Source organism: Paenibacillus yonginensis (assembly GCF_001685395.1).
In the GTDB taxonomy this organism is placed as follows: domain Bacteria; phylum Bacillota; class Bacilli; order Paenibacillales; family Paenibacillaceae; genus Fontibacillus; species Fontibacillus yonginensis.
Window position 1 is genome coordinate 2,703,876 of the sequence record NZ_CP014167.1, and the last position, 230,686, is coordinate 2,934,561.

The following is a 230,686-nucleotide window of genomic DNA, read 5'->3' on the forward strand; positions in this document are numbered from 1 at the left end:
CTCCTTCTTTCGTGGGCGGCTTGGTCCACCCCGGCTGCTTCAATTATTGCCGGATTAGGACTGCAATCAATCAGTCCAGGTTTGGTGCCGATGCCCCTTTTGGAGCTTTTCTGACCAGTCCGAAATAGGCCAGCATCGCAGCCGTGCTCGTCGCCAAAATAATCAAGCCCAGCGGAACAGCGGTGTCTTCACCCGCAATCCCCACCAGAGGAGCGACCACCGCACCCAGCAGGAAGGGGATAACCCCGAGCAGCGCCGCAGCGCTTCCCGCCATATTGGCCTGGCTCTCCATCGCAAGCGGAAATGCCGCCGTAGAGGTAATGCCAATCGAACATACAAAGAAAAAGAGCGGGATAACCAAAGCGAACAGCGGACCATGGACTAAAGCTACCACTAATACGGCCACGCTTGCAAATAAGGCAACCCATAAGCCAAACAATAAGAAAGTCTGCTCTGATATACGATTCGCCATACGTCCCACCAGCTGCGAGCCTATAATCAAGCTAATGCCGTTTGATCCAAACAGCAAGGCAAAGACAGCAGGCGTAACGCCGTATATATCCTGGTAGATAAAAGGTGTGCCCGAAACATAAGCAAACACCCCGGCGATCATGATACCCTGCGCCAGCATATAGCCGACAAACTTACGGTCACGCAAAAGCATGCCGTAGCTGCGCAGCTGATGCCCGAAGTTGGCCGGCTCACGCCGGTCTGCCGGGAGGGTCTCCTCCAAGCGCCATTTTGTCATTGCAAGTAAGTACGTTCCCAGCACGGCCAGCACGATAAACACACCCACCCATGTCGTGAAGGAAAGAATACCACTACCGGCAATCGGCGCAGCAAGCGGGCCCAAATTCCCTACAAGGAGCAGCAAAGAGAAAAATTTAGTCAGTTCATGACCGCTGTAAAGATCGCGGGCTATTGCCCGTGAGATTACGATCCCTGCGGAAGCAGCAAACCCTTGGGCGAACCGGAACAGGATCAGCAATCCGATATTAGGTGCAAACGAGCATGCTAACGACGAGATGACATATATAGCCATCGAAATCAGCAAAGGATTTCTCCGTCCATAAACATCGCTCAGGGAGCCCATGACAAGCTGGCCTATGGCCAATCCAAGCAAGCAAGCAGTCAGACTAAACTGCACCAGTGAGGCGTTCGTATTGAAATGCTCAGCAATTTGAGGGAATGCCGGCAAATACATATCAATGGTAAACGGACCTAACGTCGAAAATAACCCCAGCAGCAAAGCCAAGCCAACAACAACATTCTTTTTATGGTTTTCTATCATTTTTATTAACTCCAGTCCCCAGTATGATTTCTATTTCTATTTCTACTTCTACTTTCTCTCATCCACTCCCACTCTTAGTTTTGGTCCATCCTTTGCTATTAGGTCATAGAGTTCGCTTTAAGTCAAGAACTATTATTAAAAATTTTAGGAAATGGATCTAAAAAAAGACCACAAAGCTTTCGTTCTCACGAGCTTTGTGGTCTTATTGCCTTCAATGAAGGTAGCAGGAGCGTGTCTACTCTCCTTTTATTATCCTGCGAATCTGTTCAACTGGTGCTTTCGGCTGCCGGTCATAGGTAAGCAGGCCGTTAATCTCCTGCTCCACATCCGTCAGCTGCGTATAGCAGAACCCCTGAATAACCGGTGAAGTGAACATAGGATCCAGCACCGCCTTGAGCCTGTTCAGGAAATCCTCGGTGTTCTCGGCACCTGAATATCCCCAGCCCTCCCACTCGCTTTTCTTGAAGGAGATGCCCCCGAATTCAGAGACCAGAATGGGCTGGCCTTCATATTTAGCGCCTCCTACAAAGATACGTTTGTTAGAAGGCATTGCCTCCAGGGCTGATTCAACGCTGGCATACCGTTCCTTCAGCACTTCCTCCCGGCTTTCATAATCATGAATGGTCACCAGATCCGTGGTCATCTGTTCCCACCGTCATTATAGACAACAGGTCTTGTTCAAGACGCTGGTAATAGGGACGGTTGTTCAGGCAGAATTTCCCTCCCTCAATCGAAACTTTGCGCATGCCGAAATAGGAAGAGACCTCATCGAGCACGGTTTCACCTTGCAGCAATCGGAACTGGATGTCATATAAATTAGTGCTCCGGACTCCATAAGCGGCCGTGCCCATGTTCGGCGAAATCGTTCAGCCCGACTGCCCGGGTTTCGCTGGCCTGCCGCACCGTTTGGACGATGTTGGTGATCAGCTTGCCTTCAAAATAAATTTCGGCCTCCAGGCGAATCTCTTCATTTTCTCTAAACCCATCTACAAAAGAAACGATACGGATTTCATTGCGGTCCACATCCGGGGTCAACTCGACTTTTGACAAGACGGTGATGGTTTGGGAAAATGTCCCTTTGGCGTTCTGCCATTTCTCCTTCTCTCCGATATTGGCATCATCAAAAGCAAACTCCCATTCGCCATTCAGGCACAGCCAGTTCTTCTGCTCAAACTGCGGTCTTGGGTATTCTGTACGTGGAATTTTCAATGTTGTCTGTATCATCCAATCGTTCCTTCTATAATATAGAGGAGGCCGTTAATAACCTACTTTACATAGAAGGTAGCATCCTGCCGGTCCAGATCCGTGGATATCGAGGATATTTCCAGCAAGCCATCCCGGTGCCTCAGATAAGCTCCCGAAATATTATAGGACTCAAAGGAAACTGCCCACGAGTTTGCCAGTCCTGTACGCAGATGCCAGGTGGCATCATTTTTGAACTGGGTCGTGTTATCATTGGCTTCCAGCCATACCTTTCCGTCCTTGTGGCGAAGGAAGTAACCCGGTTTAGAAGCGGATTCTATGGATATTGCCGAGGCATCCGCCAGCCCTTTCACCATTTTCCACTGGGATTCCGCATTGTAGGCTATTTCGCTCTTGACCCTCATTTCGCCGGATACTTCCATATTTCAGAACATATTAAGTTAACTTAGAAATGAGGGACCTGAATAAATAAACAAAGCCAGCTGCCTATAAAGGCAACTGGCTGATAGACTATACTGGGACTTCCCCACGTAAAATGAATCCCGGAAGTTTTAAACCTTAAACTTGCTAATGACTTCTTGCAGCTCCTGAGCCATCTTGCTAAGAGTTTCAGCCGAAGCGGATACCTCTTCCATCGAAGCATTTTGCTGCTGTGTAGATGCGGCCACGCTTTGTGTATTGCCAGCTGACTGCTGAGCTATCGTGGCGACCTCTGTCACCAGCTCCACCATATTTTGCGAACTCGCATTGACTTGCTCGACAATCGAAGACACTTCAAGCGATTCAGCGGCTACTCTCTCAATGGAAGATACGATCTCTTTGAAGGTATCACCTGTTAAATTCACCATGTTAATACCTTCGTCTACAACAGAGGTCCCCTCGTTCATAGAATGGACTGCATTCTCTGCTTCTATTTGGAACTCTTCAATAAGTCCCCGGATTTGACCGGCTGCCGTACCTGTCTGCTCGGCCAACTTTCTAACTTCATTAGCTACAACCGCAAACCCTCTTCCGTCTTCCCCTGCCCGTGCTGCTTCAATAGCGGCATTTAGTGCCAATAGGTTGGTCTGGCCCGCGATCTCGGTTATCAATCCAACGATGTTGCCGATCTCTCTCGTTTTTTCTCCTAACGTATTAACAACGTTCGCGGTTTGGCTAACCGTCCCCTGAACAAGTCTCATTTGTTCAATGGTTTTGTCGACGACCTTGTTGCCGTCACTAGCTTTGTCACTCGCTGTTGCCGTCAACTGAGACACGTATTGAATCGAGGCCGCAGCCTGATCCATGCCTTTTGATATTTCAGTCGTTGCTTGTGTGAACTCGTTAGCGGTACTAACCTGTTTATCCGAGCCTTCGGCAATCTCCTGAATAGAATTCGCTATATGTTCTGCCGTCTGGGTTGTCTGCTCCGCACTCGCCGACAGCTCTTCCGAGGTTGCGGCAACTTGGGATGAATTGAAACCGACCTGACTAATCAATTGACGCAGGTTGGCTGTCATCTGATTTACAGAAACCGACAATTGCCCAAGCTCGTCTTTGGATTTAACAGCCACTTCTTCAGTTAAATTTCCGTCAGCAATCCTTTTCGTTGCAGTCATCAAACGTTTTAAAGGGCTGTGTATGGATCGAACAATTCCAAATACAAGGGCTAGGCCAAGCACGACAGCGATCACAATGACAATCAGGGTCGTTATAAGAATTTGGCTGCTAGCTTCCGTAATTTCATCCATATTGATGGTGCCGACAATCTTCCATCCAGTCAATTCATTGGTTACAAAAACGGCGCGTTTCTGTACGCCATCGGACTTGAAATCAACTGTGCCCGACGCTTGGCTGTTTAGTTTAGCTACATAACCTTCCTTGCTCTCCGTCCCGGCTGCAATAGACGGGTGAACCAAATACTTATCCTCGGAGTCCAGAATATTTACCATTCCGCTCTCACCGAGCTTGATTTTATTTACCTGCTGAGAGAGATTAGTCAAGCTCAGGACCACGCTGACGACGCCCGATCCATCCTCAGCTGCTTTAGAAGGAACAACGATTACTTTGCCGTCCTGACTAACAATAGGGCTGTTTACAAACGTTTTTCCTTTATCCGCCATAGCATTGCTGTACCATGCACGTTCTCTTGGATCAAATCCCTCTGCAAAGGTTTGCTGCGGAGAGTTCAGTAATTTACCATCGCTTGTGGCATATTGGACGTAATCGTACTCTGCTTTTACTGCTTTTATAGGATCCAGCACTTGTCTTAGTTTAGGGCTCTCCGTTCCAGCCACCATTTGTGTATTAACCGTCTTAGACAGATAATCCAAATCTGCAAAACTTGTCTGTATTAGGTTATCCAGATCCGTATTCACCGACTCAACGGTTTGATGGGTGTTCCTCATGAACTGATCTGTAATTGCACTCTTTGCAGACTCGAAGGAAATCCATCCCAAAGCTGCGGTTGGAATCAGCAGTACCGCCAAGAAGGCAAGTGTTAAACGACTTTTAATCGTATTCCATACAAATGTTTTCTTTCCTGACTGCTTGTTCTCTTTCTGTTTCTGTTTCTGTTTCTCTTTCTCTTTCTCCTTCTCTTTCATCGCTTCTGTCTCCCCCCAAGAACCAAATCAGATTTCTTCTCAACCAGCTTATTACCGGCCAGGCAGGCCTTTTGCCCCTAAACTCTCTTTAGGGCTTCAACCCTATCCTCCTATTTCGGCATAAAAGTGATAAATGTTTAAGTTTTTTAATATTTTTTGCGAAAACTATATTTTCATAACCAGCAAAAAAGTCAGCTAAATAATTAAATTTTATCTATTTCCCTTTATGAACTAAAGGAAGTGCCCCAAATTCCAAAGGTCATATAGTCCTATTTTTAAATTGACACCCCTCATATTTATGATATAGTTATGGGGATTTTTCTCAATTTTTCAGGAAGGATATGGATACCCGTTTTAATAGATCCTCCAGATGGCCTACTGCTATTTTTGAGAAAAAGAACTACATTGCACAGGGGGAGAATTCTATTATGATAAGACAGAAATTAAACTCAAGGCCCTTCAGACGAGCGATTGCTGCTGTTGCAGCTCTTCAAATTTTCGGGGCGTCCTTGGCCATGCAGGCTTTCGCTGCACCGCAGACGACCCTATCGCCGAACGGAGTGAAAACTTTAGCTCCGGAGGGTGCAATCCAATCCACTGGCACCTGGAACTTGGGTACACGTGCGGGGGATTATGTATATGTGGCTGGCATGCGGGGGATAGATCCGAAGACGAATACGCTGGTTGCTGATGAAAAAGGCCGGATCCGCCAAGCGTTTCTTAACATGAAGCTCATTGCCGAGTCGGAAGGAGCTTCGCTTCAAGATGCAACCCGTATCGTTGTTTATGTCACCGATATGTACCGTTACCGCCCGATGGTAAATGAAATTCAACAGGAGTTATGGGGAGACGGCCCTTACCCTCCTCGTACGATTATCGAGGTTGACCGTTTGAACCAGGATGATATTGTAGAGGTGGAAGGTACTTTTTATGCTCCTGTCAACAAAACTTCCCATGCAAGCAGCCTGGAAAATGCAGCTGCAGACAGCAAAATTTCTCCAAATGGCGTTGAAATCCTGCACCCCGCCGGGGCGATTCAGTCAACAGGAACTTGGGACCTTGCTGCACGTGCAGGCGATAATATCTATGTTGCCGGTATGAGAGGTATAGATCCAAAGACAAATACTCTGGTAGCTGATGAGGAAGGACGGATTCGCCAAGCATTCCTTAACATGAAGTTCATAGCAGAGTCCGAAGGAGCAACCCTCCGCGATGCCTCCCGGATCATCGTCTATACTACTGACATGTACCGCTACCGCCCGATCGTCAATAAAATCCAGCAGGAGTTATGGGGAGACGGCCCTTACCCTCCTCGTACGATTATCGAGGTTGACCGCTTGAACCAGGATGATATTGTAGAGGTGGAAGGAACGTTCTACGCACCTGACAAGCCAGTTTCGAACGAACAGCCCGCAGGCGAACAGCCTTCTAGCGAACAACCTTCGAGCGGGCAGGCTTCTGGCGGACAAGCTTCTAACGAACAGCCCGCAAGCGGTAAAATCGCTGTTTATGTGGATGGCAATAAACTGAACAACATGCAAGCTGCAGTACAGAACAGTACCGGAGTGCTCGTGCCGCTGCGCAGTGTGTTGAACGCCATGGGCGCAACCGTAACATGGTCGGGAATGAACCAGCCTATTACGGTTACTCAGGGAGAATTGACCGCCAAATTCACTGTGGGTTCAAAGTCAGTTCTGGTAAACGGCCAAATGCAGACCATGCAGGCTGCCGTACAAATTACTAACAACTACGCCATGATCCCAGACAGTCTGATTACTGAAGTATTTGGAGCCGAGGTTAAATGGGATGGAGCAGCGCGTACCCTTAACATTACTTCCAAACACAACTAATTAACTGAAGAGGGTGTCCCTCAGCTCATCTAGGATGGCTTTGGGAACACCCTCTTTTCGATTTGCATAACAGACAACAGACAGTGGTGAATTAGAGCATTTCTGCTGCTTTGTGCGCCTGTTCATCCAGTTTCTGCGCATGGAGAACTACGCTGTCAAATCTGTCCATAGTCACTCGTATCTGATGCTGACTCTCCACAATAGAAGACTGAATGCGGCTAATTCCATCTGAAATCTCACTAATTTCCTTTGTAATGCCGGATATGGTGCCCTGCACTTCGGTAATGGAATTCGACACTTGGTTAGACAGCATGCGTACCTCTGAGGCCACTACTTCAAAGCCTTTACCATAAGGACCGGCATGAGCAGCTTCAATTGCTGCATTTAAGGAGAGCAGATTCGTCTGAGAAGCAATATCCCGGATCGTTTGCACAATCCCCTGGATAGATTTAGTTTGCTCTTTAAGTTCTTTAATTGTAACCGTATTATGCTCGGAAATTTCAGCTATCCTGTCCACGCTAAGCAGTAGTTCCCTGCTTTGGCTAATTCCCTTCTCCGCATGATCGTTTAAGTCCTTAGAGGAAGACATTACTTCGTTAACTACAGTAGATAAACTACACTGACGTTTAGTACTATCCGAAGCGATTTTAATAACGCCCACTACCTTCGATTCCTGCTCGTCAAAGATCGGCATATAGGTCGCTTCCAGCCATACAGATTCACCATGGGCATTTTTCCGTTCCACTTTATTCTGGAAACCTTCACCGGCTAGCAGTAACCTCCAGAATTGCTCGTAAGCAGGAGACTTAACAAACGATTCGAAACAGAAATCACTATGTTGCATATTCTCTATCTCTTCAACGGAATACCCCATCACTTTAGCGAAAACCTCGTTGACATAAGTTACTTTCCGATCAGTGTTAAAACGGATTATGGCAAAGTTCCTCTTCAGCACTCCTAAAATGCTTTCATCCACTAACGTTTGTTGTAACATTTAATAATCGACCCCCAATGTTAAATGAAAGGGCTTAATCCCACACAAGTATCTTTTAGAAGCTTGCCCTGTTAAAAAAGACCCGTTCTGTGTAACCTCTCTATCGCACTCTAACACAAAAGTAAATTAACACACCCATCTATACAAAACATAAACAATAGAGACGTTTCATTAAGCCCGAACCGTTTGATGGGCCTCGCTTGCTAAATATGGGGATAACCTTAATCAGGGTGTCCCTCCGCTCATCTTTGATGACTTTGGGGACACCCTCTTTTTGATTTCTGTAGCAGATAATGGTGAATTAGAGCATTTCCGCTGTTTTGTGCGCCTGTTCATCCCGTTTCTGCGCCTTACAAACCTACTTCTTGTTTCTGGCTAATCTCAGCCAAATAGCTAATATAAGTGCTAATCCGGCATTGCATACAAAGTTAACGAGCAGTGTACGGTCACCCGTACCTGCATACAGCAGTCCGTTCACCAGCAGAGAAGCGGCACATAAAATCAACAACCATTTCAGTGTTGTATTCAGCATTTTATTTCCTCCTCCCGCGTTAATTCAGCACGTCGTCACGCTCAACGTTACGAATGGAGAGATAGGCGATGGCCGCACCAAGCAGCGCCATCCCCACCGGAATGGCCACAATAGAATACAGGCTAAAGCCATCAACGGTCTGGCAGACAATCATTACGACCAGGAACGACGAAACGATGGTTGCCGCCACCGAATGCTTACGCATGCCGAAATACAAGGGAATCAAGCTTAAAAAGCTGGTCGCCACCGCACTCATGATGATCGTGACTAACGTTTTGACCACAAGGAACAAGGTCAAAGGCTCGGTAATAACTGAGGCGAACTGGTTAAATATATAGAAGCCCAAACCCACTACCAGATTTGTCAAAACATCGGCCAAAAATATAAACAGAATGATGACAAGCAGCTTGGCGGCCATAAGTTTCTTCCGGTTGATAGGGTACATAAACAGGACCGTAATGGATTTGCTGCGAAACTCTTCTACCACAAGCCTGGCAAGAAGAACGGCAGCGAATATGATGTAGGTACCCCGGACAAGCAAATCTAGTACAGAAAACATGCTTTCATAGTTCATTATGGGGAAGTTTTCTCTCATTTCCGCATTTAAACTGAAGGTGCACATCAATATAAAAATAACGGCATTCGCAATCAACGCGGCATAAATATAAGACTTTAAACGAAACTTACGCATTTCCAGCTTCATAAGCTTAAGCAACAACGCCACCCCCGTTCAGGATCGAAAGGAAATAATCCTCGAGCGAGCCTTTTTTCCTATGAACAGCCTCAATCTCCACCTCATGCAGCACCAAGGCCTTCATCAGCTCGCTTTGGGGAATCGGGCAGTCATAAATGCGGAGCTCGTGATCTCCGGTAATACGGATATTCGTGAGGTTCAGATGGTTCTCAAGCACATAAGCCGCTTTATGGGTTGAACGGGTCGTGACTTCGATATATTCAGCCGTCTGCTGGGCGATATGGTCCATGGATACCTCCTGCAGCAGCTTCCCTTCATTCATAACCGCAATTGTATCCGCGATCAGCTCGATCTCGGCAAGAATATGACTCGAAATAAGAATTGTAATTCCATACTGTCTGCCTAACATTTTGAATAAATCGCGAAACTCCTTGATCCCTACCGGGTCGAGGCCGTTAATCGGTTCGTCCAGTATGAGCAGCTCCGGCTTAGTCAAAATCGCCCTGGCGATGCTAAGCCGCTGCTTCATCCCCAGTGAGAAATCCTTAACGGATTTCCCTTCAATCCCCTTCAGGTTCACGAGTTCAAGTGCCTCAGCAATGGACTGTTTGTTGTGATAACCCATGTATTCGCAGTGAAGATCCAGATTTTCACGGGCCGTTAATTTTTCGTAAAAGATCGGGTTCTCAATAATGGTGCCCATTCGCCCTAACAGGCGGTATGAATTAGGGGTCAGCTTCTCCCCAAAAATTTCAATTTCTCCTGCTGTCGGCTTGACCAGGTTGGTGAGCATTTTCATGACCGTTGTTTTCCCCGCTCCGTTGGGGCCGAGCAGGCCGTAAATTTCCCCCTGCCGGATGTTCATGTTTACATTCGAAACGACTTCCTTGCCGTTATAAGCCCGGGTAAGCTGTTTCGTTCTTACCGTATAAGTCATCCCTCTATGCCTCCTTTGTTCTCTGTAAGCTTTATTCTAAGGATGGGTTTTGCCTTTTTTCTTACTCGTTCCTTACGAATTTCTTACTTTGAGAAGGAGACCCGTTTTAGCTGGACGGTGAAGGTCGTTTGCTCATAGGGTTTGCTGTAGATGCGGATGGTGCCTTCCTGCGCCTCCACCAGCCTTTTCGTAATGGTCAGCCCCAGACCGCTGCCTTGAAAAGATTTATTGCGTGAGTCCTCGAGGGTATACATCCGCTCAAACACCCGGTCCTGATGCAGCTCGCCGATTCCTTTGCCGCGGTCCCAAACCTCCATATACACAAAGGCATCATCGGCCCGCAAGGTTAATCCGAGCGTTTTCCCTTCTCCCCCGTGCTGAATGGCATTGGAGATTAAATTGTTCAGGACCCTCTCCAGCGCTTCCTCATTTCCCCATACGAGGAGCGGCTTGTCCGGAATTTCTATGCACACCTCAAATCCTTTGACCGTAAGGGTGTCGTAAAAGGCTAATATATTTTTTCTGGAGATTTCATTCATATCAACCGGTGAAAGCGGGATCCGCTTATCTCCCGACTCCAGTCTAGCCAGATCAAAAAATTTATGAATCAGCTCCAGGACCTCGTTGGCTTTCGCGTACACTTTGCTATGCAGGGCCTTCCGTTCTTCTTCGCTTATGTCCGGATGCAGCTGGAGGGTTTCCAGATAACCGAGCACCACAGTGAGGGGGGTCTTTAGATCATGAGAAATGTTGGAGACCATTTTCCGCATCGACTGCTCCATCTTCATGAAACCTGCGGCTCTCTGCTGATTGTGCTCCAGCAGCTGGTTAATTTCGATCAGAACAGGAATCAAAGCTTGATCCGATGTAAAAACGAGCAGCTTCTCGTTAGTCCCGTCAGCTATTATGTTCTTCAACTGATCCCCGATTCGTTTCAGGTTAGCGTTTCTCGCCTTATAAGCATAAAATTGAACCGCAGCGATCACGGCCAAGACAACAACAAGGACAGCAAGAATAATCAGAGCTATAACCATGTTATTGACCATCCCACTTATAGCCGATGCCCCATAATGTCTTTATGTAGCGGGGGTTAGACGGCTCGTCTTCAATCTTCTCGCGCAGCCGGCGGATATGTACATTTATGACATTCTCATCCCCATAATATTCATCGTTCCATATAAATCCGTAAATCTGCGCTTTCGTAAACACGCGATTGGGGTTGGTGGCAAACAGCTTCAGAATTTCAAATTCTTTTGCCGTCAGCTTGAGATCCGTTTCCTTTTTCCTGGCTGAATAATTGTCCAAATCGATAAATAAATCACCGAAATTTAAAACCTTAAATTCAGGAGCCTGATCTTGGGGCGCCGAAGCCGTTTCTGGATTGGAATACAAGGTAGCCCTGCGGATCATCGCTTTAATCCGGGCCGACACTTCAATCAGGGAGAAGGGTTTCGCAATATAATCATCCGCTCCGAAACCGAGCCCCAGCGCCTTATCCACATCGCTGTCCTTGGCTGACATGATGATGACGGGGACAGCACTTTGATTCCGGATTTGTTTGATGACCTCAATCCCGTCGAGCTGCGGCATCATAATATCGACAATAATCAGATCAAAATGATCCTGCCCGAACCGGATTAGTCCATCTCCCCCGTTCAGCGCCGTCGTAACCTCATAGCCTTCTTTCTCTAAATAACCCTGGAGCATTTCGACGATTTGCTTATCGTCCTCAACCAATAACACTTTATAAGCCATGAGACTCTCCCTCTTCTATTAAAAACTTGCCTTTACCACAGCTGCCTCTTTACCCAGCCTCTATTATATACCGCCCTGCAACCTTTATGCTCGGGGGAGGCAGAGACCCAATACGGTTACATGCTCTGCTTGTACTTCTATCCCTCCGCATAGGAATATTTTTTCACAACAAAAAAACGCCCCTCCAAAAAAATTGAAAGGAACGTTTTTTATTTATTGCCAGCCGCCAGCCATTCCGTTTATAACCTTCTATAATAGAAAAAGAACAGCTGAAGCGCTTAACAGCCCTGCTGAAAAAGTTATCCTGTGGAAGACTATCCCCGAGCCTTGGGATGTGGTTTTGGATTCGCTCGACTATACCTCCTGACGAAGGTGAGAAACATGACAAACATTTTTTACGTCGAATATGATGCGGCGCATAACAGCAGTTTTGTTTTTGATATTCCGGAAGGCCATAATTGCTGGCTGTTGGTTATCACCCAGACACCCGCCCAATTCTGGGTGGACGGCAAGCTGAAGGAGTATCCGCCCCACTGTGCTGTGCTCTTTGAACCGCATCAAAAGATCTATTACCGGGCATGCGCCGAACAATATGTCAATGACTGGATCCGCTTTGAAACCGATGAGCCTTACGTGACTGAAACTTCGCTTCCCTTTGGCAGTCCCTTTCCTTTGGACGACCCCGAATATTGCCACAAGCTGTTCCAGCTGCTGGTCATTGAGAACTCGTTCAACAAAGACTACAAAAAATCATCCATTGATTGCCTGCTCAGAACGCTGTTCAACAAACTGCTGGAGTCTTATTTCCGCGAGGAAATTACGCCTCAGCATTACAATCTTCTAAAGCTGCGGTCGGCTATCCATAATAACCCTACCCACCCTTGGACGGTGTCGGAAATGGCAGAAATCCTAAGCATCAGCCCCGGATATCTCCAGGTCATCTACAAAAAATCCTTTGGCCTTTCGTGCATGGATGATGTCATTCACAGCCGGATCCGCTTAGCCAAAGAATATCTCATCCACAGCCCCTACACGGTGGCGGAGATTGCAGACCGGTGCGGGTACCGGAATGTGGAGCATTTCTGCAGACAATTCAAGCAGCTAACCGGTTCCTCGCCCAAGAAATTTAACAAAAGAAACACCGGTTCAGGCGCAGGAACGCCGGGCCCTACCAAGCTTAACCCTTGATCCCGGTCATCGTAATTCCCTGCACAAAATATTTCTGACCGATGAAGAACAATACCAATACGGGAATAACCGTAATCAAGGAAACCGCCATCAGCATCTGAATCTGCGAGGAGCCGAAAGAATTCTGGAAGAACTGCAGACCGATGGCCAGCGTGAAATTCTGGTCGCTGTTCAGATAAATCAACGGAGACATGTAGTCATTCCAGTGGAAGGTCACCGACATGAGGCCGACTGTGATCAGCGCCGGTTTGATGGCCGGCATCAGAATTTTGTAATAAATCTGAAAGGCATTGGCCCCGTCAATATAAGCCGCTTCGTCGAGATCTTTCGGGATCGTTTTGAAGAACTGCCTGAGCAGGAAAATGTTAAATGCGCCGCCTCCAAAAAAGGAAGGAAGGATCAGCGGCTTCAAGGTATCAAGCCAGCCCAGTTTGGTGAACAGGAGATAAGTAGGGACCAGGGTCACCTGGCTGGGGAGCATCATGGTGGCAAGCACGACGGTGAACAATACTCCGCTGTACCGGGATTTAAAACGTGCAAAGCCGTAAGCTACAAAGGAAGCGGACAGCACCGTTCCCAGCGTGGCAAGCACCGTTACAATCAAGGTATTCCATGTATATCGCGTGAAATCTGCATACTGCCAGCCCTGGACGAAATTATCCCATGTGAACGTATTCGGGATGATTTTGGGAGGCAGCGTATAAGCCTCAGACGGGATTTTAAAAGCGGTTGAAAGCATCCAGATAAACGGGAAAATAAAAATAACGGCTATAATCGTCAATACCCCATAACTGAGGCTGGTTTTGATCCGGTCGCTGGTTCTTTTACTTTTATAATAAGCCTCCATGGCTGCACCTCCCAAATTAGTTATCGTAATAAACCCAGTGTCTGGAGGTCCGGTTTACGATTTGAGTGATGATCATGATGACGACAAATAATAACCAAGCCAAGGTGGAAGCGTACCCCATCTCGTTGTATTTAAATCCGCTGTTGTAAATATGCATCATGTAGGTGTAGGTGGAGTAGCTCGGGCCGCCCTCGGTCAGAATGTACGGCTGCATAAAGATTTGGAAACCGCCGATAATCCCCATGACCAGATTAAAATATAACGTAGGCGTTACCAGAGGCAGGGTGATCCGCGTGATTTTTACAAAACTGCTTGCACCGTCAATTTCTGCGCTTTCGTACAGGGCCTCCGGAATATCCTGCAGCCCCGCCAGCGTAATGATGATGGAGTTTCCGATGGTCCAGATCCCCATAATAATGATCGCCGGCATCGCCCACCGGGTATCGCTTAACCAGTTGGGTCCCGTAATGCCGAAGAGAGACAGAAAATAATTGACAAGGCCGAACTGTGCATTAAAGATCCACCCCCAAAGCAGGGTAACCGCAACGCCTGAAGTAATGTAAGGAATGTAAAAGCTGGTCCTGAAAAAACCAACCCCCTTAAGCTTTTGATTAAGCAGAAGGGCAATCAGAAAAGCCGCCAGCAAACTGACCGGTACGGACACAAGCACAAAATAAAGTGTATTCAGCAAAGAGCGGTAAAACAGCGGATCCTCTGTGAAGGCCCGGATGATATTAGCGAAACCGACAAATTGACCGGAGCCGGTCATATCCATATTCGTGAAGACCAAAATGATAGAAAAAACCATAGGGTACAGGGTGAAAATCAAAAAGCCCAAGAGCCATGGCGAGATGAAGAGGAAAAAACGCTTTTCCTCTCTTTTATCGATGCCGTTGATACGCGCCTTCATGTTCTTGCCTCCCTTAAAACCTCTGCTTGAGACCGGATGAGAATAGGAAGGGAGGATCCAGGTATCCTCCCTTTGATAAACCGGGCGTAAATGCCTCGTTACCCTGTTAGCTATTTACTTTGATGGATGGAATCGAGAGCGGATTGAATCTGTGAGGTGTAGGCTTTAGCCGCTTCCTCAGCCGATTTCCCTTGAACCGTAACCTGCTGCCAGGTCTGCTCATAGAGATCACCGGCTTTGGCAATGGAGCCTCCCCAAGGGAAGGTCGTCGCGTCCTGCAGCCCCGTTATAAAGTCCATCATGGAAATATCCGTGCCTTCAATTTTCAGATTGGCAAACGTGCCGTCGGCCGACTCTTTCGCGGCAGGGAGATTAACCTTGCTGTACAGGTCGCCTACCTCTTTATTCAGGGATACCGTTTTAATATAAGCCCAGGCGGCTTCTTTGTTTTTGGAGTCCTTGTTCATGGCAAAGCCGGTCTGGAATTTAATGTTGACGGTTTTTCCGGACGGGTCCTTCGGCGGCATGACGATTCCCCATTTAAAGTTGGAGCCGATATTTTTGGCGATCGTCGATGCTTCAAACAGACCAAGCGGGTACATAGCCGCTTTACCTGCAGCGAACATCTGGTCCATCGGCATACTCTTGGCAGCCGCATCATCCGGCATCGCTTTGGCTTTCACGAGATCGCCGAACAGCTGATAACCTTTAAGGGTGTTTGGATCATCCAGCGTCTGTTTGGTCCAATCCTCGTTATAAGGTTTGCCGCCGTAAATAAACGGTGCGAAGCTTTGCAGAATCCAATGGGATACAATCCCGTAAACCCGGTTAGCGCCTTCCCCCGAGGAAATCTGTTTGGCTGTGGCCGCAAAATCGTCCCAGGTCCAGTCGTTCGTAGGATAGGCGATGCCGGCCTTGTCAAAGATATCTTTGTTGTATGCGATCATAAAATCCGAGGCCGTGGTCGGCATGCCTTCCCGTTTGCCGTCCGGATCCACATACCCTCCGTCAACCCCCTGCGTAAACAAGGCTTCAAGGTCCAATTGGTCCCTTTCAATATAAGGATTCAGGTCTTCAAACCACTTGGATCTGAGCCCTTTCCAGTCCGGGGACATCATGATCACATCGCCGGCATTTCCCGCAGCCAAAGCCGCATCCAGCTTGACATCGATATTATCCGCCGGGAGCCACACTTCATGAACCTTCACTTTCGGGTACAGCTTCTTAAAAATTTTGGTTGCTTCCTTCCGGGATTGGAGCTCCTCGCCGCCGCCCCACCCGAATACGGTGAGGTCACCCGAAATTTCTTTCCCTTGATTAGAGCTGCCCGAAGGGTTCTCCTCCGCCTGTTGATTTCCTCCACCGCAAGCAGTAAGAGCTGTCATCAAAGCCCCGATCAGCAGAATGGCCAAAAATCTTTTCATATGCATCCCCCTTTGTACTCATGCCCATGGCAAGTGTTGAAACCAAACGAATAACATAAAGTCCTAACTGGAACCGAAAAAACGGGAAAATATTATTGATCTATTATTATTTATACTCGAGATCTTCAGGTCTCCCCCTATCTGCCGACAAGTTTAATGGGTACAGCAAAATAGCGCTCACCTCCTAATCTGCACACAGATACCGGTTGAATTTATTAGTGATAGCGTTTTCATTTATTATTTTAAAAGTAAGCCTTCTGACCTTTGGATGCAATGACATATCCTCATGGATTATTGATCTATAGTCAGATTATTCATTTCGACAATAATAGCGGAAATTTGATACTCACAAAAAAAGACGACTCTGAATTCCGCTTATTGTGCTGATTAGAGTCGCCCTAAAATAGTCGCTGTCCGCTTAGACAACGTTTACTGTTAAACCTGATCAGCGGCGGCTGATTGCAGCAGCTCGCTTACCGTAACACAACTAAATCCTTCCGCTGCCAGCTCTTGCGCCAAAATCCGCACGGCTTCAACGGTCTGGGAACGCTCGCCATAACCGTCGTGGAATAAGAAAATGCTTCCGCTCTCCACGGTTAGCCGGGTCTGATCCACGATAAAGCTTACTCCGGGCTGCTCCCAGTCCTTGGCTTCCCCATTCACGCATCCTATGGATGTATAGCCCATTTCTGCCGCAAGGGCGATAATTTCAGGTGTGGCCGCAAAATAGGGGGGCCTGAAATGGGAGGCCTGTTTCCCTGTCACCTGCCTAATCCGGCTATCTGCAAGCTCCAGTTCGGTACGAACTTCCTCAAGTGTCAGCTTGGTAAGATCAGGATGGGAATAAGTATGATTCGCGATTTCATGCCCTGCAGCATGAACCTCTGCTGCCAGATTCCCGTAAAGTTCGATCTGGCGACCGATCATGAAAAACGTCGCATGGCCATTAACCTCCCGGAAGATATCCATGATCTGCCTTGTAAAAAGCGGATCAGGCCCGTCGTCAAAGGTGAAGGCAACCGCTTTTCCCCGTGTGGGAACTTTATTGATCAAACTTATTTCAGCCATACGGCACTTCCTTATTCAAAATTTTGCAGTTGCAGATGCCTGCACGGCCTTTTCCCACTTGGAGCCCGCCGGATGGGGGCACTCTTTCCCCGCAAGCTTCCCGCTGACTTCCACCAGGCATCCGCAATAACTGCAAGTTGTTCCGTATACCAGTGACGGGCACTTCCGGCAAACCGCTAACCGGGTTTGATAAACGGTCTCGCCAACAAAACTGAAGCCCTTGCCCTCCATCCCTGCCAGGAGTTTTTGGATTTGGGCTTCCGTAACCCATACATCCGCCGAGCAGCCTTTACATATCTGATTCGCGGCCATACGGCTAGGACCGCAGCGTCAGCACAACAACGGAGGCCGGAGGCAGTACAGCGGATAATCCGTTTGCACTCACTTCCTGGAGCCCCTCAAAAGCCAGAGGTTTCACCGTTTCCGGCTGGCTAAAGGTATTGTGCGCATTCATGTCGTTATGGGTAAGCACACGTCCGCTGACCTCAGGAATTCCGGCTAAACCCCTCAGCTGAAGCGAGACGGCAGCCTCACGGTTAGGATCAAGATTGCAGAGGCTGATGTCCAGGGTTCCGTCCGCGCGTTTGGATGCAGATGCGCTGATCTGCGGGATCGACTCGTCCCCCAAGGTATATTCGCCCGTATCCAAATGAAGCGACAGTGCTTCTGCATCCTGGTGGACCTTAAACATTTCAAACACATGGTAGGTGGGAGTCAGCAGCATCTCGGCGCCTTCTGTCAGAATCATGGCCTGCAGGACGTTGACCGTCTGCGCGATATTCGCCATATGGACACGGTCGCAGTGCCGGTGGAAGACGTGGAAATGCAGACCTGCTACAAGAGCATCGCGCAGCGAATTTTGCTGATAAAGAAAACCGGGATTTGTTCCGGGTTCTACCTGGAACCACGTCCCCCACTCGTCAACAATGAGGCCAACCCGTTTCTTTGGATCATGCTGGTCCATGATTGCTTTGTGGCGGGTAATCAGTTCGTCCATCCGGAGCGCCAGCTGCATCGTTTCAAACCATTCCGCTTCGTCAAAGCCGGTCGCCGGACGTTTGACCTCAAATCCTCCAGGCACGGTATAGTTGTGAAGACTGAGACCGTCCATATACCCGCCGGCTTCACGCATCAGCGTCTCCGTCCAGTTATAGTCATCCGAATTCGCCCCGCCGGCTATCTTGTAGACGCGGTTGTCGCCATAGTTTCGTACGTAAGTCTGAAATCTGCGGTATTCATCAGCATAATAGGCAGGACGCATGTTCCCCCCGCAGCCCCAATTCTCGTTTCCGACGCCAAAATATTTCAGCTTCCACGGCTTCTCGCGCCCGTTGGCCTTTCGCCAGTCGGCCATTGGCGATTCACCGTCAAAGGTCATGTATTCGACCCACTCCTGCATTTCCTGAACGGTACCGCTGCCCACATTTCCGCAAATATAAGGCTCCGTGCCGAGCAGCTCGCACAGGTCCAGAAATTCATGGGTGCCGAAGTGGTTATTCTCCACCACACCGCCCCAATGCGTATTCACCATACGTTTGCGCTGTTCCCTTGGCCCTATGCCGTCCTTCCAGTGATATTCGTCGGCGAAGCAGCCGCCGGGCCAGCGCAGGACCGGGATGCTTAAGTTTCTAAGCGCCTCAAGAACATCGTTCCGGATCCCCCGGGTATTGGGAATCGGCGAATCCTCGCCTACCCAGATCCCTTCATAAATGCAGCGCCCTAAATGTTCTGCAAAATGCCCGTAGATATGGCGGCTGATGGTACCTGTCGACTGATCGGCATTAACGGTAATGGTAGTGTTCATAGATAAGTCTCCCTTCAGGATCTACTGTTCGATTTGCTAGTTATCTATGTGGATAGCTATAGGCTAACGGCACCTTATCCCTTGACTGCACCGGCGATCATACTCTTCTGTACCTGTTTGTTGAGCAGCAAATAAATAATAATCGTTGGAATCGTGGTGATCATAAGCCCCGCCCCGATAATTCCCCACTGGGTGATGTAGGTTCCGACCATCGACATCATCCCGACTGTCAGCGTCTGCATAGACTCTTTATTAATAAAGGTCACGGCAAACATCAGCTCGTTCCAGCAGGAAAGAAACGTAAAGATGGCGACCGTCGATATCGCCGGACGAACAAGCGGCAAAATGATGGAAAAGAACGTTCTGTAAATGCCGCACCCGTCTATAACGGCGGCTTCCTCAAGCTCCCGGGGAACCCCCCTAAAGAAGCTGCCGAGAATAAACACGGCCATCGGGATACCGAAGGCAACATAAGGAATAATCAAAGACCAGTAGCTGTTCAGCAGACCTAAATTTTTTAATACCATAAACAAGGGCAGCAATGCCGCATGAATCGGCACCATCATACCCAGAAGGATAATGGTCAGCGTTAAACCGCTTAATTTCCAGTTCATTCGGGTAATGGCATAACCGGTCATCGACGACAGGATGAGAACAAGAATAATCGATACGGCAGTCACAAATACGCTGTTAAAGAAATAAGTCAAGACATGCCCTTCCGACAGTGCCTTCGCATAGTTGCTCCAAAGGAACTGTTTAGGAAGGTTCGCCACATCACCGCTGAAGATTTCACTGTTATCTTTAAGTGAGAAGAAGGCCAGCCAAATGAGCGGATAGATCTGTGTAATCGCAACAAGAATTAAAAACGCCTGCAGCAGAATAGTTCCTATGGGTATGGTTCTTTTCGGTAACGCCATTTCAGCCGTACTCACTACTCTCCCCCCTACTCTGTTTTGATGAATTTATTGATGATCAAAGTAACTACCAGGCATTCAAGGATAATGAAGACCGAGATGGCACTGCCATAACCATATCGGTAAGTATCAAAAATCGTTGTGTACATTAAGGTACTCGGCACTTCCGTGGTGAAGAAAGGCCCGCCGCCCGTCAGCACATAAATCAGATCGAATACTTTAAATGCACCAATGACGGAGAATACAAGGCATACTTTAAGGACCGGCTTCATTAACGGAATGGTGATTAAAAAGGCTGTCCGCACTCGGGAAGCCCCGTCAATCTTGGCCGCTTCAAAAATATCCTGCGAAATTGACTTCGCTCCCGCATACATCAGCAGCATGTGATACCCGATATACTGCCATAGAGTCGGGATAAACGAGGCAATCAGCGCCGTTTTCTTCTGTCCAAGCCAGTCCTGGGCCAAATGGGAGAGCCCCACATTTTCCAGCAGAGTGTTCAGAAGTCCATAGTCTGCATTATAGATTTTAGACCACAGCTGCGCGATTACTACGGTTGAAATCAATACCGGTATGAAATAAACCGTGCGGTAAAAGCCCTCTCCTTTAACGTTCGATGCTAATATAAGGGCCAGCAAAAGAGATAAAGGCAGCTGGATGAAGATAGAAGCGGCTGCAAACAGCAGCGAATTTTTCATGGAATTCAGGGCTCTCGAATCCGTAAACAATTCCACGTAGTTATGGAACCCGATATACGCTCCTTTGCCGACGCCATTCCAATCCAGCAAACTATAATAACTCGAAACGAAGATCGGAACCAAAACAATCGCACAAAAGATAAGGAGGGTAGGAAGAACAAATATCGTTATGGCTGTTTTATTTGAAAATACAGAATTCATCATCGTCCTCCTCTCAAAGATGTGATCAGGAAAAGCTCCTGACCACATCTTGTTTAGGTTTATTCCATGACTAGAGGTTCAGCTCTGTCGGCTGAAGCTGGGCCATCTGTTTGCAGAATTCCTCAGGCGTGATGTCGCCTGCCAGAAGCTGCGCAATCAAGTTCTTATGGGTTTCAGCGGATTCGGCCGGGAGAATGTTATCCCACCAAGCGATAAACGAAGTTGCGGTCTTCATAATTTCTGCACTGGACAGGTCCAGCGAGGACAAGCCGGAAGTATCGAGCCCGTCCGTTTTCCAGCTTGGAAGTCCTGCTCCGGCCAGATAACCCTGCGTGCCGAGCTGCTCGCTCAGGTATTTCAGGAACTCGGCTGCTTCTTTAGGGTGTTTGGTGGTGCTGCTGATATAGAAGCCGTCGACGGCACCGCCGAAAATTTCGGTGTTTGTTCCTTTACCGTCTTCAAAGACCGGGAACGGAATGACTTTAACCTTGCCTTTGGCGGCGGAGGAAGGATCTTCAATACCTGCATTTACCCAGTTGGCCTGAACCATCATAGCCCCATTCCCGGCATTAAAGGCGCCCAGCATTTCATCATAGCTCATGCTGAACATGCTGCTGTTGAATGCGCCAGCTTTGGCCAGCTCCTGCATTTTTGCCGCTGCGGCTACAAAATCCGGAGAATTCCATTTCGACGGATCTTTGAACGCCTCTTTAACCGCCTCATTTCCGGCCTGGCGCATCGCAATGATGTCGTACCAGTACATGCCCGGCCAGCGGTCTTTTTCCCCGATTAACGCCGGCGTGATTCCCGCCGCTTTCAGCTTATCCACGGCATCCAGCAGTTCCTTATAGGTTGTCGGGAGTTTGGCGCCTGCTTTATCAAACAATTCGGTATTCACGTAAAGGTTCGCAATATGGGTATAGACGGGCAGGGTATAAATTTTTCCGTCATTCTCGATTGCTTCCGCCATGCCCGGTCCCAGTTTAGCCTTGAGATCATCCGTCAGATAACTCGAGATGTCGAGGACATTGCCGGATTTGATGTAAGGCTCCATAAAACTTCCTCCGCCCATACCGTAAAAAACATCAGGAGCTTCGCCGGCGGCAATTGAAGTTTTGATCTTGGTCTTATACTGCTCGCCTGTAGTCCCCGTCCGTTCAATCTGAATGTCCGGATGGTCGCTGTTCCATTTGTCAATAATCGTCGGCAGCAGCTTCGCAGTAGGATCTGTGTTGCCTACGGATTGATCCCAAAGGGTCAACTTAATGGATCCGCTTTCATTTGATTGCGCGCCATTCGAAGATGATCCGGACGAACACGCAGCGAGGCTGCCTGCCAATCCTACAGCCAAAATGACACCCATCGTTCTTTTTAATAACGCTTTCATTATTGAACCTCCCCATGAATGTTTGCTGTTTCTATAAGGAATTTTAGGGAAATTCCCCCTTCAGCTCCATTCAAAATCCAGACATCACCTTTTAAAATTCAAACATCTTCCCGCCTACTCCCTGCAGTTCCTATATTCATTCATGGATCGGCCCATGTTCTTTTTAAATAAGATACTGAAATAATGCGGGTCCGTAATACCCACCTGTTCGCCGATTTCATACCCTTTTAAGTCCGTTTGTTTCAGCAGCATCTCCGCCTTCTTCATGCGTAAATTTGTTAAGTACTCAACGAAGGTCTGCCCGGTCTCCTTCTTCATTAGCCGTCCCAAATGTCCCGGACTGACAAAAAAAGCCGCCGCCGTACTCGCTAATCCCACCTCAGGATTGCTGATATTATGCTCCAGGTAATCTTTCACCTGGCTGATCAGATTGCCTACTTTAGCTTCCTGTCTGGAATAGATAACGCCGGCAACATGCAGAACATACCGCTCCAGGCTCTGCATTAATTGCGGTAAAAGCTCGGCGGTAAGAATAGACACCAACGTTTCCTTGTCAAACACGTGTTCATTTTCGATTTGCTGTTCAATCGCCGCACGCTGACACTCCATAATGACATCCATGGCTGCCATCCGGAACTGTGATACCGAGGCAAACGAAACATCAAAGATCTGACCTAAAGTCTGGGACGCACGTTCAGACGAGCCTACACTTATGTAGAACTGGAGCTGACGAAGGAGCTCCGTATTCGAACGGTACTGTTCATCCCCGCCCTCAACGATATCTTCAAAACAGACAACCTGATTTTTCCCCACGAAAGCTTGATAATGCAGAGCGCGGCAGGCCTCCTCATACCCGAGATGTGCCGCCTCTATATGTTCATGTCTCCGCCCGATGCCGATGCTCACTGTACATGTGCCCAAATGGAGCAAATTTGCCATCAGCCATTCGCAGTCAGAGACAAGATGGTTGTCTTGGCTCTGGGAAATCAGCACGATCTGATTCCGGGTATCCATCAAAATAATGACCTGTGAGTTGTCCTTGTAAAAGGCTTCAATCTTATTCCTGCATTCCATCCGTAATAGTATCAGCTGCTCCTCGGTATGCGTCGCTGAGACAGAAGAAATTTCCATTACAGCGATTTGAAATGCTTCTGTGCCACGTCCCATAGGGACTTGAAAATACGCCGCTTTTTCATAAATTTCTTCTTTAGAGAGAGAGCCGTTCAGCCAGTGGTATAGAAATTTTTCCTTCAGATAAGGAAGGTTTCTCCTCAGTTCCTCTTTCAGAACTTCCATTTCCTTTTCACGCGTGCGCTCTTCTTCAATCGTTTTTCTTAGCTTTTCAGTTACACTAAGCAGTTCTGAAGCGTGAATCGGCTTCAAAATAAAATCCGAAATCCCGATTTTGATGCTTTTGCGTGCATATTCAAACTCGTCGTGGCCGGTCACAATTACGATTTTGATATCGGGATACTTCTTTAACACTCTTTCGCTAAACTCAATACCGTCGATAGAAGGCATGTAAATATCGGTGAAAATAACATCCGGTCTGTGCTTATCCACAAACTCAAGAGCTTCGGCGGCATGAGCGGCTTCCCCGATTATTTTCATGCCCTGCTTCTCCCAATCAATGCGCATTCTGAGCAAATTCCGTATTAGATATTCATCATCGACAATTAAGACCTTTAGTTCCCCCATCCCAGATCAGCTCCATTCGGTATGATTAATGTAATCCTAGTTCCCTTCAAGGGTTCACTCTCGATTTGGACACAGTCTTTATCTTCATAAAAAATGCGCAGGCGCTCCATTGTTCCCCAAAGACCAAAACTTTTGTTTTGGCCTTTTCTTTCTGTGTTTAAAATCTCCTCAATTTCTTCCCCAGACATCCCCACGCCATCATCAGCTATGGTAATCACGACATTCTCGTTTGTCCCCTTCACACTGATTTCTATCTTTCCTGGGGAACCTTTAGGACGTATTCCATGATAAAGAGAGTTTTCTACCAACGGCTGCATGACCAGCTTCGGAATTGGAGTCTGCCTGCACTCCTCATCCATCTCGAACTGAACATCAAAGACATCCTGATAACGTGTTTTCTGAATAATTAAATAATTCCGGACAATTTCAATTTCTTCCCCGACCGTAATGACTTCCCTTCCTTTATTCACGCTTAATCGGTAATAACTGCCTAATGCCTCAATCAATTCACATACCTGATCATTTAATCCCGACAGGGCTAACGAGGTTATGGAATCCAGTGTGTTATATAGAAAATGCGGTTTAATTTGAGCTTGCAGTGTAGTCAGCTCCGCCTTACGGAGGGTATTCTGCTCTTCAATAATTCGCTTAAGCATCTGCTCAATTTGTTCGATCATCTGGTTGTATCCCCTATACAGCTGTTCGAACTCATAGCTGTTCAATTCAACGTTTACTTTTCTGAAGTTCCCGCTTGGCGCCTTGTACATGGCCCGAAGAAGCTTATGAATAGGTTTAATGATGCTTCGTGAGATAATAAAAGAACTTACAAAAAATACGGTTCCATTTATGACTAGCAAAATCAGGGCTAAAAGCACCAATGACTTATTTCTGGAATCAATCGTTTCATAGGAGTTTATGCTGATAAACCTCCAATTGTAGGCTCCACCGGACAGATAAGATACCGTATATTTTTGTGAACCCGCATTTAGGGTCTGAAATCCTGAACCGCTCTGATCGAACTTTTCTTGAAGTTTCTCTTTATTTGATGTGATTAGCTGCTGAAGGCCGGTACCGTTTTGGTCAAAAGCCGGATTAGCTATGATGGTCTGATTGTTCTCATCCAGGATCGCAATATGAAATGAATCTTGATTCAGCAGGCTGGAGTACGCCTGAACAAAGGAGCTTGCTTTAATGTTTAGGACCAACACCCCTAAAGGGGAAGTGTCATCAATATCCCGGATCAGCCGGATAAACGAAATAAAATTTCCTTTAACGGTTCCTTCCGAGAAAGCTCCGCTGCCGTTCAGCTTTAGCAGATATTTTCCTTTATTTTGAACCACCTGATCGTACCACGATGCGTCCTGCACATTTACCTCCTTAAAAGTGGGCAGTTCTTGAGTGCCGACCGAGAAGCGATGACCCGAATTGTCAAAAATATAGACCGAATCAATAATTGGAACCGCTTGCATAAGGTTGTACAGATACGAACTTACTTTGGATTGGGTATCCAGATTAGCATATAAGTTCCCTTGCCTCAGCAAGTTTTGCAGATTATGATCCGAGAAAATCATTTTAGAATAATTATTGACATTGTCAATCATTAAATCGACATTGGCCTGTATGGAGGCGATGGTTTGCAGAGATGCTTCATTGATTTTCTTTTGGGCTGAATTTGAGGAAATTTTGTTAAGGACCAAATAACTGAACCCTACGGTAATTAAAATGATAAGGAAATAAGCAAAGGGAATTTTAAAGGCTAGTTTTTTGGGTTTACCGAGAAATATAGTTTTGGAATAATTCACGAGTTCTCCCTCCGATTCTTTAGGGTTCCCAGCATACAGGCATGCGAGCCTCTCTCCAAGAGTATGAAAAAGTTACTTATAACACCACTTGTACGGCTAAAAAAAACACATCGAGCAATAGCACTCTCTCCATGTGGTTTTGGCTTTCGTTTTTCTCTATAAGATCTTGGTTGCTGATATCTTAGTTGCTGTGAATTAAGATTATTCATTTGTCCGCTTGGCTCCATTGCATACTTGATTCTAGCATTGAACGGAAATAATAGCATCATAATTGTAAGCGTTTAAACCTAGAAGGAGACGACGAATCTTAATTTGTTCCTTCCACTATTCCACTGATTGGGCTGGATAGATCCCCTGGGCTCATCTGTACGGGCTTTGCGCTGACGATGATATTGAAAGCCATCTCAAATGAGTGTCCAAATCCGTTATTCTACCTCCTTAAATCTAACAGAATATCCCAAAATGCATAAGGAGTGATTTCATGTTACGTTGGTCCCCCATCGAAAATGCAAAGATAATTGGTGTGCTTCCTGAATATCGCGATCTTATCAAAAACGGTGGTCATACGGCATCGCAGCGGGCAGTTTAAAACCCATTCATGCAGAGGAACCAAATTGGGCGGGCTGCTTCCCTTATCCTTATTAAAGAACTGTTCCTGGGCTGACCATTCATCCTTTTGTTCCCCACCCTAAGCGGAAGAGGCGAGCCCAACAGGCTCGCCTCTTCTCTATAACTCGATCCTAATCCCAACCAAATCCAACAACCAAACTAAACCATACTAAACCATACAAGCCGCCGGTTCGCTTCCGACAACTGGCCGATTAAAACTCGAAAGATACTTTAGTTCCAGCCTCAAACAGAGGACAGTCCCAGGCGCCCACGCACAAAGCCGCTTTCTTGTTGGTTTAGCGCTTATCGCTTGCCGCCTGACGCGGAGCAGCTAAACTACCAGCTTTTGCTGCCTGCCAGCAACCGTGGCGCTTGCGCCATGACCGGCCTAAATTCCAATGCAGCCATACACTGTTTAGTCCCACCAGGTCTCCGTAGGGTAGTCCGGATCTCCGATATAGACCGGCTCGCCGATTTTTGGCGTGGCGATGGGCACGCCTTGGCGCTGGGCTTCGGCGTTCGCGCGGCGGACCGGATCGTTCCAATCGTGCAGCGACAAAGTGAATGCCCCCCAATGGATCGGAACGAGCACGCCCCCTTGTACGTCCATATGAGCCTGAACCGTCTGTTCCGGCAGCATGTGAATGTCGCTCCAACGCGGATCGTATTGACCGCACTCCATTAAGGCCAGATCAAAAGGGCCATACTTCTCGCCAATCTGCTTGAAATGCGTGCCATAACCGCTGTCTCCGCTGAAAAAAACCTTCCGCTCGGGGGACGCGATCACCCAGGAGCACCACAAGGTGCCATCCCGGTTGGCCAGCCCCCGGCCCGAGAAATGACGGGCGGGCGTGCAGGCGAGCCGCAAGCCATTCCAGTCAAACTCCTCCCCCCAGTCATGCTCGCTGATCCGCCCCGGCTCTACGCCCCACCGTTCCAGGTGGCTGCCGACACCGAGCGGAACGAAAAAGCGCCCTACTTTATCCTTTAATTTCCGGATCGTGCCGTAATCCAAATGATCATAATGGTCGTGGGACAGAATCACCGCATCGATCTCCGGCAAGTCCTCCGGCTCAACCGGCAGCTGCCGGTTATACCGTTTGCCGCCGAAGGGAGGAACCGGTGTAGACGACAGGCCCAGCATCGGATCAAGCAGAAGACGTTTGCCCCCAAGGTGCAGCAGCAGCGCCGAATGGCCAAGCCAAACCACCCTATCGTGGTCCCGATCCTCCAGCGCCTCGCGCCCCAGTTTCACGATCGGCAGCGTCCGGTCCGGCCGGACCCGCGGATTGCCGCGCAGGTAGTCCCGCAGCAACGAAACCATGTTGCCCGACGAAGGCTGGAAGGAAGAGGTTGGCTCCGTGTAGGCAAACTTTTTGCCCCGCCATTGAGGGGACTGCGCGTAACGCGTTCTATTGGCTGCCGAAGCTGTTCCGCCAAAGGACGGATTCAGCCTGATAAACAAGGTAATGCCAATGAGGAGAGCTAATACAACAATCAATACGATAAACATGTAAAATACCGCCTTTTCCTACATGAAGAGTGGATGATGGGTTGGTTCAAACAGAGTATACTGCATGGCGGGGGACGTTGCCAAATGCAGACATGCTGGAACTCGGGCCGGCACATGAATAAAGAGCCGTTGGTGAACCACACCCCCAATTGTTAAGTGTGACTAACAATGGGGGGTACAGTTCAGATACGGCTCTTAGCAGCGAATAACTTTACAAGAGTTAGGGGGAACATGACAACTGATTTGATTAGGATGTAATTTCAGTTATTAAGAATAGATTGTTAGGGGAACTTGGGAACTCCTCAGGGTTCATAAAAATTACGGGCCTGCCGACCGATCACGTCCCGCAAAATGTGCGGTAAGGCCGGTCGCACGCCGCCGGCGGCTCCGCGAATTCCGCCTGCTCCGGCGTATGGGCGAAAGGCTGCGCCAATACCTTAAGCAGGCGCTGCATCACGCTGTAATCGTCCCGCTCTACAGCGGCTTCGAGTGCTTCCTCCACCCGGTGGTTGCGCGGGATCACCGCCGGGTTGCTGCGGCGCATCAACTCGCGGACGGTTTCTGGGGACTCCGTCTGCCCGGCGAGTCTCGCCCGCCACCGCGCAAGCCAATCCGACCACTCGGAGGCGCCGGCCATCGCCGGTTCCTCCAGACGGCCAAAGGTCAAAGCGAGGAACGTGTTGGTAAAATCGGCGTGGTGCTGGTGCATCAGGTCAAGCAGGTCTTTGATGAGGACGGCATCCTCTGCCTGTTCATCAAACAGTCCCAGCTTCGACCGCATGCCTTGCAGCCATGCCGCTTCGAACTGTCCGGCGAAGCCTTTAAGCGCTTCTTCAGCCAGCTGGACGGCCTGCTCTTCCTCGTCGTGCAGCAGCGGCAGCAGGCTCTCGGCAAACCGGGACAGGTTCCATACCGCGATGGACGGCTGATTGCCGTAGGCATAGCGGCCCTGACGGTCGATGGAACTGAATACGGTCGCCGGATCATACGCGTCCATAAAGGCGCATGGCCCATAGTCGATCGTCTCGCCGCTGAGGACCATGTTATCGGTGTTCATTACCCCGTGGATGAACCCGACGAGCTGCCACTTGGCGATCAGGGAGGCTTGGCGCTGGATCGCCTCCCGTAACAGCGCCAGATAGCACCCGTCCTTGCCGGTATCGGCGAGAGTGGCCAGCTGCGGGTAGTGGCGCTGGATCACGTAGTCGGCGAGCGTGCGGACGTCCGCCGGCTCGCCGAATTGCGCGGCGTATTGGAACGTGCCGACGCGCACGTGGCTGGCGGCAATGCGGGTGAGAATCGCCCCGCATAAGCCTTGTTCGCGGACCACCGTCTCCCCGGTGGTCACCACTGCCAGGCTGCGGGTCGTCGGAATGCCCAGCGCGTGCATCGCCTCGCTGATGATATACTCCCGCAGCATCGGGCCCAGCGCGGCGCGCCCGTCGCCGCCGCGCGAATACGGCGTCCGGCCGGAGCCCTTAAGCTGGATGTCGAAGCGATCGCCGCCAGGCGCGATCTGCTCTCCGAGCAGCAGGGCCCGGCCGTCCCCCAGCATCGTGAAATACCCGAACTGGTGGCCCGCATAAGCTTGGGCCAGCGGCTCCGCTCCCGGCGGCAGCCCGCTCCCCGCAAGGACGGCAACGTTCACTTCGCTTCGGAGCTCCGCGGGGTCCAAGCCAAGCTCCACCGCGAGCGATTCGTTCAGCACGATTAGCTTCGGCGACCGGACCGGCTTGGCCTCCTGCTTCGTGAAGAAGAACTCCGGCAAACGGGCATAGGTGTTATCGAAATTCCATCCGGTTTGTGAATTTTGGTTTGATTGGCTCATCAGCTTCTCCTTCGTTATCCGTTATCGTCCTGCCGGTCTCCCGCAGGACGTGATTACATTAATATGCTGGGTGAGGGCGCGTAACGACGTAACTGAAGTGCGTTCCTCACTGAACCTGCTGGCTTCACACACGTCTGCCGGATTATCCGACGCTCCGCTGTCCGTACGCCATAAAGCGAGGTCAAACGGCCTGTATTTCCCGACAGTTTCCTTGAAACTATCAGGACAAAACGATATCACCCGGATGGACCTCCATCTCTGATTTGAACGAATGACTTTCACCAGGAAGGTTGTGCCAAATCCGAACGATTTATACAACGGTAAGAGCTGCAGCGAGCTACTACAGCAAGCTGCTGCGGACTTCTGTTACTTCAAGCCTCGCTTCTGACGGAAAGCCTCGATCCGCTCCTGATTGTTCGCGTCGATTGGCAGCGGGATGCCCCTGCAGTTAAGGACGATGCCATCCATGTTCCCAGACACCGCAAGCAGGTCGTCATAAGCCGCAATGTTGCTGCTCCAGACCGTTTTGTCGTAAACCTTCTCGAACTCCAGCCAGTCCGTAAACGCTGGGAGCCAAGCCGAACCGTCCTCCGCGCTTAATACGCCGAATTGAATGACGGTCCCTTCCTTCAACGTTTTTATGCCTTGCTCATCCGCGGGCGAAGGATCGGATTCCTTCAACTGCATGGGCAGCAAATACCTCGCCTGCAAAATCTCATCAAGCATCTCCGCTTCCAGTACGTCCAGCTCCCGCCCACGGACTTCCTGATCGCCTGTCGGCGCATGAAGCGTTTGGAAGAAGCGGATCATCGCCCGCTGCAGCCCCGGATTTGTGACGGGAACGCTGATTTCCGGCGTTCCGGTCCAATCCGGCGGCGGCATGATGTCATCCCGGTTCAATTCGATGTGATACTGCCCGTTGTCCACAAGAATTTTCGGTAATCCCAGAATATGAAACTCCCCGAAGGTCCTCAGCACCTCCTCCCCGCCGATAGGCTTCATCTCCAGCATCAGCTGCTGCTGCCGGAAATAATCCTCCGCGTTCGCGGCATAGGCCTCCTGCGAGAACATCCAGACCCGGTCTTCCCCATCTACATAAGGATAACCGGTTGTCTTGCCGCAAGCGAGATACAGCGTATCGGCATGCTTAATCTTGTCTAGCAGCACGCCTGTAATCCCCTTAATCCGCTCGTCCAGATATACGTCCGGAAAAGCTTCCTCCACCTTAAACCGCTTGGCGGTATGCACTAAGAAAATCAGTTCCTGGATTTCCAGCCCTCCGAGCTCTTCCTGCGAAATCTCTGGCGTTAACAAAAACCTCCGCCCGATCTCGTCTTTCCGTTCCTCGTTCATCCGGCACCCCACTTCTCTCCTTGTTTGAGTACAGTATAACTTATTTCCGCTCATCTACGGCAAGCAAAAGCCACTTACTTCCCCTTCCGCTGCGCCAAGAGAACCTCAAACCATTCCTCGAAAAATGGTCCTGGAAGGAAATCCTCATGCTCACCGGCCTCGTTCCATGGTAGCAATGCGAGTATTGGACGAATTGGCGGGGCTGATTGAGTAAGCTTAGGCGTAGTACAAGCCCCTGGCTAGCCGGGGGCTTGTTTGGTGTGTTCTTTCATTATTGTTTGAAAATTTAGCATGGCTCTGAACTTGTATCCGGTTGAATCAACCGAAGAACAAATCAAGAATATTCGAGCCCGCCGAAGACTGCTTGTTATAAAATTCGGAATAACCGCAATCCGCGCAGTAGACCACAATAAATTGATTATGCTGGATATCGAACATTTTGGAAAGCCCTGTTCCGGTCATGGCCACTTCCTTCGTTCTCGCGTCATGACTGCCGCATTTGATACATCCCTTTTCTCCCATACCCTTCTTTCCTCCATCACTGTTAGGTTTAACGCAGTTGTACGCGCTGCTTCTTCGTTAAATGCCCTTCTCATCGGCAGTGGGACCGTACATCCCCGGCAATGGAATATCGAGCAGACGCAAATACACCCCGAGCTGAGCTCGATGGTGGATCATATGGCTTAATCCGAATGTTCGAAACGCAAGAGCCCGCGGCTGGCTAAAGATCACATGGTCGCTGTTTCGCAAGGTCCATTCTGCGGCAAGCTCATCCTCCCCGCATTCGTCCAGCAATTTTTCAAGCTTAGCGGCATTAACGTCAAATTCCTCCAGCGCTTCTTCGCATGTTGCCAAAGGTTCCCTTTTCATCGGAACGGTTGAAAGATCCAGTTCAGGGGAAAGAAAAATTGCAATTTGCCAGTTCAGCAGATTTACCAGGTGTGTAGTCAAGCTACCTAATGTCATCGACTTTAAGTGCGGCTTCCACGTCATATGTTCATTGGGCAAGCTCTCTAGTATGCGACGGGTGTTGGCCAGCTCATGCCTAGCATCTCCAAGGATTAGCTGTTTCACTATCGGCTACCTCACTTCCTTATTGAAATTATACCTGCTTTTATATTAACACATATTGGAAACGCAAAAATGATATAAATATGTAACCACCATTGTATCACCGCCCAGTCCAAACTGAGGTAGTCTCTCGTAATTGGTTCTAACCAAGGCGCTTGTCCCCACTTACCATTAGGTACGCGAATCAACATTAATAGTCGGACTATCTTAAAATTTAGTTGCGATGATCCCGACACCATACCCATAGGGGTATCTATTCGCAAAGTTGCATTTAATTTCAAAACCGCAGAAAACAAAGATTACAAAAAACAGGTCAATCATGGTGGTATCTGACCATAATCGACCTGCTCTATGTAACGTAATAGCGTTATTTAGGGTATAAATTCAAGCATTGATGTGCGTACAACAAAGTGACGAAATCATTATACGGGTATTACATGGCTTATATGTGTTATTGGTTGAATGTTAGATTCGTTCGTCACCCACCCCCTCCAAAAGAAGAAACCTTGAAAGGCATAAAGCCAATCAAGGTCGACATTATTTATTCTTCACATACTTGGATAATCTCTTTAGGAACTGGTTCAAAAACCAATACTTCCGGTTTAGGATAGGGTTTCTTTCCTTTGTATTCATCAAGTGTCATCAAACTATCCCAATACAGTTTTACCCAGTGTTCTAAACTTTCGCCTGTTTCAAAATTAAGTGCTTCCTCATCAGTATCCTTCAAATCCTCATAAAACGCTTGGTCATAAATGGATAAAGAAATATCCCCATCAAAAACTAAGATTTTACTTGTAAATTCAGGAAAGCAAAATGACCTTGGAGTGCTACGATAAAAATGCAGTCGAAAAACACCCTCGTATGAAATAAAATGAAAGCTAATGAGGGGATGAGCGAGAATGAATCGGTACGACAAAGCATTCAAAGAAGAAGCGGTAAGGTTAAGCGATGAGATCGGGCCCAAGAAAGCGGCCGAGCAGTTAGGCGTAGCCTACCACACCTTGCAGGACTGGAGGAAACGAAGAACCCTGCACGGTGATGGAGCGCATATCGGAAGTGGTCGCGCTTATGCATCTGCCAATAAGACTACGCGTGAAATCGAATTAGAAAGAGAAAACAGCGAGTTGCGTCGTGCGAATGAAATTCTCAAGGACGCACTTGGTTTTTTCGCAAAAGACCGGAAGCGCTAAAAGCATGCCAGCTCTATGGTTACATCCGTGAACGACGGGATCGATGGACCGTCAAAGAGATGTGCAAAGTACTTGCTGTCAGCGAATCAGGCTATTACCGCAGCTTGAAGCCCACACCCAAACGAGAGCGGCAAGAACGCCTTCTGGTCAAAATCAAAGAAATCATCGAAGAATATGAAGACAACAGCAATTACGGTGCCCAGCGGATTAGGCTGGCTCTAGCGCAAAAAGAGATCGTGACCAGCTACAGCACCGTCTATCGCATCATGAAGAAGCACGGTCTGCTGAAGAAAGTGAGGCGTCATCCAAACGGCATTACACGTGAGGATGCGGCAGCTCAAAAGAGCGAGAACCTGATCCAGAGAGACTTCAGCGCCTCAGCCCCCAACCAGAAGTGGCTATCGGATATCACAGAAGTGCCTTGTTTAGACGGTAAGCTGTATGTGTCCGCCGTATTGGACTGTTTCAATGGGGAGATCGTGGGTCTGGCCATGGATGACAACATGCGTAAGGAACTCTGCATCCAAGCTTTTGAGAATGCCTGCAGGGCCAGAAATGCTCGTGGAATGATTTATCACAGCGACCGAGGCAGCCAGTTCACGAGCCACGCATTCCGAGCGTGTCTGGCTAAACGAGATGTCGTTCAAAGCATGAGCGGCACAGGGCGCTGCTATGACAACGCAAGAATGGAAAGCTTCTTTGCTACGCTAAAGAAAGAAAAGCTATATAAGATCAAAACCGAGCAATACCCGATGGCCTATATGAAATCGATTATCTTCCGATACATCATGGTCTATTACAACAGACAGAGGGTTTACACCTCTAATCCAGGGGGATGGCCCCCAGCTATTTATCGCGAAAGAATGCTGTCACAGGCAGCTTAATCATGGGGTTCTCATGAGTGTGTTTTCAAACTGCACTTTTTTTGACAACTCCACCTTGTAAACCGATTAACCATATCAACACCGATTGCTTCTCTAAAATCAACCCAATTTGGTGTATTCAAAGGTCTAAACCGCTCAGTTACATCAAGTTTGACCCTGCCACCATTGCTGTATCGGTTATTTGATTTTGTTGTATAGTTTATACCGCCCAACATTATCACTTCCTTGGAAACATAATGTTCATGACCTTCGGGCAAGTAAGCATGATATAGCATGCCATTCATCTTAACACCACCAATATTTATTTTCTTGGAACATAAGGGAAGTGGGAACTTCTTGTAGGGTCATCCAAGTTTTCAAAGACCCGGTGACTTCCTGTCGGAGTGTCAGGTGTACTAATGTTCCCGTCAAACTCTTTATAATACTTGGTTATTCTTTGCTTATTAGGGTTATTAGGATTTGGCCAGTTTGAATATGCTTTATCAGGATTAGTCATTGTTTCTTGTCTTAATTTCCCAACATCAACATCTTCACCATATTGTGAACGATTTGGAGTTGATGGCCTACTTGGGTCATACATATGCTTTTCAGAGTGTGGGTTAACAAAATCACTAGGATTGCTTCCCCCACCCGGCTTTGTAGGAACTGGAGCATTTCCCGTCCCCTAAGTAGTAATCTTAAACTTGGGAATAAAGAAGGTGGCAACTGGATTACCAATTACCACCATTATATCAGCTTGCTTGACGCTCTGTTAGAGTTGCCGCCGCCCTGTATTCCGTCTTGTGCTTCATCATGCTGTAGATAATGTTTACAAGCCTTCTCATGACGCATATAAGGGCTTGCTTCTTGGTCTTTCCCTCTGCTAGCTTGCGTTGGTAATACTCGTAGAACTTAGGATTCCGTTGCTTCTTGTTGTCACCTTTAGCGACTTGGATTTGCTGAACGGCTAGGTTGTGGAAGATGGCGTTCAGCACCCGATTTCCTTGTCCGCTTGCTTGGTCTTTGCCCTTGCCGCCCGAACTAAAGCGAATAGGAGCAATTCCGGCGAAACGGGCTAGCTTGTCAGCGTTAGGAAAGCGGCCAATGTCTCCGATTTCGGCAATCAGTTCCGCCGCTGTAACGGTGCTAATACCGTCCATCGAATCTAATTTATAGTCCGTCTCGGTTAGTACCTGACGAAGCTGTTCTTCCGTCTGCTTAATTAGTTCTCTGCTCCGCTTCATATCCTGTACCATGTTTACGACTAAGAAGTCTCTTGACGCTTGGTAGTTCCTTTTCGTCTCCCCGTCCTTCTTCACCAGTTCCAAGATTTCCTCTGCTTTACGGGTAGAGCAGGTGTTATTGCTAGCTTTACGAAGGTATGACGCTAGTTCCTCAGCCCCCACCGATTCTAAGTGATACGGAGCAGGGTACTTCTCCCAAAAGGCTAGAGCCGCCTTCCCGTCAATGTCGCAGAAGAACTTCTTGTAGGACGGATAATGATAGCTTAACTGTTGATGAAGTTGGTTTTTGAGCGTAGCGGCATGTTTGACGATAGAGTTCCTTCTTGCCACCAGTTGCCCGATAGTCCAGTAAATGTCCTGCGGATTCGCATCCGGCAGGTCATCGAGCCTTGCAAACAGAACCTTTGCAATGCAAAACGCATCCCAACTGTCACTCTTTTGAGTCGTTGCATTGCTCTTACGTTCATTGTAGGACAGGGCGGAATTAACTTCCTTGACGATTTGCTTTTTCTCGACAAGGTGAACGGCTAATGCTCTGCCGTTGCCGCCCGTATCTTCTAATCCATAGACAGGGGTCATTCCTTTTGGCGTATGCTTCTTCACGAACTTCATCAACTCGTCAAAGGCAGATGGCTTATTCTCAATTTGGATTTCGCCTAGCCGCTCATGCCAACAGTTGATGATAACCGCTGTATGATGGGCTTTATGCAGGTCTAAACCAACGTAAACATGACGCATTTTGTAGTGCATAAAAGAAATCACCCCTGTGTACGGATTTTTAATCGTGATGGGTAAAGAATGGGGGCAACCTCAGTTCAAGCGTTAACCTTACGGTTCGCAACGGGACGCAAGCCTCTCCACTCCATACTTGTCACAGTATGGCTTCATGCAAGCCATCAGCTTCTATATTTCCATAGCGGTATGTGCCGCTATAAAAATCACGTTTGTCCAAGATTCGTTTGATTTGCACTTTCGTAAACAGTCTGCCTTGTTGCGTAGTAAAGCCTTCTTCATTCATCGCTTCTGCAATTTGGGTCAATGACCATGCCGGATGTTCTTGCTTTAGCTGAAATACTCTGCGGACGGTACGGGCTTGGCTTTCATCCACTTGGATGTACTTCTGACCTTTCTTAGCCTTGTAGCCGAAGGTGGCTCTCCCTCCGGCATAGCCGCCCTGCTCTGCTTTCTTGTAACGCCCTCTGCCTAGCTTGAGGGCGATTTCGAGCCTTTGATACTGGTCAAGCAGTTCCATTAAACCGTTAATTAAGAAGTCGTTCGGGTCTTTCTTGTAAATGCTATAGGTCGGCTGTTCGATGCTTTGAACGTCCACCCCATGCTTCCTGAACTCCCGATGCACCAACACTTTCACAATGTCAGACCGCCATAAACGGCTTGTATTGAGGACGATAACTGAATCAATGGTTCGAGTAGACAGGGCGGCTAACATGCTCTGAAAGCCAATTCTGTCCACTTTAAGGTCTTCTTCATCGACCTTCGCACCACTAATACCTTCATCGCTGTATATGTTCATCAGATTCCATCCTTGCTCCTGACAATAGGAGCGGATTTCATCCTGTTGGTACGCTAAACTGTAGCCATCTTTGGCTTGACCACTCGTAGATACTCTGACGTAACCGATGACATTCATACTGTTTCCTCCCCCACCGTTACAGAAATTCTGATTTTCGTAACGCTACACAGATACAAATTAATTATATATCGCATTACCGTTGCAGTAAATAGGATTACGATGCTATAGTCTAAGAAATACTTAGTTTATCATCGTAACTGTAATGCGATACATTGGTGGAGGGAAAGTAAATGCCTATTCGGGTACGACTTCAAGCAATACTGAATGAACGGGGAATGTCTCAACGAGAATTGGCTCGTTTGATAAATGTCCGCCCAAATACGATAAGCCATCTCTGCTCTGATAAAGTAAATTCGGCTTACTTCGATACGTTAGAACAGATATGCCGAACACTTAATATCAGCCTGAACGAACTTCTTGTATTGGAAGATGACTAATCTTGCCGCAGATGAGAGCACATGGAATCGTCATTATATCCACCCAGTGTTTTGCCGCAAGAACATCAAAGTCAACTGGATTTTGCAAAGACATCAACTCTTTAATGGACGCTCGATGATGCTTACTTAGTTCATCGGGGGTCATTAAGCCATGCTGTAATGCCAGTATCATGGCTCGTTTTTCCGCCCGAACTGCTTGCAAGTCAGTAATAACGCTACAAGTGTAGTAGTCATTGAACCTTGGGGGAAATTGGATGATGTTCTCCAAGGGTATTTTCTCATCAGCTCTATAAACCAGTTCCACCCTTGTGCGTTCCCCTTCTTCTTCAATCCCCTTCGCCTTCCGTTCTGCCTTTTTATCATAGTTGCGGCAAAACGCATGGTCTTTGCTTTCGAATTTCCGACCAAAGTATCGACTCCCCTCATAGACATTCATATTCCGCCCCGTATTGGATGCAATGAACACATTACTCATCGGATACGGAATATCGTATGCTAACTCACATCGAGAGAAAGAAACCTTCTGCGTATGGCAATACAGAGCATCGAGCAACTGTTGAAACTTTACTAAGTGGTCAGGATGGGTTTCAATTTGAAGGCTGTACTTTCTTGATTTCTTCTGCCACCAAGGTTGATACCGTAAGTAAAGGTACGCATCATCAAGGGCTAGATTCCAATGATAGACATAGCCCTTGTATCGTATGGCAGGCTTAATATCAAACCAATCTCGAAATGAAAGTGCCAGTTGATTGTAGAAATTGACCGTCACTCCATGGTATTCAACAGCGATTTTATCGATGGAAAGTTGTACGTTATTCATGCGTTTCCCCACCCAGCAAAACTTTTGACGGATTTGCCGCTTGTATTATAGGAATGAGGGAATTGGTGGCTAGCCTTTCACACATGACCTTCCCGTTTGTTCAGTTAAGTCCTGACAATATAGTGGTCGGACTATCCTGTGTAATTGGTGCGATGCTTTCGACAATATATCCATCGGGGTATCTAATCATAAAGTTGCGTTTGTTTTGAAAAATCCGCAAGAAAACGAAGATAACAAAAACAGGTCAATCATGGTGGTATCTGACCATAATCGACCTGTTCAATGTAACGGAATAGCGTTATTTAGGGTATAAAATTCAAGCCTTACGTACGTACAACCGAAATGACGAAATCTTTATACGGGTATTACATGGGTTATTCGTGTTATTGGTTGAATGATGGGTTTACTCGGCACTGGGTAGCCCACCACCGATACTTAATCTTAACAATTGAAATATTCAACTAAAAAATCGTAGAAGGTTGACCATGTTTCTTTCAATTCACCTTTCTTCAACAACTCATCTCCACCTTCAAAATTCACCTTGTACACTTTATCTGTAATAGTATCGAGGACAAGTACAGCATTAGCTGACATCTCACTTAGTACAAGATATTGTTTTGGAAATTCATACTCCTTACGGGAAATCACGGTGTAAGATTCTATAGTATTAGTATCCTCTACAATATCTAACAACTCAAAAGGAACAGATTCTTCCCAAAAAGGCCCAGTATATTTTCCATAAAATTCAAGAAAAGTTTCTGATACAGTTACACCCAATCGGTTTATCGCATCTTGTACTTCGCCTTTATTTTGACGTTCGTAAGTCTCATCCGCAAGAATTTCTTCAAGTCTGTCAGGAAGATTAGCCAATTTAATTACCTCCTAATTCATTAAGTCCTCTTCGTTTCCAATAATTTATTGAATCTACTTTTTGAAAGGCTTCTCTCGTCGCTTCATCCATAGGGTAAAAAGGATTAAGTTTCCCCTTATACGGATGCAATGGTGCTCTTTTGGCATTACTAATATTGTGATACCTTGTTGATGCTTCGAATAATGGTCCAATCCCTTTTTGTTGTGAATGGTGCAAAGTCGCCACACTACCTGCATCATCTAGTATTGGGGCGAGACCATGTTTTGCGGCGGCTTCTGCATTTGTTAAGCCTCGCCCTTTTCTAGCACCTGTAGTTCTTACCATATTCCAATCAATATCATTACGTTGGTAAACCTTGTAGGTGAATCCTGTTCCATCCTTACCTGCATTATACTCTATGCTTCTTGTAAAGTACTTATTGTTCTCATAATCCTTGAGGTGGCGATAGGTTTCACCCGTCCCCTCTACCTTACACAAGCCCAGCGGATCCACATACCGTACCGGATCCCCGTTCACATAGGCATAGCGGTTCAAGGTCTGCCCGTCCGTCAGATCCCCCCGGAGCACGTCCCGGTTCAAAAAGCGTTTCAGACTTGGGTCATAGTAACGCGCCCGCATATAATAGAGACCGTTCGGGTCGGTCATCACACCATCCCGCCCGTTATAACAAAACGGCTGGCTGCTGGTTCCTTCATGCTGCTCCAATTCGCCATATAGGCCGTAGGTGTACCGGTCCGTGACGCATCCCTGTTCATCCGTCAGCAGTGTCGTGCTGCCGCGGATATCGCTGTGGTAGCTGACATAGCTCCCCTCCGCGTCTTCCCGGCCGATCAGGCCCAGTCCATAGACGTAATAAGCTTTCGGCGATCCATCTTCGCCTACTTCCATCAGTACCCGGCTGAGTTCACCCTGCTCATCCACGACATAATGCGTCGTTTTCCCTCTCCAGGTCAGCGAGGTCCGGCTGCCGAGTGCGTTGTACGTATACCGCGCTTTCCCCGATTTCACCAAGCGGTTCCGGGCATCGTATTCGTACGCCGCCTTCCCTTCACCGTCGCTCTGGTACAGCAGATTGCCGTCTGCATCCATTTCGACCGGATAGTCGCCTACCGCTTTTAATCGGTTATCTGCCGTATAGCTGAGAGCTAAGGTTTTTCCTTCGCCCGAATTCTGGCTTTCCGTCAGGTTGCCGCCCAGATCGTAGGCGTAGTGGGTGATGCGGCCTCTGGAGGATCCGCTGCTTAATCGCCGGAACTAGTCATACGTGTACTGCCGGTCTTCTTCCTGGATGATCTGCCCGATTTCAAGTATTGATGTGCGTCCATCCTAATCTTTTTACGAGTATTACATGGGTTAATTGGTTATTGGTTGAATGTTAGATTCACTCGGTACTGGGTAACCCCACCTAAAAAAGAAACCTTGAAAAGCCGAAGCTATTCAAGGTTGTGGTAAATCATCCTGCTTCTTTAACCGAAGAACCGAGCCTCAGAATTATCGAAACTTTAAAAGCCTTGAAGCCAATCAAGGTTTGAAAACTAAAATTCTTCTAATGAAACAGCTTCCATAGAACTACAGTAAAACTCAATAAAGTTATATCCATCATTCTCGCCATATCCACTGTCATCATGAACATGGTATCGTTGATTCATTTCCCACCCTAACTCTTTTCTATCATGTATTATCAAGCTTCTCGTCAGGTATAGATTTGTCATTTTTCTCACACTAAAGTCAGAAACATTAAGGTATCTGATTTTCATTTTGAATCGGTGGCCTGTTTCAATAACCAAGACAAGAAATGAAAGAGTTAGTGAAGTCGTATAATTATCTTCGAAATCAATATCAACAGTATAATCAATCCCAACTATTTCCTTAAACATCCATGAACCAAGTGCATTTAACTTTTCTGTTATGGTCTCGTAATTTTTTATAGCAGTCAAAAAGCTTCCCCCTCACTAATCAATAAACTTTATCTTGTTTCTTGTTTCATCAATTATGCCTTGTCTCAGTCTACCTGTGGAAGGTTCAACAAAATATTTAATTTCAGTTTTAATACTTTTCCCGGCATCTTGATAAATGTACTCATGCATATGGGGGTCAGTGTGATGAAACGAATTCCCATGGTCGGTATAATCAATTCTATATTTTTGCTTACCTGCTTGGTCATAAATTACTCTAGAATCCTCTACCTGACCACTTGAACCTAATCGGCTAAAATCCACCCTAGCCCCCGGAGTACCTTGCATAGGGGCATAATTGTTTTTGTAATACTCATCGGGTAAGAATGTCTCTTTAGCAAAGTCATCTGCTTTACCCGCACCCTGAGGTCTTAAATTACTTCCAATATTATCCCCGGCGGTAGGCTTATCTAAAAGATTACCCGTCCCCTCTACCTTACACAAGCCCAGCGGATCCACATACCGTACCGGATCCCCGTTCACATAGGCATAGCGGTTCAAGGTCTGCCCGTCCGTCAGATCCCCCCGGAGCACGTCCCGGTTCAAAAAGCGTTTCAGACTTGGGTCATAGTAACGCGCCCGCATATAATAGAGACCGTTCGGGTCGGTCATCACACCATCCCGCCCGTTATAACAAAACGGCTGGCTGCTGGTTCCTTCATGCTGCTCCAATTCGCCATATAGGCCGTAGGTGTACCGGTCCGTGACGCATCCCTGTTCATCCGTCAGCAGTGTCGTGCTGCCGCGGATATCGCTGTGGTAGCTGACATAGTTCCCGTCAGCGTCTTCCCGGCCAATCAGGCCCAGTCCATAGACGTAATAAGCTTTCGGCGATCCGCCTTCGCCTACTTCCATCAGTACCCGGCTGAGTTCACCCTGCTCATCCACGACATAATGCGTCGTTTTCCCTCTCCAGGTCAGCGAGGTTCGGCTGCCGAGTGCGTTGTACGTATACCGTGCTTTGCCGGATTTCACCAAGCGGTTCCGGGCATCGTATTCGTAAGCCGCCATCCCTTCACCATCGCTCTGGTACAGCAGATTGCCGTCTGCATCCATTTCAACCGGATAGTCGCCAATCGCTTTTAATCGGTTATCTGCCGTATAGCTGAAGGCTAAAGATTGTTGCCCTTCTGCTCCCTGGCTTTCCGTCAGGTTGCCGCCCAGATCGTAGGCGTAGCGGGTGATGCGGCCTCTGGAAGACCCGCTGGATAACCGCCGGAACTGGTCATACGTGTACTGCCGGTCTTCTTCCTGGATGATCTGCCCGATTTCATTATAGGTAAAATCAAACTTCTGCAGCAAAATCCCCTGCACAGTTTGGTCCGACAACCGGATCAGCTGGCCGGCGACATCGTAACTGCGTTTCTCCCGGCTTCCGTTTGGCCGGTTCGTTTCGATCAACTTGCCGCTCTGGTCGTACCGGTAGCGGGTCAGCCGTCCGCGCCAGTCCTTCACTTCGCTCAATTCACCCGCAGCATTGTAGCGGTAGTGGACCGCTTTGCCGTCCGGGTAAGTCAGCTCGGTCAGGCGGCCTGAAGCATCATAGGCATACCGAAGGGTGTTCCCGAAAGTATCCGTGCTCGACAGCACCTGGCCCGCGGCATCGTAGCTGCGGGTCATTTCCGCTTCCCCTTCGCTCAAGGAGGTGATGCGGCCATTTGCATCATAGCTCAGCTTCACCTCTCCGGCTTCATCGGAGCGTTCAATCAGACGGCCTGCTGCGTCATACCGGTAATGCGTCTGCTGCTGTCTCGCATTCGTGCGGGTCGCCAGCAACCCTCTTGGGTCGTAGCCGTACAGAATAGCCTGCCCTGCGGCATTCCGCTCTTCGATGAGCAGTCCGGAACGGTCATAACCAACCTCGGTCCGGTTGCCGTTGGCGTCTGCGTAGGCGGTCAGCCGGTCCTCGCCGTCAAACTCCTGCCGGTATACAGCCTGCTCCGCTTCCACGACCTCCACCAGACGAGCGGCTGCATCGTATTTATAGCGGACAGTGCGGCCCGCAGCATCCGCGGTTTCCTGTACTTGGCCCAGCGCATTGAACCGGTACCGGGTCGTATGACCAAGCCCGTTGGTCACCGCAAGCGGACGGCCTAAAGCGTCATAGGTCAGCTCGGTAACGGTGCGGCCTTCCCCATCGGTCACGCGATCCAGGCGGCCAGCCGCATCATAATGGTAGCTCGTTGTCCGTCCCAGGGGATCGGTAACCAAGGTCAGCCGGTCGCCCGCATCGTAAGCCAGCTCGGTCCGGCGGCCTTCCGGATCGATTTGCGCGACCAGACGGTCGGCTTCGTCATATTCGTACTGGATGCTGTGTCCTAGCGGGTCGGTTTGACTCGCCAGTTGACCGGTCGGGGTATAGGTATACGTCGTCACCGCGCCAGATGGATCGGTACGCTGCAGCAGCTGGTCAGTCGGATCAAAATCAGACGTCCAAGTGTGCCCGAGAGCGTCCCGAGTCAAAATTAAGTTGTCTTTGCCGTCATACTCACGGATCGTCCGGGCTCCTGCTGCGTCCTCCAGCAGGGAGATACGGCCGGCCTCATCCAGGAAGACCCTCGTAGGCCGGCCTTCCGCATCTTCCCAGCCGGCCAATTCGCCGTGTTCGCCGTACAGAAAGCTTCTCACCGCTCCGCTGAAATCACGGTAAGCCGCCAGCTGTCCAGCTTCCTGATAGCGGTTTTCGGCATAACTTCCATCCGGCCGGGTAACCCGGATCAAACGGCTTAAGCCGTCGTAGGTATACGTGGTTTCCTGCTGCTCCGCGTTGATCTCCCGTATCACTTGGTGCTGTTCGTTATAACCGAATTGCGTGACGTATCCTAACGCATCCGTGAACCGGATCAACCGTCCTTGCTCATCATACGTTTTCTGTTCCGTCCGGCCGTCGGAGTAAACGCATTCCGTTTCCTGGCCGGCTTCGTTATAGGTATACCGCTGCCAGCGGCCATCCGGATACTCCACTTCCGCCAGCAAATACCGCTCATCGTGTACATATCGGGTTTGCCGGTTTAACGCATCGGTAAAGGTCGTCACAACAGAACCGGGCTGCGACTCGGTGTCATAGTGCAGCCTGGAAGCCCGTCCAGCCGGGTTCGTCTGCGCAATGATCCGGTGTTCAGCATCAAAGGTGTTCTCAAACTGCACTTCGCCTTCCACCGCCAACGACAGCAGCCGGCCCTCCGGATCATAGGTCATGTCCGTGGTATGGCCATTGGCGTCCAGCATCCGGATCATATGCCGGCTGTCGTCGTATTCGAAGTGGACGGAGCGGGCTTCATCTTGGATCTTCGTTAACAAGCCGCCTTCGTTATATTGAAAAGAAACCCTTCTCCCCGTAATCACATCCGTTAACCGCTCAACCGTTCCCTGCTCGTTATGAGCCACGCGCAGCTGGAACCCTTCCGCATTGCGGTGCCGGATCAGTTTGCCTTCGGGGGTAAAATCAAAGCGGTCCTGCTTCGCCCGGGTCTTGAGCTGAAAGCCGTCCTCCGATCGGTGCAGCTCGTCCCACTGCACATCCAGATCTCTAGAGCGGTAGATGCCGTCTTCGTGAAGCTCAAAGCGGTTTTGCCGCGCTGCGTTCCAATGAACGATAAGGGAGGAAGGTTCGGACTCCGCGGCTTCGATGTCCAAGGACAGCGCATAGTTATGGGTCCATGCGACCCCCATCTCACTTTCCTGCAGCAGACCGGAATGGTACTGAATCAAGATCGGCCATGCTGCCGCTCCGTACAGCTGCAGCACCTTGTTCTCCATCAGCTGATCGCCGGTACCGGTATGAATCGGGTCATCCACCAAGCTGTTCGCATTCCGTACTGTTAGATTCTGGGTCTGCTTGACCTCCGCTGAGGCCGATACCGAAGCGGCTCCTTTGGCCGAACCCGTGCCGGCCGCCAGTTCCTGAGCCGACTTCCTCCCTGCTCCGGCAGCCTCCTCCGCCATATGGGCGGCTTTTCCTGATTGGGAGGCCGCGCCGGCAAGCACACCAGCGGCGGTACCCGCACCGCCGATAGCAAGACCCGTAGCCGCTTCTCTTTCTGCGGCAGTTAATCCGTCCGCCGTTTGAGCAGCAGCAGCCGCTGTGCTCTCCGCTTTCCCCGTGCCGCTCCCTCGTCCTGCAAACGTCATACGGTCAGCAGCAGCCGCTGTGCTGGCGCTTTTGGCCGCGTCGTCTACCCGTTCGGCCGTGGCTAACCCTTCCCCAGCTTCAGCCGCTTTGTCCGCTTGCTTCACGAAATCGGCGGCATCGTCCGCATGTCTGGCTACAAAGGTGACACCTTCAATGGCTTCATCGGCGAAACGGGTCAGTTTGGCAGCGGTTTTGACGCCTTTACCGAACGGCCCCAACACCCCTAACCCTCGTTCCCAGGCGGCCAGCTTCTGGCCAGTAATCAAATCCCGGCCCGTCACGGCCTCGACTAATCCTTTGGCATTCCCGATAATCGGAACAAAGTCGAGCGCAAGGCTCACGCCGGTCTGAAACACCTTCCACCATTTACTGCTCTTCACCTGCTGCCCGTAGGCGTCATCATCAGCGAATTGATCCCCTTTGCGGATGGATAATGCCGACAGGCTCTGCAGCTCTTCCTGGAGTTCGCTTAACCGTTGATTGACCTGATGGAAAGTGCCTTCAATGTTGGACCTGCTCCGGCTCTCCATCGTCAAACGGCTCATCGCCCGCTGCAAGCCGGACCGGATTTCCTCAATTTCATTCGCCGCTGTCTTTAAGCTTTTGCCGGTTTGCTTCAGATCTGAAACATCCACTTCAATCTTCAAACCGCTACCTCCTACTTCTGCACATTCGCTCTGGCTCTAGCTCTTGCTTCGCGTTCTCGCTGTTCCTGCTCCGCCCTTCTGCGATCCTCTTCCAAATCGGCTTGTCGGAAGGCTTCCGCCACTCGCTCCAACAAGTCGGCAAATGATTCCATTTGGTCAACAGTCCGGTTCAATTTCGTATAAGTGGTCTGATAATCGGCAATGAACCGCTGATAAGCATTTCCTTTCCAAGTCATCTCCTGGACGCTGCTATTCACCCTCCTGCCCTCATCCGAAATTTGTCTGCTGCCGGATCTCACTTGTCTAGCTATACTTTCCAAGATCCCTACATCAACCCGAATTGGCATATGACCCTCTCCTTTATGTACTTAAATCTGTTTTCTTGAATCTTTCAGCTATAGCTTTCAGTTCGTCACCCACACTTTTCAACGTGGTTGATGCACTCTCCAATTGTTTGTGGGCATCCTGATATGAAGTATAAAATCGTTCCCTCGTCTTTCCCTCCCAGTCACCACCCAGCCCATCTATCAGGGCTTTCAATTCTTTCGCCATAGCCAGATTTTGTTCACAGCATTCCAAGAAACGCTCTCCGATGCGCTGAATTTGTTCCGGCTCAATTTTGATACGACTTGCCATTCCTTACGCCCCCTTGTTAACCAAATCAAATTTTTCTGCCAGCTTCTCTAGCGACTTTAAAATAACGGCAGGATTATAAGTCTCAATCCTAAGCTCATGTCCCCCAGGTTTGGTGATCATCAGCATGTCCTGGCCTTTCTGTAAATAATGATATTCTTCCTGCTCCCAGTAACTTCCCGCCCTTGTCCAGTACACCATGGACCCACGGCGCTCGGCTTTCTTCTCCAAGCTTACGAAATAATTCACTCGCTCCGGATCAACTCGCTTATCAAGCAGAAGCTGCTGTTTTTCTTCCATAGAAAGCAAGGCCCAATTTACTTCCCTCATATCAGGTAAATTGGCATGAAAGGAAACTGCCCCTTTTAACGTCAAAGGGAAAAATTTAGCCAGCAGATTTAAGGACAACTCTGCACTCGCTACAGGAGCTAATACCGTTTCGCCTTCTAACTCGTCCCAAGTCCGTTCAACTACCAAATTTGGAGTAAAATATAGGAACGCTTCGTAGTCCCCCTCCTGTTTGATTCTTTTGTTTACATATACAGCTTCATTTGAGCCGCAGGTGGTCAAACAGACGCCGAGCAGCTCGTCCATCTCAAAAGAATCCTTCTGGCCCTCTATTACTCTTAAGAATCCCCGCTCGACAAGCCCTCGTTTAACGGCTTCGTATTCCTCTTCCAGTTCCTCGACTAGGTATCCCCGAAATGGATCCTTAAATCCGGCTATGTAATGAATACCAAGCATGTTCGTTAAGAAGAAAAACTCCCTTACGCTCAGCCTGAATGTCACTTCTTCCTGTTGGGTCATTGTTTTTTCCCCCTCTGTGCAAATTAGAGCAGATAAACCACCACAGCCACAACTAGAATCACACCGGCTGCAGCACTTAATATCATCCAAAGCTTCCTGTATGCCGACTCCTCTTGGAAGGTTGCGGCCTGGCGCTGAATCTGCTGGACGACCCCGCCTTGAATCGCTTCTCCTTCACTGCTGTCCAGTTTGTCTTGAATCGCATCCATAACCATTTCAATTTCTCTTCTTAAGGAGGACCGCTTCGGAAAATATTCGATTAAACGGCCATATTCCCATAACGCAGAAGGCCATTTCCCTAGTCTCTCCAATTCTCTTGCTTTGTCCAGCTTGTTTCTAACCTCTTCATCCGGAAAACGTTCTGCAGATTCCCAAGGCAGGTCTTCTTCCTGTTCTCCCATAGATACAGAGACTTCTTCATAGGAATGCCCTTCTTCCAATAAGTCTGCTGTTTCCTGTTGCTGTTGTCCCTTCTCTTCTTGCTCTCCCTCTTCTTGAAGAGATTGAAGGGATTCGTCCAGTTGTCTCTGTGCAGCCATTAGAGCAAGCGACCATTCGGCAAAAGAAGGACATTGCTGCAGCTGTTCAGCCGACCACACTCTTTCAAATAAACCGGCCATACCCGGCCCATATAAGCTGAGCAGCGTCCGAACCATCCGTTCATAGCGTTCGCAGGATTGCTGAATCTCATTGGGAGCAAAATAACTGTCTCCAAAGCTGCTCTCGCGAATGTCCGGATCTGCCCAGGCCAGCAGCTCTGCGAGCAGCAGACCGCCTGGAAATCTGTCAACCTGAGCTCCCCAAGCCGATTCCAGCTGGATGCTTGGAGATTTGTACCCATCACCGCCTGCCGGAAGTTCGTCCGGCTCGGAAGCACCTCCAGCGTAAAGGTCCTCCAAATCGATCAGCTGTATGTTCATTCCATCAGATGTTGTGGAGAGCATTAGATTAGAAGAGGAAAGATCTGTATGCGCTAAACCGTGCTCTTCCATTTTGGTCAGCGTTTCCGCAAGAGCAGCGGCATTATCCATACACTCATGAACGGAGAGAACCTGCTTCTGGCTGATTATTTCGTTCCAGGTACTCCCTTCAATCCAAGGCATTACTGCAGCGTATAACAGCTCTGGGTAACGGCTCAGCAGCTCTTTGCTGTTCTGCGGATCAATAACCTCTCTAGAAGCAGCTTTCAGACCTTCAAGCTCGGCATAGCGGTTTAGCTCGGCCGCTTTTTTAACAAGAGCCGGATCCCTGTAAGAAGGACGGAATACTTTTAATGCAAACGGCAACCCATCCTCTGTCCTAATCAGCTTATATACGGTGCCCTGCCGGCCTTCCTGGCCATAGGGAATTCCCGAGACAAGCGGATGCTCGGCCAATTCGTAGCTGCTCTCCATTATGGATAATGAAACCGTACGTTCTTCTGGTGGAAACAATTTGCGCCTCCCTCTCTATTTCGTAGTCAAACTGCAGAGCCAATTTCAATAATTAGGCACTTGTTGAAAAATTCTGTCTTTTCTCCAAACGTAGACGGCAGCCGTCCCCAACCTTTTGTTCTTCCAAGGTTTGATCAAGATTAGCCGGCTTCCATTCCGGACCTCCATCGCTAAGGAAACAATTATAGTCCTGTTCCGAAAATGGATACGGCCCCCATTCCTCCAGTCTTGGAAGCACCTCCTCCAGCACTTCCCGAAGAGATAAATCGGAAGGCAGCAGCAAATCGACGGATTTCCCCAAAGAATCAATGACTAGCGTCAGAAGCGTTTCATTCAATCGGATCTCCTCCTTTGCTTCCTATATAAATGTCTTAACAGGTGTTGATGCGGACATTTGAAATCCAAGTGATATTAAATCCGAGCTTGTGCCAGGCAGCATCATTAATGCCCCTCGGCGGATGGAATAGGCGGATTCAACCATCAGTTCCCTATACGATTCAGGAAGAACAGAGGACATTCGCTTAAGTTTCTCCGTATAAGGATCGGCTGCAAAACTGTCCGGCATCATTCCTCCCCAGGCCTTGATGTCCTTGATCCTTCCGACACCCGCTTCATCCGTCATAAATATGTTCTCAATCAGCACATTTCCATCCGCTACAGACATAGCTTTAATTCGTTCTGCAACTGGCTCAGGATCTTCGCCCGTATAAACCCCGTCCGTAATATGGCAGACAAGCGGAGCGGGGCAATCCCGCAGGTTTGGCAGTTCGCTTTGCAAGATTTTCTCAGCTTGTCTGAATGCTTTAGCTGTATCTGTAAATCGTCTGGGATAAAGCTCCGGCAAGTTACTGCTGTTTGAAATCCGGTCGATTGATTTGACTCCATCGAGTAAGTCATACACCTCATCACTGTAAGCCAGAATAGAAATCCGGTATCGGGGAGATAACCTCGAGCCCTTAGTGGAACGGTATACCATCTGCCGGATCGCTGTTCTCAACGCTTCATTCAGCACATCCATTCTCCGTCTGCCTTCAAATTCCAGGGTCATAGACCCGCTTATATCAAGCAGATAAATAATGAGAGCAGGGGTATCAGCGGTTGCTTGAATTTGATAGCTCATAACCAATCGCGTCTCCTTTAAGCAAGTTCTTTCAAGCAGTTAAGATAAATATAGGAAAGACCAGGTATAAATACCTGGCCCTACCCCTTATACCGTCTGTTTTAGGCTTGTTGATCCGCAGTTCTAAAGCGTTCAGCAATTTTGTTCAGTTCGGTAGAAACATCTTTCAGCATGTTAATGTATGTATCCATGTTTTTCTTGTCTGTCTCATATCTTTGGAAAAACTTTTGCTGTGTCATGCCTTCCCATTGTCCCTGCATCGATTGAATCGTGGAATTCAATTTACTTGCCATATCCCTGCTTTGATCTGCTGCTGAACTAAATTGCTTTGCTACATTATCCATCTCTTCAGGTGTAATTAAAATACGTGCCATTCCAAAATCCTCCTTAAATATAAAAAAATAGTTATTCTACTAAATAGTAAACATTTACTTCGTATTTTTCAACACAAAAATTGGTAAATGACGTCGATTCTTAAACTTGAGCAACAGGACGAGACCAGACAGCATTGACTTTGTCGACCTGCTCGGAAAATTGTTCATGACCATGTGCAAAAGCATGAGCCATTTTTACTTTTTCGAATTTCCGTTTGACATAGTATCCTTCGCCCGCCGGGAGCATTTTTCCACTTTGATCATAAGGAATTTTGATATTAAACAGCTGCATTTCGCTTGAGTCGGTGGTTCCGAGCAGCCAGCCTACTTGAGCAGATTTGACCTCCTTCAGCCAGTTATCCCAATTTTGGTGCATATCATTGGCTTGTCCTGCAGCTATGATGAAGACGCCGCTTTCCCGGCCGTATCTCGTAATATATTCAAGCTTATCCGTTAGGTTGTAATTAGAGGACACACGTTTGGCTAAAACGTCTGCATCGTCAATCAGCAGCAACAGTCGTGGACGACTACACAATCCTGCTTCCGGCTCGTCCCCCTCCTGAACTCTCTGTTCAACAATCTGTTTAATCTCCGCTAATACATCCTCCAGCGTGCGTTCGTCTGTCACATATGCCTCTACATGCTTCAAGTCCTTCAATGACCCTAGACCAGGGGCTGAGCGACGTATATCGAATAAATAACAACGGAGCTCCTCAGGGGCATACTGCTTAGCAGCCATCAACCCGATCGTCATCAGCAATGACGTTTTGCCCGATTCCATTCTTCCTCCGATGGTAAAATAAGGTCCTTCCTCCAAGCTCCACTCAAAAATTTTCAGGTTATCAACCTTCAAACCCAGCGTAAGCCGATCAGACCTATTCGCGTCTTCCTCATGACGCAGCTCTTCCAAAGGCAGCACTTCAGGAAGCGTACGGATGGTTTGCGGTCTTTCTCCTGTCCAGTTCGAATCCAGACGGGTAAATTCCTCCCGGATTAATTTGGCTCTTATCGACTCGCTGTCAGCATTCAGAGCCAAGGCCGTTTGGAATTCATATGGCGGAAGATGTCCCTTGATGAAACCACGGCCCTCAGGAAGCTGACCCGGTATTTTTGACAAACGACCTACCGTATAGTGATAATCCCCCGCATCGGCTAGCAGGTATGAAACAGCATTCGGAAAATTGCTGCGGATCCGATCAAAAATATCGGAAACCCGGTTAACCGTCATGAGGAAATAAATACCAAAACTTGAACCTTCGCGCACCAAAATCTCAAGCTTTTCATGTACGGCTTCATACTGTGTTTTTAAGCTTACATAACCATCGATGATGATCAGCAGGGCAGGAAGTGTATTTCCAGTGTCCTCACAGTATGTTTTTCTTGATTTCACACCCGCTTCAGCAAACAGCGTTCGTCTGCCGTTCAGTTCTTCTTCAATGAAGGCAACTAGACGAAGTAATTTCTCCTCTTGATCATCCAGGATAACATCACCCACATGCGGCATAATGGAATAATCCTTAAGCATCCGGCCAAAGTCGATAGTGTAAATATGGATGTCCTCGGGCGTACTTGTCTTCGCCAAGGAAAACAGCAGCGTCTGAATAAAGGTTGTCTTACCCGTGCCCGGCATGCCGTAAATTAACCAGTTCCCAGATTCAATATCAATCTTCAGCGGAAATTGAGTCTGGTTGGCCACATCATCGACAAGACCCACAATGGGTGTAAGCAGTTCGTTGACTTGTTCGCCGAACTCGGGAATCTCTTCTAACGCCACCTGCGTAGGAAGCGGAGGCATCCAAGGACCTGGCAGCCTTTCAATGCCTGTTCTTTCGGCGTAGCTGGCAATATGCTGAATCAACACACCTAGCTGCTTCTGTTCAAGTCCTGCAGCTTCCCTTTTCTTGCTTCCAGCCAGTTCAACCTGGTTATCAGACGGGTCAGGAAGTTTAGTTCGTCCTCCATCCAATTCGATTCGATACAGACCAAGACTAGTCTGATTTAATGACTTATCAGGATTATAAGGCGCACCGCTCCAGGCAAACTGTAAAAGCTCAAATACTTCATTGCTACCAACTTGCAAATAACCTCTTCCGGGTGTAGTTATGTATGCCGCATCGCTAATCTTGATCATTTCCCGGCTATCCGCTTCGTCCTGCACCCTGAGACAAATCCGATATCTAGAGTTACTCCAAATCTTATCGTCGACAATGCCTCCCGGTTTCTGCGTAGCTAACAGCAGATGAACACCAAGTGTTCTACCGATAGCTGCAATAGAAACCAGTTCATTCATAAACTCAGGCTGATCTTTCTTCAACTGGGCAAACTCGTCAATAATAATAAACAAATGCGGCAGAGGAGAATGGCTTCGCCATTCGGTCTTATAATACTCATCGATGTGCTGCACGTTACCGGCAGCTACAAATAACTTCTGTCTTCGGTTCAGTTCAGCTCTTAAGGAAACCTTTGAACGCTCAATCAGTCCTTCTTCCTCCAGATTGGTAATCGCGGCTATAACATGCGGCAAGTCTGCAAACGTATTGGACATTCCCCCGCCCTTATAATCAATGAGCATAAAGGCCAAATCATGAGGGTGGTACTGAATAGCAAGCGAAGCAATGATAGACTGGATGACTTCACTTTTCCCGGAACCAGTCGTTCCTGCCATCAAGCCGTGCGGTCCATGACCCTTCCGCTCAATCTTATCATGCAGGTTTAGAAGCACCGGCTTCATTCCTCCTCTGACTCCAACTGGAAAAGGGAGGGTGTCGGGATAACGGTTCTCTTCCCAACGTTTGGAGACATCCAACTCTCCGATCTTTTGGATTCCATATAAATCAAACAAAGTCAGCACATTCGCAATTTCATCGGCAGAGCTCGTCTTCACCCGATAAGGAGCCATCTTTCTGGCAAAATGATCCGCTTCATCAATAGGGATCAGATCGGGTTTAAAAGACTGGACAAAAGGTATTTCATCCTTAGGTTTGGCATAAGCCGAACCCGTCGCCCCTCCGGTAACGTTTGTCGAACGCATGACGGCTTCCCCATTGCGGATTTCCAGAACCAGCTGACACTCTTTAGGAAGCAAGTCCTGCCTTTCTGCCAAAACGATGGAGGTTGTACCTATCTTGTCCCCTTCTTTCATAAGCATCGGCAGAATCGGTTCATCCTCAAGCATCTCTATATAAGGAAGAAGACAAATGATAAACGGCAATGCGGTTTCCTGCTCTTTAAGCCACAAACGGCGCTGAAGGAGTGAATTCAGATAGTCTAATACCTGCGGCTTATACCCCCCTTCCACAAATAGATATCTGCCGCTGCGCTTATCATCCCAAATATGAGGCAGCCATCTTAGCCAGTCCCATTCGTCCATTTGCATTTTGCTCATGAAGGCCGCTAGTTTAACTTCATCAGGAGAGTGGTGGGTTGCAATCTGTGTCACGAGCGCCCGGCAGAATGCCTTTAAATCCTCTTCCTCTCCAACAAGGCCAACCACGCGATACTTATTCAGATCCAACAGTGCCGGAGCATTGGGAATCGTTGAGAATCGCTCCGCTAATTCGCCAGCCTTCTCAATAAGCGGATCCTTATCAATCCCTTCCTGCTTGGGAACCGTTATTGAAAAACCGCTCGGAACTGTTCCGATGCCCGCTCGGATCTTCAAAAAGTCGGCATCCTGGGGGATTCTCTCCCAAATCGTTGAACTCCGATCGCTTACAGACTGAAGACAAAACTGCGGCTCTAAATGGGTTTGGTGCCAATTAAGAATCAGATCATTTTTCCAGCTTTGAAGTTTCTCCCGCTGTTCATTTAAATGAGCTTCATAGTTTTGGTTTCTTTTTCGCAAAACTTGTTTGTGTTTGGCTTTCTGCTGAAAATGAACCAATATCGGTATAAAATACGAGGTGACCATTGTGCATAAAGAAATCATTTGAACAACAACGTAGGAGCTGTTGCCTTTCTGGGAATAAAACATCATCATAGCTGCTGCTCCCGCAACCGTGACAATAATAGGCACCATGACGGATATCAGATTAAACGATGGGGCCTGCGGAACCGTTGGCGGGCGAAAGACCTCGATATGCTGTCCGCCTTGTTCTTTGATAATCCGAGGAGATCTGCGATAGAAAAAATGAGACATCAAACCAGCTACCTTTCTAAAAATTTAAACTTTGGACTTAGTCCGTTAAACCTAATTAAGTTTACTCGGGCCTAATCAAATCTAGGAGCGCAGACAAATTATACCACCTAATATTTGCGAAAAATGTCGATTCATGAACTTGTATGATAAATAATGAAAGATAATTAATAAAAAAGTCTCAGATGGATCTGATTCCGATATAGGACCGAAGAGCGTTGGATAGCATTCTGTTTGAGTTCGAGCACTACTACTAAGGTTTCTCTTAATGTTGAATGATGAGACAAAAATTAAATTTTTCTAGCTCAACTCCCCTTAGTTAAAATTAAAGTACATAAGAGATTCTTGACTTGTGTGTTTTTCAATAGAAGTAATATTAGGGATATAAACGGTTACATTGGCTTAGATATGCAAAAAAAAACCTTTAGAGGCACGAAAGCCACTCAAGGTTTTGCAAAGCCTACAGATTCTCAGGAGCATATTTCTGTTCCCATTCATTAGACTTATCTCAAAACTTTTCATCAAAGATAGATTGTCCCTACGAAATTATCAAGTATCATTATCCCGGGCATCTAATAGATCTTTTGCTATAACTGGTTGGTAAAACTTATTTTATACTGCAAACAAAAGACTCGATTACAACCAGGAAAACTACATAATGTGTTATTACTTGAATGATCGTTTCAGTCGGACAGGTAGTCACAGTCAAAAAAGAAACCTTGAATGGCATAAAGCCAATCAAGGTCAAATCGATTTAATAACTTTGTCTATTCTTTAACTTGTTGAATTTCTTCAAACCATTCCTTTGCTACGTCGTCTGCGGTTTTCACAGGATCTTTTGAATAGACCAATTCATATTTGTACTCAGCATTAAGGCTATTTCTTATAACGTTATATACGAGTTTAATCTCAGTAGGCATTTCTCGCCCATACTCGTTACATAAATTGTATGTTTTTTCAATGTCCTCATTGATTATACGTAATACTGTTTTTTGCCGTTCAACTGAAGTATTATATCTAAAACTGTCATTGTCATTTAGTGCGTCATTCAATTTATGCTTCTTTACAATCTTACCATTAATACGACAAAAGAAATCGCTAGATATAACTCTTTCTTCAAAGGAACAGTATATATATATTTCTTCCGCTTTATTCTGCACATACTCTAAGCATATGGCAACCATGTCTGTTTGAAGTTCACTAAATATGTCTTCAAAAACTTTGCTCATAGGTAACCTTCCTTCGTCAATTTAATAGGCTCTTTGAAAAAACTTCTCCATCAATTTCGTAATCTACATTGAACTTTGATGGACGAAGACTGTCCCCATCATATTTAACTTCAACATTTACCTTAACATTTTTCCCTTCTTTAATGGCCACAGCCCATTGATTCTCAATTTTTTTGTATTGGCTCAAATTAACATTGCTTGACTGCGATACAAGGTTATCAATCTCGGGTGAGCCACCGAACCTATCTCCTGCCAAATGACCTGCATGATCTCCTGGCTCTTTGCCTGGCGTATCTGAATCATGCGGTAGGCGTTCTTCTCTCGTAGTTAATTTTAATTCATCCGTACTAAATTTTTCAATTCTCCCAATATGATCTGTTTCATAATCATATTGATGCTCACCAGCTTTATACTTCACATTTGGTTTAAGTTTCCCTGCCTCATCAAATGGACTATCAACAAAAGTTTTAGTAGGAGGTTCTCCCTTGCCCTCACCTTTAACCATCTGAACCAAGTCCCGCGCACTGGAGCCAACACCAGCAGCACCTGTCTTCGCCGAGGTTAGTCCGTAAGCCGCCAAAGCTGCCGACGCCGCCATCCCCGGAACTCCAACGAGGGTTCCTACTCCTGTCGCATCCAGCACGATCGATCCGGCCTCTCCGCCTAATCCGATCAGCGTTTCCAAGGCTCCTAGTACGGTTCCCACAGTATGTCCCGTTAATTCTCCTACCTTCTCAGAGATCGGGTGTTCATATTCCCTTTCCGGATCCTTTAAAAATCCCAGGGACATATCCTCTTGTATGGCACTCTTTGCGCCTTGGATAAAATCCCAGCCCACTTCCACCCCTTCCTGCAGACCCTCTAGGGTGGCCTTCCCTACACTTTGCAGCTTCGCTCCCGCTTCTGCCGTTGCCCGGCTCACAAATTGGATCCCTTCCGCCAGCTCGTCCGCCGCACCCAGCAGTTTAGCGCCCTGCAGCACCCCCTTGCCCAGCGGGCCGATTCCATACAAGAGCCGTTCCCAGCCTTCCAGCTTTCCTCCCGTCTCCGTGTCCCGTCCGCTCAAGGCTTCGATCAGCCCTTCGATATTGCCGATCACCGGCAGAAAGTCCAGTACGTTCCCCAGGCTGTTCTTCCAGCTCCATCCGGTCCCACTTTTAAGCTGTAGGCTGTGGTTGTCATCATCGGCAAACTGCTCGGCTTTACGCGCGGTATAACGCGATAAGGTCTCCATCTCCTGACCCAGTTCCCACAGCCAGCGGTCGATTTGCTGGTACTGACTGTCGATCTCAGGGCGTCTTCGGCTTTCCATCGTAAGCCCGCCCATCGTCCGGCGCAGGGAGTCCCGCAGCTGGCTCAGATTTTGGGAGGCAGACGCCAGCCGCTGGCCCGTCTGCTTGATCCCTGTGATCTCTGCTTCGATCCGCAAGTCTACTTCTCCTTCCTCTATTTTTATTTAAAAGTTTTCCCAAACTTACGAAGCTCGTTTCGTTCGAGAGCACTAAGCTTCTTCCTCACTGTGGCACCTGCGCACTAAAGTCATCCCGGCTCGATTGGTCCGCATGGTAGAACACCACATCGCCTTGGTTCAGCTTGAACAGATGGCCAAACGGGTCGGATACTTGCGATTCAAACCCTTCCATCTGCCACTGGCTCCGGTTAAATTGGGCCATCATCGGGGCATGAATGTACTGCAGATGCGGCGCATTTAGATTCCCTTCCTGAATCGTCTCGATGTTAAAGTTCACGATGATATAACCGTCTTTCAGGAAGATCGGCGACTTCTCGTCCAATCCGCCATGGGTTCGCCCGTATTCCGCCAGATGGGTGCCTGCCTGCACCACGTACGGATCGGCCGGCAGGCTGTATTCCCCATACCATTTTTGAATCGCCGCATTCGCCCGCTGCGGGTCCACCGAAACCGGAAGATTGCTCTTCGGTCCAATCAAGGTCCGCAGCTGCTCAGGCAGCAGCAATAGGCTGTACCCGCCTACCGGTGTTTTTTGCTTGGTGTATTTGTCGATGTAATTCTCTTCGTATTGCGCTTTTGTCGCAAATCCCCCCGTCCCATCATGATCATACTTATACGAAGCTGTATCCTCCAGCTCCTCTTCCGGCACATTCCGCAGCCGGTCGTTTAAGATCACATACCGATGGACTTGATCTTCCTCGGAACCGATTTTCACAAAAGGCTGGCTGTTCGTCCGGTAGTACAAGTCGACCGGGAATCCGGCTCCGCCGCTCTTGGGTACATAATAGAAGGTCGGGGTTATCCGGATCCCGTCCAGCGCTCCAAACATGTTGCCTTTCGTTTTAAAATCAAATTTGAAGTGGTAACCCGTCTTGATAGCCACGTTCTTATAGCCCGGCAGCGGGTTGCTGCCCGGGTGGATCGACAAGCTGAACGGCTCCCGGTTTCCCCGCGGATCTCCGTCGATGCCGTTTTGACCGATCCAATACGACAACCCCCGCGGCTGACTGCTGCCCAGGTTGGTCCGGAAGACCGTCTCCCAGTTGTAGTCCGCGATATCCGTAATTTCAAAATCATACAGCCGGCCGATCACTTCGACCGATACCTCATCGGTGGCGATGTGATGCGCCAGATCTAAATTCGCGTCCGGTTCCCACTGTTCTTCATAGTCGTTAGGCGCGTTCTCCGCAATGCTGCGGAAATACACCTGGTAGTCGCCTTCATCCACCCAGACCGGTAAATAGAAGGTGGTATCCAGCTGATTCACCGGGATATCAATCCACGTATCTTTCGGAATAAACTGTGTCCGGCTTTCGTTGTAGACGTCAAATGGAAACCGGACCTGCTTTGTTCGAAAATACTTGGCATAATCCCGGTTCCCGTAGCCTGGGTAATTCACATGCTGACCACTTGTTGGGATTCGGACGGTAAAGGGCCGCTCTAGAATAAGCGCCGCCCGCTGCCGATTCGGCACCGTCTTCTGGTTATGGGCCTGATCGTCTGTGATGGAGGAATAGTTCACCACCGGAGTATGTACGGTTACGCTGTTAATGCCGTAGATCGGGAAGCTCTTGTCTGCTCCTCCTCCAACATTGACCGGCATGAGGTCGTAATAAATCGTACCGCTGCTGGGCTGATCTTTTTTGTTGGTCTTGCTGATCGGAATGACGTTCCCGGTGCTGTACAGCACGTCCCGGCTGATCTGCTGCGGCTCTGGGATTTGTCCAGGCGTTGGCGCGGATTCCTGACTGACCATGCTGTTCATGACAACCGTTCCGTTAAAGATCAGGGAGTCGTTTTGTACTTTCACTTTATCAATGGCTTTTTCGGCATCCGACTGGAAATCTTCGTCTGGAACGTCCTTGCCGGCCGCCTTCGGTGGGTTGGTTACATCGACTGCAGGAGCTGGTGTGTACTGGCCCATAGCCATATGCGAGTAAATCGGCGGTGAATAATCGGTTGGCATGATTTTGATGCCACTACCTGCAAAGGCATAGTTTATCAGGTCCGCTTCCTTAATGTCGTATACTTCTAACCCTTCTACTGTCCAGTACGAGTATGGACGCTCCACTTTGTACTGCTTGCTTACGTCTTTAGAGTCTGTATGCTGCTGACTGGTCGGCTTTCCGTTCGCATCGGGAGGACCGTCCATTTCGGTCCATTTTTGGTCATAATGCTGCGAAACCGTGATGTTATACGTGCAAACGCCTTTATGCTCGACAAACTTGCTCTTGTAAAGGTACTCCTTGGCCTGTACGTTGCCGTATAAGCTCTCTGAGGTCGGAATCCCCTGCAGCACATCAAAAGCTTCATTGCCCCTGCTATCGGCCTTAATGACAGCACTCACTTCGGGGTCAGGAGATTCATCGGTAAGCTCTCGGCCTGTCTCCACGGTACACTGTACTTCCGGATCTGGTGTGTCCGGTTCTTCTTTTAATTTGTAGTAATAGTTGAGATAATAATCGTACCCACCGGGATATGAAGTTATTTTCCAAGGGTCACCCGTTAACATTTCCCCACCTGTTGGCTGCTGTTCAACACTCTTTTTCCAACCCACGTAGTCATATTTGTCCGAAGCCGGGGTTGTAGCTGGAGGGTTGTAGTCTTGTCCGATGGTCATGGTCTGGAGTGCTACGATAAAAATGCAGTCGAAAAACACCCTCGTATGAAATAAAATGAAAGCTAATGAGGGGATGAGCGAGAATGAATCGGTACGACAAAGCATTCAAAGAAGAAGCGGTAAGGTTAAGCGATGAGATCGGGCCCAAGAAAGCGGCCGAGCAGTTAGGCGTAGCCTACCACACCTTGCAGGACTGGAGGAAACGAAGAACCCTGCACGGTGATGGAGCGCATATCGGAAGTGGTCGCGCTTATGCATCTGCCAATAAGACTACGCGTGAAATCGAATTAGAAAGAGAAAACAGCGAGTTGCGTCGTGCGAATGAAATTCTCAAGGACGCACTTGGTTTTTTCGCAAAAGACCGGAAGCGCTAAAAGCATGCCAGCTCTATGGTTACATCCGTGAACGACGGGATCGATGGACCGTCAAAGAGATGTGCAAAGTACTTGCTGTCAGCGAATCAGGCTATTACCGCAGCTTGAAGCCCACACCCAAACGAGAGCGGCAAGAACGCCTTCTGGTCAAAATCAAAGAAATCATCGAAGAATATGAAGACAACAGCAATTACGGTGCCCAGCGGATTAGGCTGGCTCTAGCGCAAAAAGAGATCGTGACCAGCTACAGCACCGTCTATCGCATCATGAAGAAGCACGGTCTGCTGAAGAAAGTGAGGCGTCATCCAAACGGCATTACACGTGAGGATGCGGCAGCTCAAAAGAGCGAGAACCTGATCCAGAGAGACTTCAGCGCCTCAGCCCCCAACCAGAAGTGGCTATCGGATATCACAGAAGTGCCTTGTTTAGACGGTAAGCTGTATGTGTCCGCCGTATTGGACTGTTTCAATGGGGAGATCGTGGGTCTGGCCATGGATGACAACATGCGTAAGGAACTCTGCATCCAAGCTTTTGAGAATGCCTGCAGGGCCAGAAATGCTCGTGGAATGATTTATCACAGCGACCGAGGCAGCCAGTTCACGAGCCACGCATTCCGAGCGTGTCTGGCTAAACGAGATGTCGTTCAAAGCATGAGCGGCACAGGGCGCTGCTATGACAACGCAAGAATGGAAAGCTTCTTTGCTACGCTAAAGAAAGAAAAGCTATATAAGATCAAAACCGAGCAATACCCGATGGCCTATATGAAATCGATTATCTTCCGATACATCATGGTCTATTACAACAGACAGAGGGTTTACACCTCTAATCCAGGGGGATGGCCCCCAGCTATTTATCGCGAAAGAATGCTGTCACAGGCAGCTTAATCATGGGGTTCTCATGAGTGTGTTTTCAAACTGCACTTTTTTTGACAACTCCAGTCTCCTCTTTGTTATGGAACCCATCCACACCATTTAAAGAAGCACCTGTGTTGGCATTAAAGTATTTGATATGTGCAGTACCGATTTCAGGCTCTAATTCGATGGTTACAAGGGAAGGAAAGAAGTAGCGTCTGCCTTCAACCCCATTTGCAAGGTCACCGCCTCCTGTACTTGTAATATCTAGCCATCTAGTTCTCGCTGTTAACAACCCTGTAGCACTGACACCAAAATTAACGGTATCCGCTCCATAACTTGGACTATTCGTCATTCTCGTTGTATAGGATGTGCTGACGTTGGCTCTGGCATTTGTCCACATCTCGCCGTACCGAGAGGTTTCATAAACTTGTTCTGCACCTGTTAAACCTGACGCTTTATTAACGGGTAGATCCTCATTCTCGTTGAAGGCATGTACGTCTACTTTAGTAATTTTTCGATCCGGGAACGTATAGCTGTAGTCCCAGGACATCGTTTTTGTTGTATCTGGAGAGCCGTCCGAAGTCCAAGTACCATTGCTTCTTTTCCAAATATCATAATAAAAATTCGCCACAAAATAGTATTTATTCGGATTGGTATTGTCCTGAGTATAGGGAACTGTAGCCGCACCAGAAGCACTCGTCAAATCGAAAAAAGTGAATAAAGCTATGATCAAAAAAGCGCCAAGATATTTTCCAAGAAATCTTTTCATACCGGCTCCTACTTAAGTGGATTTTTAAGTAGAAATAGCGTATTGTTCGATGTTCCACCTACACCAATATAATCAATTTTACTTAGGGTCAAGCTTTTATAATTCTTGTCCTTGATTAATTCTTCATCTGCATTATCAATAATCCGATATGCAGAAGTTACAGAACCATCGACATTCGTTGTCCGCAATCCACCAATATCTTGGCGAAAGCGTCCATTTGCAGTGTTCGCAGTCAAAAAGTAGATGAAAGGATATCCTCCTCCGGAGGAAAATCGAACTTTAACCCCGTAAAGATTATCTTGTTTAATTTTCCATACGTCATACAAGATATGGTTGCCGATTTGCAAAGGGAGGTCCTCTTCACTGAAAACATATGCTTGTTTCATGCCTGCATAAACATCACTCAGTGATTTCCCCATCATGTTTTTATAAGCATCAATACTGACCGGCTTAATTCCAGCTTCTTCCGGAGTAGGTACGTTTTTTGAACCAATCCAAACATACCGACTTGCCGGATCCCAATCCACGTTTTGTCCCAAATTTTCCGATATGAAGCGAAGTGGCACATAGGTACGGCCTTTTTTTGCCATGGCTGCTGTATCCATTTGTACAACTTTTCCATCCACGGTGGCCGTGTTACTTCCCAATGTCAGTTGGATAGATTTATCGGATCCAGTAAAAGTCACCCTGTTAGAAGCGTAATTAACCTTGGCTTTTAAAGCCTCGCCAATTCCCCGGAATGGCACCATCACGCGACCATTATTTTCATATGCGGCTGCATCAGCAAATTTGACCTTTCTCGCGTCCACCAAAACTTGAATCGCAGTATGATCCATATCAATGACTGGGGACGCAGCACTCGCATTATTTACCTGGCCTGACAGTAGCAAACTGCTTAATAAACCGCAGGCAATCAACAACTTGAAATACTTCTTCATTCTTCTTTCACTCTCCTCATGTAATTAATTGCGGCCGGGATGACTGCCGCTTCGCACAAGCTAATCAAGCCGATTAAGCTTCAAAAAACATCGCTTGTAGACAACTTATGCTCCACAAAGCATGGGCAGGCGGTGCCAGAGTAGTTGGACTTGATCGTCAAGGAAGAACCTACAGCGGTAAATTCCTGACAATCTCAAACGCCCCAATACGCTTTGACGGGAGCAGCAAGTGAAAGATAAGGCCACTGCGGCTTCAGGCACAACCGGAAGCCTAGCATACTTAATATTGTTCACCGACCATTTACACATTCTTTCGGATAATATCCTGCTGCAGCCGCTTCCTTAGGACTATCGAAGATTTCCTCCGGCGTATAAGGAAAACTGCACGTCGATCTATAGGCATATTTAAATCCAGTAGACGGGTCAATCGCACCGATAATATTCGTCTTTTTAATGAGGCGCCCACCTCCAAAAGCATAGTTGTTATAGGTCTGGTCCCCAATCGGCAGTCCTTGAATAAAGGCCATAATACCGATGTCATCGATCGTGTTGGTCCACTCTTCCTGGGAAATTTGCGGGAGTTTAAAAGTATAGCTGATCCCGTAATGGGTGGCATAATCGTTGTAGGCATTAATGAAATAAGCCACATCTTCCTGAATGGAACTGACGATCGTGCTCCGTCGCTGCTGCTCAAAGGACTCTGGATCGTTTAACAGAGAAATGGACGTTTTGCCTGCCAGATCGGCCCGGAAACCTTCTACCCACTCGTGGCGGACTGCATCATAAGCATGGACATAACTATCCAATGTAAAATTAATGACGTTCCCGTTGTTGTCGGCAAAAGCATACGGCTTCTTGGGACGCCACATAGGCTTGGCAATGGTTTGTCCCCCATTATCCTGATATTCCGCTGTTGTATAAATGTAATAACCGTCATAATCCGTGATCCCGATGACCGGGATATAAGAGGCAAGTGTACCTTGCCCGATAGGATCATTTTCGACACCAAAATTCAGGTACAAGGTACGAAAGAAAGTGTCCAGTGCCAGTTCCTTGTTTACCTTAAAATATTTCGATGACTGGTAAGCCGCTTCATACTCCTGGAGCTCATTAATATTTAGCACCGAACCCGCATCCTGAACGGCCGTTCGCAGCGCTGCCGAATATTGATCCTCCAGCTGTAAAACATTCTCTTGATCCCGTGTGTGGAAATCCAGCACTAACATAAACGGGATAAATATACAAACAAATAAAATAGCCAGATTAGTAATCTTCATTAATGATCATGCCTCCATACGACATGAAAACCCGGGTATTATCCCCCGTATTGCCGTTTAGAAAAAAGTCCTGCAGGACGGTGGCCATTGTCCGGTTGATATTTTTGACCTTAACGGTGAAAAAGTCCCCCTCCACCATCACATATCTTCGGCTCACATCATCCAGCCCTCTGTTATTATCCGGAAACATCATTTTGGTAATTTCATCGGTATAATGCCCATCAAAAAAGGTGGTAAAGCTGTTCTTAAAATCGGCCGGATCAGCCGGGTCCCCATAAATGGGATAATACTTCTTATGCAAATGCTCCATCTCAATCTGATATTGATTCCCGGTTGCCCCCAGTTTGCTCGTCAAATCCTGATACATTTGCGGAGTGATGTAACCCTTAGTACGCGCTGCATCCACAAATTCGGTGACCGCCGAATGTACTACAATTTGAGAGAGATTATCCTGACGCAAAGCCTGGTGATACAAGGGGTAACCAAACATCAGAACTAGCGCAATAAATACGCCTACTATCTTTGAAATTGACGATTCCAATGTGCTCACCCTTTAAGAAAAAACGATAGTCAGTAATTTGCCACTCTCATCTCTTATATAATTGACTTTGTAGTTTTGCTGCGGATCAATCCCTGAAACATCAATGTTATCAAGATCATCCGATTTAAAAAAATAATAACGGCCTATCTCAATATTTGCGTCTAGCTGCTTTATGTGATAGATGCTTTCAATCACTTCAGCACCTGTGTAGGTTTCCTCCCCAGTCTCCTTCAAGTCGGTGTACAAGCGCCTTTCATCCTGCTCGGACGAATGTTTAACCACTTTAACCGCAGCCTCTTGACTATTAATTCCACTAATTGCAAACATACAGGCCGTTATAAAAAGGAACACCTCAACCACCCAAATGATCGACTTTTCTACGGTATCATTCATGATTTTTCACCTTTGCAGAAGAGCATCCCCATAGAGGGGATGCCTGGTTATTTTAGTGTTTCTTGTTGGAATACAATACCGCGGATCATGTTGTTCTGATCTCTAACAATATAAGATTTGAACTTTCCTGTAGGATTGATATATCCATCAGCAGCTTGATTAAGAGCATCACTAAGTGAAGAATTTTTAGATTCCTCTTTATCACTATTCATTGAAGTAATAATTCCATTCACTTCTTGAAAGCCAGTTCCATAAACGCTGGTTGCATTTTTACCCGTGGTTACCTTAACCCCAAACTGCTCCAAGCTCATATACTGCCGAATCGCATTCAGAACCTGGCTGCCCGATAGTGTTGTATTGTTATAGGTGTTAAATTCGGTATCCGAAAGCTGAGTCGTAATAGAGGCCATTTTGGTCTGCCCCTGCTTCGCCGCATCTTGGGAAGATATCGTGATAATGACAACAATAGTGATCAGCATGATCGTCAGGAAAATCCCTGCAGCTACGCGTATACCTACGCCAGTATTTTCTTCCATGAGTGAACAGCTCCTTCGTTTAAATAGTTTGTATTTGTGTAGATAGATCGCTTAATTGACCAAACGACATATAGAGGAACGGAAAGACAAGATACAAAGCAATCAGCAGTGCTCCCGGAGTCCAGCCAAGCATCTTTCCCCAAGAGGCTTTCTTGCGGATCAGCCGCTCGAGCCGCTCTTTCTTCTGCTCTGCGTAATACTCCTGTTCCATTTCCAGATCATCAAACGCTTCATGAATGGATATCTTTTCAACCCCCTGCAGCAAACGCCGGACAATACGTTCGAAAGGTTCAAACGGTGCTTCCTGCTGAAGGGTTTTAAGTGCTTCCTCAGCTCCACTGTCAAAGGTGAGCAGCGCCCGCTGAATCGCCGGCTTAAAAATAATGCCGTACCGTTCCATCCATTCCAGCACAGATTCAACTGAGATTCGCTCAAATTCGGATAGGATCGAAATCAATACATGGAATTGATCGACCTCATTCTGCATTTCCAATGCCCGCATCCGCCGCTGAAACTGCAGTATCCAAAGAGGCAGTCCGTAACCTACTGCGCCTACCGCAATAGCAGCAAGCAGCTCCCACCAGCGCAGATATTCGCTATTTAACGTTCCAAGCTTGTCTAAAATACGATTTACCGTATTGTTAAGATCTGCATCGCGCAGCGTTTGGCCGTCCACTTCCTGAACCCGCTGAACAACGGTATCCCTCGAAACATCTTTCGTCTTCTCTAAATCTTTAAGAATTGCATTATCCGATTTCGTAAGCTCTCTAGCCTGCTGTGTCTCTTTGTCGCTCATATAACCGAGCACATTAATCTTGTCTTTGGTTGGATCCGTCCAGACATGATGCACCGCATTCCAATGAAGAAATAGAGATAATACCAGCACGCCAAGAAAACAGCCGGCGCTGATCAATAAACGATGCAGATAAAACCATTCCAAGGTTAGTCTGGAGTTGGCCTCCTTCAGCAATAAACTAAGCCTGAAATGCTGCCGCGTATGCGGTGCCGGTACCAGCCGATCGACCAGCCATTTAATTAGAGGCCAACGATAGACCTTCTTCTCCCACTGTCTGCGAACGCTTCTCGCCACGTATTTGGCTTCATCATTTTCAGCCAGCTTCCGAATGAGGACATAGCTGATAATAGCCACAGCATAGATAGACAATTGAATCAAATAACCAATTCGCCCCTGATAGAAATCCTCTGTAATCGGAAAATAGCGTTCCGCCCACCGCTTCAGCGGGAAAGAGATCAAAATTGGAGCTAAACTGATCAGCGTTAGACCGCCAAGCTTGTAGCGAAGTCTTTGTCTTCTTAACAGGTCATACCTGATTTCCTGTACCAGCTTGTTAATGGAATTCAGATACATGGAACCCTTCTGCAGATTACGGTCACCATACTCCAAAATAAGATGCGATATCCCCGAGAAAACCTTCAAATACCGGTTCGGAGCAACCGCATAATATTTTTCCAGTCCTTTTTGCGGTTCGTTAGAGGTTAGGATCTCATGAATTTTCTCCACCTGAAGTTTGATTTCATGCGGTGAAGCCTGTGCCGCTTGATAGATGGATTCATCCACCATTCGCAGCTCCTGATAAGCATGTCGGTTGTCCTCCAAAAACAAGGAAAACTGCTTAAGAAGCTTGTCTTCTATCCGGTTTACAAATAAATCCATAAAGAGTCCGTTAACAACAACGGCAATAAGAATGCCAAAGAAGATTGCCAGCCAACTTCGGCTGAAGACAGCCAAAACTACTAAAGCCAGGAGAATCAATCCAAGCGACAAAAAGGTAATGCGCATGGTTTCTTTCCGAAGCGTATATTCATCGTAGGTGTTAACGGCTGAGAGCTTTTTGCGAATACGCCGGATCTGACTTTGGAACAGGGGCACCCGCTGCAGCTTCACATACGCTTTTTGATAAAAAATAAGCAGCTTCGGGTGTGTTTTCCTTTTGGCCAATGCTCCCGCAGTCCATACACTTCCATAGTTACGTTTTCGTTTCTTCTCTTTCTGGATCGTATACAGGAGAAACAAACCACTGGAGAGAATGGAGATACCGCATAGGAGTAGAATCCAGAACCATTTATTCATGTTGTTGTTCCCCCCAGTAACGGTCCACGAATTGCTGGAAAGAAATCCGATCCTCTTCATTCATATGGAAGATCATTTGCTCAATTTTGCTCTTGGAAATAGGGCTGACTGCCACATATTCACCGTTTCGGTATTCGACCACGTTTCGAGCTGTCCATACACGGCCGCTGCTTCTGCGAAAGGCCTCCCTTTGCAAGGCTACTAAAGCATCCAGCTTGTTCTCCAAACTTTCTCCGTAGTTAATAGACTCTTCATCTAGCCAATCCTCATAAGAAACAGCTGTAATTTCGGTAATACGTTCTATGTAACGTCTTCCATCCTGCTCCTTCCGCAAATGGACATCCCATTTAACGGCGTTAACGACCTGTTCTTCCGCAATTCGTTCATTTTGGAAAACTCCTGTTTTAAGAAGGGAATTACGCAAAGACCAAATTAACTCTCTTGCGGACGTGGCGTGATGCGTAAAGATGGTAAACAAGCTGGCCACCTGAGACATTTGAATCATCCATGCCGCCACCGGGTCTGTTGCGACTTCGCCCAAAATATTGACAGACCCATCCGTCTTCTTTTGAAGATCCAGTCCGGCTTGACCAGAAATACTGTCCGTCTCCCGAAATGCCAGTGTGTTGCGCTCCGGATAAAGTCTTCTTAAATGAAGCTCAAAGGTCATCTCTTGAATACGTAAAGTGAGCGTGGCATAGATATACTTCACTGCTGCCATAATTAAACTAGTTTTACCGGATCCCTGAGGACCCGTAAAAGCTGTAACTTGGGCGCCCTTCATCAGGTACTTGATCAATTCCCTCGGCAACTCGGCATTGCGTATTTTGTCAGAGGAAATCAGACTCTCCAGCCTCATGTTTGGCAGATCAAACTTTCTTACAAAAAATGCCCAGCTTTCCGCAAATGGCGGTCTCACAACCACGACCCGTGACCCATCTTTCATCTCGTTCACTTTAAACCCGTTTGTTTCGGTCAGCTGGCCCGGATTATCGTATTTGTAAATGTTCTGGCAGACCCGTTTCAACTCGTTATCGGACCCAAAGCTCAAAAACGGCAGATAAATCGATTTGCCCCGGAAAAATATCCAAATACTTCGGTATCCCGGATATTTGGCCTGTTTCATTCCATGGATTAGCTCCATCTCATCCTCAATCATCTGCATGCTTGATGGAATTCCAGATACTCCGCCGGATACTCCATCGATGGACATATCCCTGACTTCATCAATAACACCAAATCCCTTGTAGTGCTGATAAATACGCTGAACCAATATTTTCAACTTGTCTTTAAAATCCAGTCCCCGGTATTCCTTGCTAAATATCTGGTCTATTTCTTCTCCAGTGATGATGTATGAATCTACTGTTTGGTCTTCAATCACTCTTTTAGGACGATCCAGCTCGTATTTATCAATTAGCTTAGTCAATCCTTGAAAGCCATGTAGTTCTTTATATTGATACAGCAGAATATCAAATTTATCCTGCTGCGTCAGCTTATCCGGCTCATCAAAGGGAATGACTAAATTCAGTGTGGCTTCCGAAAATCCGTAGTTCCTGGCAAGCAAATCGTATATGTATTGCTTGAGATAAATTTTCTCCTGGATATCTCCCGAGGTAGCATTTTTCATGGCATTCCTTAGTTCTGCTACAATAGCCTGCCTTCTTTGATATTCCTCACCGGATAGTCCCATGTCTAGAAGATTGCTGTTTACATATTCGTTAATAGTTCTTTTGATGTATTCTAAGATGGAATCCAGCTTATATTGTTCCCGTCCCATTCCCAAGCTTTTGGTCTTATTCTGGGAGAAGCCCTCTGCAGGCTTCTGATTCAATTTCACAAACAAAAACACGATTAAACCAATCAAGATCAAGACAATCAGCATTAAATTAACAGCGAAAGGCAGGCTCATCTACGGAACCCTTCTTTCCGCTTGTTGGATGGGTACAAACACCTCGGTTTTCTCCAAAATGTACGCTGCAATCTCGCGGATATCCTGAATAAACCGGTAATTTTCGTGCTGCTTAGGGACACTTTGATTCTCCAGAAAATAGCTGCGGAGATTTCCATCATTCATACTGTCCCTGAAACCTGTATTATAGGAAAACGGGAAAATATCTCCTTTGTAACTGTATTTTCCGGCAATATTCCTAACTTTATATTTAGAACGCGCATCGTATCTCCCAATCACCAGCATATGAGGAATATGGTGCAGCGCTTCCGGCCAATACCTGCGGGAAGGATCAAAATATTTATCGAGCACATTCCGGTCCTGACTCAAGCAAACCACGACCAGGTCGGAAGATTGAAGCAGCTGATTTGTTACAGCATGTTGGCTTCCACTGTGAGCATCCAAGAGTATGGAATCGTAATTTTCTTCCGCTTTATCAAAAATAAGGTTAATAATTTCGCTGGAGTTCTCGAAATGGAGTTTATCTTCGTTTTCCGTCGCCTGCAGCAAATCAAGATGCCCTCTTATGATTGGAAGCGCGTGATTTTTAATCGTGTCACGCTCTAATTTATTGCTCCTGGCAGCACGCTCCAGTGCATCCATCCCTCTTGAAGCTACATCAGCAAAAAAAACCGCTATGAGAGGAAATGGATCTGCCGAAAGACTTTTCCAATGTGAAGTCAGACCATTGAGGCTGGGTCACCAAAGTCCGGATGGCATATCCGGTGCCCATAAAAGCAGCCACGGCAGCTGCCAAACTTGTAACCCCCAGTCCATGTTGGATTCCCCAAAATGTAACTTTTCCCATGCTTAATTCCCCCTCTCTGCCTGTTTCCAAAGTGCTTGGATTTGCTTACGATCCATGCCTGTAATAGAGTGAACTACACTCTGAATCACGCTTCTCAAATCAGGGGAAAGCTTCTTCAGGCTGACCGTGCTGGAAAACTGGTTATTAATCTTCCGCGTCATATCGCGCTCATCGGGTATATAGACAAGCGGTTCGTGCCATTCTAACGGCAAATCGTTATACAAACGGACCAAATAATCCTCTGTAAATGTGGCATTTACTTCATAAATGATCGCTGTTAATTTGACAGGCTGTTGTTCGGCCTTATCACGGGCTAATGCTTTTAAAAGAAGAGCATTTTCCTCTAAAACCGGCTTCTCGTACGAAGTGACCAGATACCAGCCATCTGAAGGCACCAAGCCATGAATACGTTCAGGATCATCAATGTCGATAAGTAAATAATCATAAGAGAAGCTTTCTTCGCTATCTAACTGATGCAGCTCCGTAATACTATTGAGCTCCTCATAAACATCAAAGTTATCGTACTGCTGAATTTTAGCTTCTGTCTCAATCTTCGGATAAGAGTAGCGGTAGCGGTGATGCCTGGTCATATCTGCCAGCAGAACCTTCTTATCAGCCCCTAGCAGCTTGGATATATAAAACAGTAGGTCCGTTTTGTCATAATCGCCAATAAAAACAAATTGCTTTGTCATAATCTTCCTCACTTCACTGGAACTGTAGCGTTGTTATCGCTAAAAATTTGTGTCGAATCACCGCTGCCTCCGCTTTGTTCAGATGCGTCCGAAGAAATTCCGTTAGTCCTATTTCCGCCATTTATAAGTGGATTCTCTTGGGATTGCCCCCTATTTTCTGTTTCAGCACTATCGGATCCTTCAGATGTGTAAGGAATTGCCGAGGCATCATCTTTGCTTTTACCTGTTACATACTTTTGGATATCCTCTTCGGACATGGATTGCAAATCTTGCTCAAGCTTCGACCGAAGTCTTCTTTCCAATTCCGATGAAGCTATCTCCACGATGTTCGGATCCGTATCAATCAAATCTTGCACTTTGGCGTTCGACGGATAAGTGACTGTTGCTTCACGCTGCATATATGGATCAACATAGCTTAGAGCATAGATGGAAGCATCATTTATATAGGCGTCTACAATTGCACTAGACATTCTCAAAATTTCCTTCTCATCCATGTCGTACCAGACTGTTCCAGAATTTAAGTCCTCGACTTTCTTCTTCGAGAGCACTATATAATCTTGACCCGTTGGGAATTTGATACGGACATCCACGAAGTCGGATTTTTTTAATTTCAAAGGCAGTTCAATCAGTCTAAATTCCTGGCTTCTAAGATCATCAGGAGTAATACCTTCCTCAAATAACATGGAACCTGTAACAACCGCGTTGGCCGCAAGATTGATTTTGGTATATTTGCCGATAATATTGGTTTTGTCCAATATATCGTCGGGCACTGCACTTTTTGGAACGCTGATAGTCTTAAGATCATTTTCCGTTAATTGATCCCCTGCCATCCGGCTTTGAGATACAACCGTAACATTTACTCGTTCTTCATTAAGCTGCTGTTCTGCTTTTGTAAGCTTTTGCTCCAATGCTTCTGATTTTTTCTGGTACTTGCTATGTATATGATCAAAATAGAGATAACCCGAAACGACACAAACTAACAAGACGACCGCACCACCTATACAAGAAGCAATAATCAGTCGTTTTTGTCGAAATCTGATTTTTGACATGCTGCTTTTCCTCCCAAAAGACTCCACTTTATTCCTATAGTTAACTATAATGACCTAATTCTTTAGATCTTCGGCCAAATTCCCTCCTTTTAAGCCTCCTTCTTCATACAGTGAACCTAAATTACCAGTCAATAAGCCAAATACAGGGAAATTATATCATGTGAAAATTGAAAAAAATGTCGATATTTGTATCCAATTCTTACTTATCTCATTTTTTTGACTCATTAAACTGATCCTGGAGTCCTATGGAACAACAATTTCTGGCTAATTGTAGCAATATAAAAAAAAGAATACGGAATAACCGTATCCCAGGAATAAACTATTAAGATTACATATTTAAGATCAACATAATCACTAATATAACGATGATAACCACACACAAGCTGATAACAGCATATAATACTGTTTTCGTTGAGCTTTTTTTCTTCTCACCCATATATTTTTTTAGTACGTTGTTGAGAAAGGCATCCGTATCGGATTGGTGTTTGTATGGATCAGGATGAGGAGGAATCCGATAAACCAGATTACCAGGGAGCTCTTTCCGGACATCCGAAATGCTTAATTTCTCAATAAAAGGAATGCTGTAAATCCAATTGGATTGATCAAGGTTCTTATGTTTCTCACGAAACTGAACAATCTTCGGCTGTCTCCACTCGCTGCCTGCCCCTACCACAAATTGAACGCCTGCCCGGTAAAATTCATCTTTCCAGTCACTCTCCTCCAAACACCCGATATCCAAAACTAAATAGTTGTAACCGGAACCAACAAGCTTGCTCATTCCTTCCCGGTCATTACTTTTGAAATAATCCACCTTATTGATGGTGAAAGACGTATTTGGACTGTTAAATCCTTTCATTCCTTCATAAGCCTGCTCAATTCTATTGAAATCCTGGGAGGCATTAGCTTCTTTCAAAGCGACTCTATATCCTTTTCGGGTTAAATAATTAGCGATGAGGATACTAAAGTGAGTGCTGCCGACTTTGGATTCCACACCCGCTACGGCGACAACAATCGTACCAATAATACGGTCCTGTAAAATGATTCGTTCTTGAACCGGAAGTTCCGGAAGCTCCATATCCATCAAATCAGCCTCGAGTAAAGCACCCGCTTTTAAGCGGGAGGTATATCTGTATATTCGATCCTTTACTCTTTCCAGCTGTACATCAGGGTCTTCAGCCTCCAAGGCAGTCGCGCTTTCCAGAGAACCAGGCTGCAGCTTGGCTAACGCAGATACAATGGATTTAGGAGAAGTGCCGGGGACCGTCGTAATAACTATAATCCCCATCTCTGCAAGTCGATGAACCAAACCGTCATCGTCCGGTCTATCCAAACCTATTACAATAATTGGGGTTTGACTCCTGTAAGTTTGATATTGCCGGATTCCCTCCATAAAGGCTGCCGAATCCGCACAATCCAGATCAGTAATAAAGGATGCCACGTTAATTCTTGCTGCTGCTTGACAGAACTCCATAAACTGCTCAGGTGTAAATCGCCCTACTTTCTCAAAGCTGATGTCAGAATTGCCTATAGCTTCGAGCACATAAGGGGAAGCTTTCTTAGAAATAATAATCGCGTTCAATTTCCCACTCCTCTATCTGTTAAAACCCGACTTTGCTCCAAACGGAAAACTTTATCCATTCCTGTAATCCGGTTTCGTTCCGCGGCTTTTCTTGCTTCTTCAATGACATCTTCCAGATTGGACTTCCCCCATATAGCCATGTAGCCAGTATAAACGCCGCCCTGGGCTTCAAGCTCAAGACGCAGCCGAATTCGCTCGGCCAAATCCCCAGGCTCCGTTCCTTCTTTGGTAACAAGAACCACAAAACCCGTAGAGGTAAACCGACTTGTAATTCCGATTTCCGAAGTGTATTTTCGGACAATTTCACCCAGGTTTCTCAAAAACTTCTCATTTTGCAAGAGCTCTGGTTTGTCCGTGCTTTCTGCAACTTCGATGTACAAAACGGCATGCGCTTGGGATTTATCCATATACTTGTTTGCTGTCTGCATAAAATGTTTTTTGGTCAGTAGTCCGGTCGCATCATCACGAGTTGAAGTATAGGCCGCAGCCTGAAGGATGTAAGCAATTCGATTAAACAGAAGCATAAATACTAAGAAAACCGACCCTATAAAAAACAGATTTCCAAATAAAACTACAGCTTGTGCTTTGGTTACAGCCCAAACTATTAAGCTAAGCATATGTATTCCGTACAAAGCAACGGCTATGGAATTAAGAGCTTTGAGACTGCCTTCTGTAAATAACTTGAGGAAACTATATAATCCTAAGGCAAGAATGATAAAAAATAGTAGTAGAGCAGTCATTGCCCCAGGCAAGAACAGCGAACACGCTGCCGTTAGCATACTTGCAAGACCCGCTGCAAGATGAGGATATAACTTCTCATTGCGTTTCGGGTAATACAATCGAAAAACGCTGATTTGCTGAAGTACAAAACCGCACAGAAATAAGGAAGAAAAAAACAAAAAAAACTGCTCCGACCTCCCTGCACTTAAAGCCATTCCTAATGAGGCAAATAAACCAAGCAGAGAAGCTCCTGAAAAATTCAAGTAAGTTTGCGTTCGCCATTTGAAATACATGGTGGCACCCATGGATAGCAGTACTAGACAGATTGCAATTAGAAATCCATCCTGCCATGCCTGAAAACGATCCATTCCTTTCCCCTCCAAAGTCACTCTAATAAGTAGATTTGCATATAGTATAGTACAGATGAGGAATTAATTACCATACTTTTGACCTGCTCAATGAGAGTTAGCAAATAAAAAGAAAGAGGAGAAGGTACTAATAAGGTACTTTCTCCTTTGGTGTTATTCGTTTATTCGGTTTAGAAAGACTTGCGAATCCTAGGGAATAAAACTGATGGCAACTGGTCTTGTATTCCTGCCACATTCAACCTATGTGTTATTGGTTGAATGATGATTTCATTCGGCACTGGGTAGCCTCCCCCCACAAAAAAAGAAACCTTGAAAAGCACGAAGCCAATCAAGGTTTCCAAAATCATATAATCATCTTACAACATCACTTGAAAGTAGCTTTCCATTAGTTGTGTTTAATAAGAACCTTCTACCGTAAAAGTCAGACACATAAACGTCAGTACTTTTCACCATTAGGTTTTCAAACGGCAACGGGTTTTTTAAGGGGAAAACATCACTAACACTTTGAATACGCCACTTTATTTCCCCAATTTCATTAATTCCAAATACATTATTTAGATACGTAACATTGTTAGGTATCTCAAGCAATACGATTAATGTTTCATCTACTTCTTTAACGTAGCGTATATTGTGGTCAAAAACAATTTTTTTTTGGTTTACTACTAGCTCGTTTTCAAATTGAGTAAACGTTATCGCCAATTTATTCACTCCTTCATGGTAATGGTCTTGGATTTGTGAAATTACCAACACGCTGTCCCATTAAATCAAATTGTTGTCCTCCGCCTTGAAAACCGAAGAGTGGATTTGCAGTTCCTGTCCGTATTCTTGTTCCTGCATCCAATTCCACATCTGCTATAAACTTGGGAGTTGTGGGCAATGCGAATTTTTCTTGTATTTGCGATGGAGTTAGTCCCCTAATATCATCGGCTTTCATAAACCATCCACCGTACATACCGGAGTTTTCACCGTCGTATACTCGAACAAATGTGCTTTTTTCAATTAACTCGATTTCTTGAACAAGTGTACCCGGCTTATATGGAGGTTCACTGTAGCCCATTTCTTCCTTCCACCATTTATTCACATCTTCTGCCGATGTTTCGGAGATTTTTTTATATTTAAGATTTCCCGTCCCCTATGTGGTAAAGCTAAATCCCGCTAAAAGGATGGTGGCAGTCCAATATTCCAACTACCACCATTCTATCATTAGGTAACTTGTTCAGCGAGGGGCGGGGCGATGTACGGTGTTTTGTTCTTCATCATGCCGTAGATGATGTTAACCAGCCGCCGCATGATGCAGACTAACGCTTGTCCTTTCGTTTTGCCTTCCTCTTGTTTTCGTTCATAATAAGCTAGAAAAGCTGGATTGCGGGGGAGCTTGCTTCCTTTGGAGACTTGCACCTGCTGGACAGCAAGGTTATAGAAGATGCCATGCAGGGTGCGGTTTCCTTGATTGCTCTTCTGTTCCTTGCTCTTCCCGCCCGAACTGAACTTTACAGGAGCAATGCCAGCAAAACGAGCCAGCTTGTCAGGACAGGAAAACGGTGAATGTCTCCGATCTCAGCCACTAGAGCCGATGCCGTAACAAGGTCGATGCCTGGCATGGTCTCTAGCTGGAAGCCCAGTTGCTTCATCATGCGGCTTAGCTGGTCTTCTACCTTTTGAACTTCTTCCTTCTTAAAGCGGATGTCTCGGACATGGCTTTGAATCAGAAAATCTCTGGATTCTTGGTACTCTCGCTTCGTCTCGCCATCTGCAGCCACCCATGCCATGATTTCCTCCGCTTTCTTGGTCGAGCAGGTGTTATGGCTGGATTTCAACAGCATCTCCCGTAAATCCTCCAAACTCACCTCCGCCAGATGGTGCGGGGCGGGGTAGGTATGCCAGAACTCCAAGGCACATTTCCCACCATATCGCTAAAGAACTTCTTGTAGCTCGGGTAGTGATGGGACAACTGCATGTGAAGCTGGTTCTTGAGTGCGGTATGCGCTTTAATCAGCGCATTTCTTCTCGCTACGAGTTGTCCAATAGATGTCTTGCGGATTCGCATCGGGCAGAATTTCGAGCTTGCTAACAAGTATCTTCGCCACACATTCTGCATCCCAGCTATCGCTTTTCTGTGTAGTTGGGTAGCTCTTGCGCTCAGCATACGAGAGAGCCGAATTGACTTCCTTCACCTTCTGCTTATTCTCTACGAGGAATACGGCTAATGACCGCCCATAGGCGCCCACATCCTCCAATCCATAGAGATCGGGGTCATGCCTCTTTTGCAGAGCTTCTTTACATAGGTGAGCAGTTCCTCGAAGGCGGAGGGCTTGTTCTCGAATTGGATTTCACCCAGTTTCTCATACCAGCAGTTTACGATCACGGCAGTGTGAGTAGCCTTATGAAGGTCTACACCTACGTAAATATGCTTTTGTTTATAATGCCCGTTCAAAAGACATCACCTCGATCTACGAATGTATGAAATAGAAAAGAAAGTCGGCAACCTCAGTTCGAGCGTTAGTCATTCGCATGACCCGCATTGGGACGCAAGCCTATCCATTCTTTTCTGGTTTAACCTTGTTTGTTGGTACTTCTACTTGCTCTATACGATACGACTATGCCACAGTTAAGCGTGGCGGTGGAGATTAGATAATAATCGGCTGATGCAAGCCTTTGGCTTCTATTTGACCATAGCGGTACATGCCTCGATAGAAGTCCTCGCGGTCTAGGATTCGCTTCACCTGCACCTTCGTGAAGAGCTTGTCTTGAACCGTTCTGTAGCCCGCCTGATTCAGTTCTGCGGCGATTTGAGACAGTGACCAAGACGGATGTTCGGTCTTAATCTCGAATAACCTACGCACCGTGTCAGCCTGTATAGGGTCGATGGAGAGTGTCTTTTGTCCTTTGGCGGCTGTATAGCCATATGCTACTCTGCCGCCCGCATAGCCGCCCTCCTGTGCTTTCTTACGCCGTCCTCGACTTAGCTTCAAGGCAATCTCTAACCGCTGGTATTGGTCTAATAGCTCCATCATGCCATTCACTAGGAAATCGTTCGGGTCATGGGCATAGATGCTGTATTGCGGCTGTTCAACGGCTTTGACATCAACCTTATTCCGTTTTAGTTCCCGCTGAATCAGCACCTTCACGATGTCTGCTCGCCATAAGCGGCTAGTGTTCAGAACAACGATGAACTTCACATCCCGCCATTTCAGATCAGACAGCATTTCCTGCAAGCCCTCGCGCTCTATGGTTAGCTCGTCCTCGTCCACCTTTGCCCCCGAAATGCCTTCATCCTTGTAGATGTCCAGTAGTTCGAGGTTGTGGCGGGCGCAGTAACGCTGGATTTCCTCCGTTTGATAGGCAAGCGAATAGCCATCCTTCACCTGTCCCTGCGTAGAGACGCGAACATAACCGACTACACGATCTTTCATGCAACCATCACCTCGTTTCAATAATTCCAGTTTTCGTAACGCCCTTGGAATCAGCTACTGCCGCCATACATTCCGCATACGCCAATCAGGCGGGCGGCGGGGCAGTTCACAGGCTTCTATATGCGGTTGTCAAAGGGCGAAATCAACTTGCTGTGAGCAATACAGAACCATATCATGGAAGGCATGTAAAGGGGGTTAAGCGCAGAATGAATATATACTTTTAATCATTTCGGGCAATCAGAACAGGGCAATCGAAGAACCCCCCCAGTGTCTAGGAAAAGCAAGAACCGCCCTCGCGGGCGCGGGGGCGGCGTGATTCCTACGGGAATATTTTATAGAAAATTGATGCGGTTCCCTTAACTCTGTCCTAGTCTAGTCGTATAGAGAAAGTAACAGGTTTATTAAGATCATTGAATTGAATACGGAAGCTCTACCCGTGGTCGCAGAAGAACACGTTAAAAAATGCCTCGGCGTTCATCAGCCGAATGTGGTCATGTAATTCTTTCGATTACATGAACGAAGTCGCGTTAGATGCGGAAGATTCGCCTTTGGCAAAGTAAGACGTGATGCCTTACTTCACTTCCCCAGATTTTCCGTCGTAGTGTCCGAATGGACAGGGAACCTTGACAGAGTGATAGCTTCCAAGCTATCCGCGCAGTAAAGCTACACCTGGGTGCGCCAGATGTCTCGTAGGCTCGGGATACCTCAACTTCACACAGCCTAGTCGTTCTCCCTCGCAAGAGGGGGAACGCTCTGTTGTCCTCCCTTCACACAGGTGAACTCCCCGCCTGCGGAGCGGGCGGGGGGTGAGACTGAAATGAACGCTGACACTGGTAAAAGAGAATAGATAAGAATAAGAACATGAGTAAGATAGAAATAGAGGATAGAATAACAGAACGAGAAGAAGCTCAGAGGATAGCTCTATAGCATCAGAATAGATAGCACGAATCGAATAGTACGAATCAGGAATCAATGAATCATGAATAGATTTGTAGATGAGATGATTGAAATCGTAAAGCCTCGAACTCCCCCGCCCCCCATTTTTTATAACCCAACAAAACAGAAAAAAGAAACCCCGCACAACGGCGGGGGCAGGTTAGCCAAATAACGGCAAGTATTTTCGGTAATAATCTATATGATCGTCGGATAGCTGCCAATCATACTGATTAAGGAATTGAGCAACTTTTGCTAAGACTTGATTCCGATGAACGACATCATTGTGCTTCGATTTAGCAAGGTAATGAGCGAGACTTAGCTCGACTTGCTCCTGTGACATCGGGTCTTTGACATGCTTGACGAAGATTTGAGTAAGTTCATCAAGATCAAAGCCATGTCCTAGCACGTTCTCCCGCCGCATTAGGGTTAGGACTGTATTTAACGGTAGTCGTTTCATGGATGCCCCCTCCCTTCGGTGGCGGCGGGGGCGGCTAGCTTTTGCTGAACGCTCCACTTTCTCCATAAGAGATACTGCCGCTGTGCTTCCTGTTCATCATAACCATGCTGTACCATGACATTCAGGATGGCGCGGGGGATGGAATCGGTGTAGCCATACAAACAACTACGAAACCTTTCCCATGAGATGTCATACAGGACAACAAACGCTCGATGTGTTAGCCCTAGCTTCTGAATACATTCTTTGACTGGATGATTCATTGATGATTTCTCCCTTCGAGATGTCTTCCCTTATAGGTTAGACACTCTACAGGCAGGAATCACGCCAGACATACAGAAGCATAGGGAGCTATTTGAATCTTGAATTTGTCACATCTGGATATCCCATTAATAACAAGACAGCCTAGATTATAACGGTAACTTCCGAATGCATTCGATTAGAGTACCGCATCTCGTCACCCTATTTAGGATGATTAACCTCCTTTTCGGTCTAATCTTCGTACGAACAGGAAAAGCTGAATTTGCTCGGCTTCATTATCTCCCGCCCGCTACTTAGGCGGTGCGTGATGCGCGGGCGGCTAGTTTATTAATTGAAAGAGAAGTCTAAAAGGCACGTTGCCAAAAAAGTTCTAAGACAATATTACATCCAAATCTGAAATATATATTACGAACGGATTTTAGCAAGAAAATCTTCGAGCATTTTCCTTACTGGTATGCTAGCAGTAGGGAGTAAGTCATTTACACGTTGTAGAATCTGGGGGTTATCTAATATCATATTTTTACTTTCTTGACTTGAATAACTTCTTAACGTGTCGATGCATATCTCGAATAATTCCTCATCATTAGTACTGAGCAAAGAGATTAGAATGTTAAGTTCGTGAACACTACACTTGTTATCCAAGCAATATGCTATTTTTCTTTGCCATTCTATTGGCTTACTAAGCACCTGATTAGATAATATATCCCAATCACTTGAGCTAAACTCTGAAAGTATCTCGCTAGCTATGACACAGCCATCATCGTACCAAGAATCTACTGTTGTTTCAGCAGATAAAAGGTTATCTAGTTCTTTGAACATATTTGATGCCTCCATTTAAAATTGAGCTAAAAACCTGACGGGCGTGACGCGTTTATCGTACCTGTTGGATATCCGCTAGTTACATCATCGCCAACTTTGATTACATCAATCTCTACACCATTTATAGTTGCTCTATGCCAAGTTGCTCCATCCCTCAATCTTGTAGATATGGCTGGTGTATTACCAACATCCGTTATGCTCTTGAGAATTTGATCATCAGACCATGAATCAGGAAATAGAGTACTCTTTTTGAGTTTGGATATATTGCCATCAGGAAACTGCTTTGTAAAAACCACATTTTTTGTACCATCAGCATTAGTTGATAATACTTCAACTGCAAAATTATCGTTAGCATTATTGATGCTCGGCGAATGCCCGCCTATTAGTTCATTTTTTGGAGCCTTTCGTTGTCCTTCCAAAATCTTTGCTTCCATCTCTGGACTAATTACTGTTTTTGGTGGAACAACACCTTGTCCCGTCCCCTCACCTTTAACCATCTGAACCAAGTCCCGAGCACTGGAGCCCACACCTGCAGCACCTGTCTTCGCCGTGGTGAGTCCGTAAGCCGCCAAAGCTGCCGATGCTGCCATCCCCGGAACGCCAACCAGGGCACCTGCTCCGGTCGCATCCAGCACAATCGATCCAGCCTCTCCGCCTATCCCCGTCAGCGTTTCCAAGGCTCCTAGCACAGTTCCCACAGTATGTCCCGTTAATTCTCCTACCTTCTCAGCGATCGGGTGTTCATATTCCCTTTCCCGCTCCTTGATAAGCCCCAGCGTCAGGTCCTCTTGTATGGCACTCTTTGCGCCTTGGATAAAATCCCAGCCCACTTCCACGCCTTCCTGCAGACCCTCCAGGGTGGCCTTCCCTACACTTTGCAGCTTCGCTCCTGCTTCTGCAGTTGCCCGGCCCACAAATTGGATCCCTTCTGCCAGCTCGTCCGCTGCGCCCTGCAGTTTAGCGCCCAGCAGCACCCCCTTGCCCAGCGGGCCGATTCCATACAAGAGCCGTTCCCAACCTTCCAGCTTTCCTCCCGTCTCCGTGTCCCGTCCGCTCAAGGCTTCGATCAGCCCTTCGATATTGCCGATCACCGGCAGAAAGTCCAGTACGTTCCCCAGGCTGTTCTTCCAGCTCCATCCGGTCCCGCTTTTAAGCTGCAGGCTGTGGTTGTCATCATCGGCAAACTGCTCGGCTTTACGCGCGGTATAACGCGATAAGGTCTCCATCTCCTGACCCAGTTCCCACAGCCAGCGGTCGATTTGCTGGTACTGACTGTCGATCTCAGGGCGTCTTCGGCTTTCCATCGTAAGCCCGCCCATCGTCCGGCGCAGGGAGTCCCGCAGCTGGCTCAGATTTTGGGAGGCAGACGCCAGCCGCTGGCCCGTCTGCTTGATCCCTGTGATCTCTGCTTCGATCCGCAAGTCTACTTCTCCTTCCTCTATTTTTATTTAAAGGTTTCTCCAAACTTACGAAGCTCGTTTCGTTCGAGAGCACTAAGCTTCTCCCTCACTGCGGCACCTGCGCACTAAAGTCATCCCGGCTTGATTGATCCGCATGGTAGAACACCACATCGCCTTGGTTCAGCTTGAACAGATGGCCAAACGGGTCGGATACTTGCGATTCAAACCCTTCCATCTGCCACTGGCTCCGGTTAAATTGGGCCATCATCGGGGCATGAATGTACTGCAGATGCGGCGCATTTAGATTCCCTTCCTGAATCGTCTCGATGTTAAAGTTCACGATGATATAACCGTCTTTCAAGAAGATCGGCGACTTCTCGTCCAATCCGCCATGGGTTCGCCCGTATTCCGCCAGATGGGTGCCTGCCTGCACCACGTACGGATCGGCCGGCAGGCTGTATTCCCCATACCATTTTTGAATCGCCGCATTCGCCCGCTGCGGGTCCACCGAAACCGGAAGATTGCTCTTCGGTCCAATCAAGGTCCGCAGCTGCTCAGGCAGCAGCAATAGGCTGTACCCGCCTACCGGCGTTTTTTGCTTGGTGTATTTGTCGATGTAATTCTCTTCGTATTGCGCTTTGGTCGCAAATCCGCCCGTCCCCTCATGATCATACTTATACGAAGCTGTATCCTCCAGCTCCTCTTCCGGCACATTCCGCAGCCGGTCGTTTAAGATCACATACCGATGGACTTGATCTTCTTCAGAACCGATCTTCACAAAAGGCTGGCTGTTCGTCCGGTAGTATAAGTCGACCGGGAATCCGGCTCCGCCGCTCTTGGGTACATAATAGAAGGTCGGGGTTATCCGGATCCCGTCCAGCGCTCCAAACATGTTGCCTTTCGTTTTAAAATCAAATTTGAAGTGGTAACCCGTCTTGATAGCCACGTTCTTATAGCCCGGCAGCGGGTTGCTGCCCGGGTGGATCGACAAGCTGAACGGCTCCAGGTTTCCCCGCGGGTCTCCGTCGATGCCGTTTTGCCCGATCCAATACGATAGGCCCCTCGGCTGACTGCTGCCCAGGTTGGTCCGGAAGACCGTCTCCCAGTTGTAGTCCGCGATATCCGTAATTTCAAAATCATACAGCCGGCCGATCACTTCGACCGATACCTCATCGGTGGCGATGTGATGCGCCAGATCTAAATTCGCGTCCGGTTCCCACTGTTCTTCATAGTCGTTAGGCGCGTTCTCCGCAATGCTGCGGAAATACACCTGGTAGTCGCCTTCATCCACCCAGACCGGTAAATAGAAGGTGGTATCCAGCTGATTCACCGGGATATCAATCCACGTATCTTTCGGAATAAACTGTGTCCGGCTTTCGTTGTAGACGTCAAACGGAAACCGGACCTGCTTTGTTCGAAAATACTTGGCATAATCCCGGTTCCCGTAGCCTGGGTAATTCACATGCTGACCACTTGTTGGGATTCGGACGGTAAAGGGCCGCTCTAGAATAAGTGCCGCCCGCTGCCGATTCGGCACCGTCTTCTGGTTATGGGCCTGATCGTCTGTGATGGAGGAATAGTTCACCACCGGAGTATGTACGGTTACGCTGTTAATGCCGTAGATCGGGAACTCTTGATCCCCGCTTCCGCCAACATGCTCAGGTAATAAATGATAATAAAGGGTCCCATCGCTCGGCGTATCGGCTTTATTCTGAAGAGAGCTGCTGATCAGCAGTCTATTCTGATAAAGAACCTGATCGCCAATCCTTTCAGGCTGAGGTATACTGCCTGGAGCAGGGCCTGTTTTAGAAACGAGCGAGTCATCCATAATCGTCTCTCCATTAAAGAGAACCGCATCATTTTGAACATCCGGATCTTCGGTTTGCGATTCGGCAATCTCTTTTAGCCTCCCCGTATCATCGGGTAGTTCGCCTAATGAAGGTTCATGATCAATGCCATCCACGGTTTCCGGCGTAAAGGAAATATGTCCCGTTTCTTTGGGAAACACATGATCCTCCACAGCTTTACTGTTTCTAAATTCAACTGACGGAGGAACATAGCCGTTAGGATACAATGTCAATTCGCCTCCGGGGAGTGCACAGTTTTCCATCCAGGCATGATCAAGTTCATATACCTCTAGCTGGTTAACCTGCCAGTAGGCATATTCCCGCGGTGTTAGTTCGAAAGTGTAGATTTGGGTCAACGAGCCCGTACGGGGAATCGGATCCTGAGCCTGCGGTTTGCCGTCCGGCCCCGTAATATCCGGCTGCTTCTCCTCCCACTTGGTTGGGTAAGTGACCGTTACCTTACACTCATAACGAACCTGCCCCTTCATATTGGCAAAGGTATGTTCAAATAGATAATTCATACCCCAAGCGTTGGCGTACAAGTTCTCCGAAGTTGGAATAGCCGTTGGTGCCTCAAAATGCCGGCCATTGGCTGCATCATCTCCTAAAATAACTCCAGTAGCATTAGGATCCATGAAGGATGTTACCGGCGCTGATACCTGTGCTGGAGGATCAATGGTATAAGTGCAATCCCCATCACCGGACGGTTGCTGGGGTTCTGTATCCGCTTCCCGATAAAGCGCAACCATGTTTACACCGCCAACAAAAACTTTAAAGTTGCGTTGAATGACACTTGGGTCTCCAGCGTCTAGTTTCTGAATATATAACTGATCTCCTGCCCTAATAACCGGTGACAGCCAGGATTGGTAAATTCTATATTCCTCCTGTCCGTAAGTCACATGATCCGGAAAGGACTTCACGATCGGATGACCGGCGGAATAATTTCCTACCAATTCATTGCTTACCACCGTTCCGTTCGATAGCTTCAAAATCATGTTAACAGGGTAGTCCTGTCCATCAAAAGTTAAAGACACATCAAAATATTGCCTTAAATCTTCAGGCTGGGCCCAACTCTCTGCATGAACAATATCTCTTAAAGTATGGAACGGCCCCTTAATAACCGTGGGATTCTCCCGAGGTCCCGTAACCACGTCCATAATGGCACTAGCATAAAGCTGCATTCCTTCTGAAATGGCTTGTTCCGCTTTAGCTGCTCCGATAGCCGCAAGCACCTCATCGTCGCTCCATTTAAAGGTGGTGACCATGTTTTCTCCATTGTTATCTTCAACATCTGAAACGACATGACCATTTCCATCATCCTGCAGTTTGAAATAATGGCCGGAAGGCAAGGAGGTCGGGTCGCAATGCGCGTTATAATTTCTGGGGTCACTCGAATCACAGCTTGTTTCCGTATGAATATACCAGCCGATCGTTTTAAAACGAATGCTTGAAGTAGCCTTTTTTGAAGTTGTGATATAAGTAAATGCCCCGTTATTAAAGCTTGCTCTTGGCTGCTCTGCGTGTACAAAGCTTATCTCAGGAAGATAAAGAACATTTATCATGAACATCACTAATAGGATAGAAATTAGTTTTTTTCTCAATGTTGGATCACTTCACTTCATGTAATTGGCTGTTTTCGAATAAGCTGGAAAGTGCATCTAAATTCATATATTCTCCTGGATACTTACTATGGTTGGTACTTATTCCAATATCCGCGTACCCTTCATACCAAACGCCTTTTTTAAGCTTATTTTTATTGTTAAAGAAACCATCTGAAATCAAATCTTTATATTCGCTATAGCTGTTAATTTTGAACCTAACTTTGGACCGGACATACCAACTAATTCCCGAATAATAGACCATCGAAGGTTCTGGATCGATGGATCCCTCAATCTGAATTTTATTTTTCTTCACCCAATTTGCATAATTCTCAAGTTCGACCACCCGATAAGAGATGGCTTGATTTTCATACTGATACAGTTCCTTGGCAAAAGAAGACGGGTTAATGGTTTTATAATCCACGTTCAATTTAATGTCGTAACCTTTCTTCATTCGATCTATAATTTTAGCCATATCTTCACTGGTAACTTCCTGCGTCTTATACATTTCAGCACCGGTTTGCGCGTCTTGAGCATAGGAGAGCCACGTCGTCTTCATCTCATACATTTCATTCGGGATATCTTCTAATATGTAGGGGTAGTCCTTGTAGTTCTTCGGTAAATTCGTTGTCCGGATTTTACGTCCAAAATCATCGACATTTCCGAGTTCTTCTCCCGTGGTATCAATAAATACCGTTCCATATGTATCATCTACTTTGACGTCGGCAGCTAACACGTTTTTAACAAAATCTAACGGGATCATGATATAACCGTCTTTCTGTACCACTTTAGTACTTAAAGAAACTGCTGTTCCATTCACCCATGCAACCGCTGAATTCAGTGTTAGTTTCATTTTGTTTCCGTTTTGCTGGATTTCCAGAGATTTCGTGGAATTAATCCAGCTGGATTGGATGCCAAGCTTTCCGGTAAGCATCCGAAACGGAATAAGGGTAGACCCGTTTACCGCATAAGGATGGCCGCTCGTCAGCGGATATTTTTCTCCGTCCATAATGACAGTCACAAATCTGACGGAGCCACCTGCTGCTTTTGCTGTATCGCCGAATAACATGGACGTTATCATTAGGATCCCTAGTAAAATAAGAGAAACTCTTGAAAGCATAGATCTCCTTGGGCTTGTATATTTTTTTGCGATGAACATAATGATCCAACTCCTTATCAATCTGTACTTATTTACTGTTAAGTTGCGGTCTAGCTTACTAGCTTTCTAATGGCTTTTGCTGCCCCTTCCTTTCCCCACCTCCTAACCAAGGAAACAATAAGATAACCTAAATTAAGGAAATTCTATCACATCACCTCTGCAATAAATGTCGATTTTTGGATTTTATTATCATTAGGCCTTAATTTCCAATTAATTTGACTATTACTGATGTATAAAATAATTAAGAAATAAAAGGAAAGTTCTGCTAGACGAAGGGAAAATAAATAAACAGACCAATCATGGCGGTGTTTGACCATAATCGATCTGCTTGAGTTTGAGGTATGGGCCTAGCTTTATTTAGTTTGTAAAATATTTAGGACGGGGTATTCGGTCATGGGAATGCTTATGAAGACGGAATGGCTCGTCCTGGGATCCTATGCGTGCCTTTTGGAAAGATCCCGGAGAACCCGTCTACAAAACTCAAAAAAGAGAGAGGTTACCCAGCCTGCGATCTTTTTTATATCAAGATGGCATTAAGTTAAGAGGGTACAGCCGGATATCCAGAAATTCAGCAATTCAGCAATTCAGCAATTCAGCATTCCTTCACTTTTTCTTATAAAACTCATGATAAAGCTTCATAAGCGCCCTTTTCTCAATCCGCGATACATAACTCCGGCTTATGCCTAGCTCCTTAGCGATTTCGCGCTGCGTCCGCTCTTCCCCCCCGTGCTCAAGGCCAAAACGGCCTTTAATAACCTCTTGCTCACGTTCATCCAGAATATCAAGGTTCTGATAAATTTTGCTTTTCTCCATCTTCAGCTCCACATGGTCCGCAACGTCGTCGTTGTCGCTGCCAAGGATATCGATCAGCGTGATTTCATTGCCTTCCTTATCCGTTCCAATCGGATCGTGCAAGGAGACATCTTTGCGGGTTTTCTTGAGCGATCTGAGATGCATCAGGATTTCGTTTTCAATACAACGCGCGGCAAATGTGGCCAGCTTGGTGCCTTTGCCAAGCCGGTAGCTTTCAATGGCTTTAATGAGGCCTATCGTTCCGATGGAGATCAGATCCTCCAGGTCTTCGCCGGTATTGTCGAATTTCTTGACTATATGGGCAACCAACCTGAGATTGTGTTCAATCAGCAGGTTGCGGCTGACGGGGTCGCCTTCGGCCATGCGCTGAAGGTGAAGCGTTTCTTCGGCTTCCGTTAAGGGCTGGGGAAACGCATTATTTTTGACGTAAGAGACAAGCAGGGTGAGCTGTTTAATAAACAAGGCAATCGCACTGAATAGTCCGGGCAAGGATGACACCTCCTGAAGAAATGTGCATTTGTCTGCGGTCTGTTCATTGTATGTGGGCGAAGGCCTACTCGTGCCTGTACGGGGAAAAAGATGTAGCCGTCAATCGAAGTTTCCGAATCCGTGCGGCCTCCCTCCGCCTCATTTCCACCTGCTCCCGCACATATACTGGTGGAAAAAGGACCGGGAGGTACCCAGTCAGATGAACCCAGTATTAACGACGGCAAACGAAGCTGTAAGCCGAATGACACATGATCTTGTACAGCGGCAGCAGCTGGATGGAACGTGGCATTTTTGTTTTGAGAACGGGACCGTCATTGATGCGCTCTCCATCATCCTTTTTCGGAATCTGGACCTGGATAACGAGCCGCTGATCCGCAAGCTGCACGACCGGATTCTGGCGGCGCAGCAGCCAGAGGGCTGCTGGAGATGGTATGCCGACGAAACGGAGGGCAACCTGGCCGCTTCAATCGAAGCTTATTTCGCCCTGCTCTATTCCGGTTACAGCCAAACAACGGATGAACCGCTAGAACGGGCCAAACGATACATCATATCAAGGGGCGGCGCCGGAAATTCCTCAAGCATCCTGACCAAAACGCTGCTTTCTATAACCGGGCAGCAGAAATGGCCCCTCTCCGTCAAAACCATTCCGCTGGAAGTGCTGCTTCTTCCGGCTTCTTTTCCGATCAGCCTGTTTGATTTCTCCGGTTATTCACGGATTCATCTTATTCCGCTGCTGATTATGGCCGACCGCGATTTCACGATCCGAACTCCGCAAACGCCCGATCTCAGCGAGCTTTACACCAACCGGGACATGGGCAGCGAACCACCGCCGGAGGAACACCGGAAGCTGCTCGGCCATATCAAATCGGGACTCGGCAAACTTGCCGCCCCCGGCCATTATCTGCACGAAGCGGCCGCCGAACAAGCCAAACGGTTTATGCTGGAGCGGATTGAAGCAGACGGGACGCTGTACAGCTATGCCAGTTCGACTATTTTGATGGTTTGGGCTTTGCTTGCGCTGGGCTACGATAAAAGAGACCCGATCATCACCCGGGCCGTGGACGGGATTATCAACATGCGTTGTACGGCCGATGACGGCCATACGACTCTACAGAACTCGCCTTCCACCGTATGGGATACCGCTCTGCTGGCTTATGCCCTGCAGGAAGCCGGTTTGCCCGCAAACCATGCAGCTATTCGGAGAGCTGCCGGCTACCTTCGCTCCAAGCAGCATCACAAGCTGGCCGACTGGAGTGTACATAATCCAAACCCTGTGCCGGGCGGATGGGGTTTCTCCGACAACAACAGTATTGTCCCAGACGTAGACGACACCACTGCTGCGCTGCGGGCGATCTGCAGGCTGGCCAGAACGGACGATTCCTTCCGTGACCCCTGGAACCGCGGGCTGAACTGGGTGATTTCGATGCAAAACAAAGACGGCGGCTGGCCGGCTTTTGAGAAGAATACAGACAAAGAGATGCTGACCTGGCTGGCGATCGAAGGCGCTAAAGCGGCGGCAACCGATCCTTCTGAAGCCGACCTTACCGGGCGGACGCTGGAGTATTTCGGCAGCTTTGCCGGACTAAACATCAAACACAAGTTTATTAAACGCGGAGCGGATTGGCTGATAGATCATCAGGAAAAAGATGGCTCCTGGTATGGAAGATGGGGCGTCTGCTACATTTACGGCACCTGGGCCGCTTTGACCGGACTATCGGCGGTCGGCATCCCCGCTGACCATGACGCGGTAACCAAAGCTGTCCGCTGGCTGCTCAGCATCCAGAACCCGGACGGAGGCTGGGGAGAATCCTGCCGCAGCGATGTGGTGAACCATTATGTCCCTTTGGGGCAAAGCACGCCTTCGCAAACAGCCTGGGCCCTGGATGCTTTAATCGCCGCTTCGTCTCAGCCTATACCCGAAATCGAAAGAGGCATTGTAAGGCTGGCCGAATTTCTGCCGAGCGATCCCGCCGATCCAGCCGATCCCCTTCTGTCTTATCCGACCGGCGCCGGACTTCCCGGCAACTTTTATACCCATTATCACAGCTACCGGCATATCTGGCCGCTGCTGACGTTCAGCCATTATCGGCAGAAATACCAGGGGTAGACCCCACATTCTGCCTGCTTGTATGCTATAATAGAATCCCGAAATCATTTTCAATTGAAGGGATGCTCCCATGAAGAAGGAAACAGGTTTTAACGAGCTGGTTCGAAAAGTGAGAAAGGAATTGTTCGGGAAAGGCCCTGAACGAATCCACACTTCTTTTGTAGATAATCTGGCCATCAGTATATTATATGGAAATCTGACGCAGACCGAGAAGTTTTTTGCCCAAGAGCCAACCGGCAGACAAATGGTCAAAGACGCCCGCACCCAAATGATCCAGAAAGTCTACCCGACCCAATTCCAGCCTGAAATTGAACAATATATGGAAAATAAACTGCTGCACTTATTTACGGACATCGATGTGGAGCAGGATGTTGCGGTCTCCGTATTTATTTTTCAGAATAAAATTAATCCCTAAGCCCAAGCCTTACTCAAGGCCGAAATAGGCAATAGCTAGAGTAAAGGGCTGAGTTTTTTTTTTTTTTCAGCCCCTCCTCATCAAACCGTACGTGAGGTTTTCCCTCATACGGCTTTCCGATGTTCGTCATTCATGTGCGTGCGACTTACAAAAGCGTTTTGAGTCCATACATTTGGCAGAGCAACTTAACCTCATTTCCAGAACTGCGCCAGCGACTACGTTGGCGCTTCTTTGCGTACCACTTCGTTAGCCTTGTGCGGATGTACCCATCTAACTTTGTCATCCATTTGGAACTGTATGGCGTCGAATAGTAGTTCTTCCAGCCTTGGATTCTCAGGTTGAGCCAGTCCACATGTTCTTGGAACGAAACGTGCCGCATTTTCGGCGGCGCGAGTCGTTCTTTAACGACTTCCCGAATGTGTTTCTCTGCTTTAACACAGAGCCATTGTTGCGTCGTATAGTACACGCGGTTCTGCCCCGTTTCTGCTTTCGTCTTCCGGTGGTGCATGCCGAGGAAGTCAAACCCTTCTTCTCCCGTCCATATCCCCACAATCCGCGTCTTTTCCGGATGCAAGGTCAGTTCCAGACGCTCCATTATCGCTTGAATGAGTTTGTACCCATGGAGCGCATCTTTCTTTGTCTTGCACACGACGACAAAGTCGTCTGCGTACCGCGTGAGTTCCCCGACCTCTTTGCCATGCTTTTCCCACAATCGGTCGAAGTAGTTCAGGTAGATGTTCGCCAGTAGCGGCGAGATCACCCCGCCCTGCGGCGTTCCCAGATCGGAACGTCTGACCGTTCCTTCCTCCGTCACTCCTGCTCCGAGCCATTGCCGAATGAGCTTGAGAATGCGTCTGTCGCTGATTCGCATTTCTACCAGTTTCATGAGCTTCTCTTGGTTAATGTTGTCGAAGTAGCCTTGGATGTCGACGTCGACCACCCAATTGCCTTTGCGGTTGCAGGCTTTACGGATTTGCTCCAGCGCTTGTTTTGCGCCTCGCTTCGGTCGAAAGCCAAACGAGCATTCCTGAAAATCGGCTTCAAAGATCGGTTCCACTATGAGTTTCGTTGCCATTTGCACGACGCGGTCCCTTACCGTTGGAATGCCGAGCGGGCGTTTCCGTCCGTCTTTCTTCGGAATGTAGTGACGGCGCACGGGCTGGGGGCGGTAGGACTTCTTCTGGAGCCGTTCTCGGCATTCCGCTACGAATCGGTCTTCACCCATCTTCGCTATATCTGCCAAGGTTTCACCGTCGATGCCTGCCGCTCCTTTGTTTGCCCGTACTCTCCGCCACGCTTCCTGTAGCACATCCAATCGATGGACTTTGTCGTACAGTGCATGGAACTTTCTGCTCTTGCTCGTCTTGGCCGCATGACCTAGCTTCTCTTGGAGTTGTTGAACTTTTTCTGTTGGTGTCGTTAGCCTTCTGGCATTCACTCACTCGTACCTCCTTGTGAAGCTTGAACAAAGCAGGGCGCCTTCCCTCCCGCAGGTTGTGTTGTCCTGCGTTCCCCGGTACTATTCGCCCCTCGGACTCCCTTCCTGCAGACGGATCACTTCACCTTTTGGCTTATAGAGCGTCTCTTTACGGTTTCGAAAAAAAAAAATCTCCGTGCAGGGGAGGGTCTCCCCAGTTCACTGCATCCTCTTTCATCCCATGCCGATCCCTCTACGCCGGAGGATTCTTCGCTGACGCTCCAAGTTCTTATCAGCTTCCATGGCCTTCGCCCATGCTCGCGGGGCTCGGCTTCCTCTTTTCCCTCTTGCGAGGCCTTTTTGACGACGCGGCAGGATTCACTTTATGTTACGGCCTGACATGTTGCTCGCCCTGTCTCCGACAGGTACTTTCGTCGATACGCTTCTACGCACAGCTTTCGCCATACGCAGGTATCCTAGCTACACAGGGGCTTGGCCCCTCCTGTGACCGGACTTTCACCGGCTAGAAGATGCGTGCTTAGCTGGGCACGCAGAGCATAAAAAAAACCGCCAAAATCGGCGGTTCACGGCAGCCTGACCAGGGCGGCCTTTTCTTTTATCTTTAATCAGCTTTCGTCCTTTCAGAAACGGCAGCTGCCATTTCGCCAATCCGCTCCGGATGCGTATAGACATTAAACGAATTCCCGCGGATGAAACCAACCGTTGTAATCCCTAAATCCTCAGCAAGCTGCAAAGCCAGTTCGGTTGGAGCGGACTTGGACAAGACTACCGCGCAGCCGATTTTGGATACCTTGAGCAGAATTTCGGATGAAATCCGTCCGCTGAATACGATGACCTTGTCGTTCAGGGAAATGTTATTTTTGAGGCAGTAGCCGTAAATTTTGTCCAGCGCATTATGACGGCCGATGTCCATCCGGGACAATATCATTCCGTTCTTATCGCATAAAGCCGCGTTATGGACGCCGCCGGTCTGCTGGAAGGTCTCCGCCGAGGTTTGCATCAGCTCCATAAGACGGAAGCAGTCTTCATAGGACAAGTGCACATTAGCTCCCGCGGCCGGTTTGGCCATTTTAGCGTCGTTCATGAAATAGAAGCCCTGCCGGCTTTTGCCGCAGCAGGATGTGATGTACCGTTTGGAGTGGAAATGCTGGTAAAATTCGTTCAGCTTCTCCGTCTTGATATGCACGTAGCCTTCCCGTTCCTGGAACCAAAGCTCGTCAATATCCGAATAGGCTTTGATGACGCCTTCAGAAGCCAGAAAGCCGACGACCATATCCTCTACATATTCCGGTGTACACACCATAGTAGCGAACTCTTCTTTGTTAATTTTGATGGTGACCGGATATTCCGTCACGACCTGATCCTCGATCTCTTCGACCTGGCGGTCCTGATAACGAATCACTTTACGGCTGACTTCGACCGGTTTAGCCATAACTGCTCTCCTCCCTGACTTTTACCTTTCCAAGATTCCGGACTTCCTTCCGGACTTTGCTCCAAAGCTTCTCCCTGCCTCTTCTCAAACGCCCTTCCGGCGCCCGGCTGCCGCTCGAATCAAACTGCTCTCCGTCGTCAGCCCCCGATATGCGACATTTCCACCTTCGGCAGATCTTTGGTCTGGCTGCGTCTTTCCTCCGAATAGCGGTCCTTGCGTCCTCTCCAGATGTCCGCGATATAAGCCTGAATTTCCTCGTCCGTCAGGTCCGATCTCAGCTTGTCGCGAAGATCATAACCTTTGGAAGCGAACAAGCAGGTGTATAAGGTGCCTTCGGCCGAAATCCGCGCCCTTGTGCAGCTCGAGCAGAAAGCGTCGCTGACCGATGAAATGACGCCAAGCTCCTCTCCCGTATCTTTATAGCGGAACTTGGAGGCTACTTCTCCCTTGTATAGCGGATCAGCCGGCTCCACAGGCATCTCCCCGTGAATGCGCTGAATGATCTCCTGTTTGGTCATGACGTCATCCAGCCGCCAGCCGTTGGAGTTGCCGACATCCATAAATTCAATAAACCGCAGAATATGCTTCCGCGCCTTGAAAAAGGCTGCCATCTCCACGATTTCATGATCGTTGACGCCTTTCTGTACAACCATGTTCACCTTCACCTGCAGTCCGGCTTCCGCCGCGGCCTCCATACCGTCCAGAACAGCTTGCACGCCGCTTCTATTCCCGTTCATGTAACGAAAGGTCTCATCATGCAGTGAATCCAGGCTGACGTTCACCCGTCCGACCCCGGCTTCCTTCAGTTTCGCCGCAAATTTGGGCAGCAGTACGCCGTTGGTGGTCAAAGCAATATCCGTAATGCCCGGTATGGGCTTCAGCATTCCGATCAGCACGGGAAGATCCTTGCGCAGCAAAGGTTCGCCCCCCGTAATCCGCAGCTTCGTTACGCCTAAGCCGGCGAACATTTCCGCCAATCTGGCGATCTCCTCAAAGCTAAGCACTTTATCCTTAGGCAGAAATGGATAATCCGGTCCAAAGATCCCGGCCGGCATGCAATAACGGCAGCGGAAGTTGCATTTATCCGTCACCGAAATCCTCAAGTCACGTAAGGGGCGGTCCAGTGAATCCTGCACGGGATTGTTCATTATCATCACCTCATACGTCTCTATAACAGCTTTTTATCGAATCCAAACGTTATCGGCTCTCATCAAAGTTATCTTCATGATGCAATCGTTATAAATTTAAAACAATCATTTATTTGGACTGTAACGCTATCCCTGGATTTTGTCAAAATTTTTACGGATTGGCAAGCCATACTTCAATTCAAGGTTGAAATCTATGACATTTAGCACTATAGTTAAATATTGAGAAATAGCGTTTTGATCGTCGTCCGGTGCGTCCGTTTGGCGGTTAATAGCTAAAGATATTGGCATTGGCTAACATTAAAAAGGCGATTGGCTATCAAGTTTTTTAGCTTGATTACTATTCCACCTGAATACATGTGTTGTTTTTGGACAAATGTATTAGGAGTGGAATTTTTTTATTTTTAGCCTAATGAATTCATTTCATAATCTAACGGGCGTTATTTTTTCTTTATGAAACGGATTCAGTCGAGAGGAGAAATGGATCGTGACAGAAACAACCATTAGAATCACGATGGACGGCAAGGAATATGAAGTCCGCAAAGGACAGACCATCCTCGAGGCCATCAACGAAAACGGCATTCAACATCCGCAGGTCTGCTACGTTCCCGAAGTAGACCCGATCCGCACCTGCGATACGTGTATCGTAGAAGTGAACGGACAGCTGATGCGCTCCTGCTCTACGATGGCAGAAGAAGGCATGAACATCCAGCTCGCTTCCGCCCCCGCCAAAGAAGCTCAAGTAGAAGCGATGGACCGGCTGCTGGAGAACCACATGCTGTACTGCACCGTATGTGACAACAACAACGGCAACTGCCGGGTCCACAATACGGTAGAATTCATGGAGATTGAACATCAGAAATATCCATTCAAACCCAAGGGCGGTGCTGAGGCTGTCGATATGTCGCATCCTTTCTACCGTTATGACCCTAACCAATGTATTGCCTGCGGACAATGCGTAGAGGTCTGTCAGAACCTGCAGGTCAACGAAACGTTGTCCATTGACTGGGAAGCTGAACGTCCACGGGTCATCTGGGATGACGGCAAAGCGATCAACGATTCCTCCTGTGTCAGCTGCGGCCACTGTGTAACGGTATGCCCTTGCAACGCCTTGATGGAGAAATCCATGCTGGGTGAAGCCGGCTTCATGACTGGCCTCAAGCAGGAAGTGCTTGATCCGATGATCCATTTGATCAAGGAAGTCGAGCCGGGTTACGGCGGTATTTTTGCCGTGTCGGAAGTCGAAGCTTCCATGCGCGAAACCCGCACTAAGAAGACCAAAACCGTCTGCACCTTCTGCGGTGTAGGCTGCTCATTTGAAGTTTGGACTAAAGGGCGCAAAATTCTCAAAGTTCAACCGACCTCCGAAGGTCCGGTTAACGGCATTTCCACCTGCGTCAAAGGGAAATTCGGCTGGGATTTCGTCAACAGCGGCGAACGTTTGACGACTCCGCTTATCCGTCAGGGCGACGAATTCGTGGAAGCCTCTTGGGATGATGCGCTGAGCCTGGTAGCCAGCAAGCTTGGCGGCATTAAGGAAGCTTATGGCCCTGAAGCCCTTGGCTTCATCGCTTCCTCGAAATATACCAACGAAGAGAACTACTTGATGCAGAAGCTTGCGCGCCAGGTGTTCCAAACGAACAACGTCGATAACTGCTCCCGCTACTGCCAATCCCCGGCTTCCTGGGGTCTGCAACAAACGACAGGCATCGGCGGGGATACAGGCACGATCAAAGATCTCGCATCTGCCGGTCTCGTCATCCTTGTCGGCTGTGCGCCAGCGGAAGGCCACCCGGTACTCGCAACACGCATCAAACGTGCGCACAAGCTGCACGGCCAGAAGCTGATTGCCGTCGACCTGCGCAAGCATGAGATGGCCGAGCGCGCCGACCTGTTCATTCGTCCGAACCAAGGTACGGATTATGTTTGGCTGACTGCGGTTGCCAAATACATGATCGATCAGAACTGGCATAAACCGGAGTTCATCGAGAAACACGTCAATTTCTATCCGGAATATCTCGAGCTGATTCAGAAATATACGCTGGAATTCGCTGAAAAGATAACCGGCATTCCGCAGGAAACGCTGATCCAAATCGCCGAAATGATCCGCGATGCTGACGGCACCTGCATCTGTTGGGGCATGGGCGTTACGCAGAATATCGGGGGCTCTTACACATCCACCGCGATTGCGAACCTGCTGCTCGTAACCGGCAACTTCATGCGTCCAGGCGCAGGCGCTTATCCGCTGCGCGGTCATAATAACGTACAGGGTGCAGCCGATATGGGCACTATGCCGAATATTTTTCCAGGCTATCAGCCTGTTACCGACGACAGCATCCGCGCGAAATTCGAGAAGGCTTACGGCGTCAAGCTGCCGGCCGAACCGGGTCTCGATAACATCCTGATGCTGGAAGCGATCAACAACGATAAAATCAAAGGCATGTACGTATCCGGTGAAGAAATGGCCTGGGTCGATTCCGACTCCAACCATACCCAGGATATGCTGGCCAAAGTCGACTTCCTGGTGGTTCAAGACGTGTTCCTGAGTAAAACCGCCGAGTTTGCAGACGTGATTCTACCGGCCGTGCCTTCTCTGGAGAAGGAAGGAACCTTCACCAATACGGAACGCCGCGTACAACGTTTGTATCAAGCACTTGAACCAATCGGCGACGCCAAGCCGGACTGGTGGATCTTCTGCCAGCTCGCCAAGAAGATGGGCTTCGACTGGAACTACAGCCATCCAAGCGAAATCTTCGACGAGATGGCTTCCCTGACGCCGTTCTTCTCTCAATGCAATTACGACGTACTCGAAGGCTGGGGCAGCTTCAACTGGGGGTCGCCGGACGGCAGCAACACGCCGCTTCTATATCTGGATGGATTCAACTTCCCGGATAAAAAAGCCCGCCTGGCCCTGTTCGACTTCATTCCGCCAAAAGAGCTTCCGCCGGAATATGACCTGTTCCTGGATAACGGGCGTTTGCTAGAGCAGTTCCACGAAGGCAACCTGACCGATAAATCTCACGGCATTCATCTGAAGCTGCCAAGAGTATTCGTGGAAATTTCGCCGGAGCTGGCCAAAGAGCGCGGAATCAAGGACGGGACGCTGGTCCGCCTGGAATCGCCATACGGCGCCATCAAGCTGCATGCGCTGATCACCGACCGGATGCATGGCCATACGGTTTATGTGCCGATGCACTCGCACAGCCACGAAAGTGCAATCAACCTGCTGACCGGCGGTGCCGTCGATGTGCAGACCCATACTCCGGCCTACAAGCAGATGAAGATCCGCATGACCGTGCTGGAGGAGGAGGGCAACAACCCGCTTCCGCTGATCAACCACCGGTACAAGAAACGTTTCCCTCAGCACGGCGTTGAAGTGCAGCGGAAATGGAACCGGCCGGGCTTTGTTTCCCTAGTCGATCAGGAGAAAGGAGATTCCCCTCATGGCCAAGCCAATTACATTCATTAATAAGAAAGTATTGACGGAAGAAGAGCAGAAACAGCAGAAGCTGCAGCAGCTCGCGGACGAAATGGCCGAAAGCAGCGAAGCGCTCAAAAATACGCTTTCGATCATGAAAGAGCTGAACGACATCGGCATTCTCGAAGCAGCCCAGTCCATGCTGAAGGCCAAAGAGGAAATCACCAAAATCCTGCTGGCCCAGGTGACCCGTGAGCCGGTAACCAATGCCATCAACAATCTGATGGGTGCAGCCGGTGCTTTGAGTGAAATCGATCCGGCTACGACAACCAAGTTGATGAAAAGCTTCTCCGAAGGGATGGAATCCGCCGAGGAATATCTCCATCATCCGAAGAAGATCGGCGTAATGGATTTGATGCGGGTGCTCAAAGACCCGGACGTCAACCGCGCCGTCGGCTTTGGCATCCATTTCCTGAAGGGACTCGGGCAAGGACTGGCCGAGCGCAAGGATGACAACGAGGAGTTTATCTCCAAGAAAGATAAATAAATCCACCTTCTCACCCAAATCTTCATGAAAATAAAAGCCCGCTTTAAATGGAAAAGCAACCTCCCATTTAAAGCGGGCTTTCTTTTTTACTAATCCTTTCTCCTGTTGTCAAACCATCAGGTACGCAAGGCCCGAGAGCATCACCGACACGATCACCATAACGAGCAGCGGTCGCAGCGCTTTGCTTCTGACATCCTTCAGGCTCACGTTCAGCCCGAGTCCGATCATGGCCATACTCAGCAGGAAGGAAGTCACTACCGAAATATCATTCATTATCGCCTCAGGAAGCGTGATGGCCTGGCCCAGCACATAGCTGCCAAACAAGCTCATCAGAATAAAACCGATCAAGAACCACGGGAACTCGATTTTGGATGCGGCATTCGCGGACGGTATCTGTTTCTTGTTATTTTTGCGGTTCATCCAGAAGAGCAGAACGAAGCTGAGCGGCACGAGCAGGAATACTCGGCCCAGCTTGGCCAGCAGGGCAATGGCCAGACCGTCTGTTCCGGCCGGAGCTCCGGCCAAAGCGACGTGGGCAATCTCATGCAGGCTGATGCCGGCCCATGTGCCGTACTCTACCGGCGTAAAAGGCAGGAAGGGCCGAACCACGGTATAGGCAATGGCAAACAGCGTGCCTACAAGAGCGATCAGGCCAGCCCCAATCGCTGTATCCTCTTCTTTGGCTTTCACTATCGGGGACACGGCGGCAATCGCTGCCGCCCCGCAGACGCCCGTACCGATGCCGAGCAGCAGCGACAGCGACATATCGGCTTTCAGCCATTTGGCCAGCAGCAGGGTCGCGCCGATGGCAAACAGAATGGTCACCACATCACGGGCGAGCAAGCCCAGTCCTTGGTGCAGCACGACGTCCATGTTCAGCTTCAGTCCGAACAGGATAATGGCGAAGCGCAGCAGTTTTTTGGAAGCGAACTGAATCCCGGGCCGAAGCACCTCCGGATAACCGGCAAACTGCCGGTAAATGACGGCAATCAGAATGGCGCAGGCCAAGGCGCCGACATGATCCAAACCGGGCAGCTTGCCCAGGTAATAACTGGCTAAAGCAATCCCAAAGGTAAAAGCAAGGCCTCCGCACCAGCGAAGCCAGCCGGAAGAAGTCCCCCGAGTTGTTCCAAGTGTGGTTCCTTTCGTTGTTCCATGCTCAGCAGGCATCTGCTGCCGGAATGCCAGTTCCTGCGAACCTTGTTCCCCCGGCTTCGGCTTCGAGGCGGACAGTTCCTTGCCCGCCTCCTTGCGGGCTTCCTTGTAAGCTTCCTCCCGCATTTCCTTGTACGGCATGTGTGTGTTTATATTTCTATTCATGTCTAATCCCCCTCCCGATGCTTCTTGGTACATGATTTATGTTATGCCTGAGGAATTAATAAGTAAAATAAGTTATAATGATTGTTATAATAAATATTTATTTATGATAGCGACAAACTGTCCTAACGACTCCAAATAAGAAAGCTGAGGGAAGCTTGATGGAACAATCCTTGCAGGTCTTCATTACCGTTGCCGAGCAGCGGAATTTCACCCGGGCAGCTGAACTGCTGCATATGACCCAGCCCGCGGTCAGCAGCTATATCCAGTCGCTGGAGCGAAACCTGGGCGCACGTCTGCTCGACCGGACGAACAAATATGTGCAGCTGAACAAAGCTGGAGAAATTGTCTACCACCACGCGAAAGAAATCCTCAATCTTTACACCCGCATGGGGAATCTGCTCGACGATCTTCAGCATACCGCCAGCGGCCCGCTGACCATCGGGGCCAGCTATACGTTTGGCGAATATATTTTGCCGCATGTGTTAACCAGGCTGCGCGAGCAGTACCCGAAGGTATCGCCAAGCATTACGATTGCCAATTCGAAAGAAATTCTGGACCTGACCCTGCGCAGACAGCTGGACATCGGGATCGTGGAAGGCGAACTTACAGAGAAAGAGCTGACAGGCGTCAGCGCTGATTCTTTTGCAGAAGACCGGATGTTTATCACCGCCTCCCCTCGCCATCCGGCAGCAGGTCAAGCGGAGACCACGGCGGCCGATTTGGCGGAGCATACGTGGATCGTACGTGAAGAAGGCTCCGGAACCCGGCAAATGCAGGAGAAAGCCTTTGAGCAGCTCGGCTTCGAGCCGGCCCATCTGCTTGTCATCGGTAGTACGCAGGCAATCAAGGAAGCCGTCGAAGCCGGCCTTGGCCTCACCCTGCTCTCCCGCTGGACGCTGCGCAAGGAACTCGAATCCGGCTCCCTTTGGTTGCTGCCGTTCGAAGGGTTCCCACTTAAACGCCAGTTCTCGCTGATTATGCCGGACAGCCAGTTCCAAACCAAGGCGACGGAGCTGCTGGCGGACATGATTCGGGAAGGAGTGGGATTTCCCGAGCTCTAAGGGCCCAAAAAGTGTATTTATTTAGCCACCAGCACCGGAATCTCAGAATGATGCAGCACCCCGTGAGTGACGCTGCCGAGCAGCGCCTCGTTCATTAAACCTCTGCCATGGCTGCCCATTACAATCAAATCCGCTTTCACTTCCTGAGCCGCAGTACAAATGGATTTGACCGGGTGGCCGGTAAGATGAACGAATCGGAGCCGGTTTTTCCACGGAGCAAGCTGCTCCGTTATTTCCTGCCTAATCGTTTCGCTCAGCCTTCCTTCAAAGGCATCTACAGCTTCAGGAATCAGATCATAAGCATAATTCTCTCTAACGGTCACATACACAACCGTACATTCGGCTGCAGGCCATGCCTGCAGCAGCTCTTCCATAAGGCTTGCAGCATGCGCAGAATACTTTGATCCGTCTGTGGCGAATAATATGTTTTTCACTGAACTAACCTCCTGTTTTCATATACTCCACGATCCTGATTCGATTCAATGTGGTGGCTGCCTATATCGTATGCCCTTCCTTCTGATAAGTAAAATAATTGATTTTGATGTTTATCATAAACAAATAGTTATCATTAGGCTAAAATCAGAACTACCCGTCCAACGGGTAGTTTGCACTAGGCGTATAACCCCCTGTTGCCAAACTGCGCCTAAAGACGCTAGCCTGACCACAAAGCGTTCAGGCTCAGTGTTATTTGTCTCTTTCACTTACCAGTTAAACTGGTTTTACTTTTTCTTGCTCTTGTTGCTGCTGAATGGATCTTCATACTCTTTTACACTCAGCTTATCTACGGCTTGGTCATGTGCCTCTTGCTCTCTAATGTATTTGGCGACGGTGGCTTCATTTAGCCCCACTGTACTTACGTAGTAGCCTTCCGCCCAGAATTTCCGGTTCCCATACTTATACCTCAAATTGGCGTGCTTCTCGAAGATCATGAGTGCGCTTTTCCCTTTTAAATAGCCCATAAAGGAAGACACCCATATTTTCGGCGAAATCGCCACCAGTATGTGGACATGATCCGGCATCATATACCCTTCTAGTATTTCTACTCCCTGTATTTAAATAGACTCTTCATGATTTCAATTAGATCTCTTCTCACTTGATTGTAGGTCTCTTTACGTCTATACTTCGGGGTGGTCTTATTGGTGTAACCCTAGATCCCTCCACCCGCATAGCGGGTGGTTTTATATTTCGCGCGTTTCACGCGCTCAACAGGCTGAAGCCTAAAAAATTTAAAAAGCAGCCGCATCAGCAGCTGCTTTCTTTCTACTTTTTAATTCCCAACAAGTCCTGCCCGGTAGCCAGTTTCCGACCAAAGCGGCAGAGTCGTTTGCCGCCATGCATCCAAACGCATCAGGTTGATGCACACCTTAACCGCGTTACTTTTACCGCAACTCTGAAAACGGATAAGATACTCGAGTTCCATCATTCATAATAACTATTAGGTTCTCACTACTTAATGTTGTAATATTTTTATTTAAAGGTATAAACCAGCTTCCTTCCTGCCCAACCTCATAGCTTATCTCCAACGAGCCGCTAAGGTAAGATCTATCGTTAAAAATCACAGACTTTATATTCTGAGAAGGGAAAAAACCAAAAACAAACGCTTGTCCATCTATATTAAAAAAAGAAACTAATTGATTATAAGCTTGTGTGTTTTTAAGGATCGGAGCTGGATCCAAAGCCTTTTTCCAACCTAAAACCCCTTTTTTCAAATAAACCACTTTTAATTCTTTTTCATTATTCAATATGGCAATTTTACCTTTTGCAAAATTTACAATCGCTAAATTAGCATGATCTAAATTTAAAGTCTTATTAATTGTGGAGTGATTGTAACGATAAAATCCCATATAAGCAATTATCAGAAGCACCAGCAAGATTCCTATAACACTAAAAATAATTCGCTTCATTTAAATTCGCCCCTTTTAAAGGAATTATATTCCTTTATTTTAAAAAAATGAGATTGAGTTCATTCTAAAGGTAATTAAAACAAAAAGATAGATGTATAATAAAATTTAACAATATTACTATATTGACATAATAGTTAATATTATTTACAATTTATATGCAGGAAAATAATGGATAATAAGGAGGGGGGAGGTATTAAAATATGAAAAAAATGAAGGTGTTAGCACCATTTTTATCATTGGCAATTGCACTCGGTTTAGGTTCATCAATTTCCGCTGACGAGGTTAATAATTCCATATCCGCTGAAATTGTCGGATATACCGTTGATCAAAACTTTAATAACTTAGGGAAAAATGAAGGCACAATTAAGGTCACTTTTGATTCCTCAAACAACCAGGCTTTTCTTAATGCTTCTATTACTTTTGATGATAAAGAATACTCTTTTAATGGAACTGCTACCCCGTCGAATCAATATAAAGAACCCGTGTATACCGGCTTTGCTACTATAGAGAACAGCAACACTCCTATTTTTTTTTGCTTTTAATCCGACCTTGGATGCGTTTAACGTCTCTTTCCAAGATCAAAGCTTGCAATTTGTTGATGGTAAAACCCTTCCTTCCTATGATGAAGGATACAAAGGTTACAAACAAATACATGCTATTGGGAAAAATAACTCGATTCCAAATTCAATTTCACCCTTAGCTGGTGTAGATACTTATTTACGTGGTAATCAATTTGCAAGTAACGGAAGTGCTAATACTTATATGGAAGTCGTTGGTCCCCCAACTCTTCCTCATGGGACCTCTAACCTATACTCAATTCGTGTTTGGCTAGCTAGTAGTCTTCCACAGTCTGGTTACGGTTCTAATATAACTTCCGTTCATTTTGCAGGAACGAGCGGAGATTCCGATGTGTATGCCCAACAAGTTTACCCTATAAGTTCTGGAGGTGGAGGAGGAGGTTTATCTGTAAGTCTCAGCATTGCTTACCAGGCATTTTCTGTAAGTATCGGTTATTCAGCTGCAAGCGTTACTTCTTGGACAAATAATGGTAATAGCTGGACTCATGATCAAAATGGAGCTTGGTCTCCCTCATCAAACCAATACAGTAGCTCAAATATAGGGAACGGATTTGCTTCGCAAGCATCTTTATATGCAAGTGGAGGCACCACACACAAAGGTTCTCATACTGGAACTGCAACAGCAAACCTTCAAATCACAAATTATGGTGGTGGCGGTTCAATGGTTTCTTATTGGTTAAATAACAGTTGCACTTGGACATATACTATTTCATAAATTAAAAGATGGCAGCTATGCTCTAAAATGCTTTAACGTGATTGCCCCCTTGGCATAGGACAAATCAAAACACCTTCAAAAAATCTATTGCATCGTAAGATGTAAGGGACAAGTTTGAAGGTGTTTTACGTTGGGGAGACATGCATTGGACCTTTAGACATATGTATTTAATCCTATTCAAGCAAAAAAATAAACCAGTCACCGCTTGAATATTGGCAACTGGCTATCTAGGTCAATAAGATATTTTAATTTCTGCCTCATACACGGGGATACCAGTCTAGTTCCCGCATCAGCAGCTGCTCTCTTCCTACTTCCTAACCCTCAGGCCTACTCGTTCAAATAAACCGCCTTACCCGTGCGGGCCGACTCGTAAATGGCCTCCAGAATCTGCGAAACTACATAAGCCTGCTCCGGCGTAACAACCGGATCGCGGTCCTGCTCGATCGAATCGATCCAGTCTTTCATTTCCAGATCGGTCCGGTTCATTTGAATGCCGTCGTAGAAGGCTACGCCGCCGGAACCCAGTTCGACTTCCTTGGCGAACAGGTTGCCGTGGTCTTCGCCGTTGATCCGCAGCCCCTGCTTCATGTCGGCCCCGCCTTCGGTTCCGCTCAGCGAACATTTCGCTTCATCGATGTCCAGCGTGTTCAAAGCCCAGCTCGCTTCCAAATTGATAGTAGCGCCGTTCTCCATGATGATCATGCCGAACGCCGAATCCTCTACCGTAAACTTCTTCGGATCCCAAGGCCCCCAAGCGTTGGCCGCATTTTCGCGTTGGGACAGCTCATGATATTTGGTACCAAGCACGACCTTTGGACGGTAGTTGTTCATCATCCAAAGCGTCAAATCCAAAGCGTGTGTACCGATATCGATCAGCGGGCCTCCGCCCTGCTTCTCTTCATCGAGGAACACGCCCCAGGTTGGCACCGCTCTGCGCCGGATGGCATGCGCTCTGGCGTAATAAATATGGCCGAGCTCCCCGGCGTCGCAGGCTTTCTTCAGGTGCTGGCTGTCCGGACGGAAGCGGTTGTCGTAGCCAATGGTCAGCTTTTTGCCGGTGCTTTTCGCAGCTTCTACCATTTTCTTCGCATCTGCAGCGCTTTTGGCCATCGGTTTCTCGCACATCACGTGGTTGCCCGCCTCCAGCGCGGCAATCGAAATTTCCGCGTGGGAATCGTTAGGCGTCAGCACGTGTACGATGTCCAGTCCGCCGGCCTGCAGCAGCTCTTTATAATCCGTATAAACCTTCGCGCCTTCAGCACCGTATTTCTCGGCCGCTTGTTCGGCCCGCTCCGGAATAATGTCACAGAAAGCAACAAGCTGAATGTTGTCCATTTTCCCCAGGCTTGGCAGGTGTTTGCCGTTTGCAATGCCGCCGCAGCCGATAATGCCTACACGGTAGGTTTTACCCATCTTCGATCATCCTCGCTTCTCTTGTAAAGTTCTGCGGTAAGCCGCAGGGGTCATGCCGATTCTTTTCCGAAACACATTATGCAAATAGGTTACATGGTTAAACCCTTCCGACTGGGCGATCTGCTCCACCGTCAGTGCTCCGTCTTCAAGCTTGCGGCAGACCGCCTTGAGCCGGATATTTTCCAGCGCTTTGCTGAACGTTTTGTCCGGGCAGGCCTGGTTAAAAATCCGCTGCAGCTGACGTGAGCTGATGTTCAGCCTTTCCGCCACGTTCTCCAGCGTAATCGGTGAAGCATGGTTCGCTTCCATAAACTGAATAGCGTATTGATAGCGGTAGGTGAGCATGTCGCGTCTCGGCGCCTCCGATTCCGTCTGAATCCCTTCCGGTACATAAGCCCTGACGGTCTTGAGCAGGATGCCGATCACCAGATGTTTGATGGAGGTGTAATAGCCGGGCAGCTTGGCGTCGCATAACGCATAAGCTTCAAGGAAACAATCCATCGCTTTGTGCGTATCCAGGGTTGGCGCAAGCGGCAGGCTCCTGAGCTTCTCCACGCATTCCTGCGCTTCCGCGATTTCCCAAGGGTCCACGCCGGCGCGGCGTTTCTCCGCAATATCGACGTGCAGGCAGAATTCGTCCATCGCTTCCGCCGCGTCCGCTTCCTGGTGATGCATGACGCCGGGAGGCGTCAGGTATAGCATCTCCTCCGACAGGGCATGCTCCTGCCCATCCTCCCCGTCCCCGAAGATCACTTTGCCTTTCCCGGACGGAATGAAATGAAATTCAAATTCGGCATGATTATGGAACCCCACAACCCGGCCTGCCGGAAAAGAAGTCAGGTGGAAACGGAGCACCCGAAGTTCATAATGTCCCCACGGGACGGTGATGTCGAGCCGCTCCAGCAGTTCCCGTTTGTCAAACCAAGGTTGTAAGGTTTTAGGGTCCATGACGAAATTCCTCCTGAATGATGAAGAAAATGATTGAAGCTCTTAGTAATGGAATAAAGCCGTGGCCAAAGGAATTTCAACCGCTAATCCGCTCAAATCGATCAGCCTTCCAGCTCTTCCAGTGTGACGATCCGTTTCTCTGCCGCCGAAAGGTTGGCTGCTTCCATCAGCGAAGTCAGCTGGACGGCCGCCGCGATATTTTCCGAAGCTGCCGTGTCTTTCTGAATATGGGCCACCCACTGGTCAAAGGCGCTTTCCCGGTTAGGCTTAAGAGGCAGCTCTACCCAGCTCTCCTTCGCCTTCGGATCTACGCCTTCCACTTCCCGGCTCGTTCTGAGCAGCAGCTTCGGTTCCGGCGTTCCATACAGCAGCGTGCCTTCGGTGCCGTGAATCTCGATCGTAAACGGAGAATGGTTATTGACGAATCCCGCTTCGACGACGCCGATCGCTCCGGAAGCCGTGTAGAGGGTCGCTACTGCGTTGTCCTCTACGTCCTTGCCTGTAACATAGCCAAAATTCGCGCTGACGCCCGTAATCGGCTGCCCCAGGAACAAGTTCGTCAGATACATCGGGTGACAGCCCAAATCGATAAGCGCACCGCCTTGTGCCTGCTCCAAATTGTAAAAATGCTCAGGAAGCCATCCCGCCGTTGCCCCGTTGTGCGACAAGCGCACTCTGACGTATGTAATCTGCCCAATCGGGTTCCGGCTCAAAATATCCTGAATGGCTAATGTATAACCATCGTTCAAGCGGGGCAAGGAAACCGTAAACTTGATCTTCTGGTTTTCAACTTCCCGCAAAATTTCGTTCAATTCTTTAGTTGTAGCGGCAATGACTTTCTCCGTAAAAATATGTTTGCCCGCCTTCGCAGCGGCCACCATAACCTCGCGGTGCCGGTTGGTCGGCGTAACGACAACCACGCCGTCGATATCTTCCCGGCCCAGCAGCTCATCCAGAGAGGCGATGAAAGGAACGCCCAGCCGCCCGGCCGCCTCTTGTCCCCGCTCGGGAAGTTCATCCCATACCGCGGCAATCTCCACATCCGGATGCGACTGCGCCTGTTTCGTATAGTCCCAGGCGTGCACGTGCCAATAGCTGATGATTCCGACTCTGACGCTCATTCGCTTTACCTCCGATATATATTATTCTGACAGCCACTTTTAAAATAGCACAAAGTTAAGCGCTTTTATATTAGAAAAATGCGACAACCAACTTATAATATTGCGACATCAAAAATCAGTAAAAAATCACGCCGCTTGTCATAATATGAAACCTTTTTCGCGCTGGTTGAGGCCATTTCCACCGGGCGAACGATTCAGATGACAAACAGCCGCCCCCTTTCGGGAGCGGCTGCGCATCATTTTCCAAACAAAACCAAACAATCTGGGGAGGATGTTCCCCTAAACCAGCTTCCCGTCCTGCAAATGCAGCACCCGGTCGCAGTAATGGAGCATCCGCTCGTCATGGGTAACCATGACGGCTGCCTTGCGCTGCGCCTTCACCTCATTGGCGATCATGCGCACGACCGTATCGCCGCGTGCGGCATCCAGGCTGGCCGTCGGCTCGTCCGCCAGCAGGATCGAAGGCTGATTCATCCAGGCGCGGGCAATCGCGGCCCGCTGCTTCTCGCCGCCGGACAGCTTCTCCGGGTAAAACCCGGCGCGATGCCGAAGTCCAAGCCGCTCCAGCAGCTCATCCGCGCGGCGCCGGGCTTCACGTTTGTTCATGCCGGCCAGCCTGGCGACGAACTGCAGCTGCTCCTCCACCTTCAAATAAGGCACCAGGTTGGCGCTTTGGAACATAAACCCGATTTCCCGCAGGCGGAGATCGGACAATTCCCGTCCGTTCAAGCCTGCAAGCGTTCTTCCGTTGATCGTAACTTCGCCCGAGGTCGGGGTCAGCAGGGCCCCGGCGATGGACAGGAAGGTGCTTTTCCCCGAGCCGGAGGGCCCAAGCACCGCCACAAATTCCCCTTCTTTTACTTCAAAAGACAGTTCGTCCAAAATCGTAATCGTGGAATCGCCGTCGCCAAAGGTCCGGGTTACCCGGTTCAGCTTCAACATCGTTGTCATTAGGCAACCCTCCCGATCGCATCGAGCGCATCAATTTTGGCGACCCTGAGCGCCGACACTAAAGCTCCGGCCGCAGAGACAACAATCATAAGCAGCGCGGTTCCCGCCATCACGCCCGGTTCAAGCATAAACGGCATGCCCGAAGGCAGCGCGAGCGCCATCCCCCAGGTCAAAGCAAGGCCAACCGCCACGCTGACCACAGACAGCAGCACCATCTGCAGCAGAACGCTGCCTGCCAGATAGCCGGTTTTTACGCCGATTGCTTTCAGCACACCGAATTGACTTGTTTTCTGAAGGGTCATGACATAAGCGAATACCGTTAACACAAAAGCGGCGATCACAAACAAAAAGGCAATCATCATCGTTAAAGACGCCTGTTCAGCCGAATAACCCGGAATGGCGGAGATGGCCTCTTTTTTTGTAATCAGGTCCACGTCTTTCAGTGTCGCGGCAGCGGCATCCGCCGCTTCCCGGCTGCCCTGGATGGCAATGGCGTTATAAACCGCGGCCCCGCCGTTCAGCTTGCTCCAGTCCGTCAAGTTTATATAGACAACCGGAGCATGGCTGTAAGAGGCGTCGTCGGTGAACCCGCCCACCTTCCAGGATAAGCCGCTGCTTTGATCCTTGATCAAGCTGCCCAGCTTGACGCCAGCTTCCTTGAGCCTGCTGTCCGCCAGCACTTCTCCTTCTTCTGCTGCGCGGAGCGGCGTTCCCTCAACAGCCTCTGGCGCCAGCAGACCGTCCGGATCGATTCCGAAGATGGCAATATCCGTCTTGACGATGCCCCCGTCAACCGTGATCGTCCCCATGCGGACGCCCAGTGAAGCGGCATGCTCCTGTCCAATCGCCGCCTGGGCCTGCCGGATCGAAGACGAATCCAGCTGCGAACGGCTGAACCGGTTATCCGAATTTTGTTGAAGCAGCAAATAGCGGGCAGGCATATTTTCCACGGAAGAAGCGTTGGCGTAAGCCAGCCCCCGGGCCAAACCCGTTACAAATAAAACTAGAAAGGTGACCAGCAGCATAATAACCAGCAGCAGCACGTAACGCGCTTTAGCATGCCGGATTTCCCTGATCGCTAAAAACATATCGGTTCCACTCCCTGCCTGGCGTATCTAATTTACGAGCCCAGTATAGGGAGCCTGTATGAACGGAATATGAATTTCAGTTTACAAATGCGGGGAGCGATACCGTAAAGGTGCTGCCTTCCCCAACGGTGCTCTCCACTTCGATCGTGCCTTTATGAAGGGTGATGATTTTACGGACGATGGAAAGCCCCAAACCAGTTCCGCTTGACGTACGTTCTCTTGATTTATCCGTTTTATAAAACCGGTCGAACACCAGCGGCAGCTCCTCGGCTGCGATGCCTTCCCCGGAATCCGTTACCGCAACCTTGCACCATTCGCCTTCTTTCCAGGCCCGGACTTTGATCGTTCCGCCGCTCGGCGTAAACTTCACCGCATTCGCCAGCAGGTTCATCCAGACCTGGTACAGCAGTCCGCCGTTGCCGGCAGCCGTCAGCTCCGGCATGTTAAGCAGCAGCGCAATCTCCTTCTCGGCCAGCGGATATTCCAGCACCTGGGCAGCCTGTCTCAGCTGCTCCCGCAAAAGGACTGGTTCCGCCGCAAAACCTTCCGCCTGTTTGTCATCCAGCATGGACAAGGTCAGCAGCTGTTTGCTCAGGGAGGCTAAACGCCGGGTTTCCTGCTCGATGATGCTTAAATAATGCTCCTGTTCCTCCGGCGAGGACCCCTGCTTCCTTAGGGCTGCCGCAAATCCCTGAATGGAAGCCAGCGGAGACTGGATTTCATGCGAAACATTGGACACAAATTCTTTGCGCGACTGGTCGGAGCGCTGAATCTCCCGGCTCATTCTTTCAAAATGGGTGGCGAGCTGCCCGATTTCATCGCGGCGTCTGGTGTGCAGCTTGATGTCGTATCTTCCGCTCGCGATCGCTTTGGTTGCCTCCGTCAGCCGGGTGACTGGACGAACGACATGTCCCGTCGCGATCAGAAACAGCAGGATGCTGAACAGGACCGTAAACAGGAGAATCATCGCAAAAAAGCTCCGCAGCTCGCCGAACTGGGCTTTTGTATCAGGCCGCATAAACAGCGCGTAATTCTGGCCGCCGATCATAACCTTGGCGCCTACCGTGTTGGTGAGCCTGTTCTCGAAGAACCCGGTAATCAGCGGTCCGCCGGGGAAGTTGGCCACCCCGTGATAGGCTTGTCCGGCCAAAACCGACTTCACCTGCTGCTCTTTGAGATCGGTGACCCGGAATTTCCCTCCGTAGTAACGGTCCTTTCCGGTACCGTTCGTCAAATACAGCTCGTAACCCAGCGCTCCCACGCTCTGCAGGTATTTGTCCGCGTCAGACGTTATGCCCGGCCCAGGCGAACCCGCCGTGTCCGCAGCCTCCTGCTCCAGAAACAAGCGGACCTGATCCAGCATGCGGGAAAGCTTGGCGTCGTTGAAAGGCTTCAATTTGGCATGATAATAAATGTTGGATACCAAAAAACCGCACAGGCTGCTGACGATAATGGTAGACAGCGTGACCATACAGATGCGTAGGTATAAAGATTTCATTGGCCTCCAGCTCCAATCTTTAGATCTGCGGGGCAGTTTTGCCCCAATAACATAAGCAGGGCATTCCGCCCTGTTCGTTCAGCCATTTACCCGGGAGCATTCTGAAGGAGAAATTCGGACAATCAATCCGGATTTCTGTTCCCTTCGGAAACCTCCAGCTTGTAACCAAGCCCTCGGACCGTCTGAATGTGAAAGATAGACTCATAATCCGCAAAACGCTGGCGCAGCCGTTTCACATGAACGTCCACCGTCCGCTCATCGCCTGCGTAATCGCCGCCCCAAACCAAGCGGATCAGCTCATCCCTTCCAAATAACCGTCCGACAAATTGGGCCAGCTGGGCAAGCAGTTCGAATTCCTTGCGCGGCAGCAGCATAACCGCGTCCCCGTCCCGGATTTCGTAGTTTCTCCGGTCGATCATCAGCGGCCCCAGCCTGATGCGTTCTTTCGACGCAAGCGAATAACGCCGGAACAACGCCTGGATGCGGAACAGCAGCTCCTCCGGCTCAAAAGGCTTGGTTACATAATCATCCGTACCCTGACGGTAGCCTTGCTCTTTGTCCGCCAGCTGCTCCCGAGCCGTCAGCAGAATGACCGGAATATCGTAGTGCTCCCGGATATGGCCGCACAATTCAAGTCCATCCACTTTGGGCATCATGACGTCAACAACGGCCAGATCGAGGCCCTCGGCCGCCAGCTTGTCCATAGCCTCCTGTCCGTCTTTGGCTTCAACCACGCTGTAGCCTTCCGCGGTCAGAAAATGCCTCAGCAGGGTACGAATGTGCGCATCGTCGTCCGCGATCAGAAGTTTTTTCATCACAGGTTCTCCCTTTCCTTCACCGCTTGTCGTTCCTTGTTAAAATTCAGTTTGAGTATAACACATGGCCAAAAAAAGCACCTGCTCAGGCCGAAACCTGAACAGGCGCTTCTTCCGAAAAACATCACGGAAACGCAATCCGTGTTATCGAATCACAATCACATGCTCCGCTGTCGCTTTCGCCCCTTTGTCGTCCGTAACGGTAAGTTTTACCGTGTAAGAGGCAGGATGGCTGAATTTATGGGAGGCGAACTGCTTGGTCGCGGTATTGCCATCGCCGAAGTCCCATTCGTATTTGACGATCCTGCCGTCCGGATCGGTGGAGCCTGCGGCGCTAAACGTGATTTTTTCTTTCTTTGCGCCATGATCCGGCGCATCAATTACCGCAACCGGCGGTTGGTTGGCTGGAGGAGTCGGATCTCCGGGATTGTCAGGATTTCCGGGAGTTCCTGGGTCATCTGGATTTTCGGGATCCCCCGGTTCACCGGGATTCCCGCCGCCATTATCGCCCCCATTCCCATCTCCGCCTTCCGGCTGGCCTACATAAAGTTTGCCAGGAGCTTCGGCTTCGACTTCATTGCCTGCGGCATCAGCCGCCGTGATGACGATTACGCCGCCGTCCAGCTTCAGGGAAGCAGGCGTTGAATAAGTGCCTACATAATGCCCCGGTTCGGTTTCCGTCATGGCCACGCCGCTGCGGGCAAAGGTGCTCATAGGCAGCGGAAGCTCGATCCGGAAGGAAGCCGTCAAGCCAGGCGCGCTGTCAAACGAGACGGTCACCGGCTCGCCGGAAGCGATGTGCACGTCTTGCGAAGGCTCAAGGTTGGTCAGCTCCGGCAGAGCTGTGCTGACATGAACGGTGCGTACCTCCGTCGTTTCGTTGCCGGCCAAATCCCGGGCCGTAACGGTAATCGTATTATCTCCTTCTTCCACGATAAGTTTAGAGGTAAAGCTGCCGTCGCTGTTCGGCTCTACCGGCTGTCCGTTCACGAGCAAAACGTCAAAGTTCTCATCGGACGTCGTGCCGGTAACCGTCACGACCTCGCCGTTCATCACCGTGCCTTCTGCTGGCGTGGTGACGACCAGCTCAGGCGCTGTCTGATCCAGCGTGATCACGACCGGTTCCGAACGGTCGGTTGCTTTCCCGTTCACCTCGGCTTCTGCGGTTAAGGTGTTGCTGCCAGGATGCAGCGTAACGGGAACACTGAAGGTTTTGTTTTCAATAACACCGGTTCCTGCCGCCGTATCGTCATTGTAGATCGTAATCTCGGAGCCTTCTGCAGTAGAAGTCCCGGTAACGGTCAAATCGGACACGTTGGTGTAAGAAGCGGGCGCCGGCGTCAAAATAACAGGCGCATTAACCGCGTATTTAACTTCGGCCCGGACCATAAAGTTGCCTTCTACGGCGGATGGAGCCCAAACACCGCTCACCTGTTCCCAGGCGCGACCGGTCGCTTCCGTATCTTCATCCGTAGCAAGTGCCGGTGAAGCCGTGCCGGCATTAGGCTGAATATACACGATGTAGAAGCCGCCTTGAACCGTAACCGGCTGCGGCAGCTCTACCTCCGTCCACTGCGTTTCGTCCCGCAGGGCCGTCGCATCGAATGGGCCGGCTACCAGATTGCCGGGGGCACCGTCAGCACCGGTTGCATCATACACGGCATATTGGAAAGCCGTGCCGCCCGGAGACGGGAACTCCGAACCCCAGAAGGTGAGCCGTGCGCCGGTTATCATTGCCGCTTCGGAATCCGGTGTAAAGCGGATGCCCCAAGCATTGCCGCCGGCGTTAAACGCCCAGGCGTTCTCCGCAGTTCCGTCGTCATAGGCCAGCTCGCCTTCAATGCCGACAAACGGCTTCAGGCTTACCGCAACCTGGGTGCTGTCATTCCCGGCGACGGTGACCGTTTCGGTTGCGGAGTAATAATCGCCCGCTTGTACCAGCAGGCTGTAGGTTCCTTCAAGCAATGTCAAAGTAAAGCTGCCGTCTTCGGCGGTTTGCGCCGGGGCTACTTTTGTATCCTCCACGGCCAGCACCCGGGCATTTGCAATCGGCTCGCCCGTGCGTTCATCCGTGACCACGCCATGCACCACTCCTCTAGGGATCGGCTCCAGGCTGAAATTGACTTTGGCGGTTTCGCCGTCCGCAATGGTCACCGGTTTGGTTTGCGGGAAATAACCGTAGGCTTCCGCCTTCAGGTTATAATCGCCCGCTATATGCGTCAGGCTGTATTTGCCTGAGGCCGGATCCGTATTTACCGATCGGCTGGTTTCAAGAACCGTAACGGTTGCGCTGGTCGGCAGGCTTTGAATGCCGATATCCGCGGCTCCGCCTTCAGGCCGGGCCGAAACACCTGATGAAACCGCAGGTTCAGCATGGGCAGCGGATTTTGCCTGCTGCTCAAAGGTTTTCTGATCCGTTACCGTCCGCTTGAACAACGGTTCTACGGAAGGATTTTTAGCCGATTCCGGTTTCGCTTCGACCGTCCGGTTCCGGGAAGCAGCCCCTTCAGGCGGGGACACCGCCAGAATGCGGAGATCGTCCACATACCAGCCCGGGAAAGTCACGCTGCCATCCGAAGTAAGCCGGAAGCGGATCTGAATGCTGGAACCGGCGTATTCCGTCAAATCGGAGATCACAGGTGTCCAATGCGTGCCGTCGTTCGCTCCGGTGAAGCTGGTCAGCTCGTTCCAGGTGGCTCCGCCGTCGCGGGTAATTTCCACGCTGGCATTATCGTAACCGGCCTCTACCGCATACCAGTTGTTAAACAGCAGAACAGCTTCAGGAACGTTGGTCAAATCAATAACCGGCGAATAAAGAGAAGCGTCTGCGCCGTTTTCATAACTCCCGTCGAGGTCCGTTCCCCATACATTCGGCGGAGAAGCGGCTGCCTGCAGTTGAGGAACGTTTGGCGTTCCCCGCTCCCACTCATCCTGCGTTCCGGAATGCGTCCAGCCGTTATCGCTGTCCGAATCGAAGGAATCGCTATAGACGACCTCAGGGGCATGAATGTCCAAGGAAACTTCATTTGAGTCCGGTCCCGTATTGCCGCTGTAATCAACGGCTGCCACTTTGTAATAATAGGTGGCGTCCGTCGCCGATAAAGTATCCATATAACCCGGCTCCTGCGAGGTGCCGATCTCTTCATAACTTGCGTTATCGTTCTCGGAACGATAAATCTTGAACTGTTTAAGGTCCTCATCCTGCGGAGCGGTCCAGGTCAAGCTTACATTCCCCAGAATGTCCGCCGATGCGGTCAAAGCGGTTGGCGCCGAAGGAGGCGTTTGATCGAGATCCTCCACTTTAAAATCATCGATATACCAGCCGGCCGCCTGGCCGCCGCCATCGCTAACAAGGTCAAACAAAACCGAAACGGTTTCGCCCTTGTACGGCGTAAGGTCCAGGTACTGCGTTTTCCAGCCGCCGCTTTGGCCGTCGAACCGGTTCACCGGCACGAATTCATTCCCGGTGCTTTCGGAGGCCAAATACACGGTGCCGGAATCGAAATTATCCTCGATGTCATACCATTGCTTGAACGAGACAAGCGCTCCGCTCTCGCTGTCGGTAAGATCAATTGGAGGAGCGAGCAGATACGAATTGGAGCCCGCCGCATAGGTGCCTGTCAGGTTGGTAGCAAACACCTTGTCTCCGGAAGCCGCCGATCCGGGACCGCTGACCGGTGTTCCCCACTCCCAAGGTTTCCCTGCACCGCCTGTCGAGAAGCCGACAAAGCCGTTTTCAAAATCCTCCACATAACCCGCTTTGACGCCGCTGCTGACTTCCACCGGATAAACCTCCGAATCATATCCGTTGTTGCCGTAATCATTGACGCGGATATAATATTCAAGTCCTGCAGGCTGCACGAGGAAAGAAGGAATGGACGCGGCGTAAACGCCGTCTTTGTAGTCTCCGGAAACCAGTTCTGCCGGGATATACACATAATTAGACATTCCTTTGGTTTTGGCGTAAACATCCACGTTCAGGATGCTGACGTCATCCGTCGCATGAATCGTGACCGGAAGATCGGAACCGACAAACGCAGCCGTTACAGGCGTATGTTCGATCACAGGCTCTTCCGTATCGTCCCCGCCCGTGCTCACTTTCCCGGAAACGGAGCCTATGCCCTCCAGGACGGAGCCGACGGCGTCAAGCGCATTTACAATGCCGTGTCCGTACCCGTTATTCGGAGAAGTCGGGAATTGGCCGTCGGTTCTTGGCACCGCCGTATCCATCAGAATGTTCTCCAGGTCATCCACCGTTAAAGAATGGTTGGCCTGCAGCAGCAAGGCCGCAATGGCCGTCGTGTGAGGACCTGCCATGGAGGTCCCGTTCCAGCCCCCTTCATATCCGCCAGGGACGGAAGAACGGATGTTGACGCCAGGCGCGGAAACCTCCGGTTTGACTTCGCCGTATGGCGAAGGCCCCTGCAGCGAGAAATCCGCAAGCTGGTCATTGATATCCGTTGCTCCGGTAGCGAAAGCTTCCGGATAGTTGGCCGGATTCGCTACGGAGCCCGGACCGCCGGGATTGGTTAAGGTCGTGTTGCCGGCAGAGAACTCCGGAAAAATCTGGGCGTCCCGCCAAGCCTGAACCGTCGGCCGGAACCATTCATCCAGCCCGGGGCCGCCTCCCCAAGAGTTGTTCACCACGTCCGGAGCCAGCTCCGGATGCAGGTTGCCTTCATCGTCCACCGGAGCCATCAGCCACTGGGCTCCGTCCAAAATGATGCTGTCCGTCGTATCCGGATTAAAAATCCGCACAGCGATCCACTTGGCTCCCGGCGCTACGCCGATTTTGTTGGTGCCGTTTTCCTCGGAGCCCACCATAGTTCCCATCGTATGAGTGCCGTGTCCTTCGTTGTCATTCGGCAGCGGATCCCCGCTGAAGGCGTCATACCAGCTCAGCTCAGGGTGAACAATATTGCCGTTCGCGTCCAGGCCGCGCCACTTTCGTTCCAGCGCCGGGTGCGTATAGTCGACTCCCGTATCGAGACTCGCCACCACGATGCCGGTGCCATCGATGCCTTTGGCCCATACCTCCGGAGCGTTCACGCGCTCAATGTTCCATTCTACGTTAGGGTCATCCGCGGTCGGCGATTTGCCGCCGCCGCTTTGTGAAGTTTTGGTATCTTGTCCTGTTTGAACGCCAAGCGAAATTCCGCTGGACGATCCAGGTTTCGAGGTGCCCGGAGCAGGAGCGGCCGGGGCTGAGGGAGCCGCAGGCGCTGCGCCGTTTTTCCCGCCTGCGCTCCCTTTATCCTTGTCCGCCGCTGCGCCTGATTGGAGAGCGCTGCCGCTTGGCGTCTGCACGGTGGCCGCCGGTTTTTCAAGGGTTGGCGTCACCGTCGTATCCTGCAAATACCGGGTTTCATCCGGCAGGATTTTGTCTACTTCGCCCCGTTTGGCGATGGCCTCCATCACTTCCTTGGTGCTGGTGACGGCAAGCGCGTTCACAATAAAGTAGCTTTTATAAGTTTTGACCTTTCCTGCTTCCTTGGCATCATCTAAATATTGTTCAAGGGAAAATTGCGTTTGCGAAGCGGTTGCGCGGAGGGAGCTGACGACGGCCGAACGGGCCGACAGCTTGGCTGCGGATGGGGTCGCCTTCTGCAAGGAAGCTTTCTGCAGCGCCTGGCGGGATACCGAGGTCGTGTCCGTCTGCTCCTTCATTTTCACCAGATAGGTGACATATTCCGATTGATCAAATTGTTTGTTGAGTTTGGGGTCCACTTTCACGGCCAACGTTTCTACATGGGTGTTTCTCAAGCTGAAATAGTCAGCAGATTTTGCGCTTGCCGGATTAAAGGGCGTGATAAGCGAAAATGTTAGCAGCATCGTCATTCCGATCGAAAAATGCTTGTTCAACCTGTTTCGATTAACCAAACTTCACCGCTCCTTTTACTTGGAATTAAGATTGTACCCTGAACCTTTGCCAAAGTGCCTTTAAGAAGCATCACCTCCTTTCAGAGAAACTTCGTACTTACCGGTCATAGAGCTTATCCAGCAAAAATATGGAGTTAGTCATGAAGGAAAAAGTTAAAACTAAGGTTAGGAGCCGAATCCGAAAAATCCGTTATTTCTTTGATCAGGAGAAGTCTCGACAGGAGCAAATCGTAGGAGTGAGGTCAAGAGGTACATATCCCCTTGCAGACTGGTTCATCTGTCGGGTTATGTAGGGAAAAGACGATTATGGATTTCGATTAAGGACAGTATAATTACATAAAAATGGAAGTACAAGCCTCTACTTTGGTAAATATCTGTATTTTTTACATTTTGATTCATTAGTCCCGGTTCGGAATATGACTGAAGTTGCTAGTGAATTGACCAACGGTAAGACCATTTCCCCGGGCTGATTCTTTGTTCCCATGACAACATGTGTCAGAAAAAGAAAAAGAGCCGCACTTCTTTTGACAAATTGGCTGTTTTTAACATACAATGTATATGAGCATATGTTCATATATGATATGGAAGCGGTGAGAACATGAAACAGCAGGACCATGCTTTTTTAATGGAAGATACGGTCGACCGGGCTTCAAGGATTTTCAAAGCGCTTGGCGATCCGACTCGGATTAAAATTCTATATTTGCTCTCCCAGGAAGAATGTTCGGTCAATCATATCACGGAAGTGCTGAATCTGACCCAATCTGCGGTTTCCCACCACCTCAGCCTTTTGCGCAATCTTCGGCTGGTCAAGTACCGGCGGGATGGCAACACCTTATATTACACTTACGAAGACGAACACGTCATTACGACTCTGAACCAGGTCTTAACCCATATCAAATGCGGTCTGGAGGTTGTTTAGCATGGATCAACAAAGCCAACAAAGCCAACAAGGCCATAATCACAATCATAGTCATAGTCACCAGCATGGTCATGGTCATTCCCATAGCCACTCCCACCAGCATTTCGAAGAGCTCAGGAATGGAAATTCCAAAGGGCTGACAATCGCTTTAATCACGACCTCGGTGATCCTGCTGCTGGAGTTCTTCGGCGGTTTGTTCACCAACAGCCTGGCGCTGCTGTCCGATTCGGGCCATATGCTGAGCGATGCGGCGGCTCTGCTGCTCAGCCTGATCGCCTTCAAATTCTCTTCCAGACCGGCAACACCTAATAAAACATTTGGTTTCTACCGGTTTGAAATTTTGGCAGCCCTGCTGAACGGCATCGCCTTGTTCGTTATTGCCGGACTGATCGTATGGGAAGCGATCGGCCGTTTGGCTCACCCGCCTGAAGTAGGGAGCGGACCCATGATGCTGATCGCTATCGTCGGCCTGATTGCCAATCTGATCAGCGCCGTTTCCCTGATGACCAAAGGCGATGTGAAAAACAACGTGAACATGCGCGGAGCCTATCTCCATGTGCTCGGAGACGCACTCGGCTCCGTCGGCGCCATTGTGGCCGGTATTCTGATGTATGCCTTCGGCTGGTATATCGCCGACCCGATCATTTCGGTCGTCGTGGCCCTGCTCATCCTTAAGAGCGGCTGGGGTGTCATTCAGAATTCCGTGCATATCCTGATGGAAGGTACTCCGAATACCGTCAACCAGGAAGAGGTAAAAGCCGAACTGGAGAGCATCGACGGCGTTGTTAACGTCCATGACCTGCATATTTGGTGCATCACCTCCGGGCTGGATGCGCTTAGCTGCCACCTGCTGATCGGCGAGGAGCAGAAATATCAGGATGTCCTGCAGCAGGCCATCAACCGGCTGAAAGACAAATTCGGCATCGAACACACGACCATTCAGGTCGAATGTGCAAAGATTAAACATCAGGAATTGAAGATCTAAGGACGAACCTGATAGAGCATTGAAATGACAAATAACGAACAGGTTTAAATGCCAAACAAATGGCAAACAGCCCACCTTACGGGAAGCTTCAGGCTTCCCGTAAGGTGGGCTGTTCCTTTGAGCCCTTTCTTGACTCCAACGTCCAAACGTCAACCCAAACCCTGCCGAAGGCCTTGTGGCCTTCCGATTTGCAGCTTACATTTGAATTTCTATCACCGTACGGCCGCCGCCGGAAGGAATCCGGCAGCGTTCAAATTCCTCCGCTTTCACCCGCAAACCTCCGGTCCGGTATGGGTTCGAAATCCGCTCGCCGGCAATCTCCTGGCCATTGACCGTCACGCGGCTGACTGCGCCTTCCCGAATCCGGTAAACGAAGGTCACCGGCGTGCCCCCGTATTCGAAGTCGAACGAAACGCCGTCCAGCTCGGCAGGCAGTACCGGATCGACGATCAGATCCCCGCTTTCCTCACGGATGCCCAGGACTCTGGAGATCAGCTGGTTCATGTAGATTCCAGGTCCGCTGGAGTAAATGCGCCAGCCTCCCTTGACCTGCACTTTGCCTTCCCGCAGCTCGCCAAAGCGCTCCTGAGCCTCGTAGCGGGTTTTGAAATCCCCGTCGGAGCTGCTGAAATAAGCGTTGCTTTGGCGAAGCGCCGCGTTCGGTACCACTTCCCGGATGCCGATCGGGTTGATGGCGGCAAGGCCGTTCCAGGCCTGCTCCGGCTGGCCGATCTTCGCCATCGCTTCCACGTAGCGGATGTGCGCATGTACGTACTGCAGGCCGATTTCCCGGCCAAAGTTGGCCGCCTGCTCGGCGCGTTTAAAGTGCACGCTGACCCCTCCGACATATTGGGCCGGCCGGTTCATCAGCCGCACGCCGTCCGGGCACAGCAGCTTCTCCTGAATGAGTTCGTAATGAGCTTTCATCTGCTCCGGCGTCAGCAGCTCGCTGATCATGCTCCGGGTCATCGGAAGCAGCCGGTATTGGATGCCGGTCTCCTCATCCGCTGGATGAAGCATCAGCTTGGCTTCTTCCGGGTTCTCGAAATACAGGAATCCCGGGATGACCTCGGTGCCCAGCATATATTGGTTGAAATCGCGCCGGATTCCCTCCGCCAGCTCCTTCAGCTCGGCGGACCACTGCGGATCCGTCTCCTCCAGCACCTTGGACAGCTGGGTTACGGCCTGATAAGTAAGCGCAACCGTCCAGCTGCTGACCATAAACTGCTTGAGCTGTGCATTAGCCGGCTGCAGCGTATCGTCCCAGTCGCCGTCACCGTAGGAAGAGAGGTAGGTATCATGGAGGAAATGCTCCCGGATATACCCGATCTCCTTCTTCACATGTTCGCGCACCGGAACGGCCGTTTCCGTAAAATCAAAGCTGTGCTTGCGAGTATAAGGAACCCGTTCGTCCAGCAGCGCGAAATCGCCGGTGGCTGTCAAATAATCGCTGATGACCTTCAGCGGCCAAACGATGATATCGCCATGGCTTTCTTCCTGCTGAATTTTGGCGTACCCGTCAAACATGAACCACTGCGGCCAGTTGCCGTCGTCTTCATATTGATGGGAGAATACAGTGGTCAAAATATCGCGGACCTGCCCGTAATGATGGGTAGCCATAAAATATTCCACCGGTCCCTGGCAGACGTCGCGTGTTCCCCAGGCCGCACCGCCATACTGCTCCAGCCCGTGCGGAACAGAATAATGCACCAGCATATTATGCGTATACCACCACGCAAGCGCGTTAACTTTAAACAATCCTTCTTCCTGTCCGGAAGCGCCCTTCAGACGGAACCCGTTCATAACCTTGGCGAAGAACTCGCGGTATTTACGGATTTCCTCTTCAACTGGACGATCCGTCACCGGCAAATCACCGCCGTTCAGCAGCCCCTGCAGGGTAAGCGTCCATTCCGCGGACGGTTCCAGCACCTGCACAACCAGTGATGCGCTGCCTGCCTCCGCGCCTTCGGCCAACATCCGCTCATCGCCCAGACGGTATTGGGCTCCGGCCAGGCTCATCCGGTACTGCAGCTGCGGATAAACGCCTGCGCTTAGGGAACCGGCGTCTGCACGGAAGATCAGCATGCCGGAATCGCCGGCCTGCTCCATTACAAACGGAACTTCATATTCATTGACGTTCATCGTAATTTGACTGCTGATCAGGAACCGGTACGCTGCGCCGCTTGCGGAGCGAACGTGCAGGCGGACCTCCGGCGAGTCCACGGTCGTGTAGTTCGTGACGATCAGCGTCTCGGAAGCCGTTTTATAGTACCAGCGTGTATAATTGAAGCCCATTTCAAACAGGGAAGGCATGGCGAGCAGACGGTATTCCCCGTCCAATTCGACGTACAGCCGCTGGCCGGACGTTTTCTGCACATTTAAGGCATTCCGCGCGTTGCTCATCATTTTGTTGAAATTCGTATTCCCCACAACGACCTGGGAGTTAAAAATGCCATACATATATGAAGTTGTAGTCATGACCTCCGGATTCATCCGAGCGTTGTCCCCGCTCATCAGAATATGCCCGTGCGGCCGTTCTACGCGAAGCTCCTTCTCCTTCAGGACCACATGCTCATAAGTGTCCGTGAAAAAAGATAGCAGCTGCCCGTCTTCAAGCTCCTCCTGCTTCCGGACCGGGAACAGCAGGTCCAGCTCCTCCGGCAGCATGGAGAAGGTTTGGAGCGGTACTCCGATAGCCGTCATCATTCCCGGCGGATTTGAAGACAAATCCTGCGGCGACTGTTCGCCCCCGAAAGGAGCCGGCGCATCTTGTTCCGCTTCTCTCCAGGCTTGCCGGATGATATCCGTGAATTCAAGACCGGCAATCGCAGCGGGATGGTCATCCTTAAACAATCCGTAGAACACGTAACGGGCTTGGCCATCCAATACGCTGCGGGCGGACTGCAGAGCCGTATAAGCAAATTCATACTGGTAAATTTCATTGGCCAGGCTGGTTTGGTACAGGCTCTCCGGACGGCCCGTTTCCTTATAGGACAAACCAAAGAACTGGAAGCCGTCCGTGGAGAACCCGGCCGCTCCCGTCAGCGATCCCTGCTGCAGGTAAGGGAATAAACCGCCCTGCGGCTGGTTCTGGCGGGAACAAACGGCATAACTGCCCGTTTCGTCCTTAAATACGGCGTGGTCGATGTATTGAGACATATACGCTTCATTGCTGCGCACCGCACCCGGATGGGCCAGGCCGACGTCTTGGCCGTACACGACGTCCACCTCGGCGCCGCTGCCTTGAAGCCGGACATCCCAGAACCAGACCCCACAATCAGTCAGCGTAAAAACAACCTCATACCCCACCCCTGCGGCCCCCGCCGCAGGGTGCTGAATCCGGCCCGACCAGACCAGCCGGTCGCCAAGACGGCCGAAACGGCTGGCCGACCGGCTGCCAAGCAGCGGGTAAGCTTCGATGCCGTCCCGGGAGTGAATTCTAAGGAACAGATTGCCGGCCGCCCCATCCACCGGGTTGCCCGCCAGCTGGTTGATCAGGAAGTCTCCGCCGGCCGCCTGGCGGAGGTCTCCGCTGGCCAGGAAATCAAATTGAAGTCCGCCCTTGCGGAGAGACAGCTTGGATTCCGTTACAGTTGTCATTTTTCTCACGTCCTTTTCTCTCTCTTTCGGCCTCAAGCCGTTTGTTTAAAGGTCCATCTATCGTTAAACGAGCCGGAAATCGGCCTCCTGCACATCCCGGCTGCTGCCGCCGATCATCAGCTTGAAAGCCCCCGGATCGCTGCCGAAGGACAAGTCGCTGTGGTAATAGCGGAGCATGGCTTCGTTAATTTCAAAGCTTATAGTCCGGCTTTCGCCCGGAGCGAGCTCGACCCGGCTGAAAGCTTTCAGCTCCTTCAGCGGACGGACAACTTCACCTGCCATATCGCGGATATAGAGCTGGACGATTTCCGTACCGGCTGTGCTGCCCGTGTTGGTGACCGCTACGGACACCTGCAGCGGCTGCTCGGCCGTTAACGTTGCCGAAGACAGCTTCGGCTGTCCGTAGGCAAAAGTCGTGTAGCTCAGCCCATAGCCGAACGGCAGCAAAGGTTCATTCGGAACGTCCAGATACTGCGAGACGTAGCGGACCTGCGCATCCGGCGCGCCCTGCGGGCGGCCGGTATTAAAAGAGTTATAATAGACCGGAATCTGCCCGGTCGAATAAGGGAAAGACATCGTCAGCTTGCCGGACGGGTTCACGTTGCCGTAAAGCAGGTCCGCAATCGCCAGACCGCCTTCGCTGCCCGGGAACCAGGCCTCCAGCACGGCGTCCGCTTCATCCAGGACGCCGCTCAAATCCAGCGGGCGGCCGTTAAACAGCACGACCGCCAGCGGTTTGCCGAGCTGCTTCATGCGCCGCAGCAGCTCCAGCTGCGCCTGCGGCAGCCGGATATCGGACCGGCTGCCGGCCTCGCCGCTCATCTCGGACGCCTCGCCGAGCGCGAGCACGAGCACGTCCGCTGCCTCCGCAGCGGCGGCGGCCTCCTGCGCCAGCGCTTTCTCAAACGTGTCGATGCCGCAGCCTGCGGCAAGCGTCACGTTCGAAGCTTCAGCGCTGGCTGCCTGCATGGCGGCGCCGAGCCGCGCCGCCGTCTCCTGCGATCCGGTCCAGGACCACGGACCGAGAATGTCGCCGCTGTCGGCAAACGGCCCGATCAGCGCCACACGCTGCTGCCGGCCCAGCGGCAGCAGGCCGTCGTTCTTCAGCAGCACGCACGATTTCGCCGCCAGCTCGCGGGAGACGGCGCGGTGCTCGCTGCTGTACACGACGGTCCGCTCCAGCTCCGGATCCGCCCCGCGCAGCGGCTGTTCAAACAAACCCATCTTCTCTTTCAGCTCCAGGATCCGCAGCACCGCTTCATCGACCAGCTTCTCTTCGATGACTCCTTCTGCAACCAGCTCCGGGAGATAGTGCACATAACAAGAGGTCATCATTTCGATGTCAACTCCGGCCTGCAGCGCCTTCAGCGCCGCTTCTCGTTCGTCTTCCGCCACACCATGCGGAATCAGTTCTTTGACCGCTCCCCAATCGGAGATAAGTACGCCGTCAAAGCCCCATTCCTCGCGGAGCAGCTTGCGCATCAGCTTGCGGTTGCCGGTGGCGGGAATGCCGTCCAGCGTGTTGAAGGAAGTCATCACCATTTCCGCACCCGCATCCAGCGCTGCCTTATAGCCGGGCAAATAGGATTCGCGCAGCTTCAGCTCGGACAAATCGACCGTGTTGTAATCCCGGCCGCCTTCAGCCAGGCCGTATGCGGCAAAATGCTTCACGCAAGCTGCCACGCGGTCCCGTTCGTTCCGCAAATCGTCGCCTTGAAAGCCGCGGACAAAAGCTTGGGCGAACAGCGAGTTCAGGTACGGATCTTCCCCCGTCGACTCCATCACGCGTCCCCATCTCGGATCACGGACCAAGTCAACCATTGGGGCAAACGTCACGTGAATGCCTGACACGGCCGCTTCTCTAGCCGCGATTTCCGCGCTTTTCTCCGCAAGCTCCAGGTCCCAGGAGCAGCCGATGGCAAGCGGCACGGGGAAAATCGTCTTGAACCCGTGCACGATATCCGCCATGATCAGCAGCGGAATGCCAAGCCGGTTGTTCGCCAGATGCGCCTTCTGCACCGCCAGAACCTCTTCGGCTCCAGCCAGGCCAAGCACGGATCCAGCGTTGTCGATCTGCTCCTCCGTAATGCCAAGGCTTTTCATCGGTCCGGTGATCTGGCCGCTGTCTTTGGCTCCCTTGAAGAAAGGAACCGCCAGCTGCAGCAGCTGGGCGACTTTCTCTTCCAGCGTCATCTTGTTCAAATACTCCGTAACGAGCCAGTTGGTCATCTGTGCCTCTCCTCCTATTTCGAATCGTTTTTATCTAAATAAACCAAGTAAAATACTACATATTACATGAATATAAATGTCCTTAAATCGAAACGTTTCAAATGACTGGCAAAAAAATTTTCTGAAAGCGAAAACTCCACTTGCCAGGTTATGGCCTGAAGACGGGCCCCTTCTGAGGCTGCAAGCCAAAAACCGTCAGCACACAGCGCAGTTAACTGAATATAAGCTGTCTGAATAGGGTTCCCTGAGAACAAATCTCCCAAACGGACGGCCTATGTTACGGCAAACCTGCCCTTGTAGAACAGCCTGACTGACTGCCTGTTTTATTGCCTGCTTGCGTTCAGGTTACAGGCAGCCACTCCATCATCCGGCGGGCCTGACGATCCCAATAGCCCCATTCATGTTCGCCCGGGCCCTCCTCGTAAGTCACCTTCAGGCCGGCCTGCTCAGCATGACGGAGGAAGATTCGGTTGCCTTCGTACAGGAAATCCTCTGTCCCGCAGCATTGATAGAGCCTGGGCACGAACCCGGTTTTCGCTGCCTTTGGAAGAAGGGCCAGCAGATCGTCGCCGCTGCCTTGCAGCCGGCCCGGATCGCCGAAGATCCGCTCCGCCTCACCGGGCTGGAACCCGTTTGGCCCGTTGACCCGGCCGACGATATCCAAGGCGCCCGACAGGCTGGCCGCCGCGGCATACCGCTCCGGACAGCGCAGCGCCAGCTTGAAAGCGCCGTAGCCGCCCATCGAAATGCCGGCGATAAACGTATCCTCGCGCCGCTGCGACAGCGGAAACAAATACGATACCAGCTTGGGGAGTTCATCGCTCAAATAAGTAAAATAAGCGCCTCCCTGCTTCATATCCGTATAATAACTCCGGTCCGCACGCGGCATAACCAGAGCCACCCCTTTGCTCTCCGCATAACGCTCAATCGAAGATTGCCGGGTCCACTCCTGGTGATCGCCTCCCAAGCCATGCAGCAAATAAAGCACAGGCAGCTTGGTTTTGTTCCGGAGGTCCCCATCCGGCAGATGCGGAATCACCACATTCATTTCGGTCGGCATGCCAAGCGTTTCCGAGAACAGCGTGGTTTGAATAAACGGCATAACAGCGTCCTCCTTGGCCTCTCATTCTTACTTATTTTCCGCGCGGATACGCGTGTTTGTATTTATATCTGCTTCACCGAGTTCCGCCGGATCAGCTCTACTTTCAGCTTGTAGGCCTCGTTGACTTCTTCGCCGTTCAACATTTGAAACAGCAGATGGCCAGCCAGCGAACCCGATTCATGCATCGGCTGGTGAATCGTCGTCAAGGCAGGATGGACATATTCAGCAAGCTGAATATCGTCAAAGCCGATCACGGAGATTTCATCCGGAATCGAAACACCGCCTTCCTCCAGCGCTTTGATGCCGCCGACGGCCATTTCGTCATTCGCGTAAAATACCGCGGTCGGCAGCTCGCCCTGCATCATCATCATTTTGGTCGCCTTGTAGCCGCCTTCGCGGATAAAGCTGCCGCCCAGCCGCCACTTGGCTTTCTCCTCAAGCCCGGCTTCGCGCATCGCCCGCAGGAACCCCTGATAACGCAGCGCGTTGTCAAAGGAATTCGATGGGCCGCTGATATAAGCAATCTGCCGGTGGCCCAGCTCGATCAAATGGCGGGTGGCGTCATAACCGCCCTGTTCCCCGTCGACCACAACGCTGATCAAACCTTCGCCGGTTGTCTTCCGGTCCATGACGACAATGGGAAAAGCGGCGCTCGCCGAGCTCAGCAATATGTCATCCGTAATGTTATGGGCCAGCACGATGGCCCCGTCCACCCTTTTTTCCCGCAGGAATTTAACGGCCGTAGAATCTTTGCCTCCCATGGAGCTGCAGGCAATCAGATCATAACCGTTCGATAAAGCCACGTCCTGCACGCTGCGGATCAGCTCGGAATAATAAGGCCCGGACAAGTCGGTAAGAATCAGAGCAATCGTATTCGTACGGCTGCGCTTTAAATCCATGGCAAAACCGTTTTTTCGATAATTGAGCTGTCTTGCCGCCTCCAGCACCTTCTCGCGTGTCTTCGAGCTGACCTTGCTGTCGCCGCTCAAAGCGTATGAAGCGGTAGATAACGCGACTCCCGCCAATTTTGCCACATCTTTAATCGTAGCCATCGTTCATCCAGTCCTTCCCAAGCCTTGCATAGTCTACTTATTTATTTCATCCCGGAAATCGTATATCCTTCAATAATATGTTTCTGGAAGAAAGTAAAAATAATAATGATAGGAATGACCATAAAAGCTGCCCCCGCCATCTGCAGGCCAAATTCAGTGCCGTATTGCCCTTTCAGCAGCGAAAGCCCGACGGACAAGGTATACAATCTTTCATCGTTGGCAATAATCAGCGGCCACAGGAAGCTGTTCCAGGCCCCGATAAACGTTAGAATCGCCTGAACCGCAAAAACCGGTTTCACGACCGGCAGAATCAGCCGGAAGAAAATACGGAACTCCCCGGCACCGTCCAGACGCGCCGCCTCCATCAAATCCGTCGGGATGGTGGCCATGAACTGGCGGAACAAAAAGATGCCGAAGGCGCCAACCAGTCCCGGAAGAACAATCCCCGCCATCGTGTTGACGAGTCCCATTTTATTGATGATTAAATACGTCGGAATCATGGTTACCTGGCCCGGAATCATCATGGTGGCCAGGATTAAATAGAAAAAGCCGTTTTTCCCCGGAAATTCAAATTTCGCAAAAGCGTAGCCGGCCAAAGCGTTCAGCAGCAAGCCGACAAACGAACAAATAACAATAATCAGCGTATTTTTCAGATAAACCAGGAAATCCATTTCCGTAAACAGCCTGCTGTAGTTGTTCCAGGTCGGATGATGCGGGATAATGGTTGGCGGAATTACCGTAAATTCATTCTCCGGCTTAAACGACGAGCCGAGCATCCAGATGAACGGAACCATCATCAGAATGCCGCCCAGGATCAGGAGCGTTATCATAACGCCTTTTTCAATCTTTTTGACGGCCATGCCGGTTCTCCTCCTTCTTAATACTCGACTTCTTTCTTTCTCACCGCAAACTGCACGATGGTGGCCAGGATAATGATGACGAACAGTACAAACGAACCCGAAGCCGCGTAACCGAAGTTGCTGAGCTTAAAGCCGTTGTTGTAAATGAAGAGCGCCAGCGACATGGTCGCGTTCAGCGGTCCGCCTTTTGTCATGACAAACGGTTCCTCGAAGAACTGAATCCAGCCGATCAAAGTCGTAATCGTAACGAAGAAGGTCGCGAAGCTCAGCAGCGGAACCGTGATATAGCGGAGTTTCTTCCATCCGGTAGCCCCGTCGATTTCGGCGGCTTCATAATAGGAACGCGGAATTCCCTGCAGGGCCGCCAGGAAAATAATCATATTCAGGCCGATGGCCTTCCAAAGGGCCAGCAGAATCAGGGAAAACTTGGCGAGCGTCGGATCCTGCAGCCACTGCTGGGCCGGGATGCCGAACCAAGAAAGCATGTAGTTGAACAAACCGTAAGAACCGTTGTACAGATACCCCCAGACCACGGCAACGGCCACAATGTTCGTTATGGAAGGCATGTAATAGATGACGCGGAACGTCTTGAACAGCCAGCTTGTGCCGTAATTCAGCAGCAAAGCTACCGCCATGGCGCATATGACCACCAAAGGTACCCCTACAATCACATAAATAAAAGTGTTGAATAAAGCTTTCAGAAACACCGGATCTTTAAAAATTCTGATATAGTTGTCAAAACCGACGCCGCGGATGTTGGAATAGTCGGCAAGTCCGACCAGGTCCATATTGGTAAAACTGATTACAAGCGCAATAACGATCGGAATGATCGAAAATACGACCAACAGCAAAACGGCCGGAGCAATAAACATATATGGATATTTATTTTTGTTCCACTGTTTCGCGAACTCCCTCATCATCTTCACCCCTTTGATGGTAATTCCTGAGAACGCCGCCCACTAGGCGGAGCTAAAAGCCAAAAGCACACAGCCGGGCCGCCTTTCGGCGAAACCCGGCGCAGCGTGAGCTTTCCACTTCAGAATGATTATTTTGCCAGGATTTCTTTGGCTTTGTCATTCAGCTTATTCATTTCGGTTTGCGTATCCGCGCCGCCGATGGTGATTTGCTCAAAGGAGGAGATCACCGACTGTGCAATGGTTTCCCACTCTTTGATTTGCGGAGCCGGACGTGAGGTTTCAAGCTGTTTGCCGAACGCCGCAATCATCGGATCTTGGAAAGCCTGGTCGTCCCAAGCCGTTTTGAGGGCCGGAAGAGAGTTGGACGTTTCGTAATATTTCAGCTGAGCTTCTTTATCCGACATGAAGGAAATAAATTTGGCTGCTTCGTCTTTGTTTTTGCTGTAGTTAAAGATCGAGAGGTCAGCGCCGCCGATAGCGGATTGATTGTTTTCTTTCGCCGGAAGCGTCGTGACTGTCCATTTACCGTCAATTTCAGGGTCTTTGTCCTTAATGGTTTGAATCATCCAAGGACCGCTGATGAACATAGGGATCGTGCCGTCTTTGAATGCCGCAACCGTATCCAGATCCGTGCCTGAAGGCGTCAGCTTTTCGTCGTAGAAGCTTTTCAGGTAGTTGATCGCTTCCACATATTTTGGATCATTGAAATGCGGCTGACCTTGATCGTCAATAAAATCGATGCCGTTCTGCCAGGCGAAGATTGCCGCTGTAATTTGGTCTTTGCTGTCAATGGTGATGCCGTAATGGCCGGCGCCGCCTTTGGCAACCAATTTTTGCGAAGCAGCCTTCAGCTCATCCCAGGTTTTAGGTCCTTCCGGATAACCTACATCCGCCAGCAGGTCCGAACGGTAGAACAAGGCGCGGGTCTCTACATACCAAGGAATACCTACAGTTTTGCCGTCATATTGACCGGTTTGCACCGCACCGTCGTAGAAATTCTCCGCTTTCAGGTTCGGATATTTTTCGATATAAGGTGCCAGATCAGCAAGCGCGCCGGCTGCCGCAAACTCGGGAACCCAAGTGGTGCCCATTTGCACAACGTCCGGTCCATTTTGCGAAGCAACCGCTGTCAAAAGTTTGTCGTGAGCGGAATCCCAAGGAATGGCCTGCACCTCAACCTTAACACCCGGATTCTGTTCCTCATACATTTTGGTAATCGGCGTTACCGTGTCGGAGGTTCCCATAAACCAAACCTTCAGCGTTTTGCTGCTTCCCGATCCGGAATTGGAGTTGTTCGAGCCGCAGCCTGCCAATACCAGTGAAAATGCCATCAGTGTAGCGAACATGATGCCCCAAGTTTTTTTCTTCATCTTTCTTTCACCCCGTTTGTAGTATGCACTGCATAAAAAGCTAAAATGAAAGCACTTACTTCGAAACGTTTCGATTTATTTCGAAAAAAAAATTCGTGCTCGTTTCGAGTCGAACAAACCAGCTTTTCGGCCATACAAAGGCGGTTTTAAAGGATTTAACCCTTTTATCCCACCTGTGTTCACGCTTCCAATCCATCATCGAGGCTTTAATCTAACGTCTATTGGAAAGATGAACTCTTATAAACCTTTAATAAATTCGAAACGTTTCAATACACACATTATAATCTGCCCTGATAGCGATTTCAACCCTTATTTTTGTTAATAATCTGATTTTTATTCCCTCTGCACGACTGGTTTAACGTGTTATAATGACAAAGCAATTACTGCTGTTCTTTATTCCTTTTGAAAAGAGATGAACCTACACCATGATCGCAGACATTTTATTGCAGGTAGTCCTGCCTATCTTTGTGCTGATCGGAATCGGCTCCATCATGCAGTACATATTCAAGCTTGATCTGTACACCTTAACCAAAATCAACTTTTATTTTATTACCCCCGCAGCCGTGTTTGTCAGCATGTATGAATCGGAAATGTCTCCGTCCCTTTTGGGCAGCGTAGCTTTGTTCTACGCGCTGTACGTCTTGATTCTTTATGCTGTGGGAACGCTCGTTGGCCGCCGGCGCAAGTTCACCAGGGGAATGAGGGCTGCGTTTACCAACAGCTTGCTGCTTGATAACTCCGGCAACTATGGTCTGCCGGTCAACAATTTAGCCTTCAAAGGAGACCCGATGGCCGGATCGGTACAAGCGCTGATCATGGCTTTCCAGAGTCTCTTGACCTTTACGTACGGCGTTCTGTCGATCCAGGGCGCCAAAAGCAACGGCTTATACAAAGAAGCCATCAAAGGGTTCCTCAAAATGCCTGTGCCTTACGCGCTGGTGCTTGGCCTCATCTGGCACCTGCTGGCTCTGCCGGTTCCGGCCTTCATCTATCAGCCATTGCTGTACGGCAATAAGTCCATGGTTGCGATTGCCCTGCTCACCCTGGGCGCTCAGATCGTCAAATATCCGCTGCGGCTGGACAGGGTCGAAGTCTATCTCAGCGTGGTTCTTCGCCTGTTGTTCGCACCGGCTGTCGGCTTCTTATTGATTATGCTGCTTGGAATGAAGGGAGTCCCTGCTCAAGCGCTGCTGATTGCCTCCGGCATGCCAGTCGGCGTCAACACTTCGATTCTGGCCGAGGAATATCAGAACGAACCCGACTTTGCAGCCCAGACTATTTTGATCTCTACGATTATTAATGTCATTACCATTACCGTCTTGATCTCATTAGCCGGCCATCTGGCATAAACCACGCTTTCCCTCTTATCTGGAAGAACCCGGCTTCGATTCGGACACTGAAGCCCGGTAGCTGTTCAGCGCCAGCTGCTCAATTTCGATCGCCCGCTGAATGTCGAGCAGACGGATCTTGTTCACATATTCATCAAAGGCCGATACAGGCTCAAGGCCCATAATGATTTTGAGGGATATTTCGGTGACGAGTTTGTTCACTTCCTTCATGATCGCGGACAGCTCGGTGCTCTCCTTCTCCGTGATCGGCAGCGCCGGCAGCGTATAAAGCGCCGCGTCGGTGTCCGACCATAACCGGATCGCCTCCTGCTGCTCAGGCAGGGTATAATACTGCTCCATATAGCGGATATCCTGCACGAAAGGTCCGAAATAACTCGCCCGGGTATACATCGCCAGCGCCTGCGACGGCGCCAGCTTATCCGGATTGTTTAGAATAACGTCCGTATAGGCCGGGTAGCCGTCCTTCATCTTATAACTGACTCCTTCAATGCCAAAATTGAAGAGCAGATGGCCTTCTTCTCCATAGCCGTAGTCCAGCATTTTTACTGCTTCTTCTACATGCTTGCTTTTGGCAGAAATCGCTACGCTGCTGGAACCGACGGCCGGAGCCAGCTGTCCGAACTTAGGACGGTCCCCGTGGCGGAGCACCGGATAAGGCGCTGGCGCAAGCTCCACGGACGGATCATTATTTTTCATAAAGGGAAGCCAGGTGCCTATGCCCGCTCCGGCATTCCAGATGCTTGCCCCGCTGCGGCTCAAAATCATGTTTGTGTCCTGGGTCTCCGGGTCCACCGCAGCAAAATTCGGGTCCAGCAGCCCTTCCGCATACCACTGCCGAAAGAGCGCCAGGAAATCTTTATAGCCGGGTTCAATGGGCCCAAACTTCACTTTGCCGTTCTCCTGGTAGAAACCTTTCTTAATCCCGAACGCCCCGATAAAGCCGCCGCTTTCAATGCCGAACAGCGGATTTGGAACACCCAGGAAGGTCAAAGGAGCTTCAGCTCCTTTTTTCTCCTTAAATGCCTTGAGCACGGTATGCCAGTCGTCGATGGTCACAGGCACCCCGAGTCCAAGCTCATCCAGCCAATCCTTGCGAATAATCGGTCCCTGGTAAGTCCGAAGCTGGACATCTCCCTGAATAAATGGGAAGGCGTAATAACTTCCTCCGGCCGTACGGACCTGTAAATCAATATCGGGATGTTCCTGAAGATACCTTTTCAAATTTGGAGCATATTTGTCTATGTAGTCGTTCAGACGCAATATATACCCGTCATGGATGGCCTTTTCCGGCCCTCCTGGATAATTGATCCATTCATATTCCATCATATCGGGCAAGTCTCCCGAGGCGAACAGCACATTAATCGCTTCCTTGGCCTGGTTGGCCGGCGGCTGGATGAAGGTCAGCGACACTCCCGTTCTCCGCTGCCATTCCTGAAAGAACGGCACCTGGTTAAAGGTCGATTTAATGCCCGCCACGTTGCCGTTCAGTTCCGCCCAATAGGTGAGCTTATTAGCCGATTCAGGCGAAACCTGGCCTCCCAGCTGTCCATGTGAGATAGCCGCTGTGGGCTGCACCGGGCCAGTCGGCTGCGCGGTGTCCCGCTCCCGGTCGCAGGCGGCCAGCAGCATGAGCAGCGCAATCAGCAGTATCAGCGGTATGCATCCTCCAATTGTCCGTCCGACGGTTCCGTTCCCCTTCATACTGTTCCCTCCCGAATAAATCAGCTTTAACCCCTCAAACAATTTCCTTGTATTTGCCCGGCGTAATCCCCTCATATTTCTTGAAGACGCGGATAAAGGTTGCCGGATCATTGTAACCGACCTGCCTCGAAGTCTCGCTCACCGACTCCTGCCGGGTTCGCATGAGTTCTTTCGCCTGCTCGATCCGGTATTTATGAAGGTAATCCAGCATTCCCTCGCCGGTGTGATTCTTAAAGAGCTTGGATAAATAACTTCCCTTTAGCTGAAAATGCTCCCCGATCGCGTTGACGTTCAGATTCATGTCCATGTAATGGTCCTGAATATACTGCTGGACTTGATCCATCAGCGACCGGAGGGAATCCTCGCGCTCCCGGGACAGATGGGTTAGTCGTTTGGCCGAAGCAAACCCGCACACTTCCTGCAGCAGCGCCTGCAGCTTCTGCTGCATTTCCCGGATCGTATCGCAGGCCATAAGGCCGTTGATCCAGCGCGGATTGTCGGCAAGCGTACTGTCGTTGCCGTCTCCCAGCTCGTTGATCGCCTTGATCATGGTTCCGATGAGATTAAACATAAGGCATCTTGCCATCGTCAGCGGCATCACCGGTTTATCCAGATTTTTTTCAATAACCTCGTTCATATAGGAGGAGGCCTGCTCCAAATCCCCGGCCTTGATGAAATTGATCAGCTGCTGCTCCACCTGAAGCGGATAATAATAGCCGTAACCGATGTCTGCGGAGCTGCCTGGGCGGATGTCCTTATAGGCGATAATCCCCTTTTTCCCCAGCACCATCTTATATTCCATCGCATCCACCGCTTCCCGGTACGCTTCTGAAATGCCGATCCAGGAGGAATGGCGGCCGCTTATGGAGACGGTGATTTCCATATCATAACGCTCCAGAAATTGCTGGGCTTCGGCTGCGATATGATGCAGGTCCTGCTCCCAGGCGGGAGAATCCGCTTTCAAATTGACGAGACATACCATCATGTCGTCTGCTTCCGCCACGTAACCGGCATGCCCCTGCCTTTCCACCAGCTCTTCTACAACGTTGGAAATGATCAGCTGAATCAGCTTGCTCCGTTCGTTCAGATCGATTCCCGGCAGGAATTCATACAATTTCTCTTCATTTTCAATGCCGAACAAAAGAACGGCAAACTCGCTGGACAGATATTTCATCTGGAAGGAGCGGAACGCATCTTCATAAGGGACCAGGGTATCCGGCTTCCCCTTCAACAGCCGGTTGATCATATTGGAACGCAGCACCTGCTCGTGTTTCTTCAGCTGCTGAGTGATTTCGTCGTTTTCAGTCCGCGTTCGGGCAACAACCTTCTGGATAAACTGGAATTCATTCACATCGGCATAAGTCCGGTCGGTATTCTTATCCTGCAGGGACTCGATAAGCTGCTGGATCGGCGAATAATTGCGGCGCATGAAGAACCACGTAAGAACGCCTGCCCCAATCAGGCTTACCAAAATGCTGACATAAGTAAAATTGCGGACATACTCCGCTTTCTCCCAATAAATGCTGCTTGGAATGATCAGAGCGTATCTAAGATCGGAGACCGACGAATCGATGGAGAACAGCTCCAAACCGGAAGACTGAGCCGGATCAAACTGAAAGCGCTTTCCATTTATGAATGGCGTTAGTTCTTTGGAGCCGGGTTGATTGGACATCAGAATTTCGTTGTCAGCATTTAAGATCAGCAGCGTTGACCCGTTAAAATCGGCGATACCGGCCACTGCTTCCTGGAATCTGCGCGTATCGGACATAACGACTACGCTGCCTGCGCTTTGGCCGTACATATCCTTCGGCAGCTGTGTAATGTAGGCGATGGAGGTCTTGGCTTCGGCTGCCGTGGAATGAGGCAGCACCACAAAGGAGTTGTTGGGGGCTTTCAACACCGTGTCCTTCCATTCCTCGAAAGTAAGCGCACCCGTGCGATGAATCGTATAAAAGGCGGTGTTCAAGTCCCGAATGTTGCCGGACCTGTACACCGAACCGTCCCGGCTGGATATGACATAGAACTCGTCAATGGATGCATAAGAAGTTTTATAAAGACGGAATTCATTCACCAGCTGGTAGGCCGAATAAGGCACCTCCTGAGCCGGCATCCCGGAATACATCACCTGCTGCAGATTCGGGCTCCAGGTCATTTCCATATTCAATCGTTTCATCAGGTCGATCTGGCTGTCAATCGTGTACCTCATCTGCTTGAGCAAGGAGTCGTTGGCCCGGTGAATCTCGCTTTTGAGAGCCTGGCTGGACTGAGCATAAATAACCAGACTGATCGCAATCGGGACAAAGAGGACTACACTGTAAGAGACAAGCCAGGTGACGATAATGCTTTCCCGTTTCCGCCATAGATTTTGAATGCTCATTTAGACCATCCCCATGCCTGAGTAGTTTACCGTTCAAGCCTTTCTCCGCTTGATTAGACATTCATTATACCCGAACCCCCCCTGGAAACGTATAGTCAAAAAGTTCAATCCGGTTGATCAAAATGGAAATCCAGCCGGTTTCAGGCCGAACAAACACGAAAAAGCCTCAGGGGACCTGGCGGTCTGCCCGGGCTTTGCCGAGGTTTGCTCTTTGAATTTTGTGCTTGATGCTTAAATGCTCGATGCTTAATGCTTGATGCCGGCTCTTATCCTTTTAACGAGCCCACCATCACCCCTTTGACGAAAAACCGCTGCAGGAACGGATAGACACACAGGATCGGGATGGTCGCCACCATAATCGTAGCGTATTTGATCGTCTCCCCGATTTGGAACCGGTCCCCGGCCGAAGCCCCCGAAGACATGCTGTCCGTCGAGTTGGAGATCAGAATCTCGCGCAGCACCAGCTGAACCGGGAACAAGTTCCGGTCCTTGATGAACACCGAAGCGTAGAACCAGCCGTTCCATTTATCTACGGCGTAGTAGAGAATCATCACGGCAATCACCGGCATGGACAACGGAATAATGATCCGGAACAGAATCGTAAAATGGTTCGCGCCATCGATTTTGGCCGATTCCTCCAGACTGTCCGGAATCCCCATGAAGGAGGTCCGCATAATGATCAGGTTGAAGGTGCTGATGCTGAACGGGATAATCGTGGACCACAAGGAGTTCAGCAGGCCAACGCCTTTCACCACAAGATACAGCGGAATCAAACCGCCGCTGAAGAACATCGTGAACACGATGAGGAACATAAACACTTTGTTCCACATGACATTTTTGCGGGACAGCACATAAGCGCCCATCGAGGTCATCAGCAAATTGACCGCTACCCCGCATACGAGAATGAACAACGTATTTCGGAAGCCGATGCCGATCCCTGGATTGTTCAGCACGCTTTTATAAGCTTCCAGACTGAACCCCAGCGGTCTCCACAAGAACCCTTTGTGGCCGAGCAGCTGCGCGGAATTGCTGAAGGAAGCAAACAATACGTACAGCAGCGGGTACAAGGTCGCGATGACCAGAAGGGTCAACAGGGTATAGTTGATGGCCGTGAAGATGCGGTCCCCTATGCTTTGCTCTGTTGTCAAGCTAATCACCTCACCATAGACTGTTTTGGGTCGCCCTCCGGCTGAGGGTATTAGCCGTAATCAATAGGACGAGATTGATCACCGAATTGAACAAGCCGACAGCGGAGCTGTAGCTCCAGCCGAATTCCAGCAGCCCTTTCCGGTAGACGAAGGAAGAAATAACGTCGGCCGTTTCATACGTAACCGGGTTGTAGAGCAAAATAATTTTTTCAAACCCAACGTTAAGCAGGTTCCCCATCCGGAGAATGAACATGATCATAATCGTTGGCAGAAGCCCCGGCAGCGTAATATAAATCATTTGCTTGAGCCGGCTGGCGCCATCCATCCGCGCTGCTTCATACTGCTCCAGATCGATGCTCATCAATGCCGCAATATAAATTATCGATTCCCAGCCGATCCGCTGCCAGATTTCGGACAACACATAGATCGGGCGGAACAGCTCCGGTTTCTGCAGCATGGCCTGCCCGTCATAGCCGAGAAACACGAACAGGCGGTTAAGGAGGCCGTCCGCGTTCGTAAAGTCCGTGATAATCCCGCAGATAACGACCAGTGAAATAAAATAAGGCATATAGGTAATTGTCTGCACGACGCGTTTGAATTTCTTCCTGCGCACCTCATTGATCAATAGAGCCAGGAGAATGGGAGCCGGAAACTCAAAGAGCAGCGTATAGAGACTGATCAAAATCGTATTTTTTAACACTCTCAGAAAATAAAAGCTGCCAAAAAAGTCCTCGAAGTGCTTGAGTCCAACCCAATCGCTGCCCAGAATGCCTTTCATAGGCGAATAATCCTTAAACGCGATAAGCGCTCCGTACATAGGCCCGTAGAAGAAAACTAAATAATAAGCGATCACCGGCACCATCATGAGGTACAAATATTTGTTGAGTTTAAAATCGCGAATCAGCCGGCTTCTGAGCTTTTGCCGCTTTCCCATGCCCGAATTCACCTCGATTTGAGTAGAGGGGAGAGCGGGCTCTCCCCTTCCCTTTTACTTCCGAACACTCTTTTGCTTTCGAACACCTGCTAACCAACTGCGATTACTAGCCAAAAATAGAACGCTCGCCGTAATAGCCAACAGGATTACCGGCTGTTATACCGCTGCAGCGCTGCGGTTTGAATCTCGATCGCCCGGTCCAGACCCAGCGATTTCATCTTGGCGACATAGTCGTCAAATTTATCTACCGGCTCGGAACCGAGAATGATCTTGATCGTCATTTCATCCACCAGCGTATTAATGTCGTTCATGATGGTCGCGTATTCGGAGCTTTCCTCCGGTGTTGGCGTAATGTTCGGCAGGTTATATTTCGCCGCGTCCGTATTTTTCCAGATTTCCACGGCATCCCGCTGCGTCTGAAGGGCAAAAAACTGCTCAGCGTAACGTTTATCCTGCACAAAAGGTCCGTTATAGCTGCTTCGTGCATACAGGGAAATCGCCTGAGCCGGAGCCAATTTGTCCGGGTTGTTCATAAGCAGGTCGGTGAATTTCGGGTACCCGTCCTCCATCGTATAGCTGACGCCCTCTTCACCGAAGTTGAAGAACATATGACCTTCTTCGCTGTAGCCGTAATCCAGCATACGTACCGCCAGTGCAGGATCTTTGGCTGCCGTTGTAACGGCTACCGTCCCTTCGGAGGCATAAGCCTGGTTCATCTGGCCGAATTTAGGTTTATCTCCCTTCTTCAGCACCGGATATGGAGCGGCAACCAGCACCGCCTTCGGATCATTGGCCTCTACAAGCGGCTGCCATTTGCCGATGCCTCCCCCTGCGTTGCCTACCGTCGCTCCGGTTGCGCCGGAGGCAATGTTGCCGTCTACCGCTTTGGTATCGGCTGTGGCGATGTTTTTATCGATCAAACCTTCCGCATACCAATCGTGAAACAGCTTTAGATAGTCCTTGAATCCAGGTTCAGCAGGTCCAAATTTGACTGCCCCGCCTTCCTGATAGAATCCGCGGTTCACACCAAAAGCGCCGATAAACGCCCCATTGCCGGATTCATTGAAGAAACGTGGTTTGCTGACCACCGAGAATGGAGCTGCAGCTCCCTTTTTCTCTTTGAAGGCTCTAAGTGTTGTTGTCCATTCGTCTATCGTTTCCGGTACCGGAAGTCCGAGATCATCCAGCCAGTCCTTGCGGATCACCGGTCCCTGGAAGACACGAAGGTATTCATCGCCCCGGATGAACGGGAATACATAATAGCTGCCGTTGTCCGTCTTGACCATCTTGTCGATGTCCGGATGCTCCTGCAGATACTTCTTCAGGTTTGGCGCATATTTGTCGATCAGATCATTCAGTTTAATAATGTATCCATCGCTGATTGCTTTCTCCGGGCCCCCCGGGAAGTCGCCGATAAAGTTGTATTCAAGCATGTCCGGCAAATCTCCGGAAGCAAGCATGACGTTAAACGCTTCCTTGACCTGACCGCTTGGCGGGGCTGTAAATTCCAGCTTAACCCCCGTCTTCTCCTGCCATTTCTGAAAAAAAGGAATTTCGTCATGCGAAGCCTTGACTCCGACCAGGTTGCCGTTAATTTCACCCCAATAAGAAAGCTTCTCATCGGTTTTGAGCGGATAAGTGGTCGGTTCTGCCGCTCCTGCCGAACTAGCTCCCTCCGCTGCATTTCCGCTGCTCTTGTCGCCGGATGAGCAGCCTGCCATCAGAGCGCCAAGCAGCGTGATAATCAGACCTGCGGCTGCGAATTTCTTCATGTCTCTATAACCTCCCATTTGATTGGTAATGGATCTTGCCCTTTCAGGTTATAGAATCCGCGGCCTCGGGGATATGTGCAGAAACGCCAATGCGATAGTCTTTTTGCTCCCGTCCAAGTGACGATTTCTCCAAATCCATAGATAAAAAGAGAAACCGGCCCCTTCAGCGGAGCCGGTTTACCAACAAAAAACACCTCCAAGGCTGTAGCCAACGTCCCTGGGACGCGGTACAGGCTCTTGAAGGTGCCGGTTTGTCTAAACGCCATAGTTATAGTTGGGCGTTTTATTTTTTTCGGATCGTGATCGTCCAGGTTGCATCGTCGATTTGCTCATAATTGGTAACCGTGTGTCCTTCAGCAGCCGTCCACTCCGGAATGCTTTCCGTCGCTTGGGTGCAGTCGAAATCGATCACCAGTTCATCGCCGCTGTTCAGGCCGTTCATGGCTTCTTTGGCTTCGATCAGAGGGAAAGGACAAACCTGTCCGATAACGGATAATTTTTGCTGACTCATTTAAAATTCCTCCTTATACCGCAGTTCTAACGGCTGCAGTCGTTTTTGTTTTTTGCGAACGTGGCCGGACATAAACAAAATACGAAGCCGTCCAGGTTCCTAAAATCATAACCGCCAACGCTACCCAGCCCTGCCAGGTCATCATGGCTGTCTGCACCAGACCGTTGCCGATCGAGCAGCCGCCGGCCAAGCTGGCGCCAAAGCCCATGGCGATCCCGCCTGTGAAGCTGATCACGGACGTTTTGGCATCTGGAGCACGGAATTTGAATTCCCTGCTGGCTTTAGCAGCGATAAACGAACCCAGCAAAATGCCGAGCACAAGGAACACGCCCCAGTTCAGAAAGCTTTGGTCTCCATTAACCAGGTACTGAAGCAGGTTGGCGGAAGGCGTTGTAATGCCCAGCCCTGCTTTGCGGCCTGTCGCTTCGCTGAGCGGCCAAGCCAGGATGGCGATCAACCCGATCAGAATGGCCGTAACAAACGGATGCCAGCGTTTCTCAAACAGGAGATGCGCCAGCCCGCTGCGTTTCTGCTTCAGCTTCGGAAGCGCGGCCTTAGGTTTGCGCAGCTCGCGCACCACTACAAACAGCGTGATGACAACCAGCAAAGCCACGAAATACCAGGCGCTGATGCCAAACGTGGCCGGAATGGAGTTGGTTGGCGTATGAACCTCGGTCATGGACTTTTGAAGGCCGGACAGCGGCCCGGTTTTCATAATCGCAGCCATGGTCATATAACCGGCAAGAGCAATCCAGCTGCCAATCAGACCTTCGCCGGCCCGGTACCAGGTTCCCGTAGCGCAGCCGCCAGCCAACACAATCCCGATTCCAAAAATATAAGAGCCTGCAACCACTGCAAGCCAATTAAAAGATCCTGCCGTGAAAGTAATAACGCCCGCTTCGACAAGCGCATAGATACCAACGGCCTGAATCGCAATAGCAATTAACAAGGCGTAAAACATCCGGTTGTTTTTCGTCAGGTACATATCCCGGAAGCCGCCCGTCAGGCAGAAACGCCCTCTTTGCATAACAAAACCGAGCAAAGCTCCGCAAAGTAAACCGGTAATCACCATTTGCAGCATGTGTGTTTCTCCCCTTTTCATCTCTTTCTTTCACTTTCGATATATTATCAAATCCCTATAAGTTTAGTCAACATTATTTTGCAGCCATCTTTGAACTGATACTTCCCTTTCATCCATAAAAAAGAGGTTGATTCTCCCTGAGGAAAACCAACCTCTTTTGAATTGATCCGCAGAACCCACTAAACCTTGACGCGATAAACCGCCTTATTCTCCAACCCCCGGATGAACGGTGTCCAAGCCTCGGTCTCCGGCGTTGTATCCAGCGCATCCTCCACCATTTGCAGCTTGGCGTCAAGAGCATCAATATGATGCAGCGCCACCGCCTCCGGCGTCTGCGGCTGAACCGGGCTGCCCCATTCGCCCAAATTATGATGCGACAACACCAGATGATGCAGGGCGGTCACCTTCTCGGAGTCGAGATCAATATCGAGTCTGATCGCCGCTTCTGTAATCCAATTGGAGGCAAGTGAAATATGGCCGATCAGCTTGCCTTTGACACTGTAATCAGATACGATCCCGAGTTGGGCGATCATCTCTTCCGGCTTGGCAATATCATGCAGAATGATGCCTGCCCGGATGAAATCGGGATTGAGGAAGGCGCGCTGCTTGCACAGGAAATCCCCAATCTCCAGCATCCGCACCATATGATAAGCCAGACCCGCAAAATAAGCATGATGATAGGTTTTGGCTGCCGGATAATGCATCAGCTTCTCTTCCACTTTCTCTACGCAGAAGGACACGATGGCCCGAATCTCCTCATCCCGGATGCTGGCTGTCTCCTGTTTGATCGCGTGAACAAGGTCCACGGGCCGGATAGGCGCGGAGCGGATAAAATCTGTCAGCGTCACCCCATCGGCGTCGGCCGCCGGACGCATCTGCATAATTTTGATCTGCAGACGTTCTCTGTAGGTCTGAACCAGTCCTCTAACCTTCACAAGTCCCATTGGGAAAAACGTCTCTTTGTCGCTTGGCGAAGCATCCCAAAATTTGGCCGGCAGCTGGCCGCTGGCATCGCAAAGCACGATATCTAAATAATCCTTTGGAGGCGTAGCGTTCGTCTGTTTGACTTCAAGCTCCTTGATCAGATAGAAACCAGTAAATTCGTCCCCGCTGATCAAATCTTTAATTAATGTCATGCTGTTCTTCCCCTCTCCCTGTCAACCCCCGAACCAATCCAGCAGCGGTCTATAAATCCCGTTCAGCAGAACATAAAAAGCCGCTCCAAGCGCTGCGCCCACCAATGCACCGTTCAGCCTGATCCGCTGGAGGTCGGTATCTACCTTGCTTTCAATAAATTCGGTTAATCTCTCCTCCGTAAAATCATTTAAGGTCGTCCGTACGATCTGTCCTACCAAAGCATGCTCTGTGTCGATCATGTTGCGAACAAACTGCTGCACATAACCCTCCAGCCAGTCTTTGAGCTCGCGGTCTTCCTTGAACCACTCCCAGTAGCCCAGTACAAAACGGGTTATAAATTCCTTAATTTGATGTGGGGAAATCCCCCTGTTTCCTGCCGATTCTGTGGCCAAAAGCGGTTGCTCGCCCAGGAGCCGTTCCCGCATATGAGTCAGCAGAGCCGTCAAGGACGGAAGCAAAGAGATTTTATCCAGCAGCTCATTCTTCCAAGTGTTCAAGGTGTCCGAAAGCTCTTCCCGGTTCTCAAGCTCGGAAGCCAACTTGTAAAGCATCTCCGTAGTCAGCTTGCGAAGCTCGTGCTCCGGACTCCGCAAATCAGCCATAAAACGCTGCAAATCATCATACAACACTCCGACTGCTTCATCAAGGTTAAAAGCATTGGAAGATTCGGCGATTTCCAGCAGGCTTTTCTTCAGCCATTTGGAGAAAGTTCCGCCTGTATTCAGCATCTGCTCCTTCTCTTTGCTTAACAATTCCTTGATCTGCTGCTTGACCCCCTCATGGGCAAGACGCTCCGCAGCCAGATCCACAAGCTGGGTGAGCAGGTTCTGGAACTGCGTATGATCCAGCAGCCAGCGCAAACCGCGGCCTGCGTAAGGAGACAGATCGGCTGCCTGCAGGCTGCTTCTGAGCTGCTCATCCAGCTTGACCGCTAATCCCTGTATATTGGCCTGCTTCGCAAAAGCGAGGACCAGGCTCCAAATCTGCTCGGCAAGCAGCTTCTGGCTGCCCCCGCGTTCAACCATCGAAACGGCCAGATTCACAAGATGGTACTGCTGCACCTTTTCCTTAAGCACAGGTTTGCTAAGCAGCTGCTCTTCCACCATGACCACCACGCCGTCCACCAGCTTATCGCGGTTTTTAGGAATGATCGCCGTGTGGGGAAGGAGCTTGAGGCCCAGCGGGTGCCTAAATAACGCAGTAATGGCAAACAGATCAGCCAAAGCGCCGACCAGTCCGGCTTCCGAGACATAAAGCAGCAGGTGCGGCCACCCGTATCCGGGGTACGCATACAGGCAATATAACGATGCTATAAACAGCAGCGCAAGCAGCAGCAGGCTCATATTCGCTCGTCTTCGCATCTTCACCTGGACCAACCTCCCACGACAAACGAAACAAGATAAAGCAAAATGCCGATCAAACCGCCGACAGCCAGACCGTTTAACCGGATATATTGAAGGTCTCTTCCTGCTTTATCCCGAACCATGGCAATCAGTTCCTCTTGCGAATATGTATTTAATTTGTCTGTGACCACCTTGGCAATAAAGCTGTGTTTCTGCTCGATCCATTGCAGAAGGAACTGCCGGATGGCTCGGTCGAACCTCTGCAGCAGCTCCGAATCCGACTCAAACCGGCTGATGGTCTGGTCTATCTTGCGTTCCATCCAGCTGGACAGGACCGGCTCTTGGCTGTGCTCCTGCTTCCCGTCGTCCGGTGAAGCATGCAGCAGGGAATCCAGCATGCCTCTGACGAAAGAATCCAGCCGGACATTGTCCTTCAGAAGGATCAGTAGTCTGGTTTTGCTTTGCTCGACAGCGGCCCGCCAGTCCGGATCATTCCGCAGATTCAAGACATATTGCTCCAGCTTCAGCTTGAGCTTGATCCGTTCAGGATGATCCGGGGCCTGCATATCCCGAAGGAATTCAGCAATTTTATGCTGAATCTTCCCGCTGAGCGTTTCGGGCTCCAGGCCTGCCGCAAGATTCACGAATTGCCGCCGAAATTTGCCTTGCTCATAGGAGGCCAAAGCCGAAGCTGCAAGCTGCTGAAGAATCAGGCGGAAGCGCTCATTTTCCACCACTCTGATCAGTTCGTTAAGCAAGAAATGGATTATAGTTTCATCATAACCGTTGCGAATCGTCCAATCCGCCAAATCTGCGGCAAGATCGGCCAGCTGGAAGACATCCGTTTGGCTGAACAGCAGATCCTGCAGTCCCTTGGCCAGCTCATGCTCATCCGTTCTGGACGCCAGTTCTCCCGCCAATCTTTCCGCAATTTCCGTGACATGCTGCTGACCGCCATGTTCCCGCAAATAATTGATCAGGATGGCCGAAACGTTGTATTCCTGCAGTCTGGCCTGGATATGCTCAGTCGTCAGCAGCTCATGCTGCACCATATGGCCCAATTCATGAATCAGTCTGGAACGATTCCTTTCAATGACCCGGGTGCCCATAAAGGCGGGCCATTTGATACGCAGCGGATTGCCAAACAAAGCCCCCACGGCAAAAGAATCGGCTAAGCCGCCAATTGTCGCCGCATTAAATGCCGAAAATAAAAGTCCTCCGGCAAAATGCTCCTTAAACGGAAAAGAGGCCAGCATGCCAGCCACTGATACTATTAGGGCCGTATTCACGGTTGTTTTTACTTTAGAATTCCTCATGCTGCCGCACCTCTGAGAACAAAATGAATGGACTTCACATCCTAATTAAACTTATTATACATGAAGTATTCATTCATCCCTAATCGGCCGGCTGGTCCTGCTCCCCCTGATTTAATATCCTGTTATATTAAAATATATAATGAAATATAGGAATGTCTTTGTTAGTCGTCTATGTCTCTCTTATTTCACTTGGACAAGAAACAATTGCATGTATTCATTGATCAGCTCGTCCAGATACATGGATTGTTGAATCACCTTGGCATCGCCTAAACCATAAATTTTCTCCATTTGATTCAACTTTAAACGGGCTTTTTCTATTTTATGCTGAATCATCTCGGGTTCGTTCATGATTTCCCACCTCCAATGATATATTTTAGGATGTATTGCCAAAATATAGTGAATTATTGTTTATGCATAACAGTGGTAAATTTTTCAAAAAAAGAGCTCCCCTTTCTGTGGAGTGCCCCTGTTCTCCTTAGTCCGATCCATTTAATCATTCCCGCATCACTTTGCTCCACAGTTTGCCTGAGGCAATCCAGCATGTCCAGTTCTGCGCATCGATATAAAAACAGCCTTAATCTCCGCCAGTTCAAAGCGGCTTCCGGTCCAGCTGTCCCATGGAGGTCGGCCGGCTCCCGTTAATGAGGGCGCTCAGCGTTCCGGCATTGATCTTGACACCGGAAATTTCCCGCGAAATAGGGGATAGACCTTCCTGCTTCTTTCCAATAATATCCCAGTTCTGAGCGTATCTTTGTTGCAGGTTTCAAATCCCCCTTCAATAACTGCGGAATTTAACATCCAAATTTTAGGAAAAACTCCTTATATCAGTGATAATACTTATTAGTAGAATATTCGTCAACTCCTTTCCCCATTATTAGAGCTTCTGCAACAAATATTTCCAAATTTCTTCACTTTGCGTGCGCCAATTATTACGGAATTTTGGCATTACCGTATGAAAAAAGACGGCTCCCGCTGTAAAAAAACGCCGAAAATGGGGGGGGCGTTTCTTCTCTCATTAAAAAAGCCGCCTCTTCCGTAAGGAAGGGCAGCTCTATTCAGACAAGCTGGTGGTTATTCAACACCGTCTTTAAAGTGGGCCGTCCAATGTTTGTCTCCTTTATGAGACAAATCCTCGGCTGTTTTCTCCAAGGTCTGAAGCAAAGCCGCTTTAACCTGGGCAACCGTCTCATTGAATACACGAACTTCAGACCCGTTAATTTTATCGCCATATAAAGCCTGGGCCGCATTAAACTCCCGCTGCTGTTCAACCAAATTATCGATCGACGCCAACGCATGCTCCACAAAATGGGTAACCAATTGATGTTCTTTAGGCAGAAAAGATTTTAAATGCTGTACTTTTGCCATTGTAGTCAATGTCCTCACCTCACCGAGAATATAATTTTTTAAAAAATGTAAAAATTTCAGAAAATTTTCGTTTCTTTCATTTTAATATGTAATTATTTATATTGCAATTGTTAATTTATCGCTTTTATTTTAACTTCTAAGGGATGACTGACTTTTGTTGCCAACGAAAAACACCTCCCAGGTTGTCTCCAAATCTTACGACAGGGTTCCATTTTCTTGCAGGTGTTTTAATTTGCCTCCTGTTAAGGGGCATCAATCCCTTATTAATATAGAACCATTATAAATAACGAAAGACATCAACGGATCACTAACGATAAAAGCAAGTTCCATAATTACAGATTTAATCGAGAAAATAGTTGTTTTATTTTGAGGATCAGCAGTTGAATGGAAATAAACTCACAATCGCCAGGCCGACCCAGTAGATTTATGACTTTTGAGCGGGCTCTTTTAGCATACATTCATGGTTCCGATCCAAATAATTTTTTAAGGTTTGTCCTTTATACCGGCTCTTGTTGCCGCTCAAATATAAGGCTATAATAAAACAGCAAACATACGTTCTTTTATCTTCACTATGTCAGTCAGAGGAGGTTCTATGAAAGGTTCCACACATTTAGCGATCGGCTGCGCGATCGGTGCGGCGGCAGCGGGATATCATGCGTTCCGTCTGCCTGATTCTGTGTTCTACTTAGCTGCTGCAGCCATTTCGTCGCTTACGCCCGATCTTGACGGCCCCAGCATGCTGAGCTCCCGGATCGGCAAAGCCTCCAAAGCTCTTTACCGTGCGATGATAACCCTGGCGGTGCTGCTGTGCCTGCTGGTTGTTTTTTTGTATGCCAGATACCAGATCTTCCATATCGAGCTCACCGTCGCCGCTCTTTGCGCTCTGTTTCCGGCACTCATCGTGAAAGAAGGTTTTCTCCGCAATACTATGGTCAGTCTGATCGGCCTTGCGCTTGTATTTGCCGGTTTATCCTGGGGGATGCTGTGGACGTCCGGTTTCGGCCTTTTTATCCTGATCGCCCCATGGCTCAAACATCGCGGCTTGACGCACACCATTTGGGCGCTTGGGATCTGGTATATGCTCAGCCGTGCAATGGAGCAGCAGCTCAATATTCCCGGACTGGCGATAGCGGCCGGTGCCGGCTACGCTTCGCATCTGATTGCCGACACCTTGACAGCCAGCGGTGTCAAATGGCTGTATCCGCTGACCAGATTTACCTTCAAGCTGCCTTTCCGCTGATCGATCTGGATGAAGAAAAAAACCATCTTGCACCGCCGTTAATCCGGCGGACAAGATGGTTTTATTTCTTCTGATGGTTTTGATTTTTATTTCAAATTGACCAAAGAATTGAGCGATGCATAGGCCAGCGGCTCGAAGCCTTCCGAGGGCTCGCCGATTGGAATTTCCAGGCGGAAGACGTAACCCTGCCCATCAAATTTTTTAACGATATATTGTTTGATTCTGACCGAACCGCTGCCGACCATGAAGGCCTCCGCGTCTCGCATCGATTCCGGAATATCCGCCTTCTCCAGCTCTTTCACCCGGCCGACATCCGACATTTCCTCATCCGCCTCAAACTTTAAATACTCAAGTTTATAATCCGCTGGCAGCTTCGTGATCGTTGCAAAATATTTCGGATAGGCCGTAAGCCACAGCTTGTTGTTCTCCTTGTCGAAGGAGAAACCCTCCGGCACATAAATGCCGTAGTCCTCCGTCTCGAACAACTTGGCCGGACGCTGCTCCTGGTTGCCTTCCAGCGTAACGCTCAGGTTTTTGGTTTCCGGAAGCGCTCCGCTTTCTGCCCCGCCGCTGTCACCAGCTGCTCCGGCTTTACCAATCTCAGTTAAGGTGCGCACCTTAACGTCTGAACCCTCTTCAACCGCTTTCTCCTTGTATTGGAACTGCACCGGATCCCCTGGCTGCAATCCATCCAGCACCGAAGCCTCCAAATCGCCTAATTGGAACACGACCGGCTTGCCGTCCACCGTGATTTCGATGGAGGTTGTATCCGCCTGGCCCTGATATTCACCTGTCCCCTGCAGAAGGCCGTCCGTGCCTTCAGGAGCAGCTGCATTCGAAGCGTTATCCGACTGGGCAACGTTCTCTACACCACTCGGCGAAGGCTGTGTGCCTTCAGCCTCCGATGATTTTTTTCCGCAAGCCGTTAAAGCCACAACCAGCATTAAACTTAAAATGCCCAATATATAATTTCTATAGTTTTTCATTCCAACACCCCCACTTTACTTACGATTTTATAACCTAAAAGTTGCAGGCCTAATCCCATTCTGCCCGTTTGACCGTTTACTTAAAAGCCTTACTTGTTATAATGGAGACATTAAACAGACTAGGATGAGGCATATGGCTTTTGGTATAGACAGGCAGCAGCTTGCTGCATGGAAGAAGCAGGTTTCCGCCGGCGAAATTGCTTACTTAACCCATTATTGGCTGGATGACCGGTTCCCCGGCGCCAGAACCGTAACAAAGGTCGGCTGCGGCGATTTGGCCAAGCTTGAGGCCTGGTGTATCCGGCACGGATTAAATCCGCGTTATATTCATCGCCGCGAGGCGTTCCCGCATTTCGATCTCATAGGCCCGAAACAAAGGTCCATTTTGGCCGAAGAAGGCCTGTGGGATCAGATTCACAAGTTTGGTCTGGAATAAAATAACCGGTTTCTGCTCAAGGGCAGAAGCCGGTTATTTCCATTATACACCGGTATTTAACATGGAATTCCGATCACGGTCCACTTCTTCAGCCGATTCGGCTCTGCCGATCCACAGGAACACGCTGATCAGAATAAAAGCGATTAACGCCAGAAGCGGAATCGTGATAAACCCCAGAAAATTAAGATAATCCTTATTGCAGGGAACACCTATCTGGCAAGGCAGCACCTTCGCCATCGCCGGAATCTTCTGCTCGGCATAATGGTATATGGAAATACAACCGCCGATCACGCTAAGCGGCATAGCATAAGGAATGATTTTCCGGTCGCCCCGGTAGGCGGCGATCCCGAGCAAAATAACCTGAGGATACATAAAGATCCGTTGGAACCAGCACAAACGGCAGGGCTCGTAATGCAATATTTCGCTGAGATACAAGCTGCCAGCCGTTGCCACTATAGCCACAATCCAGGCCATATACAAAGCATATTCCTTAAACAAGGACCGGCTGCGGATTTGCTCCATACCAGTTATTCCCCTTTGCTCGCTGTTTCGATAGCTTGGTGAATATCATTGTAGCTGTAATTCCCATTATAAAGCTTGTCATTGATGAAGAAAGAAGGAGTGCTCTGGACGCCCAGCTTGTCCGCTTTGGCGTTGCTTGCATCCACTTCGCTTTGATAGGTTTTGTTCTCGATATCGGATCTGAGCTTATCATAATCGATCGGCAGCTTCTCCGATTTCGCCAGATTCACGATAAAGTCGGTGGTGGCCCAACCTGTCTTCTCTTCTCCTTGTTCACGGTAAATAGCATCGTTAAACTTCCAGAAGGAGTCCTTGTCCTGATGATAAATGGAGTGGGCCGCAAGCGCCATCCGGTTCGAATCCTCGATGCCCTTGCCGTCAAGAATGATCAGATCCTGAAAATAAATGGCAGCCTTGCCGGTATCGATATCATTTTTAACCAGATCTGGTTTGATATTTAAATTGAAATCACGGCAGGCCGGGCATTGATAGTCCCCATATTCCACAATTTTAACTGGCGCATTCGGGTCGCCGAGCACCGGCATCGAGCTGTAGTCAAAATCGGCCTTAACTGATGATGGATCAGGACGAAAAATAAGAGCCGCTATAAACGCAACCAGCACCACCCCGATAATGGAGAAAAAGAGAATGCGGTTTCTACGCTCTTTAGCAAGGCGCTCCTGCTCCTTTCTTTTCCGCTCGGCGTACGGATTAGGCTGTTTCTTCGGTTTCAGTTACAATCCCTTCTTTCTATGTACTTATAGTAAGCTGCTTTCCTCTATTCTGCCTCATTTCCGGGTCAGGTGCAAATCTTTTCAATCCCCCTCAGAAAACAAAAACAAACATAGGTTCAGCCCCTTTCGGCCCCCTATGTTTGCTTGATTTCTTGGTATCCGCAGCTCCTGCCTATCCGTTCTGCTTTTCCGATGCTCCTACTGCGATCCAGGTGGCAAACCCGCCATCTGCTGCCACTCCGTTTTGTTTAACAGCCTCGAGCACCGCATACTCACATTCCCTGTTCTTCAAAGAAATTTGGATGCAGGAGGAGCTGCTCATCGCTACGAGGATATAATTTTCGTCTGGAAACTCATTTCTGAAAAACACATTAAATTCAACCGTATTTTCCCCTGGTTCGAATCTAAACTCCGTTAGTCCAAACTGCTGTACGGCCGCCCCCTGCAGACTCTCCAAAGGCTGAAACGCCAGATGCTGCAGCCGAACCGCGGACGGGCTCAAATGGCTGGCTCCAATCGCCTGTTCCTTGATCTGACTGCCGCTGATGCCTTCGATTGGCAGCAGTCCTTCCGACAGCAAAGATTCGGAGATATGGGATCGGGATACCGTCCCCTTTTCAAGCTGCTGAGAACCAACGGCCCCAAAGGCGATGTGACCGGCAGTAATGACCTCCTCGCCAAGATGACGAGATGTTATGGCCTGGTCGGCAATTTTGCTGTCCGTGATCGCCGCTTCACCGATTTTATCCGTCGAGACACTTTCGGGAGACAACTTTAAAGAAGTGACCGAATAATCCTGTAAATGGTATGAGGCAATTTTCTGTCTGCCCACATGGTGGCTTTGAACAGCCTCGTTCTGAATGGCTCTGAACGTAATGGACTGATCCTGAAGGGCGGAAGAGCCGACGCTCCCTTTCGCCAGATGAATCGCCGAGATCGTGCCTGCTTCAATATGCTCGGAAGTGACCGCTCCTGAGCGGATTGCTGACGAATCAACTGCACCTTCGGCGAAATGAAACTCCTGGATTGTATAAGGTACCAGATGCTCCCCATTGACGCTATGAACGGCCAACGCCTGGCTTTCTACACTTTCCGGCGCCAGCTTCTCCGCCGTAACAGCCCCATTGGCCAATTTGTCTTCCGTTACGCAGAATGCCTGCAATTGAAGCCTGCCTACGGCTGCATCCGCAAGATGCTTTTGTTGAACCGCACCAGCAGCAATAATTTGAGCTTTGACAGAGCCCTCTTGCAGATGTCTTTCGTTAACTGCGGCTGTTCCAATATGCGGCTCCATCACACTGTCCGGCTGTAAATGCTGAGACGCGACCGACAAATCCGCAAGATGGCCGCTTTGCACGGCCGCTTTGGAAATATGCCGTTTCAGAACGGCTTCATCTCCCAATTTGACTGCCAAAATGCTTTGATCCGCTATTTTAGAGGCTGTCACCGATTGGTCGATCAGCTGCAGCGTGCCCACTGATTGCTCCGTCAGTTTGGTCTGAGGGATACTGCGGTCAGCAATATGGCGGGAGTTGATTTCTCCCGTGCCAATATGGCGTTCGCCAATACCCGATTCTTGAATATGAGCTCCTTCGATGCTGCCTTCTGCAATATGGCGGGAGAGGATCAAGGAGGATTTCAGATGCTGAGTATCCACGGAATTTTCTTCCAGCTGACCGCTCCCCACGCTTCGATTGGCTAGCAGCTCCTTTGTAATGCTTGCAGGCTGCAGATGTTTGCTGGTAATGGATTCGTAAGCCAAATGGCTGCCTTTAATGACGCCTTCACCAATTTTGTCGGCAGTTACGGCCCCGTCCCGGATTTTAGCTGTGGTCACCATCTGGTCGCCTAGCTTAGAAGAATCAATCGAACCATTCATCAAATGAACGGACGTGATAGAGCCGCTGGTTATTTTGCTGCCGTTAATAGACTGGTCTTGAAGCATTTCGGAAGAGATCAGCATATCGCTTAAATGACGGCTTTGAATAATCCCGTCCGCCAGATGATCGGGGCTGATGGATTTCTCCGCCAACTTGTCGGGGGTTATGGAACCATCTTTGATTTTGGAGCCGTCGACGGAACCATTTGCTAGTTTGTCGCCGTGTACCGAACTCTCAACCAGGTGGTCACCGGTCAGAGAAGCTTTGGCTACTTTAGGCGAAGTGACCGCTCCATCCCCAATTTTGATAGAGGTGACGGCAAAATCGGCGATCCAAGCCGTGTCGATCGTGCTCGTTTTTAATCGGCTCGAATCGATTGCATTGGGCGCAATTTTATCACGGGTAATCGTGGCATCGACAAGGTCATCTCCATAGATAAACGGCTCTCCTCCAGCAAATAACTTGCGATCCTTGGCCGTTAATTCGGCCGGCTTGATGTTCCGCTGTTCGAATCCTGGGGTTTGAACCGTTGAAGCCGTTGAGACAATGGCATCGATCGCTTTGCCCTGGTTTATCCCTGTTCCTCCATAATTGCCGCCTGATTCAGTTCCGGCAGCTAGAGTCTCGCCGTTAGCCAGAGACTCCTGAGCCAATGGGGCTGCAGCGCTTTGATGCAAAGAAACCGGCTTTTGCCCTTTGTTGTTTCCTTTCCACTTCTCGACCAAATCCAACTCATTAAAAGAAGCCCGGTAACCCGATTTGACCGTTTTGCCGGCCCGGGGTTTGGAAGCTTTTCCTTTCTTCAAGCTGTTCTCTCCTCTCAGCAACATTCTTCTGCTGGCATCCTATGCAGATCAATGGGCTTTTGTCACAATCGGCCGAGCTGGATCACAAGCAGAATAAAGCCGGAAATCCCCTCTAGCTATTAAAAATAAAAGGCTGCCGTAACAGCAGCCTGTTCAGAAACACAAATGGAGCAGGCGCTTGGGAAGCGCCTGCTCCATTTAATTAGGATCATGTCAAACTCCATTCCGTAAGGGCTGCACACGCCGGAAGCCACGAATGCCGGATTAGGCTTAAGCGCCGGCTTCCTCAGCAGCTTCCTCACTGGCAGCCTCCGGAGCTGCTTCCCCTTCTGCGCCGCCTTCCGTTTCGGCTTCTTCATCCACATCAGCGCCGCGAGGCACCACGATGGAAGCCAGAAGTGTGTCTTCTGGTACGTGAAGCGTGATGCCCTGCGGCATGGATACTTCCGCCAGGGTAAGTTTGTCCCCGACGCCAAGATTCGTTACGTCCACTTCAATCCCTGTGGGCAGATCATCAGGCAACCCTTCCACTTCAAGCTCTGTGATCAGCGTTTGAAGAATACCGCCTTCTTTGGTGCCGGTAGCAGTGCCGTGATAATGAACCGGGATGCTTACCCGGATTGGTTTGTTTCTGGAGACGTGCTGGAAGTCCACGTGAGCCACCTGGCCCTTGGCCTTCTGAATATCTTTAATTAACGCCGGCAGCGTTTCTCCGCCCTCCAGCTTCAATTGGAAAAATTCCGTACGGCCTGTCCGGGCCACTTTAAGCAGTTCCTTCTCATCGACGGAAAGTTGCTGGCTTTCGATTTGGGACCCGTAAATGACACCCGGCACGCGGCCGGACTGCCGAAGCTGACGTAGAGCCGAACGCGTCAGATCGGTTCTTTTTTCTGCCTGCAAAGTAACGTTATGACCAGAACTCATCTTTCATCGACCTCCTGATTGTAAGCGAAATGAGATTCGCACTGAAATAGCTGATTCTGTGTATCCAAGTTATAATTTGCAGCCCTATCCTATTTAATACCCGTTTTGGAACCGATCTAACCGTTTTGCTTTCCTTTTTCAGCATAAATTCCAGAAAATAAAAAACCGGCACCCGAAAGCGCCGGCACGGCAAAAGCCGCAAAAGTGTGTGTGTTGGATAAAAACGTTGTAAAGATTAAACGAAAGAAACCAAATTACGATAAATCAGTTAAGCATCGATGCTCTTCACAAGCTCAACGACTTGAGCCGCTGTTTGCATCGTCAGCGCTTTGGCTGCAAGCTCGGCCATGTCGGCTTTCGACAATTTCGAGATTTGCGAGCGTGCCGGCAGAATGGAAGTAGCACTCATGCTGAACTCATCCAGTCCCAAGCCAAGCAGCAGCGGAATGGCAGTGGCATCGCCGGCCATCTCGCCGCACATGCCTGCCCATTTGCCTTCCTTGTGAGCGGCGTCAATAACCATCTTCACCAGGCGAAGGATCGCCGGGTTATAAGGCTGGTACAGATAAGACACACGTTCGTTCATGCGGTCCGCTGCCATCGTATATTGAATCAGGTCATTAGTCCCGATGCTGAAGAAATCAACTTCTTTCGCGAATTGATCCGCGATAATGGCTGTCGAAGGAATTTCGACCATGATTCCGAGTTGAATCTCGTCGGAAACCTCGATGCCTTCCGCAGCCAATTTGTCTTTCTCTTCCAGCAACAGCGCTTTGGCCTGACGGAATTCGTCCAGCGTTGCGATCATAGGGAACATGATCCGCAGGTTGCCATATACGCTTGCACGAAGCAGCGCGCGAAGCTGGGTGCGGAAGATGTCCGTACGGTCCAGACACAAACGAACGGCGCGGAAGCCGAGGAATGGATTCATTTCCTTCGGCAGATCCAGGTAAGGGAGCTCTTTGTCTCCGCCGATGTCCAGAGTACGGACAACAACCGGCTTGCCTTCCATTTTCTCGAGAACCGTTTTGTAGGCGTTAAATTGAATTTCTTCCGTAGGCAGCTTGTCGCGTCCCATGTACAGGAACTCTGTACGGTAAAGGCCAACCGCTTCTCCGCCGTTATCGATAACGCCGGGGACGTCGTTGGGTGTACCGATGTTAGCTGCAAGCTCTACATGAACGCCATCCGCAGAAACGGTAGCCTGATCGCGAAGTTTTCTCCACTCCTCGATCTGAAGCTGATATTTCTGCTGTTTGCTGCGATAGTCGGCAACAAGCTCTTCGGTAGGATTGATGATGACTTTGCCATCCAAACCGTCCACGATCACAAGATCGCCATTGTTCACTTTATCCAGCACTTCTTTGGTTCCCACTACCGCAGGAATTTCGAGCGAACGAGCCATAATGGCGGAATGGGAAGTACGGCCGCCGATATTGGTTGTAAACCCTTTGACATATTTCCGGTTCAGCTGCGCCGTATCGGAAGGGGTCAGGTCTTCAGCGATGATAACCACTTCCTCGCTGATTTCCGCAGGGTTCACGTAATTCAGTCCAAGCAGATGGATAAGGACACGTTTCGTTACGTCTTTCATATCAGCCGCGCGTTCCTGCAGATAGGCGCTTTTCATATTTTCAAACATCGAGATGAACTGATTGGCAGTTTCATTCAGCGCATATTCGGCATTTACCATTTCATTGCGGATCATGTCTTCAACCGGGCTGATCAGCTCCGGATCGTTCAAGATCAGCAGATGAGCTTCAAAGATTTCGGCTTTCTTGGCACCAAGCTCTTGAAGAGTGCGCTCTTTAATCGCTTCAAGTTCGGCTTTCGACTTGTCGAGAGCCGCATTCAGTTTGGCCACCTCGGCAGCAACGTCGGAAACGCTGCGCTGTTGAACCGTAAAATCCGGATGCTCCAGCTTGAAGGCAGGTGCGATAGCCACACCCGCCGAAGCTGCAATCCCTTCGATTTTGATCATTCTGCTTCGCCAAGCCCTTCGTTGATCATGACATCGGAGAGCGCCTGGATAACTTCAGCTTCACTGCCGCCTGTAGCGGAAAGAGTGATGCTGTCGCCTTTTTCAAGACCAAGGGACAAAACGCCAAGAATGGATTTCAAAGTGACTTTTTTACCTTTAGCTTCTGCAAAAGCTTCAGCGTCTTTGAATTTGTTCGCTGTATTTACCAGTGCAGTTGCCGGGCGTGCGTGGATACCGTCTTCGTCGATAATTCTGAATGTTTTTTCCATTTATAATCCTCTCGCTTTCAATAAGTTAGTTGTATTTCATGTCCATCATGGTAAGACATTTGAAGCGGAATTTCAAATCTCTGATGCCGCAGAAATTATTTAATCGTAATGATATTGCCTTCTCCGGACTTCACTTCGCCTGTTTTATTCAGCGTTACCGCTGCTCCTTCAGGCAGGTTCGAGAAGATGATCGGAGAGATGATCGAAGGGGCATTCGCCTTCACATATTCCAGATCCACCTTCATGATCGGCTGTCCTGCAGCGACCAGATCGCCTTCGTTAACCAGCACTTCAAAACCTTGTCCTTTCAGCTTCACGGTATTAACACCGATATGAACCAGCACTTCCTTGCCGCCGTCAGACATGATGCCTACCGCATGTTTGCTCGGGAATACGTTGAACACCTTACCGTAAACCGGAGAGCAGATCGTACCATCGTTAGGCAGGATTGCGAAGCCGTCGCCTGTCATTTTTTGCGAGAATACAGGGTCCGGAACCTGGCTGATATCCATCAATTCGCCATTAGCCGGAGCCACGATATCTTCGTTGACGATAGCATCACCGTCTTTGGCTGCTTCCTGTTCCGCTACAGCCGGCTTCTCTTCAGCTTTCATCGGAGCAGGAGCAGGGGTTTTACCGCTCATGATATCGGCGATTTGCGATTTGATCGTGTCGGAGCGGGTACCAAAGATCGCCTGCACGTTATTGCCGACCTCCAGCACGCCGGAAGCGCCGAGCTGTTTCAGACGGTCCTTATTGACATTGGCTTTGTCGTTTACCTCGATCCGAAGGCGAGTAATACAGGCATCCAGATGTTTGATGTTGCTTGGACCGCCGAACGCAGTCAGGATGTTATAAGGCAGCTGGTCCGTTGACACTGGTCCAGATGCTGCTCCGTCCTTATCCGCATCCACCGAAGCGTCTTCACGTCCCGGGGTTTTGAGGTTGAACTTGCGGATAACAAAACGGAATCCGAAGTAATAAACAACTGAGAAGCAGAGACCGATAATGATTACCCACCACCAATGGGTACGGTTAGGAATCACCCCGAACAGCATAAAGTCGATAAAGCCGCCGGAGAACGTCATCCCGATTTTGACGCTCAAAATCTGCATCAGCATAAATGACAAACCTGCAAAAACGGCATGAACCGCAAACAACAATGGAGCTACGAACAGGAACGAGAACTCAAGCGGCTCCGTAATCCCTGTCAGGAATGAAGTCAAGGCACCAGACAGCATCAAACCGCCGACAAGACGTTTGTTCTCCGGTTTGGCTTCGTGATACATGGCCAGCGCAGCGGCCGGAAGACCAAACATCATGAACGGGAATTTACCGGTTGTAAACGTACCCGCCGTAAACGGAACGCCGTCACGCAGCTGAGCCATAAAGATGTGCTGGTCGCCGCGGATAATTTGCCCCGCTTTGTTCGTATATTCGCCAAACTCGAACCAGAACGGGGAATAGAAAATATGATGCAGACCAAACGGAATCAAGGAACGTTCGATGACCCCGAAAATAAACGCTGACAAAGTCAGGTTCGTGTCGATCATACTGTGTGAAACATAGTTCAGACCATCCTGGATTGGAGGCCATACAAACGACATGATGATCCCGACGACAAGGGCCCATACCGCAGTCATAATCGGCACGAAACGTTTGCCGGCGAAGAAACCGAGATAGGATGGCAGCTCGATTTTAAAATATTTGTTGTACATGGTGGCTGCCAGCACACCGGCGATAATACCGCCGAATACCCCCGTAACCAGCGTAGGAATGCCAAGCACCCGTGCATAAGCCGGATCATTAAGCGATAATACATAGTCGTTGACACCCATCACGGTACCCATTGTAATGTTCATTACAAGGTAACCTACGATAGCCGCCAGGCCCGCTACGCCCTCGCCTCCAGCCAAACCTACGGCTACGCCGACGGCAAACAGCAGGGAGAGATTATCGAATACGACCTGTCCCGAGTTCATCAGGATGTTGGCCAAGGTTTGAATCCAGTGAGCGTTCAGAGCAGGCACGTATTGCAGGAAATCCGGGTTGACCAGCATGTTCCCGATGCCTAAAAGCAAACCAGCTGCCGGCAATATCGCTACCGGAAGCATCAGCGCTTTACCGACTCTTTGCAAAACGCCAAAGAAACGTTTAAACATATAGATCCTCCTAAAGAATGTGATATCAAGCAGCCAGTTTCAGGTGAAAAAACGCATAACGCTGCTGTACCTTGCGGTTTAACAAGAACATCAAAAAAGGCATGAGTCAACAAAGCTTATGCCTTATGTACCTTTAACTACGGTTATCTTACCCCGTAATGAAAAAGTACAACCAGCAAACTTTGTACAACTCATGCCTGATCGAATCAGTAACACGCTAGAATATGAAGTTCTTGTCTTGCCTCGAGAGAAAGTATAGCACCCATAAACCGCTTTCGCAAGCCTTAAATTACATGACGCGGTACAATGCGATTCAAATGCATCGTTAGGTAACTGATTTCAGCTTGGTAAACCGGCTTATGCAGCCGCTTCTCCATCACCTTCGTCAGCTTCCAGGCCAAATCATACAGCTCCGGATATTCATCCTTCAGCACTTCCTCCAGCTTGCCAAGCTCATGGACCTTCTCCCCGCGGCGAATCCGCTCGATGGCAAAACGCAAATGCGTCAAAAGACGGGCATAATCCAAGGAATCGCGGGCGATCTTAAAGTTCATCTGCTGTTCAATCATATCCACCATATCCGAAATCAGCTGTGAATGCGCTTTAACTTCCGTGATGTGCTGATTCGTCATAGCGCTGTGAATATGCAGCGCAACAAAACCGATTTCATCCTGGCCGAGATCGACATCCATCTTCTCCCGAATCACATTGATGGCATATTCCGCCAAACGATATTCTTCCGGATAAATCTCCTTCGTTTCAAACAGAAACGGATTATGAATCACAATGTCCTGCTCCGCTCTCTTAATCGCAAAAGCGATGTGATCCGTCAGGGCGATATGAATATGTTCATTCAGCGGGGTTTGGCTGTGCTTGGCGACGTAAAGCAAAATTTCGTTCAATACCTCGATCAGCTTCTCATCCACTTCGAGTGCCAGCTGCTTATACTGCTCCTGCTCGGCTGCATTTCTCAAAATGAACAGCTTCTCCACCGCTTCATTCGCGATCATTTCACGGGGCTTGCGGTTAAAGCCGATACCTTTGCCGATGACAACTACTTCTCCATGCTCGGGATGGTTAGCAATGATCACATTGTTGTTCAGCACTTTAGCCACCTGAAGGCCGTTCACTTTAACACCTCATTCAATAAAAATACATGCCAAGTCCCGCTGACTCGGGGTGCAGGCAAGCACACAGCCGGCGTCAGCGGGACACGCTGATACTCCATTATAACTGCCTTCATGGCTGAACGCTACAGGCAGGGCTAAATTTTCATGCTTTTGGCAAAGAATCGGAAGCGGCGGCGGCTTCTGCAGCCGGTGAGGCGGCGGCTGGGGCGCCAATCTTCTGGGTCAAGCCCTGAATCAGGGAATTCAGCTCGATGCCGGATACGTTCTTCAGCATTTCCGGCGCAGTCGCCATCAGCTCGGTCACATAGTTGCTGACGCGTGCGGCTCCTTCGCCTTTCCCTGTATCCACGACCGTCAGCTTATCAATGCCGGAGATCGGAGCGGCGATTTTCCCGGCCAGCTCCGGCAGCATTTTCACAACGATATCGAGAATAGCGGCTTCGCCGAATTTCTGGAACGCTTCAGCCAGTTTCTCTTTCGCTTCGGCTTCGGCCAAACCGCGCAGACGGATAATCTCCGCGTCGGCTGTACCTTTGGCCCGCTCAGCATCGGCAATTGCCAAACCTTCGAGCCGCTTCTGCTCGGCCGATGCCCGCGCCTGCGTTTCAATGGAATACTGCAGGGCATCCGCTTCCCGCATTTTCCGGGCTTTGTCAGCTTCAGCCGCCTGCTCTACCGCGTAACGGTCGGCGTCAGCTTTCTTCTTCACCTCGGCGTCATATTGCTTCTGACGAACGAGGATTTCTTTTTCCTGCAGGTCAATCTCCCGTTCCTTGCGGACCAGTTCAACCTTCATTTGCTCTTCGACCATCGTCTGCTTCGCCCGGGCTTCCTGGATATGATAAGCTTGGTCGGCTTCCGCTTTCGCCGTATCCTGATCCCGTTTAAACGAAGCGACCTTCAGTTCCTTCTCTTTGCTAGCTTCGGCTATGTTCGTATCCCGCAGCAGCTCGGCTTTCTGGCCTTCTTCTTCGGCGCGCGCCTTCTGAATCCGGGAATCCCGAATCGCTTCCGCTTCGGCAATATCCGCGTCCCGCTTGACTGCGGCAATACGCGGCTTACCAAGCGCATCCAAATAGCCGTGTTTGTCGCGTACATCTTTAATCGTAAAGGAGACAATCTGCAGCCCCATCTTCTTCAAATCACGCGCTGCCACGCCCTGCACCTCTTGAGCAAAACGGTCCCGGTTGCGGTAAACCTCTTCCACGGTCATGGAACCGAGAATGGAACGGAGATGCCCTTCCAGCACCTCTTGGGCTTCGCCCTTCAAAGCTTCTACCGGTTTGCCGAGAAACTGCTCGGCCGCCGTAGCCACATCTTCAACCGAACCTCCGATTTTAATAATGGCCACCCCATCTGCCAGAACCGGAACCCCTTGCTCCGTATATACTTCCGGCGTGGTCACATCCAGCTTGTGGGACAGGAGCGATAACAGCTCTTTCTGCTGGAAAATCGGCCAGATAAACGCGCCGCCGCCGCGTACAATTTTGATTCTGCGGCCCGAATCGTCTTCGGAAATGTTCTTCCGGCCCAGGAAAGAGCCGGTAACGATCATCGCTTCATCCGGGCTGACCGTTTTGTAACGGGCCCAGAAGGCAATACCCAACACAATCAGAACAATAACAACAATACCTGGAATCGTTAAATAATCCGGAAAATCAAAATTCAAATGAAACCCTCTCCTTTATGCTCATCTAGTTCGGACACATACACAACGCCGTCACGCCAATCAACAATGACGACCTGGACGCCCGCAGCAATCTCCCGGCGTTCCCAGCTTGCCGCAATATGCAGGGAATTTCCGCCTACCCCATTGACCATGACTTCGCCATAACCTTCGCCCGGGATCGGAATGCTGACCTCTCCAATCTGGCCGGGGAGCTCCTTCTCGGAGTAACCTGTTGAGTTCTCGCTCCTTTCCGCAGGTGCTACATAAGCGAAATAAACCAAAGCACAGAGGATCAGAGCGATACAGATGGCAAGCACCAGCACTGCGGCACGCCCAAGACCGGAATAACGTTCCAGCAGGATGCCGGCACCGCCAAACCCGGTTACTCCGCCTGCAAGGACGACCGGCTTCATAAAATCGACGGATAAGAAATCAAACATCCCGTCCAGCCATTGGCCTAGCAGATCGCCCACCAGCACGCTTGCAAGCGTAAACAAAACACCGCCGATCAGGCACCCTAAATACAATCCCTCCATGTTACCCTCCTGCAAGTCTTCCGTTGTCTTGCTTACTAAGTTATACGCCTAAATTTATATAAGGTTTCAATATTTTCCTGTTCAGGGAAGAAAAAAAGCGCTCCGGTTGCCCGGAACGCTTAATTATTTAAGGTGTAGACCTTACAGGGAAAGACGGTAGATTTCCAATACATCTTCCTTGTCTAGTTTGGCAAAGTTGCCGAACGGACCGAATTTGACCGTCTTCTCGGCCATCAAATCCAACTTGCTGTCGTCGATGTCGTAATCGGCCAACCGGCTTGGCGCACCGATCGAAGTCCAGAAAGCGCGCAAAGCGTTGATGCCTTCTTCGCCGATTTGGGCATCGGTTTTACCCGCCTGCTCGATGCCGAAGACGTTAACAGCCAATTTCTTGAATCTTTCCGGTTTGACATGCAGGTTGTATTTCATCCAGTTCGGGAACAGGATGGCCAGACCGCCGCCATGCGGAATGTCGTAGACTGCCGAAACGGCATGTTCAATGTTATGAGTAGCCCAGTCGCCGCGGAAGCCCATCGAAACCATGCCGTTCAAAGCCAGCGTACCCACGTACATGATGCTTTCGCGCAGCTCGTAGTTCTCCAGATCGTTGATCAGCTTTGGAGCGGTTTCGATCACGGTGCGGAGCAGCGTTTCGCAGAATCCGTCCTGAACCGGCGTATTCTCCTCCAGGTGGAAATAATGCTCCAGTACGTGGGACATCATGTCCACCATGCCGTAGACGGTTTGATCCTTAGGCAGGGAGAACGTGTTTTGAGGGTCCAGGATCGAAAATACCGGATAAGTGAACGGGCTGCCGAAGCTCAGCTTCTCTTCGGTTTCGGTATTGGAAATAACGGAGCCTCCGTTCATTTCCGAGCCGGTAGCGGCCATAGTCAACACAACAGCCAGCGGAAGGGCCGCTTCAACGGCAGCCTTTCGGGTCAGAATATCCCAGACGTCTCCGTCATATTTGGAGCCGGCCGCAATCGCTTTGGAGCAGTCGATGACGCTGCCGCCGCCTACGGCCAAAATGATGTCGATGTTGTTTTGTCTGCACAGCTCAACGCCTTTATGTACAGTCGTCAAGCGAGGATTAGGTTCTACACCGGCAAGTTCTGTGACCTGTGCGCCAATTTCCTTCAGGTAGCCCATGACTTGATCGTATAGTCCTGTCCGTTTAATGCTGCCGCCGCCGTATACCAGCAGCACCTTGTTACCGTATTTAGGGAGCTCCGTTTTGAGAGCTTCGGTTTTATTTTTACCGAAAATCAGTTCGGTCGGATTATGAAATGTGAAAGCCTCCATGTTGCTTATCCTCCCATTCGCTTGTGCGGAATTAGTAATGAATCCGGCTTTTATTATACTGCTCAAGTTTGCCGGAAACAAATCGGATAGCAATCAAATGTTCCTAACGAGCCTTCTATATAACAAAAAACAGGCCCTCCGGTCGAGAGCCCGCCTTGGTAGATCCTTCGGATTTATTCCTGTGTAAATCCCGCTGCCGCCACAAAGCGGCGCAAGCCCGCCTGACCCTCCGGCGTCCGCTTGTAAACCCCGGCATGACCAAGAATTTTCGCAAATTTGCTGCCTACTTCGTCTTTCAAAATCATCTCTGCCTGCTCCTTTTGCAAAGCGGAACCATGTTTGTCCAGCAGGGAACCGATCCACTGCGCATGCGGCGCCAGCTCTGGCGCACGGCCTTCGGAGACAGCCAGACGAAGCGTTTCGTCCCCGGACAGGATGCGGGCGATGCTGTCGAGCTCCTGTTTCAGGCGTCCCGGCAAAATCGCAAGGCCCATCACTTCGATCAGGCCGATATTTTCTTTCTTGATGTGGTGCATCTCACGGTGCGGGTGGTAAATGCCCTCCGGATGCTCCTCGCTGGTCCGGTTGTTGCGCAGCACCACATCAAACTCATAAGCGCCGTCCGCACTGCGTCTTACGATGGGCGTAACCGTATTATGAGGTACGGGTGCTCCGTCCACCTCCGAATGGGCCAGGATGCCCAGCTCTTCATCGCTGTAGCCCTTCCACAGCTCATACAGATCATTGGCTGCTTCAAGCAGGACATCCGGATCGGCTCCGGTAAGCCGGAGTACGCTCATCGGCCATTTGACAATACCGAGCTTCACGCCCGGATACTGCGTCGATTGGAATTCGGCGTCAACCGGCGATTTCTCCAGCGGAAATTTATGTTTGCCGCCCTGAAAATGGTCATGCGTAAGAATGGAACCGCCCACAATCGGCAGGTCCGCATTCGAGCCGATGAAATAATGCGGGAATTGCCCCACGAAATCGAGCAGCCTGCGGAAAGAATCCTTCGTCAATTTCATCGGCACATGATCTTGGTGGAAGACGATACAGTGCTCATTGTAATAGACATACGGGGAATATTGGAAAAACCAAGGTTCGCCATTCAATACAAGCGGAATGACCCGCAGGTTCTGCCGGGCCGGGTGATTCAGCCGTCCGGCGTAGCCGACATTCTCCCGGCACAGCTGGCACTTTGGATAAACCGGCGGAGGAAGCAGCTTGGCAGCTGCGATTTCGGCCGGCGATTTTTCCGGTTTGGACAAATTAATGGTCATTTCCATCGTGCCAAAGGCAGTTGGCTGCTCCCAATACACATTGCTTGACACACGGTCCATCCGGATGTAGTTGGCGTCCGTACAAAGCTTAACGAAACGGCTCGTAGCAGCTTCTATGCCGTGTTCCTGCTCGGTTGCTTTGAAAGCGGCTATCACCTCGGAAGGACGAGGCATAACGCGGCCCATGATCTCCGCATCCAGCAAATCGCGGTACGTGTCTGTATTCTCCGGAATCAGACCGGCCGCATAGCCGTAATCAATCAAGATATTAAGCAGCTCCTGCGGCCCTTCCAAGGTCTCTTTGCGGACCTCTCCCAAATAAGGTTCATCTTCTTTAAACAGCTCAAGGAGCCGGTTGCGCGTATAGTCGGCGTCATAATGGCCGATCAGTTCGCTCTGAAGGGCAAATTGCACCAAACGTTCAATCGCTTCAAGCGCCTGTTCGCGCAGTTTTGCCGCTTCTGCCGTACGCTGCTGCATTGGCTTCATCTCACTTTCCCGCATAACCGTTCGGATGGTTTTGATGCCACTGCCAGGCGCTGGCGATAATGTCATCGAGGTTTTCACGCTGCGGATTCCAGCCCAGCACACTGCGGGCTTTGCCCGAGGATGCGATCAGCACAGCCGGGTCGCCTGTACGGCGAGGCTTCACTTCGACCGCGAAATCGACGCCTGTCACTTCTTTTACTTTGGAAATCACCTGATTGACGGAAAAGCCGTTGCCGCTGCCAAGGTTGAACACGTTGCTTTCGCCTCCGCCGCGCAAATAATCCACTGCGCGCAGATGCGCGTCGGCCAGATCGCTCACATGAATATAGTCGCGGATACAGGTGCCGTCTTCAGTCGGATAATCGTCGCCAAACACGGCGATGGATTCCCGCTGGCCGAGCGCGGTTTGCAGAATCAGCGGGATCAGGTGGGTTTCAGGCTGATGGTCTTCGCCTATTCTACCGCTGGCATGGGCTCCGGCTGCATTAAAATAACGGAGCGCCACATATTTGATGCCCAGCACACGGTCGAACCAGCCCATCATGGTCTCCATGGTCAGCTTCGTTTCACCGTACACGTTAGTAGGAGCCGTACGGTCGGTTTCTTCAATCGGCACCTTCTCCGGTTCTCCGTAGGTTGCCGCTGTAGACGAAAAGACGATTCTGGATACGCCGGCCTGCTGCATCGCTTCCAGCAGACATAACGTACCGTACACGTTGTTGTCGTAATATTTTACGGGATTCTGCATGCTTTCCCCAACCAGGGAGTTGGCCGCAAAATGGATGACCGCATCAATGCTGTTCTCAGCAAACAGCTTCTTCAGCAGCTCTTTGTCCCGCAGATCACCTTCGTACAGCTTGCCGCCAAGCAGCGCTTCCCTATGACCTGTCTGCAGATTGTCGAGCACAACCACCTCTTCGCCTTTATCCAGCAGCTCAGCCACCGTATGAGACCCGATATATCCGGCACCGCCGGTTACTAAAATCGCCATATCACGCTTCCTCCTTCAATTGGTGTACACCGTCTCCCACTTCACAAACGTAGAATTCAGCTTCCAGGCCCGTACGCTGTTTGTAAGCCTCCCCCACGTTGTGTACAAACGAAGCAACGGTATCTTCATGCACAAGCGAAACCGTGCAGCCGCCAAACCCCGCTCCTGTCATGCGGGAGCCCAGCGTGCCTTCGATTTTCCGCGCTTCCTCGACCATCGTGTCCAGCTCGGTACCCGTGACCTCATACAAATCACGCAAGGAGTCATGGGACTTGTTCATCAGCTGGCCGAATTCGGCCAGTTTGTTGTTCTGCAAAGCTTCAACAGAGGCCAGGACGCGCGCGTTCTCCTCAACCACATGTTTCGCACGTCGGCGCAGTACATCACTGTTCAGCTTATCTTCAAGGTCGGCAAATTGCTCAGGGGTAAGCTGGGCCAGATATTCGAGTCCCGGTACATGCGGCTGCAGCTGGCGGAGCGCTTCATCGCATTCGCTGCGGCGCTCGTTGTATTTGGAATCCACAAGCCCTCTGCGTTTGTTAGTGTTCCCGATCACCAGCTTGCTGGAGCCGATCACGAAAGGCACTTTCTTAAATTCAAGCGTGTCGCACATCAGCAGAATCGCATGGTCTTTCGCTCCGTTGGCCACTGCGAACTGGTCCATAATGCCGCTGTTGACGCCGACATATTGATTTTCGGCACGCTGGGATAGCTTTGCCATTTCGACCGTATCTATGTCCTTGCCTTCCACCGAAACAAAAGCATAAGCGGTTACGACTTCGATCGAAGCCGAAGAGGAAAGCCCGGCTCCGTTCGGGATTTCACCGATAAAATAAAGATCATAGCCCTTGCTCACCCGGCAGTCCAGCTTAGCCAGCTGCACCAAAACGCCGATCGGATAATCCACCCATTCCCCCGTTTTGGATGCGCCGATTTCCCCGAGAGCAATCTCAGCCGTATAAGGGAAGTTCGCCGATCTAAAAACAAGCTTGTCGTCGCCGCGTTCGCGCAGGAGCAGAGTGGTGCCGAATTCCAGCGCCGCCGGAAGCACGTAGCCGCCGTTATAGTCGATATGTTCGCCGATCAGGTTCACCCGTCCAGGGGCTTGATAAGCCAGAATTTCCTTGTCATTAACGCCAAATTCGGAATTAAACTTCTGCTTCAGCTCTTGCATGTTCATCATGCGTTCACCTGTCCTTAACATCAATTTAGGCTTAACTCTGACTTCATTATAAAGGAGCTGGCCGCTCTATGATAATGTATGAATGCGTTTTAAATATGGATTAATGTGACTTTTGGAGCTATGATAATCGTATGATCTTACATCGAAATCCAGGTCTGGAGAGGAAGGAATTATCATGAACCAGCCGTTAAAACAAACTGTGAAACCCGCCACATATATGTCAGCCGCCAATCCCGATTTCCCCGGTTATGACGTCCTCCGCGTCTTGTTTGCCGGCGAAAGCCAAACCTCCCCTTCCCACCGTCTCGGGCCCAAAATTTACGATTTCTATTTGTTTCATTATATCGAGGAGGGAAGCGGCGTCTTTCGCACGGAAAAAGGGACTTACCGCCTCCGATCCGGCAGCGGCTTTATGATTGAACCGGATCACCTCGTCAGCTATGAATCCGACCCGGAGACCCCCTGGCGCTACCGCTGGCTTGCCTTCAGCGGAGCAGGAGCGAAGGAGCTGGCAAGAGAGGCCGGCTTCTCTCAGGACACGCCGGTCGTTCATGGTTCAAGCTATGGACCGATACCTGAGGCTTTAGGCTCCATTCTGGCTGCATTCCGCGAGCAGCAGGAAGGGGCAGGCCTCGCCGCGCTGGGTTATTTGTATCTGATTATGGCCGAGGCGAAACGTTCCCTGGTGTCCGGAACAGCAAACACAGAGGGCGAGGCTCATATCCAGCGGGTAGTCAAACAAATGATCCACTATATGACGAGCCAATACGCCTATCCGATCTCCATTGAGGAAATGTGCTCAGGTCTAGGCTACAACCGTGCTTATTTATCCCGGGTCTTCAAGAAAGGCACCGGGATGTCTCCCGTCACCTATCTGCTGAAGCTGCGTATCGACAAAGCCCGTTATCTCCTGCGGGACCGCCCGGACTTGTCCATCGAACAGATCGCCGCATCCGTCGGCCTGACGGACCCGCTTTATTTCTCGCGCCAGTTCAAACGATTCTACGGGGAAGCGCCCAGCACCTACCGGCGTTCGGTCACCAGAGGTTGACCAGAAGATGCTGCGTTATCCAGAAGGTTGCCATTCAGAAGGTTGCCATTCAGAAGCGGCTACAAGATGACTGCTTGAGATACAGTTCCCCAAAAAAAAGGCTGGCCCATGGTCATATCCGGCCGGGGCAGCCCTTCTTGTCCTCCTCCAACCGCTTAGGATTCCGGATCGTCCGTCTTCAGAATCCGTTCAATGCGGTTTAATTCTTCCTCCGAGAACTCCAGGTTTTTAAGCGCCGCTGCATTCTCTTCGATTTGACTGGCCCGGCTGGCGCCGATGAGGGCCGATGTCACTCTGCCGCCTCTCAGCACCCAAGCCAGCGCGAACTGGGCCAGACTTTGGCCGCGAGCCGCCGCCATCTGATTCAGCGCCCGTATCTTGCGCAGCACCTCCGGCGTAATAGCCGATTCCTTCAGGAAGCCGCTCGGGCTGGCTGCCCGGGAATCCTCCGGAATACCGTTCAAATATTTGCTGGTCAGCAGACCTTGAGCGAGCGGAGTAAAGGCAATGCTGCCTACGCCGTTTTGCTCCAACACATCCTGCAGCCCGTTCTCGATCCAGCGGTCCAGCAGGGAATACCGGGGCTGATGAATGAGCAGAGGCGTGCCGAGCTCTTTCAGTATTTTTATAGCTTCAGCCGTTTGATCTGCCGGGTAGTTGGATATCCCCACATAGAGGGCTTTTCCAGAACGCACAATCTGATCCAGAGCCATCATCGTTTCTTCAAGCGGTGTCTCGGGGTCAGGACGATGGGAATAAAAAATATCCACGTACTCCAGTCCCATCCGCTTCAGGCTCTGATCCAGGCTGGCGATCAAATATTTGCGCGAACCCCAGTCTCCGTAAGGACCAGGCCACATCAGATATCCCGCTTTGGAAGAGATGACGAGTTCATCACGGAAAGGCTTCAGGTCTTTAGCCAGAACCTGGCCAAACATTTCTTCAGCCGATCCCGGAGGAGGACCATAGTTATTGGCAAGATCAAAATGGGTAATCCCGAGATCAAACGCCTTGCGGATCATTTCACGTCCATTCTCAAACGAGTTGACGCCTCCGAAATTGTGCCACAAACCGAGGGAAATCGCAGGCAGCTTGAGTCCTGAACGACCGACCCGATTATAAATCATCGCTTCGTATCTTTCTTCGTTCGGTGAATATACCATCTCGTCATCCTACCTTTCGATCTTGGATAAACACATTTGCAGGTTCTTTGATTTCACAGCTAATAATAGATGGTTAGGAACTTTTCAGCAAGAAACGGAAGTCCTGTTAAAATAATTGATTACCCTTCCTGCCACACGCGCGAAACAGCTTCGCACACCTGGCCGATCGGCTCGGCAATCAGCAAACCTGCCCGGCCGTCAAATCCGGTTTGGGCCATGTTGATCAACACCGTTCGATTTCCCCGGAAATAATCGACGAATTGCGCGGCCGGATAAACAGTAAGCGAGGTCCCTCCGATAATCAGCATATCGGCGTTCCGTATCGCTTCGATCGACCCCGTAATTGTAGATTCATCAAGGTTCTCCCCGTACAGCACCACGTCGGGTTTGACGATGCCGCCGCAGCTTTTGCAGGCCGGGACCGGGTCCGGAGCGGAAATAACCTCTTCAAGCGTGTGAAAGGTCCCGCAATTCATGCAATAATTTCTGTGAACCGATCCATGCAGCTCCAGCACCTTGCGGCTTCCGGCCAGCTGGTGGAGACCGTCGATGTTCTGGGTCACAACCGCCGTCAGCTTGCCCTGCTCCTCAAGCCGGGCCAGGAAGCGGTGAGCCGCATTCGGCTGAGCTTCCGGATGCAGCATCTTTGACCGGTAAAAATCAAAAAAGACCTCCGGATGGCGATCAAAAAAAGGGCGGCTCAAAATCTCTTCAGGCGAATACGGTGAATGGGTTTCCGTTTGATACAAACCGGCGGCCGAACGAAAATCCGGAATGCCGCTTTCTGTTGAAATCCCTGCTCCGCCAAAAAACACAATTCTGCCGCTTTCGCTGATCCATTCGGCAAAACGCTCTATCAAGCCGCTTCTATCACTCAAAGCTCTTCAACTCCTTAATTGGGATTAGCCGAACCAGCCGCTTGCAAATTTATAACGTCATAACTGCGGATCACAACATCCGCATCCAGCAAATAGCCAGCTTCGCCGCCAGGGCTGAATCCAATCGCGCCAGCTGCCCCGGAGGCTTTGGCCATCTGCATATCCCCGTTGCTGTCCCCGATGACCAGCACTTCCTCAGGGAGAAGCCCAAGCTCCGAGCAGGCCAGGTAGACCATGTCGGGTGCTGGTTTACCTTGAGCAACCCGGTCAGTTCCAATCACGGTACCAAAATAGTTTATCAACTTCATCCACCGCAAATGTTCCAAGGCTTCGGAAGTCTGGTCCGCCGTTACAACGCCAAGCGGGACCCCCAGCCTGCGGCAGCACTCCAGGAACTCCTTTAGCCCCGGCATCGGTTTGGCGTTCCGCTCGTTTCTGACCTTCTGCATCGCTTCGGCAAGCAGTTCCCTCACCTGCCGGAGCGCATCGTTCCAGGGAACGCCGGCCGTATACAGCTGCCAGGTCAATACGCCGACCGTCTGCTCTTCGGTCGCCATAGCGACCGGTCCTGTAGGGTCATATCCCGCCACCCTTCCTTCATCGTCCAGAGTCAGGCCAAGCAGCTTCAGAGGATCGGCCAGAAGCTCTGCTCCGGCGTCTTCCATCCGTTTGACCAGCAGCCCGGTTACTTCCAGCGCCCAAGCGCCCCATAGACTTAGGAAATCAAGCAAGGTGCCGTCCTTGTCGAACAGGATGCCTTTAAAAGGAATAGCCTTGCCGTTAATAGTACAGGTAAACATCCGCCTCCCCCTCGCTTTCTTTCCTTTATTGTACCTTTCCTATTTTTCACAATTCAACAGTTCGTCATATTTAGCGGAGCGGATAACGCTTTCAATAGTGATTTTCGTCACAGGTCAAGGCTTCCTATTCCCTTACGCTGTAGCTGTAAGGAGAAAGCTTAAAATTAAAGCAATCCCGGCAAAAAAATCGTAATTTGTTTTACAAAAAGGAGCCGCCTGATCATGAACAACGCAACAAAAGTTTGGCGTGAGGAAAGCTATTTTCTAAACCTGCGTTTTCTGCTGATCGTATGCGTATTTGTCGGCAATGCCATTGAACCGCTGATTACGCGAATGCCCGGCCTGCACGCCGTTTATGTTTGGATTTTTACTTTTCATATGCCTTTGTTCGTATTCGTGACCGGTTATTTTGCCAAATCGAATTTGAGAGGCCGCGCCGGAACAAAAGTGCTGGCTCAAATCGCACTGCAATATTTGATTTTTCAAAGCCTATATTCCGCTCTCGATATAACGGTTTTTAAAGTGGACGGTATCCACCATTCTTTTTTCGCCCCTTATCTGCTGCTTTGGTTCCTCGCCAGCCACTGGCTGTGGCGGGCTGCCGCATTAACCATGAGCAGCTGGTCCCGCCGGGCTCAGCTCGGGGTATCGCTCATCCTTGGGATTGCCGTTGGCTACCTCGTTATAGACGGCACCTGGTTCAGCCTATCGAGGACTTTCGTCTACCTGCCGTTTTTCCTGGCAGGCTACCATTTTCGGCCCGAATATATTGTAAAGTTCTTCACGCCAGGCATCCGGGCTGCCGCCTGTTCCGTTTCGCTGCTGCTGCTCGCTGCGGCTTACCTTTGGGGCCATCTTCTGCTCTTAGGCTGGCTGTACGGCAGCATGACTTACAGCCAGCTGGGCGCTTATACCTGGTATGCCGGACTAGGCCGTTTGGGCCTGTATGCTCTACAGCTTTGCGCTTCTGCGGCATTTCTCTCCTTTGTGCCGCTCTACGCCTGCCGGATAACCGAGCTTGGCCGCAGAACGCTGTACGTCTTCCTGCTTCATGGGCTGATCGTCCGATTCGCAGCCGCTTCTCCCCTTTATGCTTACCTTGACAACCTGGGAGGAACGTTAGCCATTATTGCGGCGGCTGTCCTATTGACCATACTGCTCTGTCAGTCCTGGGTCAGAACAGCCGTCTCCCCGATTATAGAACCACAGGTGGAATGGTTGTTCAGCAGGGTCCGAAAGCCCCGGCCAGCACCGGGAATTCGAATTTTCAAATAAGCGGTTTAAGATGATTCAACCTAGCGACCCGTGGTATATAACAGTACGCGCATTAAAAACCATTACTTGTCAAGGAGTGATTTTTATGGCACGTACCAAAGGAAAAATGAGCCGTGAAGAAGCAGGTCGTCTGGGTGGACAAGCTACCGCCAAAAACCATGGCAAAGAGTTTTACCAGGAGATTGGCTCCAAAGGCGGACTGGCTACCTCCAAATCCCATGACCGCGAGTTTTACCAGGAAATTGGGCAAAAAGGCGGCTCTGCCACAGCCGAATCTCACAACAAGGAGTTCTACCGGGAAATTGGCCGCAAGGGCGGACAGTCCCGCGGGAACAATAACGAATGACACCCTGCCCCCGGTTCGTCTTCATGAAACGGAAAGAACCGACAAAAAAGCCACGGCATCCCGCCCGCGGCTTTTTTGTCGTCCGTATCGTTGTCTGGTCTTATCCATTCAGTTTGATGGGTTCCTGCAGCACCTGCAGTTCCACCGGTCTTTGAAAGACTGGCTCAAACGGCACCAGCAGCAAATCCAGTCCTGCAAGTTCGTCGGGCAGCGGCGGCTCGATCAGGAAAGTCATTGCTGCTTCGCCTGATGGGCTTTGGCCCCCGCTTCCTCTCCGCACGGTATATTCTGCTTCTCCGCCTGCAATATCCAGGTTCAAGTTCAAATTAAGACTGACATTATCATCCAGCTCCCCCTCATAGTTGACTTTCAGATGAAGTTCGCTCCAATTCGCATATTGCATCATATGGGTCATATGAAAGCGAAAGTTTCCGTTATCCGTTTGTTTCATAAGCGGAACGACTGTGCGCAGTTCACCGCTGAAATTCGAGTAGGTCCGCCGCTGGGGAGGGCGGTTCATCGCACGCACCAGCTCGTAAATTTTGATTTCGCTTAAATTCCATTTCTCCGCCCAAATCCGGACCTGCTCCTCAGAAGGCATAAAGCTTCCTTTCGGCGGCATACTTCTCCGCTGGTGGACAAGTGCCAAAATCTGTTCGTCGATTTCTCTGATTTCTTCATTATAGGGTTCCGATGAACCCATCAATAGACTCCAGCCTGACAAACGAGAACACCTCCCATACTTGTACTTATAGTAATATCACTCTCTCTAATTGGAATTCACCAGAAACTGGATAATCCCTTCTGCAACACCGATCTTCGTTTACCTTTCTTTTTATATATCTGTTTTTACATGCCCACAGCTCACTTTAGATGGTAGAAAAGCCAATAAGGTTGTGATAGACTGTATAAAAAGCTTTAGCGGTTTACATTTCTAAATTTCTATTCATTATCTCATATCTATATCCGGGGGGAGAAAGCCATCATGGGAGCTAATAAAATGCGTTCAGACATGATCAAAAAAGGTTTCGACCGCGCACCGCACCGCAGCTTGCTGCGTGCTGCCGGCGTTAAAGAAGAGGATTTCGGCAAACCGTTTATCGCGGTCTGCAATTCCTATATCGACATCGTTCCAGGTCATGTGCATCTGCAGGAATTCGGCAAAATCGTTAAGGAAGCGATCCGCGAAGCGGGCGGCGTTCCTTTCGAATTTAATACGATCGGCGTTGACGACGGAATTGCCATGGGCCATATCGGCATGCGTTATTCCCTGCCGAGCCGCGAAATCATTGCCGACTCGCTGGAAACGGTTGTATCCGCACACTGGTTTGACGGCATGGTCTGCATTCCGAACTGCGACAAAATCACGCCGGGCATGCTGATGGGCGCCCTGCGCGTCAACATTCCGACAATCTTTGTCAGCGGCGGTCCAATGAAAGCCGGCGTAGACAGCAAAGGCAACCGCTTGTCCCTTACCTCCGTATTTGAAGGCGTCGGCGCCTATCAGGCCGGCAAGATTGACGACAAGGATCTGCTTGAGCTTGAGCAATACGGCTGTCCAACTTGCGGCTCCTGTTCGGGCATGTTCACGGCAAACTCCATGAACTGTCTGGCTGAAGCTTTGGGTCTGGCTCTTCCTGGCAATGGCACCATTCTCGCTGTCGCTGAAGAACGCCGCGATTTCGTTAGAAAATCCGCTAAACAACTGATGGAACTGGTTAAAATGGACCTTAAACCTCGTGATATTGTGACCAAAGAATCCATCGACAACGCTTTTGCTTTGGATATGGCAATGGGCGGCTCCACCAATACCGTCCTGCACACTTTGGCGCTGGCACAGGAAGCCGGAATCGACTATCCGCTGGAGCGCATTAATGAAGTTGCCAACCGGGTCCCTCATATCAGCAAACTGGCTCCTGCCTCCAACTATTTCATTGAGGACGTGGACCGGGCCGGCGGCGTAAGCGCCGTAATCAACGAGCTGCTCAAGAAACCGGATGCCATTCACGGCGACTGCATGACCGTTACCGGCAAAACGCTGCGCGAGAATGTAGAAGGCGTCGAAATCCGTGATCATGAAGTCATTCATTCCATCGATAACCCTTATTCGGAAAAAGGCGGTTTGGCTATCCTTTATGGCAACCTCGCTCCTGAAGGTTCCGTTATCAAGGTCGGAGCCGTGGATCCGTCGGTTGGCGGTTATCACAAAGGACCTGCCATCTGCTTCGACTCCCAGGAGGAAGCGCTGGAAGGCATCGCGAACGGTAAAGTCAAAGAAGGCGACGTTGTCGTTATCCGCTATGAAGGTCCTAAAGGTGGACCAGGCATGCCAGAAATGCTGGCTCCTACGTCGCAAATTGTCGGCATGGGCCTGGGAGCCAAAGTCGGCCTGATTACAGACGGCCGGTTCTCCGGTGCATCGCGCGGCATCAGCATCGGTCACATCTCTCCGGAAGCGGCTGAAGGCGGACCGATTGCTTTTGTAGAGAATGGAGACATCATTGAGCTTGACCTTAACAACCGCAAGATCGAGCTCCATATCAGCGAAGAAGAGTTTGCCAAACGCCGCGCCAACTGGAAAGGTTTTGAACCCAAAGTCAAAACCGGTTACTTGGCCCGCTATTCCAAGCTGGTTACCAATGCCAGCTCCGGCGGCGTTATGAAGATCTGATTCAAGCCAACATCCTACTTGCATGCCAGATATAAAGAAAGAGGACCCGTCCGGGTCCTCTTTTCTTATAGATAAATAACAAATTCTACACTTTTCCATGTACATAAATAAGTTCTTGTCACCTTAAACGGGAACGCCTGCATTCAGCTCTGCCGTTTCTTCACTGCTTTTGTCTTCCGTTTGCCGTTCCTTGCTGAGCTGCACAGAAGCAGCAGCCGGCTTTGAAGCGGGGACTGGTTCCTCCCCGGCAAAACGGCTAATCAAATTCTCCGTCGGAATAACCAAAATCTTCGGAACCATCTGTTCCTGATGGGCTTTGATCCGTTCGCGGCCATTTGGATGAATAACGCTCATCAACAATTTCAAATAGAAGGTCGTCGAGGTGGCAAACAACCCTTTCGGCAGATCGGTAATGGTGAATCCAAACTGCTCCGGCCCGCGGTTTATCATCGTAATGCCGTACAAAGCTTTGACCTCCCGAAGCTCAGGGTGTTTCTGAATATATCTGGCCAGATCAGGCAGCGCCTTCTCGGTGGTCCGTACCAGCTGAATGGCCAAATGAACAGCAGACTTGGCCTTGGAACCAAGCTGGAACAGCTTTTTGTTGTCAAAATGAAGCTCCAGCACCGGATCACCTTTGGCCAGCGTGCCTCCGCCTTCCAGTTCGATCGGGGCGCCCGAATATTTAATTTTGCGGAAATGAAACATTGGGTCTTCATTATCCGTTGTTTGTAAGTGAAACATCACATGGAACAGCTTCTCCCACAGAAGCCACAGACTGACTATAAAACGTTTATACCATGGCAGCACCGGATTGCCTCCTTTTCCCACGCCAAGCTTTTTGCTTGCTTCGCTCAAAGAATCATTTTTGGCCTGAGCGGTATGCTGAATCATATCCTGAATGGTAATACTGCGGATGCCGCGGCGCTGCGCCTCATCCAGCACCCGTTCCAGCGCCGTGAGCATTTCCTGAGGCGCAGTGGGGTTCGCGCCAAAGGTGCCTCCGCAATCGTGAAGCAAAAAAACTTCGCCGCCGCGAAGCTTCTTCAGCATCTTTTCTGTCAGCCGATCTGCTCCTACATTGACACGCCAATCCCGGAAAATAGCCGACCACAGCACTAACTGATAATCATTGCGCTGCTTCGTGTAGTCAAACAGGTTGACAATTCCCCATGGCGGTCTGTAATAATGGGCATCCTGTCCGGTTGCCTCTTTAATGACCTTGGCGGTCATGGCGATGTGTTTGGTCACTGTCTTGGGCCGCATAAGCCAATTGGTCTTATGCTTGTAATTATGGATGCCCAGCAAATGGCCTTCCTCGTGAACCCTTTGAATCAGCTCAGGGTGTTTCTCGGCGCTCGAACCCACCACAAAAAAGGTGGCTTTGGCGTCATATCGTTTTAGCAGTTCAAGCAGCTGAGGTGTGTACACCGGATCCGGTCCATCATCAAACGTCAAAGCAATTTCGTTCTCCGCGATGCCCTTTTTGAACACCCGGAATCCGAATAAACGGCTGATTAGTCCTGGAATAAAGGCGTATAGCGAGAAAATGTAAAATAAACCCAGCAGCAAAGTCTCCATGTGAATTCCCCATTTCTCTCTATTTCAATTGACTTTTGCTTGCCCAAATCATAAATCTGTTTGAACATCTTCTCTATCTTATCATAAAAACTCCGATTTTAGGCCTCTTTTTTCAGTCCCCTTCCTTCATCTTCTGTCAACAGCCGCAAGTGTATTCATAACCTCCCCAAACAATTCCGTAGCGAGATGGGTCGATCCTGGTTTCCGGCTCTGCACCAGCACAGCAGCCGCATACTTGGGCGAATCGTAAGGGCCAAAGCCGATGAACCATTGGTCATTGAGCGCTTTCCCGTTTCTGACGACCTGAGCGGTTCCCGATTTCCCTGCAAGCTTCCAATCCGCATGGTCCAGCTTGCGTCCGGTACCATCCGTAACCACGCTTCGCATCCATTTCAGAAGGGTCCGTGCAGTCCGCGGGGAAATTTGGCCTGAGGCGGACGGCGATTGATGCGGTTCAAAGCGTACCATATCCGTTCCGCTCGCATAGCTGATCGCGCTGACCAGACGAGGCGCCTGAACAGCTCCGCCATGCAGCAGCGTCACGATCAGATTGGCCGCCTGCAACGGACTGAGCCGAACGCTTCTCTGGCCGATAGCGGTCTGGGCGCGTACCCCGCCATCCTCCGGATGAGGTTCGCTGCCAAACACGGTTCCTGCTTCTTCCTGGTCCATTTGGCGCAGCGGCTGGCCATCTATAAACGTTTGTTCCTCCCAACCGATCGTTCTGCCGATTCCGAGCGCATCAGCCGTCCGCTGAAGCATAAAGGGGCTTAATCGTTCCCCAAGAGTTCCAAACACGACATTGCAGGATTCGGCAAAACCTCTGGCTAACGTAATATCTCCGTGTCCGGATTTTTTGGAGCAGGACAAACCATATTTTCCATAGCTGCCCTGACACAAAAAATGCTCCTCCGGCCGCGAAAGCCCTGCTTCAAGCGCTGCCGCTGCCGTCACCGTTTTGAAAATCGAACCCGGCACAGCCTCCTTCACCGCCCTGTTGCTCCAGCTTGTTGTTTGCTGCGGGTCCACCTGATTCGGATTATAAAAAGGCAAAGAAATCATCGCTTTCACATCGCCGCTTGCCGCATCAAGCACAACGACCGCTCCTTCTTTTACCCCTTTTTGGACTGCAAGACGCTCCAGCTGATTCTGAAGGTTTAGATCAATCGTCGTCCGGATGGTAAGCGGATAATACGGATTGTCCGCTCCATGGACCCGCAGCGCCTTTCGGGACAGCGGATGACGCCCTCCATCCATCAGATAAGTGATGTCTGTCGGCCCCTCTCCCCGCAGCAGCCGGTCAAAGCTCTTCTCCAGTCCCGCGGCCCCTAATTTGGCCGAGATCGGCAGCTCTGCCCCCCTAGTGGTTTTGATTTTATTTCCTTGATTCATGCGATTCATAGCCGTGACAACCTCAGGCTGCTGAGCTACAAAACCCAGCCACTGCTTGCCGGAAGCCTGATCGGCATACCGCTGCAGAACCGGTAGCGCTTTGACCCAGGCTATGTCCAGCTTCTCCAGCTCGGCGGCTTGCTCAGCAGTAAGGCTGAACGGGATATTTGAACTCCCGTTCCTCCGGCTCCCGCTCTTCTTCGTCCAGTAAGCCGGCTGCTGCAGGCGGCTCCGGACGGTCTCCAGCTTCTCAGGAGTTGTATCCAGCAGCTTAGCCAGCATAAGAAGCTTCTGCTCCTGAGAAGTTGCCTCGTCTTCTGCCGGCTTTCCAGCCTTCAAGAAAGTCTCTCTAGACCCTCGGTCCATGCTTGCACGTACCGGAAAGAGAACCGGCGCCAGCACCACTTCATTCGTAAGGGGTTGTCCGGAGGCATCCACGAATCGACCGCGGCCCGGGTCCAGCTCCATCCGGGTTCCGCGCTGCAGGACGGCCATTTCGGATGTATCCCGGCCATGAGCCGTAGCTGCTTTCGGTACGCCGTCCAAGAGCTGCAGCCAGGCCAAACGAATCAGAATCAGGAGAATGGCGGCTGTTACACCCAGAAGTGCGGCAAATATTCGTTTCTTCATCTTCAGATTCATCACGAAACACCTCCTTTAGGGAAAGTATTTCCTGAATGCCCTAATCTCACACCCTGCCGGTTCGCGCTCGAAAGAAATAAAAAAAAGCTGTCCCTAAACGCATGAAGCACATTAGGGACAGCCATTCATTTATAAGTTTTGCTGCTTCCGGCTAAATTAAACCTTAAACCGGGAAAGCGATTCTTTCAGCTTGTCCGATACCTGCTCCAGTTGGCCGGAAAGCTGGACGAGCTGATCGCCAACCATCTGCTGTTCACTGGACAAGGAGGCGACCTCTTCGGAGGTTGCCGAAGATTCCTCGGCCACTGCGCTGACATTTGTCATCGCCTCGGACAAGATATGCTGAGACTGGCTCAATCCTTCTATGGATTTAGTTACGCCATCCAGCTTCGTCACGAAATCCTCCATCTGCTCCTGCACCGAAACAAAAATTTCTCTCGTTTCGTTCACGGACACAATTTGCTGCTCAAACATCGGGTTGACTTCCTCCAGCGCTTTAATCGTTTCGTTCATTTCCTGCTGGATTTCATCGGTAATTTGTCCAACCATCGTAATCGATTGTCGGGATTGCTCGGCGAGCTGACGAATTTCATCCGCTACGACCATGAAACCACGTCCGGCAGCCCCTGCCCGAGCTGCTTCAATCGTTGCGTTCAAGGACAAAATATTGGTTTGCTGCGTAATATTCTGCATGACTTCCAGCACCTTGCGGACCGAAGCCGTGCTTGCATGCAGGGAATTAACGCGCTCGCCCAAGGCCCGGGTCATCTCGCCGGTCGCATTGGTTTTTTCCGTTAAGCCCTGGAGATATTTCGTTCCCAGCTCACTGGCGCTTTCTACCTCACGGGCCGATTCCTGCATGTCCCGGTTGGAAGCAATCACCACCGAGACCTGATTGCCAATATTCTCCGTAAGGTCGCTGCCGCGTTCCGCTTCCACAGCCAGGCTGCTTGCTCCCTTGGCGATCTCTTCGGTTGCCACCGCAATTTCACGTGCGGAAATGGCCGTTTTCCTGGAAGCCTCGGCAAGTTCGGAAGCGGTGCCGAGCACCTCAACCGCTGAGGAGTTGGCATGTGTAACGAGGGTTGTGATCTGCTCCATCATCTGGTTAAAGCTGGCGGACAGCTGACCGATTTCATCGCGTCCCGTATGCTTCATCCGGACATTTAACTCACCGTTCGCGCCTTGCTGCATCAAACGGTTCATGACCGAAAGCGGGCGTCCAATCATACGGACCATCCAAACCCCGATCAGAATAGCAATCAAAGCTACCACAACCGCAGCAATAAAGGTTGTGACCAAGATGCTCTTGGCATCGGCAACCAGGTTCTTGATCGGCACAATTCCCGCCAGCTTCCAGCCGGAGGCGCTAACTGTATTAAATACAGCCAGAACATCATGACCGTCTGCATCCTTGGTTGTCATACTGTCCGTCGCTTTTGTGCTTTTGGTCACTGCTTCAAGAGCTGTCGCTTTCTCGGTGGACTGGCCCTGGTTGGTTGCGACGATCTGACCTTTGCCGTCTACGAGCTCCAATCTGGAGCCCTCTCCAAGCGAAACCTTTGCCAGTTCATCATTTAAGGTCGCCAAATCGATATCCAGCGCAATGATAAAGCGTGAAGAGCCGGTTAACGTTTTGAGTGACTGCACATAACGGAAGACATTGTTCGTGCCGTCCGGAACCGCCTGCCAGGTCGAAGACGACCCCCCGGCTAAGCTGTCAAACCAAGCTTGGCTTTTGATATTCGATGTCAGGGCCACGTCTGCATTCCCTGCCGTGATAGGCGTAAAGCTTTCATCTACCGGGAATAAATACAAAGCTCGGGCGCCGCTCAGCGAGTAGGTAAAGGTACTCATTCTCGAACCGATTTCTTTAATCAGCGTGAACTGGTCATAGTTCGAAAGCTCTTTGGCTCCCAGTCCAGTCAAATCATCCTGCAGCTGTTTGTCGAAGAACACCTGCTGAATCCCTTCCTGATATTGCTTAAAGATGATGTCGAGTTTCTCGGAGGTTTGGATTACGGTCTGATGATTGGCCGTCTTTGCATTTTTCTGCACAATCGTCTTGGCTGTCTGATAAGACAACATGCCCAGAGAGAGGACAAAAATCATGATCGCTACAAAGAAGATGAGAAACAGACGTACGCCAACAGATTTGGAAGGGTCCAGATGACTTATTTTTAAACCTTTAGAGTATGTAACCGATTTCTTAATCACGTTCTGAAAAACTGGTTTGGATTGCTTCTGAGTTTCTTGCTGCTTGGTTTCCCCTCCTTTATCCTTTTCCTTTCGTTGCAACTTTGGAAATTTGGCCATCATGTTCACCCGTTCCTTCTGAATATTTTCGTTCTAATTAGTATTTCGGCATCAAGACCAATTTCTTAAGAGTTTTGTAAAATATCGTTCATTTTCTTCTAATTTTTTTGTAAAATACGACAAAAAACCCTCTGTCTCCTCGACAAAGGGTTGCAATTTGGGACATTTTATCTATTTCTTTTTTCTCATCATGTCGAAATATTGAACGGGTTGGTCCACTTTAAATTTGACCAGCTGCAGCGGATGGCGGGCCGCGTCGATTTCATTGCCGCTTTCATCCCACAGCGTTCCTACGGTCTGCTTAAAGAAGGTATCTCCCGGTCCAAAAAATTCAACCTCCTGGCCCGGCTTGAAGTGATTGCGCTGCTGGATAGTGGCTATACCAGTCGCCGCATCATAATCCATGACCAGTCCGGCAAAGTCATAAGGCGCAGCTTTTTCCTCTGGTTCGTAAATGTGATCTTCGTGATCCGGCGTATCATAAAAGAATCCCGTATTCAGCGGACGATTGGCCGCTTTATTGATTTCCTCCACCCATTCCGGTTTCAGCACATAATTCTCCGGATCGGCCATATAAGCGTCAATTGCTCTACGATAAGCATTTACTACCGTGGCTACGTAATGAATAGACTTCATCCGGCCTTCGATTTTAAAGCTGTCCACGCCAACATCGATCAAATCCGGAATATTCCCGATCATGCACAAATCCTTGGATCCCATGGTGAACGCATTGTCTTCTTCCGCAAACAGCGGAATCTGGGTCGTTCCCAGCTTAAACTGCTGCAGAACGCGGTCCTCGGCGGCCTCTTCCTCGGAAATCCACGTCTGCTCGCGGGCATCCTCAAACAGGTCGTATTTCCAGCGGCAGGACTGGCAGCAGCCCCCACGGTTGGAGTCGCGGTCCGTAAAATGGTTGGACAATACGCAGCGCCCGGAGTAGGAGGAACACATCGCCCCGTGAATGAAAGCTTCAATTTCAATATCGACGTGTTTCTTGATTTCGGCGATTTCCTCCAGGCTCGCTTCACGTCCCAATACAACACGCGGCAAACCTTCTTCTTTCCAGTATTGGACGGCCTGCCAATTAATCGTAGACTGCTGGGTGCTCAAATGAACCTCCAGACCGGGAACCAAGCGTCTCGCCGTATCGACGATAATCGGATCAGCTACAATAATGGCGGAGATGCCGACCTCGTACAAATTGCGCAAATAGGCTTCAATACCTTCAAGGTCTTCATTATGAGCGTAAATGTTGGTAGCCACAAACACTTTAGCGCCGTACTTCTTAGCAAACTCCACGCCTTCGCGCATTTCTTCGAAGCTGAAGTTGTCCGCGTTGGAGCGCAGACCGTAATGCTGGCCTCCGATGTATACCGCATCCGCTCCGTAATGGATCGCGAATTTCAGCTTCTCCAGGTTACCGGCCGGGGCCAGCAGCTCCGGTTTGTCGAGCCGGTATCTTTTTCCTTTAAATTTGGGCTTGTGCTGCTCTTTGGGTTTCTGCTGTTCGATAGTTGACATAAAGATTCACCTCTCTCTTGATGTATTTAATAGACCTGCTCTTTATAATAAAATCCGAACGACAATTCCCGTTCCGGGTCCTGCAGACGGCGAATCTCCTCCATCCAGCTCTCCTGGAATGCGTAAGAGGAAGGATCCTCGGCAAATAAATCAATAGCCTGGCGGTAAGCGCGAATAACCGCTGCGGTATAAGCTGCCGGCTTGAGCAGCGACTCTATTTTGAAGCTGTGCACGCCCGCCTCCAGCAGCACATGCAGATCCTCCAGAATACAAATATCGTCCGAGCTCATAATATGGGTGCCGTTGACATCCTCGAAAATCGGGTATTTCTCGTCCTGGCGTTCCGCTTCAATCAGGAACAATCCCCGCTCCTTGCCCAGACTGCCGCCCTCGACCGGCCGGCCCTGATGAGCCATGTAACTCGCAACTAGCGAGCGTTTGGAATGATAAATATTCGTCATCCCGTGCACCTGCACCTCAGCTTCGACCTGAAGATGCGGAATCATGCCGGTAATTTCGTCCATATTTAATTCACGGGCCAGAACAACGCGGGAAGCCCCTTTGCTTCCCCAATAATTGGCGGTCGCATAGTTGGTTGAAGTCATTTCCGCGTTCCAGTGCAGGGCCAGCTGCGGGGCAGATTTCTTGGCGGCCCGCAGGACCGCCGGATCCCCGAATTGAACGGCATCTACGCCCGCCTGCTGCAGTTCCTGGAGATAAGGCTCCAGTCCGTCCAGCAAATCGTTGCTGATCAGATTATTTAGGCTTACATACACTTTGGCTCCCCGGCCGTGTGCAATCTCGGCGATTTGCCGGATATCGTCCACGCTGCATTCGCCCGGCAGCCGCATGCCGTATTTATCCTCTCCCACCAAGACTGCACTGGCACCGGCTTCCATAAACTTGACGGCTTCTTCTATCGAACCGGCCGGCACCAGAAGTTCCGGTTTTCCCTCTTTCATTGCTTCTCACACCTCTATACTTATTTGGCCGAAGCCTGACTTTTCTTGATATTTGCCAAATGCTCCTGATAGGTAGCTGCAAATAGATGCTCTTGACTGCCATCCTTTTTGGTCACGTAAAACAAATAATTCGAATGTTCCGGCTCCAGCGCTGCTTCTATCGACTTCAAACTAGGAGCCGCAATCGGTCCAGGAGGAAGACCTTCATAAAGATAAGAATTATATGGACTGTCCACTTTGCGAAGATCCGAATTCAGCAGCCTTTCCTTCGGTTTGCCAAGCAAATACTGAACCGTGGCGTCAATCTCCAGCTTCATATCGGCTTTGAGCCTGTTGTAGATAACACCGGCTACCAGCGGCCGCTCCTTATCCACCACAACCTCCCGCTCCACCAGGGAAGCGATCGTCATGATCTGATTCAGCGAATAACCGCTTGCGGCAAGCTTGGCCTCGAAATCCGGAATCTGGTCCAGCTTGGCCGAAGTCTCCTCAAGCATCCGCTGGATCATGTCCGCTTCCGTGCTGCCTTTCTTCAGCTCATAGGTTTCAGGGAACAGATACCCTTCCAGTCTGTACATCAATTTGGCATCAGCCGGAATTTCGCTGAGCAGCGGACTTTCAATGTTCCCGGCTGCCGGATCTTTAGTCAGCTTCAAGAACGTTTCGGCGTTTGCCAGCCCTTCCTCCTGCAGCTTGTCCGCCATCTGCTTGACCGTAAATCCTTCCGGAATCGTAAAACGAATCATTTCTTCCGGGACAACGTCACCTTTATTCAGCTTCTCAATAATTTGATCGGCCGTAACGCCAGGCTGCATTTCATAGGTGCCGGCTTGAAAGCGGCTGCCCTCGGACTTATATTTCAAAGAAAGCTTAAACAGAAGACTGTTGCGGATAAGACCCTTCTCTTGCAGCAAATCGGCAATGGCTTCCGTACCCGTTCCCGGTTCAATGGTAAACCGGACAAGCTGATCCGATTTGGCAGGAGGCTGAAGCCCCCAGTACACGTAGGCTCCCGCTCCACCCGCAGCTATAATTAAAACCAAAACCACGGCCAAAACAAGACGTATTCCCTTCTTCACCAAGTCAGCTCCTTTACAGCCAAAAAGAGCGGAAGCTCCGCCCTTCTTGGGTTACATGCTATATACCTCAGACATTCAAACAAACAAGTCCCCGCAGGCTGCAGCGGGTGGGGCCTTGCTCCTTCCTGCAGCCGCTATTCAGGAAAAGTCAATTCGTCGTACAGCTCGGAAACTTCTTCCCATTCATCGTCATCGTCGATCGTTTCCAGGGACAATTCCCCGTCCGCACCGGCGACCACTTTCAGAATTTCCGGCTCATCGGACTTGGACGATCCATCCGGCCGCAGAACGACATAGGAATGGCCGGCCACTTCAAATTCTTTCTCCACCTGATAATAAGTGGATTTGCCTTGTTCATCCTGAAGCTCCACCACAGGTCCAAAAGCTTCCTGGATGCGGCTGGTCCATACTACATTCTCACGGTTATAAGCCGTCATTAATCTTCGTCACCGCCGAATTCATCCATCAGCGTGTTGAAGGTCTCCTCTACGATTTCCCATTCTTCATCGCTGTCGATGGTATACAATTTCAGGTCATCCCCATCTTCCTCGTAACGGAAAGCATAAACTTCTTCTTCGCTTTCTTCGTCATCGGATTCCAAAGGAACCACCATCATATATTTAGCGTCGGATCCATCAACCTCAAATTTCATGATGACTTCGAACTCTTCTTCATTGCCTTCGTCATCAGGAATATAAATAATTTCCGGTTCTTCTTCGTTGCCGATGATTTGGTTTGCCATCATTCATCACCCTCACCTTATAGTCTTTGAGTCCAAATAATTCTGCAAAATTAGCGTCGCAGCCATTTTATCCACGACCTGTTTGCGTTTGCCCCGGCTCACATCCGCTTCCAGCAGCGTCCGATGTGCTGAAACCGTCGTAAGCCTTTCATCCCAAAGGTGAACAGGCAATTCCAATTGACCACGCAGTTTATCGGCGAACGCCATACAAATCTCGCCCCGGGGTCCGATCGTGCCATTCATGTTCTTAGGCAGTCCTACCACGATCTCTTCGATCTCATACTGCTTAACCAGCTCGGCAATTTTGGCAAGTTCCCCTTCATCTCGGCGTTTCTCCAGCGTATCAATGCCCTGAGCCGTCCAGCCCAGTTCATCGCTGACGGCAACGCCGATTCGGCGATCCCCATAGTCGAGCCCTAATATTCTCATCCTACAACTCCTGTCAAAAAGATGGCTGCCCGCCTCGCGGGATCAACGGTTGTGCTTCATATAGAAGCGAACCAGCTCCTCAATGAGCTCATCTCTTTCTTTCTTGCGTACAAGACTTCTGGCATTGTTATGCCGCGGGATATAAGCCGGGTCCCCTGACAGCAAATATCCGACAATCTGGTTGATGGGATTGTATTCCTTCTCCTTCAGCGCTTCATAAACGGTAAGAAGGATTTCCTGTGCTGACGCCTCCTGCTCATCGCCGGTGACGTTAAACTTAACAGTTTTATCCATGGAGTCCATCATGCCACCTCAATTCTCGGCCACAACGGTCAAACCCGTTATGCCTATCAAACTAAGCCAATCCCGCCGGTTCCGGGCCAAGCTTATATCTCTTACTATACCATATTGGGGCTCCAAGAAGGAAATAGGAAACTAGAAAATTTCCCAGCAATTGGAGCCCCTCAGCGTTTAGATAATTAAGCTTGGGCCGCTACCAGCTCGCCAGCCCGTTTCAGCGCCTCATCCAGCTTGGAGGCGTCTTTGCCGCCGGCCTGAGCCATGTCCGGACGGCCACCCCCGCCTCCGCCGCAGATGACGGCGATTTCTTTCACCAGCTTCCCGGCGTGCAGACCGCGTTTGACATCCTGCGGCGGCACGGCAACGACAAAGTTGACTTTGTCTTCGGCAGCTGCTCCAAGCACCAGAACCGCGTCCGGCACTTTCAACTTCAGCTCGTCCGCAAGCGTACGAAGCGCATCCATGCTGGATGCCTGGACACGTTCAGCCAGCAGCTTGGTTCCGCCGACTTCAACCACGCGGCTGGTCAGCTCGCCGGCCTCGATCGCGCTCAGCTTGCCCTGCAGCGATTCATTCTCGCGCGACAAATCCTTGACCTGCTGGTGCAGCGCTTCGATCCGCTTAGGAACCTCAGCGACATTCGACTTGAGCAGGGCCGCCGCGTTCTTCAGGACATCCAATTGCTCATCCATATAAAGATAAGCAAAGCGGCCGGTTACCGCCTCGATCCGGCGAACGCCGGAGCCGATGCCGCTTTCGCTGACCAGCTTGAACAGGCCGATTTCGGACGTGTTCTGCACGTGGCAGCCGCCGCACAGTTCAAGGCTGTAGCCGCCGACCTGAACGACACGGACAATATCTCCGTATTTCTCGCCGAACAGCGCCATGGCGCCCATCGCTTTCGCTTCATCTATCGGTTTCAGTTCAATCGTTACTTTCAGGCTGTTCCAGATCTGTTCATTAACGCGGCGTTCAATATCGGCCAGCTCTTCCGGAGAAATGCTGCCCAGATGCGAGAAGTCAAAGCGCAGCCGCGACGGCTCTACCAGCGATCCCGCCTGATTAACGTGCGTACCAAGCACTTCTTTCAGCGCTTTATGCAGCAGGTGGGTTGCCGTATGGTTCTTCACGATATCCGAACGTTTGGTGCGGTCCACTTCTGCAGTTACAGTTGCTCCCGTGCGGAGCTCGCCCGTTTCAACCGTGATCTCGTGCACATGCTGGCCGTGCGGAGCCTTGAACAGGCCGGACACAAAGGCCGTGCCGCTTTCCCCGCGGATCCAACCCTGGTCGCTGACTTGGCCGCCGCTTTCCGCATAGAAAGGAGTGGCCTGCAGAATCACCTGGCCGGTTTGACCTTCGGACAACGTGTCCACAAAGGAATCTCCGGAGATGATCGCCAAAATTTTGGAGGAAGCCTCGAGCTCATTATATCCAATGAAATCCGTTTTAGTCGTGAAATCCGCCAGCACGCCGCCTTGAACCTTCATGCTGCCGCCGGTATGGGACGCCGCACGCGCCATGTCGCGCTGCTTCTGCATCGCCGCTTCGAAACCTTCGCGGTCAACCGTAAGGCCATGCTCCAAAGCATAGTCCTCTGTCAGATCAAGCGGGAATCCGTACGTGTCGTACAGCTTAAACGCGTCAGCTCCGCCGATTACCGTTTGGCCCGCTTCTTTAGCTTCCTTGGAGACCTGCTCCAAAATGGCAAGCCCGTCGGTCAACGTTTCATGGAAACGTTCCTCTTCCCCGCGGATCACCTTCTCGATGAATTCACGTTTGGTAACCACGTCCGGATAGAACTCGCCCATGATTTGCCCTACCGTTTCTACCAGGGAGAACATGAAAGGACGGTCCAGTCCGAGCATTTTGCCGTAACGGACAGCCCGGCGCAGCAAGCGGCGGATGACGTAGCCGCGGCCTTCATTGGAAGGCAGCACGCCGTCGGCTACCGCAAACGCTACGGTACGGATATGGTCGGCGATAACTTTGAAAGCCACGTCAAGCTCGGCATCTTTGCCGTATTCCTTCTTGGCAATCTGAGCCGTATGCTGGATAATCGGCACGAACAGATCGGTGTCGAAGTTGGAATCTACGTTCTGCAAAATGGAAGCGAAACGCTCCAGCCCCGCGCCGGTATCGATGTTTTTGCTCGGAAGCGGCGTGTAGCTGCCGTCTTTGTTGTGGTTGAACTGCGAGAATACGAGGTTCCACACCTCGAGATAACGTTCATTTTCCCCGCCCGGATACAGCTCCGGATCTTCAGGGTCATTGCCGTAGGCTTCGCCGCGGTCATAAAAAATTTCCGTACAAGGTCCGCAGGGCCCTTCGCCGATGTCCCAGAAGTTGTCCTCCAGCTTGATAATACGGTTTGCAGGCAGGCCGATCTTCTCATTCCACAGCTTGTATGCCTCTTCATCTTCCGGATATACGGTTACAGACAGGCGTTCCGGATCGAAGCCGATCCAGTCTTTGCCAGTCAGGAATTCCCACGCCCAGGTGATGACTTCCTCTTTGAAATAATCGCCGATGGAGAAATTGCCCAGCATTTCAAAGAACGTATGGTGGCGGCGGGTTTTGCCGACGTTCTCAATATCGTTGGTGCGGATACATTTCTGCGAATTCGCGATCCGCGGATTCTCCGGTTTCACGCGGCCGTCGAAATACGGTTTCAGCGGCGCCATGCCGGCATTGATCCATAGCAGGGATGGATCGTTATGGGGAACCAGCGAAGCGCTCGGCTCGATCGAATGTCCTTTGGACGCAAAAAACTGCAGCCATTTGGAACGGATTTCACTTGCTTTCATTTACGTTTCCTCCTGTATTTGAAAATAGAAAAAAACGCCCCTGAAGATCAGGGACGATTGTCTCGCGGTACCACCCTGGTTATCAGCTGTACAGAAATGCCCGCTTAAGGGAACTGTCCTCTGCTGATCGCCTTTGCCGATTCTGTAACGGGAATCCCCGGCGGAGTTTGTCCGCACTCTGAAAGCAGCTTTCGGCCCTGGCCTTTATTCCGGTTCTCTCACCCGATGCCGCAGCGCTTCTTGGCTTATGCAGCCTTGGAAACGAAACAGCAAAGGAACCGCTCGCTGGTGAATGGATCAGGACTTACTTGTTTTCATCTTCGTGTTGGTTGTTTGTTTCGTTCATGATGGACATGTAGAAATGGCGCGGATAAGCGCACAAAATCAATATTAGTATATAAGCCCGCGGCGCAGCCTGTCAATCGTTGGCCTATACCGTTTTGCGGCGGATGTAGTAGGCATAGAAGTGCTGGATTACGACTTTAATGACGGCGAAAAAAGGAACGGCCAGAATCAGGCCCGGAATGCCCCCGATTTCCCCGCCAACCAGCAGCGCAAAGATGATAAACATCGGATGCAGATGCAGCGTCCGTCCGACGACTTGAGGCGAAATAATGTTGCTTTCGATAATCTGGCAGGTCATATTGACGATAACGACGAACAGCACCATTTTCCAGGAGATTGTGGTTGCAACCAGCGCCGCCGGGGCGGCCCCCAGAAAAGGTCCCAGATAAGGAATGATATTGCATACCGCGACTACGCCTGCGAACAGCAGCGCGTACGGCATGCCGATAATCATGTACCCTGCGTATGCCAGCACGCCGATAATGACGCAGACCAGAAACTGCCCGCGCACATAGTTGCCGAGTGCATCATCAATTTCCTTTAGCAGACCTACGATCGATTTGCGGTGCGATTTCGGCAGGCAGCGGATCAGCATCCGCTCGAACACCTCAAAGTCCTTGAGCATATAGAAGATCAGGAACGGGATGATAAAAGCGTTGAACATAACGCCGATCGTGGTGCCGATATTGTCCAGGAAACCGGAAATCCCTGCGGCGATCCGCTGCTCAGCCTGGAAAAACCAGTTGTTCATCCCCATACGGATGCCCTGCGGCAGCATGGGATTGTCCCATTTATTCATAATCTGCTGCGTATGCATCGTCAGCTCCGGCAGATGTTCGCCCAGCTCACCGAGCTGCTCGATAAACATCGGAATCATATTCATCAGAATAACGGTCAGACTGGTCAGAAAAACGGCATAAATCAGCAGCACCGCCATCGTTCTCGGCACTTTGCGGGCATTAAGCATTTTGACGACCGGATTCAGTACGTAAGAAATGATGACGGCAATTACGAACGGCGCCAGCACCGCCTTAAGAAAACTGTAAACAAGTCCGAATAACGGCCGCAGCAGCCAAATAAAATATAAAATAATCAGCGACAGCAGCACCCAGCAGCCGTACCGGAACATTCTGCTCTTGTAAAATGGTTCCATATAGCGATCCCTCCCCGCCAGCGGACTGGCTATATGTCAGTATATGCCGCAGCCGCCCAAAATAACCCGGAGGCGGACGGATCTGGCGGACAACGGAGATCTCTGGGCGGGGAAGCCCATCATCTAGCGCCATACAAAAAAAACAGACCCCAGCGTGAACCCACACTTTGGTCTGTTTGATTAAGAAGCCGCTTAAGGACAAACGATATGTAGTCCGGATTGTCAGGAAGGGGCGTGAAGCTCCGGATATTCCTGAACCATCTCGTCCCCGAAGAACAGATCGTCGAGCGAGCTGAGCGTACCGTCTTCTTCCACCTGATAAACCGACATTTTATCGCCGTTCACCGTCAGTTCAATAAAGCAGCCCCAGCAATAGAACTGATGGGAACCAATTTTCCCAATATCTTTGGAATTGCAGTTTGGACATTTCATCATCATATTTTAAACACCATCTCTCCGCTAAATTAACGGTTCTCCAGCCGCTGCTCGCTAAAGGCAGGGACCATTACGGCATTTTCGCCCTTCACGATATCCCCGGTAAAAGGCAGCAGCTTCCGTCCTTCCACCAAGTCGGAGATAAAACCGTCGCTAATTTCAAACCCTGTTATTGTATTTCCCAAATGCTGGTCAAAATAAACATCGCTGACATGACCAATCATAACTCCCTCGCTGGTCAGCACCGGGAGCTCCTTCACCTTGCCGCTGCCAAGCGCAAACGTAAGTTCTATATGTTCAGCATCCATTTTGCGGACGGCTTGTTTATTGCGGATCATAACGGCGTCTTCGCCGTAAGCGATAATATCTTCCCAGAGCACGGCTTTAATTTGAGGAGAGAACAACGTCTTCCCTTCAAGCATAATGCCGGCAATCTTCCAGTCTTCGCTAAGGAGTACATCCAACACCTTGCCGATCTCCTTGCCATTATCCACATCAAATACCGGTAGTCCGATCATTTCCTGCAGCTTCATGGCATGGGCACCTCCTCTTGATTTAAGCGACCCCCTTCCCCGTCAAACTGAATAGAAACCCTTATCGTCTATTACGAATGCGGGCAAGGATGGTTCCAACTTTTTGCACCGTTTGCTCCATTTCTTGAGTAGTATTACCCAAACCGAAACTAAATCGAATCGCCGAGCGCAAAAATTGTTCCGGCAGCTTCATCGCCTCCAGCACATGGGAAGGCTCGAGGGAACCGGAGGTGCAAGCCGAACCGCTTGCTACCGCAATTCCTTCCATATCCAGGTTCATCAGCATCGTCTCCGTTCCAACTTCAGGAAAGCTGACATTTAGAATATTGGGCAGGCGCTCCGTCGGATGCCCGTTTACATGGTAATGCTCCGGGCCGATTTCGGTATTCAAGCCGTGCAAAAGCGTTTGGCGCAGCGTTTCATAATGAACTCTCCGGCCTTCAAGGTCTGAAGATACGATTTCAGCCGCTTTGGCGAAACCCGCCAAACCGGCCATGTTCTCCGTACCGGCGCGGCGTTTGCGTTCCTGGTTCCCCCCATAAAGAAGAGGGTCCAGCCCTGTTCCTCTCCGCAGATACAGGGCTCCTACTCCCTGCGGCCCGTTAATTTTATGAGACGATACGCTGAGCAGATCCACAGGCAGGTCATTTAAAGCCAGACGGACGCTTCCAAAGGCTTGTACCGCGTCCACATGAAACAAGATCCCGTGTTCTTTGGCCACAGCGCCAATCGCTTCAATCGGATGGAGGGTGCCCACTTCATTGTTGCCGTACATCAGGCTGATCAGGATCGTATCCGGCCGAATCGCTTCCTGAACCTGCTCCGGATGAACCTGGCCGTACCGGTCTACAGGCAGGTATGTCACCTCATAACCCAACTGCTCCAATCTTTCACAGGTATGCAGCACCGCATGATGTTCAGTCTCCGCCGTAATGATATGTTTGCCTTTACCCGCGCTGCGGCAGGCCGATGCCGCGCCGAATAAAGCCAGATTATCGCTTTCCGTTCCGCCCGAGGTAAAGATCAGCTCATCCGGTCCGCAGCCGAGCGCAGCGGCCACCTGATCCCTTGCGCCGTTGACAATCCGCTTCGCGTCCCGGCCGAAGGCGTGAATGCTCGAAGCATTGCCGACCGTGCCTTTCATGATTTCAAGCATCGTCTCCGCTACAAGCGGATGAACCGGCGTGGAAGCCGCGTGATCCAAATATATATGATTCATATCGAAGGACTCCTTAATTCAAACAGTGATAGTGGTACAGGCGCTCCCTATTCAATTAATCAGTAAAAGTCAAACCCGCGCCGCATCCCTTAGTATAGTCGTTTATACAGCCGGTTACAACGGAATAATCCGTTACCTTTTAAATTTTCGCCAGTTATCCGGCTCTTAAAACCCAAACGGTAAAAAGGATCTCTTCCCGACACGCAGCCAGCCATTAAAATTACTTGTTCCTATTCAAGAAAAACGCTATAGGACAAGGCCATCGCCTATGATAAACTATTAATTAACAGCCTAAATTAAAATTCCGGCACCTTAACATGAAACCGCTTACTACATACATGCGAACAACAAGCAAAAGAGGAGGGCTCCTTATCGTGTCAAAACCAGCCATGAAGCCATCCGTTTTATCCCGCTTCTCCATGAACTGGAACCATTTCAAGTCCAAGCTTCTTCTGAAATATACCTTATCGTACGTCCTGATGTTCTTAATTCCTTTAACCGGCGTGACTCTATTTGTTTATGAAAACGCGGTCAAAAGCCTCCGCTCCGAAATTGAGCAGTCCAACGTCAACCAGCTGAACCAGGTGAAATCCACGCTGGATGACCGGATGTCCGAGCTGCAGCAAATCGCCAGTAAAATCTCTTATGACGAACACCTCACTCCCTATATGGTTCATCATCCTTATTATGGGGTTGAGGCCATCCGTTCCTTGACCAGTTACAAGGCCAACAGCGGCATTCTGGAGGATTTATTCCTGTATTTCCATAATGATTCCCTGATTTATTCCTACCGCGGGCTGGCCGACCTGGACGTTACCTTTAACCGGCTGTATCGGTTTGAGAACTGGAGCGCCGAACAGGTGCGCAAGGATCTCAACGAATTAAACCATCCCATGATGCGGCCTGCCGACGAGGTCACTGTCAGCTCCAGAAAAGAACCGATGCTGGCCCTGATCATACCGATTAAACCTAATGATCCCTATCCTTACGGGAGCATTTTATATTTAATGAAGGAATCGACCTTGATGGGCGTTATGGACTCGATCCTGAACGATTATTCGGGCAGCAGTTATATTTTTGATGAGAACGAGCAGCTGCTTACGGCCAACAATCACGGGGTCAACCTCCCTGCCAGCGAGCTGGGTACGCTCTCTTCGCTGGCTCCCGGGATCCATAGCCTCACGCTCAGCGGAGAACAGTATTCCGTCGTTTCGGTCAAATCCGACGAGAACAGCTGGACTTACATGACCGTAATGCCCAGCTATCAATTCTTCAGTCATGTGTCTCCGATCAAAAGTTTAATCCTGCTGGTGTTCTGCATTGCCGTTCCTGTTGGTATTATCGCAGCTGTCCTGCTCGCCAGACGGCAGTATCACCCGATCCGCGACCTGCTGGAATTCGCCGGGCTGAAGAACGAACCCGGGGTAAACTTCAAGATGCGCAGCGAATGGGAATGGATCCGCCAAATGTTGCATGATTACAGCGCAAGGATTCACATGCAGCAGCCTTATGTCCGTAACCAGTGCCTGCTTCTGCTGCTCAAGCACGGCAAACCCGATGATCCGGAGATCAAGGAAATGGTTGCCGCTTCCGGCCTGGAGCTGCCGGATAACCGCGGATATTATTTCTGCCTTATCCTGGCTTGGGATGACGGACAGGAAGCCGGACCGTCGTGGCGGCATGCTGAAGAAATGCTGAGCGAGCTGGATATTCCCGATCTGGATACCAAAGCCTATGGCCTGGAATTTTCGCCGACCGGACAGTTTGCACTGATGCTGGCCGTGGCTGCTGATTCTCCGGATGAAGCCGCCCTTCGGGTTCCGGCGAAGCGTAGGGAACGGGATTCGGGCCCCTTTGTCCAGCAGCTTCGTTTTGGATTCATTATCAACCCACAGGTCGAAATCGGTCTTGAGTCCTTTATAAATATCCGGCGTTGCAATCGTTGGAGCCGGAATGCCGTAATCCGGCGTCAAAGTCGCCCGGTATTCCTCGCGGTCGCCGCCGCCCGGTACCGGCAGGTATTGTTTGGTCAGCGTATCCTTGTCTGTATATTCCCACAGGACGCCTTCAGGCCCTTTGTCGAACAGCAGTGCACCCTCATAGGAATACAGGTAGTCCACCCAGCGCATGCTGGCTTCAGGAGCCGGATTTTTATTCGAGATTGCAAAAGCGCCGGTCGTGATGCCTCTGTTCTTGGCAATGGCCGGCTTGTCGACCATGTCGCTGCGGACCGGGGCAAACATCGGATCTTCGGTGCTAGGGTCTCCGCCTTTGGTCATATAAGCATTCCAGTCCGAGAACAAGGCCACCTGGTTGTTCTGCGCTTTGGCTTTCTTCTGATCCGCCGTTTGCGAGAAGCTTTCATGGTCCAGCAGATCTTCTTTCCACAGCCGGTTCATAAACTCCAGGTACCCTCTATAACCTTCCTCAAGCGGCGTATAGTGCACTTTATCCGCATCATCTACATACACTTCTTCATCGTAAATGCCGAAGGCGCCCAGCAGCCAGGTGCGGACTTCCCTGAGGCCGGTCGGGTTGGAAGCCACGGACAGCGGAATTTCATCGGCTTTGCCGTTGCCGTTCGGATCTTCTTCTTTGACACGTTTCAGGTATTGATACAGCTCTTCCGTTGTTTCCGGCAGCTTCGTCACGCCAAGCTTTTTCAGGAAATCGCCGTTATACCACATCGGATTGCGGTACCAAGGCTGATTGAAGTCAATGACCGGCAGGGAATAGATATGTCCGTCCGGAGCGGTAATGGATTTGCGGACATCCGGATTTTCTTCCAGGACCTTCTTGAAATTCGGCGCGTAGTCGTTGATGAGGTCCTCAAGCGGAATCAAAATGCCCTGCTCCCCGTAGTTCATCTGTTCGGCAGGCGTCAGGCCGGCCGCATAAAAGATGTCGGGATATTCGCCGCTGGCGAAAACCAGATTTTTTTTCGTATCAAAGCTGTCCTTGGCGGCATTCTGGAATTCAAAATGGATGTTGGTTTTCTTCTCCATCTCCTGCAGCACCGGCATGTCCTTCCAGTTCTGCAGCCCGACGTCAGGCGCCATCAGGGTGAGGGTAATCGGCTTGCTTACAATCGGGAACCCTTCTTTGCTTACAGTATCAGCCGCATTCCCCGAGCCGCTTGCGTTCCCGGCATTTCCGCCTCCCCCGCAGCCGGACAGCAAACCCGCCATTAAACCGGCAGACAGGAGCAGGGTCAAACCTTTTTTATGAAACATAATGAAGTCCTCCCTTTATCAATGATTGGTGATGGAACCTATTAATCTGATTAGGCAAATAGGAGCGAAATCGTCTTTAACCCTTCACGGAGCCGATCATCACGCCTTGAACGAAATAACGCTGCACAAACGGATAAATGACGATAATCGGCAGTGTCGAAACGATAATGACCGCATATTTCACTAGGGAAGCGATTTCCGCTTTATTGTTCATCGCCTGGGCAATATCGCTGCTGATCGCCGCACCTGTCGTCTCCGCCGACATTTCCTGCAGAACAAGAATTTGACGCAATACCATCTGCAGCGGATATTTGGTCGTGTCATTCAGGTAAATCAACGCCGGAAAATAACTGTTCCATTGGTTAACCCCGTAGAACAAGGTCATGACCGCAATGATCGGAGCGGACAACGGCAAAATGATCTGCACAAACAAACGGGTGTTGGAACAGCCGTCTACCTGCGCGGCTTCTTGAAGCTCCCTTGGAATGGAAGATTGAAAAAACGTCCGCGCGACAATCAGATTCCAGACGGAAACTCCTGTCGGCAGAATCAGCGCCCATAAGGTGTTCACGAGACCCAGATCCTTCACGACCAGATAAGTGGGGATCAGGCCGCCGCTGAAGAACATGGTGACCAGAATAAGCCCCAGAAACAGCTTGCGTCCTACCAAATCCGTGCGGCTGAGCGCATAAGCGGATGGAATCGTGAGCAGCAGGTTCAGCAGGGTGCCCAGGACGGTATACAGAATCGTGTTTCGGTAACCCAGCCATATTTTAGGGTTTTCCAACACCAATTTATATCCGTCAAAGGTCAGGCCTTTCGGAAACAGCCACATTTCCCCTGAGCTGACGAACTTTGGATTGCTGATGGATGCGCTAATAATGTACACGACCGGATAGAGCACGATAAGCAGGGCAAGGGCCAGAAAACAATAAGTGACAACCAGGAAAAAACGGTCCGTGCGCGATTCCCTGATCGGCCCGGAGGCCTTTATCCTTCTAGTTGGTTTGGTTTCCTTAAGTACGGTTGCAGCCGCCATAAGCCGCCTCCTTTCTTTACCACAGACTGGTTTCGCTTGTCCGTCTGGCAAGTCGGTTGACCGCAATCAGCAGAATCGCATTGACCACCGAGTTGAACAGACCTACCGCCGTGGAGAAGCTGTACTGCGCGCTGACCAGGCCGGACCGGTAGACAAATGTAGAGATAATATCCGAGGAGTCCATATTCAACGAGTTCTGCAGCAGCAGCACTTTCTCGTAGCCAATGCCCAGGATGTTGCCGACATTCAAAATAAGCAGAATCGTGATCGTTGGAATAATCGTCGGAACATTGATATGGAGCATTCGTTTGAACCGGCTGGCTCCGTCCATGATCGCTGCCTCATGCAGCTGGGGATCAACGGCCGACAGCGCAGCCAAATAGATGATGGTGCCCCATCCAGTGCTCTGCCAGACGCCCGACAAAACGTAAACCGTTTTGAACCAGCGCGGGTCTGTCAGAAAATCGGGAGGTTGAAAACCTAAAAACTCGATGAACTTCACGATCATCCCCGATGACGGGGAGAGAAACGTAATGATCATCCCGGCCATCACGACCACGGAAATAAAATGCGGCGCGTAGGTAACGGTCTGCACCGTTTTCTTGAAGAAACCGTTGCGGACCTCGTTAAAGGCCAACGCCAGAATGATGGGCAGCGGAAACCCTACGGCCAGCTCATACAAGCTGAGACTAAATGTGTTCCATAATAAATCGCCGAAATAATAAGAATGGAAGAAACGCTCAAAATGCTCAAAGCCGACCCACGGACTTCCTGTGATGCCTTTCACTGGTGAAAAGTTTTTGAACGCAATCTGTATGCCGTACATCGGCCAGTAACAGAACACCAGGAAAAAGAGCAGCGCAGGCGCCAAAAACAAATAAAGCTCCCAATTCATGAAAATCCGGCTGCTCAGCGTTCGGCCCCCCGTCATGGGTTCGCCGCTTGCCGCCATGCGTTTTCCTTCTCTTCTCATTTGTTCAGATCTCTCCTTCCTCCTTTTGAATAGAAAAGTTGACCCGGCAGTGTCAGCCTATCCGGACCATCCGGCGCCTCTCTTTATTGCTAGCGCTTACAATTCAAATTGTATGGAATGGTAGCTGACACCGTAAATATGTAAGATCTGAATTGTCAGGTTCAGCCTGGGAAAAAGCCTTGTCAGACAAGGCTTTCCGTCTCCCTTCTGTCTTTGATTCCCCCCGGTGACTTCCGGCTGGAATATGTCGTTTTTAACCCCGGATTCCCCGGTTCAAATGATACATATTGTGCTTTCCGCTTCTGTATGTAAATCTGTCTATCGAAGTCTGTCACTGCGAGCCTTTCTATGATATGCCCAACTAACAGAGGATCTAGGAGGATTAAAGATCATGATTACGACTAAGCTGCCTCAAGTGATCGAACAGTTTCTGGACAAAGCCGACCAACGCCTGGCTGCTCATCCCGAGCTCCGGAAGCTCTTCCGCAACTGCTTCCCCAATACGCTGGAGACGACCACCAAACGGCTGGAAGACGGAACTACCTTTGTATTTACCGGAGACATTCCGGCGATGTGGCTGAGAGATTCAACCGAGCAGGTTCGCCACTATATCCCTTTTGCGAAAGAAGATTCAGAGCTGCAGGACATTATGGAGGGCCTGATTGCCCGCCAGATGTTCTATATCAACATTGATCCCTACACCAACGCCTTTAACGAAACGGCCAATGACCGACATTACCGGGCGACGGACGAATGCGATTTGAATCCGTGGATGTGGGAGCGAAAATATGAGCTGGACTCGCTTTGTTTTCCCGTGCAGCTCCTCTATGAATATTGGCAGACAACCGGACGGACGTCCATGTTTGACGATGCCTGCTACCAGGCGCTGAGCAGTATTGTCCAGGTGATACAGACAGAGCAGCACCATATGGAAAAATCCCCTTACCGGTTCGTACGTCAAACCGAGCTCGAAACGGAGACCTTGCAGAACGATGGCCGCGGGCTGCCGGTGAACTATACGGGCATGAGCTGGTCCGGCTTCCGTCCAAGCGATGATGCCAATCTGTTCGGCTACAACATTCCGTCCAATATGTTTGCGGTTGTCATTCTCGGTCACATCCGGGAAATCGCCGAGGATATCTATAAGGATAGCAGACTCGCCGCACGGGCGAACAAGCTGCGTAAGGAGATCGATTACGGCATTCGGGCCTACGGCATTTACAACCATCCCGTATACGGCCAAATTTATGCCTATGAAACGGACGGCTTCGGGAATTACTGCCTGATGGACGATGCCGGCACGCCGGGGCTGATGTCGATTCCTTACATCGGTTATGTCACGGCAGATGATCCGATTTACCAAAATACACGCTGGTTTGCTTTAAGCTTTGACAATCCGTTCTATTTCGAAGGCAAATTCGCCAAAGGCATTGGCAGTCCGCATACACCGGGCGGCTATGTCTGGCATATGGCCTTGGCCATGCAGGCCATAACCTCGACGGACGACGAAGAGATCAAAGCCCTGATCGACACACTGATCGCCACCGACGCCGGCACCGGTTATATGCATGAAGGATTCCACCCCGACAATCCTGCCGACTTCTCACGGCCTTGGTTCGCCTGGTCCAACAGCCTGTTCGCCGCTTTGATCTGCAAAGCGATGGATAAAGGACTGGTTTAGGCGCTGGTTTAGGCCCCGCTTAGAAAGCTTTCACCACAAGAAACAGCCAACCCGGCTGCAGGCCTGCCTGCGGTCAAGGTTGGCTGTCCTCTTTTTCCCCGAATATCAGAAATTATGCCTAAAAACGGTACACATGCCCTGCCTCAAACATACCATATCTCATCAACGGGCATCAGCCTAATTTAGATTGAAGGGTTGGAGTAGAGAAATATGGTATCTTATATGGATTTCACCTCACCTTCCGTGCAGTTTACTTACGATTTGAAGAATAACAATTTCTTCACCAAGGACAGCCATAACCTGATCAACGCCCTCGGTGTCCAACAGCTTAATACGCTTGGCAATACCTCTCTGCTTGATATCTACCTCAGCAAATCCAATGTAATCGAACCGCATACGCATCAAAACGCCTCAGAGCTGGTCTATTGCATTTCGGGGGCTGCCGTTGTTTCGCTGATCAATCCTTTTACAAAAAAGCTCATTAATCTGCCGATTACACCCGGTCAGGTTGCCAACGTGCCTCAAGGCTGGTGGCACTATGAAATCGCCTCGGAGGATAACACGCATCTGCTTGCTATCTTTGACGCGCCGACCCCGGAAGTTATCCTCGGCTCGGATTTGCTCCGCCTGACGCCAGCTAACGTGTTTGCCCACACTTACTGCCTGAACGAAGCGATGGTTAAAGAAACTTTAGCTCCTATTACCGATTCCGTGGTGATCGGCCCTCCAAACAACTGCGTAAACGGCAAACCCTCGGGCATTAATGCCAATATCGGACACGGCATGGTGCCCGGATACTACAATCAGCCTACAGCCCGCCAAGACCGGCAGGCTTCGTACAACAACCAGACATATGGTCAAACTTATGGACAGCAGTACGACGCAGGCGCCGGACAGTGGAATGGCCAGCAGTATCCTTATAATGAAGCCTATACGACGCCAGCCCAGACGCAAACACAGACGCAGACACAGACGCAGACACAGACGCAGACACAAACGCAGTCCCAGCAGCCGAGATACTACAGCATTTGGGAGCGTTAATCCTGCCGGGCTGTTTGTCCAAGACAATGGCGGAATAGGAAAGCTGTCTAGTCCACCTCAAACTCCCGCAGCATAAGATACAGCATAGTCAAACCAAAGGAGGTTGAAACCATGAGTGAAGTAGGTGGAGTGGGTGCCGGCTACGGCGCTTTCACATCAACTGGCGCTATCCTTGTTCTGTTTATCCTTTTGGTAATCATCAGCCGTTCTTTCCTGGTGTAACCGGCTAAAGGATTCAATCGGCCGATCGTCGACTATTAAGCCAAAAAGCCTCCGCGTTAGCGGGGGTTTCTTGGCATTCACCGCGGCTAGGCTCCTGTTATGGGCTTGCATGTTCAAGACAGACAAAGTCTCCTCATCCGGCTGACCTGAGCGATATACAATGCTCTTTCCTTACAACCATCAACTTTGAAATTCATGTTATTATGGATATATATTCCACTTAGGTTAAGAGGGAGACTGATTCCTTTGAACAAAATCAAATATATGCTGTTAAAAGGCATGCTCCTGTGGGGCGGGCTGAGTGCCTTCCTGTTTGTTTTGATTCGTTTACTGGAAGGCAAAATTCATCTAACTTCGACCGATCTCCTGATCGAGCTGACTTCTACGGTACCTGTTTATTTGTTTATTGGGATATGTATGGGGGAGGTCATGTGGATCATGAAGCAAAAGAGAGCTGCCACCAGCCAAAAAAAAGAATAGTCCTCCGGCAATCAGAGAGGCTATTCTTTCCGAAACTTATACAAGTACATATGCAAGTTTGAGATGGGACGCTTAGAAGGCACTGACATCCGGATCGGCTGTTTGAGACTGTCTTGGGAATAAAAAGCCTGTGGCATAAGGAGAATATTGACCTTTTAGCCGGAACCCTTTTTCGATCTCCACAGCCGCCTGGCGTGCATCTTCGGCCGTTCTTCTGCCTGTCACCATGTCGTGCATCAGGTTTAAAGCCATAAAATTAGCCGCTTCCAGATCACATTTAGCTGTAGCTTCACCAGCCGTCCGATCGGGATACAAGCTGCCGTCAAACCGCGCTAAATCATCGTAAAACTGGACAGGAACCTTGTAATCAATGGTCTGCTCCAAGTAATCCAGATGCGGTGTCGGAGTATTATGAGGCACGGTTTGAAGATGAACAACCGTACGTTTCCACGGGCCGTTGTTATACCAAGTAATTTTAGTCCAGCTGAAATCTTGAGGCATGCCGTATTTGCGGATGAACAGATGAACCGTATTCTTTTGCTCCTCCGGCCACGCCGCCAGAATTTGATCTAAAACCGAATGATAAGCATTATTATACACGTGAACAATTCCCTCCCGCTAACAGATACAGTATGGTATGCGGGGCTGGTGCCTAGAGTGACAAATATGGTTTCTTTGCTCTCGTTAGCTTGGTCCTGCAATAATATTGAGTTCTGATCTTAAACGTTCTTTTATATTTATTTTGTTGTCTTTAATTTTTTCTCAGCCTTGTAGTCTTTTTTATAACCTTGTTGCTCTCCATGTATGAATCCCAAGAATCAAGGGATTCGTCGTGGTTCAGCTTCAATTGAAGTTTCACACAGAGGCCCTTCCGTCAAACACACTCGCATATATTCTCGGTGTGGGTAGTGGATTGGCTTTCATTAACAATAGAAACTTGTCCCACGTGTAGCTGTTCCGTTGGCTTCTTCGGTTCAACCATTTAAATAGCAGTCGCATTGTACCGTACCAGTATCTCGAGAGCATTGGACCGTTGTCGGTGATGCCGTAGTATCTGTAGTGTCCTATAAGTTTTGCTTTGAGCTGTTCGAGCAGTAATTTGACCTGTAGGGCTCGGTTCGCCTTTATCCATTCCTTCATTCGATTGAGTGCAGCTTGTAATTTCTTTCTACTCGTTTGTCGCTTCACCCTGAATTTTCCGTTCCTGCTTTTACTACAGTAGTGGGTAAACCCCAAGAAATCGAATGTTTCCGGCTTGTCCTCACCCTTTCTTTTCTTGTTCTGAGCTGCAAACTGGCCAAATTCTATAATCTTGCTCTTTCCCGGCTCTATTTCTAGGTTGAACTTCTTAAGCCTATCTTTAAGTTGTAGGTAATAGTTTCGAGCTTCGCCTTCGGATTGAAAACAACATACGAAATCATCTGCATAACGGACTATTTGAGTCTGGCCTCTGAATCGTTTTCTCATTCGTTTTTCAAACCATAAGTCCAGCACGTAGTGCAGATAAATGTTAGCAAGTACGGGAGAGATGATTCCACCCTGCGGCGTTCCTTGTACAGTTTGCCGTAGGATTCCCTCCTCCATCATACCTGCTTTGAGCATACGTTGAATCAGTTGCAGCAGTTTACGGTCCTTGATTCGAACCTCTAGACATTTCATCATCCATTTGTGATCGACATTGTCGAAGAAACCCGCTATATCCGCATCCACGACCCAGTTTATTTTCTTCGTCATGATTGTCGTATGCAACATACGCAATGATTCATGACAACCGCGCCCCGGCCGAAAGCCAAATGACGAATTAAGAAAATCCTGCTCATATATGGCAGACAAGATTTTACTCACTGCTAACTGAACAATCTTATCTTCGTACGCTGGAATTCCTAACAGCCTCATCTTTTTGCTTCCAGGCTTAGGAATATAAACTCGCCTGACGGGTTGAGGCTTGAAAGCCCTTGTTCGCAAGGCTTGATGGAGATTACTTAGATTCGCATGTAGATCCTCTTCATACATGGCCTTGGTTACCTCGTCTACCCCGACAGCTTTGTTTCCAGCCAACTCTTGGTGACACATGTACAGGGTTTCCTTGCTCAGTAGATGAATGAGACTTGTAAACTGCTCTTTAGGCCGCTCTTTCGCTAACTGTGCTATCTTAACAAGTTGTGTTTCCAATTCGTTTCCACCTCTGCGTGTGGGAATTGTGTCTGTTGTCAGGGTCTTCAAATGTAGCTGCCTTTTCTCCACGGCCATTACGCCGTTTCATCGATACTACGCAGTTATCTGACTCCCTATCTCTTATTTGCTTTCCTCGTTTGTTTTTCACTTGTACGGCATACCCAGCAGTTCTAGGAAGAGATAGGGCCTCCCGGGTTACCGCTAATTCTCAATCTATAGCGTGCCAAGTTCTTAGACCCCGGAGTGCTTACTCAAACTCACCATTGCGCTTGAGCAAGTTTCGCCTTCTGTATGTGTAACTACATCGGCCGATCTCGACTAATTTTTCGAGGCTCAATCACTTCAGCTTTCGCTTTCGGCCCGCTATTTTGCTGTTCTACGCTTAAAGCTATCCGTTACCGTTTAGCCTTCAAGAACTAGCTACAGGATGGCTGGTTAGGCTTTATCCTGATGGGACTTACACCCACTAGAATTAGCGACCTTGCCCGGCCGCACTACACAAAAATATTGACAGACCCGCCTTGGTCGCTATGAACGATCAAACCAGTCACGTCTTTCGTTTTCTCGAACGTTTTCTGCCACACGGTCACGTGTAGATGAAGCATAGTTACAATGGTGCTTGCGCCGAATCTTCGCTTGCAACCCTAACGCTTGCATGATTCGGAGTACCTTTTTGTGGTTCCACCATACGTTGTGGTCTTGGAACAGAAGCAGCTGAATTTGCCTGTACCCACACTTCCCCTCATAGCGATCATACACGCCTCGAATGAGTTCCTTGGCTTGCTTGTCCCGGTCGTAATCAACGCGCTTCAAATAAGCGTAATATCCACTTCTGGATACGCTAAACAGCCTGCAGAGCATCTTCACCTCAAATTCCACAGCTAATATTCTTATCGCTGAATATTTCTGCGTTGCACCTCCTGCATCCAGGTTTTCAAACACTTTTTTAGGACAGCATTCTCCCGCTCTAACTTCTCGACATAACGGCTTTGGTCCACATACTCTTCTTAACGTCCTCTTTGGTCGAGAAAGCTAAACTCTCCTAATTTCTTGTACTTCCTCATCCACACCTTGAGTCGACCTTTATCATTAATGTTTAGTTCCTTCATGATTTCACGGTGTGTCTTTCCCTGTAATTTCATTTGTATCGCTTGCTTCTTTGTCTCTTCGCTATACAGCTTAAACTTTTGACCTTTCTTTGCTGGCATTAAAAATGCACCCCCTAGAATTTCATCGGATTAACCAGGGGGTTTATCCAATGTCTATTCTAAAGGGTGCACATCATACAACACTGGGGCTCTTTCCAGAAAGTAACCGTTTAGACGGAATACCTAAAATTATAGCATGTAGCAATTAATAGAGTGAATATGTCCAACTTACACTGAAAGGTTTTCTATAATGGTGATTTGAACCTAAAGTATAGCCGAATATCTCAATGTTTACACCACCAGATTGGCTATATGTAGTATCAATTACTCCAGAACCCGAAACTGAGACGCTAGTTGTTGGTAAGCTTCCGGTAGAAGACTTAGCATAAACATTTGGACTTACAACATCGTAGTATCCAGTCGATGCTGCAACAATATCTACTCCGTTAATCTCGTTAATTTGCATAAAAGAACTGCCTGGAAGTGTATACATATACAAATTCAAATTAATACGTACTGTAGCGAAATCATCAACTTTTACATCACGATACACGTTTCTATTGGAATAATAACCATCAGAAGAAGCTTGGGGTTGCACTTTTGAATTGAGTTTAACTGATGGGATTGTTTCTCCATACGCATCAACTTTTTTACCAGTTGATTTATCGATAATTTCGACACGTACTTCTTCTGAGGTCTCACTCCGAACAAAAGAATACTGATCTTCACTATAAGGGACATTTACATATAAATCATACAGTTTTACTTTTTGTACTTCAGAAGCCGTTGACTCTGAAGTTGCGGCGGATGCAACTAATGGAGTTGAGGTGGATAATACTGATGGAGCTAATACAGAACAAGCTAGAGCGACTGCAGGTAGAATTTTTCTGACTTTCATAACTACATCTCCTATCTATTAATGGATTAATTTGGAACAAAACTAGAATATTATGGTATTTTTGGCATGTAAACTCTTGATTATTGACTAATATTGTGTTATTTTGGTAAAAAAGGAGGCAGCATCATGGATCTACAAAATCAAGATATTAATCAATACATAAATGGTATTTCTCAAAATATTGGTAGAATTGCTGATAGTGTGACAATTAAATTGACCGATACAACAAATAGTATTCAAAGCTTGGACGGAACCTTGAAAGTCACCAATATATTACTTGGACTTTTAGCAGTAATTTCTATTGCCAATTTTATATTAAAGTTAAAGCGAAAATAATAAATTGAGACTGTTTAATAATATATGGAATTTTGACCCCTAAGTAGCCTAAAAAAACGGCAAACTAAGATAATTCTTAGTTTGCCGTCAGGCTGTCGAGAAACCCCCTGTTTTTTTGTAGGGGGTTTCAAAATGCCTTATTTAGTTTATAAAAATGGGTTCTCAGATCGTTTTAAATCCATTTTTGTTTTAAAAGATGAGTCTCCCCATCGAGTAGAAGGCTCCCCATTAATTGGAAAGCCGACCTCTCACACCACCGTACGTACCGTTCGGTATACGGCGGTTCAACCGTTTAAGTGCACTTGACGTAAACGCTCGTATTGCGCAGGGAAGTCATAATACCCTGCTCTTGCGAGCTTTTCGTTTGTAATAGAGCGGTTTAATATCGCGCTTCCGGCTACACGCCAGTAACTTAACCGAGTGTTTCCCCATTGGTAAGCTTGCCACTCCGGCACGCCTAATTTCCTCAGATTCTGTATCTTCGTCCTCGGTTTCTTCCACTGTTTCCAGATGTACATCCGCATCCGTCTTCGTAACCATTCATTCCAGCTTTGTAGGATTCGCTTCATGTCGGCCACGTAGAAATAACCCATCCATCCTCGAATGTAGATTTTGACCTTCTCCATGACCTGCCGAGCATTTCTGCCTTGGCTCCGCTTCGTTAACTCTTTCAGTTTCTTCTTTGCTTTGGCTAGGGGGGCATCCCGATGCGTCCGGATATACATACCGCTTCCGTTCTTCCCTAGGGCAAAACCCAGAAATTTGAAATGCTTCTGCGCAACCACGCTCACGACTTTGCTCTTCTTCGTGTTCATCTGGAGTCTTAACTTGTTCTCTAGATACTTTCAGCTCGTCTCAAGTAACCAGGTGCCTGCCCGTTTACTTTTCGCTAGCACCACGATGTCATCTGCATATCGGATCACGATCACTCCTCGGCTTTTCATCTCTTGGTCAAATTCGTTCAAGTAGATGTTCGCCAGAAGCGGGGATAGAGGCCCTCCTTGCGGAGAGCCTTCTTCCGTTTCCCGGCATATTCCGTTTTCCAGGACTCCGCTTTTCAAGTACTTCTTAATGAGGTCGGTTACTCGCTTATCCCGAATCTGTTGTCACAGAAGCTTCATCAGTAACTCATGGTTTAACGTATCGAAGTATTTCGAGAGGTCAATCTCTACCGCATAGCTATATCCTTGTTCCGCATAGCTCTTCACTCTTAGGATGGCTTGCTGGGCACTTCGCCCTGGTCGATAGCCATAGGCTTCCTTCCGAGAACAACGGCTCGAAGATCGGCCCTAATTGCTGAGCTATCGCTTGCTGGATGACTCGGTCTACCACAGTGGGGATCCCCAGTTTGCGTACGCCACTTCCATCTGGTTTGGGGATTTCTTTGCGTCTTACCGGACTCGGTTTATACGTTCCTTCCCGGATGCGACCTAGCAGCTCTTCTCTATTTTCTTGCCCCCCCTAGCGCGGCCTCTACGGTCATCCCACCCGATTCCTGGCGCTCCGTGGTTGTTTTTGACTTGCTTGTAGGCCTTGTTCAGGTTGTCCCTATTCAGTATCCGCTCAAGCAAGTGATTTGCACCGTCTCTTTCTTTACTTTCCCGAGTACCGGTGCTCCGCGCTCCTGCATACTCTTCGCGTTCCACGCTATCCCTTTGCCGGTAGCCCTCTCGGTATTCTGCTTTCATCGCACCGATTCTCCTCCCAGTTTGTACTTGAGACTTACGATTGTTCAGCCCTTCCCCCAAAAAAACTTTCGGTACTATGGCTTCTGCTGACTTCTCACAGCAAGCTTTACGCCGTCTTTCGGATTTTTTTTCCTACTCCACGTCCGTGAGATCTCCCTGGGTAAGAGCGATAACTTTCCCCTCATCTATCTGCCACATTTACATGATGTGACTCGGGCAGTATTGGACTTCGCTTTGATATGCAAGCTCGTCCGTCCCACCATGCCTTGTATGTGATTTCTGTTCGTCAGACCGAGGTTTTGCCTCCGGCTTCCTTCAGATTCCGTCTCACGACGGACACCCTTGCCTTCAGCTAACAGTTCCTACTGCCAAGCCTGTAGCGGACTTTCACCGCCGAGTTATCGCCCATGCCGGGCGCACATATAAAAAGAAGGCTGTCGAGAAAGTCTCGACAGCCTTCTTTTTATGTATTCATTTTAAGACGACACCGCGTTAATGTTGTATAATATAGGTAACTACTCATGAACGGAAGGTGTTTTGGAATGCTGAGATCTAACCGGGAAAAACAACAAAGCTACGAATTCGTATCCATCGAAGAGTTGGTTCCACAGGATCACTTGCTGCGGAAAGTGGACAAGTATATTGACTTTTCTTTTATTGAGAGTAAGGTTCGTCCTTTGTATTGTGCAGACAATGGGCGTCCAGCCATTGATCCGGTCGTTCTATTTAAGATGATCTTTCTCGGTTATTTCTACGGTATTCGCTCGGAACGCCAGCTGGAGCGCGAGATTCAAACCAATTTGGCGTATCGTTGGTTTTTGGGTTTGGGTTTAACAGACAAAGTCCCGGATCACTCCACGATTAGCTGGAACCGGCGGACTCGGTTTAAGGATACGGGCATTTTTCAGGAGATTTTTGACGAAATCGTCCTCCAGGCGATCTCGCACAAAATGGTGGGCGGCCGTGTGCTCATTACGGATTCGACTCACGTCAAAGCCAATGCCAACAAGCACCATTATACTAAGCAGGAGGTCCTGCAAAACACCAAGGACTATATTGACGAGCTCAATGAGGCTGTGGCGGAGGACCGCAAAGCGCACGGAAAAAAGTCCTGAAAACACGAGAGGATGTGAGCGAAACCAAGGAAATTAAAGTGAGCACCACCGACCCAGATAGCGGCTATATGATTCGCGACGGCAAGCCGGAGGGGTTCTTTTATCTCGATCACCGGACGGTGGATCTTAAATACAATCTGATTACCGATGTCCACGTCAAACCGGGAAATGTCCATGATTCGGTACCGTATTTGTCCCGATTAGACCGCCAAAGAGAACGGTTTGGATTCCAGGTTGAAGCTGTAGCCCTGGATTCGGGTTATTTAACAACGCCAATTTGCCGAGGTTTACAGAAGCGAAAGTTTTTCGCCGTTATTGCTCACCGGAGATTTCATCCGAAGCAGGGTTTGTTTGCCAAATGGAAGTTTACTTACGACACTGAAAGTGACTTCTATACCTGCCCGGAAAAACACCAACTGACCTACCGGACAACCGACCGGAAGGGTTACCGGCAGTATGCGTCAGATCCGGCGCATTGCAAGACTTGTCCGATGCTTCCGGATGCACTCATTCCAGGAACCACCGGAAGGTACTGACCCGGCATGTCTGGGAAGACAGCAAAGATGGGGTGCGAAACAACCGGCTAAGCCGAGACGGCAAGCAGCTATACCGAAAACGAAAAGAAACGATTGAGCGAAGCTTCGCGGATGCTAAAGAGCTCCATGGGTTTCGCTATGGACTCTCAAACGTCACCGAACAGGCGTTGATGACGGCCGCCGTACAGAACATGAAGAAGATGGCGATCCACCTGGATCGCCTGGAAAAGAGGGGTAACCCCCTCTTTTTTGGGTTTTCATGCAACTACAAATGAAAAAAAGAGAAACACAACGTCTCAAAGACGTGGGTTTCTCGACACTCTGGGGCTCCCGAAGGAGCCTATTTCCCTTTAGTATCAAGGTTGATTTGCAGCAATAGCTCAAATTCAATTAAATATAAAACATGAAATTACTATTCGTCTCATGATCCTCATAATTCACCAGGCTATCCAGCGTGGTGGAGTCCAGCACGTCGGCGATGCTGTCGCGGATGCGCAGCCACAAATCGCGTTTGGCCGGGTCGTCTTCTTCGGTGAAATCCACCGGGGAGATCGGTCCTTCCAGCACGCGGATAATATCGCCTGCTGTAATTTCGGCCGCTTCTTTGGCAAGAATATAGCCGCCGTAAGCGCCGCGTACGCTTTTTACCAGACCTGCGTTACGCAGCGGAGCAATCAATTGCTCCAGATAATGTTCGGAAAGCTGATTTTTTTCGGCAATGCTCTTTAAAGAAGTTGGGCCTTCCCCGTATTTGGCCGCAAGCTCCATCATAATAGTCAGACCGTAACGTCCTTTTGTTGAAATTTTCAAACCGGGCACCTCTTTCAATTTGTACGCATTTTTTATATAATAAAACTTTGGATTTGTTATACTAAGTGTAACAAGTTCCAAAATAACGCCTCTCATGCGGGAAGTCTAAAACAAGCAAGTTTGCATTTGCATTTTTGCACCCTAAATTCCCAACTTACCATATGGTAACATACGAACAGGGGTTTAGGAAACTTCCAAGCTTGCCACTGAGGGCAATCATCAATATTCGGACCCTTCAAGTCCAGAGGAGTTGATAAGTCTATGCCAGAACAAACTACAAAACCAAAAGTGATCGTAGGCATGTCGGGAGGCGTCGATTCTTCCGTCACCGCACTTTTGCTCAAACAGCAAGGCTACGAGCCGATCGGCATCTTCATGAAAAACTGGGATGACACCGACGAACTCGGTTACTGCACGGCCGAGCAGGACGCCGAAGACGTACGGCGCGTCTGCGAACAAATCGGCATTCCTTACTACACCGTCAATTTCGAGAAGGAGTACTTCGATAAAGTATTTTCCTATTTCCTCGATGAATATAAGCGGGGGCGCACGCCGAATCCGGACGTGATGTGCAACCGCGAAATCAAATTCGGCGAATTCCTGAACAAAGCGCTCGATTTGGGCGCGGATTACGTGGCTACCGGCCACTACGCCCGCGTTGTGGAAGAAGACGGCAAGTTCAAGCTGCTGCGCGGCGTGGACAGCAATAAGGATCAAACGTATTTCCTGAATGCGCTGAGCCAGGAGCAGCTGTCGAGAGCTATGTTCCCGATCGGCCACCTGCCGAAACCGGAAGTACGCCGCATTGCCGAAGAAGCAGGACTGTACACCGCGAAGAAAAAGGACAGCACCGGCGTCTGCTTTATCGGTGAACGCAACTTCCGCGAGTTCCTGAGCCACTACCTGCCGGCCAAATCCGGCGATATGGTGGACATTGAAACCGGCGAAGTGAAAGGCCGCCACGACGGGCTGATGTATTACACGCTTGGCCAACGTCAAGGGCTCGGCATCGGCGGTTCCGGTAACGGACAACCGTGGTTCGTAGCGGAAAAAGACCTGGAACGCAACATCCTGTACGTCGTCCAAGGCGACAAACATCCAAGCATGTATTCCACAGGCCTGGTTGCCAGCGGGCTGAATTGGATTGCCGGTGACCGCCCGGCAGCGGGAAGCTCCCTGCACTGCACGGCGAAATTCCGCTATCGCCAGCCGGATCAAGGCGTCACGATCACCTTCCGCGAGGATGATACCGTTCATGTCGCTTTTGACGAGCAGCAAAAAGCCATTACGCCGGGACAAGCGGTCGTCTTCTACGACGGCGAGGTTTGCCTCGGCGGTGGCATTATTGAAACCGCGGATAAGGTTCCTTATGAAGCGGCTGATTTGAAAGCTGCCCGATAATCTGCATTGAAACAAAACTAACCTATACAGAAGGAGGCTGTCCCAAAAGTCGTCGAGATGACTGAGGGACAGCCTCCTTTCTGTTTCATTAAACAAAAAGAAACCGTTCCTTGGGAAAATAGAGGTACCCCCCAACCATTAGCCAAAAAGAGACGGTTTCTTTGTACATTCATATAGCATGGATCAACCCTAGTTACCAACAGGCAAAGCAAAAAAAGCAAAAGCTTCACGGCGAAGAAGGTTATACCCGGGCCGTAAGGCACATCACACTAACCGCTTGATCGCCGAGCAACCATTCAGATCAACTGATTTATTCAGGCCGTTCTCTCCCTTTTCCGTCGATAACAAGACTCTGCTTTAAGCGGATATCCTCGCTGGAGCTTCCAACCATAATTTCGAATTCACCTTCCTCGACGACCCATTCCCATTGTTTATTGAGCAATTTGAAGCTGTCGAAGCCTAGGTCGATTTCTACCATCGCCGTTTCTCCCGCCATGAGGGATAATCTTTGAAAGCCTTGCAGCTGCTTCATCGGCGTAACGATGGAACTGGTTACGTCGCGGATGTACAGTTGGGCCACCTCATCGGCCAAAGCGGCGCCGGTATTCGTAACGCTAAACGATACGCGGAAGCCGTAAGGCGAATCGAGCGCCGCAATCTTTAATTCCGAATAGGCGAACGAGGCGTAGCTGAGCCCATGCCCGAACGGGAACAACGCTCTGCGCGTGCCCTCCAGGTATTCCCCGCTGCCGCCCGGAAGCAGCGTGTAGTAACAGGGGGTGTGCCCCACGCTGCGGGGGAAGGAAATCGGCAGCTTCCCGGATGGGCTGACGAACCCGAATAACGTATCCACGATCGCTTTGGCTCCGAACTCCCCGCCGAACCAGGCCGCGAGGATGGCGTCGCAATGCTCGTTCTCGTAGCTGAGATCCACCGGCTTGCCGTTCTCCAGCACGAGGATCGTCGGTTTCCCGAGCGCGCAAACCCGCTCGATCAGCTCGCGCTGCTTGCCGTAGAGACGCAGGTCAGTCCGGTCCATCCCTTCGCCGCTGGTCATCTTGTCGTCGCCGCAGACAATCACGATCGTGTCGCATTCCTCGGCCAGCCTGACCGCTTCCTCCATGCGCCCGGTTCTGCTGTCCAGACAAAGGCTCAGCTGATTGCCGTTCACATCGCAGACGAATTCAACTTCCAGCTCATGCTCGGCTCCGTTCTCGAAAGTAAACTCGCATTCGGGAATTCTCATTTTATGGGCCCCGAAGCTCTCGATCACCGTCACACCATCTATTTTCACCCGAACGCTGTCGCCCGAGGTAAACACCAGCCGGCCGGTAAAGCGCTCGGCGTCCCCGAAATCACGGGTGTTCACCTTCAATTTGGCGGTCATGCGCACCGAGTAGCCTACAAAATCGAGATCGCGATGCGGTTTGGCCAAAATCCAGTTAAAGTTGATTCGATTCGCCCGGTCCTGCCCCACCGGCTCACCGGCAAAACGGCCGTTGTTGTAATAAGTCAGCGTTACTCCGTCCGTGTACCAAGAGTCGGGAATAAGGTCGATGTCGTATTCGGTGATGCCGCAGCCGTCGCTCTGCCGGACCGTCACCCCCGGAACGGCCTTAACGATCTCTTGATAAACGGAATGCACCTCATAGCCGTAAGGAACCGAGGAATAGCTGCCGATCCGCTGGTGTCCCGAACTTGGGCCGATCAAGGCGATGCTGCCGCCATTTCTTGGAAGGGGAAGAATGTCTGCTTCATTTTTGAGCAGGACAATCGACTCTCGGGCGGCCCGATAAGACAACTCTTTATGCTCATTGCAGCGGATGACCTCCCGGTATCGGTTCTCATCCGTAAAGGGGTGTTCAAACAGGCCCAGTTCAAATTTCACCCGGAGAATACGTCCTACGGCTTCGTCGATTGTGCTTTGCGAAACCCTGCCTTCAGTGACGAGCTGAACCAGCGTATCCTGCCAATAGGAATTCGGGAAATCGAAGCCCTGCACGTCCAGTCCGGCATTCACCGCCATCTCGATGCTGTCCTTGCTGTCTGCAGTCATGAAATGCTGCGTCTTGAGCCGGTTGATCGCTCCGAAGTCGGCGCGCACATAACCCTTCAGGCCGTAACGCTCCTTTAATACCTCACGCAAATAATGCCCGGAGGAGATTACCGCCTCCCCGTCGATGTTGTTGTAGGAAGCCATGGCGTTGTAAGCGCCGGCCTTCTTGATGCCTGCCTCGAATACCGGGAGATGGCTGGTCTCAATCTCGCGTACACCAACGCGGGCAGATGAACAGTTTGTGCCTCCTTCGGGAATGCCGTGTACGCAGTAATGCTTCGGCTCGCTGACGACCGCGTCCGGAGCGGAAATATCATCGCCTTGCTCGCCCGTTATGATGGCGTAAGCCATCGATGCTGACAAAAAGGTATCCTCCCCAAAGGTCTCCTCCACCCGCCCCCAACGGGGCTCCCGCGCCAAGTCCAGGTTGGGCGCCAAAATTTCGGCGATGCCGAGGCTGCGGGTTTCGGCAGCGATCGCATGGCCGATCTCCCGGACAAGCTCGGGATGAAACGTCGCTCCCATGTTGATCGGCATTGGAAACACAGTGGCCCCCGGATAGTTGATACCGTGCAGCGCCTCTCCGGTGAACAAGCAAGGGATGCCCAGGCGCGTTTTATCAACGAAATATTTTTGCAGCTTGTTCAGCACGCGGGGAGAGGAATAAACGTCGTGAACGAAGCCTATTCCGTTTTGCCCAATCCCGGCCTCCACCCGGTCCCAGTGGAAATCGGAATCCTCCGCCACGGCGCAAAAGTGTGCCTCATGTACTTTGGTGGCAAGCTCCACCCCGCGGATCATATCCATCTGGGCAACCTTTTCCTCCAGCGTCATAAGGGATAAAAGATTCTCCACCCGTTCTTTAACCGGTAAATTTGCGTTGCGGTACGCATATTCCTGTGATTTCACGGTACGATCCGTCCTCTCTTTGATCGAATATTATAATAGTAATAGTAAGTACCCCATGCCGCCTGCGACCCGGTAATCGGACAAAGCGGACGGCTGGGGCTGCATTTTTTATTTAGTAAGTAACTTTTACCGTTTTGATTTCGAACGGCCGGAAGACCAGTTCGGACTCACTTTTTCCGTTCAACGGCTCTACGGTTTCTTCCAGCATGTTGGTTATTTCCTTTGCTTTGGCCTGACCGCCAAGGGTCAGCTTTGTACGCGTGTAGGTTCCTTCCGCTTCGTATAAACGAAGGATGAACGCACGCTCAGCGTCCTCGCATGGTTTTATCGCTTCGATCAGCACATTGTCGGCGTCGACACTCGCAAATTGGTTTCCATCGACTTTACCCTTGACGACAATCGGCCGGACGTTCAGCTCATAAGCCGGGTGGATGACTGAAGCCGCGCCGAAACCCTCGTCATGCGGATAGAACGAATAAGTGCAGGCGTGCACGCCTTTGTCTCCGCGGAAATCAGGACGCATACCGCCTTTATGCAGGGTCAGCCGCATTTCGCCGTCCTGTACGGAAATTCCGTATTTGCAATCGTTGAGTAGGGCGACTCCGTAACGATTCTCCGACAGATCGCTGTATTTGTGATTGACCACCTCAAACATGGCTTTCTCTTCACTTGTGTTCCGCGTTGTAGGGCGGCGCAGATATCCGAACTGCACCTCCTGGCGGACAAAATCAGTCAGAATGGACGTGCTGAACGCCGTTTTCAGCAAACGGTGTTCGTCCTGCCAATCCATAACGGTCTCGAACCGTACTTCCGGGCTCGACGCAAAGAAAATCATATCCTGTCGCAAAGTCGAGCGCGCCGACAGCCGGTACTGGCTGCGAATCCGGAATTCAGCTGCTCCGTCAGCGACGATCTGGCGGGACAGCAGCTTGGCGGAAGGTGCCAGCTTCAGCTCGATGTCGGCGTCTATATCCCAGTTATCCCAAGCCTGAGGGACGTCTTCAGCCATCAGGAACGTATTGAGCGGTTGCCCGTCGCCGCGCAGCTCCCGGCCGTTTCTTTGATCCACGAACGAAGCGATATAACCCTCTTCATCAAAAATCACACGGGCGAACGGCGTTTGCAGCGTATCTCCGGCATATGCGAACGGCGAAACACCTGCCGGCTTGCCTGGAACCAGCTTCAGAGAAACCGCCGACAGCGCCGGGACGGTCAAACCGGATACGGCAAGCATACGTTTGCCTTCGAGGTCCTCGACTATCTGCTGCACATAGCTGCCTTCGACCTGCCAATCCCCGTCGACAGGCAGATAGACCGTGTCCGTACGGTCAAAAGACAGCGTATTGATGATGGACATCGTTTGCGCTTCCGGACGCACGGTGATTCGTTCGTGCAGCAGCTCATTTCCCGTTTGCAGCAGTTCAGTCATTTCCGTAAGGGCCTGGTCATGCGCCTTCGGAATGGAGGTGCCGGGCAGCGTGTCATGAAACTGGTTCACGAGCAGCGTTTCCATCAGCGGGCGAATGCCTTCGTCAGAGGCAATACGGCCGGACTGAACCGCTTCGCGGACCGTAACGTACTCGAGATCCCGCAGCAGGAACTCGGCCTTGCGATTATTGCGTTTGATGTTGTGCTGGTTCGTCAACGTTCCACGATGCAGCTGCAAGTACAGCTCACCGGTATGGGTGGACGGATTCACGACCGACTGCTCGAGCTGTCTCATGAATTCTCCAGCCGTGATGTGGGCAGAGCGGGGTACGCCTTCCAAATCCTGAACCCGGCGGGCCATTTCGATCATTTCAAACTGCGGACCGCCGCCGCCGTCGCCAAACCCGTATGAAATTAGCCGCATGTTGTTCACGGTTTTCTCGCGGATCGGGTCGCGGCTGTGTTTGCCGTCCACGACGTAGTCGATCAGGCTAGCTGCGTCAGGCCATAGATGCGTTTTGTTGAAATGGGTGAGCACCTTCGTTCCGTCGATGCCTTTCCAGTAAAAAGTTTCATACGGAAAGTCCGTGGTGTCGTTCCAGCCCAGTTTGGTCGTCAGAAAATAATCGACGCCGCAGCCTTTCATGATCTGCGGAATAGCCGCACTGTATCCAAAGGTATCGGGAAGCCAGAACGCATTGGAGGTGTAATTGAAGTGCTCCCGGGTATAGCGCTGTCCCCACAGAAACTGGCGGATCATCGATTCCCCCGAGGTCAGATTGCAGTCGCATTCCACCCACACCGCGCCGTTTGGCTCATATCTTCCTTCCTTCACCATTTGGGAAATATCTTCGAACAGGGCAGGGTAATGCTTGCGGATCATTTCGGTATGGTAAGAGGAGCTTTGAATAAACTTGTATTCGGGATAACGCTGCATGAGGCTGATCTGGTTGGAATAAGTGCGGGCACATTTCTTAATCGTTTCATCCCGATACCACAGCCAAGCCGTATCCATATGCGAGTGGCCGATCAAGCCGGCGAACGGTGCGGACGCAGAGTTCGTAGCCTTGAGCGCCTTCTTGAGATAAGGACTCGCTTTCCGCAGCGCGGCGAAAAAGTCCTCCGGTTCGACCGCCTCATACGAATAGTACAGCACCTTATGTACTTCCGTTAACGCGTTCACGACCTCGGCCCGCCGGAAACTGTTGGCGTCCAATTCGGCGACGAGCTGGTTAAGCGTTTTCAAATCAAAATAGAACTCGGCGATCTCCTCGTTCATCAGGCAGATTTGGACGCCGCCGTATTCATAGTCAAAACTGCGCATTCCGAGTTCTTCGAAAGGCGTACAGCCCTTAACATAATGCCCGGCGTAATATTCGATAGCGATATCGATTACCTCGCCCGCAGCCGCATTTTGCTTGAGCAGATCGCAATAGTGGTTGCCATGTCCCGTTACGACAATTTTGCTGGCAAAGGTGCCGAAGGGTTTGTTGTTCACCCACAGCAGCGCCTCATAACCCCCGATTTCCGGTTTGATGTAGAGCGCCTTCCCTGCATATCGCGAAGGAACGGTGTAGGTTCCTTTAAACCAGCAATAGGTTCCTTCACCTTGATAATGGTCCCCGGGCAAGCATTCCTCGAACCTGCTGTCGTCCGGAATATGGTGCCACTGCCGATCGGTGTGGAATTTGCGCATGACCACCTGGTCAATCGTTTCAAAGATCAATGGCTCCAGCGTCGTTTCAAACCGCGTTAATTTGCGCAGCATGCGGTCGATCTGCTTTTCATTCAGCATAATCCTTTCACCCTCCTGCTTAATAATAGTAATAAGGCCTAGAATATTTTCTATTTGATATATCATATTATTTCATTTTACCAGCCAAAATACAATTCAATTTATTTAAAAAGCTTGCGGGTCATATTCGATATCTCTCCCTCCAATTCCCGGCATAAACTTATACGCATAAGATCAACAGTAGGCACATGTTTGACAAAATGTTATACTTAGGATATTTCAAAGAGTAGCTGCACCAGCAAAAATACAATAAAAAATACAATATCGGAGATAAACATGCCAAAACAAACGAACAAATTATTATATCAAATCATAAAAGATGAAATTCTCTCCCGGATCGAAAATCAACAGTTTTCCTATGACGAGCCGATCTGCACGGAGAAAAGTCTGTCAGAGCAATACGGTGTCAGCCGCATTACCTCCAAACGGGCGATTGACGATTTGGAGAATGAAGGTGTGCTTTACCGCAAACGCGGAGTAGGCAGTTTTGTACGCCGTCCGGAGCCTGGAGAATCCCCCTCCCCAAGCGGAACCCCTTCCGCAGAAGTTCGGACAGGGGGGAAAACCGTGCCTCTGATTCTTCCATTTGCCCAGTTCCAGGGAGGCATCTTCCGCATTGTCGAAGCGGCGACCAAACGGCTCGAGAACCATGACTATCATCTCGCCGTCCACATCTGCGAGCCGGATGACCAAAAGATGAGAAGCTTGCTGCTTCACTTGTATTCGCAGCATGTCGAAACCCTCATTTGGTATCCGAAGGGGAAAGAAATGTATCTCGATATTTTAAAAAAATTTACGGATGACGGAACACGCGTCATCATTCTGGATAAACCGCACGATATCAGCTACTTGAGCAGCGTAGTCTGCGATAATTTCGGGGGAGGCTATCAGCTGACCAGCCATCTGATCGACTACGGTCATCGCAACATCGCTTATCTGTCAGGGATACCGGTCAGTGAAGTGCCCAGTTTGTCCGACCGCTTCAAAGGCTTCTCGCAGTGCATGAAAGACCGGGGTCTTGAAGTGAATCCCGAATTTCTGAAAATCGGTCTGAGTTCCGACTACCATATGCTCAAACATGTCGTCAACGGTCTTTACAAATCAGGGGTTACCGCAATCGAATGCGAAAACGACGAGGTGGCCTTCAATGTCTACATGTGCTGCCGGAGTCTGTCTATCCAGGTCCCTGCGCAAATGAACATCACGGGGTTTGATAACATCGAATGGGCAGTAACCGGCAGTGCACAAATTACGACGGTCGACCAAAATTTTGCCGCCATCGGCGAGGAGATCGCCGATCTCATTTTGAGTGGCGATCCGAAGCCCGTATCCAAGACGGTGCCCGTGCGCCTCGTGCCAAGGGCATCCACCGGGCCGACGAACGCCTAAGGGAGACCGGGAGGGAAGTACTGTCAATCGTTGCGAACAGAAAGAAGCCTGGCCGCTATTTTTGAAAGCCGAGGTGTGGAAGTTCTTCCATGCCCCGGCGATCGCTTTAGCGGTCAGGCTCTCCTTTTCATTTACAAGAATAACGTGCTTATTCTGAATACTCCGCTGCTAAGTCCTCCGCCTTCTTGTACTCATCCGTATACCATTTCACAAAATCATTGATCCCTATTTTATCCGCATCGGAGATCATTTTATCCTTGAGCTCATTATATTCGGCATCGTTTTTGGCAAGCACCATCTTCCAGGAGTTAGTCTTGACAACATCCCCGATTCTGGAGGAAAGAACCACCATATCGTCGCTCAGGGTAGGATAGGTTGCTACTGTCTCCGTTTGTGTTTTGTCTGCGTTCTTAGTAAGATAGCTGTTCATATCATAAGCTCCATAGTCGGCTTGCCAGTCAAGTCTGAGCTTGGTATCGGCAGGGGCATAAGGCGATTTATCCCAAAATACATTCCCTACCGCAGCGCCGTCTTCCGGGTTTATGCTGGAGCCCCAGAAGGCAAGCGCATTCAGCGGTGAAGCCCCCTTCGCATAGGTTTTGCCGTCAGCAAACACATCGTCAGGATGCTGCTGGATATCAAAGTATTTTTGTGTCAAAGCAGGTTTGCCATTGGCGTCGATATCCCATGTAACGCCCTTAGGACCATTTTCCGTCGTGCGTGCAGCATCGAATGAATAATTCCAGTTGACAAATTCCATGGCTTTTTCAATATTCTTGGAAGACGCACTCACAGACATCGTCCACGGAACACCTACCGGCTGCAAAGCCGTACGCGTTCTTGTGTAACCAAGCGGAAGCGGCATAAACCCGATGCCTTGATTTTGTCTTTCCACAGTAGAGAAATCGCTGGTGCCCCAACCATCAAGAGCAAACAATACTCGGCCTGCAGTTGTTTTAGCAACGGCATCGTCAAAACGCTGCGTAATGGAATCAGGGTCCAGCAGCCCCATTTGGTTGGCTTGATAGAGGAAATGCAAGAAGTTCATATAAGCGCTGTCGTCACTCAGTATGGATTCAACCTTAGACTCTCCACCCACGTTATGAATTTCTACCAGAGATTTTTCATCGGGAATTTTACTGCCCATATAAGGCGCTGCAAACATCCCCATGGTCATATAGGACTGGTCCCAGTCCTTCCAGATGGACAAGCCGTAAACTTTCTGTCCGTCGGCATTTGTGGGTTCGGCATCCTGCATCTTCTTCAAAACGGCCAGCAGGTCATCCAGCGTATTGACTGGCGGAGCGCCAACTTTTTTATACAAATCGTACCGGATAAACGGGCCGCTATCTCCTTTGGTTTCAGGATCTGTCTTGATCTTTGTGCCAACGCCGTAAGATTTGCCCTTTCCTCCGCTCAAGTTATCCGCGTAATACTTCAATGAAGTTGCCGCATTGGCATAAAGATTCGGGACAAGCTCCTTATAGTCATCGTATGCGGCGAGCATATTAGCATCCACTGCATTCTGCACCTGCTTATAATCCTTGAATACAACGATATCCGGAAGACTTCCGCTCGCCATCATCGCCTGCAGCTTCTGTTCGCCCTGATCACCGGTAGGCAAAAAGTTCAGCGTTACGCCTGTAGCCTTCTTAACCTCCTCCGCCCACCAGCCCGTCGCTACGCCCGATTCATTGCCCGGCAAGCTTAATACGGTAAGCTCAACATTGTCTTTGGAACTGTTTGTACTTGCAGTGCCAGCATTAGGCGAACCCGAGCTATTGGCATTGTTAGGTGCATTGCCGCTGCAAGCCGCCAAGGTGGTCAGCATCACACCCGCAAGCAAAAAGGCCAAAACTTTTCTCCGAATCATCTAAGTACCCCCTGAAATTTTATTTGTATTTCCCAAATAGGGAATTACATATGTTGTTATCCTTTAACAGCTCCGAGCATGATACCGTTTACAAAATACCTTTGTAAAAATGGGTAGACACATAAAATAGGGATCACGACGACCATCGATATCGTCATTTTGACGCCTGTCGGCGTTAAAACCGTGGCCAGATTTACCTGTGAACCGGCCGCCGCCGCTTGTCTCAGCGAGTCTGCCAGCGCATTGGACTCATTCAAATACTGATACAGCATATACTGCAAGGAGTAATATTTCGGATCCGTCATTAAAAACAGCGTATCGGTAAATGAATTCCACTGGCCTACTGCAGAAAATACAGCCAGGGTTGCGACAATCGGCTTGGATAACGGCATGATCAGCCGTGCATATTTGGTCATATATCCCGCTCCGTCCATATCCGCCGATTCCTCCAGGGACGAGGGAATGCTCTCTACATAGGTTTTGAACAAAATCAGGGAAAACGGAGCTACAATAGACGGGATGATATAGGCTAAAAAGTTATTTAAAAGCCCCAGGTTCTTCATATTGATATACCACGGTATAATTCCTGCATTAAAATACATGGTAATCAGGACAAAACGGTACCATATCTTTCTTTTCCAGAATTCGGGCCTGCTAAAGGCATAGCCCAGAAACGTCGTGCCTACCAAAGTCAGCACCGTTCCCAAAACCGTTCTTCCGACTGAAACCAGGACGGAATTGAACAGCCCGTCGATTTTGAGGATCTGAATGTAGTTTGCAAAATGAATCCCTTGGGGCAGCCAGACAATAAGACCTTTTGTCACCAGCGTATTATCGCTGATTGTATTGATGAACAGATAATAAAACGGGATCACGCAAGTAAGAGTAAATAACGTTAAGACTACATAATTGATAGAATTGAAAACATAATCACCCGTTGTTAATTTGTACTTCAAATCCTTCATTCCTTTCATTTAGAATTACATGACGGATTCCCCTCTGGTGATCTTCGACAGGAAGTTTGCAAAGAACAGCAGCAAAACGCTGACTACCGATTTCAGCATGCCAACTGCGGTAGCGAAAGAATAATCGTATCCCACCATTCCCTGATTGTAGACATAAAGATCCAAAACCTCGATGGAGTCTTTATTCATAGCATTTTGGAAGACGAAATATTGCTCCATCCCGTTATTCAGCAGGTTGCCGATCGACAGCAATAAAAGAACAAAAAAGGTGGGCAGCAAGCCTGGAATCGTGATATGCCAAGTCATTTTTAACCGGCCCGCCCCGTCAATCCTGGCCGCTTCATACTGTTCAGCGTCAATATTGGTCAATGCGGCAATATATATAATTGCGCCCCAGCCCAGGCCCTTCCATATTCCGTAACCCAGCATGGTAAGCCATACATGATTACCGGATGCCAGAAAATTGATGCCTTCATCCCGGATTCCGTTATTGATCAGTATTCGGTTTAGAAGGCCGTCATTGGTAGAAAACATGGCATAAGCAATGGAATAAACCAGAACCCAGCTGATGAAATTTGGGATGGTTACCAATGTCTGAATGGTTTTTCTGAATCGCAGATTTCTTATCTCTGATAGGAGTATGGCGAAGATCATAGGAAACACAGAGGTCACGATGCCCAGAAAGCTCATTCCGAGCGTGTTTTTCATGACACGTAAAATATTGGTTACCGCGTAATGGTCTGTAAACATCATTTTGAAATTTTTAAGACCGACAAAATCAGTGGAAAACAAATCCCTGCCCGCTTTGTAATCATAAAAGCTGTAGATCCATCCATAAAGCGGCATGTAGGAAAATACAAATACCAGGATCAACAGCGGCGAAGACATAAGAAACAGTCTAAAACCCTGTTGATTCAGCAGCCTTTTAAAACCAACCATTTGCATACCCCCATTTATTTATTCAAAAATACCTAATGACAGTGTGCTGCATGACAAACAGATAAAGGTATATATTTGTTTGAAAAAAATCACCCTCACCAAATCGCAAAGTTTGACAGCGTTTTCATTTATTTTGAAAAAAATTGGGGGTTCCAACCCCACTCCAAACATGTTACTTTTGCGATCTCATTTGTTATATTAAAGTATAGATTTATTGAGTTGTTTGTCAATAGCAAAGAACTCAAATTTTAACTATAATCAATATTTTATTTTGTCCGCCTGATTTTGTATTATTATGATATAATAATCACGTATATCCTGCTCCATTTTTAGCTTGTTTATATATATCATACTCTTGACTTTCCCTTGCCTACAATTTACGCAATAGGGCTGCCCTGAACGCAAAAAAAAACCAAAGAGCTAAGTGAAAATAGATCGCTTGGCTCCTTGGTTCTTACGAATAATATCCTATTTGGTTATGGAGGGTGTTCCAAGGACTACTTCAGGGACACCTCTTTTTGATGTAAAAGCCGAAAGAATTGGGATGCGGTGATAACATAATCCTGGAACCCTACACTTCACCCATGATTCATGCTTGTTTAAATGAGCTTCGCCATATAGAATTCGTCCACATATTGCCCATCGACATAAATAGAATCTTTTTTGGTACCCTCGACCTCAAAACCTGCCTTCCGGTATAAGGCCAGCGCCCGCTCGTTATGGGCCATCACCGTCAGCTCCAGCCTGTGAATATCGTGATCGGCCGCCCACTTCTCCATCTCTGCAAAAAGACGGGTCCCAATCCCCTGACCGCTGTAAGACTGTAAAATTCCGACCACCAGATAAAGCGTGTGGCGGATCCTCCTCGGTTCCGAACCAAATGCGCCCAAAAACCCGACCAGGCTGCCGTCAGCCCAGATTGATTACTTTCCCGGTTACTGCCCATCCTGTCTGCGGCGCAGCTCTTGATTATGTTTGATCTTCGCTTCGCTGCCCTGCTCGGTAGCCTGGTAGAAATTCATCCCGTCTAGCTTGTCCGGCAGATACTGCTGCTTCACATAATGCCCCGGAAAATGGTGCGGGTACTGGTAGCCGACATGGCCCAGCTTCACCGCCCCTTTGTAATGGGCATCCCGCAGATGCAGCGGAACTTCCGCCGACTTCAGCTCGTCCATCGCGTCCATCGCCCGCGAAATCGCCATTACCACGGCGTTCGATTTCGGGCTTTCTACCGCGAACAAAATCGCCTGCGCGATGTTCAGGCGGGCTTCAGGCCATCCGTTGGTCCGGTAAGCGTCGAGCGCGCTGACCGCCTGCACCATGGCCTGCGGGTTGGCGAGCCCGATGTCCTCGCTGGCGGCGGCGATCAGCCGCCGCAGGAACACCATCGGGTCCATGCCCAGTTTCTCTACCGCGTAGAGAAACCAGAACAACGCGGCGTCGCTGGAGCCGCGGATGCTCTTGTGGAACGCAGACAGTACATCGTACTGCGTAGACTCATCCGCCTTGACGATCGGGCGGCGGATCGATTCCTCGGCCACGTCCAGCGTAATGTGGACGGTGCCGTCTTGCTCCGGCGGCGTCGTAAGCGCCGCCAGCTCCAGCGCGTTCAAGGCGCGGCGGATATCGCCGTTCGCCATGGACGCGATATGCAGCAGCGCTTCCTCGTCCACGCGCAGCTGCATAAAGCCGAGGCCTTTCTCCTCGTCCACCAGCGCCCGCCGCATCGCGGCGAGCGAGTGCTCCTTGGTCAAGGCCTCCAGCTGGAACAGCGTCGAGCGGCTCAGCAAGGCCCCGTTCACGTAGTGGAACGGGTTCTCCGTCGTCGCGCCGATAAAGATGATCGTGCCCCGCTCCACGGCGGGCAGCAAAGCATCCTGGCGGGCGCTGTTAAAACGGTGCACCTCGTCCAGGAACAAAATCGTTTTGGTGCCGTACAGCGCTTTGGCATCCTGCGCCCGGTCAATCACCTCGCGGACGTCCTTGACGGAAGCGTCCACCGCGTTCAGGCGCACGAATTCTCCCTGCGTATGCCGGGAAATGATGTGCGCCAGCGTCGTTTTGCCGCAGCCCGGCGGCCCGTAGAGCAGGATCGAGGACACCTGATCCGCTTCGATCGCCCGGCGCAGCAGCTTGCCTTTGCCGATAATATGTTCCTGTCCTATATATTCATCAAGCGTTGTCGGCCGCATCCGGTCGGCTAACAGACCCATCCCGGCTTCCGGCTGCTCGCTATAAGAAAACAAATCCATGTCATCCGTCACTTCCTTAAGTTGCATTTATAAAATAAGAGTTCCTTAACTTTTAATGGAAAAGCGCGCTAAATACTCCTTCTTATTCTATCATACCGCAGGGTGAAAGAAATCTCCGGAGATAACGTATACATGTCCGCAAATTCCGCTTCCGCTTCCCCTAAAGCCCGGTTTTAGTAGCACCTTCGGTCTTTCTCCAAGTCACCCGGCAGCCATTTTCGCAATAAATGTTTATAAACATTCTTTCACTTTCCTTTCCTCCGGGGATATGAGTTAATAATAAGTGTCCGGCCGGGCAAATCGCTGGGAAAGGAGTTGATCGATTTGAATACAGCATATGAGGTGGTTTCCGCCTAACAGCGGAAGCCGCTATTCCGGGAGGCCCCAAAGGCCTCCCTTATTACTTCCAAAAAAGTTCTTTACCATCCGCATACAATTTCATTTATAATAAATCCATCATTAAAGGTTTCACCAATTCCAAAATTACCGAAAGGAGGAAGCGTAAACATGACCACTTTTAACAAGACAATCGTTGCAACCGCCGTACAATGTTTTAAGGAGGAAATGAAACGTGAACTACAAAAATGGGAAGGATGTGCTTCCCCCTAGGCTGCTGAAAGAACTTCAGGATTACATACAAGGCGAACTTGTCTACATTCCGAAATGTGACAAGAAACGCGCCCTCTGGGGTGAAATCAGCGGCTCGCGCAAACTGATTGCGCGTCGGAACGAGGAAATTTACCGTTCGTATTGTGCGGGGAACGACGTGGAGGAGCTCGCCGAGTCCTACCATCTGTCGATCGACAGCATCCGTAAGATCCTTACCAAAATGCGCTCAGCCCAACGGGCGGCGGCCACAGCCGCAGTAGGCGCGCATAAATAATCCAATGCACATGACAAATACCTTTTTATTCATCAAAAATAGAGCGCCGCAAGCTCTGCCCCCCTCTTTCGTAATCGGGTTCCGAAGAGAAGCAGGCCCCTGTGCGGCGCACGAATATACTTAAGCCCTTGCCTTTCCACGACGGGAAGCGCAAGGGCTTAAGTTTTTTATGCAAGTATGCGGACCTCTCGAATCTCGTCCGTTTAAGCTTTTTATTTTAGGCTTTTATTTTAAACTTTTATTTCGAGCTTCTATTCTAAGCTTTTTTCTCCTCCGGCCACACCGTCAAAGCGATCTCCGGATCCTCTGCTGCGACATAAGGCGGCAGTTCGCCGGAGGACAGCAGCCACAGCTCATGCAGCGCACGGGTGCAGGCGACGTACAGCAATTTGGCGTCCTGCTCGCCGTAATGCTCTTTATCTACATCAGTGACCAGGACGGCGTCGAACTCCAGGCCTTTGGACAAATAAGCCGGCAGCACCGACATCCCGCCTTGATACTCACTGCTGCGGCCGTCGATCAGATTCAGCTCCTTGCCAAGCCCGGCCAAAGCAGCGTGCAGCTCTTCCGCCTCCTGCAGCGTTCTGGTCAGCAGCGCCGCCGTCCGGTAAGGCCCCTGCATGACGCGGTCAAGCGCGGCGGCAATCCACTTCACGCGGTCCGTCAGATCGATGCTCAGCACCCGTACCGGCTCCGCGCTGCGGAAGACCGGCACGGCCAGCAGCTCGGTATCGACGCCGCGTTTGAGAATTTCATTCGCGAACAAGATGATTTCCATCGTCGACCGGTAGCTGCGCGTCAGCGCAAAATAAGCCGTTTCTTCAGGCGTGAACAAACTCTGCATCTCTTCCCATTTCCGTACGCCCCGATAATAGTGGATGCCCTGCGACAAATCGCCCAGAATCGTAAAGGAATGCCCTTTGACGAATTTGTCCAGCACCGCCACCTGCAGCGGGGAAAAATCCTGCGCCTCGTCAATCACGACGTGGTCAAACCGCTGCCCGCCGCGGATTTCATCCAGTGTGGCGAACAGGTATAACAATCCGGCAAGGTCTTCTTCCCGGAATTTATTCTTTTTCAAATCGCCTGACGTCTGCTTCAGGATTGGCTGCGGGATTTGCTGAGCCAGTTCATCCAGCTCGGCCTGCAGCGGCTCCGCTGCACCGGCGAGTTTCTTCGCGCCGAACAACGCTTTGTAAACGGCAGCCGGCGACAGGTCCGGCCATTTTTTGGCGTAGGTTTTTTCACGCTGGGAAGCTTTCTTCTTGCGATCCTTAAGAGCAGCTGCCGACGGGGCTTTCTTCAGCTCCATTTCGATCCAGCGGTGAATCCGCGCCAAAGTCCGTTCCTTCCGGCGGACCAGCGGATAAGGTTTATATTCCTCATCAAACCACTGACGGATCTTTGTTTCCTTCAATACCGCACCGTCCCATGGAGAAAAATCCCCCTCAGGCAGGCAATATCTCTCCAGCCGCTTGACCGTTTCCTCCAGCAGGTCCCGGAAAACCATCGAACCTTTGAAACGCCCCGGCAATAGCTGATCGTCCAAGCGGCCTGCGCCCGGCTGATCGAACCCTTTTCTTAGCTCGAACCACTTTCCGAGCTCATCGGGCCCATCCATCGGCGTTTCATCCAGCTCAAGCACATCCGATGCCCAGTCGCTGAACGTATTTTGCTGAATATCGCCCACGCCCAGCTCCGGCAGCACGTCGGAAATATAATCGATAAACATTCGGTTCGGCGCAAAAATGACCATCCGGTCTGCCGCAATCTGTTCCTTGTATTGATAAAGCAGGTAAGCCAGCCTGTGGAGGGCCACCGTCGTTTTGCCGCTTCCCGCCACGCCTTGAATAATCAGCGCCGTATTGCGGGCGGCACGGATGATCTGATCCTGCTCGGCCTGAATCGTCGACACGATGTCGCGCAGCCGGTTATCCTTGTTCTCCCCGAGACGGTACAGCAAAAATTCATCTGAGACGGCAGGGCCGCCGTCATCCCGGTTATAGGTGTCCACCACCCGTTCGAGGATCTGTTTGCGAATCATGACGTTCCTTTTTAAATAAACAAGGCCTTCAATCAATCCTTCAGGCGCTTCATAGGAAGCCGAGTCCCCTCCGGTAAAAGAATAAAACAAACTGGCCACCGGAGCGCGCCAGTCAATGACAAGCGGCTTCTCGCCTTCGCCGCCTACCCCGTTTTTGCCGATGTAAAGCGGCATGCGATTTCCGTTTTTCTCTTCAAAATCCAGCCGTCCGAAGTAAGGCTCCTGCACCGACTGGGCCAGCCCTCTGCGCGCTGATTCCCTGCCCGATTCCAGCACCTGTTCCGTGTAATCATTGCCCGTGTAGACAGGCACCGCCCGCAATCTCGCCAATTCGGCTTCGATCGTGGCTAACGTTCGGTCCAGGTGTTCCTTTTCCTCTTGATAGGCACTTTGAAAATCGTCCATTTCAGTTACCTCCTAAGATTGGTATGGGTCTTATGGCGACAGGTCAATTGCTCCTGAACCAAAGAACATCCATTATATCACTTGGCAGGGGAAAATGGTACCGCATGAATCGGGTTACTCCCTCAACCGTCATGTCTTAAATTCGCCATGCATTGACTTCTCGTGTGGCCTTAAGGTAATTTACAGATACGAATAAAGAAAATATTGCTTCCAAGAACTAGATCTGAAGTTGCACGCAATCGCCCAAGCAGTAAGCCTGCTCAAAAAATACTGAGAAGGTGATCCTTTGAACAAAGTGTTCTTCTCGATAAGTTTATTCTTGTTCATTTTGATTTTTCTTTTTGTTTACTATCAAAGTTTTTCTTTCAAAAACGAAGTCTCCAACTATTTAATTCATGATAAAGGTTTTTCTAGCAATGAAGTCAAAAAAATAACAACCCATATCAGCAAGGCACCTGTAATAAGCGCTTCTGTCATTTTCTCTGATGAACCCTCGGCGAGATACTTTTATAAAAAAGAAAGGGGGCAGTTTATTCAATACAGCTGTGCTCCAGTGAAGGGGATAAATCTTGAATATAAGTATAAACATTGTGAAAATCCATGATCAACGTTTGCTGCCTCTGCCAACGCAAAAACACCTCCAAGATGGTCACCCTGTCTTACGACATGGCTGCATTCTCTTGAAGGTGTTTTAATTTCTTTGACGCTTTGCTGCTGTTCTTCTAAGCTTTGTTTCTATTCTTTGTTCCTATTCTTTTCGGCCGCTTCCAGCAGTTCTCTTACAACCACGCTGACCATAATCAGACCAACAGTTGGCGGTACAAAAGAGTTGCTCGCCGGCGGCTGCTTCGCCTTGCGGATTTCCGGCGCGTTTTCCGGCACGATTTTCTCCGTAACCTCTTTGCGCGGCTTCACCGGCGTTTCGGTCGAGAAGACGACCTTAACGCCTTTTTTGATGCCTTCCTCTTTCCGCAGCTTGTTGCGGATGACACGGGCCATCGGGTCCGTATGCGTCTTGGAAATATCCGCAACAAGGAATTTGGTCGGGTCCATCCGGTTCGCCGCGCCCATGCTGGAGATCAGCGGAATGTTCCGTTTCAGGCATTCCTTGATCAAATGGATTTTGTACACAATCGTGTCGGAGGCGTCGATGATATAATCCGGTTTCAGCTCAAACAGCTGCTCGTACGTTTCCTCCGTATAGAACATATTCAAAGCAATCGCATCGCAGTCGGGATTAATCTGCTTCACCCGATCGAGCATAACGTCGGCTTTCTTCTGGCCGACCGTAGTGGTCAGCGCCGGAATCTGCCGGTTGACGTTGGTGATGTCGACCGTGTCCTTATCGATCATGATAATCCGGCCGATCCCGCCGCGGGCCAGCGCTTCGACGGCCATAGAGCCGACGCCGCCGACGCCGAGTACGGCGACGGTGCTGTTTCGCATGACCTCAATGCCTTCGGCGCCGATAGCCAGCTCCGTTCTTGAAAATTGGTTGCGCATGGGGATGATGTTCCTCCTTTTTCCGATCCTGCCTGCTTAAGCCTTGGCTTCTTCAGCGGTTTTCTTCACCGTTGGCGCCAATTTGATGTGCAGCTGTTCAAGCTGGGATTGATCGACTTCGGACGGCGCGTTCATCATCAGGTCGGTGGCGCTTGCCGTTTTCGGGAATGCAATCGTTTCGCGCAGGTTCGTGCGTCCGGACAGCAGCATCACCAGACGGTCGAGGCCGAAGGCCATACCGCCATGCGGAGGCGTGCCGTATTCGAAGGCATCCAGCAAATAGCCGAATTTGTCTTTCGCTTCCTCTTGCGACAAGCCGAGGGCTGCGAACATTTTTTCCTGGATTTCACGTTTGTAGATCCGCATGGAACCGCCGCCCACTTCATAGCCGTTAAGCACGATGTCGTAGGCTTGTGCCAGCACCTGGTCAGGGTTCGTATCGAGCAGATGCAGATCCTCTTCGCGCGGACGCGTGAACGGATGGTGCAGCGCTACATAACGTTTGGCATCTTCATCCCACTCAAGCAGCGGGAAGTCTACTACCCAGGCAAATTTGAACTCGTTTTCGTTGATCAGCCCAAGCTGT

191 protein-coding genes and 3 pseudogenes (1 of these 194 running past the window's edge) are annotated in these 230,686 nt (G+C 49.8%); 32 read left to right on the forward strand and 162 right to left on the reverse strand.

All coding sequences use genetic code 11. The annotated features are described in order from the left end of the window. Nucleotides 1-70: 70 nt before the first annotated feature. The 6 genes from AWM70_RS12330 to AWM70_RS12350 form a co-directional block, all read right to left on the reverse strand. Complete coding sequence (locus tag AWM70_RS12330) at nt 71-1,291, reverse strand: multidrug effflux MFS transporter (RefSeq protein WP_068696795.1); 1,221 nt, start codon at nt 1,289-1,291, stop codon at nt 71-73. A 235-nt stretch (nt 1,292-1,526) separates the two neighbouring features. Continuing rightward, nucleotides 1,527-1,934, reverse strand: a complete 408-nt coding sequence (locus tag AWM70_RS24380; protein ID WP_068696797.1) for a hypothetical protein — start codon at nt 1,932-1,934, stop codon at nt 1,527-1,529. Then, nucleotides 1,906-2,142: a hypothetical protein gene (locus tag AWM70_RS24385; protein WP_237167702.1), complete on the reverse strand. Its 237-nt coding sequence runs from the start codon at nt 2,140-2,142 to the stop codon at nt 1,906-1,908. The genes AWM70_RS24380 and AWM70_RS24385 overlap by 29 nt, the downstream gene beginning before the upstream one ends. After that, nucleotides 2,108-2,515: a hypothetical protein gene (locus AWM70_RS24390; RefSeq protein ID WP_068696799.1), complete on the reverse strand. Its 408-nt coding sequence runs from the start codon at nt 2,513-2,515 to the stop codon at nt 2,108-2,110. The genes AWM70_RS24385 and AWM70_RS24390 overlap by 35 nt, the downstream gene beginning before the upstream one ends. Before the next feature lie 41 nt (nt 2,516-2,556). Continuing rightward, nucleotides 2,557-2,898 (reverse strand): AbfB domain-containing protein, encoded by a 342-nt coding sequence (locus AWM70_RS12345; RefSeq protein ID WP_068696800.1) that lies wholly within the window; start codon nt 2,896-2,898, stop codon nt 2,557-2,559. Between the two features lie 147 nt (nt 2,899-3,045). Beyond that, complete coding sequence (locus AWM70_RS12350; protein WP_083180273.1) at nt 3,046-5,079, reverse strand: methyl-accepting chemotaxis protein; 2,034 nt, start codon at nt 5,077-5,079, stop codon at nt 3,046-3,048. Nucleotides 5,080-5,507: 428 nt separating this feature from the next. On the opposite strand from AWM70_RS12350, the gene AWM70_RS23110 reads away from it, so the two are divergent. Further along, on the forward strand, nt 5,508-6,929 hold the full coding sequence (locus AWM70_RS23110; protein WP_099093084.1) for a Rid family hydrolase: 1,422 nt from the start codon (nt 5,508-5,510) through the stop codon (nt 6,927-6,929). Nucleotides 6,930-7,020: 91 nt separating this feature from the next. Here the strand turns inward: AWM70_RS23110 and AWM70_RS12360 are convergent, their stop codons facing one another. The 6 genes from AWM70_RS12360 to AWM70_RS12380 all read right to left on the reverse strand — a co-directional run bounded on the left by AWM70_RS12360 (nt 7,021) and on the right by AWM70_RS12380 (nt 11,841). Next, nucleotides 7,021-7,923 carry a methyl-accepting chemotaxis protein gene (locus AWM70_RS12360; protein ID WP_068696802.1) on the reverse strand — a complete coding sequence of 301 codons (903 nt, stop codon included), beginning with the start codon at nt 7,921-7,923 and terminating at the stop codon, nt 7,021-7,023. 358 nt (nt 7,924-8,281) lie between these two features. Next, nucleotides 8,282-8,455, reverse strand: a complete 174-nt coding sequence (locus AWM70_RS23480) for a hypothetical protein (RefSeq protein WP_169823438.1) — start codon at nt 8,453-8,455, stop codon at nt 8,282-8,284. A 19-nt stretch (nt 8,456-8,474) separates the two neighbouring features. After that, complete coding sequence (locus tag AWM70_RS12365) at nt 8,475-9,158, reverse strand: ABC transporter permease (RefSeq protein WP_335582132.1); 684 nt, start codon at nt 9,156-9,158, stop codon at nt 8,475-8,477. A gap of 4 nt (nt 9,159-9,162) precedes the next feature. After that, nucleotides 9,163-10,086, reverse strand: a complete 924-nt coding sequence (locus AWM70_RS12370) for an ABC transporter ATP-binding protein (RefSeq protein ID WP_068696808.1) — start codon at nt 10,084-10,086, stop codon at nt 9,163-9,165. A gap of 83 nt (nt 10,087-10,169) precedes the next feature. Continuing rightward, entirely contained in the window at nt 10,170-11,120 is a 951-nt protein-coding gene (locus tag AWM70_RS12375) for a sensor histidine kinase (protein ID WP_068696810.1), read from the reverse strand. 1 nt (nt 11,121) lies between these two features. Next, entirely contained in the window at nt 11,122-11,841 is a 720-nt protein-coding gene (locus tag AWM70_RS12380) for a response regulator transcription factor (RefSeq protein WP_068696813.1), read from the reverse strand. A 381-nt stretch (nt 11,842-12,222) separates the two neighbouring features. Here AWM70_RS12380 and AWM70_RS12385 point away from each other — a divergent pair, with 381 nt between their 5' ends. Beyond that, on the forward strand, nt 12,223-13,029 hold the full coding sequence (locus AWM70_RS12385; RefSeq protein ID WP_068696815.1) for a helix-turn-helix transcriptional regulator: 807 nt from the start codon (nt 12,223-12,225) through the stop codon (nt 13,027-13,029). Here the strand turns inward: AWM70_RS12385 and AWM70_RS12390 are convergent. The 17 genes from AWM70_RS12390 to AWM70_RS22795 form a co-directional block, all read right to left on the reverse strand. Beyond that, entirely contained in the window at nt 13,019-13,876 is an 858-nt protein-coding gene (locus tag AWM70_RS12390) for a carbohydrate ABC transporter permease (RefSeq protein ID WP_068696817.1), read from the reverse strand. The genes AWM70_RS12385 and AWM70_RS12390 overlap by 11 nt on opposite strands. Nucleotides 13,877-13,892: 16 nt before the next feature. Beyond that, entirely contained in the window at nt 13,893-14,786 is an 894-nt protein-coding gene (locus AWM70_RS12395) for a carbohydrate ABC transporter permease (RefSeq protein ID WP_068696819.1), read from the reverse strand. 110 nt (nt 14,787-14,896) lie between these two features. Continuing rightward, nucleotides 14,897-16,210: an ABC transporter substrate-binding protein gene (locus AWM70_RS12400; RefSeq protein ID WP_068696821.1), complete on the reverse strand. Its 1,314-nt coding sequence runs from the start codon at nt 16,208-16,210 to the stop codon at nt 14,897-14,899. 435 nt (nt 16,211-16,645) lie between these two features. Further along, entirely contained in the window at nt 16,646-17,278 is a 633-nt protein-coding gene (locus tag AWM70_RS12405; RefSeq protein ID WP_068696823.1) for a polysaccharide deacetylase family protein, read from the reverse strand. Between the two features lie 15 nt (nt 17,279-17,293). Beyond that, on the reverse strand, nt 17,294-17,590 hold the full coding sequence (locus AWM70_RS24395) for a DUF6171 family protein (RefSeq protein ID WP_068696825.1): 297 nt from the start codon (nt 17,588-17,590) through the stop codon (nt 17,294-17,296). Nucleotides 17,591-17,594: 4 nt separating this feature from the next. Next, nucleotides 17,595-19,082, reverse strand: a complete 1,488-nt coding sequence (locus tag AWM70_RS12415) for an alpha-N-arabinofuranosidase (RefSeq protein WP_068696827.1) — start codon at nt 19,080-19,082, stop codon at nt 17,595-17,597. Nucleotides 19,083-19,156: 74 nt separating this feature from the next. Further along, entirely contained in the window at nt 19,157-20,014 is an 858-nt protein-coding gene (locus tag AWM70_RS12420) for a carbohydrate ABC transporter permease (protein ID WP_206093344.1), read from the reverse strand. Nucleotides 20,015-20,025: 11 nt separating this feature from the next. Continuing rightward, nucleotides 20,026-20,898: a carbohydrate ABC transporter permease gene (locus tag AWM70_RS12425; protein ID WP_237167703.1), complete on the reverse strand. Its 873-nt coding sequence runs from the start codon at nt 20,896-20,898 to the stop codon at nt 20,026-20,028. A 67-nt stretch (nt 20,899-20,965) separates the two neighbouring features. Then, nucleotides 20,966-22,282, reverse strand: a complete 1,317-nt coding sequence (locus AWM70_RS12430; protein ID WP_068696831.1) for an extracellular solute-binding protein — start codon at nt 22,280-22,282, stop codon at nt 20,966-20,968. Nucleotides 22,283-22,396: 114 nt separating this feature from the next. Next, a complete protein-coding gene (locus AWM70_RS12435) occupies nt 22,397-23,980 on the reverse strand; it encodes a response regulator (RefSeq protein WP_068696833.1) in 1,584 nt (527 codons plus the stop codon). Beyond that, entirely contained in the window at nt 23,968-25,782 is a 1,815-nt protein-coding gene (locus AWM70_RS12440; protein ID WP_068696835.1) for a sensor histidine kinase, read from the reverse strand. The genes AWM70_RS12435 and AWM70_RS12440 overlap by 13 nt, the downstream gene beginning before the upstream one ends. A gap of 1,024 nt (nt 25,783-26,806) precedes the next feature. After that, the gene (locus tag AWM70_RS12445) at nt 26,807-27,904 is read right to left on the reverse strand and encodes an MBL fold metallo-hydrolase (RefSeq protein WP_068696837.1); all 1,098 of its coding nucleotides are present in this window, start codon (nt 27,902-27,904) and stop codon (nt 26,807-26,809) included. Nucleotides 27,905-28,241: 337 nt separating this feature from the next. Then, nucleotides 28,242-29,732: a protein adenylyltransferase SelO gene (locus tag AWM70_RS12450; RefSeq protein ID WP_068696840.1), complete on the reverse strand. Its 1,491-nt coding sequence runs from the start codon at nt 29,730-29,732 to the stop codon at nt 28,242-28,244. Between the two features lie 366 nt (nt 29,733-30,098). Then, the gene (locus AWM70_RS12455) at nt 30,099-31,085 is read right to left on the reverse strand and encodes an SseB family protein (protein ID WP_068696842.1); all 987 of its coding nucleotides are present in this window, start codon (nt 31,083-31,085) and stop codon (nt 30,099-30,101) included. Nucleotides 31,086-31,403: 318 nt separating this feature from the next. Further along, a complete protein-coding gene (locus AWM70_RS12460) occupies nt 31,404-31,607 on the reverse strand; it encodes a zinc ribbon domain-containing protein (protein WP_068696844.1) in 204 nt (67 codons plus the stop codon). Nucleotides 31,608-31,664: 57 nt separating this feature from the next. Beyond that, entirely contained in the window at nt 31,665-32,162 is a 498-nt protein-coding gene (locus AWM70_RS12465) for a DinB family protein (protein WP_068696846.1), read from the reverse strand. Between the two features lie 535 nt (nt 32,163-32,697). After that, the gene (locus tag AWM70_RS22795) at nt 32,698-32,883 is read right to left on the reverse strand and encodes a phosphoribosylamine--glycine ligase (RefSeq protein WP_237167704.1); all 186 of its coding nucleotides are present in this window, start codon (nt 32,881-32,883) and stop codon (nt 32,698-32,700) included. Between the two features lie 172 nt (nt 32,884-33,055). On the opposite strand from AWM70_RS22795, the gene AWM70_RS12470 reads away from it, so the two are divergent. Together AWM70_RS12470 and AWM70_RS12475 are read left to right on the forward strand one after the other, a co-directional pair. Next, nucleotides 33,056-33,346 (forward strand): transposase, encoded by a 291-nt coding sequence (locus AWM70_RS12470; RefSeq protein WP_068693238.1) that lies wholly within the window; start codon nt 33,056-33,058, stop codon nt 33,344-33,346. Nucleotides 33,347-33,369: 23 nt separating this feature from the next. Continuing rightward, nucleotides 33,370-34,230: an IS3 family transposase gene (locus tag AWM70_RS12475; RefSeq protein ID WP_151208713.1), complete on the forward strand. Its 861-nt coding sequence runs from the start codon at nt 33,370-33,372 to the stop codon at nt 34,228-34,230. Between the two features lie 11 nt (nt 34,231-34,241). On the opposite strand, the gene AWM70_RS23265 is transcribed toward AWM70_RS12475, so the two are convergent. The 3 genes from AWM70_RS23265 to AWM70_RS12485 all read right to left on the reverse strand — a co-directional run bounded on the left by AWM70_RS23265 (nt 34,242) and on the right by AWM70_RS12485 (nt 37,101). Next, nucleotides 34,242-34,514 (reverse strand): hypothetical protein, encoded by a 273-nt coding sequence (locus AWM70_RS23265; protein WP_151208748.1) that lies wholly within the window; start codon nt 34,512-34,514, stop codon nt 34,242-34,244. A gap of 447 nt (nt 34,515-34,961) precedes the next feature. Then, entirely contained in the window at nt 34,962-36,203 is a 1,242-nt protein-coding gene (locus AWM70_RS12480; protein WP_068696849.1) for an IS110 family RNA-guided transposase, read from the reverse strand. A gap of 121 nt (nt 36,204-36,324) precedes the next feature. Further along, a complete protein-coding gene (locus AWM70_RS12485; protein ID WP_068696851.1) occupies nt 36,325-37,101 on the reverse strand; it encodes a recombinase family protein in 777 nt (258 codons plus the stop codon). Nucleotides 37,102-37,319: 218 nt separating this feature from the next. Here AWM70_RS12485 and AWM70_RS22805 point away from each other — a divergent pair, with 218 nt between their 5' ends. Further along, a complete protein-coding gene (locus AWM70_RS22805; RefSeq protein ID WP_418303215.1) occupies nt 37,320-37,481 on the forward strand; it encodes a helix-turn-helix domain-containing protein in 162 nt (53 codons plus the stop codon). On the opposite strand, the gene AWM70_RS12490 is transcribed toward AWM70_RS22805, so the two are convergent. From AWM70_RS12490 to AWM70_RS12565, 16 genes are all read right to left on the reverse strand, one after another. Next, the gene (locus AWM70_RS12490; protein ID WP_068696855.1) at nt 37,444-38,301 is read right to left on the reverse strand and encodes a hypothetical protein; all 858 of its coding nucleotides are present in this window, start codon (nt 38,299-38,301) and stop codon (nt 37,444-37,446) included. The two genes, AWM70_RS22805 and AWM70_RS12490, sit on opposite strands and share 38 nt — an antisense overlap. Nucleotides 38,302-38,742: 441 nt before the next feature. Then, the gene (locus AWM70_RS12495; RefSeq protein WP_068696861.1) at nt 38,743-39,171 is read right to left on the reverse strand and encodes an SMI1/KNR4 family protein; all 429 of its coding nucleotides are present in this window, start codon (nt 39,169-39,171) and stop codon (nt 38,743-38,745) included. Nucleotide 39,172: 1 nt separating this feature from the next. After that, entirely contained in the window at nt 39,173-40,390 is a 1,218-nt protein-coding gene (locus tag AWM70_RS23900) for an RHS repeat domain-containing protein (protein ID WP_472461957.1), read from the reverse strand. 317 nt (nt 40,391-40,707) lie between these two features. After that, complete coding sequence (locus AWM70_RS12505; RefSeq protein WP_099093085.1) at nt 40,708-41,109, reverse strand: hypothetical protein; 402 nt, start codon at nt 41,107-41,109, stop codon at nt 40,708-40,710. A 15-nt stretch (nt 41,110-41,124) separates the two neighbouring features. Then, entirely contained in the window at nt 41,125-45,906 is a 4,782-nt protein-coding gene (locus tag AWM70_RS12510) for an RHS repeat-associated core domain-containing protein (RefSeq protein ID WP_068696864.1), read from the reverse strand. Between the two features lie 11 nt (nt 45,907-45,917). Next, entirely contained in the window at nt 45,918-46,253 is a 336-nt protein-coding gene (locus AWM70_RS12515; protein WP_068696867.1) for a WXG100 family type VII secretion target, read from the reverse strand. Nucleotides 46,254-46,266: 13 nt separating this feature from the next. Continuing rightward, a complete protein-coding gene (locus AWM70_RS12520; RefSeq protein ID WP_068696869.1) occupies nt 46,267-46,542 on the reverse strand; it encodes a WXG100 family type VII secretion target in 276 nt (91 codons plus the stop codon). A 3-nt stretch (nt 46,543-46,545) separates the two neighbouring features. Next, complete coding sequence (locus AWM70_RS12525; protein ID WP_169823379.1) at nt 46,546-47,436, reverse strand: hypothetical protein; 891 nt, start codon at nt 47,434-47,436, stop codon at nt 46,546-46,548. Continuing rightward, nucleotides 47,370-48,779 carry a protein kinase domain-containing protein gene (locus AWM70_RS12530; RefSeq protein WP_151208749.1) on the reverse strand — a complete coding sequence of 470 codons (1,410 nt, stop codon included), beginning with the start codon at nt 48,777-48,779 and terminating at the stop codon, nt 47,370-47,372. Before AWM70_RS12530 ends, AWM70_RS12525 begins: the two co-directional genes overlap by 67 nt. A 52-nt stretch (nt 48,780-48,831) precedes the next feature. Further along, the gene (locus AWM70_RS12535) at nt 48,832-49,116 is read right to left on the reverse strand and encodes a hypothetical protein (RefSeq protein ID WP_068696878.1); all 285 of its coding nucleotides are present in this window, start codon (nt 49,114-49,116) and stop codon (nt 48,832-48,834) included. 21 nt (nt 49,117-49,137) lie between these two features. Next, complete coding sequence (locus AWM70_RS12540; protein WP_068696882.1) at nt 49,138-49,899, reverse strand: vWA domain-containing protein; 762 nt, start codon at nt 49,897-49,899, stop codon at nt 49,138-49,140. Between the two features lie 101 nt (nt 49,900-50,000). Continuing rightward, nucleotides 50,001-50,273, reverse strand: a complete 273-nt coding sequence (locus AWM70_RS12545) for a WXG100 family type VII secretion target (RefSeq protein ID WP_068696887.1) — start codon at nt 50,271-50,273, stop codon at nt 50,001-50,003. A 100-nt stretch (nt 50,274-50,373) separates the two neighbouring features. Then, complete coding sequence (essC, locus tag AWM70_RS12550) at nt 50,374-54,411, reverse strand: type VII secretion protein EssC (protein WP_068696895.1); 4,038 nt, start codon at nt 54,409-54,411, stop codon at nt 50,374-50,376. A gap of 764 nt (nt 54,412-55,175) precedes the next feature. Next, entirely contained in the window at nt 55,176-55,637 is a 462-nt protein-coding gene (locus AWM70_RS12555) for a DUF600 domain-containing protein (protein ID WP_068696901.1), read from the reverse strand. A 16-nt stretch (nt 55,638-55,653) separates the two neighbouring features. Then, nucleotides 55,654-57,066 (reverse strand): DNA/RNA non-specific endonuclease, encoded by a 1,413-nt coding sequence (locus AWM70_RS22815; RefSeq protein WP_083180284.1) that lies wholly within the window; start codon nt 57,064-57,066, stop codon nt 55,654-55,656. Between the two features lie 85 nt (nt 57,067-57,151). Beyond that, nucleotides 57,152-59,728 (reverse strand): DUF5704 domain-containing protein, encoded by a 2,577-nt coding sequence (locus AWM70_RS12565; protein ID WP_169823439.1) that lies wholly within the window; start codon nt 59,726-59,728, stop codon nt 57,152-57,154. 83 nt (nt 59,729-59,811) lie between these two features. Between AWM70_RS12565 and AWM70_RS12570 the strand changes: the two genes are divergently transcribed. Next, a complete protein-coding gene (locus AWM70_RS12570; RefSeq protein ID WP_068693238.1) occupies nt 59,812-60,102 on the forward strand; it encodes a transposase in 291 nt (96 codons plus the stop codon). A 23-nt stretch (nt 60,103-60,125) separates the two neighbouring features. Continuing rightward, nucleotides 60,126-60,986 (forward strand): IS3 family transposase, encoded by an 861-nt coding sequence (locus AWM70_RS12575; RefSeq protein ID WP_151208713.1) that lies wholly within the window; start codon nt 60,126-60,128, stop codon nt 60,984-60,986. 25 nt (nt 60,987-61,011) lie between these two features. On the opposite strand, the gene AWM70_RS12580 is transcribed toward AWM70_RS12575, so the two are convergent. The 24 genes and pseudogenes from AWM70_RS12580 to sigK all read right to left on the reverse strand — a co-directional run bounded on the left by AWM70_RS12580 (nt 61,012) and on the right by sigK (nt 87,855). Continuing rightward, entirely contained in the window at nt 61,012-61,725 is a 714-nt protein-coding gene (locus AWM70_RS12580; RefSeq protein ID WP_068696905.1) for a hypothetical protein, read from the reverse strand. 8 nt (nt 61,726-61,733) lie between these two features. After that, nucleotides 61,734-62,663 carry a copper amine oxidase N-terminal domain-containing protein gene (locus tag AWM70_RS12585; RefSeq protein WP_068696906.1) on the reverse strand — a complete coding sequence of 310 codons (930 nt, stop codon included), beginning with the start codon at nt 62,661-62,663 and terminating at the stop codon, nt 61,734-61,736. Nucleotides 62,664-62,953: 290 nt separating this feature from the next. Beyond that, the gene (locus AWM70_RS12590) at nt 62,954-63,940 is read right to left on the reverse strand and encodes a hypothetical protein (RefSeq protein ID WP_068696907.1); all 987 of its coding nucleotides are present in this window, start codon (nt 63,938-63,940) and stop codon (nt 62,954-62,956) included. Then, the gene (locus AWM70_RS12595) at nt 63,927-64,481 is read right to left on the reverse strand and encodes a hypothetical protein (protein WP_068696908.1); all 555 of its coding nucleotides are present in this window, start codon (nt 64,479-64,481) and stop codon (nt 63,927-63,929) included. Before AWM70_RS12595 ends, AWM70_RS12590 begins: the two co-directional genes overlap by 14 nt. A gap of 12 nt (nt 64,482-64,493) precedes the next feature. Further along, a complete protein-coding gene (locus AWM70_RS12600; RefSeq protein WP_068696910.1) occupies nt 64,494-64,874 on the reverse strand; it encodes a hypothetical protein in 381 nt (126 codons plus the stop codon). Between the two features lie 47 nt (nt 64,875-64,921). Continuing rightward, nucleotides 64,922-65,410, reverse strand: coding sequence for an ABC transporter permease (locus AWM70_RS12605; RefSeq protein WP_068696912.1), 489 nt, complete (start codon nt 65,408-65,410; stop codon nt 64,922-64,924). A 19-nt stretch (nt 65,411-65,429) separates the two neighbouring features. Then, entirely contained in the window at nt 65,430-67,502 is a 2,073-nt protein-coding gene (locus tag AWM70_RS12610; protein WP_068696914.1) for a hypothetical protein, read from the reverse strand. After that, nucleotides 67,495-69,411: a P-loop NTPase family protein gene (locus AWM70_RS12615; protein WP_068696915.1), complete on the reverse strand. Its 1,917-nt coding sequence runs from the start codon at nt 69,409-69,411 to the stop codon at nt 67,495-67,497. Before AWM70_RS12615 ends, AWM70_RS12610 begins: the two co-directional genes overlap by 8 nt. Next, nucleotides 69,412-69,960, reverse strand: coding sequence for a hypothetical protein (locus AWM70_RS12620; protein ID WP_169823440.1), 549 nt, complete (start codon nt 69,958-69,960; stop codon nt 69,412-69,414). Between the two features lie 300 nt (nt 69,961-70,260). Continuing rightward, nucleotides 70,261-70,950, reverse strand: coding sequence for a hypothetical protein (locus AWM70_RS12630; protein ID WP_068696920.1), 690 nt, complete (start codon nt 70,948-70,950; stop codon nt 70,261-70,263). Nucleotides 70,951-70,958: 8 nt separating this feature from the next. After that, nucleotides 70,959-71,999 (reverse strand): SAF domain-containing protein, encoded by a 1,041-nt coding sequence (locus AWM70_RS12635; RefSeq protein ID WP_068696922.1) that lies wholly within the window; start codon nt 71,997-71,999, stop codon nt 70,959-70,961. Nucleotides 72,000-72,327: 328 nt separating this feature from the next. Next, the gene (locus AWM70_RS12640) at nt 72,328-73,578 is read right to left on the reverse strand and encodes a hypothetical protein (protein WP_068696928.1); all 1,251 of its coding nucleotides are present in this window, start codon (nt 73,576-73,578) and stop codon (nt 72,328-72,330) included. Next, a complete protein-coding gene (locus AWM70_RS12645; RefSeq protein ID WP_068696930.1) occupies nt 73,575-74,666 on the reverse strand; it encodes a hypothetical protein in 1,092 nt (363 codons plus the stop codon). Before AWM70_RS12645 ends, AWM70_RS12640 begins: the two co-directional genes overlap by 4 nt. Before the next feature lie 351 nt (nt 74,667-75,017). Continuing rightward, on the reverse strand, nt 75,018-75,365 hold the full coding sequence (locus AWM70_RS12650; protein ID WP_068696931.1) for a DUF7957 family protein: 348 nt from the start codon (nt 75,363-75,365) through the stop codon (nt 75,018-75,020). A 13-nt stretch (nt 75,366-75,378) separates the two neighbouring features. Next, nucleotides 75,379-75,747: a hypothetical protein gene (locus AWM70_RS12655; RefSeq protein WP_151208751.1), complete on the reverse strand. Its 369-nt coding sequence runs from the start codon at nt 75,745-75,747 to the stop codon at nt 75,379-75,381. Between the two features lie 122 nt (nt 75,748-75,869). Then, nucleotides 75,870-77,100 (reverse strand): annotated as a pseudogene (locus tag AWM70_RS12660) (IS110 family RNA-guided transposase). Between the two features lie 193 nt (nt 77,101-77,293). Further along, nucleotides 77,294-78,079 (reverse strand): recombinase family protein, encoded by a 786-nt coding sequence (locus tag AWM70_RS12665; protein ID WP_068696934.1) that lies wholly within the window; start codon nt 78,077-78,079, stop codon nt 77,294-77,296. 1,096 nt (nt 78,080-79,175) lie between these two features. Continuing rightward, the gene (locus AWM70_RS12670) at nt 79,176-79,472 is read right to left on the reverse strand and encodes a hypothetical protein (RefSeq protein WP_068696935.1); all 297 of its coding nucleotides are present in this window, start codon (nt 79,470-79,472) and stop codon (nt 79,176-79,178) included. Next, nucleotides 79,469-79,732: a preprotein translocase subunit TatA gene (locus tag AWM70_RS12675; protein WP_068696936.1), complete on the reverse strand. Its 264-nt coding sequence runs from the start codon at nt 79,730-79,732 to the stop codon at nt 79,469-79,471. The genes AWM70_RS12670 and AWM70_RS12675 overlap by 4 nt, the downstream gene beginning before the upstream one ends. 403 nt (nt 79,733-80,135) lie before the next feature. Further along, complete coding sequence (locus AWM70_RS12680) at nt 80,136-80,549, reverse strand: hypothetical protein (protein WP_068696937.1); 414 nt, start codon at nt 80,547-80,549, stop codon at nt 80,136-80,138. A 26-nt stretch (nt 80,550-80,575) separates the two neighbouring features. After that, complete coding sequence (locus AWM70_RS22820) at nt 80,576-81,970, reverse strand: EndoU domain-containing protein (protein ID WP_083180286.1); 1,395 nt, start codon at nt 81,968-81,970, stop codon at nt 80,576-80,578. Nucleotides 81,971-82,055: 85 nt separating this feature from the next. Further along, the gene (locus AWM70_RS12690; protein ID WP_169823441.1) at nt 82,056-85,358 is read right to left on the reverse strand and encodes a DUF5704 domain-containing protein; all 3,303 of its coding nucleotides are present in this window, start codon (nt 85,356-85,358) and stop codon (nt 82,056-82,058) included. Between the two features lie 46 nt (nt 85,359-85,404). Continuing rightward, on the reverse strand, nt 85,405-86,553 hold the full coding sequence (locus tag AWM70_RS12695; RefSeq protein ID WP_083180288.1) for a copper amine oxidase N-terminal domain-containing protein: 1,149 nt from the start codon (nt 86,551-86,553) through the stop codon (nt 85,405-85,407). 603 nt (nt 86,554-87,156) lie between these two features. After that, nucleotides 87,157-87,855, reverse strand: coding sequence for an RNA polymerase sporulation sigma factor SigK (sigK, locus tag AWM70_RS12700; RefSeq protein ID WP_068696941.1), 699 nt, complete (start codon nt 87,853-87,855; stop codon nt 87,157-87,159). Nucleotides 87,856-88,054: 199 nt separating this feature from the next. Between sigK and shc the strand changes: the two genes are divergently transcribed. Together shc and AWM70_RS12710 are read left to right on the forward strand one after the other, a co-directional pair. Then, complete coding sequence (gene shc, locus AWM70_RS12705) at nt 88,055-89,962, forward strand: squalene--hopene cyclase (protein ID WP_068696942.1); 1,908 nt, start codon at nt 88,055-88,057, stop codon at nt 89,960-89,962. Nucleotides 89,963-90,032: 70 nt separating this feature from the next. Continuing rightward, the gene (locus AWM70_RS12710; protein WP_068696943.1) at nt 90,033-90,377 is read left to right on the forward strand and encodes a Na-translocating system protein MpsC family protein; all 345 of its coding nucleotides are present in this window, start codon (nt 90,033-90,035) and stop codon (nt 90,375-90,377) included. Between the two features lie 145 nt (nt 90,378-90,522). On the opposite strand, the gene ltrA (AWM70_RS12715) is transcribed toward AWM70_RS12710, so the two are convergent. The 3 genes from ltrA (AWM70_RS12715) to moaA form a co-directional block, all read right to left on the reverse strand. Continuing rightward, nucleotides 90,523-91,686 carry a group II intron reverse transcriptase/maturase gene (ltrA, locus tag AWM70_RS12715; RefSeq protein WP_237167918.1) on the reverse strand — a complete coding sequence of 388 codons (1,164 nt, stop codon included), beginning with the start codon at nt 91,684-91,686 and terminating at the stop codon, nt 90,523-90,525. Nucleotides 91,687-92,416: 730 nt separating this feature from the next. After that, nucleotides 92,417-93,247, reverse strand: a complete 831-nt coding sequence (gene fdhD / locus AWM70_RS12720) for a formate dehydrogenase accessory sulfurtransferase FdhD (protein WP_068696945.1) — start codon at nt 93,245-93,247, stop codon at nt 92,417-92,419. A gap of 137 nt (nt 93,248-93,384) precedes the next feature. Further along, nucleotides 93,385-94,395, reverse strand: coding sequence for a GTP 3',8-cyclase MoaA (gene moaA, locus AWM70_RS12725; RefSeq protein WP_068696947.1), 1,011 nt, complete (start codon nt 94,393-94,395; stop codon nt 93,385-93,387). A gap of 484 nt (nt 94,396-94,879) precedes the next feature. On the opposite strand from moaA, the gene fdhF reads away from it, so the two are divergent. Both fdhF and AWM70_RS12735 read left to right on the forward strand, forming a co-directional pair. Beyond that, on the forward strand, nt 94,880-97,861 hold the full coding sequence (gene fdhF / locus AWM70_RS12730; protein WP_068696949.1) for a formate dehydrogenase subunit alpha: 2,982 nt from the start codon (nt 94,880-94,882) through the stop codon (nt 97,859-97,861). After that, nucleotides 97,836-98,357 carry a helical membrane plugin domain-containing protein gene (locus tag AWM70_RS12735; RefSeq protein WP_068696953.1) on the forward strand — a complete coding sequence of 174 codons (522 nt, stop codon included), beginning with the start codon at nt 97,836-97,838 and terminating at the stop codon, nt 98,355-98,357. The genes fdhF and AWM70_RS12735 overlap by 26 nt, the downstream gene beginning before the upstream one ends. A gap of 108 nt (nt 98,358-98,465) precedes the next feature. Here the strand turns inward: AWM70_RS12735 and AWM70_RS12740 are convergent, their stop codons facing one another. Continuing rightward, nucleotides 98,466-99,527: a YeiH family protein gene (locus AWM70_RS12740; protein ID WP_068700638.1), complete on the reverse strand. Its 1,062-nt coding sequence runs from the start codon at nt 99,525-99,527 to the stop codon at nt 98,466-98,468. Between the two features lie 308 nt (nt 99,528-99,835). On the opposite strand from AWM70_RS12740, the gene AWM70_RS12745 reads away from it, so the two are divergent. After that, nucleotides 99,836-100,738: a LysR family transcriptional regulator gene (locus AWM70_RS12745; protein ID WP_068696954.1), complete on the forward strand. Its 903-nt coding sequence runs from the start codon at nt 99,836-99,838 to the stop codon at nt 100,736-100,738. Between the two features lie 17 nt (nt 100,739-100,755). On the opposite strand, the gene AWM70_RS12750 is transcribed toward AWM70_RS12745, so the two are convergent. From AWM70_RS12750 to AWM70_RS12760, 3 genes and pseudogenes are all read right to left on the reverse strand, one after another. Next, nucleotides 100,756-101,172 carry a universal stress protein gene (locus AWM70_RS12750; RefSeq protein WP_083180290.1) on the reverse strand — a complete coding sequence of 139 codons (417 nt, stop codon included), beginning with the start codon at nt 101,170-101,172 and terminating at the stop codon, nt 100,756-100,758. A 285-nt stretch (nt 101,173-101,457) separates the two neighbouring features. Beyond that, nucleotides 101,458-101,867, reverse strand: a pseudogene (tnpA, locus tag AWM70_RS12755) (IS200/IS605 family transposase); the annotation flags it as partial. Nucleotides 101,868-102,117: 250 nt separating this feature from the next. Further along, entirely contained in the window at nt 102,118-102,642 is a 525-nt protein-coding gene (locus AWM70_RS12760; RefSeq protein WP_068696955.1) for a hypothetical protein, read from the reverse strand. A gap of 200 nt (nt 102,643-102,842) precedes the next feature. Between AWM70_RS12760 and AWM70_RS12765 the strand changes: the two genes are divergently transcribed. Both AWM70_RS12765 and AWM70_RS23270 read left to right on the forward strand, forming a co-directional pair. After that, complete coding sequence (locus AWM70_RS12765) at nt 102,843-103,184, forward strand: hypothetical protein (RefSeq protein ID WP_068696956.1); 342 nt, start codon at nt 102,843-102,845, stop codon at nt 103,182-103,184. Between the two features lie 7 nt (nt 103,185-103,191). Continuing rightward, complete coding sequence (locus AWM70_RS23270; protein ID WP_169823442.1) at nt 103,192-103,935, forward strand: hypothetical protein; 744 nt, start codon at nt 103,192-103,194, stop codon at nt 103,933-103,935. Between the two features lie 327 nt (nt 103,936-104,262). On the opposite strand, the gene AWM70_RS12770 is transcribed toward AWM70_RS23270, so the two are convergent. The 8 genes from AWM70_RS12770 to AWM70_RS12805 form a co-directional block, all read right to left on the reverse strand. Continuing rightward, nucleotides 104,263-105,348, reverse strand: coding sequence for a Gfo/Idh/MocA family protein (locus tag AWM70_RS12770; protein ID WP_068696957.1), 1,086 nt, complete (start codon nt 105,346-105,348; stop codon nt 104,263-104,265). A 6-nt stretch (nt 105,349-105,354) separates the two neighbouring features. Further along, entirely contained in the window at nt 105,355-106,296 is a 942-nt protein-coding gene (locus AWM70_RS12775) for an AraC family transcriptional regulator (protein WP_068696959.1), read from the reverse strand. Between the two features lie 101 nt (nt 106,297-106,397). Continuing rightward, complete coding sequence (locus tag AWM70_RS12780) at nt 106,398-107,417, reverse strand: Gfo/Idh/MocA family protein (protein WP_068696961.1); 1,020 nt, start codon at nt 107,415-107,417, stop codon at nt 106,398-106,400. A gap of 279 nt (nt 107,418-107,696) precedes the next feature. Continuing rightward, nucleotides 107,697-108,368: an ABC transporter ATP-binding protein gene (locus AWM70_RS12785; RefSeq protein ID WP_068696963.1), complete on the reverse strand. Its 672-nt coding sequence runs from the start codon at nt 108,366-108,368 to the stop codon at nt 107,697-107,699. Next, the gene (locus AWM70_RS12790) at nt 108,368-109,456 is read right to left on the reverse strand and encodes an ABC transporter permease (protein ID WP_068696966.1); all 1,089 of its coding nucleotides are present in this window, start codon (nt 109,454-109,456) and stop codon (nt 108,368-108,370) included. Before AWM70_RS12790 ends, AWM70_RS12785 begins: the two co-directional genes overlap by 1 nt. A gap of 76 nt (nt 109,457-109,532) precedes the next feature. Further along, on the reverse strand, nt 109,533-110,954 hold the full coding sequence (locus tag AWM70_RS12795; RefSeq protein WP_068696974.1) for a sensor histidine kinase: 1,422 nt from the start codon (nt 110,952-110,954) through the stop codon (nt 109,533-109,535). A gap of 122 nt (nt 110,955-111,076) precedes the next feature. Beyond that, nucleotides 111,077-111,769 (reverse strand): response regulator transcription factor, encoded by a 693-nt coding sequence (locus AWM70_RS12800; RefSeq protein ID WP_068696980.1) that lies wholly within the window; start codon nt 111,767-111,769, stop codon nt 111,077-111,079. 144 nt (nt 111,770-111,913) lie between these two features. Further along, the gene (locus AWM70_RS12805) at nt 111,914-117,649 is read right to left on the reverse strand and encodes a S8 family serine peptidase (RefSeq protein ID WP_418303155.1); all 5,736 of its coding nucleotides are present in this window, start codon (nt 117,647-117,649) and stop codon (nt 111,914-111,916) included. Nucleotides 117,650-118,247: 598 nt separating this feature from the next. Between AWM70_RS12805 and AWM70_RS12810 the strand changes: the two genes are divergently transcribed. Next, nucleotides 118,248-118,568 (forward strand): ArsR/SmtB family transcription factor, encoded by a 321-nt coding sequence (locus AWM70_RS12810; protein WP_068696982.1) that lies wholly within the window; start codon nt 118,248-118,250, stop codon nt 118,566-118,568. A 1-nt stretch (nt 118,569) separates the two neighbouring features. Next, complete coding sequence (locus AWM70_RS12815; RefSeq protein WP_068696984.1) at nt 118,570-119,553, forward strand: cation diffusion facilitator family transporter; 984 nt, start codon at nt 118,570-118,572, stop codon at nt 119,551-119,553. 195 nt (nt 119,554-119,748) lie between these two features. Here the strand turns inward: AWM70_RS12815 and AWM70_RS12820 are convergent, their stop codons facing one another. From AWM70_RS12820 to AWM70_RS12850, 7 genes are all read right to left on the reverse strand, one after another. Next, nucleotides 119,749-123,153 carry a GH36-type glycosyl hydrolase domain-containing protein gene (locus tag AWM70_RS12820; RefSeq protein ID WP_068696985.1) on the reverse strand — a complete coding sequence of 1,135 codons (3,405 nt, stop codon included), beginning with the start codon at nt 123,151-123,153 and terminating at the stop codon, nt 119,749-119,751. Nucleotides 123,154-123,216: 63 nt separating this feature from the next. Continuing rightward, nucleotides 123,217-125,382 carry a beta-glucosidase BglX gene (bglX, locus tag AWM70_RS12825; protein ID WP_068696986.1) on the reverse strand — a complete coding sequence of 722 codons (2,166 nt, stop codon included), beginning with the start codon at nt 125,380-125,382 and terminating at the stop codon, nt 123,217-123,219. A gap of 340 nt (nt 125,383-125,722) precedes the next feature. After that, on the reverse strand, nt 125,723-126,484 hold the full coding sequence (locus AWM70_RS12830; RefSeq protein ID WP_068696988.1) for an alpha/beta hydrolase: 762 nt from the start codon (nt 126,482-126,484) through the stop codon (nt 125,723-125,725). Nucleotides 126,485-126,546: 62 nt separating this feature from the next. Further along, nucleotides 126,547-127,536 carry a LacI family DNA-binding transcriptional regulator gene (locus AWM70_RS12835; RefSeq protein ID WP_068696990.1) on the reverse strand — a complete coding sequence of 330 codons (990 nt, stop codon included), beginning with the start codon at nt 127,534-127,536 and terminating at the stop codon, nt 126,547-126,549. Between the two features lie 41 nt (nt 127,537-127,577). Continuing rightward, the gene (locus AWM70_RS12840; RefSeq protein ID WP_068696991.1) at nt 127,578-128,396 is read right to left on the reverse strand and encodes a carbohydrate ABC transporter permease; all 819 of its coding nucleotides are present in this window, start codon (nt 128,394-128,396) and stop codon (nt 127,578-127,580) included. A 17-nt stretch (nt 128,397-128,413) separates the two neighbouring features. Beyond that, nucleotides 128,414-129,316: a carbohydrate ABC transporter permease gene (locus AWM70_RS12845; protein WP_418303156.1), complete on the reverse strand. Its 903-nt coding sequence runs from the start codon at nt 129,314-129,316 to the stop codon at nt 128,414-128,416. A gap of 125 nt (nt 129,317-129,441) precedes the next feature. After that, complete coding sequence (locus tag AWM70_RS12850) at nt 129,442-130,683, reverse strand: sugar ABC transporter substrate-binding protein (RefSeq protein WP_068696996.1); 1,242 nt, start codon at nt 130,681-130,683, stop codon at nt 129,442-129,444. 425 nt (nt 130,684-131,108) lie between these two features. On the opposite strand from AWM70_RS12850, the gene AWM70_RS12855 reads away from it, so the two are divergent. Continuing rightward, a complete protein-coding gene (locus AWM70_RS12855) occupies nt 131,109-132,032 on the forward strand; it encodes an AEC family transporter (RefSeq protein ID WP_068696997.1) in 924 nt (307 codons plus the stop codon). 15 nt (nt 132,033-132,047) lie between these two features. Here the strand turns inward: AWM70_RS12855 and AWM70_RS12860 are convergent, their stop codons facing one another. The 12 genes from AWM70_RS12860 to AWM70_RS12910 form a co-directional block, all read right to left on the reverse strand. Continuing rightward, on the reverse strand, nt 132,048-133,733 hold the full coding sequence (locus tag AWM70_RS12860) for an extracellular solute-binding protein (protein WP_068696998.1): 1,686 nt from the start codon (nt 133,731-133,733) through the stop codon (nt 132,048-132,050). A gap of 34 nt (nt 133,734-133,767) precedes the next feature. Further along, a complete protein-coding gene (locus tag AWM70_RS12865) occupies nt 133,768-136,110 on the reverse strand; it encodes a helix-turn-helix domain-containing protein (protein ID WP_068696999.1) in 2,343 nt (780 codons plus the stop codon). A 266-nt stretch (nt 136,111-136,376) separates the two neighbouring features. Then, a complete protein-coding gene (locus AWM70_RS12870) occupies nt 136,377-137,258 on the reverse strand; it encodes a carbohydrate ABC transporter permease (protein WP_068700642.1) in 882 nt (293 codons plus the stop codon). Between the two features lie 10 nt (nt 137,259-137,268). Continuing rightward, nucleotides 137,269-138,192 carry an ABC transporter permease gene (locus AWM70_RS12875; protein ID WP_068697000.1) on the reverse strand — a complete coding sequence of 308 codons (924 nt, stop codon included), beginning with the start codon at nt 138,190-138,192 and terminating at the stop codon, nt 137,269-137,271. A gap of 146 nt (nt 138,193-138,338) precedes the next feature. Then, on the reverse strand, nt 138,339-139,964 hold the full coding sequence (locus tag AWM70_RS12880; protein ID WP_068697001.1) for a type 2 periplasmic-binding domain-containing protein: 1,626 nt from the start codon (nt 139,962-139,964) through the stop codon (nt 138,339-138,341). Between the two features lie 283 nt (nt 139,965-140,247). Next, entirely contained in the window at nt 140,248-140,475 is a 228-nt protein-coding gene (locus AWM70_RS12885; RefSeq protein ID WP_068697002.1) for a sulfurtransferase TusA family protein, read from the reverse strand. A gap of 13 nt (nt 140,476-140,488) precedes the next feature. Continuing rightward, on the reverse strand, nt 140,489-141,556 hold the full coding sequence (locus tag AWM70_RS12890; RefSeq protein ID WP_099093086.1) for a YeeE/YedE family protein: 1,068 nt from the start codon (nt 141,554-141,556) through the stop codon (nt 140,489-140,491). A gap of 179 nt (nt 141,557-141,735) precedes the next feature. Beyond that, nucleotides 141,736-142,692 (reverse strand): 3'-5' exoribonuclease YhaM family protein, encoded by a 957-nt coding sequence (locus AWM70_RS12895; RefSeq protein ID WP_068697004.1) that lies wholly within the window; start codon nt 142,690-142,692, stop codon nt 141,736-141,738. Between the two features lie 21 nt (nt 142,693-142,713). Continuing rightward, the gene (locus AWM70_RS12900; protein ID WP_237167920.1) at nt 142,714-144,054 is read right to left on the reverse strand and encodes a DUF445 domain-containing protein; all 1,341 of its coding nucleotides are present in this window, start codon (nt 144,052-144,054) and stop codon (nt 142,714-142,716) included. Between the two features lie 2 nt (nt 144,055-144,056). Beyond that, nucleotides 144,057-145,352, reverse strand: a complete 1,296-nt coding sequence (locus tag AWM70_RS12905) for a DUF445 domain-containing protein (protein WP_068697006.1) — start codon at nt 145,350-145,352, stop codon at nt 144,057-144,059. 180 nt (nt 145,353-145,532) lie between these two features. Beyond that, entirely contained in the window at nt 145,533-145,700 is a 168-nt protein-coding gene (locus AWM70_RS22825; protein ID WP_083180294.1) for an aspartyl-phosphate phosphatase Spo0E family protein, read from the reverse strand. A 723-nt stretch (nt 145,701-146,423) separates the two neighbouring features. Continuing rightward, entirely contained in the window at nt 146,424-146,717 is a 294-nt protein-coding gene (locus AWM70_RS12910; protein ID WP_068697007.1) for a hypothetical protein, read from the reverse strand. 592 nt (nt 146,718-147,309) lie between these two features. Here AWM70_RS12910 and AWM70_RS12915 point away from each other — a divergent pair. Then, complete coding sequence (locus tag AWM70_RS12915; protein ID WP_068697008.1) at nt 147,310-147,957, forward strand: metal-dependent hydrolase; 648 nt, start codon at nt 147,310-147,312, stop codon at nt 147,955-147,957. An 86-nt stretch (nt 147,958-148,043) separates the two neighbouring features. Here the strand turns inward: AWM70_RS12915 and AWM70_RS12920 are convergent, their stop codons facing one another. Next, nucleotides 148,044-148,943 (reverse strand): hypothetical protein, encoded by a 900-nt coding sequence (locus tag AWM70_RS12920; RefSeq protein WP_068697009.1) that lies wholly within the window; start codon nt 148,941-148,943, stop codon nt 148,044-148,046. Nucleotides 148,944-149,076: 133 nt separating this feature from the next. Here AWM70_RS12920 and AWM70_RS12925 point away from each other — a divergent pair, with 133 nt between their 5' ends. Next, nucleotides 149,077-149,379, forward strand: coding sequence for a hypothetical protein (locus tag AWM70_RS12925; protein WP_068697010.1), 303 nt, complete (start codon nt 149,077-149,079; stop codon nt 149,377-149,379). A gap of 42 nt (nt 149,380-149,421) precedes the next feature. Here the strand turns inward: AWM70_RS12925 and AWM70_RS12930 are convergent, their stop codons facing one another. From AWM70_RS12930 to AWM70_RS13000, 14 genes are all read right to left on the reverse strand, one after another. Then, nucleotides 149,422-149,901, reverse strand: a complete 480-nt coding sequence (locus tag AWM70_RS12930; protein ID WP_068697012.1) for a disulfide oxidoreductase — start codon at nt 149,899-149,901, stop codon at nt 149,422-149,424. Between the two features lie 5 nt (nt 149,902-149,906). Next, nucleotides 149,907-150,527 carry a DsbA family protein gene (locus AWM70_RS12935; RefSeq protein WP_099093088.1) on the reverse strand — a complete coding sequence of 207 codons (621 nt, stop codon included), beginning with the start codon at nt 150,525-150,527 and terminating at the stop codon, nt 149,907-149,909. A 280-nt stretch (nt 150,528-150,807) separates the two neighbouring features. Beyond that, nucleotides 150,808-153,321: a WIAG-tail domain gene (locus AWM70_RS12940; RefSeq protein ID WP_169823443.1), complete on the reverse strand. Its 2,514-nt coding sequence runs from the start codon at nt 153,319-153,321 to the stop codon at nt 150,808-150,810. Nucleotides 153,322-153,591: 270 nt separating this feature from the next. Beyond that, nucleotides 153,592-154,245 (reverse strand): 50S ribosomal protein L25, encoded by a 654-nt coding sequence (locus AWM70_RS12945; protein WP_068697015.1) that lies wholly within the window; start codon nt 154,243-154,245, stop codon nt 153,592-153,594. Nucleotides 154,246-154,513: 268 nt separating this feature from the next. Next, on the reverse strand, nt 154,514-156,226 hold the full coding sequence (gene ptsP / locus AWM70_RS12950) for a phosphoenolpyruvate--protein phosphotransferase (protein ID WP_068697016.1): 1,713 nt from the start codon (nt 156,224-156,226) through the stop codon (nt 154,514-154,516). After that, nucleotides 156,223-156,495, reverse strand: a complete 273-nt coding sequence (locus tag AWM70_RS12955) for an HPr family phosphocarrier protein (RefSeq protein ID WP_068697017.1) — start codon at nt 156,493-156,495, stop codon at nt 156,223-156,225. The genes ptsP and AWM70_RS12955 overlap by 4 nt, the downstream gene beginning before the upstream one ends. 95 nt (nt 156,496-156,590) lie before the next feature. Next, the gene (gene ptsG / locus AWM70_RS12960; protein ID WP_068697018.1) at nt 156,591-158,657 is read right to left on the reverse strand and encodes a glucose-specific PTS transporter subunit IIBC; all 2,067 of its coding nucleotides are present in this window, start codon (nt 158,655-158,657) and stop codon (nt 156,591-156,593) included. A gap of 284 nt (nt 158,658-158,941) precedes the next feature. Beyond that, the gene (gene glcT / locus AWM70_RS12965) at nt 158,942-159,787 is read right to left on the reverse strand and encodes a glucose PTS transporter transcription antiterminator GlcT (RefSeq protein WP_068697019.1); all 846 of its coding nucleotides are present in this window, start codon (nt 159,785-159,787) and stop codon (nt 158,942-158,944) included. Between the two features lie 142 nt (nt 159,788-159,929). Continuing rightward, nucleotides 159,930-161,456 carry a flotillin lipid rafts scaffold protein FloT gene (locus AWM70_RS12970; RefSeq protein ID WP_068697021.1) on the reverse strand — a complete coding sequence of 509 codons (1,527 nt, stop codon included), beginning with the start codon at nt 161,454-161,456 and terminating at the stop codon, nt 159,930-159,932. Further along, nucleotides 161,453-161,992 (reverse strand): NfeD family membrane protein, encoded by a 540-nt coding sequence (locus tag AWM70_RS12975; RefSeq protein WP_068697022.1) that lies wholly within the window; start codon nt 161,990-161,992, stop codon nt 161,453-161,455. Before AWM70_RS12975 ends, AWM70_RS12970 begins: the two co-directional genes overlap by 4 nt. A gap of 141 nt (nt 161,993-162,133) precedes the next feature. After that, the gene (locus tag AWM70_RS12980; protein WP_068697023.1) at nt 162,134-163,297 is read right to left on the reverse strand and encodes an iron-containing alcohol dehydrogenase; all 1,164 of its coding nucleotides are present in this window, start codon (nt 163,295-163,297) and stop codon (nt 162,134-162,136) included. Between the two features lie 173 nt (nt 163,298-163,470). Beyond that, the gene (locus tag AWM70_RS12990) at nt 163,471-165,060 is read right to left on the reverse strand and encodes a UDP-glucose--hexose-1-phosphate uridylyltransferase (protein WP_068700649.1); all 1,590 of its coding nucleotides are present in this window, start codon (nt 165,058-165,060) and stop codon (nt 163,471-163,473) included. 10 nt (nt 165,061-165,070) lie between these two features. Continuing rightward, a complete protein-coding gene (gene galE, locus AWM70_RS12995) occupies nt 165,071-166,060 on the reverse strand; it encodes a UDP-glucose 4-epimerase GalE (RefSeq protein ID WP_068697031.1) in 990 nt (329 codons plus the stop codon). Between the two features lies 1 nt (nt 166,061). Continuing rightward, nucleotides 166,062-167,240, reverse strand: coding sequence for a galactokinase (locus AWM70_RS13000; RefSeq protein ID WP_068697033.1), 1,179 nt, complete (start codon nt 167,238-167,240; stop codon nt 166,062-166,064). Between the two features lie 178 nt (nt 167,241-167,418). Here AWM70_RS13000 and AWM70_RS13005 point away from each other — a divergent pair, with 178 nt between their 5' ends. Continuing rightward, complete coding sequence (locus AWM70_RS13005; protein WP_068697035.1) at nt 167,419-168,294, forward strand: AraC family transcriptional regulator; 876 nt, start codon at nt 167,419-167,421, stop codon at nt 168,292-168,294. A gap of 155 nt (nt 168,295-168,449) precedes the next feature. Here the strand turns inward: AWM70_RS13005 and mgrA are convergent, their stop codons facing one another. The 3 genes from mgrA to AWM70_RS13020 form a co-directional block, all read right to left on the reverse strand. Continuing rightward, nucleotides 168,450-169,457 carry an L-glyceraldehyde 3-phosphate reductase gene (gene mgrA, locus AWM70_RS13010; protein ID WP_068697037.1) on the reverse strand — a complete coding sequence of 336 codons (1,008 nt, stop codon included), beginning with the start codon at nt 169,455-169,457 and terminating at the stop codon, nt 168,450-168,452. Nucleotides 169,458-169,576: 119 nt separating this feature from the next. Further along, the gene (locus AWM70_RS13015; RefSeq protein ID WP_237167706.1) at nt 169,577-170,335 is read right to left on the reverse strand and encodes an NAD-dependent protein deacylase; all 759 of its coding nucleotides are present in this window, start codon (nt 170,333-170,335) and stop codon (nt 169,577-169,579) included. A 14-nt stretch (nt 170,336-170,349) separates the two neighbouring features. After that, nucleotides 170,350-171,135 (reverse strand): HAD family hydrolase, encoded by a 786-nt coding sequence (locus tag AWM70_RS13020; RefSeq protein WP_068697045.1) that lies wholly within the window; start codon nt 171,133-171,135, stop codon nt 170,350-170,352. A gap of 222 nt (nt 171,136-171,357) precedes the next feature. Here AWM70_RS13020 and AWM70_RS13025 point away from each other — a divergent pair, with 222 nt between their 5' ends. Both AWM70_RS13025 and AWM70_RS13030 read left to right on the forward strand, forming a co-directional pair. Next, entirely contained in the window at nt 171,358-172,410 is a 1,053-nt protein-coding gene (locus tag AWM70_RS13025) for an acyltransferase family protein (RefSeq protein WP_068697055.1), read from the forward strand. Nucleotides 172,411-172,495: 85 nt separating this feature from the next. Then, nucleotides 172,496-172,756: a KGG domain-containing protein gene (locus AWM70_RS13030; RefSeq protein WP_068697058.1), complete on the forward strand. Its 261-nt coding sequence runs from the start codon at nt 172,496-172,498 to the stop codon at nt 172,754-172,756. Between the two features lie 100 nt (nt 172,757-172,856). Here AWM70_RS13030 and AWM70_RS13035 read toward each other — a convergent pair whose 3' ends face one another. Beyond that, on the reverse strand, nt 172,857-173,459 hold the full coding sequence (locus AWM70_RS13035; protein ID WP_068697061.1) for a hypothetical protein: 603 nt from the start codon (nt 173,457-173,459) through the stop codon (nt 172,857-172,859). Between the two features lie 282 nt (nt 173,460-173,741). On the opposite strand from AWM70_RS13035, the gene ilvD reads away from it, so the two are divergent. Next, nucleotides 173,742-175,427: a dihydroxy-acid dehydratase gene (gene ilvD, locus AWM70_RS13040; protein ID WP_206093346.1), complete on the forward strand. Its 1,686-nt coding sequence runs from the start codon at nt 173,742-173,744 to the stop codon at nt 175,425-175,427. 123 nt (nt 175,428-175,550) lie between these two features. Here ilvD and AWM70_RS13045 read toward each other — a convergent pair whose 3' ends face one another. The 19 genes from AWM70_RS13045 to AWM70_RS13135 all read right to left on the reverse strand — a co-directional run bounded on the left by AWM70_RS13045 (nt 175,551) and on the right by AWM70_RS13135 (nt 198,107). Further along, entirely contained in the window at nt 175,551-177,008 is a 1,458-nt protein-coding gene (locus AWM70_RS13045; RefSeq protein ID WP_068697063.1) for a polysaccharide deacetylase family protein, read from the reverse strand. Nucleotides 177,009-177,134: 126 nt separating this feature from the next. After that, the gene (locus tag AWM70_RS13050; RefSeq protein WP_068697066.1) at nt 177,135-179,042 is read right to left on the reverse strand and encodes a peptidoglycan D,D-transpeptidase FtsI family protein; all 1,908 of its coding nucleotides are present in this window, start codon (nt 179,040-179,042) and stop codon (nt 177,135-177,137) included. Nucleotides 179,043-179,198: 156 nt separating this feature from the next. Further along, entirely contained in the window at nt 179,199-181,340 is a 2,142-nt protein-coding gene (locus AWM70_RS13055) for a methyl-accepting chemotaxis protein (RefSeq protein WP_237167707.1), read from the reverse strand. Nucleotides 181,341-181,529: 189 nt separating this feature from the next. After that, nucleotides 181,530-182,879, reverse strand: coding sequence for a peptidase U32 family protein (locus AWM70_RS13060; protein ID WP_068697069.1), 1,350 nt, complete (start codon nt 182,877-182,879; stop codon nt 181,530-181,532). Nucleotides 182,880-182,905: 26 nt separating this feature from the next. Then, the gene (locus tag AWM70_RS13065) at nt 182,906-183,841 is read right to left on the reverse strand and encodes a peptidase U32 family protein (RefSeq protein ID WP_068697071.1); all 936 of its coding nucleotides are present in this window, start codon (nt 183,839-183,841) and stop codon (nt 182,906-182,908) included. Between the two features lie 20 nt (nt 183,842-183,861). Then, entirely contained in the window at nt 183,862-184,920 is a 1,059-nt protein-coding gene (mltG, locus tag AWM70_RS13070) for an endolytic transglycosylase MltG (RefSeq protein WP_068697072.1), read from the reverse strand. Between the two features lie 134 nt (nt 184,921-185,054). Continuing rightward, the gene (locus AWM70_RS13075) at nt 185,055-185,357 is read right to left on the reverse strand and encodes a DUF1292 domain-containing protein (protein WP_068697073.1); all 303 of its coding nucleotides are present in this window, start codon (nt 185,355-185,357) and stop codon (nt 185,055-185,057) included. Then, the gene (locus tag AWM70_RS13080) at nt 185,357-185,662 is read right to left on the reverse strand and encodes a DUF1292 domain-containing protein (RefSeq protein WP_068700653.1); all 306 of its coding nucleotides are present in this window, start codon (nt 185,660-185,662) and stop codon (nt 185,357-185,359) included. Before AWM70_RS13080 ends, AWM70_RS13075 begins: the two co-directional genes overlap by 1 nt. Nucleotides 185,663-185,674: 12 nt before the next feature. Continuing rightward, nucleotides 185,675-186,091 carry a Holliday junction resolvase RuvX gene (ruvX, locus tag AWM70_RS13085; RefSeq protein ID WP_068697074.1) on the reverse strand — a complete coding sequence of 139 codons (417 nt, stop codon included), beginning with the start codon at nt 186,089-186,091 and terminating at the stop codon, nt 185,675-185,677. A gap of 42 nt (nt 186,092-186,133) precedes the next feature. Next, nucleotides 186,134-186,394 (reverse strand): IreB family regulatory phosphoprotein, encoded by a 261-nt coding sequence (locus tag AWM70_RS13090; RefSeq protein ID WP_068697075.1) that lies wholly within the window; start codon nt 186,392-186,394, stop codon nt 186,134-186,136. Between the two features lie 176 nt (nt 186,395-186,570). After that, a complete protein-coding gene (gene alaS / locus AWM70_RS13095) occupies nt 186,571-189,198 on the reverse strand; it encodes an alanine--tRNA ligase (protein WP_068697076.1) in 2,628 nt (875 codons plus the stop codon). Between the two features lie 430 nt (nt 189,199-189,628). Then, nucleotides 189,629-190,696: an AI-2E family transporter gene (locus tag AWM70_RS13100; RefSeq protein WP_068697079.1), complete on the reverse strand. Its 1,068-nt coding sequence runs from the start codon at nt 190,694-190,696 to the stop codon at nt 189,629-189,631. 222 nt (nt 190,697-190,918) lie between these two features. Further along, the gene (locus tag AWM70_RS13105; protein ID WP_174704805.1) at nt 190,919-191,128 is read right to left on the reverse strand and encodes a hypothetical protein; all 210 of its coding nucleotides are present in this window, start codon (nt 191,126-191,128) and stop codon (nt 190,919-190,921) included. Between the two features lie 32 nt (nt 191,129-191,160). Further along, complete coding sequence (locus tag AWM70_RS13110) at nt 191,161-191,664, reverse strand: PRC-barrel domain-containing protein (RefSeq protein ID WP_068697081.1); 504 nt, start codon at nt 191,662-191,664, stop codon at nt 191,161-191,163. A gap of 61 nt (nt 191,665-191,725) precedes the next feature. Further along, nucleotides 191,726-192,883 (reverse strand): cysteine desulfurase family protein, encoded by a 1,158-nt coding sequence (locus AWM70_RS13115; RefSeq protein ID WP_068697084.1) that lies wholly within the window; start codon nt 192,881-192,883, stop codon nt 191,726-191,728. Nucleotides 192,884-193,392: 509 nt separating this feature from the next. Then, entirely contained in the window at nt 193,393-193,563 is a 171-nt protein-coding gene (locus tag AWM70_RS23905; protein WP_237167708.1) for a hypothetical protein, read from the reverse strand. 618 nt (nt 193,564-194,181) lie between these two features. After that, complete coding sequence (locus AWM70_RS13125) at nt 194,182-196,116, reverse strand: extracellular solute-binding protein (protein ID WP_083180296.1); 1,935 nt, start codon at nt 196,114-196,116, stop codon at nt 194,182-194,184. A gap of 76 nt (nt 196,117-196,192) precedes the next feature. Beyond that, complete coding sequence (locus AWM70_RS13130; RefSeq protein WP_083180298.1) at nt 196,193-197,155, reverse strand: carbohydrate ABC transporter permease; 963 nt, start codon at nt 197,153-197,155, stop codon at nt 196,193-196,195. A gap of 16 nt (nt 197,156-197,171) precedes the next feature. Continuing rightward, entirely contained in the window at nt 197,172-198,107 is a 936-nt protein-coding gene (locus AWM70_RS13135; protein ID WP_418303216.1) for an ABC transporter permease, read from the reverse strand. A gap of 412 nt (nt 198,108-198,519) precedes the next feature. Between AWM70_RS13135 and AWM70_RS13140 the strand changes: the two genes are divergently transcribed. The 4 genes from AWM70_RS13140 to AWM70_RS13155 all read left to right on the forward strand — a co-directional run bounded on the left by AWM70_RS13140 (nt 198,520) and on the right by AWM70_RS13155 (nt 201,552). Then, the gene (locus AWM70_RS13140) at nt 198,520-199,809 is read left to right on the forward strand and encodes a glycoside hydrolase family 125 protein (RefSeq protein WP_068697091.1); all 1,290 of its coding nucleotides are present in this window, start codon (nt 198,520-198,522) and stop codon (nt 199,807-199,809) included. Nucleotides 199,810-200,019: 210 nt separating this feature from the next. Then, the gene (locus tag AWM70_RS22835) at nt 200,020-200,850 is read left to right on the forward strand and encodes a cupin domain-containing protein (protein ID WP_083180300.1); all 831 of its coding nucleotides are present in this window, start codon (nt 200,020-200,022) and stop codon (nt 200,848-200,850) included. 111 nt (nt 200,851-200,961) lie between these two features. Next, complete coding sequence (locus AWM70_RS23910; protein ID WP_217349727.1) at nt 200,962-201,072, forward strand: YjcZ family sporulation protein; 111 nt, start codon at nt 200,962-200,964, stop codon at nt 201,070-201,072. Nucleotides 201,073-201,318: 246 nt separating this feature from the next. Then, a complete protein-coding gene (locus AWM70_RS13155; protein ID WP_068697095.1) occupies nt 201,319-201,552 on the forward strand; it encodes a hypothetical protein in 234 nt (77 codons plus the stop codon). A gap of 72 nt (nt 201,553-201,624) precedes the next feature. Here AWM70_RS13155 and AWM70_RS13160 read toward each other — a convergent pair whose 3' ends face one another. The 5 genes from AWM70_RS13160 to AWM70_RS23275 all read right to left on the reverse strand — a co-directional run bounded on the left by AWM70_RS13160 (nt 201,625) and on the right by AWM70_RS23275 (nt 205,773). Further along, nucleotides 201,625-202,152: a hypothetical protein gene (locus AWM70_RS13160; protein WP_237167709.1), complete on the reverse strand. Its 528-nt coding sequence runs from the start codon at nt 202,150-202,152 to the stop codon at nt 201,625-201,627. A gap of 255 nt (nt 202,153-202,407) precedes the next feature. After that, nucleotides 202,408-203,724, reverse strand: coding sequence for a group II intron reverse transcriptase/maturase (gene ltrA, locus AWM70_RS13165; protein ID WP_068700659.1), 1,317 nt, complete (start codon nt 203,722-203,724; stop codon nt 202,408-202,410). A gap of 531 nt (nt 203,725-204,255) precedes the next feature. After that, complete coding sequence (locus tag AWM70_RS13170; RefSeq protein WP_068697097.1) at nt 204,256-204,669, reverse strand: IS3 family transposase; 414 nt, start codon at nt 204,667-204,669, stop codon at nt 204,256-204,258. 65 nt (nt 204,670-204,734) lie between these two features. Next, the gene (locus AWM70_RS23125; RefSeq protein WP_068697099.1) at nt 204,735-204,935 is read right to left on the reverse strand and encodes a helix-turn-helix domain-containing protein; all 201 of its coding nucleotides are present in this window, start codon (nt 204,933-204,935) and stop codon (nt 204,735-204,737) included. Nucleotides 204,936-205,080: 145 nt separating this feature from the next. Beyond that, on the reverse strand, nt 205,081-205,773 hold the full coding sequence (locus AWM70_RS23275; protein WP_151208755.1) for a hypothetical protein: 693 nt from the start codon (nt 205,771-205,773) through the stop codon (nt 205,081-205,083). A gap of 126 nt (nt 205,774-205,899) precedes the next feature. Between AWM70_RS23275 and AWM70_RS13185 the strand changes: the two genes are divergently transcribed. Next, on the forward strand, nt 205,900-206,109 hold the full coding sequence (locus AWM70_RS13185; RefSeq protein WP_068697101.1) for a hypothetical protein: 210 nt from the start codon (nt 205,900-205,902) through the stop codon (nt 206,107-206,109). Between the two features lie 284 nt (nt 206,110-206,393). On the opposite strand, the gene AWM70_RS23635 is transcribed toward AWM70_RS13185, so the two are convergent. Then, nucleotides 206,394-206,924 carry a group II intron maturase-specific domain-containing protein gene (locus tag AWM70_RS23635; protein ID WP_206093348.1) on the reverse strand — a complete coding sequence of 177 codons (531 nt, stop codon included), beginning with the start codon at nt 206,922-206,924 and terminating at the stop codon, nt 206,394-206,396. A 30-nt stretch (nt 206,925-206,954) separates the two neighbouring features. Beyond that, a complete protein-coding gene (locus AWM70_RS23640) occupies nt 206,955-207,170 on the reverse strand; it encodes a reverse transcriptase domain-containing protein (RefSeq protein ID WP_206093350.1) in 216 nt (71 codons plus the stop codon). Between the two features lie 1,169 nt (nt 207,171-208,339). Here AWM70_RS23640 and AWM70_RS22845 point away from each other — a divergent pair. Next, nucleotides 208,340-209,723 (forward strand): annotated as a pseudogene (locus tag AWM70_RS22845) (IS1182 family transposase). 115 nt (nt 209,724-209,838) lie between these two features. Here AWM70_RS22845 and cymR read toward each other — a convergent pair. Then, nucleotides 209,839-210,258, reverse strand: a complete 420-nt coding sequence (gene cymR / locus AWM70_RS13210) for a cysteine metabolism transcriptional regulator CymR (protein WP_068697105.1) — start codon at nt 210,256-210,258, stop codon at nt 209,839-209,841. Between the two features lie 261 nt (nt 210,259-210,519). Between cymR and mnmA the strand changes: the two genes are divergently transcribed. Further along, complete coding sequence (mnmA, locus tag AWM70_RS13215; protein ID WP_068697107.1) at nt 210,520-211,659, forward strand: tRNA 2-thiouridine(34) synthase MnmA; 1,140 nt, start codon at nt 210,520-210,522, stop codon at nt 211,657-211,659. Nucleotides 211,660-211,969: 310 nt separating this feature from the next. On the opposite strand, the gene AWM70_RS13220 is transcribed toward mnmA, so the two are convergent. Together AWM70_RS13220 and AWM70_RS13225 are read right to left on the reverse strand one after the other, a co-directional pair. Next, nucleotides 211,970-214,624 carry a glycoside hydrolase family 3 C-terminal domain-containing protein gene (locus AWM70_RS13220; protein ID WP_068697112.1) on the reverse strand — a complete coding sequence of 885 codons (2,655 nt, stop codon included), beginning with the start codon at nt 214,622-214,624 and terminating at the stop codon, nt 211,970-211,972. A 112-nt stretch (nt 214,625-214,736) separates the two neighbouring features. Beyond that, nucleotides 214,737-217,847 carry an alpha-mannosidase gene (locus AWM70_RS13225; RefSeq protein WP_068697115.1) on the reverse strand — a complete coding sequence of 1,037 codons (3,111 nt, stop codon included), beginning with the start codon at nt 217,845-217,847 and terminating at the stop codon, nt 214,737-214,739. A gap of 276 nt (nt 217,848-218,123) precedes the next feature. Here AWM70_RS13225 and AWM70_RS13230 point away from each other — a divergent pair, with 276 nt between their 5' ends. Next, entirely contained in the window at nt 218,124-219,236 is a 1,113-nt protein-coding gene (locus AWM70_RS13230) for a GntR family transcriptional regulator (RefSeq protein ID WP_068697121.1), read from the forward strand. A gap of 148 nt (nt 219,237-219,384) precedes the next feature. Here the strand turns inward: AWM70_RS13230 and AWM70_RS13235 are convergent, their stop codons facing one another. The 5 genes from AWM70_RS13235 to AWM70_RS13255 form a co-directional block, all read right to left on the reverse strand. Further along, complete coding sequence (locus AWM70_RS13235; protein WP_068697124.1) at nt 219,385-221,109, reverse strand: extracellular solute-binding protein; 1,725 nt, start codon at nt 221,107-221,109, stop codon at nt 219,385-219,387. A 56-nt stretch (nt 221,110-221,165) separates the two neighbouring features. Beyond that, nucleotides 221,166-222,083, reverse strand: coding sequence for a carbohydrate ABC transporter permease (locus tag AWM70_RS13240; RefSeq protein ID WP_237167710.1), 918 nt, complete (start codon nt 222,081-222,083; stop codon nt 221,166-221,168). Between the two features lie 6 nt (nt 222,084-222,089). Continuing rightward, on the reverse strand, nt 222,090-222,962 hold the full coding sequence (locus AWM70_RS13245; RefSeq protein WP_206093352.1) for an ABC transporter permease: 873 nt from the start codon (nt 222,960-222,962) through the stop codon (nt 222,090-222,092). A gap of 650 nt (nt 222,963-223,612) precedes the next feature. Next, on the reverse strand, nt 223,613-223,903 hold the full coding sequence (locus AWM70_RS13250; RefSeq protein ID WP_335582133.1) for a GNAT family N-acetyltransferase: 291 nt from the start codon (nt 223,901-223,903) through the stop codon (nt 223,613-223,615). A 45-nt stretch (nt 223,904-223,948) separates the two neighbouring features. Continuing rightward, nucleotides 223,949-225,265, reverse strand: coding sequence for a replication-associated recombination protein A (locus AWM70_RS13255; protein WP_068697129.1), 1,317 nt, complete (start codon nt 225,263-225,265; stop codon nt 223,949-223,951). A gap of 571 nt (nt 225,266-225,836) precedes the next feature. Here AWM70_RS13255 and AWM70_RS13260 point away from each other — a divergent pair. Then, the gene (locus tag AWM70_RS13260) at nt 225,837-226,148 is read left to right on the forward strand and encodes a CD3324 family protein (protein ID WP_068697133.1); all 312 of its coding nucleotides are present in this window, start codon (nt 225,837-225,839) and stop codon (nt 226,146-226,148) included. A 256-nt stretch (nt 226,149-226,404) separates the two neighbouring features. Here AWM70_RS13260 and AWM70_RS13265 read toward each other — a convergent pair whose 3' ends face one another. The 3 genes from AWM70_RS13265 to aspS all read right to left on the reverse strand — a co-directional run. Then, a complete protein-coding gene (locus AWM70_RS13265; protein ID WP_068697135.1) occupies nt 226,405-228,597 on the reverse strand; it encodes a HelD family protein in 2,193 nt (730 codons plus the stop codon). A 735-nt stretch (nt 228,598-229,332) separates the two neighbouring features. After that, a complete protein-coding gene (locus AWM70_RS13275; protein WP_068697137.1) occupies nt 229,333-230,100 on the reverse strand; it encodes a tRNA threonylcarbamoyladenosine dehydratase in 768 nt (255 codons plus the stop codon). Nucleotides 230,101-230,136: 36 nt separating this feature from the next. Next, a protein-coding gene (gene aspS / locus AWM70_RS13280) for an aspartate--tRNA ligase (protein ID WP_068697139.1) crosses the window boundary here: on the reverse strand, nt 230,137-230,686 show its 3' portion. 1,247 nt of this gene lie beyond the right edge of the window; only the last 550 of its 1,797 coding nucleotides appear in the window; the start codon falls outside the window, past its right edge; the stop codon is at nt 230,137-230,139.

Coding starts and splice junctions, on each gene's coding strand:
- AWM70_RS12330 (WP_068696795.1), bottom strand. CDS start 1,291: ATGATAGAAAACCATAAAAAGAATGTTGTTGTTGGCTTGGCTTTGCTG.
- AWM70_RS24380 (WP_068696797.1), bottom strand. CDS start 1,934: ATGACCACGGATCTGGTGACCATTCATGATTATGAAAGCCGGGAGGAA.
- AWM70_RS24385 (WP_237167702.1), bottom strand. CDS start 2,142: ATGGGCACGGCCGCTTATGGAGTCCGGAGCACTAATTTATATGACATC.
- AWM70_RS24390 (WP_068696799.1), bottom strand. CDS start 2,515: ATGATACAGACAACATTGAAAATTCCACGTACAGAATACCCAAGACCG.
- AWM70_RS12345 (WP_068696800.1), bottom strand. CDS start 2,898: ATGAGGGTCAAGAGCGAAATAGCCTACAATGCGGAATCCCAGTGGAAA.
- AWM70_RS12350 (WP_083180273.1), bottom strand. CDS start 5,079: ATGAAAGAGAAGGAGAAAGAGAAAGAGAAACAGAAACAGAAACAGAAA.
- AWM70_RS23110 (WP_099093084.1), top strand. CDS start 5,508: ATGATAAGACAGAAATTAAACTCAAGGCCCTTCAGACGAGCGATTGCT.
- AWM70_RS12360 (WP_068696802.1), bottom strand. CDS start 7,923: ATGTTACAACAAACGTTAGTGGATGAAAGCATTTTAGGAGTGCTGAAG.
- AWM70_RS23480 (WP_169823438.1), bottom strand. CDS start 8,455: ATGCTGAATACAACACTGAAATGGTTGTTGATTTTATGTGCCGCTTCT.
- AWM70_RS12365 (WP_335582132.1), bottom strand. CDS start 9,158: ATGAAGCTGGAAATGCGTAAGTTTCGTTTAAAGTCTTATATTTATGCC.
- AWM70_RS12370 (WP_068696808.1), bottom strand. CDS start 10,086: ATGACTTATACGGTAAGAACGAAACAGCTTACCCGGGCTTATAACGGC.
- AWM70_RS12375 (WP_068696810.1), bottom strand. CDS start 11,120: ATGGTTATAGCTCTGATTATTCTTGCTGTCCTTGTTGTTGTCTTGGCC.
- AWM70_RS12380 (WP_068696813.1), bottom strand. CDS start 11,841: ATGGCTTATAAAGTGTTATTGGTTGAGGACGATAAGCAAATCGTCGAA.
- AWM70_RS12385 (WP_068696815.1), top strand. CDS start 12,223: ATGACAAACATTTTTTACGTCGAATATGATGCGGCGCATAACAGCAGT.
- AWM70_RS12390 (WP_068696817.1), bottom strand. CDS start 13,876: ATGGAGGCTTATTATAAAAGTAAAAGAACCAGCGACCGGATCAAAACC.
- AWM70_RS12395 (WP_068696819.1), bottom strand. CDS start 14,786: ATGAAGGCGCGTATCAACGGCATCGATAAAAGAGAGGAAAAGCGTTTT.
- AWM70_RS12400 (WP_068696821.1), bottom strand. CDS start 16,210: ATGAAAAGATTTTTGGCCATTCTGCTGATCGGGGCTTTGATGACAGCT.
- AWM70_RS12405 (WP_068696823.1), bottom strand. CDS start 17,278: ATGGCTGAAATAAGTTTGATCAATAAAGTTCCCACACGGGGAAAAGCG.
- AWM70_RS24395 (WP_068696825.1), bottom strand. CDS start 17,590: ATGGCCGCGAATCAGATATGTAAAGGCTGCTCGGCGGATGTATGGGTT.
- AWM70_RS12415 (WP_068696827.1), bottom strand. CDS start 19,082: ATGAACACTACCATTACCGTTAATGCCGATCAGTCGACAGGTACCATC.
- AWM70_RS12425 (WP_237167703.1), bottom strand. CDS start 20,898: ATGATGAATTCTGTATTTTCAAATAAAACAGCCATAACGATATTTGTT.
- AWM70_RS12430 (WP_068696831.1), bottom strand. CDS start 22,282: ATGAAAGCGTTATTAAAAAGAACGATGGGTGTCATTTTGGCTGTAGGA.
- AWM70_RS12435 (WP_068696833.1), bottom strand. CDS start 23,980: ATGGGGGAACTAAAGGTCTTAATTGTCGATGATGAATATCTAATACGG.
- AWM70_RS12445 (WP_068696837.1), bottom strand. CDS start 27,904: ATGTTTATCGTATTGATTGTTGTATTAGCTCTCCTCATTGGCATTACC.
- AWM70_RS12450 (WP_068696840.1), bottom strand. CDS start 29,732: ATGAGCCAATCAAACCAAAATTCACAAACCGGATGGAATTTCGATAAC.
- AWM70_RS12455 (WP_068696842.1), bottom strand. CDS start 31,085: ATGAACGAGGAACGGAAAGACGAGATCGGGCGGAGGTTTTTGTTAACG.
- AWM70_RS12460 (WP_068696844.1), bottom strand. CDS start 31,607: ATGGGAGAAAAGGGATGTATCAAATGCGGCAGTCATGACGCGAGAACG.
- AWM70_RS12470 (WP_068693238.1), top strand. CDS start 33,056: ATGAATCGGTACGACAAAGCATTCAAAGAAGAAGCGGTAAGGTTAAGC.
- AWM70_RS23265 (WP_151208748.1), bottom strand. CDS start 34,514: ATGAATGGCATGCTATATCATGCTTACTTGCCCGAAGGTCATGAACAT.
- AWM70_RS12480 (WP_068696849.1), bottom strand. CDS start 36,203: ATGCACTACAAAATGCGTCATGTTTACGTTGGTTTAGACCTGCATAAA.
- AWM70_RS12485 (WP_068696851.1), bottom strand. CDS start 37,101: ATGAATGTCATCGGTTACGTCAGAGTATCTACGAGTGGTCAAGCCAAA.
- AWM70_RS22805 (WP_418303215.1), top strand. CDS start 37,320: ATGTCTCAACGAGAATTGGCTCGTTTGATAAATGTCCGCCCAAATACG.
- AWM70_RS12490 (WP_068696855.1), bottom strand. CDS start 38,301: ATGAATAACGTACAACTTTCCATCGATAAAATCGCTGTTGAATACCAT.
- AWM70_RS12515 (WP_068696867.1), bottom strand. CDS start 46,253: ATGCCAATTCGGGTTGATGTAGGGATCTTGGAAAGTATAGCTAGACAA.
- AWM70_RS12520 (WP_068696869.1), bottom strand. CDS start 46,542: ATGGCAAGTCGTATCAAAATTGAGCCGGAACAAATTCAGCGCATCGGA.
- AWM70_RS12540 (WP_068696882.1), bottom strand. CDS start 49,899: ATGAGCTATCAAATTCAAGCAACCGCTGATACCCCTGCTCTCATTATT.
- AWM70_RS12545 (WP_068696887.1), bottom strand. CDS start 50,273: ATGGCACGTATTTTAATTACACCTGAAGAGATGGATAATGTAGCAAAG.
- essC (WP_068696895.1), bottom strand. CDS start 54,411: ATGTCTCATTTTTTCTATCGCAGATCTCCTCGGATTATCAAAGAACAA.
- AWM70_RS12555 (WP_068696901.1), bottom strand. CDS start 55,637: ATGAGCAAAGTTTTTGAAGACATATTTAGTGAACTTCAAACAGACATG.
- AWM70_RS12565 (WP_169823439.1), bottom strand. CDS start 59,728: ATGACCATCGGACAAGACTACAACCCTCCAGCTACAACCCCGGCTTCG.
- AWM70_RS12570 (WP_068693238.1), top strand. CDS start 59,812: ATGAATCGGTACGACAAAGCATTCAAAGAAGAAGCGGTAAGGTTAAGC.
- AWM70_RS12580 (WP_068696905.1), bottom strand. CDS start 61,725: ATGAAAAGATTTCTTGGAAAATATCTTGGCGCTTTTTTGATCATAGCT.
- AWM70_RS12585 (WP_068696906.1), bottom strand. CDS start 62,663: ATGAAGAAGTATTTCAAGTTGTTGATTGCCTGCGGTTTATTAAGCAGT.
- AWM70_RS12590 (WP_068696907.1), bottom strand. CDS start 63,940: ATGAAGATTACTAATCTGGCTATTTTATTTGTTTGTATATTTATCCCG.
- AWM70_RS12600 (WP_068696910.1), bottom strand. CDS start 64,874: ATGAATGATACCGTAGAAAAGTCGATCATTTGGGTGGTTGAGGTGTTC.
- AWM70_RS12605 (WP_068696912.1), bottom strand. CDS start 65,410: ATGGAAGAAAATACTGGCGTAGGTATACGCGTAGCTGCAGGGATTTTC.
- AWM70_RS12610 (WP_068696914.1), bottom strand. CDS start 67,502: ATGAATAAATGGTTCTGGATTCTACTCCTATGCGGTATCTCCATTCTC.
- AWM70_RS12615 (WP_068696915.1), bottom strand. CDS start 69,411: ATGAGCCTGCCTTTCGCTGTTAATTTAATGCTGATTGTCTTGATCTTG.
- AWM70_RS12630 (WP_068696920.1), bottom strand. CDS start 70,950: ATGACAAAGCAATTTGTTTTTATTGGCGATTATGACAAAACGGACCTA.
- AWM70_RS12635 (WP_068696922.1), bottom strand. CDS start 71,999: ATGTCAAAAATCAGATTTCGACAAAAACGACTGATTATTGCTTCTTGT.
- AWM70_RS12645 (WP_068696930.1), bottom strand. CDS start 74,666: ATGGATCGTTTTCAGGCATGGCAGGATGGATTTCTAATTGCAATCTGT.
- AWM70_RS12665 (WP_068696934.1), bottom strand. CDS start 78,079: ATGAAAGATCGTGTAGTCGGTTATGTTCGCGTCTCTACGCAGGGACAG.
- AWM70_RS12670 (WP_068696935.1), bottom strand. CDS start 79,472: ATGAAACGACTACCGTTAAATACAGTCCTAACCCTAATGCGGCGGGAG.
- AWM70_RS12675 (WP_068696936.1), bottom strand. CDS start 79,732: ATGAATCATCCAGTCAAAGAATGTATTCAGAAGCTAGGGCTAACACAT.
- AWM70_RS12680 (WP_068696937.1), bottom strand. CDS start 80,549: ATGTTCAAAGAACTAGATAACCTTTTATCTGCTGAAACAACAGTAGAT.
- AWM70_RS12690 (WP_169823441.1), bottom strand. CDS start 85,358: ATGATAAATGTTCTTTATCTTCCTGAGATAAGCTTTGTACACGCAGAG.
- AWM70_RS12695 (WP_083180288.1), bottom strand. CDS start 86,553: ATGTTCATCGCAAAAAAATATACAAGCCCAAGGAGATCTATGCTTTCA.
- shc (WP_068696942.1), top strand. CDS start 88,055: ATGAACCCAGTATTAACGACGGCAAACGAAGCTGTAAGCCGAATGACA.
- AWM70_RS12710 (WP_068696943.1), top strand. CDS start 90,033: ATGAAGAAGGAAACAGGTTTTAACGAGCTGGTTCGAAAAGTGAGAAAG.
- fdhD (WP_068696945.1), bottom strand. CDS start 93,247: ATGGCTAAACCGGTCGAAGTCAGCCGTAAAGTGATTCGTTATCAGGAC.
- moaA (WP_068696947.1), bottom strand. CDS start 94,395: ATGAACAATCCCGTGCAGGATTCACTGGACCGCCCCTTACGTGACTTG.
- AWM70_RS12735 (WP_068696953.1), top strand. CDS start 97,836: ATGGCCAAGCCAATTACATTCATTAATAAGAAAGTATTGACGGAAGAA.
- AWM70_RS12740 (WP_068700638.1), bottom strand. CDS start 99,527: ATGCCTGCTGAGCATGGAACAACGAAAGGAACCACACTTGGAACAACT.
- AWM70_RS12745 (WP_068696954.1), top strand. CDS start 99,836: ATGGAACAATCCTTGCAGGTCTTCATTACCGTTGCCGAGCAGCGGAAT.
- AWM70_RS12760 (WP_068696955.1), bottom strand. CDS start 102,642: ATGAAGCGAATTATTTTTAGTGTTATAGGAATCTTGCTGGTGCTTCTG.
- AWM70_RS12765 (WP_068696956.1), top strand. CDS start 102,843: ATGAAAAAAATGAAGGTGTTAGCACCATTTTTATCATTGGCAATTGCA.
- AWM70_RS12770 (WP_068696957.1), bottom strand. CDS start 105,348: ATGGGTAAAACCTACCGTGTAGGCATTATCGGCTGCGGCGGCATTGCA.
- AWM70_RS12775 (WP_068696959.1), bottom strand. CDS start 106,296: ATGGACCCTAAAACCTTACAACCTTGGTTTGACAAACGGGAACTGCTG.
- AWM70_RS12780 (WP_068696961.1), bottom strand. CDS start 107,417: ATGAGCGTCAGAGTCGGAATCATCAGCTATTGGCACGTGCACGCCTGG.
- AWM70_RS12785 (WP_068696963.1), bottom strand. CDS start 108,368: ATGACAACGATGTTGAAGCTGAACCGGGTAACCCGGACCTTTGGCGAC.
- AWM70_RS12790 (WP_068696966.1), bottom strand. CDS start 109,456: ATGTTTTTAGCGATCAGGGAAATCCGGCATGCTAAAGCGCGTTACGTG.
- AWM70_RS12795 (WP_068696974.1), bottom strand. CDS start 110,954: ATGAAATCTTTATACCTACGCATCTGTATGGTCACGCTGTCTACCATT.
- AWM70_RS12800 (WP_068696980.1), bottom strand. CDS start 111,769: ATGAAAAAACTTCTGATCGCGGACGACGATGCGCACATTCGTACCCTG.
- AWM70_RS12810 (WP_068696982.1), top strand. CDS start 118,248: ATGAAACAGCAGGACCATGCTTTTTTAATGGAAGATACGGTCGACCGG.
- AWM70_RS12815 (WP_068696984.1), top strand. CDS start 118,570: ATGGATCAACAAAGCCAACAAAGCCAACAAGGCCATAATCACAATCAT.
- AWM70_RS12820 (WP_068696985.1), bottom strand. CDS start 123,153: ATGACAACTGTAACGGAATCCAAGCTGTCTCTCCGCAAGGGCGGACTT.
- bglX (WP_068696986.1), bottom strand. CDS start 125,382: ATGACCAACTGGCTCGTTACGGAGTATTTGAACAAGATGACGCTGGAA.
- AWM70_RS12830 (WP_068696988.1), bottom strand. CDS start 126,484: ATGCCGTTTATTCAAACCACGCTGTTCTCGGAAACGCTTGGCATGCCG.
- AWM70_RS12835 (WP_068696990.1), bottom strand. CDS start 127,536: ATGGCTACGATTAAAGATGTGGCAAAATTGGCGGGAGTCGCGTTATCT.
- AWM70_RS12840 (WP_068696991.1), bottom strand. CDS start 128,396: ATGGCCGTCAAAAAGATTGAAAAAGGCGTTATGATAACGCTCCTGATC.
- AWM70_RS12845 (WP_418303156.1), bottom strand. CDS start 129,316: ATGATGAGGGAGTTCGCGAAACAGTGGAACAAAAATAAATATCCATAT.
- AWM70_RS12850 (WP_068696996.1), bottom strand. CDS start 130,683: ATGAAGAAAAAAACTTGGGGCATCATGTTCGCTACACTGATGGCATTT.
- AWM70_RS12855 (WP_068696997.1), top strand. CDS start 131,109: ATGATCGCAGACATTTTATTGCAGGTAGTCCTGCCTATCTTTGTGCTG.
- AWM70_RS12860 (WP_068696998.1), bottom strand. CDS start 133,733: ATGAAGGGGAACGGAACCGTCGGACGGACAATTGGAGGATGCATACCG.
- AWM70_RS12865 (WP_068696999.1), bottom strand. CDS start 136,110: ATGAGCATTCAAAATCTATGGCGGAAACGGGAAAGCATTATCGTCACC.
- AWM70_RS12875 (WP_068697000.1), bottom strand. CDS start 138,192: ATGGGAAAGCGGCAAAAGCTCAGAAGCCGGCTGATTCGCGATTTTAAA.
- AWM70_RS12880 (WP_068697001.1), bottom strand. CDS start 139,964: ATGAAGAAATTCGCAGCCGCAGGTCTGATTATCACGCTGCTTGGCGCT.
- AWM70_RS12885 (WP_068697002.1), bottom strand. CDS start 140,475: ATGAGTCAGCAAAAATTATCCGTTATCGGACAGGTTTGTCCTTTCCCT.
- AWM70_RS12890 (WP_099093086.1), bottom strand. CDS start 141,556: ATGCTGCAAATGGTGATTACCGGTTTACTTTGCGGAGCTTTGCTCGGT.
- AWM70_RS12895 (WP_068697004.1), bottom strand. CDS start 142,692: ATGACATTAATTAAAGATTTGATCAGCGGGGACGAATTTACTGGTTTC.
- AWM70_RS12900 (WP_237167920.1), bottom strand. CDS start 144,054: ATGCGAAGACGAGCGAATATGAGCCTGCTGCTGCTTGCGCTGCTGTTT.
- AWM70_RS12905 (WP_068697006.1), bottom strand. CDS start 145,352: ATGAGGAATTCTAAAGTAAAAACAACCGTGAATACGGCCCTAATAGTA.
- AWM70_RS22825 (WP_083180294.1), bottom strand. CDS start 145,700: ATGAACGAACCCGAGATGATTCAGCATAAAATAGAAAAAGCCCGTTTA.
- AWM70_RS12910 (WP_068697007.1), bottom strand. CDS start 146,717: ATGGCAAAAGTACAGCATTTAAAATCTTTTCTGCCTAAAGAACATCAA.
- AWM70_RS12915 (WP_068697008.1), top strand. CDS start 147,310: ATGAAAGGTTCCACACATTTAGCGATCGGCTGCGCGATCGGTGCGGCG.
- AWM70_RS12920 (WP_068697009.1), bottom strand. CDS start 148,943: ATGAAAAACTATAGAAATTATATATTGGGCATTTTAAGTTTAATGCTG.
- AWM70_RS12925 (WP_068697010.1), top strand. CDS start 149,077: ATGGCTTTTGGTATAGACAGGCAGCAGCTTGCTGCATGGAAGAAGCAG.
- AWM70_RS12930 (WP_068697012.1), bottom strand. CDS start 149,901: ATGGAGCAAATCCGCAGCCGGTCCTTGTTTAAGGAATATGCTTTGTAT.
- AWM70_RS12945 (WP_068697015.1), bottom strand. CDS start 154,245: ATGAGTTCTGGTCATAACGTTACTTTGCAGGCAGAAAAAAGAACCGAT.
- ptsP (WP_068697016.1), bottom strand. CDS start 156,226: ATGATCAAAATCGAAGGGATTGCAGCTTCGGCGGGTGTGGCTATCGCA.
- AWM70_RS12955 (WP_068697017.1), bottom strand. CDS start 156,495: ATGGAAAAAACATTCAGAATTATCGACGAAGACGGTATCCACGCACGC.
- ptsG (WP_068697018.1), bottom strand. CDS start 158,657: ATGTTTAAACGTTTCTTTGGCGTTTTGCAAAGAGTCGGTAAAGCGCTG.
- AWM70_RS12975 (WP_068697022.1), bottom strand. CDS start 161,992: ATGGAGGGATTGTATTTAGGGTGCCTGATCGGCGGTGTTTTGTTTACG.
- AWM70_RS12980 (WP_068697023.1), bottom strand. CDS start 163,297: ATGGAGGCTTTCACATTTCATAATCCGACCGAACTGATTTTCGGTAAA.
- AWM70_RS12990 (WP_068700649.1), bottom strand. CDS start 165,060: ATGCAGCAGCGTACGGCAGAAGCGGCAAAACTGCGCGAACAGGCGCTT.
- galE (WP_068697031.1), bottom strand. CDS start 166,060: ATGGCGATTTTAGTAACCGGCGGTGCCGGATATATCGGGTCTCATACG.
- AWM70_RS13000 (WP_068697033.1), bottom strand. CDS start 167,240: ATGAACATGCAAGAGCTGAAGCAGAAGTTTAATTCCGAATTTGGCGTT.
- AWM70_RS13005 (WP_068697035.1), top strand. CDS start 167,419: ATGAACCAGCCGTTAAAACAAACTGTGAAACCCGCCACATATATGTCA.
- mgrA (WP_068697037.1), bottom strand. CDS start 169,457: ATGGTATATTCACCGAACGAAGAAAGATACGAAGCGATGATTTATAAT.
- AWM70_RS13020 (WP_068697045.1), bottom strand. CDS start 171,135: ATGTTTACCTGTACTATTAACGGCAAGGCTATTCCTTTTAAAGGCATC.
- AWM70_RS13025 (WP_068697055.1), top strand. CDS start 171,358: ATGAACAACGCAACAAAAGTTTGGCGTGAGGAAAGCTATTTTCTAAAC.
- AWM70_RS13030 (WP_068697058.1), top strand. CDS start 172,496: ATGGCACGTACCAAAGGAAAAATGAGCCGTGAAGAAGCAGGTCGTCTG.
- AWM70_RS13035 (WP_068697061.1), bottom strand. CDS start 173,459: ATGGGTTCATCGGAACCCTATAATGAAGAAATCAGAGAAATCGACGAA.
- ilvD (WP_206093346.1), top strand. CDS start 173,742: ATGGGAGCTAATAAAATGCGTTCAGACATGATCAAAAAAGGTTTCGAC.
- AWM70_RS13045 (WP_068697063.1), bottom strand. CDS start 177,008: ATGGAGACTTTGCTGCTGGGTTTATTTTACATTTTCTCGCTATACGCC.
- AWM70_RS13050 (WP_068697066.1), bottom strand. CDS start 179,042: ATGAATCTGAAGATGAAGAAACGAATATTTGCCGCACTTCTGGGTGTA.
- AWM70_RS13060 (WP_068697069.1), bottom strand. CDS start 182,879: ATGTCAACTATCGAACAGCAGAAACCCAAAGAGCAGCACAAGCCCAAA.
- AWM70_RS13065 (WP_068697071.1), bottom strand. CDS start 183,841: ATGAAAGAGGGAAAACCGGAACTTCTGGTGCCGGCCGGTTCGATAGAA.
- AWM70_RS13075 (WP_068697073.1), bottom strand. CDS start 185,357: ATGACGGCTTATAACCGTGAGAATGTAGTATGGACCAGCCGCATCCAG.
- AWM70_RS13080 (WP_068700653.1), bottom strand. CDS start 185,662: ATGGCAAACCAAATCATCGGCAACGAAGAAGAACCGGAAATTATTTAT.
- ruvX (WP_068697074.1), bottom strand. CDS start 186,091: ATGAGAATATTAGGGCTCGACTATGGGGATCGCCGAATCGGCGTTGCC.
- AWM70_RS13090 (WP_068697075.1), bottom strand. CDS start 186,394: ATGGACTCCATGGATAAAACTGTTAAGTTTAACGTCACCGGCGATGAG.
- alaS (WP_068697076.1), bottom strand. CDS start 189,198: ATGAAAGCAAGTGAAATCCGTTCCAAATGGCTGCAGTTTTTTGCGTCC.
- AWM70_RS13100 (WP_068697079.1), bottom strand. CDS start 190,696: ATGGAACCATTTTACAAGAGCAGAATGTTCCGGTACGGCTGCTGGGTG.
- AWM70_RS13105 (WP_174704805.1), bottom strand. CDS start 191,128: ATGAAATGTCCAAACTGCAATTCCAAAGATATTGGGAAAATTGGTTCC.
- AWM70_RS13110 (WP_068697081.1), bottom strand. CDS start 191,664: ATGAAGCTGCAGGAAATGATCGGACTACCGGTATTTGATGTGGATAAT.
- AWM70_RS13115 (WP_068697084.1), bottom strand. CDS start 192,883: ATGAATCATATATATTTGGATCACGCGGCTTCCACGCCGGTTCATCCG.
- AWM70_RS23905 (WP_237167708.1), bottom strand. CDS start 193,563: ATGATGAACCATATAGGGAGTGAGGTGTTCGTCATAAGAGATTTTACT.
- AWM70_RS13125 (WP_083180296.1), bottom strand. CDS start 196,116: ATGTTTCATAAAAAAGGTTTGACCCTGCTCCTGTCTGCCGGTTTAATG.
- AWM70_RS13130 (WP_083180298.1), bottom strand. CDS start 197,155: ATGGCGGCTGCAACCGTACTTAAGGAAACCAAACCAACTAGAAGGATA.
- AWM70_RS13135 (WP_418303216.1), bottom strand. CDS start 198,107: ATGGCGGCAAGCGGCGAACCCATGACGGGGGGCCGAACGCTGAGCAGC.
- AWM70_RS13140 (WP_068697091.1), top strand. CDS start 198,520: ATGATTACGACTAAGCTGCCTCAAGTGATCGAACAGTTTCTGGACAAA.
- AWM70_RS22835 (WP_083180300.1), top strand. CDS start 200,020: ATGGTATCTTATATGGATTTCACCTCACCTTCCGTGCAGTTTACTTAC.
- AWM70_RS23910 (WP_217349727.1), top strand. CDS start 200,962: ATGAGTGAAGTAGGTGGAGTGGGTGCCGGCTACGGCGCTTTCACATCA.
- AWM70_RS23125 (WP_068697099.1), bottom strand. CDS start 204,935: ATGCCAGCAAAGAAAGGTCAAAAGTTTAAGCTGTATAGCGAAGAGACA.
- AWM70_RS23275 (WP_151208755.1), bottom strand. CDS start 205,773: ATGAAAGTCAGAAAAATTCTACCTGCAGTCGCTCTAGCTTGTTCTGTA.
- AWM70_RS13185 (WP_068697101.1), top strand. CDS start 205,900: ATGGATCTACAAAATCAAGATATTAATCAATACATAAATGGTATTTCT.
- AWM70_RS23635 (WP_206093348.1), bottom strand. CDS start 206,924: ATGAACACGAAGAAGAGCAAAGTCGTGAGCGTGGTTGCGCAGAAGCAT.
- mnmA (WP_068697107.1), top strand. CDS start 210,520: ATGCCAGAACAAACTACAAAACCAAAAGTGATCGTAGGCATGTCGGGA.
- AWM70_RS13225 (WP_068697115.1), bottom strand. CDS start 217,847: ATGCTGAATGAAAAGCAGATCGACCGCATGCTGCGCAAATTAACGCGG.
- AWM70_RS13230 (WP_068697121.1), top strand. CDS start 218,124: ATGCCAAAACAAACGAACAAATTATTATATCAAATCATAAAAGATGAA.
- AWM70_RS13235 (WP_068697124.1), bottom strand. CDS start 221,109: ATGATTCGGAGAAAAGTTTTGGCCTTTTTGCTTGCGGGTGTGATGCTG.
- AWM70_RS13240 (WP_237167710.1), bottom strand. CDS start 222,083: ATGAAAGGAATGAAGGATTTGAAGTACAAATTAACAACGGGTGATTAT.
- AWM70_RS13245 (WP_206093352.1), bottom strand. CDS start 222,962: ATGTCTTCGCCGCTGTTGATCCTGGTATTTGTATTTTCCTACATGCCG.
- AWM70_RS13255 (WP_068697129.1), bottom strand. CDS start 225,265: ATGGATTTGTTTTCTTATAGCGAGCAGCCGGAAGCCGGGATGGGTCTG.
- AWM70_RS13265 (WP_068697135.1), bottom strand. CDS start 228,597: ATGGACGATTTTCAAAGTGCCTATCAAGAGGAAAAGGAACACCTGGAC.
- AWM70_RS13275 (WP_068697137.1), bottom strand. CDS start 230,100: ATGCGCAACCAATTTTCAAGAACGGAGCTGGCTATCGGCGCCGAAGGC.